The organism is Corynebacterium crudilactis (genome assembly GCF_001643015.1).
GTDB lineage: Bacteria > Actinomycetota > Actinomycetes > Mycobacteriales > Mycobacteriaceae > Corynebacterium > Corynebacterium crudilactis.
On record NZ_CP015622.1, the window covers coordinates 1787817 to 2018502 of the forward strand.

Genomic DNA, 230686 nt, shown 5'->3' on the forward strand with positions numbered 1-230686 from the left:
TATCAAAGCTGGCGGAATCGACCAGTCTGCGGGAATAGAGCCAGTGGGCGAAAAGCCGTACACCGTTGCCGCACATTTCTGCCAAGGATCCATCGGCATTGCGGTAATCCATAAACCATAGTGCTGGATCTACCGTGCTGTCTTCAATAGCTGCAGCTTTAACAACGCGGAGAATGCCATCCGCGCCAATGCCGGCTCGTCGATCGCACAGCGCAACAACAGTATCTGGAGTCAGGTTTATGGATGCGTCCACATCGGGAATGATGATGAAGTCATTTTCGGTGGCATGGCCTTTGGCAAAAGGAATCGTCAAATTCACTCTCGCTATTCTAGACCCAAAATCTCCAGAGCTTGCGCGGTGGTGTCTCCGGAAGCATCCAACCACTGCACTCTGTGGTCTCTGTTGAACCAGCTGCGTTGGCGGCGCACATAACGGCGTGTTCCGGTGACAGTGCGTTCTTGAGCTTCCTCCCAGGTCAACTCTCCTGCCATGGCGGCAAGTACTTGGGCATAGCCAATGGCACGGCCTGCTGTGGAGTCTGCGATAAGACCATGGTGTGCCACGAGTTCTTCAACTTCGGCAACAAAACCACGTTCAAACATTAATGCGGTACGCAATTCAATACGCGGGTTAAGCCACTCAGGAGTAGTTCGCAATCCTAAAATGCGTGTCCCCCAACGAGGTGGGGCATCTTTAGGGGGCTGGCTTGCTTGGAATGGCTGTCCAGTTAATTCGATGACTTCCAAGGCACGCACGGTACGACGAGGATCATTGTCTTCAATAATGGCTGCGGCTGCTGGATCTCGGAGCGCTAGTTCCGCGTGGAGTGCTTCGATACCGATCGCTGCCAAGCGCTGTTCAAAACGTGCACGAACGGTGGGATCTGTGGGCGGGAATTGCCAATCATCCACCAAAGACTGCACATACAACATGGATCCGCCCACCAAAATAGGCGTCTTGCCACGTCGCATAATATCTTCCACATCAGCTACTGCATCTGCTTGATACCGGGCCACTGACGCGGTCTCTGTGAGGTCCCAGACATCTAATTGATGGTGTACCACGCCTTCGCGTTCTTCCATGGTCAGCTTTGCAGTGCCAATATCCATGCCGGTATATAGTTGCATGGAATCTACGTTGACAACCTCACCGTCAAGCTTGTGGGCTAGAGCAATGCCCAATGCTGATTTTCCGGATGCGGTTGGACCAACCACCGCGATCGGTGTTACCACGATAAATTTCTCCCTGAAGGTTAATTAGAATGTCCAGCGTGCAACATAGCGTCCCACGCCGTGAGTGTCATCGATATCAATTAGTTCAGCACGCTTTACAGCAGGCACCAAGGCAGCGAGCTCTAGCCAAAGCTGTGGTTCCCGGAGGGAGGCGTCGAAAAGCATCTGCTTAGTGGGGATCTCTCTAGGCGCGCCGGATAACACTGAGCGGCACCACGCATCGGCTGCATCTGCGCCGGACACAAGCGCAGATGGCGCACGCACCGTTAAGCCGGTAGGGCCATCGAGCGCGAGCACGCTCAGCGTATCTGCGGCCAGCTCCCCGAGGTGATCACGTACCGAAGCTACACGCTGTTCAAAGGAACCCAAAGCAAAACGCTGCAGAATCTCCGGAAGATAATACCCCGCAGCTACCGTCACAGACGGTGCGCCCCATGCCCGAAGGCTTCCCGAATGCCCCGTAAACCATGCGGCATCCTGAGAACCAATAAGTTCCACTGCATGCTCATTATTGCCTAGTTCTGCAGCAAAAACCTCACGCACAGCACCCAAGAGGCGGGCACCAGCAGTATCTGCGGGTGCCAGTTGAGGAACAAGCGCAGGGCTTCCAGGCATGATAATCAGCGTTGCATTCACGTGCTCTACCCTATCGTGCTGCACGAGATTGCTGGGTAAACACCTCAATTGATCATGCTTTTTGAAGATAGCGCACCCTATCTGGCTGACACCCCCTATGGCACGCTGTATGTTTATAAGACGTAACTCGAGTTTCGGCGGCCGTGTCGCGCGGCCAGTACGACCCTAGCTTTTAAGGACCTACATTGACTGAGAACCAGACCCCTAGCTCTACCCCTGCACCGAAGCCGGGCCCACGCCCGGGACCAAGGCCAGGACCCCGACCTGGGGCTCAGGTTGCTTCCAAGAAAGCTGCAGCGACCACACCTGCACCGATGATCATTACGAAGACCCTTAATGATCCAGCTAAATATGGTCGCGTGGAGGCAGACGGTTCTGCTTATGTCACCACTTCTGCAGGAGAACGCCTCATCGGCTCCTGGCAGGCCGGCACTCCTGAAGAAGGATTAGCCCACTACGGTTCCCGCTTTGACGATCTGGCCACTGAGGTCGAGCTCATGGAGCAGCGCCTTGTCTCCCACCCTGATGATGCAATCTCCATTCGCACAAAGGCTGAGGAGCTTAAAGCAACCCTGCCAACCATCGCGGCCATTGGTGATCTCGACGGCGTAGAAACCCGCCTGTCCAAGATCATCAATAACTCTGAGGAAGCCAATGAGCGCGCCAAGGAGCAAAAGGCTAAAAACCGCGAGCGCGCCATCGTCCGCAAGGAAGAACTCGCTGTAGAGGCTGAAGCTCTTGCTGAGGAATCCTCCGATTGGAAGGTTGCCGGCGACCGCATCCGCGCCATCTTGGATGAGTGGAAATCCATCCACGGCATCGACCGCAAGACCGATGACGATCTGTGGAAGCGTTACTCCCGTGCACGCGACTCCTTCAACCGCCGCCGTGGCGCACACTTCGCAGAGCTAGATCGCACCCGCGCATCCGCACGCAAGATCAAGGAAGAGATCGTCGAGCGCGCAAACGCATTGAAGGAATCCACCGAATGGAACGACACCGCTCGTGCCTTCCGTGACCTGATGAGCGAATGGAAAGCCTCTGGCCGTGCACCACGCGAAATCGACGACAAACTATGGTCCGCATTCAAGGGCGCCCAGGATTACTTCTTTGACAAGCGCAATGCCGTAGCCAAGGAACGCGATCAGGAATTTGAAGCCAACGCTGCTGCAAAACAAGAACTTCTCGATGCTTATGACTCCCAGATCAACCCTGAGCAGGGCCTTGAAGGCGCACGCACTAAGCTGCGTGAACTGCAGGAAAAGTGGGAAGAAATCGGCTTCGTTCCTCGTGGCGCTGTCCGTGACTTCGAGGAAAAGATCGCTGTTCTAGAAAAGCGCGTTTCCGCTGCAGAAGAATCCCAGTGGCGTCGCACCGACCCAGAAGCTCAGGCTCGTGCAGCTCAGTTCTCCGCCAAGGTTGCTGAGTTCAACGCACAGGCAGATGCTGCTGAGGCCAAGGGTAACTCCAAGAAGGCTGAAAAGCTGCGCGCTCAGGCTGCACAGTGGGAAGAATGGTCCCGCGCCGCACACGAGGCAGTTGACCAGCTCTAAATGAAGTTTTCCAAATTAGCGGACCAGGTCTGGGGCCAAGAACCCGATGATCAGGTCCGCTCCTTTGTGTTCATGTCCAATCTTGATGCACAAGAAACTGCCGGGACCATGGATGTCTCTGTATCAGTGGAACGGATCCACGCCGATCTGGTGGGCAATACCGAACTATCCTCTGAGCTTTATTTCGTACCCGATGAATGGGACGAAGCTTTAGGCTGGGTCAAGCTCAATTATCCCCTAATCGATGACACTGCATCTGCAAGCCTCGATATCGTCCTCGACGCCAACTACCAGCCCCTACCGGGCCAATCCTTTGAGCCCGAGGCCTTAACGCTTATCGACGCCCTCCTCCAGCACGGCGAACAGGCCGCAGCAGCACAACCTTGGCAACGCACCACGTTCCACACGGCCCATATGCACCCTGCTGATGCTAGTGAAGAGTGCGAATACTGCGCAGTGCTGCGTCAACGTGGTTATATCCAAGCCCACGAGGAAATCCAGCAAACCATCCCGCTGGCTGTGCTCGCGATGAAAGAATGGTCGGCGGGAGACTTTACTGTGGTTGAAGTTGAAGGCACTGACTTCCCCACCGCGTTGGTGCCTGGCATCGTGGAACTCCAACACCGAGCAGCACTTGATATCCCCCATGGACAGTTGAGTGTTGCGCCTGCAGAATGGGATGAACACCGTTTGTCGCAGCAGTCCGAGAGAATTCTTAAAACAGGAACTCAGCTCTTCACCGTATTATTTGTGCACGATGAACAGGTCGCTGCGCTGTCCTCCATCGCGATTCCCCCAGGGTCCAACCCAGATGTCGCAGAACAAGGACTAACCATTGTTCATCCCTCATACCGTGGCCGTGGTCTTGGCACCTCGGTGAAATTGGCGGGATTATCATTGCTGGCCAAAAATCACCCAGAAATCCAACGCGTAGCCACCTCAAATGCAGTAGACAACCAGGCAATGCTTGCTATCAACCGCGCGGTGGGAGCAACAGAAATCTCCCGAACTACCCTATGGGAAAAGAAGGAGTGTTCTCAGCGCTAAGCAGTCGGTTGCTGCAAACTTCATAATGCCTTTCAGCTATAAAAATGAAGCCGCCAGGAAAAGGGCCGATATAGCTCATCAATCGTTGCGCTTCTAGGGCTTTGGCTGATACCGCGCTCACTTTCGGCACTATGGATAATCCACGTCGGGTGGGTACTTGTCCTAGAGACCAAGCCAGGTGTTTTTCTAGGGGTCTTTGGTCTCGATCACAAATCCCGAGGCCGGGTTCGCTGACTGCGAATTTGACCAAAAAATTCAGGCGATGTGGGTGCGGTTGGTCAGATCTAACGTTAAGCTTTTGCAGGTTATAAAATTTGCGTCTGAAAAGTGACCTCGAAGACATCGTTTCTGAGCAGCTCAAAGCACCAAATCCATACCAACCACCTCTCTCCCAAAAACTGACCTCTTAAAAAGCACTCTAGGAGCATAAGGAAAAAGCGGTTGATTTCACGTTCATAGTGAAATCAACCGCTTTGGGTTTCCAAGAAGCTTTAAGTTAAGCCTGCTCCCCTTGTGCGTCCTGTTCGCGCTCGCGACGGCGGGCAATGCGCGCACGACGATCATCAACAAGCAATGGGTTATCTTGAGGACTACTCTGCTGCTGTGCAAGCAGAGCACGCTGCGTTGCTGCAACACCATCCAGGTCAGGATTTTCCGCACGCAATCCAGCGATCTCCATCTGACGATCACTGCGAGCCAAAATCACAGAAGACAATCCCCATACCGCAAGAATGGCAGCAATCACGCCACACATCATGCCGACATTGACAAAATTAATCTGGGTGCTGGTCGTTGTTTGACGCATCCAAATAGCAAAGACTGCAAACACTAGCGTGACGCAAGAGAAAATCCATGCCATCCATGCCATCCATGTGCGTTTCAACACCACAGTGCCAAGGGCAAGCAAGAACACTCCGATGGTGCCCAACCAATAAAATCCGTACTCACCAAGTGTGATTCCAGCATCAGCTGCCACATCAGACAAGGTGAGCACCTGCCAGCCCATGACCCCACGAATATGTGGAAGGACAAGCGCTACGGCAAAAAGTACGATTCCCGCGATGAGATACCATTTCTTAGCGCCGAGTTCGAGAGTTTTTGCAGCATCTTTTTCTAATGCCGCAAGCTCTTTTCCACTCAGCTTCTGATCACTCACGTTGTTGTTCATCTCCTCATAGGCGTTCGGCATATGCGCCGACTTAACTATCCTAGCCTGCCATTTTTAGTTCGTGGAGCAGCACGCAGATTCTGTGGCAGGAGCCACCTTTGGAGCACCAATCTGTGGCAAGCCCAAGCCAACACCAATTGGTGCAGTGGTAGGAACTTGGCCGATTGCAGAGTTATCGCCAGCCTTTGTACGACGGTGGGTTTCCACACCTGCGTCTGCGATAAGGAAGAATGGCTTCGCCTCAGTGACAGTGACGGTGACAAAATCGCCTGGGCGGATCTCACCATCAATTTCGCCCTCAGGGGCAAAGTGCACGAGGCGACCATCACGGGCACGACCACTCATGCGCTTGGTGGTGTCATTCTTGCGACCGCCACCTGCTTGCACCAATAATTCCACGGTTGTGCCGATCAGCTTCTGGTTTTCTTCTTCGCAGACCTGTTCCTGCACGACCATGAGGCGCTCATAGCGCTCTTGCACAACTTCTTTAGGAAGCTGATTATCGTATTCTGCTGCAGGGGTTCCAGGGCGTGGGCTGTACTGGAAAGTATAAGCAGAAGTAAAGCGTGCTTTCTTGACAACATCAAGAGTTGCTTGGAAATCTTCCTCAGTCTCACCCGGGAAACCAACAATAATGTCAGTGGTAATAGAAGCATGAGGAATCTTTGCGCGAACCTCATCCAAAATCGCCAAGAACTTTTTGGAGCGGTAAGAACGGCGCATCTCTTTGAGCACCTTGTCAGAGCCAGACTGCAAAGGCATATGCAGCTGAGGGCAAATATTTGGTGTTTCCGCCATCGCATCGATCACATCAGAAGTAAATTCCGCTGGGTGCGGGCTGGTGAAACGGACTCGTTCCAGGCCTTCAATATTTCCGCATGCCCGAAGCAGCTTAGAGAATGCGCTGCGATCACGTTCTAATTCTGGATCAACAAAGTTCACGCCATAAGCATTGACATTTTGTCCCAGCAGAGTTACTTCAGTAACCCCCTGATCCACCAATGCTTGCACTTCGGCGAGAATATCGCCCGGACGACGATCCTGTTCCTTGCCGCGCAGAGACGGAACGATACAGAAAGTACAGGTGTTGTTACAGCCAACAGATACTGATACCCAACCAGCGTAAGCAGACTCGCGCTTTGCAGGAAGTACAGAAGGGAACTGTTCTAGAGAATCAACAATCTCGACCTGTGCGCGGGAGTTATGCTCTGCACGCTGAAGTAACGTGGGCAGGGAGCCAATGTTGTGGGTGCCGAAAACAACATCGACCCATGGAGCTTTTTTCACCACGGTGTCTTTATCTTTTTGAGCCAAGCAACCTCCGACAGCAATCTGCATGCCAGGGTTCTTTTCTTTCACACTGAGCAAATTGCCCAAGGTACCATAAAGGCGCATATCTGCATTTTCACGCACAGCGCATGTGTTAAACACGACTAGGTCCGGAGTGGAATCCTTTGCTGCCGCAACATAGCCCGCTTCTTCAAGCAGACCGGAAAGCCTCTCCGAGTCATGCACATTCATCTGGCAGCCAAATGTTTTTACCTCGTAGGTGCGAGCAGTTCCCTCCCCAGATTCAGCGAGGGAAGCTTGATCGGAATGTTCATTTAACTGTACGTGGTTCATTTGCTGCGTCACGGTAGCTCATTGTATCCCTGTTGCGCGAGCTGACATAAACGCCTTTGGTTGCTCTATTTATATAGTGCGCAGTTCGCTCCCTCAGAAGCCACTTTTTTGATACGAGAAGAAGGCTTAACGAAATTTAACTTGGCTATATTCGCACGCTTATTTAACACGCAATTTCTATCAGTCGATAGGTAAATTTCGGACAGGATCGGTAACCACCCCCAATAAATGCCCCCGTACGAACTGGGAAAACCTCGAAAAATGGCGAAATGTTTGTTTCAATATGGACTCATTCACACAATTTCGAACATTATGACCAGAATCTGCCTTATGCTACTCATATGACGCAGACCACAAATTCCCCGATGATTAAGATGACGGGAGTGCAAAAATTCTTCGGCGACTTTCATGCCCTCACGGATATTGATTTAGAGATCCCTAAAGGCCAAGTCGTTGTCGTCCTTGGGCCATCAGGATCCGGCAAATCAACCCTGTGCCGCACAATCAACCGTCTCGAGACAATCGAGGAAGGCACCATCGAAATTGATGGAAAAGTGCTCCCCGAAGAAGGTAAGGGACTAGCCCATCTCCGCGCAGATGTCGGAATGGTATTCCAGTCCTTCAACCTCTTCCCTCACCTCACCATCAAAGATAACGTCACTCTCGCACCAATCAAGGTTCGAAAGATGAAGAAGTCTGAAGCTGAGAAGCTCGCCATGACTTTGTTGGAACGCGTCGGCATCGCAAACCAAGCTGATAAGTATCCAGCACAGCTTTCCGGCGGACAGCAACAGCGCGTAGCCATCGCGCGTGCGCTTGCGATGAACCCAAAGATCATGCTTTTCGACGAGCCAACCTCCGCACTCGACCCTGAAATGGTCAATGAAGTACTGGATGTCATGGCAAGTCTTGCCAAGGAAGGCATGACCATGGTGTGTGTAACCCACGAAATGGGGTTCGCACGCAAAGCAGCCGATCGCGTGTTATTTATGGCGGACGGTCTCATTGTGGAGGACACAGTGCCTGATTCTTTCTTCACAAATCCTCAATCTGATCGTGCGAAAGACTTCCTCGGCAAGATTCTTGCCCACTAATTCATCGTCACGTTTCTACTGAAGAATCTTCTACCTCTACATCCGCTGTTTTAAAGAACAGCGATAGCACACACTCTTACATATATAAGGAGACAACATGTCTGCAAAGCGTACATTCACTCGCATCGGCGCAATCCTCGGCGCAACCGCCCTCGCAGGTGTCACCCTCACTGCTTGTAGCAGTTCAGGCGGCAGCGACGGCTTCCTCTCAGCTATCGAAAATGGCTCTGTCAACATCGGTACCAAATACGATCAGCCTGGTCTCGGCCTTCGTAATCCTGACAACACCATGAGCGGCCTCGACGTCGACGTGGCAGAATATGTGGTCAACTCAATCGCAGATGACAACGGCTGGGAGCACCCTACACTCGAATGGCGTGAATCCCCTTCTGCACAGCGTGAAACTCTCATCCAAAACGGTGAAGTAGATATGATCGCAGCAACCTATTCCATCAACCCAGGTCGCTCCGAATCTGTGAACTTTGGTGGACCATACCTGATCACCCACCAGGCCCTACTTATCCGCCAGGACGATGAGCGCATCGAGACCCTCGAAGACCTCGACAACGGACTCATTCTTTGCTCCGTCTCCGGTTCCACCCCTGCCCAGAAGGTAAAGGATGTCCTTCCAGGCGTACAGCTCCAGGAATACGACACCTACTCTTCCTGTGTGGAGGCACTCTCCCAGGGCAACGTTGACGCCATGACCACTGATGCCACCATCCTCTTCGGCTACTCCCAGCAGTACGAAGGCGACTTCCGAGTTGTAGAAATGGAAAAGGACGGCGAGGCATTCACCAACGAATACTATGGCATCGGATTGAAGAAGGATGACAAAGAAGGCACCGATGCCATTAATGCAGCTCTTGAGCGCATGTACGCAGACGGAACCTTCCAGCGTCTACTCACCGAGAATCTCGGCGAAGACTCTGTCGTGGTTGAAGAAGGCACCCCAGGTGACCTCTCCTTCCTCGACGCCAGCTAGTTTGACGGCTTTCACAAGCCAGCTGTAACCACATGCGTGGCGCGACACCCCCAAAGCGCCACGCATTACTAGTTTTCAAGTTCATGAACTTTTTCCATCCTTAACAAGGAGCACCACCACATGAGCACATTGTGGGCGGATCTGGGTCCGTCGATATTTTCAGCTTTTTGGGTGACTATCAAACTCACCGTCTACTCAGCCATTGGCGCCATGATTTTGGGTACTATCCTCACCGCAATGAGGGTCTCCCCTGTTAAAATCCTCCGCACCCTGTCCACAGCGTATATCAACACCGTTCGAAACACCCCACTTACTCTTGTCGTATTGTTCTGCTCCTTTGGTCTTTATCAAAACCTCGGTATGACTCTGGCAGGGCGTGAAAGTTCTACCTTCCTCGCGGATAATAACTTCCGCTTGGCTGTCCTCGGATTCATCATGTACACCTCAACATTTGTTGCTGAGTCTTTGCGTTCCGGCATCAACACTGTCCACTTCGGACAGGCAGAAGCCGCACGCTCCTTGGGCCTAGGTTTCGGAGACACCTTCCGTTCCATCATTTTCCCACAGGCCTTGCGCGCAGCGATCGTTCCTTTAGGCAATACGCTTATCGCATTGACCAAAAACACCACCATTGCATCTGTCATCGGTGTCGGCGAAGCATCCTTGCTGATGAAATCCACAATTGAAAATCATGCCAATATGCTGTTCGTGGTATTCGCCATCTTCGCCGTTGGTTTCATGATTCTCACCCTGCCCATGGGCCTTGGACTGGGTAAACTCTCTGAGCGTTTGGCGGTGAAGAAATAATGTCTAATACAGTTCGCGCAACCGTCCTCTACGATGCACCCGGACCAAAGGGACGTCAGCTCAACCTCATCATCACCATCATCACGGTGCTGGTCGGTCTAGCAGTCCTCTTCTGGATTGGCTCCATCTTGTCTGATAATGGTCAATTAGACGCCGCCAAATGGACACCATTCCTCAACTCCCAAACGTGGACAACCTACATCCTGCCGGGTCTATGGGGAACGCTTAAATCAGCTATTTTCTCCGTCATCTTGGCATTAGTCATGGGTGTTGCTTTAGGACTAGGACGAATCTCTGAAATTAGAGTGCTCCGCTGGTTCTGCGCAGTCATCATTGAAACTTTCCGCGCAATTCCAGTGCTGATCCTGATGATTTTCGCGTACCAGCTGTTCGCTCAGTACCACGTCGTGCCATCCAGCCAGCTCGCTTTCGCAGCTGTTGTCTTCGGTTTGACCATGTACAACGGTTCTGTGATTGCAGAGATCCTGCGTTCCGGTATCGCTTCCTTGCCTAAGGGACAGAAGGAAGCTGCCATTGCTTTGGGTATGTCTTCACGCCAAACTACCTGGTCCATTCTGCTGCCACAGGCTGTGGCTTCCATGCTTCCTGCACTGATTTCTCAGATGGTTATTGCACTGAAAGACTCCGCACTTGGCTACCAGATTGGCTACATCGAAGTTGTCCGTTCCGGTATTCAGTCTGCTTCCGTCAACCGCAACTACCTGGCAGCACTCTTCGTTGTCGCACTCATCATGATTCTTCTCAACTTCTCCCTCACCACGTTGGCATCGCGAATTGAGCGCCAACTACGTGCGGGACGAGCTCGAAAGAACATCATTGCCAAGGTCCCTGAGCAGCCAGATCAAGGTCTGGACACCAAGGATAATGTCAATGTGGATTGGCAGGATCCCGATTATAAGGATCTGAAAACTCCTGGAGTGCAGTAGCTCCTAGCTTCCCCCCCCCGGATGAAATGTTCATCCGGGGTTTAGCTTTTTAAGTGCTCGATTCTTTCATCAAGTGCTTCCCTAGCAAATTCCATGGATAATCCAGCCGGGAATCCCCGACGAGCCAAAGCACCCAACACGCGCCGAAGCGCTTTATCGTAATCAGAGCGCTCCTGCGGAATCTTTGTTTCTGACCTGGCTTTCTTAACCGCCACCGCACGAGCTGTTTCCCGCTCATCGTCCGGGTCTAATTGCTCCAGTGCCGCAACACGCGTTTGCCTATCGACGCCTTTCTCCTGCAGTTCGCGGTCTAGCGCACGCGAAGACTTTCCTCTCCGCGCAGCTCGCTGGCGAACCCATTCGCTGGCAAACAATTCATCATCTAAGAGTTTGGCTCTGAGGAGATCCTCAATGACTTCGCTAATGATTTCTTCTTCAAACTCTAAAGCCTTAAGGCGTGTGGTTAATTCACTAACGGAACGGGCTCGTTGGTCCAGCAGCAATAATGCTCGGCGTCGTACGTTGGCTTTCTTTTCTTCCTTTTCATGATCAAAAAAGTCTGATTCTCCACGTGCATGTGCGCGCTCAAAATTATCGAGAATACTTCTTAGTTTCTCGATTTTCTCTGTTTGTGCGTCCATTTTTATAATCCCTTGATTATATAAAAGCGGGGACAAACCACCTGGATATCTCCTTGTGGTTTGTCCCCGCTTTTACAATTAGTGCTTAGTCTTCTGCTTCATCATCGAAATCAACATTTGGCACCAGTTCTACTGGATCATCGGTAAGTTCATCAGATACACCTGCGTACTTACCTACTCCCAGCTTCTTGAAAATCTTGTCTTCGAGTTCATCAGTAAGCTCTGGGCTCTCCTTGAGGAAAAGACGAACCTTCTCTTTACCTTGACCAAGCTGATCGCCCTCATAGGTAAACCAAGAGCCAGACTTCTTCACGATTCCGTTATCTACTGCCAAGTCAATGACCGAGGACTCACGTGAGATGCCTTCGCCATACATAATGTCGAATTCAGCGATCTTGAAAGGTGGGGACACCTTGTTTTTTACTACCTTAAGACGGGTGCGGTTACCAATAGCATCCTGACCATCTTTAAGTGTTTGAATTCGACGAATATCACAGCGAATCGATGCATAGAACTTCAACGCTTTACCACCGGTAGTGGTCTCTGGGGAACCAAACATCACGCCGATCTTCTCACGCAGCTGGTTAATGAAGATTGCAGTGGTTCCAGAGTTGTACAGTGCGCCAGTCATCTTACGAAGCGCCTGGCTCATGAGACGGGCCTGAAGACCAACGTGGCTATCGCCCATTTCGCCTTCAATCTCTGCCTTTGGTGTCAATGCAGCCACTGAGTCGATCACAATTAGAGCAATCGCACCTGAGCGCACAAGCATATCTGCGATCTCTAGAGCCTGTTCACCGGTATCTGGCTGAGAAACCAAAAGCGCATCAGTATCTACGCCAAGCTTGCGTGCATAATCTGGGTCCAAAGCGTGCTCAGCGTCAATGAACGCTGCGATGCCTCCAGCCTTTTGTGCCTGCGCAATAGCATGCAAAGCAACAGTGGTTTTACCTGATGATTCTGGACCATAGATCTCGACGATTCGGCCTCGCGGAAATCCACCAATACCTAGCGCAATATCAATGGCAGTGTTGCCAGATGAAATAGTTTGGATTGGAGCGCGGTTTTCATCGCCCAAACGCATAATTGCGCCTTTACCAAAGTCCTTCTCAATTAATGCCAGTGCTGCATCAAGTGCTTTTTGACGATCATCAGGTTTGACGGCAGTAGCTTTAGACGTTGTCTTTTTTGGAGCCATTATTATTTCCTCTGAGTTTTTATCCGTTGATGTGGGTGGAATATTTCTACGGTTGCACCATTATGTCCGGCTTTAAGTAGAAGCGTGCAAAGGCCTCTACTTAGTTAGACCCGAAAAGTAGGGATTTGGATCCCTGCTTTGTTCTGTTTTTATTTATGCCGGTTACTTTAGACGGATGCTAGGACATGACAAGATTTTAAGCCCAGCATACACGCACAACTGTTCGAAAATCGAATTTTCGCATCAGAACTACTAAGAAATATTAAAATCGGGGGTCATCTTTCCCGAGACGACGTGATTCCGGAATACTAAAATCAATACACAACTGCTCCCACACGTTACGCAGATCAATCCCAGTATCAATTGCAACCTCCGCAGTCACTCCGAGAGCCCCAATGACATGAGAATGTGCAATCCACTCCCCTTTAGCTTCTCCGAATTCATCTTTAACGAGTTGCTGAAACTCCGATAAACGCATGGAAACGATAATACAGCGCAGCAACCAATGATCACCTACCATCCCTCTCCACCCCCAAATGAACACCGTTCAAAAGAGTCATCTTGCATGCTGAACATCGTTCAGGTGTATGATTTCAACATGCAAACAATCCCACCTGAAAAAACCACGATTCGATCCAAGAAGCCGTCTTCACGCAAACAACTTCAAGACATCGCACTGATTGCAGTTTTTGCGGCACTGATTATTGTGCTGGCATTTGTCTCGATTCCCGTCGGCGCAGCTGGCGTGCCCATCGTTTTGCAAAACGCCTCTATCGTTCTTGCCGGATTAATCCTTGGCGGTCGGCGCGGTTTTCTCACTGCATTACTGTTTCTTGTCCTAGGCCTCATCGGACTTCCAGTTTTAGCAGGAGGTCGCACCACATTGGCAGCGCTTGCCGGCCCCACTGCTGGTTACATTGTTGGCTATTTACTTTCCCCACTGGTCGCCGGAGCTATCGCTTATCTTGCACCTAAGAAGCGTGGCACAGGAATGTTCATCGTCTTGGGACTGGCTGGTATCGCGGGTCTGATCACTCAATACGTCTGTGGCAGTATCGGACTGGTCCTTCGTGCAGGTCTAAGCATTAGTGAGGCAGCACTTGCCCAAGGCGCTTTTGTTCTACCCGATCTAGCCAAGATTGCTGTCATGGTTGTTATTGCTGCTGGCGTTCATGCAGCATTCCCCGATATCCGTAAGAAATAAACTACGCCCATATAGAATTGCAGTTCATGCCCGAGATCTTTTTTGAAAACACCGAAGTTCGCTACGACGATGCCCTTATTTTAGAGTCACTGAATTTAACCCTGACAGAACAACGCATCGGCATTATTGGAGCTAACGGCGGTGGAAAATCTACCCTCATTAGAATGATCAATGGTCTCGGCGAACCGACCACAGGGCGCGTGCTCATGGATGGCCTTGATGTGTCCCGTTCTGGTCGGGAAGTCCGTAAGAAGGTGGGGTTTGTTTTCTCTGATGCTGAAAACCAAATCGTGATGCCGACTGTGCGTGAGGATATTGCCTTTTCTTTACGTCGGCATAAAATGCCTCGAGCTGAAAAGGCACAGCGTGTCGAGGAGATGATGGCGCGGTTCAACCTAAGTGCACATGCCGATCAATCCCCACACACCCTCTCTGGTGGACAAAAGCAGCTATTAGCCCTGGCTGCGGTACTCATTTTAGAACCGGAAGTAATCATCGCCGATGAACCCACTACTCTGCTTGACCTGCGAAATAGACTCATGATCAAAGAGGTCTTCCGCAGCCTTAAGCAACAACTCATCGTGGTCAGCCATGACTTAGATTTTCTCAGCGATTTTGAGCGCGTTATTTGCATCGACAACCACCGTATCGCTGCTGATGGGCTACCAGAAGACTCGATTAAGCACTATGTTTCTCTCATGACAGAACCTGCGAAATGAACAGTATCCCTTTAGGTTTTTACGTCGATAAGCACTCCGTTGTTCATGCTTTTCCTGCGCTGTGGAAATTCCCTGCCCTGCTGATTTTTATCATCGGTGGCTCCATCGCAGCCTCTACTCCGATGCATGGTGTAGCCCTAGTGGGCATTGCTGTGGTGTTTTATGGGCTGGCCAAGATTCCATTAAAAGTTGCATGGAATCAATGCTGGCCAGTGCTCCCCATTTTGATTCTGCTGGGCGCTTTTCAATGGTGGCAGCGAGGTTTCGATTTCGCAGCAACCACGGTACTCACCCTATTTTCCGCGGTCATGGCCGCTATGCTCCTCACGCTGACAACTCGGCTTGAAGCTCTGATGGACGCTGTTGAGCAAATGTTGCAACCATTCGCGCGTTTTGGTCTTCCTGTGGAGACCATTACCCTGGCTATTTCACTCACCATTCGGCTTATTCCACTGCAATTAGCCACGGTGAAGGAAGTCCTTGATGCTCGCAAAGCTCGGGGCGCTGGGTTTTCTATTGCTGCATTCGGCACTCCAGTGATCATCAGATCAATTAAGCGGGCGCGCAATATTGGCGATGCGCTTCTAGCTCGTGGCGCCGGAGACTAGCACTGAGAAAATAGATAGCAAAAGCGGGGCAAATACCTTAAAAAGTATCTGCCCCGCTTTTAATTGCTTAAAAGATTTAAGCCTCGCCGCGCAGCTCGCGCATACGCTGTGCCACTGCATCATCAGTGACATTGTTGCCTGCAGCTGGAGCTTCAATGGACTCCTGCTTATTTCCAGCGGTTAGGGAACCACCAGACATCTCGGCACGGATCTGCTCAAGACGGGAATGTCCAGCCATGTGAATGCCCGCCTGCTCAACCTCAGCCATACGGCCTTCAACGGAGTTCTGTGCAAGCTCTGCCTGGCCAAGAGCATTAGCGTAACGACGCTCGATCTTCTCACGAACCTGATCCAAGTTCGGAGTGCTGCCTTCAGTGAGGGAGTTCATGGACTTCAAAGACTCAGAAACCTTCTCCTGCATCTTTGCCTGCTCAAGCTGGCTCAACAGCTTGGTGCGTTCCGCAACCTTCTGCTGCAATGCCATGGAGTTGCGCTCCACAGCTTTCTTCGCCTGATCAGCCTGCTGCAGAGACTGGTCATGGAGCTGCTTGGTGTCTTCGACAGACTGCTCTGCGGTAACAAGCTGCGCTGCGAATGCCTCAGCAGCGTTCTCGTACTCAGTAGCCTTCTTTACATCGCCCTCAGCATGAGCTTTGTCAGCCAGCTGAATTGCCTGGCGAGTGTTGCCCTGAAGCTTCTCAATCTCAGCTAGGCGACGGTTCAGCTGCATCTCAAGCTGGCGCTGGTTACCAATAACTGCAGCTGCCTGCTGAGAGAGCTCCTGGTGCTGACGCTGAGCATCCTCGATGGCCTGCTGGATCTGTACCTTTGGATCTGCGTTCTCCTCAATCTTTGAGTCGAACAACGCCATGAGATACTTCCAACCCTTGGAAAATGGATTAGCCATATTGAAAAGTGAGCCTTCCTAAATATCTGAATCAGGTAATTTCGCTGTATTCACTTATGCGATCATTATCCATGACGCCCTGTACACCGGCACGACTGGGGTTCATACCTTTAAAAGATTTTATAGGTATAGAAATTAGCCAGAACCTCAACGCAGTCCATATTAGCGCCATCAAGCTAACAATGGGCGTCGAAAAGCATTCTTTTCCTGCTTTTCAACAACCACTCATGTCACTCAAACGCGCGCGAAGTCTTCCCGTGCGGCATGCACTGCCATGGATCCTGCTGCTTCAATTAATACATCAGCAACGCTGGCGCCCAAAGCATGGCATACGGAAGCAAGAAGCTCAGAGGAAACCTCTTTGCGTCCACGCTCCAATTCAGAAAGATAACCGGGAGACACACGAGAAGCTTCAGCGAGCTCACGCAGAGTAACGCCCTTATCAGCACGGAAGGAGCGAAGAGCTGCACCAAGAGCTTCGCGGAGAAGTGGTTCAGGAGCCTTCCGTGGGGCGGCTTCTGAAATCGGCTTGTCTAGAAGGGTTGTATAAGTAACCATCGTTAGGTTCAACTCCCTTTCCCTAAAATTTGTTCCCAGTTTACCTAGAAACTTGAGTCAATGTGACTCAATATGATCAATCAGCAGGCGAAAGCTTCGCTGTACAGCAGCTTCTCTAATGTGATGCCGCCCCAATTTAGCCAATATAACCTGTTGTTTACTTTCAAACGCACGATAGGCCTGAATTGTTCCCGAGCCGCCAGCTGCAGACTTTCCTGCCAAACCAATCCAAACCTCCCCCACCGGGTGTCCGTCTTGTTCACTCGGGCCAGCAACGCCAGTTAAGGAAAGCGCCCAATGCGCGTCGCATCGCGACAAAGCACCTGCCGCCATCGCCTCTGCGCATTGTGGGGAAACCACGCCGTGCGCGTCGATAAGCTCTTGGCGTACCCCTGCGAGCTCAACTTTTAATTCGGTGGCATAGGTAATCAAGCCGCCTTTTAAGACAGCTGAAGCGCCTGGAATCTCCGCGATTGTCGCACTCGCCAGACCTGCAGTTAAAGATTCACAAAAAGCCACTGTTTCACCGCGAGCCGCCAAAAGCTCAACAATACGGCCAGCTAAATTTTCCACCATGGGGATAATTATGCTTCTGCAGTTTTACGGGAATCCCACAGATATTGAATACCTGTCACAACTGTGACGATCAAAGCTGCATACATGACAATTTGACTTGGAATATCCATCCAGCTTGGGAATGGGCAGAGGTAAAGCGCAACTGCGACGGTTTGCAAAACAGTTTTGAGCTTTCCGCCACGAGATGCTGGCACAACATTTCCAGCGCGCAGCTGGAAGAAACGCCAAATGGTGATGCCAAATTCGCGCAACACGATCAGCCCTGTTACCCACCATGGCAAAATTCCAATGATGTTGAAACAGACAAACGCTGTGGTCATCAACGCCTTATCAGCAATTGGATCAGCAATTTTTCCAAAGTCTGTGACCAAACCACGCGCCCTGGCGATATCGCCATCAAGCTTGTCTGTAATCATCAACAAAATGAATACAACCAGTGCCCACCAGGCAAAAGCATTGTTTTCTGTTTTGCCTTCAAGAGTTAGCCATGCAAATAATGGGATAACAATGATGCGCAAACTGGTCAAAAAATTCGGCAGGTTCCAGTTGGAAGGCTTGACCGATTGGTTGTCTGAATCGTGCGCGCCATGTGCGCCTGTTGATACATCACTCACGGTGTTCCACCCTACCTGCACACAGATTGAAGACTACGACTAGTAAAGACTTCTATAAATAATCACTTTTAATAGCTATCTCTCACTGAGTTGCACGCTACCAAATAATTAAAGTGAACTAAATTCCGTTTAGTGTACGCCTTGACGCCTAAACTTACCTGTTATGACTTATTTTGCCGTACTTTACACCTACAATCCAGACAACGAAAAGATCGTTGACGCACGCCCCGCGCACCGCGAATTCATTGCAACCCTGCATGGAGAAGGAAAGATTATCGGATCTGGTCCTTTTACCGACGGTAATGGCGGGGCCCTCATCTCCATCCAATTGGCTGAAGGATCCACCGTTGCCGATGCCGAAGCAGTCATGAACAACGATCCATTCTACTCTGAAGGCCTGCTAGATAATCGCGTTATCCACACATGGAATCCGGTCATTAAGAGTTTCTAAGCACCCTTATAAATTGCACATAAAAATATCGTGCCTGCCCAGCTTCCTTATGAGCTGGGCAGGCACGATATTTTCTTAGGCTCTACAAGTTGATACTGCTAGTTTTAGCGATCTTGTTTCGGCTGTGTTGCAGAGTCAATAGACGCAGAGTCATTGACTGCAGAATCACTGGCTGATTCAGCTGCCTGAGCTTCTGTGCCTGCGTTACTCTCCCAATCCTCGCCCTGCTGCTTTGCGGTGTTCCACTGCGGCGGAATGCCACCCTGGTTTTCATCACGCTTGTTCTTAATGATGGATGCAACAACGGTAATAACCAAAACACCGATAATAAAGACCAAGGAAAAGACAGTGGACACTTCTGGGACACTGACGTTATCGCCACCGTTGATGAACGGCAGGTTGTTTTCGTGCAGTGCATGTAGTCCAAGCTTTGCGCCAATGAACAGCAAAATAAGGCCCAGGCCATAAGGCAGGTAAACAAGGCGATCAAGCAGACCATCAAGCAAGAAGTACATCTGGCGTAGACCCAGAAGGGCAAAAGCGTTGGTGGTGAACACGATATAAGGCTCTGAAGTAATGCCATAGATCGCTGGGATAGAGTCCAAAGCGAACATGAGGTCAACCATGCCGATGGAGACCAATGCGACAAACAAAGGAGTCAGATGCAGCTTGCCACCTGCGCGGTGGGTGAGCTTATCTTTATGGTAGCCCTCGGTAACTGGAATAACCTTGCGCAAAGCCTTGATGATGAACATATCGTTCGGGTCAGTCTCTGGGGTATCACGGATCTCGTCCCACAGCAGCTTCACTGCGGTATAAATCAACCAGATGGCGAAGATATAGAAGACATCAGACCAAGCCTCGATGACAGCTGCACCCAAGAGAATGAATGCCAGGCGGAAAACCAGTGCCAGTGCGATACCAATCAGAAGTACCTTTTGCTGGTACTTTCGAGGAATCTTAAATGCACCCATGATGAGAGCGAAGATGAAGAGGTTATCAACGCTCAAGGCCTTTTCGGTGACATAACCGGTGAAGAACTCGATGCCGTGCTGATGTGGATTACCCGGCTCGCTCCAAGCGAACCAGAGGAAAATGCCGAAAGCGCCAGCAAGTGCCACGTAGAAAAAGCTCCACCATGCGGATTCTTTCAGTGTGGGCTCGTGTGGAGTACGTACGTGTGAGAAGAAATCGAATACAAAAAAGCCTGCGATCACCACGAGCGTGATGAGCCATGTGGCTAAGTTTACTTCCATGACAAAAAGAACCTCCGGTTCTTGGTTAGACAATTTAAGAACCGGAGGTCTCCCCCACCCTTGTTTGAAAAACTTCAAAACAAAAACGGGCCAGTGTGACCGGGAAACCACCGATTCAAATCTCGAAAGAGATCTGAATCTGATTTCCGTGTTGACGATCTACGCTGCTTGTGGGGTACTCCCCTCCAATACTCGAAAACTATAACCCAACCAACATGAAATCGCCACCCCGGGCTGAGCAATCGTTGTAGAACTGTGTTCTTGTCAGACCCCACTACAGCCCCACTACAGCCCCCAACGAAATCCTCACTCGGGCAAAAATAGATTTAAACAAAAATAATCGGGCACTTTTCATCATCACATACAACTTGATGACAAAAATGCCCGATTAAAAATTTAAACTAGAAGACCCCTCTGGAGGGATCCGCTTGCACAACATTCGTAGTCTCAGTTTCAGCCTCTGCGCTTTCAGCAGATTCTTCATCCTCCCAAGACTCTTCCTTCGGCGCGTCTGCAGGATCAGCACCCTTGAGCATCCAAATGATTGTCTCTAGCTCTTCTGGCTTGACCAATACTTCTCTAGCCTTGGAGCCTTCTGATGGGCCTACGATGCCTCGGCTTTCCATCAAGTCCATCAGGCGTCCAGCCTTGGCGAAACCAATGCGCAGCTTGCGCTGCAGCATGGAAGTAGAGCCCATCTGTGAGTTCACTACCAGGTCTACTGCCTCAAGAAGATCTTCCAGATCATTACCAATATCTGCATCGACCTTCTTCGCTTCCGCAGCCTTATCTTCAGTCACACCATCGGTGTATTCAGGCTGGCGCTGGGCCTTTGCCATATCCACAACGGCTTGAATTTCCTCATCGGTAACAAAAGCACCCTGAATACGTTGAGGTTTTCCTGCACCCTGAGGAATAAATAGAGCATCGCCCATACCAATGAGCTTCTCTGCTCCGGCTTGGTCCAAGATAACGCGAGAGTCAGTCAAAGATGAGGTTGCGAAGGCAAGACGAGATGGCACGTTGGTTTTAATCAAACCGGTGACAACATCCACGGATGGTCGCTGTGTTGCCAACACCAGGTGGATACCGGCCGCACGAGCCTTCTGGGTGATGCGCACGATTGATTCTTCAATTTCTTTCGGCGCAGTCATCATCAAGTCAGCCAGCTCGTCTACAACACACACGATGTAGGGATACGCACGGTACTCACGCTTTGAGCCCAATGGGGTTTCAATTTCACCGGATTTAATCTTGCGGTTGAAATCCTTGATGTGGCGCACACGGGTCTGCTTCATATCCATGTAGCGTTGCTCCATCTCCTCCACTAGCCACTGCAGTGCTGCCGCGGCTTTTTTGGGCTGAGTAATGATTGGAGTGATCAGATGCGGAATACCTTCATAAGGGGTCAGTTCCACCATCTTTGGATCAACCAGAATCAGGCGTACTTCTTCTGGTCTTGCGCGCGTGAGAATAGACACCAGCAATGAGTTCACGAATGCTGATTTACCAGAGCCGGTGGAACCTGCCACCAAAAGGTGTGGCATTTTCTGCACGGAATAGGATACAAAGTCACCTTCAATGTCCTTGCCCAGACCAACCAACATGGAGTCTTTATTTTCCACGGTGGAAGGCGCATTCAGGACGTCACCCAGACGAACCATTTCGCGATCTGAGTTAGGTACCTCAATTCCCACTGCTGATTTGCCTGGAATTGGGGTCAGCAAGCGAACATTTTCTGTGGCCACCGCGTAGGCAATATTGGATTGCAAATTGGTGATCTTCGAAACTTTAACGCCAGGTCCCAGCTCAATCTCATACCTGGTTACTGTCGGTCCACGCGAGAAACCGGTCACTGCCGCATCGATATTGAATTCACTGAACACATCAGTAATGGCTTCAATCATGCGATCGTTAGTTTCTGAGTGCAGCTTCGCTGGCTCACCTGGGATCAACAGATCAGCGCTCGGCAACACATATGAGCTGTCGCCGTCGCTCACGATTTCAACAGGCGAAGCAGCTGGAGCGGTAACTACCGGTGCCGCTGCTGGTTTCATAACAGGAGCAGCCGGCTTCTTTTGCACAACTGGATCCTTACCCGAACGCGCAATAATTGCCTGACGCATGCTCTCGCGTGACGCCGCCACAGCGTCCGTCGCCGCAGCCGACTCCAAATCCGCTTCAGTAACCGCTGGGAATTCATCGGTTTCAGTCACGCTAGGGTTTTTCAAGCTGCTTATCGACGCCTCCCTCTGCGCTACTTGCGGTTCAGGAAAGGCTTGAGGAGTTGCCTCCTCAACTGGATATTTATCCAGCGACGCCGCTGGGCGGCGTGTTGGTACCGGCGTAGGTGGCGGAGTTACCGATGGCGGTGGCGTACGACGAGGTGGCGTCCTCGGCAAAGACCTGCTTGGAGTTCGACTTGGCGCTCGACCACTGGCGCGAGATTCCAACTCGCGTTCCACATGTCCATAAAGATCATCGTCTTCTTCATCGAAAGCATCTTCATCGCGGTTAAAACCTGCGAAGCCGAAAAATCCTCCAACAAATTCTATGAATTCGCGAATAGAAATACCCGTTGTTTTCAGGGCTCCCCAAAACAGCAATAGCAGGAGAATTGGCACTGCTAGATAAACAGAAAAACCTATTTCCAGCGGGGTGCCAATCCAGGCGCCAATGGCGCCTCCGGCAGTCATTCGACCCTCCCACTCAGCAGGATTTCCTGCAAAGAGGTGGATCAATGCCAACATGCATACGATGATCACGCCAATACCAAAACTAACGCGACCTTGAGCGTGATACTCCGGGGTGTAGCGAAGCATAAGTGCAATTGCCGCACCGATAAGACCGACTGGCAAGATCCATGCTCCGGCACCCACTGCAAGGTGAACAATATCTGCAATAAACGTGCCGATTGGCCCACCGATTCCGAGCCATACTGCAGCACCCAGAACAATCGCAACTCCAATGAGGCTTAATGCAAAACCATCGGCATGTTCCTCTATATAAGCAGAAGGTCGACCACCTGAGGACTCGTCGAAATCATCATCGAGTTCCAATTCCGGCTCAACAGCCTTGCTCCGCGATTTCCGTGCGGCGGGTTTCGTTGTGCTCTCCTCCTCAAAATCATCGTCAAAATCATCATCACGGCGACGACCTATCTCACCGATAGAACGGGTCATCTTACCCAATCCATTCGCGGTAGCCCCAAAAAGGGATCCGATCCCCGAACCAACAGCACGAAACGCACTGCCAGTCCTTTCTTCGGATGTGTCAGCAGCACGACGTGCCGTCATCGAGGATGAAAACGCAGCAGTTTCAGCACCGTTGCTCCGCGATGAGCTGGTCGTTGGTTTACTCCGCCTGGTAGTCGCAGTGGTTTTTGGCCCTGTTGACTTTCCTGATCCTCGTGAGCTTCCCCGCTTGGGTGCGCCGTTTCTGACAGTCATGCTCCTAACTCTAGTCGCTCAAACCACTCTGATCCCAGAAGCACCACGCAGTTCGTTCAAATTTTCTAAAAACCGCCTCGAGTAATGCCCTCCTGATTACCATCAAATGTAAGTTTCACGATGTCTCGACCAGATACCCACAATAAGAGCTCCCCTACCTCGCCGCTTACCCGACAGACATCTGCCCCCTCAGCGGTAACTCCCCTACCCTCATGCAAGACGATGCGCGGTAATCCTGTTGGCCACAGCACAACCGGCCGAGGTGACTTAACCAACCGTGGGGCTAAAAGCTTTAAAATCCGAAGTAATTGTTTTTTATGCTCAGGCAATAATGGACGCACGTCCACATCCGCGCTCGATTCCGCTGCTCCCCGCAATACATCTTCATGATGGATGTAATGCTCCATACCATTACCAATGGAATCAAGGGCACACCATGGATTCATCCCTTTTGGTCCCGCTGCCCACTCTTCTACAACCTCTTCAAAAGAACGCTGTGCAGTCTTTGCAGTCAGATCATCTGAAGCATTGCCACCAAAGGGAAGCTGAGCCTTCAAATTAGATAATGGATGTTGCTCACGCACATACAGATGCACTGCAAGATCTCTGGTGGTCCACTCACCACAAAGGGTCGGCGCATCGGGCCCCTTCAATAAAAGGGCATCTTTGAGCGCAATTCTTTCCACATCCGAAAGCTTCATGACTACGAGCCTAGACACTTTTCTCATCTCAGGTTGAACTGTTCAGTCAGTACCCACTACGCAAAAGAGGCGTTAAGGAAAATACTCCTTAACGCCTCTTAGTCTCATCGTTTTATGCAGTGGCGAGTTCTTCCTCCACTTTCTGCGTCTCTTCCTTCTTGTTTAAGTAGCGGTGACGCAGGTGCTGGTAGGCACTGATCGCAAGTCCAAGTGCCAGGAATCCGTAAATTCCCCATGTAATTGGCGAAGCAACCAGGATGGAAAGATCACCTTCAGAAACTGCTAGCGCACGGCGCAATTCAGTCTCTGCCATTGGTCCCAGAACTACTGCAATAAGCACTGGGGCAATAGGGATATTAAAGCGGCGCATCATCAGTCCAAGAAGTCCCAAGCCGGTCAGAATCCAGAGGTCAGATACTGATGATCCCACCGAGTACACACCCAGTACGGACAATACTGTGATGCCTGCGTAGAGGTAAGGGCGAGGAATATTCAGAAGCTTGGCCCACAGCGGTGCGAAAGACCAGTTAAGGATCAAGAGAATAATAAGGCCCAAGAAGAGAGAAGCCAGCAATGCCCAAACAAGATCTCCAGACCTTTCAAAGAGCAAAGGTCCTGGCTGCATTCCGTACTGTTGGAAAGCTGCAAGCATAATTGCCGCAGTTGCTGAAGTCGGAAGTCCCAACGCGAGGAGCGCACCCATGGCAGTTCCGGCGGTGGCATTACCTGCAGCTTCAGGAGCTGCAAGTCCCTTGATTGATCCCGTTGTGCCAAAGTCTGTATCACCAGCACGCTTCGCTAGTTGTTTTTCGGTACCGTACGCCAAAAATGTTGGAACTTCAGAACCACCAGCAGGGATAAGACCAAATGGTGCACCGAATGCGGTTCCACGAAGCCATGCAGGCAAAGCTCTTCGGAAATCAGCCTTGGACAAACGAGCCATACCCTTTGGCTGAATCAAGGTTGGCATTTCCTCACGATGAATTCGAGATGCGACTCGAAGAACTTCACCAAGCGCAAGCAATCCCACAGTAATCACGATGATGGAAATACCATCAAAGAAGTCCGGATTTCCGAACGTGAATCTAGCGGTTCCAGACGGACCATCAATACCAACCATGACAAGCGCCAAACCAATGCCCAGGGCCGCAAGACCACGGAAGACGGATTCAGCAACCACAGCCGAGATAGCCAAGAACGCACCAACCGCCAAAGCAAAGTACTCAGCAGGACCAAATACTGTCGCAAGTTTCACCAGTGTTGGAGCGAAAAATACCACCAGTGATGTTGCGATCAATCCACCAATAAAAGCACCCAGCGCTGCAGTTGCAAGAGCTTTAGCAGCCTGGCCACTTCGCGCCATGCGGTGACCTTCAAATGTAGATGCAATAGCTGAGGAATTACCTGGCGTATTTAGCAAAATACCGGCAGTGGAGTCTCCGAAGAGTCCACCAAAATAGACTCCGGCGAACATGATGAATGCGCCAGTTGGATCAAGCGCAAAGGTAATAGGCAACAAGAGAGCAACAGCCATGGCCGAACCGAGGCCAGGAAGAACACCCACTGCGGTTCCAAGAATTGCTCCGATAAGAAGCCAGAGCAGGTTCATTGGGGTTAAGGCATTAGCAAAACCGTCAAAAAGTAGCGAGAGTTGATCCATTAGAGCAGTCCTTCCAAGAAGCCGGGAGGGAGTGGCAATCCCAGTCCTTCGTTAAATGCCAATTGAATGATTGATGCAAAAAGTAGAGCTACACCGAGGTCAAAAAATGTGCGCTTAGATCCCAATGCTCGAACGACCATCCAGAACAGAAATGTCGCTGAAAGTATCCACCCAACAGGCTTGAGAGCAACGATGAATACGACCAAACCAACAACAACTAAACCAACAGTTTTCCAGTCGGAGTAGGTTGTCCACTGCTCGGAATAGCGACTGTACCGGCGTCGAACTCTTTCTCGGTCGACCATGCCGATATCAGAAAGCAAATCTTTGGAGAAGTTACCGCGCCCTGGATGTGGCTCTCCATCAGGAAGCTGAGGGTGTGTCAATACTGAATACAGAATTGCTGCTGCCGCCATATAAAGGAGTACTGCGATAAGGATGGGGAAAAATTGAGGGCCAGGTGTCTGAGATCCCAGCACCGTCATGGTTAATCCGCCATAAAGCATCACCGTGGCGAAGATAACGATAACTGCAACAAATCCCAGTTCTCCTCGGCCGGCGAGCCAGCCCCAACGAGATTTAGTTCCAAGTGATTCATCTTCGTGATGAACCAAATCCTCTGGCGAATCAAGTTCTTCTAACTTGGCGCCGTGCGCAGGATCAAGAGGCTGATTTACGGTCATAGTCCCAACTCCTTAACAATTTGTTGTGCGGTGGCGACTTCTTCTTCAATAAACAATTCGAAATCTTCGCCTACTTGGTAGGTATCCACCCAGCTATTTCTTTTCACAGCTTCTTGCCACTCTGGTTGGTCTTTCAGCTCAGAAATAATGCTCAAAAGTTCTTGTTTTGCTTCTTCACTGATCCCCGGAGGGGCAACGAATCCTCGCCAGTTCGACATAGAGACATCTACGCCTTGTTCCATAAAGGTTGGGACACTGTCGCCTTCGAGGCGTTCTTCTGAAGAAATTGCCAGCGCACGAAGTGTTCCCGCTTCGATTTGATCCTTGACTTCGTTATATCCAGAGATGCCAGCTGCCGTGGTGTGTGCAAGAAGTGAGTTGAGGGCTTCGCCGCCTCCAGAATATGCAATGTAGTTAACGGCAGCCGGGTCCATTCCACGAGCTTGTGCCAAAAGCCCACTGAGCAAATGGTCGATGGATCCCAATGAGCCACCACTAATAGAGTTCTCACCTGGATTTTCTTCCCAAGCGACAAGGAAGTCTTCCAAGGTCTGGAACGGTGAATCAGCAGGCACTACCAGTACTGAATAATCATCTGCCAAACGGGCAATAGGCGTGACATCTGCAAATGATTCTTCATTATCTGCTAATTCAATGGCACCGACCATGACGCCGCCTGTAGTCAAAAGCATATCTTCGCGACCCGCCTCTTGAACAAACTGACTAAGCCCAATCGTTCCACCGGCGCCCGGGATATTGACTACCTGGGGGTTACTGACGATTCCCTGGTTACGCATTACAGCTTGCGCTTCCCTGGAAAAACCATCCCATCCGCCACCAGGAGCAGCTGGAGCCACAATTGTCAGTTTGCTTCGAGCTGTACTCACGCCACCACTCGAAGCGGCGCTCATCAGTGCAAAAGCTGCGACCACAGCTACAAGCACTGCAAAAATTCCCAATCTGAGTTGTGAAGATTTCATGAACCACTCCTTAAGTAGTCACTCATATCAAGTTCCCCTCTCGAACACTCTTGAACGTTTGTATACATTTGTACACCATGACTCAAATCACAACAACCCCTAATTTTGAAAGAAATAACAAAGTTTTCACCGTTTCTTGTTTTTATTATCAGTAATTAATGGAATTTTTATTAAACAAAGCGCTTGACAAAACATTATGAATACAGTTGTATACAAAGTGTTGGAACTTTAACCCACCTCGAAAGGATGATCATGAACCAAGCTAATGCTCATGATTCACACTCTGCTGACGTTGTTGTAGTTGGCGGAGGAAACGCCGGATTCACCGCAGCCCTTGCTGCAGCTACACGCGGACGAAAAGTAATCCTCCTTGAAAGAGGCCTCGAAGAGATGGCCGGCGGAAACAGCTTCTACACCGCTGGAGCCACCCGCATTCCACACGATGGACTTGAGGATCTCCAGGATTTCATCGAATACGATGAGCGCCATGCAAACACCGTCGTTCCTCCATACTCCGCGGAAGAATACACTGCAGACCTAGTAAAGGTGACTGAAGGAAAAAATGATCCAGCCCTCACCGAGGTTTTGGTTAAGGAAGCAGCCCCTACCCTGCGCTGGCTCAAAAACTTAGGCTTGAAGTACCGCCTCATGTACGAACGTCAGGCATATGAGCGTCCCGATGGCTCTTTCCTCTTCTGGGGTGGACTGCATGTAGGAAATGTAGGCGGCGGAGAAGGACTCATTGCTGACCACACACGCGTCGCCTTGGAAAACGGCATCGATATTCGTTATGGGCACCGTGCAGCAGAACTTATTACCGAAGAAGGCCGCGTAGTTGGTGTCCGAGGTACAAACACCGATGGAGACTTTGAGCTTCGTGCAGAATCAGTAATCATGACTGCCGGCGGATACGAATCCAACCCTCAGTGGCGCGAAGAGCACCTCGGAGCAGGTTGGGAAAACGCAAAGGTTCGTGGCACTCCATACAACCAGGGCGACATGATCAAGGCAGCTCTTGAAATCGGTGCAGCCAAGGGCGGAGATTTCTCCACATGCCACTCCGTACAGTGGGATGCATTCACACCAAATAATGAATCCAACCGAGAGCTCACCAACCGACTCACTCGCCAGAGCTACTTCCTCGGAGCAATCGTCAACAAGAATGGTGAACGCTTCTTGGATGAAGGCGCCGACTTCAGAAACTACACCTACGCAAAATACGGCAAGGAAATCCTCAAGCAGCCGGATTCCATCGCGTACCAGATTTTCGATGCCACATTACGCCCAATGCTACGCACCGAAGAATACGATATGCCTGGGATTTCAGTCCAGCAAGCAGATACCATCGAAGAGCTTGCTGAAAAGATCAACATTGATCCACAGGCTTTAGCTTCGACCATCTCGGATTACAACACCAAGGTTGACCGCTCAGTTGATTTTGATCCAACCGTCAAGGACGGCAAGTCATCTTCTACTACCCCCGTAAAATCCAACTGGGCTTCCCCACTAGAAAACGGGCCATTTTACGCATACGCCGTGACTTGTGGCATTACCTTCACCTTTGGCGGAGTCAAAACCGATACTGAAGGTCGCGTACTAGATGCGGACGGCAAGCACATTGAAGGACTCTACGCAGCGGGTGAAATGCTCGGTGGACTCTTCAGCACCAACTACCCAGGTGGTTCCGGACTTGCAGCAGGTTGTGTCTTTGGTCGACGCGCCGGGGCAATTGCTTAATCCACATAACGCTAAGATGAATTAATGCTGAAGAACTCTCTTGTTAGGAGGTACCCGTAATGGCTGAATCGCGAAAAATCGACGTAGATTCCATTTATGAGGAGCTACGAAGTGAAATCCTTGCGGGTACACACCCAGCCGGTACGCCATTCAAAGAGATCCCTCTTTCCTTGCGTTTTGACATCTCACGTACTCCCATGCGCCAAGTGCTCTCTCGCTTGGAACAAGAGCGCTTGTTAGTTCGTGAAGACCGCGGACTCAAAGTACCTGCAGCTAATCCTGAAAGTGTCGTGCAAGTATATGATCTGCGCATTCAACTAGAAGGAACCGCTGCACGCGAAGCAGCCCGCTCGCATTCCTTATCTAACCTTTTAGAACTGGAATCACTTCTAGCAAGAGACCGTTCCCTGGTAAGCCCCAGTAACGCTGAAATGATTGCTACCAATTTGGAGTTCCATGCAGCAATTTGGAAAGCAACTCAGAATTCAGTGTTGGTGGATATCTTAGAGCGCCTCACTACCCACCTTATTCAGACGCCAAGGCCTACCCTTGCTGTATCAAATAGGTGGAAAGAGTCCCTTGATGAGCACGAGGCTCTGATCCGAGCGATTGAAAACCGGGATGAGGAACTTGCCTGCACATTGGCAGAAGATCATATGAAAATTGCCAAGTCTATACGCCTCAAACTTTTTAGGGAAAAAGCCCAGCAGCTCTTCTAACACTCCCGCTTATTTAAAACACCCCAGGACTGAATGGAACTGGGGTGTTTTCTCTACCCATCCAATGAACCGTGTTTTACACGACAAGGGCCCACCCTTCACAAGAAGAGTGGGCCCTTGGTGGGTCTTTTCGTCGAAAAGCGTAATGCTTAGAGAGACTCGCGTGAAGCGCGTACCTCATCGTCGCCGATGTGTGTGGTCTCTGCAGTCATTGGAATGACAGTCGGCATGATGACCGGCTTACGCTTCCACTTCTGCTCAACGAAACGAGTCAGCTTGCGGCGAAGGTGCTGAACCATGCGGTATGGATCATTTTCGCCTTCTGCTGCTAAGTCATTCATAGTGGTCTCAGCCAGCTCGGTGACCTCGCGCATCATGGACTTCGCATCTTCAGAGAAGCCACTGGTCTGAACGGTTGGACGCTCCAAGAGACGGCCGGTGCGGTTATCGATAACAGAAGTAATCGAGATCAATCCGCCCTCACCGAGTGAGGTACGGTCTGCCAAGATATCTGCATCGATATCGCCCATAGTGACACCGTCAACGTAGAGGTTACCGACTGGAATCTGGCCAACAACCTGTGCGCGACCATTAACCAAATCAACAACAACACCGTTTTGTGCAAGCACAACGTTCTCGCGGTTGACACCAGTAGAGATAGCCAATTCCTTGTTGGCACGCAAGTGACGCCATTCACCGTGAACTGGCATAACGTTCTTTGGACGAGCAGCGTTGTACAAGAACAACAACTCTCCGGAATAACCGTGACCGGAGGTGTGCACCTTGGCATCGCGACCGGTGATCACAGTCGCACCAATCTGAGCCAACATGTTGATCACACCAAACACAGCTTCTTCGTTACCTGGAACCAGGGAGGAAGAAAGGATGATCAGATCGCCATCACGGACAGTGATCTGACGGTGCTCACGGCGTGCCATACGAGACAGCGCAGCCATTGGCTCGCCCTGGGTACCAGTGGTAATCAGCATGACCTTGTGCGGCGCCAAACGGGATGCATCATCCATAGAGATGATGGTTCCGCGAGGTGCCTTCAGGTAGCCAAGCTTTTCCGCAATTTCCATGTTACGAATCATGGAACGACCGTTGAAGGCAACCTTACGGTTGGATGCAACAGCTGCGTCAACAGCAGCCTGCACACGGTAAACGTTGGATGCGAAAGAAGCGAGAATAACGCGCTGCTTTGCATCTCCAACGATGCGTTTCAGGGTTGGAACAACCTCTGCTTCAGATCCAGAAACACCTGGGGTGGTGGCGTTTGTGGAATCAATCAGCATCAGGTCGACGCCTTCATCGCCAAAGCGAGAAAGTGCAGGCAGGTCAGTTGGACGTCCATCAGGAGGAGTCTGATCCAACTTGATGTCACCTGTGTGGATAACCAAACCAGCTGGGGTCTTGATAGCAAGGCCCAAGCAATCTGGGATGGAGTGGTTAACCGCCCAGAAACGAATGTTGAATGGTCCGCGATCCTCATTGGACTGCTCGTTAACCTCAATGAGCTTTGGACGCTGGCGGTGTTCTTTACACTTTGCAGCAATCAAAGCCAAGGTGAAGCGAGAAGCCAAAATTGGGAGATCGCTACGGAGCTTCAGCAGCCATGGGATAGCACCAATGTGGTCTTCGTGTCCGTGGGTGATCACCAAAGCATCAACACGGTGCAGGTGATCCTCAATTGGACCGAAGTCTGGAAGAATCAGGTCAACGCCTGGTTCTCCAGAGGATGGGAACAGTACGCCACAGTCAACGATGAGCAGACGGTTGTTGTATTCGAATACGGTCATGTTACGGCCGATTTCAGAGATACCACCGAGTGCGTAAATACGCAGACCGTTTGCCGGAGCCTTTGGTGGCTCTGGCAGACGCTGAGTCAGGTCAGCGCCCTGCATGGACTTCACAACATTGCGACGTCCGCCACCACGATTACCGCGGTTGCCACCTTGACGGTTTTGGTTTCCGCCATTGTTGTTAGATCCACTGTTGTTATTGGAGCCCTCGTTGGAGTTTCCAGCTCCACGACGTCCACGTCCACCACGGCGGTTGTTGGAAGAACGGTTGCGGTTGTTGTTGCCACCGTTACCGCTATTTCCGCCACCGTTTCCGTTATCGGACTGGGAGTCTCCAGACTCTTTAGCCGGAGCAGCCTGGGAAGAATCCCGATTGTCGGTTCCGGCACTCTCAGCTTTTACAGTGCTCTGGTTGGAAGCATGTGGTGCCTGAAAAACAGGGGTATCCACATGGTTTTCCTGACCAGCCTCTGGTGGGCCCGCCTTGCGGGTAACCTTCCGGCCGCGATTTCGGGAATCATTCATATTTATAGAACTCCAGCTTTTTTCATGTCTTCTTGGAGAACCTCAAGTTCTTGCTCATTCGGAGCAATAATTGGAAGTCGAGGATCTCCTACGTTGATGCCCTGCAGACGCAGAGCAGCTTTTGCCATGCTGACTCCACCCAAGCGACCTTGAGCAGCTACCAGCGATGATAGTTTGGCGTTGATTTCCCGCGCACGGACGAGGTCGCCTTCCTCGAAGCTTGTGTACAACTCACGTAATGCTGTGGGAGCTGCATGTCCAATTACGGAAATGAAGCCTGATCCGCCCAAAGCAAGCCAAACAAGGTTTAGTGGGTCATCGCCTGAATACCAGGCAAGTCCCGTTTCATTGATCAATGACGTGGCTGCAACGAGGTCACCCTTGGCGTCCTTGACCGCCAAAATGCTAGGGATTTCACTCAGGCGTCTAATGGTATCAGACTCAATTGGGATACCTGATCGTCCAGGAATGTCATAAAGACAAATAGGAACCTCAGTTGCTTCGGCAATTGCGCCGAAGTGCGCCAGCAATCCTTCTTGACTCGGCTTCGAGTAATAAGGAGTGACAACTAAAAGGCCGTCTGCACCAGCTGAGGCAGCAGCCTCAGACAGTTCAATAGAGGTACGTGTGTTGTTGGTTCCGACACCGGCGATGAGCTTCGCACGATCTCCAACTTCTTCACGAACGGCCTTGAGCAGTTCTAGTTTTTCAGCAGCGGTTGTTGTTGGTGATTCACCAGTGGTACCCGCAAGAACCAAAGAATCCAGACCTTTATCAACCAAGTGCGCCGCAAGCTCACGACCCGCAGCGATATCAATGTCTCCGGATTCCGTAAATGGTGTAACCATCGCTACACCAACGGTGCCGAAGTGCTCTACTCCGGTCTTTGCTGTTAAACCTGTGCTCATAGAGTCCAAGGTTACCTTCTTCCCTCATTTGGGGGTTAAACTACCCCACAAAAAACGTAACTACTTTCGCACAACTGTGTTTTAAGTAAGTCTGTCTTAAAATCTTTGTTTAAACGAGAAGTTTTGCGAAAGCCATTTATATACGAAATATTGCCTTAACTATATGATTTTTTTAGCTCCTGGGTTTGAGCTCTGCGTTAAAAATCCATGACATACGGGCTGGTTGCCATTTGTGAACCATCCGCAAGTGTCTCGATTTCAAAATCATCAAAAACAGTTGGTGCTGCTACCTGCAGCTTTTTTAAACATTCTACCGCTACTTCACGGATTTCCACGTCTGCATGTTCACTGGCGCGCATTCCAATGAAATGTCTCCAGGTACGGAAGTTACCGGATACGACAATCCGGGACTCCGTGGCATTAGGTAAAACTGCTCGAGCAGCTTGACGCGCTTGCTTTTTCCTCAACAACGCATTTGGTTCGTCGATGAGTTTTTCTTCTAACGCAGAAAGTAATTCATTGAAGGCAAACCGAGATTCATCCATGGCGCGCATAAATAATTCGCGAAGCTCAGGATCATTATTAATCAGCGATGGCACCACAACTTCTGGTTCCCCACTATGGACGAAACGCTGCGAAAGCTGAGAAAACGAAAAATGCCGATGCCGCACCAACTCATGAGTTGCTGATCGAGAAATCCCTCGCAGATACATCGTGGCCTGTGCATGTTCTAAGAGCGCCGTATGGCCGACCTCCATGATGTGGCGAAGATAAGCCGCATTAGACGCAGTACGCGGATTGGGTTTATCAAAGGTCTCGTAACAGGCCCGACCTGCAAATTCTATGAGTGCCTCAGCGCCTTCAACATCAGTTGACCATTCCACATCAGCGGGTGGAGTAAAAGAGCTGCACGCAATCAACTCCACGTTTAATTCAACTTGTTCGGCCACAGCCTGTTAACGCTCCTTAAAGAAAATCTTGCCCGCTGATATAGCTGCTCTATATGACTTTTTATTAAAGTCCGAGGTAGTGCTCTAGGCCTACAACAAGACCTGGGTGTTGGGAAATATTACGAACGCCAACTAGGACACCAGGTGCAAAAGAATTGCGATCATAGGAATCTTGTTTGATGGTCAGCGTCTGACCCTGGGTGCCAAAAATGACCTGCTCATGAGCAACCATGCCAGACATACGCACTGCGTGGACAGGAATGCCATCTACGTTGGCTCCACGGGAGCCCTCTAGCGCCTGCTCAGTTGCATCTGGTTGCGCATCCATGCCGGCTTCTTTACGTGCCTGAGCAATACCTTGTGCGGTGTGAATTGCAGTGCCGGAAGGAGCATCAAACTTATTTGGGTGATGAAGTTCGATAACTTCAGCAGACTCAAAGAAACGTGCAGCTTGCTTAGAAAAGACCATGGTCAAAACTGCAGAGATGGCAAAGTTAGGGGCGATAAGAACACCAACGTTGTCCTTATCCTCCAGCCATGTACGCACCTGTGCTAGGCGACCATCATCGAAACCGGTGGTTCCTACGACTGCAGAAATACCATTTTTAATGCAAAATTCCAGGTTACCCATCACTGCGTTTGGAGTAGTGAAATCGACAACGACCTCAGTACCTTGCTCCACGAGAATGTTCAGATCATCATCAACACCAATTTCAGCTACGAGTTCAAGATCATCTGACTCGTTGACAGCTTCTACAATAGTTTGACCAACACGGCCTTTGGCTCCGAGAACGCCAACCTTGATTCCCATCATTCTCCTTCAATTACGTGTGCAAAGAGTCTTTCAAACGTTCACTAGTCTAGACGCACGTTCTTATTGGTTGCTGATATCCATGCATATCCACGCACTACACGACAGTTAGTCTGATGTTACAACTGTAGTTTTTCCAAGAATGAGTCGCACAAAGACCCCTCAAAAGAACTTAATACTTAACAATTTCTCATCGGTTTAACCTAATCCTGCCTTTTCTCAAGCAGGTCGAACTACCTTTGAAGTATGAGACTGAAGATGCTGTTCACCCCACGTCCTGCTGGAAGCATTGTGGCGCTCTTGGTTTCCGCTTTGTTCCTGAGCGCTTGTGAGGGCGGAAGTGGAGCTCCATCTACTTCTGCTCCACCGGTTGTTACAGAGACTGAAACCGCTCCGCCAGTTACTGCAACCGATACACCTCCGGAAGTAAGTCCGTCACCAACTACTCCTGCCCAGCCCACTACATCCCCTACGCCTACGGCTTTACCCCCATTAGGCAATCCATCGCTGGATCAAAAGCAACTCTCCCCTGTTGGTGAATTTGATATGTCTATCGCCAACATCCGTGTTGCTGAGCATGAAAGCTTTACTCGAGTTGTTATAGATATTGCTGCGAGCCAGAGCACACCTGGTTGGTGGATTGATTGGACAACTGAGCCGGTGCAGCAAGCTTCAGGTCTACCGGTTGATGTCTCTGGAGATTCCTTCTTGGATGTCAATATTGAAGGAATTGGTTATCCTGATCAAGCGTCTGTACCGAGTATTGAAAATGGGCCTTATCCTGGAGCTGGCATCGTTGAAGATATCAATTTAACCAGTATCTTTGAGGCTCGTGCGCAGATACTTATTGGTGTTTCAGGCCCACCGCGTAGCTATTCTGTGACGTTGCTGGAAGAGCCAAGCAGGGTTGTTATAGATATCGTTCACTAAGCCGCGAGCGCGCTATCCTGCCAACGTGGAAAAAGCTAATGGCACCAAACCTTTCATAGGTTTGGTGCCATTTACTTATATCTCAGAGCTAGATCTAACTAGTCCTCTTCAACAACTGGGACAAGGGAGATCTTGCCACGGTTGTCGATATCAGCGATCTCGACCTGGATCTTCTCGCCAACCTTGACAACATCGTCGACCTTTTCCACACGCTTTCCGTTACCCAGCTTGGAGATGTGAACCAAGCCATCGCGGCCTGGAAGAAGGGAAACGAATGCGCCAAAAGCGGTGGTCTTGACAACGGTTCCGAGGAAACGCTCGCCGACCTTTGGCAGCTGTGGGTTAGCCAGAGCGTTGATCTTTTCGATCGCAGCTTCAGCAGATGCACCATCAGCAGCAGAGATGAATACGGTGCCGTCATCTTCAATGGAGATGTTTGCACCGGTCTCTTCGGTAAGAGCATTGATGTTCTTACCCTTAGGTCCGATCAGCTCACCGATCTTAGCCACTGGGATCTTCACGGTGGTGATGCGTGGAGCATGCTTACTCATCTCATCAGGACCATTGATGACATCAGCCATGGTGTTCAAGATGGTCTGGCGGGCATCGCGTGCCTGCTCCAACGCATCGGAGAGTACCTTGGATGGAATACCATCAAGCTTGGTGTCCAGCTGCAGTGCAGTGATGAAGTCTGCGGTGCCGGCAACCTTGAAGTCCATATCGCCGAATGCATCTTCTGCGCCGAGGATGTCGGTCAGTGCAACGTATTCGGTCTTACCGTTAACTTCACCGGAAACCAGTCCCATTGCAATACCTGCAACTGGAGCCTTCAGTGGCACACCAGCGTTGTACAGGGACAGGGTGGAAGCACAGACAGAGCCCATGGAGGTAGAGCCGTTAGAGCTCAATGCCTCAGAGACCTGGCGGATAGCGTATGGAAATTCTTCACGGGAAGGAATCACTGGCAGAACTGCGCGCTCTGCAAGGGCGCCGTGGCCGATTTCGCGGCGCTTAGGGGAACCCACACGTCCGGTTTCACCGGTGGAGTATGGAGGGAAGTTGTAGTGATGCATGTAGCGTTTCGCATCGCCTGGTGCCAGGGAGTCGATTTGCTGTTCCATCTTGAGCATATCCAGGGTGGTAACACCGAGGATCTGGGTCTCGCCACGCTCGAAGAGTGAGGAACCATGTGCACGTGGAATAAGCTCCACCTCAACAGCGAGGTCACGGATGTCAGTGACACCACGGCCATCGATGCGGAAGTGATCTGTGAGGATCATCTGGCGCACGATTGCCTTCATGACTGCGTTGTAGGCAGCACGAATTTCCTTGGATGCTTCTGCAGCGGTTCCGTAAGAAGATTCGAACTTAGGAAGCAGTTCAGCTTCGATTTCTTCCATGTACGCGTTGGTTGCGTCGTCGCGATCCTGCTTAGCCTTCAGGGTCAACAAAGAAGCAAGCTTCTTGGATACCTTGCGCTCGACAACGGAATACACCTCATCGGTGTATGGAGGAAACAGCTGGAATTCTTTGGTTGCGTTTCCAACGCGCTGCGCCAGACCTTCCTGTGCACGGCACAGGATGTCAATGAATGGCTTTGCAGCTTCAAGGCCTTCAGAAACGATCTTCTCGGTTGGTGCTGGTGCACCATCCTTGACGCGGTTGACAACGTTTTCGGAAGCGCCAGCTTCAACCATCATCACTGCAACGTCAGAGAAGGTCTTGTTTCCGCGCTTGCGCTCAACGAGGCGTCCTGCCACGACGATTTCGAACACGGACTGCTCGTGCTGAGCGTGGGTAGGGAATGCAACCCACTGGCCTGCTGGGTGCTTTTCATCCACGACCAATGCCATACGTACGCCACCGACAGCACCAGATACTGGCAGTCCGGAAATACGAGTTGCAGCGGAAGCGCCGTTGATTGCTACGACATCGTAGTAATCCTCTGGGTTCATGGACATGACGGTAACCACGATCTGAACCTCGTTGCGCAGACCCTTAACGAAGGTTGGGCGCAACGGGCGGTCGATCAGGCGACAAGCCAAGATAGCTTCAGTGGATGGGCGGCCCTCACGACGGAAGAAAGAGCCTGGGATGCGACCAGCTGCGTACATACGCTCTTCAACGTCCACGGTCAGTGGGAAGAAGTCAAAGCCCTCGCGTGGTTGGTTGGATGCCGTGGTGGTAGCCAACAACATTGTGTCATCGTCGAGGTAGGTGGTCACTGCACCATCAGCCTGGCGTGCAAGTTGGCCAGTTTCGAAACGGATGGTGCGGGTTCCAAAGTCACCGTTGTCGATGGTTGCGACAGCCTCAATCAGGCCAAATTCGGTGTCTTCGAAGTACTTTACATCGCTCATATGCGAGTAGGTCTCCTCATGTTTAGTTCTGCTCGACGATCATCGGTGTCGCCGTGAAGATTTCTGTGGGTCTAGAACGATAAAAACTTTACCATTTCTATCCGATTTTCCCCACTATCAGTTTTTTAGGCTACCTGACATCGATTTTATTCATTTGTGTTACAAGTATGAGAAACAGCAAAAACCCGCTTTTCCACTCACAAAATGCGAATGGAAAAGCGGGTTTAAAGTCTGGAAAAACCAGGCTTAGCGACGCAGGCCGAGGCGTGAGATCAGATCACGGTAACGGTTAACGTTGTTGTCAGCCAAGTACTTCAGCAGGCCACGACGGCGACCAACCAAAAGCAGCAGGCCACGACGTGAGTGGTGATCGTGCTTGTGGAACTTGAGGTGCTCGGTCAGACCGTTGATGCGGTTGGTAAGAAGCGCAATCTGTGCTTCTGGGGAACCGGTATCGGTCTCGTGGAGGCCGTACTCGGAAAGGATGGACTTCTTCTGCTCAGAAGAAAGAGCCATGGTGTCTCCTAAAAGTTATTTCAGTCCGCATGAAAAATTTCACTCATCTATCACAAGCCAAAGCTGGATGATGTGTGTACTTTTCGCAACTGCTGCGGACCGCAGTCGCAAAACCACCTTGAGAGCTTAACAGCTTCAAGGCGTCTTCACCAAAACTAATCGCTGCTACTGTGCAGCAACTCGTCCAATGCGGGTCATGAACTCATTGAGAAAACGGTCTACATCAACAGCAACTGCAGCACGCGAGGTGCGTACAGGATCGTTCAGACGGACTTCATCACCGATGGTGCGTCCACGAGTTTCGCCTTCGATATCAACTTTGAGGTTGATCGGCAGCAGGGTGACCAAGCTTGGATCAACGGCAACGCCCACAGCCAGTGGATCATGAAGGCCACAACCACCAAGGTGAGGTGCGGTGGTTTCATATGCCTTGATGTAATAATCAGTCATATCAGCAAGCGCAATGGCAGCTGGGGTGCCCAACTCACGCCACTGAGCGGTGTGCTGGGTGGTCAGAAGGGTCTGCAGGGTGACATCAAGGCCGATCATGGTGACATCGGCACCAGAGCGGAACAGATCATTAGCTGCATCTGGGTCTTGGTTGATATTGGCTTCTGCCCATGGGCTTACATTGCCTGGAACAGTCAATGCGCCACCCATGATGACAACGTGTGCCTTGGAAGCAAAGGTTGGATCCTTGGCGATTGCAGCGGAAAGGTTAGTCATTGGTCCGGTGGCAATGATCACGAGGTCATCGCCGTGAGTGTTGACTGCATCGATGAGGTAATCCACGGCACCTGGGAGTGCCTTTGACTCGCTTGCTGGCAGGTTCACTTCACCAATGCCGTTTTGGCCGTGGATGAACGCAGAGATCTCTAGAACTTCAAAGCCATCTTTGGTCTGTGCATGTGGCTCGCCCAAGTACACAGGAACTTCAGGAGCGCCAAATAGCTCAAGCAAAGCAAGATCATTTACTGCACCAGTTTCCAGCAACACATTGCCGTATGTGGTGGTCACGCCGATGAGGTCGAGCTCTGGGGAGCCTAGGGCATAGGCCAAAGCGAGAGCATCATCGATGCCGGTGTCGATATCAAGAATTGCTTTTTTGCTCATGAGTTTTCACCTTTCACATATGTTGTATACGCGCACTATCTTAAGCATTGGACGCGCGAGCCTAGATGCCCTCCCCCTGGCAGCGCCGTTAGCGTGCCGAAGTGGCACGGATCTAGACGCTTGGCGGGATGCCTGCGTCGAGAAGCTCTTTGTCTTTTGCCAGGATGCCACGGGTGTTAGTGACATCGCGGGCCATGGCGTCGAGAAGCTCATCGATGCCGTTGAACTTGACCATATCGCGCAAGTGGCCCACAAATTCCACCATCACGTGGTGTCCGTAGAGGTCTGCTTCTTGGTCAAGGACAAAAGCTTCGACGCTTCGTCGTTCATCGCCAAAAGTGGGATTGGTGCCTACCGAAATGGCTGTAGGGTAACGCACGCCGGGAATCATGGTGCCATCAATATCGCGGGAGATTTCCTTGTCGATATCGCGGTCATCAGTGATGGTGAACCAACCTGCATACACACCATCGGTGGGCAGCGCCACAGAGGTAGGCAGATACAGATTCGCGGTGGGATATCCCAGTTCTTTGCCGCCACGACCAGCGCCTCGAACTACTTCGCCACGCACCGCATAGCGCCGTCCCAGAGCCCAGTTGGCACGTTCTATCTCACCGTTGTCTAGATATTCACGGATTAACGTAGAACAAATCCGTAGGTCATCATCATGCAACAGCGGGACGATAGTGACATCAACACCGTATTTTTTACCGAGCTTGATCATCGTCTCATCGGTGCCGGAGCCATTAACTCCGAAAGTGAAGTTCTCCCCCACCACCACGGAACGCGCATGCAGCGTATCCAAAATCATGGTGTGGAAATACTCTTCTGCGCTCAGTCCTGCCAATTCCTTAGTGAAATCAATCACCAACACGGCATCCACACCACACTCCGCTGCCAAATTCAGGCGGTAATCAAGTGTTGCCAAGCGCGTCGGTTGCTGGCCCGGCAAAAACACAGCGATGGGGTGCGGATCAAATGTGACCATAACACACGGAACGCCAAGCTTTTGGGACTGCTCTTTAGCTTCCCCAATCAAGCTTTGGTGCCCCCTGTGGAGCCCATCAAACACACCAATGGTTACTACTGATCCTTCAAGATCAGCCGGAACGCGGTCTAGTCCACTCCAAATATCCACCGTTTTAGACTACGGCATAGACTCAACGGATATGAATGCTACTGCCCCAAACCCCGGACTCGTGATTGTAGATAAGCCCGCCGGAATGACTTCCCATGATGTAGTGTCTAAATTGCGTCGCGCTTTTTCCACCCGCAAAGTTGGCCACGCTGGAACCTTGGACCCAATGGCCACAGGTGTGCTTGTCGTCGGCATTGAGCGTGGCACCCGATTTTTGGCACACATGGTGGCCTCCACCAAAGCCTATGACGCCACCATCCGACTCGGAGCTGCAACCACCACCGATGACGCTGAAGGCGACACGATTTCCACTGCAGACGCATCAGGACTAAAACATGATGCAATTGTGGAAGAAATCGCGAAACTCACCGGCGATATCATGCAAAAACCCACCAAAGTGTCCGCCATTAAAATTGATGGCAAACGCGCCCACGAACGCGTCCGCGATGGCGAAGACGTAGACATCCCCGCACGCCCTGTTACCGTCAGCGTCTTCGAGATCCTGGACTACCGCGTGACCGATTCATTCTACGATCTCGACGTGCGCGTCCATTGCTCTTCAGGAACCTACATTCGCGCGCTTGCACGCGATCTCGGCAACGCTTTGCACGTCGGAGGTCACCTGACCGCGCTAAGGCGCACAGAAGTCGGCCCTTTTTCGCTTCTCGACGCCATCCCCCTGGCCACGCTGCAAGAACAGCCGGAACTCTCCCTCAACCTTGACCAAGCACTGACCCGCAGCTACCCCACCTTGGACATCACGGAAGAAGAAGGCATCGATCTCTCCATGGGTAAATGGTTAGAACCCCGCGGACTCAAAGGTGTGCACGCTGCAGTTACCCCCTCAGGAAAAGCAGTCGCCCTTATCGAGGAAAAGGGAAAGCGGCTGGCAACCGTGTTCGTAGCTCACCCCAATACCCTCTAAACCCTGTTCAAGTAACTGCCGTGGCGGCTATGACATAGCCGTCGCGCAACACCCATTTTCCAGAGATAAACGGCACCGGAGTCGGACGGACAAGCAGATACGACACAAAAGTGCCATCATCGCGTAAATCAATCTCTGCTTGTTCAAAACCAAGCCACCGGTGAGTCAAAGGAAACCATGCTTTATACGTGGCTTCCTTTGCACAGAACAACAACCGATCCGCGCAGTGAATACCCTGCTCTTCCAAACGCTTCAGCTGTGGAATCTCCCCCACTCTAGCGATTGATCCCAACACGCCTTTAGGCAAAGGTTCCGCAGGTTCCGCATCCAACCCCATTGAACGCACCAACAGCCTCGGAGCAACCACTGCTGCCCGAAACCCATCAGTATGGGTCAAAGATCCAGACACAGACGATGGCCACAACGGCATCCCACGCTCACCGCGCAAAATCGGATCACCGCTATCACGGCCCAATGCTTGCAACGCCTGATGAGCACACCACCGTGCATCACCAAACTCAGCCTTCCGAATATCCACAGAATGAGCGACCAAAGCCTTTTCCAAAGGATGCAGCTGATGGAAATTGTCTAAATTGACAGTATTCCCAGTAGTCATAAAGGAAAACTTTGCTGAATTTGGAAACAGAGCCTCATCCAGCATTGTCCACCTCCATCACCGGATATGGCCACACATGCTGCTGCGTCCAATGCTCCCACTCACGCGGGTATCCCAATGACACCTCAATATGCTTGACGCCATTTACGTTGGTCACCCCTGGCATATGGAGATGTCCATAAATCACAGCTTCTGCGTTATAACGCTCCGCCCACCCCCTGGTATGCCGAGTCCCACACCACAATGCCAATTCCTGCCACCGCATTTGATACGTCGGCTCCACAACAAGAGGCCAGTGATTGATCAAAATAGTTGGCCCGTTAATTTTACTCAACCGTTTGATCGAATACGCCAAGCGATCCCAGCACCACGCACGAATATCCACAAACGGAGCAATGGAAAACTCATCAGTCATCATCACTTGCCGATCACGTGCAGCCTGCACAGCCTGTTCCACGGTGAAACCAGAACGTCGGAAAGAGTAATCATAAAGAGTAAACAACGGCACGATGGTCACCCCACCGAAGGTTAAATACGGATCCTCTGGAGTCAACACATCAATTTTGCGACAGCCTTCAACCAACTCCGAATACTTATCCCTGCCCTGATAACGATCTGCCGAGCGAGAAAACAATTCATGATTACCCGGTACCCAAATAACTTTGGCAAAACGCCTCCGCAGACGCGCCAAAATCTCCAGCACCAACTCTGTCCGCTCTGCAACATCACCTGCCACGATCAACCAATCAGATGGGTCTTTGGGCTGGATATTTTGAATGGGATCTGCATTAGCTTTCACCGCTGCATGGAGGTCAGAAACCGCCCACAGTGTTGTGGTCACCTGTCACCTCCACAAAAGTAGTTGCCAAAACTCTTTATCCATTATGCCTTCAGATGACACCCTATGGTTTTCCACGCGCCGAAACTACTGCGCCCATTTCATAGACCGGAATCTCCAGATCACCGCGAAAAGCCTGATGAGAATGAAAGCTAACAAGCCACACCACACACCGGTAAGCCCTGCATCTAGTGCATAAGAAATCCACACACCTGGCAAAAAACCAACAAGAACAGCGAGGATAGAAGCATTACGTAAAAACACTGCGTCCGCAGCACCTAGCAACACACCATCAATGGCAAAGACAACGCCTCCCAAAATAATCATCGCAATCATGATCCACCACGGTGAACGCATCGTATCTAACACAAATTCATCCTGTGTAAAGATACGAGGGATCCACGAATGCAACAGCACAAACAGCAAACCCAAAACACTCGCGAAAACCAAAGAATACTTAATCACTTGATTTCCCACACGCCGCGCAACCTGAGCGCTTCCAGCACCAAGCGCGGCGCCCGTCAGAGTCTGAGCTGCGATCGCCAAAGAGTCCAACACCAAGGTGATGAAATTCCACAATTGCAATAACACCTGGTGCGCTGCCAACGATGCTGTACCAAAACGTGCAGCCACGGCTGCAGCCGACAGAAAAGCCACCTGGAAAGATAAGGAACGCATAATCAGATCACGGCCCAACACCAGCTGCTGTTTCATCACCGACCACTGTGGCAACCAGGAGCCTCGATGATATTTAACGAGCGCACCCAAAAATAATGCAGCCGTGATGGCCTCAGCAATAAGATTTGCCCAGGCCGAGCCAACCAGACCAAATTTAGCCACAAAAATGGGAATCATGATCGCGCCGGGGATCACTCCCGCCAGCGTGAAGTAGAGAGGCAATTTGGTATTTTGAATGCCTCGCAACCACCCGTTTCCAGCCATGATAATGAGCACCAGTGGAACTGCAAAGGCCGCAACCCGAAGCCACTTCCCTGCTTCTTGAGCTACTGTTTCATCACCACTGAGCCATAACGCAAAGGTTGGCGCACCCAGCAGCATCACCGTCAAAATGCCCAATCCGACACACAGTGCAACCCACGTTGCTTGTACGCCTTCGGCGATTGCCCCTTGTCTATCCCCGGTACCGAAAAACCTCGAAGATCTAGCTGTTGTGCCATAGGATAAAAAGGTCAGCTGGGTGGTTACTTGAGCTTGAATCGTGGTGGCTGCTCCAAGAGCTGCTAATTCAAAACGGCCCAAGGTGCCAACAACCGCTGTATCTAATAATAGATACAGCGGCATCGCGGCAAGAACACCAAGTGCGGGGAATGCCAAGCCAAAAATCTGTTTGGCGCTCACTCCGTGCGACTGATGACCAAAACCATTGTTAGGCATCAACGCCTACCGAACTTCTCAGCGACTCTCCCAACGTGACAGTCGCTTCAATCAAGGTATCTAAAGCTTCCATCTCGGTACCTCGAGCGGTATAACCAGCAGCAGGAATATGTCCACCTCCGCCGAGATGAACAGCCAAAGATGCAACACTCAAATTAGAGGAACGCAGAGAGACTGTATAAACACCTGGTTCGTATTCTTTGAATACAGCACCAAAATCTGCGCCTTCCACTGCGCGAACCATTTCGATCAAACCTTCAACTACTGCACGTGATCGACCATCAATGGTCTCAAAATCAGCCACGAGCACAGCCAGGGTATATGGTCCGGCTTCACGCAACTCAATCCTCGAAATGATTTGGCCCACAAGACGCAAATCATCCACTGAGGTTTGGTCAAGAAGCGCTGCGGAAATAGACCGGATATCTAAGCCAAATTCCATCAGCTCTTTAGCCATGTCATGCATCACAGGACGGCCCCACCGGAAACAACCAGTATCAGTGAGTAAACCTGCATAAAGTCCATGCGCAATGTCTGGCGTAATTTGGATAGACAGTGCATCAAACCAGTCATACAAAATCGTGGTGGTTGATTCAGCTTCCACATCGATTAAGTTGACGGTACCAAAACCAGGATTCGTTGCATGATGATCAACTACTAACACCTTGTCGCGATTGTTCACAATAAAGTGCTCAAATGCTCCAGTGCGCTCAATAGAGCCACAATCAACAACGATAACGAGATCTGATTCAGGCAGGGTGTGCCCAAAAATAACGCTTGACGATCCAGGTATGGTCAGCAAGTTTTCTGGCATTGGATCTGTTTGACCAATGACGCCAACAACGTCTTTACCCAGTTGCTGCAATGCTGCAACTGTGGCTGTGACACTGCCAATCGCATCAGCATCTGGACGCAGATGGCCGACAACACTAATTGCTTGCGCATCCTGGACCAGAGCTGATGCAGCATGAAACTGACTATTATCCGGCACTAGTGTTATTCCTCAGGTTCAGATTTGGTTGAGTCCTTATATGGATCTGCATCTCCGGCAGGCACTGCGCCTTCGCGTAGTTTTGCCAACTCTGCATCACGCTTGCGTGCACGATCCAACAGAGCTTCCATGTGAGCGGATGCTTCTGGAACGGTATCAACGCTGTAGGTCAAAGTTGGTGTGAAACGAACACCCAACTGCTGGCCGACGATCTTCCTTAGCTGTCCGCGTGCGCGGTGGAGTGCCTCAGCTGCTGCTTCCAGATCTGGTTCTTCTTCCATTGATGCTCCACGGACGGTATAAAACACCTTTGCATCATGAAGGTCACCGGTCATTGTCACATCGGTAACAGTGACGAACTCAAGGCGACGGTCTTTGATATCGCGTTCGATTGCGCTGGCCACAATAGTTTGAATGCGCTTTGCCATGCGTGCCGCGCGGGCGTTGTCAGCCATGTTGAACTACTCCTAATCTTCACAGAGTCTAGATAATTCTTTTGGAATTCTACCCTGAATTGGAAATATTTTTATAGGTATCTCTATCCTGCAGTTCTTAGTTTAAAAAAGAACTAAACAGGTGTACAAAGGGGCTGGCCTTCCGAAGGAAAGCCAGCCCCAGTTGTGTGTCCGAGGCGTTAAGACGCCTCAAACGGTTTAATGCTTAAGCTTCGCGTGGAACCTCAACCATTTCATAAACTTCGATCTTGTCATCGACAGAGATGTCTGGGTAGGACAAGACCATACCGCACTCGTAGCCTGCAGAGACTTCGGTGGCATCGTCCTTTTCGCGACGCAAGGAGACGATCTTTGCATTTTCGGCAATGACGTTTCCGTCACGGGTAATGCGGATCGTTGCGTTACGACGAACCTTTCCATCTTCAACCATGCAACCTGCGATGAGGCCAACGGAGGATGCCTTGAAGATCGCACGGATCTCTGCATGTCCGATAACGCGCTCTTCGTAGATTGGCTTGAGCATGCCCTTGAGAGCTGCTTCGACCTCTTCGATAGCACGGTAAATGATCGTGTAGTAACGAACATCTACGCCTTCTGCGTTAGCTTCTTCAGTTGCCTTGCCCTCAGCGCGAACGTTGAAAGCAATGATGACAGCGTCGGATGCTGCTGCAAGGGTGACGTTGGTCTGGGTAACTGCACCCACACCGCGGTCGATGATGTTGAGCTGGACTTCATCGTCCATCTCAATCTTCAGCAATGCTTCTTCCAGTGCTTCCACGGAACCAGCATTATCGCCCTTAAGAATAAGGTTAAGGGTGCTGTGTTCCTTAAGAACTGCATCCAGATCCTCGAGGGAGACGCGCTTGCGGGTACGTGCTGCCATGGCATTGCGCTTACGTGCATTGCGCTGGTTAGCAATCTGACGTGCGAGGCGGTCATCCTCAACAACCAAGAGGTTGTCGCCAGCACCAGGAACACCGTTAAGGCCCTGGACCTGAACTGGACGGGATGGACCAGCTTCTTCAACGTCACGACCATACTCGTCGACCATGCGACGAACACGTCCGTAGGTATCGCCTGCAACGATGGAGTCACCGACGCGCAAGGTACCGCGCTGAACGATAACAGTAGCCACTGGGCCACGACCGCGGTCCAGGTGAGCTTCAATTGCAACGCCCTGTGCGTCCATATCTGGGTTCGCAACAAGGTCAAGCTCAGCATCTGCAGTCAAGCAGATAGAAGATAGCAGCTCATCGATGTGGAGGCCCTGCTTAGCAGAGATGTCAACGAAGATGGTGTCGCCACCGTACTCTTCAGGAACCAATCCGTATTCGGTCAGCTGACCACGGATCTTCTCTGGAGAAGCTTCTGGCTTATCAATCTTGTTCACTGCGACCACGATTGGCACGTCTGCAGCCTTAGCGTGGTTGATTGCTTCAACAGTCTGTGGCATAACGCCGTCGTCTGCTGCAACAACTAGAACCGCGATATCGGTTGACTTTGCACCACGAGCACGCATGGCGGTGAAGGCCTCGTGACCTGGGGTATCCAGGAAGGTGATGGTGCGTTCGGTGTCTTCAACATTGACCTTGACCTGGTATGCACCAATGCCCTGGGTAATGCCGCCGGCTTCATCAGAGCCGACATTTTCCTTACGGATAGTATCCAGCAAACGAGTCTTACCGTGGTCAACGTGGCCCATGACGGTAACCACAGGAGGACGCTTAGCAAGGTCATCGCGGTCGCCTGCATCTTCGCCGAACTGCAGATCGAAGCTCTGAAGAAGCTCACGATCCTCATCTTCTGGGGAAACAACCTGAACCTTGTAGTTCATTTCCTCACCGAGCAGCTGCAAAGTTTCATCAGAAACGGAAGCAGTTGCGGTGACCATTTCGCCAAGGTTGAACAGTGCCTGAACCAATGCCGATGCATCTGCACCGATCTTATCGGCGAAATCAGACAGTGAAGCACCGCGTGCAAGACGGAGGGTTTCGCCCTTGCCGTCTGGCAAACGAATGCCACCAATGACATTTGGTGCCTGCATTGATTCGTATTCGTTGCGTTTTTGACGCTTCGACTTACGACCCCTGCGTGGAGCGCCACCTGGACGACCGAATGCACCTGCGGTACCGCCACGACGACCGCCGCGACCTGCACCACCTGGACCACCGGTTCCGCCGCCACGGTTGAATCCGCCGCCAGCGCCGCCGCCAGCTTGGCCACCGCGTCCACCCTTGCCAGGTGCCTTAGCAGGCATCTGACCTGGGGTTGGAGGCATCATTGCTGGTGATGGACGACGTCCGCCACCCTGACGCTCCTGTGAAGGTGCACCCTGTGTTCCTTGTGCAGCGCCACCCTGCGGGCGAGGTCCGCCCTGTCCCTGTGGGCGTGCGCCACCCTGTGGGCGAGGTCCGCCGGAGCCAGCGCCTTGGCGCTGTCCACCACGATTACCTTGACCGCCATCACGCTGGCCGCCATCACGGCCGCCTGGACGTCCGCCACCCTGTGGGCGTGGAGCGCCACCTGGGCGAGGTCCGCCACCAGGACGGGGGCCGCCACCTGGGCGAGGAGCTGGACGCTCGCCGCCACCAGTGGAGAATGGGTTATTTGCTACACGTGGTGCACGTGCGCCTGGCTTTGGAGCAGGCTTGCCCATTGGGCGTGGCATTGCACCTGGTCGTGCAGCGTCAGCAGCTGGCTTTGCTGGCTCTGCCTTCTTAGCAGCATCGCCTGGGGTTGGGCCAGAAAATGCTGGCTTTGCAGCAGGTGCTGGCTTAGCTGGAACTGCTGGCTTTGCAGCAGCAGTTGGCTTAGCTGGAGCTGCTGGGGTTGCAGGCTTAGGTGCAGCAGGTTTCGCAGCGCCTGGCTTTGCAGCAGCAGCAGTTGGCTTAGCTGGAGCTGCTGGGGTTGCAGGCTTAGGTGCAGCAGGTTTCGCAGCGCCTGGCTTTGCAGCAGCTGGGCTTGGTGCAGGCTTAGCTGCGCCTGGCTTAGGTGCTGCAGGCTTTGCTGCTGCAGGCTTCGCAGCGGTGTCGGACTTATCCGCACCGTTCGAGCCGTAGTGCTCTTGCATCCTCTTTACAACTGGGGATTCAATTGTAGATGATGCGGTTTTAACAAACTCGCCCTTATCCTTAAGGGTGGCAAGCAGTTCCTTGCTGGTAATACCGAGCTGCTTTGCAAGCTCATGTACACGAAGCTTTCCGGGCACTTCTCTCCTCTAGTTTTTGCCAGAGAATCGAAGGCCTTTCGAAAAGGGTCCTTGATCTCTGGCGTTAATTATTGACGTTCATCGCTGATGCTTCATCGTATGCTCATCAGTGTTCAGTCTTCCTTACAAAAATCGGGTCCGGCGTTTTCCGCCAGGTACGTGCGTACGTGACCTGCATCCACGGTTGTGGACACCCTCAGCGCTCGGCCAAAAGCACGGCGCTGTTCAGCAAGGTCCAGTGCGTCGATGGAAGGGGTCAACCATGCTCCCCTTCCAGGCATCCGACGTTTCGGATCTGGAAGGATAACTCCCGGAAATTCCGGGGATTCCACCACACGAAGCAGTTCGCGATCAGGCTTACGCTCTCGTGTGGCAACGCAGGTACGGATTCGGGTTGAAGTGCGATCAGAAAGTTGTCCAGATGAAGCATTTAACGCATCGTCATGGAACATCAGCTGCATTCAACCCTTTCACCATTTTTCATTTGACCAGAACTTCAGTGTCTAACGCGAATTTCATATAAATACACGTCCTCCACAGCCCGCACATGGGCCTTGACTAATATTACGCTATGAGGACCCAAAATTGGAACCTGCAACTAATTAAAAAGAACTTCTGGTGGTGAAAAACAACAGAGCCGGTGTGGAAATCACACCGGCCCCATGTCTAGTCGATCTAATTCTTAGTCGATATCAGAGTGAATATCGATCTTCCAGCCGGTGAGACGAGCAGCCAAGCGGGCATTTTGCCCCTCTTTGCCGATAGCCAAGGAAAGCTGGTAGTCAGGGACTGTTACGCGTGCAGTTTGAGCTTCAGCATCAGTAACTTCAACGTTGACAACCTTTGATGGAGCCAGCGCATTTCCAACGAAAGTTGCTGGATCATCAGAGTAATCAATGATGTCGATTTTCTCTCCACCAAGCTCGCGCATGATGTTGGACACACGTTGTCCACGTGGGCCAATGCATGCGCCCTTTGCGTTGAGGTTCTTCAACTTTGCCTGCACAGCAACCTTTGAACGGTGGCCAGCTTCACGTGAAATAGCGACGATTTCTACAGAGCCATCGGCTACTTCTGGAATTTCGAGTTCGAACAAACGACGAACCAATTCCGGGTGGGTACGGGACAAGTTGATCTGAATGTCAGTGGTGCTCTTGCCAACACCAACAACAAAGCACTTCACACGATCGCCGTGCTTGAGCTTCTCACCAGGGATCTGCTCCGCAGGAAGAAGAACACCATCCTGGTTATCAGCTTCAGTACCCAGCTGCACGATGATAATGCCGCGCTCTGCAGCGCGAGCATCTGCCTGCACGATGCCGGAAACAACGGTGCCTTCATAGTTTGCGTATGCATCGAATGCACGGCTTGCTTCAGCTTCACGCAAAGACTTAACGATGGCATCGCGGACAGCGCGAGCGCTGACACGGCCAAAGTTGGATGGGGTGTCATCGTATTCGGAGGTGAGTGCGCCTGTTTCGTCGAATTCAGAAACAATGACAGCTACTGAACCGGTTGCGGAATCGATGTCCACGCGTGATCGCTGGTTCGTAGGTGCTCCGGCTTCGCGGTTGTCCAAGTAGGAGTGCAAAAGTGCGGAGGCAATGGTGCGCAGCAAGTCCTTGACGGGGATACCCTTTTCGGACTCAATGGCCTTTAAAGCCTGGACATCAATATTCACTTGTCTTCCTCTCAAGCTTCCACCACGTACTCTTTACGCGGTGGCTTCGTCGAATGTGCTTTCTGCGAGGGACAGCTCTTCCTGCGCAGGTTTAGCGAATTCAATTTCTACCACTGCACGGGGTGATTCTGCTAATTCTAGGACTGTGACCTCGAGCAACTTTTTGTTTCTTTCGATTAAAACGACGGCTGTTTCAGCGTCGTTAAGTGCTCCGATGCGTGCTACGCGCGTTGTGCCATCATAATCAAGCGCAACCAAACGGCTACGGTTTCTGCGCCAGTGGCGCGGCTTTGTCAGTGGGTTGTCCACGCCCGGCGTGGACACTTCGAGCGTGTAGCCCGCTCCAAAGTTAAGGTCACCGCGCTGCTCGGCGGCGTCGAAAAGCTCTCCAACTTCCTTGCTCAGGATTTCAAGATGGTCAAGATCTGGACGGGAATCTGAATCTACTTTGATGGAGACTGCCGATTTTGGTCCTGCTTTGTTGACTTTTAATTCTTCAAGATCAAATTTGTGGGATGCAACGAGAGGCTCGATGAGCTCTGTCAAAGATTCTGTGGTTGGAAATGCCATAAAGATAAGGATAACCTGCCGACTAATTCCACTAGGCCATTACACTGTAAACTCATGCGTTGGCGTATCCCTATTGTCCTTAGTGTTTCACTTCTTTCTGCCTCTTTGGTGGCGTGCACCCCTTCCCCAAATCCGAATGAAACTTTGACCACGATGTATCAGGATGCACTTTCTGATGCTCAGGCGTTGTCACAGGCCCAGCCGGAATTGTCCGCATTGCGTGCGGAACATGCTGATGAACTACTGGCAGAGATTCACCGCGTCTGTGGCTTTGATGATGAAGGCACGCTACCGGAATCATGCACGGTTGCTGTGCCCGATATTGCCGCCATTCCGACAGATAATGCAGAGAAGTACCTCAGCGATAGTCAGGCCTTGATCCTGGATAATTTAGCTAATATGCCCCGCGAATCCATTCCACTGGCTATAGATCACTACATCGAAGAATCCCGGTTTACGCAAAAATCACAGGTATCCATTCCGACTGATCTCACGCTCAGCACTGAGGAATTAGCTACCGCCCAGGAGCTGGCTGCCCGCGAATATTCCGCCTCCTGGGCCCTAGGGGTTGCTCTGGCCTACCTCCCCGCGACGGAACGCGATGTCGTGGAAGATGCGATTGACAACCATGCCGAGCGAGCAGCCCTATTACAACTTGCCAGCGCACCAGAAAACAGCGAAGTCGCAGAACCTGGTTATGACAGTGACATCCCCGCACCTTCAGACGAGGCCTCAGCACGCAGCGCCATTCGAGCCATCGAGGACAGCATGGTCCAGGCGTGGCATGCAGCTGCAAGCGCTGCAACGACAGACGCCTGGCGTGTCATATGTGCCCAGATCGCCGGCGACACTGCGCGCGAATTCACGCTTATCGACGCCCCCTAGGTGTGTTTAGAATGCTGCACACAAAAATCCCCGGTTAAGGACTTTGCATAATTTACTTTTAGCCGTGTAATTTACACGGCTTTTTTTATTTCTGGCAGCTTTCATCACGCTTTCCGCACTGAAAGTGCGCAATCGTTTTCACCAAAGCTTTCGCCAGCACACCCACCCCCTCACACTCTTTCGGGGGTATTAGAGGTAACGATTCACCCCATTAATTTCTGTCAGCCTATAGGGAAAAATTGCAAAATTGACACAAACTCCCAGCTCGCTAAGAAAATGCTTGCTTTTTAGTTAATTTTCGCCCACAAAAATATAGGACGCAGGTCTCCGTACTGGTTTGGCTGTGATCCATGTCGCACATAGTATTTCAATCACCGGATTCCACTCGGTTGAGAAACCCAGGGAATATTCATAAACAACGGAGGTCAATCATGACTTTGAAGAAGTCTCTTGCTGTAACCACAGCGGCTGCACTTGTCCTAAGCCTTGCTGCCTGCTCGTCAGACTCCTCGTCTGACAGCTCTTCTTCAGGTGGAGAAGGCGGTGGCGACAACTATGTCCTCGTCAACGGAACCGAGCCACAGAACCCGCTCGTACCCGGAAACACCAACGAGGTCGGAGGCGGCCGCATCGTCGATAGCCTTTTCGCTGGTCTGGTCTACTACGATGTTGACGGCTCCCCAGTCAACGATGTTGCAGAATCCATCGAGCTCGAAGGCGAAAAGACTTATCGCATCACCATCAAGGATGATCAAACCTTCACTGATGGCACACCTGTTACAGCTGACAGCTTCGTCAATGCATGGAACTACAACGTTGCTAATTCCACCCTGTCTGCTTATTTCTTTGAATCCATCCTCGGATACGAAGAAGGCGTGGAATCCATGGAAGGACTGAAGGTTGTCGATGACACCACCTTCACCGTGGAACTAACTCAGGCAGAATCCGATTTCCCACTGCGCCTGGGATACACCGCATTCTTCCCATTGCCAGACTCCGCCCTGGAAGATATGGCAGCATTCGGCGAGAACCCAGTGGGCAACGGCCCATACAAACTCGCTGAATGGAACCACAACCAAGACGCCACCATGGTTCCTAATGAGGACTATTCCGGTGGACGTGCAGCACAAAACGACGGTGTGAAGTTCATCTTCTACCCAACCTTCGATGCTGCCTACGCCGATCTTCTCTCCGATAACCTCGACGTGCTTGATACGATCCCTGACTCTGCTTTCGCATCCTACGAAGATGAGCTTGCTGGTCGATCCATCAATCAGGCTTCTGCTGTTTTCCAGTCCTTCACCATCCCGGAGCGCCTCGAACACTTCTCCGGCGAAGAAGGTGCGCTGCGCCGCCAGGCAATTTCATTGTCCGTCAACCGTGAAGAAATCACCCAGACCATCTTCGAAGGCACTCGCACACCTGCAACTGACTTCACCTCCCCGGTCATCGATGGACACTCTGATTCTCTCGAGGGTGCAGATGTCCTCACCTACGATCCAGAGCGCGCAAAGCAGCTATGGGCACAGGCTGATGAGATCAGCCCATGGTCTGGTGAATTCACCATTTCCTACAACGCTGACGGCGGCCACCAAGCGTGGGCTGATGCAACAGCAAACTCCATCCGCAACACCCTCGGTATCGATGCGATTGGCAACCCATACCCAGATTTCAAGTCCCTACGCGATGATGTAACAAACCGCACCATCAAGGGCGCATTCCGTACTGGCTGGCAGGCAGACTACCCATCCTTGGGCAACTTCCTCGGACCTTTGTACGGCACTGGTGCAGGATCCAACGATGGCGATTACTCCAACCCTGATTTCGATGCAAAGCTCACCGAAGCAGCAAATGCAGCTGATATTGAGGCTGCAACTCCGTTGTACAACCAGGCACAGGAAATCCTGCTCAAGGATCTCCCAGCGATCCCAACCTGGTACCAAAACGCTGTCGGTGGATACTCCGCAAACGTTAATGATGTGGAGTTCCAGTGGGACTCACAGCCTGCCTACTACCAGATCACCAAGAACTAGTAGCTTCGCAGAACCCTCCTCGCTCCATTAAGAGCTAGTACGAGAAAGGCCCAGGTCAAGGTTGTCCACACACCTGGGCCTTTCCACTTAAAACTTCTCGCCTTACCTACAACTTCATCCTTGCGTCCTTATTCAATTCCACAGGGCGCCCTGTATCTCAACCATCCATTCCCCAGCAAGCAAGGACACCCACGCTCATGCTTCGTTACGTCGGGCGACGATTGCTCCAAATGATTCCGGTCTTTTTCGGAGCAACCCTGCTGATTTACGCCCTCGTGTTCCTCATGCCTGGCGACCCAGTCCAGGCATTGGGAGGTGACCGCGGACTAACCGAGGCCGCGGCCGAGAAAATCCGTCAAGAATACAATCTTGATAAACCATTCCTCGTTCAATATTTCCTCTATATCAAGGGCATTTTCGTCCTTGACTTCGGAACCACTTTCTCAGGCCAGCCAGTTCTTGATGTCATGGCCAGGGCCTTCCCAGTCACCATCAAACTTGCCCTTATGGCATTGATCTTTGAATCAGTGCTCGGCATCATCTTCGGCGTGATCGCAGGTATTCGCCGCGGCGGTATCTTCGACTCCACCGTGCTGATCCTCTCCCTGCTAGTCATTGCAGTTCCAACCTTCGTTATCGGTTTCGTCATGCAGTTCCTCATCGGCGTGAAATGGGGATTGCTCCCTGTCACCGTAGGTTCCAATACCTCGATCAAGGCCCTGCTGATGCCAGCCATCGTCTTGGGTGCAGTCTCCTTCGCTTATGTGCTTCGACTAACCAGACAATCCGTGAGCGAAAACCTCCGCGCAGACTATGTCCGCACCGCCCGAGCTAAGGGCATGTCCGGATTCAGCGTGATGAACCGCCATGTCCTGCGCAACTCACTGATCCCGGTTGCTACCTTCCTCGGAGCTGACTTGGGAGCTTTGATGGGTGGTGCGATTGTCACAGAAGGCATCTTCGGCATCAACGGTGTCGGTGGCACGCTATACCAGGCCATTTTGAAAGGTGAACCCACCACAGTTGTCTCCATTGTGACCGTGCTGGTGATTGTCTACATCGTTGCCAATCTTCTCGTGGACTTGATCTACGCCGTTCTCGATCCGAGGATCCGCTATGCCTAATAATGAATTTCACATCAACCACTCCTTGGGCCAAGACGATCAAACTTCAGATCAGGCTCACTTCTTCCCACAAGGACGAGGCGAAGCACTGGTACGTCCAGGGCAGGAACACTTCATCGCAGCTACTGATGAAACCGGACTTGGTGCCGTAGATGCAGTAGCTGACGATTCTGCACCAACCTCCATGTGGGGCGAAGCCTGGCGTGATCTGCGCCGACGCCCACTCTTCTGGGTCTCTGCAACCCTGATCCTCTTGGCATTGCTGCTGGCAGCTCTCCCCCAGCTGTTTACCTCCACGGATCCGCAGTACTGTGTGCTGGCTAATTCACTGGATGGCCCACAGGCTGGACACCCCTTCGGATTCGACCGCCAGGGCTGCGATATTTTCGCCCGCACTGTCTACGGTGCCCGTGCTTCCGTAGCCGTAGGTGTGTTCACTACTTTGCTCGTTGTCCTCATCGGCACTGTGTTTGGTGCGTTGGCAGGATTCTTCGGCGGCATCATGGACACCATCTTGTCCCGCATCACCGATATGTTCTTCGCTATTCCACTGGTTCTCGCAGCCATCGTTGTCATGCAGATGTTCAAAGAACACCGCACCATCATCACTGTGGTCTTGGTCCTTGGCCTCTTCGGCTGGACCAATATCGCCCGCATTACACGCGGTGCAGTGATGACCGCAAAGAACGAAGAATACGTCACCTCTGCACGCGCACTTGGTGCCTCCAGAGCAAAGATGTTGCTTTCTCACATCATGCCTAATGCAGCAGCACCGATCATTGTTTACGCCACCGTGGCACTGGGAACATTCATTGTTGCGGAAGCAACGCTGTCCTTCCTGGGTATTGGTCTACCACCCTCAATTATTTCTTGGGGTGCTGATATCGCGAAGGCACAGACTTCTCTTCGTACCCAACCAATGGTGCTGTTCTACCCTGCAATGGCACTTGCACTAACCGTTTTGAGCTTCATCATGATGGGCGATGTCGTCCGCGACGCTCTGGATCCTAAGTCGAGGAAGCGATGACCAACAACACCTCACCAACCCCCACCAACCACGCGGGCGAGCAACCACTGCTCGAATTGAAGGATCTCAAGATCTCCTTCACCTCTTCCACTGGTGTGGTTGATGCTGTACGCGGCGCAAACTTGACCATTTACCCTGGTCAATCAGTAGCGATCGTGGGCGAATCTGGCTCCGGTAAATCCACCACCGCAATGTCCATCATTGGCCTGCTCCCTGGCACCGGCAAGGTCACCGAAGGCTCCATCACCTTCGATGGGCAAGATATCACCGGCTTGAGCAACAAGCAGATGGAAAAGTATCGCGGTTCTGAGATCGGTCTTGTCCCCCAGGATCCAATGACCAACCTCAACCCGGTGTGGCGCATTGGTACCCAGGTCAAAGAATCTTTGCGTGCGAATAATGTCGTACCAAATTCTGAGATGGATAAGCGCGTTGCTGAGGTACTCGCCGAGGCGGGCCTGCCAGATGCAGAGCGTCGTGCAAAGCAATACCCACATGAGTTCTCCGGCGGTATGCGCCAGCGTGCTCTGATTGCTATTGGTCTCGCAGCGCGTCCCAAGCTGCTCATTGCTGATGAACCAACTTCAGCACTCGACGTCACCGTGCAGCGCCAGATCCTTGATCACTTGGAAACACTCACCAAGGATCTCGGCACCGCAGTGCTGTTTATTACCCACGACCTGGGTCTTGCAGCTGAGCGTGCAGAGCACCTAGTAGTGATGCACCGTGGACGCATTGTGGAATCAGGGCCATCACTGAAGATTCTGCGTAACCCACAGCATCCTTATACCCAACGTTTGGTGAAGGCTGCACCATCGCTTGCTTCTGCACGTATTCAAAGTGCACAAGAACACGGCATTGAATCCTCGGAGCTTTTGGCTTCCACCGCCAATGAGACTCCAAAAAGCCAAGAAAAAGTTATCGAGGTAAAAAACCTCACCCGTGAGTTCGATATTCGTGGCTCTCGTGGCGATAAGAAAAAGCTCAAGGCCGTTGATGATGTCTCCTTCTTCGTGCGAAAAGGCACCACCACTGCCCTCGTTGGTGAATCCGGTTCCGGTAAATCCACCGTGGCCAACATGGTGCTTAATCTCCTGGAGCCAACCAGTGGACAGGTGCTGTACAACGGCACCGACCTTACTTCTTTGAGCAACAAGGAAATCTTCCAAATGCGGCGCAAGCTGCAGGTGGTCTTCCAAAACCCCTACGGTTCCCTCGACCCGATGTATTCCATCTACCGATGCATTGAAGAACCCCTGACAATCCACAAGGTTGGCGGAGACCGCAAGGCTAGAGAAGCACGTGTTGCAGAGCTGCTAGACATGGTGTCTATGCCTCGTTCCACCATGAGGCGCTACCCCAATGAGCTTTCCGGCGGTCAGCGCCAACGCATCGCCATTGCCCGTGCCTTGGCGTTGAACCCAGAAGTGATCGTGCTGGATGAGGCCGTATCTGCACTAGATGTGCTGGTACAAAACCAGATCCTTCGTCTTCTTGCAGAGCTCCAGCAAGAATTAGATCTGACTTACTTGTTCATCACACACGACCTGGCAGTTGTGCGACAAACCGCTGATGATGTTGTGGTGATGCAAAAGGGCCGGATCATTGAAAAGGGTCGCACAGACGATATCTTCAATGATCCACAGCAGCAGTACACTCGTGATCTGATCAACGCTGTTCCTGGTTTGGGCATTGAACTCGGAACTGGAGAAAACCTGGTGTAGCCTGCCATCATTCTGCACTAAAAACACTGCTGCCCCTAGTTCAAGAACTCAATCTTGAACTAGGGGCAGCAGTTATTTCTTCAGAAGAACTAGTTGCGAGCTTGTGCAACCATTTCCACGATCTGTGCAACAGCCTGATCTGCATCGAGATCGGACTTTTCGCCACCGCGGACACGGAGTTCAACCTTGCCTTCGGCGTAGCCACGGCCAAGGATCAAAGCGAAAGGCATGCCGAGAAGTTCAGCATCCTTAAACTTCACGCCTGGGCTGACCTTTGGACGGTCGTCGAAAAGCACTTCCAAGCCCGCTGCAGACAGCTCGGTGGCAAAGCGCTCGGCTGCCTCGATTGCTGCGGCATCCTTGTTCGCTGCAACGACGTGCACCTGGTACGGCGCAACTTCAACGGACCAGGTCAGGCCGGCCTCGTCGTGGCGCTGCTCTGCGAGGACCGCAAGCAAGCGGGTGATACCCAGGCCGTAAGAGCCCATGGTTGGGATGGCGCGCTTGCCGTTTTCGTCCAGGATCTGCACATCGAAAGCTTCGGTGTACTTGCGTCCCAGCTGGAAGATGTGGCCAATTTCGATGCCACGAGCAAGGGTCAAGGTGCCCTCGCCTTCTGGAGCTGGGTCACCTTCCTTGATTTCTGCTGCTTCGATGAAGCCATCTGGAGTGAAATCGCGGCCGGCAACAAGGCCGATCACGTGGCGTTCCTTTTCATCGGCGCCAGTGATCCAGGAGGTACCGGTGACAACGCGAGGATCAGCAAGGACCTTCACGCCGTTCTTAGCCAGACCAACTGGTCCGACGTAGCCCTTGACCAGGAATGGGTTCTTGGCGAAATCAGATTCCACAGCAAGTTCAACTTCAGCTGGCTCAAGTGATGCCTCGAGGCGCTTCATATCTACTTCGCGGTCACCTGGGACCAGGATACCGGTGAGTTCTGCTTCTTCTTCGCCTGGTTGGCGTACCTTCACCACGATGCACTTGAGGGTGTCAGCTGCAGTGACGTCGCGTCCATCGATTTTGACGTCGATGGAGTTAGCCCACTCAACCAACGCGTCGATGGTTTCAGAGACTGGGGTTTCGTGGGTTACGGCTTCTGGCAGACCTTCGATGTCACGCTCAACGCCTGGCTGGGTCACAACTGCTTCAACGTTGGCAGCGTAGTTACCGGAGGTGGAGCGCACGAAGGTGTCTTCGCCGTTTTCAGCAACAGCGAGGAATTCCTCAGATGCAGAACCGCCCATGGCGCCAGAGGTTGCCTGGCAGATGGCGTATTCCACACCAAGGCGATCAAAAATACGTTGGTAGGCGGCGCGGTGGTTGGCATAAGAGGTTTCCAAACCGGCATCGGACATGTCGAAGGAGTAGGAATCCTTCATCACGAACTCACGGCCACGAAGAACGCCAGCGCGTGGGCGCTCTTCATCGCGGTACTTGGTCTGTACCTGGTACAAGGTGACTGGGAAGTCCTTATAGGAGTTGTACAGATCCTTTACCGTTGCGGCGAACATTTCCTCATGGGTTGGGCCGAGCAGGTAATCAGCACCCTTGCGGTCCTTGAGGCGGAAGAGTGAATCGCCGTATTCTGTCCAACGCTGGGTGGTTTCATATGGCTCGCGTGGGAGCAGTGCCGGGAACAGCAGTTCCTGTCCACCGATCGCGTCCATTTCCTCGCGCACAACAGCTTCAATCTTGCGCAAAGCGCGCAAGCCGAGTGGCAACCAGGAATAAACACCCGGGGCAACGCGACGGATATATCCTGCACGAACGAGCAGCTTGTGGCTTGGAACTTCTGCATCTGCAGGGTCTTCGCGCAGGGTGCGCAAAAACAGCGTGGAAAGACGTGTGATCATGAGTGACAAATATACCCTCTCATTTTGGTTTCGATCGCCCAGCCCCCTTCAAAATGTGAGCGGGCATTTAAAGTATCCTCTCATGCATGCTTATTGTGTTGCCACCTTCTGAAACCAAGACCCCTGGCGGGGCGGAAAAGCCACTGGATTTCCAGCGCTTAAGTTTTCCAAAACTTAACGATGCTCGCCAGGAAATCCTTTCTGACCTGCAAACTTTGGAGGTAAATGAGGCACTGAAGGTTTTGAACATTTCGGAAAAGCTGCGCCCGGAAGCAGAAGCCAATCGTGTCTTGGAAACAAGTCCGACCATGCCAGCTATTTTCCGCTACTCAGGCGTGCTCTACGATGCGCTTGATGCGGCCACGCTTCCGGAGAAAGCACTTGAGCGTCTTGCCATCGGCTCAGCGCTTTTCGGCATCGTGCGTGCAACCGATCCGATTCCGCATTACCGCCTGTCCGGCGGCACTAAACTGCCCTCCCACAACGGCGAGTGCCCAACGATGAAAGCGCGTTGGGGCAGCGTGATCAGCGAGACGCTTATCGACGTCAACCAGCTGGTTGTTGATCTGCGCAGCGGGACCTACCAACAGTTGGGTCGGGTCAAAGATGCTGTCACGGTGCGTGTGGAATCTGTCCTAGAAGATGGCTCCCGCAAAGTGGTCAGCCATTTCAATAAACATTACAAAGGCGAACTAGCCCGTGTGCTGGCACTTTCCCCCGAAGAAGCCCACGATGCTGCCGATGTCATGGCCATTGCCCAAGCAGCGGGCCTTGTGGTGGAAGATAACCCCCACCACAAAGAAACCCTCACGCTGGTGGTTTAGGCGTTAATAACCATTTTGATGTGCTCGGAATTAAGGTCACGCAACCTCACGCAAATGCCACCGAGCATTTCAGCCAAGACCCCGGCGCGTTCTTTGCGTACTTTGAGTCGGCCTTCGCAATCGATGACAACATTGCCAGAGAGTCGTGATTTCACCACGGTTTCCGCTGCGGTGACGATTCCTGCTTCGCCTGCTTCGGAGGTGTCTTGGCCATCGGTCATCACCATCAAAATGGCGCGTCGGCCTGGTTCCTTGCGGCGTTCCCTGGCCATGAGGTCTTTGGCCATGAGTAATCCTTCAGCCAGCGGGGTGCGTCCACCCATGGGCATATCCTTTAATTTCTGTTGAGCTTGCTCCACAGAATTTGTCGGGCTGAGCACCAGTGTGGGTTTGTTACCGTTGACCGCGATAACCGCAACCTTGTCGCGGCGCTGGTAGGCGTCGTTAAGCATGGACGTGATGGTTCCGGTGACCGCACGCACCCGCGAGCGTGCAGCCATGGAACCTGAGGTGTCCACGACAAAGACGATGAGGTTGGCTTCCCGGCCGCGGCGCAAGGATCCGCGGAGGTCAGATGGTCGGAAATCCACCACGCCTTCCACAATATTGGCGCCACGTTCGGTGGCAGCCATCAAGGTGCCAACCAAGTTGATGCCATGTCCGCCCTGTTTGGGACGCACATCAGCGCCTTGGCGGGAATAGGCCTTAGAACGCCTACCCGGGGTGGATTCCTCCTCCCCCATGCCGGCTAGTTGCAGATACCTAGGCGCGAAAGGGATCGCCGGTTCCGGCAGTACCTACCTTTCCAGTCGTTTGGGCCTTGGCCTGAGCCGTGCCCTGCAGTCCATCTTCTTCCGTAGGTTTATCCGAATCAACAAGAGCTTCGGCACCGGTTTCTACATCGGTAACCTTGGCGGCAGGACCGGTATCTTCATTATCTTTGTAGAAGTTGCGGGCCTCTTGCAGAGTTTCCTGCAGCTTGCGCTCTTCCATCTCTGGCGCATCAAAAGGATTGCGACGCCTTCTATGTGGCAATGCTAGGCGTGCGGCGATCTCTACATCTTCTTCGGTGACAACTGTGCGACCTGCCCAGGCAGCATGTGCCAAGGCGGTACGAGTGATCACGAGGTCAGCGCGCATGCCATCAACTTCAATGCGAGCACACAGCCATGCGATCTGCGAAAGAATCAGATCAGGAAGCTCCACACCTGGCAGTAGATCCTTCGCTGCACCAATGCGGTTCGAGGTTTCCTCATCCTGCACAGCCCACTGCTCCATGAACTGCTCTGGGGCACTTTCGAATGCGAGGCGTCGACGAATGATCTCCACACGCACGTCCGGATTAGTAGAGGCAGCAACGTCTACGGCGAGACCAAAACGATCCAGCAGCTGTGGGCGCAGCTCACCTTCCTCCGGGTTCATGGTGCCGACCAGCACGAAGTTTGCTGGTGAAGAATGCGAAATTCCATCGCGTTCAATGCTCACGCGCCCACTAGCTGCGGCATCCAGAAGGGCATCAACCAAGTGATCAGCCAACAAGTTGACCTCATCGACATACAGCACGCCACCATCCGCCTGTGCAAGCAAACCTGGCTGGTATTCCGCCCGGCCGGTGGTGAGCACAGTTTCCATATTGAGGGAACCCACTACGCGGTCTTCAGTTGAACCAAGTGGCAAGTTCACCAAAGGAGCATCGCCCAGCAGTCCGGCAAAAGCGCGCACCGTTGTGGTTTTCGCAGTGCCCTTCTCACCACGAATGACCACACCACCAATACGCGGGGAAATAGCGGTGAGAATCAGGGCAAGCCGCAATTCATCTTGACCCACGACCGCAGAAAACGGATAACGAATCGCCTTTTGTGAAGACATGACAACCCTTCTAGTAACTCTTATCAATAAAATTCATTGGTGTGATCAGGCACATCCATAAAAGGGATACCTTAGTGGCCTACGTAAGGCGATACAGGACTATTGCACGAAAAGGTCCGCAGACTACCCCCATTATGCTTCTTACAGTCCTGCTACTTGTCCGATCACAAAAACTGCAGGAGGCTTGATATCTTCACGCACCATCGTCTCACCCAAACTACCGAGCGTGCACCTGACAGATCGCTGTGCTTCCGTCGTTCCTTCCTGAATCACAGCAGCAGGGGTGTCAGCATCTAGGCCACCAGTCATGAGAGCTTGCGCAATCAACCCAGCATTTTTCACTCCCATAATCACCGACAACGTACCACCTGATTGTGCCAAGGCCGCCCAATTAACCAAAGACTTCGCATGACCAGGAGGAAGGTGCCCAGATACAACTGTGAAGGAATGCACCACTCCCCGATTAGTAATCGGAATGCCAACAGCTGCAGGAACAGACACCGCACTTGTCACACCGGGAATAACCTCACAGACAATGCCGTGCTCTGCCAAAAATTCCAATTCCTCAAAACCACGGCCAAACACATACGGATCCCCACCCTTAAGGCGCACCACTTTTAGCCCCTGCTGAGCATATTCAACAAGCATCTCATTGGTACGTTCCTGAGTAACCTGGCGCCCATAAGGAAGCTTGGAAACATCCACCACCGTCTTTTCACTGATATCGCATAACTTTTCCAACTCAGCTGTAGGACCTAAGTGATCGGCCAGAATGACATCTGCTTCCTGAAGGCGATTCATGCCACGCACAGTAATTAAGTCCCACGCCCCAGGACCTCCACCGATTAAGGAGACTGGTTGAATAACTGGCGTGTTTTCTGGGGTTATCATCATGGCAATTTATCCTAGTCCTAACAATTAAGCAGGTGAGAACACTAGGCTTAAAAACCATGAGTACGACAAGCCCCGAATACTCCCCTACTGCGCCTTTTAAGCTTGAAGCTCACTTCGCTTCGGCCCTCCCTGCAATGGCCGCGCCGTGGCACGGCGAAGACGCACCCGATCCACAACTAGTGATCCTCAATGAGGAGCTTGCCCATCGCTTAGGTCTTGACCCCCAGTGGTTGCGCAGTGAAGCAGGCATTCAGTTCTTAGTCGGTTTAAATCCACAGCCCCTCACCAAAGCTGTTGCGCAAGCCTATTCCGGCCACCAATTTGGTCAATTTGTGGCAAGTCTTGGCGATGGACGTGCCCTCCTTCTTGGTGAAGCGCGCTCAGCCGATGGAGTGCTGCGCGATATTCACCTCAAAGGCTCCGGAAGAACCCCTTTTTCTAGAGGAGCAGACGGACGCTCCATTCTCGGTCCAGTCTTGCGTGAATATCTTGTCTCTGAAGCCATGCACTCCCTGGGAGTCCCCACTACCCGCGCATTAGCCGTGCTTACTACGGGTAGGAAAATTCAACGAGGCACGGTTTCTCCCGGAGCTATCTTGGTTCGAGTTGCCACCAGCCACATTCGCGTTGGTTCTTTCCAATACTCAAATATTGCTGGCGGTGTAGACCTCTCACAAGACTTAGCTAATTACGCCATCATCAGGAATTTCCCTGAACTCGCAGCAGGTTTAGACAATCCCACCCCGGAATTATACGTATCCCTGTTTAGAGCAATTCTGCGCCGACAAGCCACAACAGTGGGCAAATGGACCAGATTAGGTTTTGTCCACGGTGCTTTGAATACAGACAACACACTTATTTCTGGCGAAACGATAGATTATGGCCCCTGTGCCTTTATGGAACGTTATCGCGGCGATGCAAAATTCAGTTCCATCGATAATTACAGTCGCTATAAATTTGACAACCAACCTGTAATTCTGGGCTGGAATATGACCCGACTCGTAGAAACCCTCATCCCACTACTGGGAGATACCCCAGATGAAGGTATGACTGCAGCACAAGAAGCACTCAGTGAATTTGATTCCCTCTGCGAGCAGGCAATAGCACAAGAATTTGCTGCTGCACTGGGCATTGATCCTGCCGAATCCGAGGTGATCGCTCATTTCCGTCAACTTCTCTACCAATACAACCCAGATATCACGACTCTGCTGCGCTGCCTCACCGACAACACTGCTCCGCCAGCTGGCTTTGAATTCTTTGCACACACCTGGAAAACTTTGGATCCCGATATCGAAGCCATGCGTACCGTCAATCCGATCTTCATCCCCCGCAATCACTTGGTGGAAGCAGCCTTAAGCCAGGCAGTAGAAGGAGACTTCAACGCATTCCACGAACTGCTTGCAGCCGTATGCGATCCTTTTAATCCTGATGCCGGATCAGCAGAACTTCATGGCCCAAGTCCCGATGGTTTTGAAGAGGATTATATGACCTTTTGTGGCACCTAACTCCGCGCGGGCTCCCTCGGGACGCAGGCGGGCGCCGATAAGCATGCTTGTCTTTTTAAAACTCGGCAATATTGATCTTTTTCATCCCCATGAGCTTTTCATATGCGCCAGGTTTACTCATTAATTCTCCCAAATTATCCGGTATAATCTGCCAACTCACACCGAATTTATCTTTCAGCCAACCACAGGCTTCGGCCTCTGGAACAGCTGATAATGCAGCCCACATGGCATCTAATTCCTGCTGACCATGCGCTTCATAAATCAAGGAAATACCCTCATTGAAGGTGAAATCCTGGGTAACGCCGGAATCCATGGCAAAAATCCACTGACCATCCAATTGAAATTGTGAAAACATGACGGCGTCAGCTGTTGCAGGTCCCGTTTGTTGACCATAAGGTGCACGATCCCCCAACTTGGAATGTGGAAAAATCCCAACATAGTATTCCTGAGCTGGTACTGCTTGGTTTTGGGCTGCCCCACCAAACATCAAGGACGTAATTACTGCAGGGCCAGGATTTTCCTCTGGGCGGCTCAGTATCAGCTGCCATGACACTCCAAATTTGTCCTGAACCCACCCGTAATACTCCGAGAATGGGTAGGACTGCAGCGGCATCAATACTTTTCCATCTACATTAAGTGCAGCCCACACAGCATCGAGGTGAGCTATCGCTTAGGGATCTCTTACAGCATCAAAATTCAGCATAAAACTGATAGCTGGGTTGGGAGAAAACTCTTCTCCTGCATTAATCAGCACAATTTTAAAACCGGCAACGGCCATATCAACCGTGAGTGTCTGCCCGGCTAAATGCTTTTGGAAATCCAGTAATCCACTATCTGGATACTGCACTGTGGTGAGAATTTCTGCACCACCTGGGAACTGAGAAAAGGCGTTGACATAGAATTCTGCTGCTTCATCTGCAGTGCCTTGGCACCAGATGCTTGGAGTAAATTTTTGCATAACTCAAGGATAGAACAAGGGGGACGACACCCTATTGTCAGCAAAAATATCCGCAGTTCAGAAGGGATACGGTATCCAATTCAAGGACACTACTCCGTCGCTTTTCACCGCTCATGGGGATCTACATGCCCCACAAATACAAAGGCACCCTTCATGCGCCGCTATCGCGAATGAAGGGTGCCTTTAACAGCTTCTAGAAGATTTTATGCTTCCTCAAGCTTCAGGGTCTTCTGGGAACGCTCCCATTCCTGAGCAAACAATGCTGGCTCATTGGTGAGCTTCTTGCCATAGGAAGGAATCATTTCCTGCAGCTTGTCGCCCCACTCGATCATACGATCACCGAAGCAACGCTCAATCAGCTCAAGCATTGCAGAAGGTGCGATGGATGCTCCTGGTGATGCGCCAAGCAGACCTGCGATGGTGCCTTCGGAATTGTTGATCAAAGTAGTACCGAACTCGAGGGAACCCATCTTAGGGAATCCAACAGGCTTAATAACCTGCACGCGCTGGCCTGCAACGATGGTTTCCCAATCGCCGTTTTCTGCCTCTGGCATGTACTCACGAAGTGCGTCCATGCGCTTGTCCTGATTCTTCAGAACTTCAGTGACAAGGTACTTGGTCAGATCAAATTCCTGAGCTGCAACACCAAGGTAGGAAGGGATGTTATCTGGACGGATCGACTTGAACAGATCCAGGTAAGAACCTTCCTTGAGGAACTTAGGAGTCCAGCCGCCGTAAGGTCCAAACAGCAGGCCCTTCTCGCCATCAATGATGCGAGTATCCAAGTGAGGAACAGACATTGGTGGGGCACCAACAGATGCCTTGCCATACACCTTGGCTGCATGCTGCTCGATTAGCTCTTCATTGGTGCAACGAAGCCACAGACCAGATACTGGGAAACCAGCAAAGCCCTTGACCTGTGGAATGCCTGCGCTGCGCAGCAAATCAAGTGCGTATCCGCCAGCACCAACGAAGACGAAGTTAGCCTTCACAGTCTTGGTATCACCGGTGTGCACGTTCTTGACGGTCACGATCCACTTTGCGCCATCAGCCTTGATGCTCTTGACCTCGTGGCCGTAGCGAATATCAGTGCCCTCAACTTCAGCGGCAGCAAGGTACTGCTTGGTCTGTGCACCATAGTTGATATCAGTGCCTTCATCGATCCAAGAGATAGCAACTGGATCACTAAAGTCACGGCCCTTAGCCATCAAAGGCAGCTTTTCGGTGAAGGTTGCTTCATCGTCAGCGTAAGTCATGCCCTGGAAAAGTGGGTGGTCCTTCAACGCTTCATAACGAGCCTTGATATAGCGGACCTGGTCTTCTCCCTGGCCAAAAGCCACGTGAGGAACAGCGTTGATGAACTCGCTCGGATCGGAAAGCACACCTTCGTCAACAAGATGGGACCAGAACTGGCGGGAAACCTGGAATTTTTCATTAATTCCAACAGCCTTAGCAATTTCAACCTTGCCATTGACCTCTGGCGTGTAGTTCAGCTCACAAAGAGCAGAGTGTCCAGTGCCTGCGTTGTTCCACGGGGAGGACGACTCCTGAGCCGGTCCATCCAAACGCTCGAAGACGATTTGTGACCAGTTTGGTTCCAGCTGACGCAACATTGCGCCCAGCGTGGAGCTCATAATACCGGCACCAATGAGTACTACATCAGCCTCATCGGTAATCTTCGGTGCGTTCTTCGGGGAATCTGACATGTTCAACTTCCTTTTATCTCCGCGAGTTGTCTGCCGAACACCCCTACAAGGCGCCACCTGATAAATGATCACCATCACTTGTGCGCAAGTGTTGGCCATATTTTTGGCAGACCCTTGGGGCGTAACCCTTCTTGTTTCTTACAAGAAAGCGTGGGTACACATTGTACGTAAATAAATAGTGTACGCCTGCTGCCTCGAGCTCAGGAAACGAGCACCGGATAATCCATATTCTCTTGCAGATTTCTCCCCCATGCTACCCCCTCCCCCAATTTGCAAAGTTAGTAAATGTGAAATTTGCAAATGCAAAGTTAGTTGTTTCCTCTCTCACTTCGGACACATTTTTTATATCCTTCCATCACACTTCATCCTTAATCTTTCTATTATTATGGATATGGATCAGAAACCTCAGCCTTCCGCCGCCCACTCCTGGAAACCAGATTTCTTAGGCGAAGGATTTGAACATCACACCATCGAGCTCGGCAATGACCCCGACAATGAAACTGATGTTGTCGCCACCGTAATTCGCTATAACCCCGATGCAGGAAAAGGTGGCTCAGCAGACATTGCCTTCGCGTCGCGCCCAGCACTGCTCTGGGTACATGGAATGACTGATTATTTCTTCCACACCGAGTTTGCAGAGTTTTTCCACAACGCTGGCTTCGCTGTATACGCAGTAGATTTAAGAAAATGCGGCCGCTCTTATCGCCCCGGCCAGCGATGGCACTACATCTCTGATCTTGCCTACTATTTCCCAGATCTCTCCGCAGCTACGGCACTCATCACGAAACAACATCCAGAACTGATACCTGTTGCACATTCCACGGGTGGTTTAATCGTTCCTTTGTGGATGTCTGCAATGCGCCAAACAAACCCTACTGCGATCCAAAAGATCTCCGCCCTCGTGCTGAACAGTCCGTGGCTAGACATGATGTATCCACCACTATTTATGAAACTGATTACGCCGATAGTAAAGGTTGTAGGCAAGCTCAGGCCCACAACGCTTATTCCAGGCGGTGGCCTCGGTTCCTATGGCAAGTCAATTCATAAAGATTTTTATGGCGAGTGGGAATTTGACCAAGATATGAAACCCGTTGAAGGCCACCGCAAAACCATTGGGTGGCTCAGAGCCATTTTGGCGGGGCAAGACGCCATTCACCGAGACCAAGTTGATGTGGGTGTAGATATCTTAACGCTTCACTCGAGCTCATCGTGGCTTAAATCTGAATACTCTGAAGCAACCAATAGCTCCGATGCTGTCTTGGATATCGAACAAATCCAACAGTGGGCGCCACACTTGAATGCTTCTCCCGCCACCGTGTTTGTTAAGGCCATCCCAGGTGCTCGCCACGATATTTTCTTATCCCAAAAACCTGTCCGCGATCATGCCTTACATGTGATGAATGAGTGGCTAGCCCCGCGCATCTCAAGCCTCAAAAACTTGCTGTAGGTGGAGTCGCAATAGACTGATCTGTAGCCTCGGGAAGCTTTTCGCCATTTTGCGCGTTGAGTTATGTGAACTACCAAGAGCCCTATATTGATCCTCTTATCCAATGTGTTATCTAAACTTTTCTAGGAGCCTATTTTCATGTCTGAGCAGTCAGCATCTGCCAAGCATTACGATCTCATCATTATTGGTACAGGCTCTGGAAACTCCATTCCGGGCCCAGAATTTGATGATAAATCCATTGCGATTGTAGAAAAGGGCGCTTTTGGTGGCACCTGCCTCAATGTAGGTTGCATCCCAACCAAGATGTACGTTTACGCTGCCGATATCGCCAAGGAAATCCAGGACTCTGCCCGTCTAGGTTTAGATACTACGCTCAATGGTGTGGACTGGCCATCCATTGTCAGCCGCGTTTTTGACAAGCGCATCGATCCCATCGCGCAAGGCGGCGAAGCTTACCGACGCGGCCCCAAAACTCCCAACATCGATGTTTATGACATGCATGCCTCGTTCGTCGATGCCAAGACAATCTCCACCGGCATTGCAGGCCAGGAACAGCTCATCAGTGGCACCGATATCGTCATCGCCACCGGCTCTCGTCCTTATATCCCAGAGGCCATCGCTGAATCTGGCGCACGTTTTTACACCAACGAAGACATCATGCGCTTGTCTGAACAGCCACAATCCATCGTCATTGTTGGCGGTGGTTTCATTGCGCTTGAGTTTGCCCATGTCTTCGAAGCACTTGGCACCAAGGTCACCATCCTGAACCGCTCTGATGTCCTTTTGCGCGAGGCGGATGCAGATATTTCTGCTCAGATCCTCAAGCTTTCCCAAGAACGTTTCGACGTCCGCCTCCGCACTTCTGTCACCGCAGTGCGCAACAAGACCGACGACAACGGCGGAGTCACCGTTTCCATTAATACTGGCGAAGACATCGACGCAGATATCTTGCTTGTTGCAACAGGCCGCACACCAAACGGCGATCAAATGAATCTGGATGCCGCCGGCATCGATATGGATGGTCGCCAGATTAAGGTCGATGACTTTGGTCGCACTTGCGTCGACGGCGTATGGGCACTGGGCGATGTCTCTTCACCTTTCAAACTCAAGCATGTTGCCAATGCTGAAATGCGTGCCATCAAGCACAATCTTGCACACCCAGACGATCTACAGAAGATGCCTCATGATTTCGTTCCATCTGCGGTCTTCACCAACCCGCAGATTGCACAAGTTGGCATGACTGAGAAAGAAGCACGCGAAGCTGGTCTGGACATCACGGTGAAGATCCAGAATTATTCCGACGTTGCCTACGGATGGGCTATGGAGGACACCTCCGGTTTTGTGAAGCTCATTGCAGATAAAGGCACTGGAAAACTTGTTGGCGCTCATATCATCGGTGCACAGGCATCCACGCTTATTCAGCAACTGATCACCGTGATGGCTTTTGGGATTGATGCACGCGAGGCTGCCACAAAGCAGTACTGGATTCACCCTGCGCTACCTGAGGTCATTGAAAACGCTTTGCTTGGATTGGAATTTTAAGGTTTTCACACCAACATGCAATTAGCTTGGAAAAGTTTACGCGTCAAACTGACAGCGTAAATAAAGAGGTAGACCTAGATTTTCCTTAAAATACTTTAAGAAAATCCTCTTTTACGCAGCTCAATACCACCCCCCGCAGATTGCCCCCAGAAAATGCGAACCACGGTTATGTATATAAAATGCTGTGCATTAGATTACCTTTATGAAAATTGAGGAAATCTAAAACATTGATTGAAACTTGTTTTCACCTGACCATCATCTGTAGGTCTAACCGTTACAAGTTGAGATCGCTGAATGCACTACTTGCTAGCAGTCATCAGAAAAACGGCGTTGGTTCGTAGTCGCTGGAACTATATACATTTCCTCCGCCCCCCTTACTTAAGGGGCGGGACACTCGACTATTTCCGAAGGGCTTATCTCATGCGTTCTTTCCGTATCGCAGTAGTCGCAGGTCTTACTGCAGCTGCACTTTCCGTAGGATCCACCGCCATGGCGGCCACAACTGAATCCGACCAAAATCTCTCCTCTGGTTTCTCAGCACTATCCTCCGGCGGTTCTTCCGCCGTTGGCCAAGACTGGGACGCGGACCAGCCAGTTAAAGGCGAGGACATTTTCGGCGAAGAACACGAACGCGACGAAGAAAACACACCAGCTTGGGCCAAGAATATGTTTGATCTAACACTGCTTGGAGGCATTGCATCCCTCCTCGGTGTCATCGTATTCCCTGCATACAACTACCTGGTTTACACCGGTGCTATCAAGGGCTAATTAACGCCCGCTTGCTGATTTTTCAACTGATCTCAACACCTGAAAGGCCTCGCTAACATGCGCACATTCCGCAATGCTGCAATCGCTATGGTTTCCGCAGCTGCACTCACCATGGGCAGTGTCACCGCTGTATCCGCTCAGACCGAAAATAATGATGAAACTGTCGTCGAAACCACAGAGGATAAAGCACCCTCTTCTTCCTTTACCTCCAGCGACTACAACGAGGAGTACGAAGGCGATCAGGACGGCTACGGTGTCGATGGCTTCGGATCTTCCAAGGATGACTCTGGCAACGAAGTTCCACGTTGGTTGGAAACTTGGGGCCAGGTATTCGATGTCTTGACCTTCACCTCCGTGCTGGGTGTAGTTGTTTTCCCTATCGTTAACTTCTTGAAGTACAACGGCATCATCAAGTAAATACCGACTTTTAAAAGTCTAGGCATTAACCACATGTGGTTAATGCCTTTTTCTATTGCGTAGAGTAAGCAGGTACGGCTTTACTCATTCTTAATTGTGAAAGCGATCTACATAAATAACGTGTCTCGTTTTATCACTCCCCCAGCTACACCTCATATTCGTACTGCAACAGCAAGCATTGCTACTGCGGTTTCCGTAGCGTTATCTGTTTTCGCAGCTTCCCTTATTCCTGGAAGTGCTCTCTATGCTGTATTAACAGCTGGAGGTGTCGCACTTGGAGCGGCGTCAGGCATTGCAGCGCTACGTCATCGTGGAGGGCTTCGCCTCTTCCAATGGTTGTCTGCATTGGGTGGAATCATCATTTTGCTGATTGGAATTGTGGTCGCAATTGCAAAAGTTGGGGCGTCAGCAAAATTAGGCACAGCAGGGCTGATGGCGTCTTATTACCTCATTCCTTCTGCTACCCTCGCCTGCTATATCGGCGGGATTGGTCAGCTACCAGCAAAATGGATGGCGCCGGTTTTCATGGCAACAGCTGGAGCTGCAACTGCAGGTTGGTTTTCTTTAGGCGCGGGCACTGGTGTGGAACACTTTTTGATTGTTTTTTCCGCAGTGTTTTCGCTTATGGGCTGCGCGTATCCGGTGCGGGAATACGTCGTAAAGCGTCCACCTCATCCAGCTGCTGCGCTGGTGACACTGGCCGCCTTGTTGCTTGGCACGATCATGCTCTATTTTATCGGCATCGTGGTTGCGCCAAGCTTGGCGCAACCACATCCCACAATCGTCGCCTGGAGCTTTATGTGCGCTGGCGTCCTGGCTACGATCGCAGGATTATTGGCTCGGCGTGCTTAGACAGACTCGTCTGGGAGAGTCAAAATCTCATTGCCATCTTCAGTAATAACAATGGTGTGCTCAAACTGGGCTGAGAATTTACGGTCGGTGTTTTGGACAGTCCAATCATCTTCCCAAATTTCATAATCTAGGGAACCCAGGTTGATCATCGGCTCAATGGTCAGCGTCATACCTGGCACCAGCACGTCGCGGTACTGAGTGTTGTCATAGTGCAACACAACAAGACCATTGTGGAATGTTGGGCCAATGCCATGTCCAGTGAAATCTCGGACGACATTGTAGCCAAAGCGCTTTGCATAGGACTCAATAACTCGGCCAATAACGTTGATTTCACGGCCAGGCTTTGCAGCGCGGATTGAACGCATCATCGCTTCTTCGGTGCGTTCTACCAACAGACGGTGCTCTTCGGAGACATCGCCAGCAAGAAAAGTAGCATTGCAATCGCCGTGCACGCCGTGTTTGAAGGCAGTGACATCGATGTTGACGATATCGCCTTCTTCAATGACTGTGGAATCTGGAATTCCGTGACACACGATCTCATTAAGAGAAATGCATGAGGACTTGGTAAATCCGCGGTAACCAAGATCAGAAGGGTAAGCACCCATATCGCAGGTGTACTCATGCACAATGCGGTCAAGCTCATCGGTGGTCACACCTGGTTTAACGGCTGCGCCAGCGATCTTGAGAGAGTTTGCAGCGATGCGTGAAGTCTCTCGCATCTTTTCAATAATCTCTGGGGTTTGAACAAAAGGCTCACCAATTGCTTCTTGGACTTCGTCTTTCCAGACATACTCTGGTCGTTCAATATGTGCAGGTACCTCCCTAATTGGGGTAGCAATTCCGGGGACAAGCGGTGCGCGCATTTTAGACATGACCACCATGCTAGTCGCCTACCCCAATTACGTGGAAAGCGGGTTGAATGGTAGCCAATTTTTTACCGTCAGCTAAGCCCGCATTCGATACCAACGCTTTGAGCTCGTTATCCGATGAGCTCTTCTTCTGTACTTACAGCGATGTCTCCGCCTGCTCGAAGTTCATCCAACCGGACAAAGAATTGATCGGTCACTGCCGTGGCAGTTTCTGAACCTCCACCCAACACAACGAGAGTGGCAAAAGCTAGGTCATCTTCACGGTAGCCCGTAAACCACGCGTGAGAACCTTCATTGATTTCCGCTTCACCGGTCTTGGCGTAAATTTGGCCGCCGGTTTGTCGCATGCCACGAGCAGTACCGTCATTAACTACAGACTTCATCATGCGTTGCACATTTGCTAAGACTTCTGGTTCCAGCGGTGGAACCTCTTCACTCGTGGTGGTCTCATGTCCGGCGATTAGCGTTGGTATCGGAGCTGCGCCAGTTGCTGCGGTTGCTGCAACCAATGCCATGCCAAATGGGCTTGCTAGATCAAGGCCCTGACCATAGCCAGATTCTGTGCGATCCAAGGTGATATCGCCTTCCGGAACCGAACCGGTCATGGTGTCAAGGCCTGGGATTTGATAATCGATACCAAGGCCAAATTGTTTCGCCACATTTTTCAGCTGCCCGGGTGCCAAATTGGTCGAAATATCAGCAAAGGTGGTGTTACAAGAATTGGCAAAAGCATTATCTAAAGAGGTATTTCCCAAGGAAAAACTATTATAGTTTGTCACAATACGGCCAAAAATATTCATGGTTCCGGGGCACGGCACAATGGTGTCTGGGGAAAGATTCTCATGCATCAACCCGGCGGCTGCAGTGATGATCTTAAATGTCGATCCGGGTGGGTACTGTCCCATGAGTGCCATATCGCCATCTTTATCGGCCTCATTTGTTTGCGCCACTGCCAAAATTTCACCGGTTGATGGGCGCATCACCACCATCATTGTTTTCATATCGGCGCGCAGTTCCACGGCTTCTTCGGCGGCTCGTTGCACATTGTGGTCCAAGCTAATTTTCACGCTTGGTGCAAGCTCTGGAGCGTGATAGGCAATATCATCAATCACTGCCCCATTTGAGGTGACAATTGATGCCCGCCAACCGTTGGAACCATCTAGTTCTTCATCGACAATACGAGAAACACGCGACACAATATCGGGTGCAAAGCCTGGATCTGTTGCCACCATGGCAGCTTCTTCATTGAAGTTTAAGCCCGGCAACCCAGCTAGGTCTTGCTGCATCCGAGCGCCCACATTGGCATCAACAGTGGTCAAAGAATATGTGGAATCACCAAGGTTATTTAAGGTGTCTTCCACATCGATGGTGCGCACTTGAGCATCTTGTGCGTGAGCTGCTTCTAAATATTCTGCTACGCGTTTGACCACTACTTCCGAGTCTCCGGCTGTGGGATCAACCAACACACGGAAGATGCTGCCCGGCGCGAGCACTGGAGCTCCATCAGAAGAAATGACATTGGCACGTTGCGCTTCGATTGCGCGCAGTTCCAGGTGTTGGGTGGCGCCGAGTTTTGGGTGCACTAGTGAAGGTTCCCATCGCACGGTCCATTCATTGCGCATTTTGGTCAAGGTCATGGCGGAGTCGTAGCTGATTTCACGATCGCGTGGCAGTTTCCACACCACGGAGAAATGTGCTGTAGCAATGGTATCTCGGGAATCTACTGAATCAAGGGTGAGTTCCACGCTTTCTGCTTGCAATCCATCGAAACTCTTGCTGAGCATATCGGTGGCAAGTTCAGCTTGGTCAGTGATGGTGGAGATCGTGTCAAAATCTTGCTCTGCCCACGCGTGCAGGAACTCTTGGGCAATGGGATCTGCAGTATCAGGACGTGGTGTGCATGCGGTCAGGCTGCTGCCAGCGAATACCACCGTCATGCACAATGCCAATAGTGACCTGCGCTGCGCCTTGTTCATGGAGTGAAGAGTAGCAGCGTGGGTTGTGAGAATCAGTTACCAACACGAAAGCTTTAGATAATTCCGCGCTGTCGTGCTTGGGCTACTGCCGCTGTTCTCGAGGTGACATCAAGTTTGTTGAAGACATGCCCCATATGACTTTTCACTGTTGCTTCAGTAAGAAAGAGTTTCTGTCCGATTGCTCTGTTGCTTTGTCCCTGGGCAACGAGGGAGAGCACTTCAATTTCTCGTGCGCTGAGCGCCGTCATGGGGTTATTCATGCGCCCCATGATTTTGCTCGCAACTTGTTTCGATAGTACGGACTCCCCTGCTGCGGCATCGCGTACACCGGCGATGAGATCTTCAGGTGAGCTGTCTTTGAGTAAATACCCCACGGCACCGGCAGATACGGCACCAACGACATCACCGTCCGTGGAGTAATTTGTCACCACTAATACCTGGGGTGGATTATCCAAGGCTCTAATACGACGTGTAGCTTCTACTCCCCCTGCCGTTTTTTCACTGGGTTGATCGCCAAAGCGTAAATCCATCAACACCACATCGATTCCGCCCTGTGCAGCAGCGGCAACCGCTTCATCAGGAGTACCCACCATGCCGACGATCTGGAAATCTTCTTCACTGGCCAACAGGGAAGAAAGCCCAGCACGCACCACAGGATGATCATCGGCTAATAAAATGTTGATCACAGGTTTTTAACTCCTTTGTTGATAGGGAATGCGGGCAGAAATTCCGGTTCCCGCTCCGAGTGTTGATTCAATAATCAAAGATCCACCCAAATGCTCTGCTCGGCGTTGGGCAGTGGGCAATCCAACAGATTTCCTGCGCATCATCTCTGCGATATCGAATCCTTTGCCATCATCAAGCACATCCAGCAGGATTTGGTCTTCTTGATACGTCAGTGTCATTTTGGCAGATCTAGCATCAGAATGGCGCACCACATTGCCCAATAATGTTTGAGCAATGCGCACGATCTCTGCTTCCATCTCATCAGGTAATACGCGCGGAGTTCCATCCACCTCAAAACTAATGCGCTCCCTCAATGGTGTGGTGGAGGAAAGCCTGGCCAACGCAATAGGAAGATCAGCACCAACAAGTGGCGTTGGTTGGAGAGCCGCAATGATATTGCGTATTTCCGCCAGATTCTCAGCGGTTGTCTGCCTGGCCAATTGGATATGGCGCAGCGCTTGCGGGTCCTCCACTCGTTTTTCCGCCGCATGCAACAGCATCTGAATAGAGGATAATCCTTGTGCCACAGTGTCGTGTATTTCGCCCGCTATGCGGGCTCGTTCTGCCTGCTCGCCGGCGCTTTTCGAGGCCCGGATCGCCGACGCGCGTGCGTCGACAAGCTCCTTTAAGGTATGCGTGAGCAACTGAAAACACGTGCCAAGCACCCACGCCACCAACGCACCAAGCAACGGGCCGGTGACAACACCAACGGAAAAGCCCAGGTGCATGCTCAACGTCACCACCGCGATGGCTGTCAACACCACAATCGCGATAGCCGCGCGCATCGGAGTAGTAATCATCACCACGAGGAAAAACATGGGAAACACTAAATAGGCTGGCTCTGGCCCATCCCAAATAAGGCTTGCCCACAACAGGCTGAGCAAAATAAACCACACCAAGCGGTGTTGATTAAACGGTGTTCTTGGCATCACCCCAAGCACATAGACCACACCATATCCTGCAACAAGCACCCACACGCTCCAGTGGCTTGCCCGCCAACAGACAAGCACCAACAACACAGCAATGAGAAGATGCAACCCCCAGGTAAGGACCTGTTCAATCCGGGCTATTGTCGCTTGACTGGTTTTCACGCCACCACGTTAGCGCACTTGAGTCGGAGTGCGAATCCGACTTTGGTCGTACTGCAAGAATCGACTACAGCCCGATTATTTTCTTCTCTGCAGGCAGCACACTGGTCATTATGTTTCAAGGACTTAAAGAATTAACCGCGGCAAAAGGCCGCACCCTCCTCATCACCGTCACGGTGGGACTCATCGCGGTATTGGTCACCTTCCTCTCTGCTTTAACTGCAGGACTTGGCCACCAATCAGTATCTGCGCTCAAAGAACTCGCTGGAGAAAATCAGCTCATCCTCGCAGATTCCGGTAGCACCACTTTGTCCGCATCAACGCTCTCAGAGATGGCTGTCTCCCAGCTCGAAGCAGAAGGTGCACAGATGTTGTGGCAAGTGCGCGATCGTGTGTCTGATACTCCAGTAATGCTGCTCAACTCCCCAGATTTAGCACCTGGAGAAATTTCTCTGCCCGCTGACCTGGACGAGACCTCTACTGCAACCCAATTCCATGCCACAAGCGTTGTCGATTCCCCAAATGATCTCTACCTCGATCATTTGCCCGTTGTTTTAATGAACACCTCTGACCTCTCCCAGCTGGCAGGTATCCGCGGTATGCAAGGACCAGCCGGAGCTTTTCTGACCACGGATACAGCAGAATTGCCCGCAGACACCGTGGCACTTACCGGATCGGAACGCTGGAATGCCTCTGCGTCCTACCAAGGCGAACAAATGTCACTCAACCTCATGATCATTATGCTCTATGTCATCTCAGCACTGGTCTTGGGCGCATTCTTCACGGTATGGACCATTCAGCGACTACGCGGTATTGCTATCTCTAGTGCACTGGGTGCAGCTCGACGCGTACTTATTGCAGATGCCCTTGGACAAGCCGTCATTGTCCTAGCATTTGGCATTACGGCAGGCACCCTCATCACCGTGGTGTCCGCACTTGGTATGGGCGATGCAATGCCGGTTGTCATCGATGCCACCACCACTATGTATCCAGCGCTTATCCTCGCCGCCGCAGGTCTTCTCGGCGCCACCATTTCACTAGCCCCCATTTTGCGCGTTGAACCTCGTTCCGCACTCATTACTGCTTAAGGATTCTCCTCATGTCACTTCATGTTAAAAACCTCAACCTCACTGTCGCTGATGGTTCCACCTCACGTACCTTGCTCAACAACATCTCCTTCGATGTTCGAGCAGGTGAAGTCGTAGGTATCACTGGCCCCTCTGGCTCCGGAAAGTCCACCTTGCTTGGCGTATTGGGTTGCCTCCAACGCGCCGATTCCGGCAGCGCCGTCCTTGGAAATATTGATTTGACCGCCGCTACAAGCAATAAAGAAAGCGCTGCTTTACGACGCACCCACCTAGGTATTGTCTTCCAACAGCCAAACCTTCTCCCCTCGTTGAAAGTCCTTGACCAACTGCTATTGATTCCCCGCCTTGGCAAAATTCTTCCCCCAAGCCGCAAAGAAAACGCCAAGAACACCACAAAAGCCCTCGACCTCCTCGGCTCAATCGGTCTCGGCGATTTGGCATACCGCAAGGTAGGAGAACTATCCGGAGGTCAACAAGCACGCGTCAACCTTGCACGAGCACTGATGAACTCCCCAAAACTCCTGCTTGTCGATGAACCCACCGCCGCCCTCGACCAACATTCCGCCGCCGAAGTAACTGAGCTAATTCTCGCCATGGCTCATCACTACAACGCCCCCACGCTGTATGTCAGCCACGACATCGAACAAATAAAAACACTCGACCGCCAGATTGAGCTCATCGATGGTCGCGTGCAGGAAATTCCAAGCGCATTGATTGATTCCTGAAATCACGCTTCTGTGCCGTTTTAAGGCCTCAGTATTTCAGAATGGGGTTTCGCCTTGGGCAGTGTTCCTTGAGGCCTTGAGAATCGATTCTGGAAGGGCACTTTTTTGAGCCGGAAATGGGGATTTTCGATCAGACCAAATGAGAGTGCCCACGGTTGCTCAAAACTTGATCCGTGGGCATCTGTGACCGGTTTCGAGAGCAATAAACCAAACCACACTGCCCACGCAGACGAAAATATCGTGTCGTGGGCAGTGTGGTTTGGTTTATTTAGTCCCAGCAGTCATCGCCGCTTTATTTAAGCCACAATGACTTCTAGTTACTTGGTTACCTTCACTTCTGCCTTCATACCGGAGGCACTTGCTGCAGCGAGAACTTCAGGATCCATCTGTTCTGCCAGACGCATTGCTTCCTCAATGAGGGTTTCCACGATCTGAGACTCAGGAACAGTCTTGATCACTTCGCCCTTCACGAAAATCTGTCCCTTGCCGTTACCAGAAGCAACACCGAGATCAGCATCACGAGCTTCACCTGGACCATTAACAACACAGCCCATCACAGCAACGCGCAATGGCACTTCCATGCCGTCAAGTGCTGCAGTGACTTCTTCCGCCAGCGAGTACACATCCACCTGCGCGCGACCGCAAGAAGGACAAGAAACAATCTCCAACTTACGAGGACGCAAGTTCAATGACTGCAAGATCTGATCGCCGACCTTGATTTCTTCTACTGGATCAGCAGACAAAGACACGCGAATGGTATCGCCAATACCCTGAGCCAAGAGCGCACCGAAAGCCACGGAAGACTTAATGGTGCCCATGAATTTAGGACCAGCTTCAGTCACACCAAGGTGCAATGGGTAATCGCTTTGTGCTGCGAGCTGCCGATAAGCCTCCACCATGAGTACAGGGTCAGAGTGCTTGACGGAAATGGCAATGTCTTTGAAACCGTGCTCTTCAAAAAGACTTGCTTCCCACATTGCAGACTCAACGAGAGCTTCCGGAGTTGCCTTGCCGTTGTACTTATCCAGGATGCGCTTATCCAAGGAACCGCCGTTGACACCAATGCGGATTGGGATTCCGGCATCACCAGCAGCCTTGGCTACTTCTTTAACGCGACCATCAAATTCCTTGATGTTGCCAGGGTTCACACGAATAGCAGCACAACCAGCATCAATGGCAGAAAAGATGTACTTAGGCTGGAAGTGAATATCTGCGATCACTGGGATCGGAGACTTCTTAGCAATGATCGGCAATGCTTCCGCATCCACTGGCATCGGGCAGGCAACTCGAACAATGTCACAACCGGAGGCTGTCAGCTGAGCGATTTGCTGCAGGGTGCTGTTGATGTCGTGGGTCTTGGTCGTGGTCATCGATTGAACAGAAATCGGATGATCGGAACCAACGCCCACATTGCCGACCATGAGTTGGCGTGTCTGTCGACGCGGCGCCAACACTGGAGGTGGGGTCGGAGGAAGGCCAAGGCCGATTGGGATAGACAAGTTACATGCTCCTAGAAAAGGAAGCACCACAAGTTTTTGTGTGCATCCGGAAAACGTTCTGGGTTTAGTCAGTTATGAAAAAATTGTATCACCGTCACCTTGTTTAACATCGGTGCCAGCGATTCAATTCCTTAAAATTAGCCAAAGAGTTTGATGGGATTAACGACATCCGCCACGATGACTAGGCCACCAATGGTCATCAACACTGCTGCCACCGCCACGGTTAATGGCATCAATTTGGTGTAATCAGCTGGGCCGCCGGCAGGCTTTCCGCGCAGTTTCCGGAAAAGATCTCGGATCTTTTCGTATAGCACCACCGCGATATGTCCGCCATCGAGTGGTGGCAGTGGCACGAGGTTAAACAGTGCAAGGAAGAAGTTTAGGCTGGCCAGCATCATCATGAACATGTCCCACATGGAGCGTTCGACAAATTCGCCACCGATACGAGATGCACCCACCACGCTCATGGGGCTTTCCAGATCACGTTCTGCGCCGAAGATGGAAGCCACAACGCCGGGGATCTTTGCCGGGAATGCTTTCAGACCATCCCACGTGGCGCTAATCATGTCGCCGGTGAAACGTGCGGTTGCTCCCACACCTTCGATTGGGCCGTATTTCTTATACACATCGGTCGGCGGAAGGCTCGACATGCCGACAGCACCCACAGTTATTTCCGTACCATCAGTGGTGAAACGGGTGACGGATTCGACCTGGACGTCGACGTCGAAAAGCGTTCCATCTCTCTGGATCGACAGCGTTGCCGTTTCGCCTGGAAGCACAAGAATCGCATCGCGGATGGCGCTGAAATTAACCATCTCTTCGCCGTTGACAGCCAAAATCTTATCGCCGTGCTCAATGCCGGCATCAGCTGCAGGCCCGGAGCCCACGCAGCTCGCATCCTGTGATGCTGGCACACATTGCACGGTGTCCACGGTTGCGGTGGTATCCACATCCGGGTTAGGAATGCCAGAACTCACGGCCACGCCATACAGCACAATAAATCCGACAAGAATGTTCATGATGACGCCACCGGAAAGCACAATGATGCGCTGCCACCAGGGCTTTAGATACATTGCACGCGACAGATCTGCTGGATCAAGTTCGTCCTGCGCGGTCATTCCGGCAATATCGCAAAAACCACCGACAGGAATTGCTTTGAGGCCATAGACGGTTTCACCACGGCGCTTGGCAAACACCGTCGGGCCAAAACCGATGAAAAAGCGACGCACTTTCATGCCGAAAATGCGTGCTGTAATGAAGTGCCCCCACTCGTGAAGCGCGATGGTTACAGCGATGCCGAGGAAAAATAACACGACACCGAGAAGATAGGCTGCCACGAGGCGGAAGCTCCTTAACTCACATAGCGGTTGCCAACCGGTCAATCAACGCATTCGCACGCGAACGAGCTTCAAACTCGGTGGCCAAAATATCATCGAGGTGTGATGCTACACCAGCAAACTGGGAAGCTCCTTGGAGGACCTCATCCACCACGTCCACGATCTGCGGGAACTTAATCCGGCCCCGCAAAAACGCCTCCGCGGCCTCCTCGTTGGCAGCGTTGTACACCGCAGGATAAGTACCTTTTTGCTTTGCGACGTGCCGAGCCAGCTGCACCGCAGGGAATGCGGCATCATCCACCGGCTCAAAAGTCCAGGTATGAGCAGCCGTGAAATCCAACGCCGGCTGTGCCTTCGGCACCCGGTGAGGCCAATCCAGTGCCAAGGCAATCGGCAGCTTCATCGATGGCGGCGATGCCTGAGCAATTGTTGCACCATCAGTAAATGTGATCATCGAATGAATAATGGACTGCGGATGCACCGTGACATCAATAAGATCAGCATCTGTATCAAATAATAACGTTGCCTCGATCAGCTCGAGCCCTTTATTAATAAGCGTGGCAGAATTAAGAGTATTCATCTGCCCCATCGCCCACGTCGGATGAGCTGCGGCCTGTGCAGGAGTAACCTCCCACATCTGCTCTCTGGTCCACCCTCTAAAAGGTCCACCCGAAGCAGTCAGGACAATCCGAGACACTTCATCTGCTGTACCAGATCGCAAACACTGCGCCATCGCAGAGTGCTCAGAATCCACTGGAATAATCTGGCCAGGCCTCGCCTTAGCCGTGACAAATTCACCACCAGCAACCAGCGATTCCTTATTAGCCAAAGCAAGATACGCGCCAGAATCTAGCGTGGCCAACGTTGCCGCCAGACCAAGTGACCCAACAAGGGCATTCAACACAGTATCTGCAGGTGTGGATTCCACCAGGATCTTCGCAGCATCCGCACCGGAAATGATCTGTCCGCCCAGGGATTCCGAGATCAACGCAGCAGCTACTTCATCAGCGACAGCAACCTTGTCTGGTGCCAAACCTAAGCTTCGTGCCTGGCTAATAACCAACTCCGGCTGAGAACCGCCCGCAGCAATTCCCACCACTTCGAATTTATCCGGATTATCAGCAATAACATCGAGCGCCTGCGTTCCAATGGAACCGGTGCTTCCCAAAATAAGGATCTTTTTACTCACGCCCCCATTCTTCCACTAGTTGACCCACAACACAGCAAACATGCCCACTACACCCATTTGGGGCAATCCAAACGGATAGGTTTCCTCCATTGCCAGCTAGATGTCTTCAAAAGCGCAGGTGGGAAACTCACAACACTGTTGGTTTTTCGCTTGACCGCGGAAAATATGAGAACATAGTGAAAGTTAAACCAAGTTCTGTAGGTGCTCGTTGGAACATGTGTTTAAGCACTATTTTCAACTTGCGAATAAAGGAGTAAAACGTGGCTGGTTCCTCCCACACGATTGAGCCTGAGATCTACCGCGGTGTATCCACCCTTGATGAGCCTTCGGCTGCATGGGGATGGCACGGTCTCAAGCGCAACACAATCCAACTCGCTGGCTGGATTTCTGTTCTGTTCATGCTTGGGTACAACTTTGGTAACCACAAGGGCCACGTTGAAACCATCTGGCTTATTGTCATGACTGTCTTTTTGGTTCTCGGTCTGCTGATCCACCTGTTTGAGCCAAAGCTCTCCCAGGTGCGCACCATCACTGGCAAGAACAAGCCAGTTGGCCACGTCGAACCTGACTGGACTTACGATCAGGCAACCCTGAGCGGCACCTGGGCTGATCTTTCTGATTCCCAGCTTCGTTCAATCAACATTGAGCCAAGCCGTGTTGCACACCTGCGCGCTGCAGACTCTGCAAAAGAACTAAACAACTAGTTCTTATAAAAAGTAGGGCTCCTATCGAGTTATTCGATAGGAGCCCTACTTTTCTTTTATTCCTTTTATTTCACGTGAGTTTTTACCTTGTCGAAAATCTCCGGCAAGTTCCGCTCCACTCGCCTGCTACATATCTGCACAGCCCCCAGATAGACAGCTACAGGAATAACGATGCCTAAAACTTCACCAAGAACAAGCATCCACATGTGCTCTGTGGCATAACCAACACTGCCCAACACAATTGCTGGAATCAGAGGAATCCACCCCAGCAATAATGCGGCAAACGCCCCGATGAAAGCCGCACCCGAATAACCACTGCGATCGGCCCACGGACTCGTACCAGGTTTAGCCGTTGGATACGGATTAAACGTAGTGACAAACAACGCCACAGCTGCGCCAGAGATAAAGACTCCGACTCCAATGAAACTGAGCAAAACGGCAATCGTTTTATTATCCGCCAGAACCAATGTGACAACCATATAAATCAGCAATGTTAAGCCACCTGGCAGCATAGAAGCCCAATGGCGCATCAACAATGCTGTTCTGGCCTTAACTCCTGACACCATATTCAGCCAGATCGATGGGCCATCATAACCAAAATCATTAGTAGCAATCGAACCACCAAAAGCTGCCAACATAATCAACCCCACGTAAATCATGAAGAAATCGACAGTAAAGCTCTGCGCAATAAACAGAAATCCAAGCAATGGAAACACAATCATCGATCCCATTAATCTGGAATCTTTAAACAGATAACGTACTGATCGAGAAAAGATAGCTCCACCAGCAGACCAAGGAATCATCGGCAAAAATAACACCCTCTTGCCCTCTACCTGCATATCCTTTGTCCGATTGCCCTGCCCGCCTTGATCCAAGGGAGCATGAAGCGCCTTATCAATCAAACGCAACCAGAGCCAAACACCCGCGCACACATAAGCAAAAGCCAACACCGTCAATAAGGCAGCCTCACTCCATAGGCTGGCTGCAAACGCTTCCACAGCGCCTGCCCCCGCCCCCACAGGAGTCCACTTAGCAATACGTCCTAAGGCATCAATCCTGCTCATCGCCTCAGCTCCAATGAGCAGATTATAGCCAATGATAAACACCACAAAGGCAACAGAAGCGATCATCGTTCGACGATCTTTACTGACTCTCGAAGAAGATCCCGAGGCAACAGCTTTAAGCAATTCACCTAACAGCAACGTGGTAATCAAAGATACGAACATCATCAACACCAAGATTGGCAAGGTACTCAGGGGCAAAAAGACCGCTGCCACAATTGTTGTGGCCACAGTGCACACGACAGCAGTAATCCCACGAGATTGCATAAGTGAGCTAACAGCCAACCCGGGTATGAGCTGTTTTGCACGCACTGGCATAGTGGCAAAAGACACTGGATCCAGCTGTCCTTCACCTGACGGCCACATAAAAGCTGCCATGCAATAAGCCAATGTTCCAATGGCAACAACACCAGCGAGGATTCCCGTATTCTCCTGATGCAGCCCCACTCCTAATACCGCACTCAAACTAACAAGGCCGATCACGCTATACAAAGAAACAAGCGCCATCATCACAACCGTGGCCCGGTTTCCCTTCATAGCTCTACGCCACAAAGTCGCCTGTAGTCTCAGCAGAGTTCTCGTCATAATTATGCCCTCCCCTCTGAAGAACCCAACCACGATAGTGATCCTTCCTGCAGTGCCCCGCCGCCTACGATCTCCACAAAAATATCAGTGAGTGACTTTCCTTTTCGGATCTCATCAACATGACCCGAAACCTCCACGATGCCCTTATTGATAATTGCTACGTGATCACACAATCCTTCAACCAATTCCATGACATGCGAACTCAAAACCACTGTGCCACCAGCTTGTGCAAAGTTTTTCAAAATATGTTGAATCAACCGACCTGAGACAGGATCCACAGCTTCCAAAGGTTCATCAAGAATAAGGACCTGAGGATTATGGATCAGAGCCTGAGCCAACAAAATCTTCTTCGTCATGCCCGCTGAATAATCCACAATTTTCTTCGTGCCAGCCTCTGCCAAACCAAGTGCATCCATAAGCTCAACGCTGCGCTGATGCACCAGCTTCTCCTCCAACCCCCGTAACGCACCTACATAAGCTAAAAGCTCCATGCCGGAGAGACGATCAAACACTGGCAGGCCATCAGCCAAAAGCCCCATTGCCCTTTTCGCACCGTCAGGTTCTTCCCATACGTTATATCCAGTGATCCACGCACTGCCTTGCGTTGGCCTAATCAGCCCCGTCGCCATGGATAACATCGTTGTTTTACCAGCACCATTAGGTCCTACAATGCCATAAATTGAGCCCTTGGGAATATCTAAATTGATAGTGTTCACCACTGTTGAATTCCCATAGGATTTAGATAAATTTCGGACTGCCAAGGCTTGGGTGGTGGGATCATTTGGGCTACTTTGAGGCAACCCTTGCAGCTTTTCAGGCTCAGTCATCTTAAAAAATCTTTCGGCTCTAGAATCCACGAATACCAATCAAAATAAAACAATATATTTGACGCTACCAGCCTAAGCTCAGCTCTTCAGAACTTTTTTACCAACAACAAAACCCGCTGTCTTTGCCTTAAGCAAAAACAACGGGCTTACATATTTTTGATGGTTAAGCAGATTCCTCAGCGGCAAGCTGACCACACGCGGCAGCAATCTCTTGCCCCTTGGTATCACGCACGGTGCATGGAACACCCTTGGCAATCACGCGGCGAACAAACTCATCTTGACGCTCCTTAGGAGCAGCATCCCATTTGGATCCAGGAGTTGGGTTCAAAGGAATAAGGTTCACGTGAACACGAGAGCCCAAAGCCTTATGCAACTTCTCGCCCAGCATATCCGCACGCCAATCTTGATCATTCACATCACGAATGAGTGCGTACTCAATAGAGACACGACGACCGGATTTATCTGCGTAATAACGAGCAGCATCCAACACCTCAGCGACAGACCAGCGGTTATTCACTGGAACAAGAGTGTCACGCAGTTCATCATCTGGAGTGTGCAAAGAAACAGCAAGAGTAACCGACATGTCTTCGTCGGCAAGCTTCCTGATTGCAGGAGCCAAGCCAACGGTGGAGACAGTCACACTACGCTGGGAAATGCCAAAGCCTGCAGGGCTTGGCTGCGTAATCTGACGAACCGCAGACACCACGCGCTTGTAGTTAGCAAGTGGCTCGCCCATACCCATGAATACAACATTGGAAAGACGACCTCCCTCATCCTGCATCGTCGCAGCTGCATTACGAACCTGATCGACGATTTCGCCGATAGACAAGTTACGATCCAAGCCACCTTGGCCAGTAGCACAGAATGGACACGCCATGCCGCAACCAGCCTGCGAAGAAATACACAAGGTAGAGCGATCAGAATAACGCATGAGTACAGATTCAAGAAGAGTTCCATCATGGAGTTTCCACAATGTCTTCTGAGTCTGATCATCATCTGCTTGAACAACACGCAACGGTTCCATCAACGTGGGGAACAAAGCGTCTTTGACTTCCTGACGAGCACCTTCAGGCAGGTCCGTCATTGTTAAAGGGTCAGCCTCAAGGCGACCATAGTAGTGTCGTGCGATCTGATTGAGTCGGAATTTGGGCAAACCCAGCTCTTTCAGAGCCTCCACTCGGGCCTCATCAGTGAGATCCGCAAAGTGGGCTGGGGGCATGCCGCGCTTAGGTGCGTTAAAAACCAGTGGTACAGGTGTAGCCATAATGTGCCTATTCTTTCAGATGTTATGTAATTGTTGAACTTATTGAGCGAGTTTAGGTAGCGAAAAGGAGATTCTACGAGTTCAATAGCTGTATGAGCAATAAACCAGTGGATCCTTATGAGACCAACCCAGACAACCTTCCCACCGGTTTAGACCCAGCATACGAGGGTAACAACCAATACGGTATGGAAGAAATTTCCGCTGAGCATCAGGTGACTGCAAACACACCTGCGATTCAAGAAGAACCTGCTTACTCTGATGCCGAATCTAAGCCTCAGACTAAGCGAAACACCAAGAAAACAGACACGATTGTAGTACCAAAGCAAACTCTTGCTGGCGGAACTTGGGTGGCTCTTATCGTCGGCGCAATCTTGTTGATTGTGCTTTTGGTCTTCATCATGCAGAACCAAACCAACGTAGAGCTTAACCTTTTTGCATGGTCCTTCCAATTCCCGGCAGGCATCGGATTCCTCCTCGCAGCAATCACCGGTGCGCTGATTATGGCGTTGGTGGGCGGAGTGCGCATGTTTGAGTACCGTCGCCAACTGCGAAAGATCCGCAAGGCATTGTAAAACTGGTTTAAAGTTGTTCAACCTAAAAAACCAAAGGCGTTGTGTAAGGCAATCTAGAATTTTGCCCCACACAACGCCTTCTTCTACTTCTGTCACTAAGCAGGGTAAGAACTGCTCACTACGCTCAAGATCAACCATGTCACCATTGCAGCCGGCAACATGCCATCTAGGCGATCCATAAGACCACCATGACCAGGCAAGAGATTCGACATATCCTTGATGCCTAAATCACGCTTAAATTGCGATTCCACCAAGTCTCCAAGGGTGGCACACACAACCAACGCGCAACCAAGGACGACACCTAACCACCAATGGTGATGAAGCAAGAAATGGACGCACAAGGCACCTGTAATCGCGCCCAATAAGATAGATCCGGCAAATCCTTCCCAAGACTTCTTTGGACTTACCAAAGGCGCCATGGGGTGAGATCCGAAAAACACACCTGCAATATAGCCACCAATATCAGATGCGACTACACACAGCATGAAAGTCAGGATAAAGAAGGTTCCAGGGACGGAATTATTTTCCATCAACGACAGCATGGCTGCAAAACTGCCGAAAAGAGGAATCCACGTGAGCACAAAGATGCCCACCGATGTATCCCTAAGATAATTGCGGGCTTCTTTTTCCGCACCGTTATAGAAGATCCTAAAATACATCAGCACCAAAACAGTAGCTACAAATGACGCCAAAATACCCATGGTGCCAAACGGCCACGATAACCAGATTATGGCTTGTCCGCCAATAATCATGATCGGCATTGGAAGGTGATAGCCGCTTTCCTTCAGACGGCTACCAACCTCCCATGTAGCTGCAGCCATGAATCCTGCCACAAGGATGTACCATCCCCACGGACTCAAAACGATGCCTAGAAGAACCAAAAGTCCCAGACCGACGCCTACACCTACCGCTGCCTTAAGATCTCTACCCGCGTTATTTTTGGGTTTGGGCATCCGCATGGACCGGTGGTGTTGCTCCGGTTCAGTCATCGGTTCTCCTTGAAGTTTCTAACAATGTCACTGTAGATGGTGCCAGTATTTTCGGAAAAATTCTCCCAAACACTCCAGCAAACAAAAGAAAGCGTCGTTTCTCCGCCCAATCGACGTTGAAACGACGTATTTTCTGTCTCATTGAAATAAAAGGTCTTTAGACCTCCATCAATTCCTTTTCCTTGCGAGCTACAACTTCATCGACCTGCACGACGAAGCCAGCTGTAACCTTATCTAGTTCTTTTTCTGCTGCCTGTACTTCATCTTCGCCAGCATCGCCATCTTTTTGCAGCTTCTTCAGCTGATCCATGCCCTTGCGGCGGACATTACGGATAGCAATCTTTCCGTCTTCGCCCTTGCCCTTAGCCAACTTAACCATATCCTTACGACGCTCTTCGGTGAGCTGAGGAATAGTGACGCGCAATACTTGGCCGTCATTGGTTGGGTTAACACCAAGATCAGAGTTACGAATTGCATTCTCAATGACCTGCATAGACGTCATCTCGTAAGGCTTGATAATCAGCATGCGAGGTTCTGGAACTGAAATGCTTGACATCTGAGTGATTGGAGTGGGTACACCGTAGTACTCAGCCATGACACCATTAAACATCGCCGGGTTAGCACGGCCTGTTCGGATGGTGGTCAAGTCTTCGCGGGTGTGCTCGACCGTTGCGGTCATGCGTTCTTCTGCTTCGAACAGAATTTCATCAATCATGTTTTCACTCCTGTGTTTTTAGCAGTGTGGATACTAGTGATAGCTTATCGTTGCCACGCGTGGATCCACGCTGTTCATACCAATTAATGTATCAGGACTCTACGAGAGTACCGATACGCTCACCGTTGATAGCACGAGCAATATTGCCTTCTGTTAGCAAGTTGAACACCAAGATTGGCATCTTATTGTCCATGCACAGGCTGAATGCAGTTGCATCTGCAACCTTAAGGCCCTTTTCAATGACTTCCTTAGGGGAAATCTCAGTAAACAGCTCAGCATCAGGATTGGTGCGTGGGTCATCGCTGTATACGCCGTCGACGGCCTTAGCCATCAGCAATACATCACAGCTAATTTCCAATGCACGCTGTGCAGCGGTGGTATCTGTGGAGAAATATGGCATACCCATGCCTGCGCCAAAGATGACTACGCGACCCTTTTCCAGGTGACGCTCAGCACGAAGTGGAAGATATGGTTCCGCAACCTGTGCCATGTTGATAGCGGTCTGCACACGGCACTCGACGCCATGCTGCCCAAGGAAATCCTGCAGCGCAAGGCAATTCATTACCGTGCCAAGCATTCCCATGTAGTCGGAGCGAGCTCGGTCCATTCCGCGCTGCTGAAGTTCAGCTCCGCGGAAGAAGTTGCCGCCACCAATAACAACTGCGATCTCTGCGCCGCCCTTAGCGACTTCGGCGATCTGGCGCGCGACATTATCTACGACATCAGGATCGATGCCGACCTTGCCACCACCAAACATTTCACCTCCGAGCTTTAACATCACTCGTTTGTATCCGGTACGGGGTTGTTCACTCGAGGTGGTCACCGTGGTGTTCTCCTTTAGTAGGGGTTTTGCCAACCGCATTTAACATCAGCCACAGGGTGCTCCCGATGCCCCGCAACAATTTAATTGCCACGATGACAGAATCAGAGCACCCCCTATTCCTGGGATTCGATCTTACATCGCTCCGTGCATTCAATGCGGAAAGCCTAGGGTTTTAGCGCAATAAGTTGTTAAAAAACTACTCCACGCAGAATGAAGCCCCACGCACCTGTAGCGATACGCGGGGCAATTCTTTAAAATTTTAAGTTTCATTCAAAACTTAAAAACTCTATGTGGGAATCAAAAACTCCCACATACGTTAAAAGGCTTAAGCCTGGCCAACCTCGAAGCGAGCGAAGGAGGTAACAGTAGCGCCTGCCTCTTCCAGCAGAGCCTTAACGGTCTTCTTGCTGTCAGAAACGGAAGCCTGCTCAAGCAGAACGTTTTCCTTGTAGAAGCCGTTCAGACGACCTTCAACGATCTTAGGGATAGCCTGCTCTGGCTTGCCCTCTTCACGAGTGATCTGCTCAGCGATGGAGCGTTCCTTCTCGATAATCTCAGCAGGAACGTCCTCACGGGTGAGGTAAGAAGCCTTCAGAGCAGCAATCTGCATTGCAGCCTGACGTGCAGCTGCCTCAGCAACTTCACCTTCGCCAGAGAATGCAACCAAAACGCCAACTGCTGGTGGCAGGTCAGCGGAACGCTGGTGGAGGTAAACAGCGGTCTTGTCACCCTCGAGGGTAGCTGCGCGACGAAGCTCAAGCTTCTCGCCGATCTTTGCAGAGAATTCCTGCAGTGCAGCGTCAGCGGACTGTCCATCCACGTCAACTGCTGCAAGCTCTTCTTGGGAGTTAGCCTTTGCAGCTGCAGCAGCTGCAGCTACCTTTGCAGCGAATTCCTTGAAGTCAGCGTTCTTTGCAACGAAGTCAGTCTCAGAGTTGACCTCAATCATGGTGTTGCCAGAAACTGCAACAAGACCCTCGGTTGCGTTACGCTCTGCGCGCTTTCCGACATCCTTTGCGCCCTTGACGCGCAGGATCTCAACAGCCTTGTCGAAGTCGCCAGCGGACTCCTCCAGTGCCTTCTTGCAGTCGAGCATGCCGGAACCGGTGAGTTCGCGGAGCTTCTTAACATCCGCAGCGGTGTAGTTCGCCATTACGGGGCGATCCTCCTTATGTATGGATAATTAATGCTATACAAGCTTAGGTTAGGACACGGTAGTCCTACCCGCCCGTCTAAAAAGTGATCGTACATGCAATCAGTCGATCACGTGGCGACATGGGCGGGGTGGCTGCCCAAAAAGCCCCCACGGCGATGAAATTTTAAAAGTCAAAGTTCCATTGTCGTGGGGGCTTTAAGTAGGTCAGCAAACAGCAAATGCTGTAAAGAGGGGCAGCTTACTCAGCTGCTGGTGCCTCTTCAGCCTCTACTGCTGGTGCCTCTACTGCTGGTGCTTCTTCAGCCTCAGGCTTTGCTTCGCCTGCTGCATCCTTAGCAGCTGCAAGCTGACGCTCTTCGCGTGCCTTCTTGCCTTCTACCACAGCGGTGGAGATGACGCGGGAAAGCAGTGCGGTGGAGCGGATAGCGTCGTCGTTACCAGGAACTGGGAAGTCAACGACATCAGGATCACAGTTGGTGTCCAAGATGGCAACAACTGGGATGTTCAGCTTGTGAGCCTCAGCAACCGCAATGTGCTCCTTGTTGGTATCGATGATCCACAGTGCGGAAGGCACGCGGGTCATTTCAGAGATACCACCGAGGACGCGCTCCAGCTTGGTGCGCTCACGGGTCAACATGAGGATTTCGCGCTTGGTGCGACCCTCGTAGCCGTTTTCTGCAGCATCCATAGCCTGCAGTTCCTTCATGCGGCTCAGACGCTTAGAAACGGTCTGGAAGTTGGTCAGCATACCGCCAAGCCAACGGTGGTTCACGTAAGGCATGCCAACGCGGTCTGCCTCAACCTGAACAGCTTCCTGAGCCTGCTTCTTGGTGCCAACGAAAAGAACGGTGCCGCCGTGGGCAACGGTCTCCTTGACGAACTCGAAAGCCTGATCGATGTAGGTCAGGGTCTGCTGAAGGTCAATGATGTAGATGCCATTGCGCTCGGTGAAGATGAAACGACGCATCTTCGGGTTCCAGCGGCGGGTCTGGTGGCCAAAGTGCACACCAGCATCGAGAAGCTCTCGCATGGTTACGACTGCCATGTTAAGCCCCTTTCATTAAGTCTAAGGGTTTCGGTTTTGGAAATTTGTGCAGGTTTTTATCCTGCACCCTAGCGATGGTTTCCCAGCTCAACACCCTAAAACTCAAAAGAGTTCTTTGGGACCTTGTTGTTCCAGAGTTGAAATAATATTCAACGCCATCGCGCGTAGTCAGTTGAAAAAATGGAACTTTCCTTGCCCTAAGGCATAACAAAGCACAATTCAGACACACTGCTGTCGACAAGCCTACATGCCTTGACCTGCATTCCCAAACGCTCCAATGGCTCTTGTGAATCAATCAAATATTGCTGCTTAACATCTGCCCCATCTCTCTCATAATCCACAGCCGCGCCCCAACACTATGGACACCACTCATGCGTCCAATAAGGCTAAGCATATGAACATACGATGCAGATGGATTCTCGGACTCTCCTTTTTTCTGACGGTTTTACTAACTCCCTCACTAGCTCATGCATATGTCAATCCAGCTACCGGCGAAGACAAGGCAGGAATAGTGCTGCGCGGATTCGACAAACCTGCCCAAAATTGGCTTCCAGGACACCGCGGTGTGGATCTTCCATTAGAAATTGGGGCGCACGTACTAGCCAGCAATTCAGGAACAGTTGCTTTCGCCGGAACAGTTGTAGGAACACCCACCATGTCGATTGATCACGGAGACGGAATCAGGACTACGTATCAACCAGTTCACGCTCACCTGAACGTTGGAGATCCCATAGAAAAAGGTGAGGTGATTGGAACTCTCGGGCATCCAACCACATCATTTCCAGGACTTCAATGGGGCGCAAAAATTGACGAAGACTACATCAATCCACTTTCGCTTCTCCCCCGACCAACCATCAGACTTAAAGCAATCCACTAAGCACGTGGATGCGCTTTATTAAAAGCTTCAAGCAATCTTTTATTACTAACGTGAGTGTAAATTTGAGTAGTTTGCATTGAAGAATGCCCCAATAATTCTTGAACCTGTCGAAGATCCGCACCACCATCAAGAAGGTGCGTAGCCGCTGTATGACGCAACGAGTGCGGGGAAAGGTGCTCAACACCGGTCACTTTTGCAGCTTTGTCCACAATCCTTCGGACCTGCCTAGCATTTATTCGTTGCCCCCTGACGCCAACAAAAAGCGCATTCGTATTCTGCGCCATCTCATTTCGAACCTCCATCCAGCTTTTTAAAGCCATATGGGCAGCTTCACCAAATGGGACGACACGTTCCTTATCACCCTTGCCAAGCACTCGAATCATCCGTCGGCCATGATCGATATCTAGCAAATCTATTCCACATAATTCCGCGACGCGGATACCTGTGGCATACAGCAATTCTAAAATTGCTGAATCTCTTAAGAATTCTTCCGCACTTGCAGAAGCAGCATTTTCCACGAACTCACTAGCCTGCTGTTCCCCTAAAATTTTCGGCAGGTCTCGATTAATTTTCGGAGAAACTAATCGGGCAGCTGCATCAGTCTTGAGATACCCATTTTTCTGAGCCCAAGAAGAAAAAGCCTTAGCTGAAGCCGTACGTCTAGCAAGTGTCGCTCGAGACTTTCCTTCTTCAACCGCAACCCCCATCCACTGACGCAGATATGGCAGCGTGAAATTATCGATGCCCCTTATCGCTTCTGACATGGAGTAAAGATCCGACCGGTAGCCACGGATAGTCGCCGAAGATCTACCCACAACAAGGTCAAGATGCTCACAGAAATCATCAATCAGCGTATGTAATTGTGCCATCGAAACCGAACTTGAAGCGCCAGATGGTGACACGTTCTTATCCGAACGTGCCACCATCTTTTTTGACTCACCCATAGTGCTAACCCTAGCGCGATGCCACTCAATGCTCGTAGAGGAACATCACCCAACAGCCTTCAAGGAACCAGCCCGTACCTTAAAAACCATACTTAGGCTTGCCTCACATACAGTATCTTTCGGTTCGGAACCCCGCAACCTTTTCAACAATTTTTATTGCGCTTCCAAATTTCTCGACCACAAGGTTCCTTCTCTCCCAACGATTCCTCGCTTGTGCAAATCGATGAGCAAAAAGATTGTCAGCTGCAACGTCAGACCTGCCTCTGCTGAAATACTCGCGGCTTCCCTCCCCTCTCCACGATCATCTAGCGCATCAAAGATTCTTAGTTCATTCCTGGTTAATCCCTGCACCGGTGTAGCAGCAAAATTTAATTCATACTGTGCTTGGCTATCCAGCGCACCGACAGCACCAAGCAAAGACCTGACATCATCTGCACTAGTGACCATCTGGGCACTTCCATTACGAATCCGTTCATGACATCCCAACGATCCTGCTGTATTAACTGGGCCGGGGACTGCCATAGCAACTCTTCCCAATCCAGCACACCAACTAAGAGTGTTTAGCGCTCCAGATCTCCACGCTGCTTCCACAACAACTGTGCCTTGCGACAGTGCTGCGACTAATCGATTTCGAGTAAGGAACCGGTGTCGTTGTGGCGGCGTTCCAGGAGGGTACTCGCTGACCATAGCGCCCTTTTCTGTCGCCGCAATCTGATTAAATAGCTCCTTATTGTGGCTTGGGTACGAGCGATCAAGTCCGCATGCGGAGATAGCAATTGTTGCTCCTCCTGCGCGCAACGCTTCGCTATGCGCCACGCTATCTACTCCTAAAGCACCACCTGAAACAATCGTCCACTGATGTGCTGCCAAAGCTTGGGAAAAATCCCGTGTCACTGCCGTTCCATAGTTACTGATTGCCCTAGTCCCCACGAGCGTCACAGATTGCGCACTAAGTTTCCTCAGGTCTCCCCCTCTGATCCACAATGCATGTGGCGGAAGTGCATCATCTTGATACGTACGAACATGATCGCTCATTCCAGAAGCCGCGAACCCAAAAGCATGATCAAATTCTTCTCTCGGCCAATCGATATCTTCTGGTGTAATTAATCGACCGCCCAATTTGGCGATAGTTTCTAAATCATCTTTTGCCGTGTCAATTGTTGATCGAGAAGCTGTTGATTTAAGCAACCCCTCTCCAATCCATGGTTCCCTCTGCTTAATTCCACATGTTATTTTCTGCACATCATGGCCATCTTTAAGCAGATTTTGCAGATACAGATTTGGCCCTTCTACGACTTTTGAAAGATACGCCCATGCAAGTAATCGAGCATCTATCATGCTGCAACCTCACTATATGCTGTACCGCGAAGCGCCATTGCCCGAGCAACATGATCTAGGTTTGGTTGCGAAGCACCATCTAAATCGCTTAAAGTCCAACCCAATTTGATGGCCCGATCGCACCCTCTTTGAGAGATCGCCCCCTCTGCTAAAAATGCCCCAAGATACACCATGGCTTCCTCGGTTGCGGCAAAATTTCTTCGCAGAAAGTGCGGATCTACATGAGCATTAACAAGGCCTCCTAAACCTGCTTTTAACCAACGATGAGCAGACCGTTCACGTGCCTGGGCGACGCGTTCTGCAATCGGCGCTGAACTTTCTACATCATCACTACGCAGCAACGCACCTTTTGAATGGGTTGCAACAACCATGTCTAATCGATCACGGAGCGGCCCAGAAAGGTTATTCAGATAGGTTGCTCGTGCAGCTCCTGAGCACACACATTCTTGGGGTGTTTCAGCTCCACACCGACACGGATTTGCAGCGAGAATGAGTTGGAATTGGGCAGGGAAAGTGACATCGTGGCGTGAACGAATAATCCGAATCGCCCCATATTCCAAAGGAGTTCTCAAGGAATCAAGGATAGATGCTGGAATTTCGCTTACTTCATCAAGAAATAACACACCATGATGAGCCAAACTAATAGCCCCTGGAAGTGGTGATCCAGAACCTCCACCCAACAATGCTGCTTTAGTAACGTTGTGATGAGGTGAAATAAAAGGCGCTCTAGAAACTGGCCCTGAGAAGGTTCGGCCCACGACAGAATGCACAGCTGTTGCCTCAATCATCTGCTGTGAGGTTAGTTCAGGTAACAAGCTCGGCAGCCGTTCTGCAATCATAGATTTTCCAGAACCAGGTGGACCAATCATCAACATATGATGCCCACCAGCTGCTGCGACTTCCGCAGCAAATCTGGCCTCTGGCTGCCCTACGACATCCCGCATATCCAGTAATTTGAGATCATCTTGCCCAGCTAATACGACTGGTGAAGGTAAAGACTCCTCATCATTTAGCCACCGCATCACCTGATCAATGGAACTAGCAACAAATACGCGAGGATTATCAACCAGCCCGGCTTCCTGTGCATTTCCTTCAGGAATCACAACGCGTTCAATTCCCTCTTCCCGAGCAGCAAGCAGCGCAGGGAGCACTCCAGTAACAGGCAATAAAGTGCCATCAAGCGCTACCTCGCCGAGAAACATTGTGTGCTGCGCATGAAATCGGACTTGAGGGTTTGGGCTTTGAGATGCCAATACTGCGACAGTCATTGCCAAATCACATTGCGAACCTTGTTTACGCATTGAAGCCGGCGATAAATTGATTATCACTTTCGTTTTTGGCCACTGCAATCCACTGTTATGCACTGCTGTTTTAATGCGATCTCGGGACTCAGAAATAGCGGTATCCGCCATGCCGACAACATATGTTCCTGGAAGACCTGGTCCAACGTTGGCTTCGACTCGAACAATTTTTGCTTGAACACCCAATTGTGCCGTGGAAATAGTTCTACCGAGCGCCATGTTCAACATCCTCATAGACGGTGATTTCTGGGCTTCCGGTGTGCGGATCCAAAATAACGGATACTACATCGAATCTGACTGGAAAATAGGGTCTTCCTTCAAGCCATCTCCCCGCGGTCCTTCTCATTCGTGTCATTTTCCGGCAATCCACCGATTCAGCCGCACCGAATTCACAACCACGCCGAGTTTTTACTTCGACAAAAACTATAGTTCCGCTTTTTAGCTGAACTATCAGGTCTATTTCCCCACATGAATAGCTGATATTGCGAGCAACTAGCGCTGCACCTTGATCCATATATTGCTGAAGCACTAGGTCTTCGCCAAAAGCCCCGAGAAATTGCTTTTGTGTTTTCATATCTCCCCCACGAGTGTTAAATAATCTATTTTGGCTGTGCCTGTAGATTCAACGTGGTTTAAGAAAACGCTTCAAGAGTGTCTATTTCATGGCTGTGGATAACTAGCTCCCCACGCTAGTTATCCACAATGCAGACCAGAGGGCACTTGACAAAGAAGCAGATATGAAACGGGAAAAGTGCGGGATTAATTGATAATCCCGCACATTTTTAGGCCATATGACCTGGTATTTTACTGCAAAAAGCTACTCAGGCATGATGATGTCTGGTTTGTCCAACTCTTCGATGTTGACATCCTTGTAGGTAATCACTCGGACGTATCGAACAAATCGTGCTGAACGGTACATATCCCACACCCACGCATCTGACATGCGGACTTCGTAATAGACATCATTACCACTGTTGTGCGGAATAAGCTGCACGGCATTCGCCAAATAGAATCGACGTTCAGTTTCTACAACATAGGAAAACTGGCTAACTACATCGCGATATTCGCGGTACAGCGAGAGTTCAACCTCTGCTTCATAATTGTCGAGTTCTTCAGCGCTCATGCTCCACCTTCCATCATTTTTCCATCGGCAGCTTGTAACCATTCTTGGTGTGCCTTGGACACATTCGCATAACTATATCTGTGCTCTGGGCTTGCGCCGTGGTGACGCACCGCATCCATGTGGATCTTCGTGCTGTATCCCTTATGAACCTCAAGGCCATAATGAGGATATTTATCAGCCATCGTAGTCATGAGATCATCTCGGGTTTGTTTAGCAAGAACACTGGCAGCAGCAATGCAACGCGCGGAGGCATCGCCGCCAATGATTGGCAAATACGGAATGGCAAAGCCAGGAACTTTCATCGCATCAGTGAGAACATAACCCGGGCGGGTTTCCAGAGCAGCAACAGCTCGGCGCATGCCGGAAATATTGGCATGCTGTATGCCAAATCGATCAATATCTTGTGCCGAAATAATTATTACGGACCATGCTAGAGCATGCTTTTTAATGATCGGCATGAGTTTTTCACGAGTCGTCGCACTGAGCTTTTTAGAGTCTGTTAGGGCGGCTAACTCTTCAATAGGCTTGTTCGGAAGGATGCAGGCGGCAATGGAGATAGGACCGCAGCAAGCACCACGTCCTGCTTCATCTACTCCGGCTACGGGCCCTAACCCGTTGCGGGACAAGGTGACCTCAAGGGTCCGGAGATGCTTAAGGCGTCGCATAGAGGGAGGCGTCGAAAAGCGATATTTTAGCTTTGAATGGCAGGATCGTCGATGCTGCCGATTCGGCTAAATGGCAGCACGATGGCCTGAACCTTGCCCTTGATGTGATCCTCCGGAATGGTTCCCTGGTACTCATCGCCCAAGTGATAGCGAGAATCCATGGAATTTGTGCGGTTATCGCCCATCATGAAGTAATTTCCTTCAGGAACGGTGAGCGGGCCGAAGTAGTTGCCACCACATTCAGTAGAGCCAGAGGTCTCATCAATTGGGAACTGCGCAGGCTGCAGCGTATAGCTATCATCTACTTCTTTACCATCAACCATAATTCCCAGATCGCCTTCTTGGCACGACACGGTCTGTCCGCCAGAAGCAATAATGCGCTTAACCAAATCATTTTCGTCTGGTGCCACTAATCCCACATAAGAGCCAAGATTTTGCAGACCACGAATCACAGAATTATCCGAGCGCTGCGTAGTAAAACCAACGTTCCAAGAATCGGTGCCCTTGAAAACAACGACATCACCAGGCTCTGGATCAGAGAAGTAATAACTGACCTTTTCCACAAGAATACGATCACCAGTACAGCCATCACAGCCGTGCAATGTCGGCTCCATGGAACCACTCGGGATCATGTACATACGTCCCACGAAAGTCTGCAGCACGAAAATCAACGCCAAGGTCAAAACAACAACAATAGGAATCTCGATGTACCACGGCGTTGGTTTTGATTCTTTTTTAGATTTTCCAGCACGTCGATTGGCACGACCTCCACTTGCAGCGTTTCCTGCGGAGGACTGGGTAGGATCGTCGGCATTTGATGCACTAGAAAAATCGGTCACGAGGATTCACTCTATCAGCAATACTTTGACACAGATCAGGTACAAGACCATCCCGGCGTTATCCCCCAGGATTCCGCTGTAGTCTAGGTGCAGGAATAGTGCGGGCAAAGTGCGGGATGAAAAACAAAGAAACCCCTAGTTATTCACACAAGGTAAATAACTAGGGGCTGGTCAGGTGTTATTTATGCACCAACCAAACGCTAAAAATTAGCGCTTCTCCTTAATACGTGCAGCCTTGCCGCGCAGTTCGCGCAGGTAGTACAGCTTCGCACGACGAACATCGCCACGACGGGTAACTTCGATCTTCTCGATGTTTGGGGAGTGTACTGGGAAAGTACGCTCAACGCCGATGCCGAAGGAAACCTTACGGACGGTGAAGGTCTCGCGGATTCCGCCGCCCTGACGACGAATGACAACACCCTTGAAAAGCTGGGTACGGGTGTTAGCGCCTTCAATAACCTTGACGTGAACGTCGAGGGAATCGCCAGCACGGAATGCAGGAATGTCTTCGCGCAGGGATGCTGCGTCGATCTTATCCAGAATGTTCATATAAACAATCCTTTTACTAGTAGGGAAAGAGGACCCTGGCGGCACTTTCCCAGGATTGGGATGCTCGGCCGGTTCGTTTCCGTTTCAATTTTCGAAGCTGTCACGTTTGCCCAACGTGAGTTGGGGTTTGCACAGTCAACTGAAATATTCTTTCACATGTGTGCCTTGGTTTTCAAACTGGGGTCTGTTCCCCTCACTTGGGTGCACTAACCGTTGACAAATCTTGGTTGTCGGGCTTGACTGGTGGCGACTTACCCCACGGGTGCCCAATGCATTGGGCTGAGATTGCGCGCTGTTGCTGCGCGGGACCGTTCGAACCTGTCTGGTTAACACCAGCGAAGGAAGCGAGGATTGATTGTCCCGTGTTTGAAAATCGTTTTGACCTGCGTTGTTATGTTGTGACTGGCGCGGGCTCGGTGGATGAGGTTGTGCACACTGCGTCTGCTGCGGCTCGTGGTGGCGCGGGTGTGGTGCAGGTGCGTTCAAAGCCTATTTCGCCAGAAGCGATGAGCGAGTTGGCATCTCGGGTTGCGCTTGAGGTTGCGCGGTGCAGCCCAACAACGAGGGTGCTTATCGACGACCACCTCCACGTTGCTTCTTCCTTAATGCGCGAAGGACTCCCGATTCACGGTGTGCATCTTGGGCAGGATGATGTGTCGGTGCTTGAGGCTCGTGAGTTGTTGGGGCCTGAGGCGATCATTGGGTTGACCACTGGAACCCTAGAACTTGTGGCGGCGGCGAATGAGCTGTCCGATGTGTTGGATTACATCGGTGCTGGGCCGTTTCGGAAGACTCCCACCAAGGATTCAGGTCGGCCACCGATTGGCCTTGCGGGTTATCCCCCTTTGGTGGAATTGTCCAAGGTGCCGATCGTTGCGATTGGTGATGTCACCCCTGCCGATGTGCGCGCTCTCAGCGCAACCGGTGTGGCTGGCATTGCCATGGTGCGGGCTTTTTCTGAATCTGATGATCCACAGCAGGTCGCTGAAAATGTGGTGGCCAACTTTGAATTAGGAAGGCTCTCATGAAAAAGCATGCGATTATTATCGGCGGCGGAATCATTGGGTTGACCACCTGCTTTGAATTCCAGGAGGCTGGTTACCAAGTCACGTTGATTGATCCTGACCCAATTTCCGGTGCGACTCATCATGCCGGCGGAATGTTGGCCCCCACCGCGGAGGTGCAGTATCAGCAACATGATCTGATTTTGTTGATGAAGGAATCCGCTCGCCTATACCCAGACCTCCTCCAAAGAGTGTCTAAATACACGGACTTGCCCACTGGGTATCGCACTGATGGAACCCTTCTTATCGGTGCGGACCGCGCGGATGGCATGCATGTTGCGGAGTTGATTAAGTACATGCATTTGAAGGATTTGCCTGTCGATGTGTTGACTACTCGTCAGGCAAGGGCTGCGGAGCCAGCGTTGTCGCCGAGGATTTCCAAGGTGGTCAGCATTGATGGGGATCATCAGCTGTCGCCGCGTCTGTATGCCCGGGCGTTATTGGATGCCATTTTGCAACGCGGTGCGGAGCATATTGCCGACGCTGTGATCTCTATTGATGGCCACGATCCGTGTTTGACCGTGACGATGAATTCGGGGGTGAGGGTTGCGTCGAAAAGCGTTGTTGTTTTGGCGGCGGGCCTGGGCGCCGCAAGCATTCCCGGCTGGTTTGAGGGCGCGAACCCATTGCAGTTGAGGCCGGTGTACGGCGATATTGTGCGCGTGCGCGTGCCGGAGCGACTGCAGCCGATGGTCACCAAGGTGGTGCGCGGGTTTGTGGAAGATCGTCAGATTTATATCATTCCGCGTACCGATGGCACCCTCGCGATCGGCGCGACAAGCCGTGAGGATCACCCGCAACCTCGAACGGGCGCAGTGCATGATTTGCTACGCGATGCTATCCGTTTGATTCCGGGCATTGAAGAAACCGAATTTATCGAAGTCACCTGCGGCGCCCGCCCCGGCACCCCGGATGACCTGCCGTACCTGGGATGGGTTGGATCCAATGTGATTGCGTCCACAGGATATTTCCGCCACGGAATTTTGCTGTCAGCCCTTGGTGCGCGCGCTGCCGTTGATATGGCAACCAACCAGCCACTGTTCCCCACTCTTGATGTGTGCGATCCGTTTCGCCACCAAATTTAAGGATTTTTCACAAGTGATTACCTACACCTTCAATGGCACATCTATGCGCTCTTCCGAATTGACCGTGGAGCAATTGGTCCACCAAGAAATCGGCCACGACACCGGAGTCGCCGTGGCAATCAACGCCGCGGTCGTACCCAGATCCCAGTGGTCACGCGCCATTTGTGACAACGATTCCGTAGAAGTTCTCACCGCAATTCAGGGAGGTTAAAATGCTGCATATTGCTGATAAAACTTTCGATTCCCACCTCATCATGGGCACCGGCGGAGCTACCTCTCAGGCGTTGCTGGAGGAATCCCTTGTCGCCAGTGGAACTCAATTGACCACCGTGGCGATGCGTCGACACCAAGCAACCACCTCTAGCGGAGAATCCATCTTTGCCATGCTGCGCCGCCTCGAGATCGCCCTTCTCCCCAATACCGCAGGCTGCCGCACTGCCCGCGACGCCGTCCTCACTGCACAATTGGCTCGGGAAGCCCTCGATACCAACTGGGTGAAAGTGGAGGTCATCGCCGATGAACACACATTGCTGCCCGACACCGTTGAGCTTCTTGATGCCTGCGAACTCCTCGTCCACGACGGCTTCACCGTTCTGGCTTATACCTCTGACGATCCCATCACTGCCAGCCGACTAGAAGACTGTGGCGTTGCAGCTGTCATGCCATTGGGCTCCCCGATCGGAACCGGCCTGGGCATTCTCAACCCGCACAACATTGAACTGATTTGCAGCCGCGCGAGCGTACCCGTGATCCTCGACGCCGGTGTAGGCACTGCCTCTGATGCCACACTCGCAATGGAACTCGGCTGCGACGGCGTCCTTCTGGCCTCCGCTATCAACCGCGCCCAAAATCCCGTCGCGATGGCCGAATCCATGTTCCACGCCGTTGAAGCCGGAAGATTAGCCGCTCAAGCAGGCCGGATCCCGCAACGCCAACATGCGGTGGCCTCATCAAGTTTTGAAGGTTTGGCATCCTGGGCGGAGCAGGTGCTTTAACATGGCGCAGCTTCCCACATCTGAGCTTCACCGCACGGCCCGCCAACTCGCGCTCCCCGGATATGGCATTGAGCAGCAGGAACGACTTTTCAACGCCCACGTTCTAGTCATCGGCGCAGGCGGTCTCGGCTGCCCAGTCATGCAGTCGCTGGCTTCCGCAGGCGTTGGAACCATCACGGTCATCGATGACGACACCGTCGACATTTCCAACATTCACCGCCAAATCCTCTTCGGCGCAAGCGATGTCGGTCGACCCAAGGTCGAGGTTGCCGCCGAGCGCCTCAAAGAACTCCAATCAGACATCACCGTCAACGCGTTGCACGAACGGATCACTCCAGAAAACGCCTGCGAGCTGCTCAATTCCGTGGACCTCGTCTTAGACGGCTCCGATTCTTTCTCCACAAAATACTTAGTGTCTGATGCCGCCGAAATCACCGGAACTCCCCTCATCTGGGCAACGGTACTGCGCTTTCACGGCGAACTGGCACTCTTCAACTCTGGCCCCGACCACCGCGGAGTCGGCCTGCGCGACGTCTTCCCCGAACAACCCTCCGCCGATTTCGTCCCCGACTGCGCCACCGCTGGTGTTCTTGGCGCCACCACAGCCACCATCGGCGCACTCATGGCCACTCACGCCATCGGATTTCTCACAGAAATCGGCGACGTCCAACCAGGCACAATCCTCTCCTACGACGCATTCCCCGCCACCACGCGCAGCTTCCGCGTCTCCGCCGACCCGGCGCGCCCACTGGTCACCCGCCTCCGCGCCTCCTACGAGGCAGCGCGCACCGATACAACTTCGCTTATCGACGCCACCCTCAACGGCTCCCTCACCTCCCTCGATATCCGAGAGCCACATGAAGTTCTGCTCAAAGACCTCCCCGAGGGCGCAACGTCACTGAAGCTCCCCTTAAGCCAGATCACCTCGGACAGCGACATTTTAGAGGCACTGTCTGGAATCGACGGCGACATTTTGGTCTACTGCGCTTCGGGAATCCGCAGTTCCGACTTCATCGACAACTACTCCCACCTCGGCCACAAATTTGTGAATCTTCCCGGTGGGGTCAACGCGCTGTAGCTGTCAATTTAAGAGGCCAGAATTCTGGGATGAGTCAAAGTATGGCCTGCGCACTTTGAGGCGCTCAGAGGCGATTCTGTGAGGTCACTTTCTCGTGCCCCCAACTCATTTTTTGCGGTACTTCACGGCAGGCTGCCTGATTAGACCAAGACGCCCTCTGGCGAATCAGCCCTTCGCCTAATGCTGCACTAATCCTCTCTCGAAATGTGAGATTCAGACCAAGGGGAGCTTGAGAACACTCCCGCTTGGTTTGAAAGTTGCCTTAGCCACCGAGGCCGGCGCGTCGTAAAGCATCTGCCATGGAACCTGTGGCGGGCTTAGCGGACTGTTTTTGCGGAGCTCGCTGCTGTTTGGCTGGTCGGGTTCCGCGCTTTTGCAGAGCTGGGGCACCGGGTTCATCGGTCAAGCGGAGGGAAAGACCGATGCGTTTGCGGTCGACGTCAACTTCCATGACCTTTACCTTCACGACCTCACCAGAGCGAACAACTTCGTGGGGGTTGGAGATGAATTTGTCGCTCATCGCGGAAACGTGAACGAGGCCATCTTGGTGCACTCCCACGTCAACGAATGCGCCGAACGCCGCAACGTTGGTGACAGTTCCTTCCAGGATCATGCCGGGTGTGAGGTCGGAGATTTTCTCCACGCCTTCTTTGAAGCTGGCTGTTTTGAATTCTGGGCGGGGGTCGCGTCCGGGTTTATCCAGCTCGGCGATGATGTCGGTGACGGTGGGGATGCCGAATCGTTCATCAGCGAAATCAGCGGGCTTCAATTTGGCAAGCACCGCAGTGTTTCCGATCAATCCTGCGACATCCAATCCGGTAGCCTTCGCGATGTTGCGGACAACTGGGTACGCCTCGGGGTGAACAGCGGAGGCGTCGAGAGGGTCGGTGGATCCAGAAATGCGGAGGAAGCCAGCACACTGTTCAAAGGCTTTGGGTCCCAGGCGAGGAACTTTGTTCAGTTCTTTTCGGGAGGAGAATCCACCGTTTTCGTTGCGGTAGGCCACGATGTTGTTTGCCAAGGTGGAGGTCACTCCGGCAACTCGGGTAAGAAGTGGTGCGGATGCGGTGTTGAGGTTAACTCCGACTGCGTTTACTGCGTCTTCGACGACACCATCAAGGGTTTTGGCAAGTGCAACCTGGTTGACATCGTGTTGGTACTGGCCGACTCCGATGGCTTTGGGCTCAATCTTGACGAGCTCCGCCAGTGGATCCTGGAGTCGCCTCGCGATAGAAACTGCACCGCGCAGGGAGACGTCCATGTCGGGGAATTCTTCGGCTGCGATCGGTGATGCCGAGTACACAGATGCGCCCGATTCGGAGACCACCACGGGAGTTGGTCGCTTGCCACCTGCGGCTTTGATCATGTCTGCCACTTCGCCGGCGAGTTTTTCCGTTTCCCTCGAGGCGGTTCCGTTGCCAATCGCCATGAGTTCCACACCGTGAGTCGCGCACAGGTTAGCCAGTTCAGATACGGCTTCCTTCCAGCGGTTTTGGGGCTGGTGTGGGTAGACGATCGTGGTGGCAACATCCTTACCGGTGGAATCCACGACAGCTACTTTCACACCGTTGCGGAATCCCGGGTCAAGGCCAATTGTGGAGCGCTGACCAGCGGGAGCTGCAAGGAGAACGTCGCGGAGGTTGGTGGCAAACACATCGAGTGCGCCTTCCTCTGCTTTTTCTTTCAGACGCATGCGCACATCCAATCCGGAGGACACATACAGTTTGGTGCGCCAACCCCAGCGCACAGCCTCAGCCAGCCAGCTAGAAGTCTGGGTGTCCAGGGAGAATCGGTCGGCGATCAAACCTTCGTAGATTGTGTCGTCGCCCGCATCGAGGTTGAGGCTCAGCACACCTTCGTTTTCACCGCGCAGCAGCGCCAAAATTCGGTGAGATGGAAGCTTGTCAAAAGGTTCGGAAAACTCAAAGTAGTCCTTGAACTTTGCGCCTTCCTGCTCCTTGCCCGCCACCACCGATGCTGACATGGAACCCGCGCGATACATTTGCTCACGCACCTCGCCCACCAAATCGGCATCGAGCGCGAAGCGGTCAATCAAAATGGCGCGAGCACCATCCAAAACTTTTTTGGAATCCTCAAAGCCCTCAGTCGTAAATGCAGCTGCCTGCGCTGCGGCGTCGAGGGACGGGGCGTCGATAAGCTTATCGACGAGCCCCTCCAGGCCCGCCTCCCTAGCGATATCAGCCTTCGTCTTGCGCCGTTTTTTGAACGGCAGGTACAGATCCTCCAGGCGAGCCTTGGTGTCGCATCCCAAAATCAGCGAGCGTAAATCATCGGTGAGTTTGCCTTGTTCCTCAATCGCAGCGAGGATGCTTTGTTTGCGATCCTCCAGCTCACGGAGGTAACTGAGGCGTTCTTCCAGGTCACGCAGTTGGGTATCATCGAGTCCCCCAGTGATTTCCTTGCGGTACCTGGCGATGAACGGAACGGTGTTTCCTTCATCCAAGAGCTTGATGGCGGCCTCGACTTGTTCATCTTTAACGCCGAGTTCGAGAGCAATCGTTCGAGAAATTGATGACATTTGGGCAATTCTACCCGGAATGTGTGCTCGACCCCCGAAGGATCACCTGCCCCTGCAAAACCACATCGCCGGTGGGAAGTTCAGGATTTTCAATCAGATCCACCAACAAGCGCACGGCTTCTTTCCCCATTTCCTCATGCGGTGGAACAAACGTGGTGATCCCAGCGCCGACGAAGCTGTACCACTCAGGATCGTCATAACCACCAATCACCACATCGTGGGGAACGCGGACATTCAGGCGAGTAAAAGCACGCATCACCCCAGCCATCAGCCGAGGAGACGCCACAATCAAAGCATCGGGAAGGCCGTTGTTAAACACCACCTGAGCCATCTCTTCGCCAGATTCGACAGAATAGTGGCCAAAATGGAACGTCACCTCAGCCCCATATATCGACGCCGCATGACTAATACCGCGCATTCGTTCCTGCGTGGTGGAAAGTGATTCTTCACCAACCAAAGCAGCAATGTTCATTCCGCTGCCGCCCAGCACCGACTCGGTCAGCTGGAAAAACCCAGCCTCATCATCACACGACACCCGAGGGAAACCAGGACCCAATTCACCACGAGTCAACTGCACCATGGGGATTCCTTCAGGAGCAATTGAGCCGACCACTGGAACGTGGATAATTCCTGCAGCTTGAATCGAAATCAACGATTCCATCACCACGTCCTGCGCCTGCACACTGTTGGCCTCCGCAACCAGCATTTGATAGCCAGCAGCTTTCAGATCCTGCTGAATAGTCTGCAGCGATTCCGAATAATACTCATTGGACAAATCCGGAACAATGACCCCCACCAAGGCACTGCGATGTTCCCGCAACGCCTTGGCCAGCTGATTTGGTACATAGTTCAGCTCTTTAGCCGCCGCCTGAACTTTCTCCCGCGTCTGCGGGGACACATAACCCTTGCCAGATAGGGCCCTCGAGGCTGTGGCGTAACCGACGCCAGCTAACTCAGCCACTTCCTTGAGGCTCGATTTTGCTGACATCTTCACACACCCTTACCTTTTGCCTTTGACTTCGATTACCAGAGTCCGATGACATTCATCCACAAACCACCGATAACCAACCAGATTGTGATCGATACGGCACCAGCAATTGCCGAGGTCCGCCACCACTCACCCACCGTGATGTAGTTCAAACCAAACAATGTTGGCGAAGGACCACCAGAATACTGAGTGAGTGAAGAGAACAAATTGGAGGTGTACGCCAACACCAGGGCCGCCATCAAAGGAGGCGCACCAATCGCAATCGCAGCACCCAGGAAGGCCAAGTACATCGCAGAAATATGTGCCGTTGCCGAGGCGAAGAAATAGTGGCTAAAGAAGTAGATCAAGACCAGCACAACTAGCGCGACAACCCAGTTCATACCACCCAAACTGGAAGCAATCACCTCAGAAATCCACGCGATGAATCCGTACTGCGACAACGCTGTTGCCATCATGTACAGCACCGCGAACCACACCATGGTGTCCCACGCAGTCTTTTCTTGAATGATGTCCTCCCACGTCAATACGTGAGCCAGCAGCAAGATGATGACACCAACAAATGCGGTGGTGGTTGCAGAGATTCCCAAGACCAAATCGCCACCTGTCCAGAGCAGCAGCAACACGACAAAGGTTCCCGACAGCACCTTCTCACCATAAGTAAACCCACCCAATTGCTTGAGTTCATCAGAAGCCATTTTCTTGACCTCAGGGGTGTCCTTCAACTCAGGTGGATAAATCTTGTACACCACCCACGGCACCACAATGAGCGCCACTAAACCAGGCACAATCGCACCCACAGCCCAGTTTGTCCACGTGATATTGACATCCATCTGCGACGCCAAAGAGGCGATCAAGGGGTTTCCTGCCATTGCAGTTAGAAACATCGCGCACGTAATCGCATTTACCTGTCCCACATTCAGCGCCAAGAACGCGCCAGCTCTGCGACGAGTTGGGCCAGGAGTGGAATCATAAGTCAATGCCACCGACTTCATAATCGGAGCCATAATGCCACCACCTCGGGCAGTTGCTGATGGAATCGCAGGAGCCAAGACCAAGTCCGCGAGCGCCAAACCATAGGTCACACCCAGCATTTTTCCGCCGACTTTAGACACGAAGAACAACGCTATTCGACGTCCAAGCCCCGTCTTGATGAATCCACGCGAAATCAGGAACGCCATCACAATCAGCCAAATGGTGCCGTTACTGAAACCAATAAGGCCATACACCGCGCCGGGATCATCAGAAGGCGCAGTCAACGGCACCAAACCAGTCAACACCGCGGCGATCATGCCGATAATTGTCACGGCACCCATTGGCATTGGCTTGAGAATAATCGCCACAATCGTCGCGATGAACAGGCCAAACATCCGCCACGCTTGATCCGTGAGTGCTTCAGGGTGCGGGGCAAACCACATGGCAACCACAATCAACGCTGGAATTCCCAACTTGATTAGAAGATTGCTCCAATGGGACCTGGCAGGTGCATTAACACCTTGGGATTGGTTCTTGATCGGTGTACTCATCGTGCGTAAACTCCTGAACGATTCGAGTTGTTAAAGTTTTGGGTTGTTAAAATTGGGCATTCCAGGCGGCGACAGCTGCATTCACCATGGATTGTGCTTCGCCGACATAGTCTGCAGGCTGCGCAAAATTCTTAGGCAACAGGTCTTCGACCCCATGTTGAACTGCAATTATCGGCAGTACTTCTTCCAGCGTGGTGTGCTCTTCACGAGCCTTTGTGGATGCTTCATAGACCAAGTCATGAGCTTTCTCACGCCCCAGAGCAGGAGCTAGTTGAATCATCTGAGCTTCCGCCATGATCAATCCACCATCAAAAGCCAAGTTCGAGGACATACGATCTGTATCCACTCGCATTCCTTCAGCCACCACAATGGCTTCATCGAGTGCAGCGCCAGCTAGATTGGCCAACGTTGGAATGACAAGCCATTCTCCCTGCCACTCTCCTGCTGCTCGTTCATGTCCCGATTCCTGAAGCCGTGGCAAAGTCGAGGTCAAGGCACCCGCCACCACTGAAATACCAATCATGAGCTCGGAAGAAATCGGGTTGACTTTCTGAGGCATCGTGGAAGATGCACCCCGATGGGAGTTGTAAGGCTCAAAAACTTCTCCGATTTCAGTTCGGGAAAGATCCACGATGTTTCGGCCAAATTTTGCCATCGATCCACACAGCGTTGAGCACACCCATCCGAAGTCCCCAAGCACATCGCGTTCCACATGCCATGACACCACCGGGTCCTTCAGATCCAACAGGCGAGCCATCTCTGCACGAACCGTTGCCGCTTGTTCGCCTTGTGCTGCGTTGTTTCCACCAGCACCAAACAGCGAAATGACTCGCACGCGCTCGAGTGCTTCCTCAAGTCGTTCCCTCTGCCTGCGGATTTGATCCAAAAAGGTAGCGAGGGTTGCTCCAAATGTCGTGGGAATTGCCTGCTGAGCATGGGTGCGTCCCGGCATCACGGTGTCTTTGTGCTCTTCAGCCCGTGCTGCCAGTGCATTCCCCAGACGCACGATCTGTTTATCAAGGGCGTTCAAAGAGGCAGTCATTTGCAACACCAGTCCAGTGTCCATGATGTCTTGGGTCGTGGCGCCGTAGTGGACTCGCCCGTTGGGGCCTTCTGGAAGGTGACTTGCGATTTGTCTTACCAAGCCAAGGATGGGGTAGCCGACATTTTTGGCATCTTCCCACAGCTTCTCGCGGTCAATGTTGGAAAGGACTGCCGCCTGGTTGATCTGTGCAGCATCGTCTTCAGTAATCACGTCATGGCGGGCTTGAGCAGTTGCGAGTGCTCTCTCCGTGGCCAACCAGCTTTCGATTGTGGCATCTGAAGAAAATATTTCTAGTTGAGTGTCATTTCCTGCGTACTGCCAAAGTTGGGAGAATGGGGCTTTGTCAGTGGGATACATTGTGCGCGCTCCTAGCACCTATGGGATTGTGTGGAATCGTTTCCACCTTCCATATGAAATCGTATCCACAAAGGTATGATGATCGCTATTCCTGGAGCCGAAAAGTAGGAAAACTCACACTTGCCCCACGCGGCGTTTTAAGCGCTCAGATTTGAGGAACATACCCGAGGGTCGATCCAGTCGAATTACCCCCCTCAAACGGTCATATAAAACATCATCATTTCCGCATGTAATGGGCGATTTTGACACCTGTGAGATCCCTGATCAAGAATCCGACCAGCTAGCATACCTGAAGCTATAAATCGAACGGATTTTTGCATCAGAACTCAACATTCGTGCAAATTTTCGACCGATTTCGGGTCCCCACCACCCAAATCGGTCGGATTTTTGCATCTCACCATACACCCCGGTGCGGATCCAGCATTTTCGACAGTGCCCCTCCCGAAAAGCATTTCCTCCAGGACGGTGGGCTAACTGACAAAACTTAGAAAACTAACCCCGATGCTGCCACGCGCATGATGCGTTAACGCCAGGTTCGGTCGCACCTTCAAGGGAAGTTCCATACCAGTAGATCCCCTGAGGCAACGCCCCCACCACCTTTTTGGTGAGGTCTTTAAGCTCCAGGTCGGAGGAGCCGTTAATTACTAGGCGGTGGAGCACTTCCACAATTGGTGGGTGGCCCTCTAGCTGGGAGAACTGGGTGACAAGCATGTTGTCGGGTTCGCAGGTGAGGTCAACGATCTGGGAGTGGATTTCAGAGGCTGCGAATCCGGACTCACTCAATTTCGCTGGTAGGTTTTCTAGCACTTTGTCCCATTCGCTGGGGACGATGAGGATGTTGAGGTCGGTTGAAACTTCTCGCATGGTGGTCATATTCCTTTCAACCATTTACTTGGCAAATTGCTTCCGTGCGCGGAAAAACATCAGCGCCAGCAATCCTAAGGTTATCCAAAGCATGTAGCGGTTGACCACGTTAACGATATCGAGGACTTGTTCGCCGAAGGTGTAGCCCAGCCAGATGAACAGTCCGTTGACCGCCAAGACGCAGATGGCGTTCCAGGCCATGATGATCCAGAAGCGGATTTTCACCAGGCCGGCCACCGCGTTGAGGATGGTTCCCGGCACGGGTCCTGGGAGGTAAGCCAGTGGAATGAGGCCGATGATCCAGGCGTAGAGGCGGGTGGATTCGGAGTCGACGGATTTTTTGAACATGCGGTGGAAGCGGGGCATGTATTGGAGGGACATGTCGATAAATTCCATGCCCCAGCGCTTACCCATCAGCCAATAGACGGGCATGAACTTCAGTGCGCCGATCAGGGTGCAGAGCCAGTAGACCCACCAGATGCCGTTTTCTACCGAAGCGTTCGCGCCGCCCACGACTGCACTGGTGTAACCGCCGACGATGAGGGTGTAGGCCAGCGGTTGGGTGAGCATCCAGGCGCGCAGTGGGATCATGCAGAGGGAGAAAATACCCATCGCGATGAGTGCGATGAACAAAATGATGTCGCCACGTTCTGGGTTGCTGAGAAATTTCGGGAGCTCGGGCTCTGGCTTTGGGGGTTGAGGTGTGGTCTCTGTCATTTGTCCAGTCCCAATACTTTGAGGTCGGTGGAATCGAGGAGGGAGGCGTCGATAAGCTCAGGCCTAATTGCCTGGGTGCGTAGGAGCGCCTGATCGCGTCGCCAGCGATCGACCTTGGCGTGGTTGCCCGAGAATAGTACTTCGGGGACGTCAAGTCCGCGCCAGGTGCGCGGCTTTGTGTACGACGGGCCTTCGAGCAGGCCATCGGAGAAGCTGTCTTCTTCGTGGCTACGACGGTTTCCGAGCACGCCAGGGATCAGGCGCACGACGGCTTCCGCGATGACCAGGACTGCCACTTCCCCGCCGATCAGCACATAATCGCCGATCGATACTTCACGCACCCGGTAGCGCTTAGCCGCATCATCGATGACGCGCTGATCAATGCCTTCATAGCGGCCGCAAGCAAACACGATGTGCTTTTCGTTCGACCACGCACGCGCATCCGCCTGCGTAAAAGGCTTGCCCGCTGGCGTGGGCACCAGCAAGAGCGGCAAATCTAGATCCTCATCATCTGCCGCATAAATACGCTTTTCGACGCCACCTAGCTCATCATGACGCGCATTTTTCAAATGTGGCGCCGCCGAGTTCAACTCAGCTCCCACCACATGCCCCGCAGCAACATCATCCAAAGCTGGGCCCCACACCTCTGGCTTCATCACCATGCCAGGGCCACCACCATAAGGGGTATCATCGACAGCTTTATGCCCGCCAGTAGCCCAATTGCGCAGATCATGCACACCGACTTCCAACGTGCCATCTTCAATCGCTTTACCCAACAACGCATGGCGAAGCGGATCCAAGTACTCAGGGAAGATGGTCAACACATCAAGGCGCAAATGGCGGAAATCATTATTTTCGGAGCTAGTCACGGACTTCAATCTACCAAGAGGTCTAGCCTGGAGGAATGAAGCCTCACACACTAATGCGGCAAACACTAACAATCGGTAGCCTGAGCGGGCTCTTGGTACTTAGCGCGTGTACGGACTCAGGATCTTCAACCAGCTCTTCAACGGAAACTTCGGTGGAAACTTCAGTAAGCGGTTCGGTAAGCACTGCTGTGGAAACTCCTATAGAAACTTCCACGATTTCTGAAACTGTCACAACAACCGTGTCCTCCGACCAACCACCGACAGAAAGCACACGGTGTGCCACCGCCGACCTTGAAATATCACTATCAGGGCAACAAGGTGCAGCTGGAAGCACACTTGTCGATGTGAACTTCTCCAACCTGGGGGCAACAGACTGTACCCTCCAGGGGTTTCCTGGCGTGAGCTTAGTTGGTTTAGGCAACGGCACTCAGATCGGTGCACCCGCCTCAAGAGAACAGACCGACTCACCCACGATCACACTTCAACCGGGTGAGAGCACAATCGCAGCTCTTAGGATCTCTCGTGCAGAGAATTACGATCCTGCATTGTGCGCCCCGAAGCCGGCTGATGGGCTACGCGTCTATCCCCCTGGAGACACTGCATCTGCTTTTCTTCATATGGACGGCCTCCAAGGCTGCAGCAATGAAGAAGTCGAGCTGTTATCGGTGAAAGCTGTAGGAGCTTAAAGGTCCAGCAAACCTTCCGGAGGAGTGATCAGGGCAGTTCCCTCTTCCAAATCAACCTCAGGAACAATGGCGTGAACAAAAGGAATCAATGCTTCTTTTCCTGAAGTCAACATAACTTCCAAAATTTCGCCAGCTGGACCGTGCATCACACCAGTGACTTCTCCGATGTCTTCACCGTCATGAATGATGCGAAGACCTTCAAGCTCATGGTCGTAGAAACCATCCTCGTCCGCAGCAGCTTCAAGTGGCGCAGCGAAAAATCGAGTGCCACGCATGGAGTCAGCAGCCGTACGATCAAGCACTTCAGCAAACTTCACCAGGAGTCGACCTTGGTGCATACGAGCTGCATCAATAGTGAGGGTATGCTCTTTTCCCGCTTGCTTGCCCTTTAATACTTCTCCGATAGCGAAGCGGATATCTGGATCATCGGTGCTTAATTCCACGACGACTTCACCCTTGATGCCGTGGGACTTCACGACTTTACCGATTTGCAATTCCTGCTCTGTGCTCATGCTTAGAAAGTTTATGCCACAGTCCTGTCCAGCCCTATTTCACCATAATTAATACAGCTCAAACAGTTTTTATTAAGGTGGTAATACGCCCAAGGAAAAGGAATACTCCAATGACTGTTTTCAATATTCTCCACGAAGCCCCCGCTGCCCAACCCGAAAAGAAACGACCAAGTGTCAAACGGTTGCTGCAAGGAGACGGCGCTAACCTCATCGCATTCACATTCAGCCCTGGACAATCACTCCCCGACCACCGCTCCGCACACCCCATCACGGTGACAGCATTTTCAGGGCAGCTTACCTTCAGCTACGGCGATGAAACCCACATGCTTAATCCTGGAGTTACTGTTCATTTGGATGCCCACATCACACACCGCGTGGACTGCCCAGAAGACTCCACCGACAATGCCGTGATGCTGCTAACCATGCTGACTGGTGAAAAGCATTAGGTCTCTTTCACTATCATTTCGGTAGCCTTCTTCTCTACTAGAACACCTGCGGGAACCAGTTCATCATAAGATTTTTCCTTCCACGGCTTCATCCATACCAGTTCTTCCGGACGGAGCTCCTCACCGCATTCGCTGCACCAACTACCAGGCTCCGTTTCTCGATTGCACGGTTTATGGATCATCGCCATATGCCCACCACCTTCAGGCAGCTCGGTATGCCGTTCACCCCACTGAGCTAAATACTGCAATACCGGCAAAAGCTCTACAGCTGATTCGGTAGCCACATATCCTTGCCGAATACGTCTGCCGTTTTCATAATCTGCTCGAGCAAGCAGACCGTCCTCAACCATGGATCTCAGTCTCCGGGAAAGTACTGCTTCAGAAATTTCAAGACTGTCACGGAGTTGCTCAAACCGCCCTCTCCCATGAAGAACATCTCGAATGATCAGCATTACCCATGGATCGCCAACAACGTCCAGCGAGCGTCGAATCGGACACAGTTCCTTTGACCAATCAGATCGAAGTGGCATTTTCTCCCTCTCGTTAGCTCCTTCATGTAACCTTAGGCCACCAATGTAGCTTTCTTAAAGAAAGTCAGAAAATGCCTTCTAATCTTAATAATTTTCCACCGCCCAAACACCGACGTATTCATCCTGCATGGTGGGTAGCGGCCACAGTGTTCCTTGCACTCTTTGGTGCAGCAGGCTTCCGGGCTGCCCCCGGTGCACTCATGGTGCCACTGCATGAGGAATTTGGGTGGTCAATGTCGATCATGTCATTTGCGGTCAGCATCAACCTCCTTTTATTCGGACTGGTCTCTCCATTCTCCGCAGCTTTATGGGATGCGCAAAGTCATCTCTAGCGCGCTTGCACTGGTAGCAGCCGGAGCAGTAGGCAGTATGTTCATGACTGCATCTTGGCAGCTGTTAGTGTGTTGGGGTTTTCTGATTGGAACCGGCACTGGGGCAATGGCACTCGTTCTCGCAGCAACAGTAGCCAATAGGTGGTTTGAATCCCGCCGCGGATTAATCATGGGCATTCTCACCGCAGGTTCTGCAACAGGGCAGCTCATAATCCTTCCCCCTGTTGCAGTACTTGCAGAAAATCTAGGCTGGCGACAAGCGTCACTATTAATTGGAGCAACAGCTCTCGCAGTCATTCCATTAGTGCTATTGGTTGTGCGAGATTACCCAGAAGATCGAGGTGTCCTCCCTTTTGGTGCACATCCAGAAACCTACACCACACCGGAGCGCATTACCGGTGGGGCTGTCACGCGAGCTCTAGACGGGCTGAGGTTCGCTGTTCATCAGCGCGCTTTTTGGGCTTTGGCTCTAGCTTTTGCAATTTGCGGAGCAACCACTAATGGTCTAATTGGCATTCATTTCATCCCCTCTGCACATGACCATGGCATGCCAACAACCACGGCTGCAGGTCTCCTCGCGGTTGTCGGAGTATTCGACATTGCCGGAACTATCGCGTCAGGTTGGCTGACAGATAAGTTTGACCCTAGAAAACTACTAGTTGCTTACTATGTCTTCCGCGGATTAAGCCTTGTCCTTCTCCCCTGGCTACTTGCAGAAACGATACATCCTTCAATAGTGCTGTTCGTGGTCATTTATGGACTCGATTGGGTTGCCACCGTTCCACCAACAGCAGTGCTGTGTCACAGAATATTTGGAGACCGCGGCACAATCATATTTGGTTGGGTATTTGCTTCTCATCAGATAGGCGCAGCGATCGCAGCAGCGGGTACCGGCATCATTCGCGATACTTTTGGCACCTATGCCTACGCGTTTTGGGGTGGGGCTGCACTGTGCTCGATCGCAGCAGTGCTATCGTTCTACGCCCGTCAACCAAAAACTCCAGCAACCACGTTGCTCCCCACTACATAACAACCTCGATTAAACATGAAGTCACCGCTGAGGGGATTAATCATGCCACAGGACTGCGCAAAGAAGATATATCCATCGGCCTTGCCAAGGTGCATAAAGAAAACTGGCCTTTCGGCGGGAGCATCGCACAATATGCAGACTAAATCTTTAATACATAAAAAATCCACCCTCCCACGAATAATCGTGAAAGGGTGGTTTTAAAGAAATTCTACAGAATTTAAGACTTAAGCCTCTTCTGCAGCAGCTTCCTCAGCTGGAGCCTCTGCCTCAGCTGCGGCAGCCTTTTCAGCGGCAGCCTTCTCAGCTGCAGCCTTAGCTTCCTTGTCCTCGCGAGCCTTCTTCTTCTTTTCGGTGATTGCTTCAGCGGTAGGACCGTTGTTAGCTTCAGCCAAAGCCTGGTTGAACAGCTCAAGCTTGGATGGCTTAGGCTCTGCAACCTTAAGGGTGCCTTCTGCGCCCTCGATGCCCTTGAACTTCTGCCAGTCGCCGGTCACCTTGAGCAGTGCTGCAACAGCCTCGGTTGGCTGAGCGCCAACGGAAAGCCAGTGCTGAGCGCGCTCAGAGTTGATCTTGATGACGGAAGGCTCAGCCTTTGGCTCGTAGGTACCGATGTTCTCGATAACCTTGCCGTCGCGCTTGGTGCGTGCATCAGCGATAACCACGCGGTAGTGCGGGGTACGGATCTTGCCGAGACGCTGGAGCTTAATCTTTACAGCCATGTGAATTTTCCTCACTAGGTCACTGGGCAGTACGGTCACTCACCGTGTGCTGGTGAGCCGGTTCAACCCTTTTTGTTTAACCTGCGCGTGACTCCTCCGGACGACTTGAAGTCGTTGGCGGCAATACGCAGGAAAGTCTATAAGTGTTGTCACGCCCATTCGAGCGCAGACAACCTGAACAATCTTAGCGGCAACTGTCTTAAAATTAAAATCGCAGTATCCACTTGGTTACTTAGCGCTGTTACCTGGGCAATTTTATGCGCAATTTCCGTTCATCGCCCCAGCTTGTTGTTGAGAGAGTAGATTTGGATAGTGTGCTTCCGATTGCCTCCGGTAATGATGACCGGAACTTAATCCGATATGTAGACGGTGGTCGCTTTGATGAAATCATGCTCACCGGTGATCTCACAGGTCTGAACAGTTTTCTGACCAATGCAGGCCCCAACGCCAGAGATAACCATGATCTGACCGTGCTTATGAGGGCTGCTGAAGCAGGAAACCTCATGGTCGTTGCCCGATTACTGGACTTGGGGGCACATCCTCAGCTCACTAATCCTCATGGTGTTACTGCCCTGCATATCGCAGCCACCGCAGGCGATGATGGCATTATTGAATGCCTCATTAATGCTGGCGCGAAGGTGGATGCCATCGATGCTGATGGGCGCACTCCCCTCTGGAATGCCGCTGCCCATCATTTGCCAGATTCTGCCGTAGTTGATGTTCTTCTTCGCGCTGGGGCCAGCATAAAGCTGCGCGATAACAACGGCGTGAGCCCAGAAGACATGCTTTAACGCACGACACTTTTCATCTTTGATGCAGCAATCAGGCCAAATAATAAGCCCCATGCGGCAACAATTGCTGCTGCTGCCCAGGTGGATATACCTTCACCAAACATTTCTATCTGAATACCATATCCAATGTGAAACTCTTTGAGCACATCAGCGGGAAATGGAACTTCTTCCAAGGCAGGAGCAGCGACTACTTGTCTAATAAGCATTGCTGCTGGCGCAAACGGAAGAAAATTCAATACTTCCACCACAGCTGCGGGCAACGCCATAGGCGGGATATACGCACCAGCTAAAAATCCGGCCAACGTACCCACCAAGCTGGAGAGCGCAGACATTCCGCCTTGGGATTTCACCAAAGTTATTAGGAATGCCGCAATGGCTGAAAATGTCAGAGTCAGGAGAAAGAGCACCAAAACTAATTCTAAAAATGCTCCGATAGAAATGTTGAGATAGCCAAGTATTGCAAGCCCTATGCTGCCGATGACAAATTCCATGAGCAAAATGCTCATGGCGACAATGACTGCTGCAAGAATATACGACACCGTGAGCTGGGTGCGCGTGACAGGTGCAACAAGGAAATCTTTAATCCCGCCCCGTGTCCGATCTTCTACCAATACGCCTAATGCAGCTTGTGGCACAGTGATCGCTGAGGTTACTAAAATTCCGGAGAACACCCAGTTGAAGACAAATCCTTCAACATCGCTTTTAGCCGATGCTGGTAAATTCGCAGCCATGCTATCAATTTGGAGTTTGCCTAAAAAGAGGACATAAAGCCCCAAAAGGATAAGAGCACCCAACACAGAGAACAGCACAGCCATGCGGTCTCGAAAGAAACATCGAAGATGCCTGCGTGTCAGAACTGCAATCATGATTGTTCCCGTTCTGCAGTGACTGCCAAAAAGACATCATCCATGGAACCGTGTCGGATTTCTACGTCTAAAACGCCATCAAGCTCTGCTGCTAAACGTGCTGCTTCTAGCCCATTGTTTAATGTGATGTGGATGCGATCGCCTTCAATGATCGGATCAAGATCCTGGAGCTTCCTAGACAATTCTTCTGGTTTATTGCTTCGCAGAGTCAGCACGGTTGTGGTGTAGCGAGAGCGCAATTGCAAGGGTGTGCCAGAGGCGACTTCTTTTCCTCGATCAATAATGAGGACGGAATCAGAGAGCTCAGTTTCTTCCATATAGTGAGTGGTAAGGAAAACTGTTAGGCCAATGTCACGGCGCAGTGCGTTAATGGTCTCCCATACTTGATGTCGCGATCTGGGATCTAATCCGGCCGTCGGCTCATCAAGAAATAAGATATCGGGATCATGAAGTAATGCTCGCGCGATATCGGTGCGGCGTTTTTCGCCTCCAGAAAGAACTCCGTATTTCCGGTGCGCAAAGCTTTGTAGGCCTATGCGCTCAATCAGATCATCAATTCGGACTGCTGTTACTCCTGGGTAAAGGCGCCCACGTGTTTCTAGATTTTCTTTGGCACTCAGCAAAGGATCAAGCACCGATTGTTGAAACACCACTCCAAGTTTTTCGGAATTTACCTGACCACCCTGCAGTTCAATATCCCCAGAGGTAGGTTGTGCAACACCTATGAGACAGGAAATGGTGGTGGTTTTGCCTGCGCCGTTTTCACCAAGAAAAGCAAAAATTTCGCCTTGGGCAACATCAAAACTTAAACGATCTACAGCAGTGGTATCGCCATAGCGTTTCACGAGGTCTCGCACGCGCAAGATGGGTGACATAAGACTAGTTGTATCAAAAATACTATAGCGGTGCACCACAATCATGATTGTGGTGCACCGCTATAGCTGAAATCAACGAGCTGAGAGGGCTACTTTTTGCCGAAGTCTAGGTTGTTGAGATCGATGTTTTCCATGCCTTTAGGAAGCTTAGGCATTCCCGGCATGCCGCCGCCGAGGCCACCAGCGCCACCGAGCTGCTTCTGAAGTTCAGCCAGATCTGGCATTCCAGCGCCGCCCATACCTGGCATTCCCGGCATGCCACCCATTGGCATCTTTGGCTGAACTGGACCCTTTTTCGCAGGTTTACGCTTGCCGTTTTTACCCTTGCGGCCCTTAGCTTGCTTCTTAGTAGCGCTACGAGTAACTCCACCCATGCCAAACTGGCCGGCCATTTGTCCCATCATTTTGCGTGCTTCAAAGAAACGCTCAACGAGTTTGTTCACTTCGGATACGCTCACGCCGGAGCCGTTAGCAATACGCTTACGTCGTGAAGCATTAAGCATCTTCGGGTTATCGCGCTCTGCAGGGGTCATGCCGCGGATGATTGCTTGGATGCGATCCAATTGCTTTTCATCGACCATGTCTGCCATTTGAGACATCTGCTTGCCACCAGGCAGCATCTTCAAAATGTTGCCGATTGGACCCATGCGGCGGATCATCAGCATCTGGTCAAGGAAGTCTTCCAAAGTGAGCTCGCCGGAGCCCAGCTTTTGTGCTGCTGCCTCAGCCTTATCCTGATCCATGACAGATTCAGCTTGCTCAATAAGAGAAAGCACATCGCCCATGCCCAGGATGCGGCTGGCCATACGTTCTGGGTGGAAAACATCGAAATCTTCGAGCTTTTCACCGGTAGAGGCGAACATGATTGGCTTGCCGGTAACTTCACGGATAGATAGTGCTGCACCACCACGGGCATCGCCATCAAGTTTGGTGAGGACAACACCGGTGAAATCCACGCCGTCGCGGAAAGCTTCGGCAGTGTCAACAGCGTCTTGACCAATCATGGAGTCAATGACAAAGAGGACTTCATCTGGGTTGATGGCATCACGAATATCACGTGCCTGCGTCATCAGGGTGTCATCGATGCCCAAGCGGCCCGCGGTATCGACGATCACGATGTCGTGCTGTGCACGCTTTGCTTCTTCAATACCTGCACGAGCTACAGCGACAGGATCGCCGTGGGAGGTGCCCATCTCGTGCTCGAGGGAATCGATACTGGTGCCTGGATCTGGTGCGAAAGTGCTAACTCCGGCACGCTCACCGACAATTTGAAGCTGCTGCACTGCACCTGGACGCTGGAGGTCACAGGCGACAAGCATTGGGGTGTGTCCCTGCTTGACCAGGTGCTTGGACAACTTACCTGCAAGTGTGGTTTTACCAGCACCCTGCAGACCAGCCAGCATGATCACGGTCGGTGGGTTTTTAGCCAAGCTCAACCGGCGGGTTTCGCCACCGAGGATCTGTACCAGTTCCTCATTGACAATCTTGATTACTTGCTGTGCGGGGTTAAGTGCCTGAGAAACCTCCGCACCAACGGCGCGTTCCTTGATTCGGTTGATGAAAGAACGGACAACCGTTAAAGAAACGTCAGCTTCCAATAGCGCAAGACGAATCTCGCGCGCGGTTGCATTGATGTCTGCCTCGGTGAGCTTTCCTTTGCCGCGAAGGCCGGAAAGCGCGTTATTTAACCGATCGGACAGTGACTCAAACACGAATGAACTCCCAGTAGGTGCTAGGGTGCGGGGTTACTAATCCTTATATGCTAGCCGGTTGCCCCCGTTCAGGTCACGTCAGCTACCGGCCAGAGCTTTAACAACAGATCGTTCCACAGCTGCTCGATCAAAGCCAGGCTTCAGCGCAGACTGAATAATAAGCGTTGCACCGCGGGTCTGCGCATTAATCCACAGAGCCCCGGGCAATGTTCTGAGCAGGGCAAAAATCGCTCCTGCACGAAGTTCCGTGCGGACTTCTAGGGTGTTGCCGTGCCAAAAAGTTGCGGTCAGACCAGGCGCAGGAATTGGGACGTCGGAAAATACCCCCGAGTGATAAGCCTGCAGAAAGTGCTGTGGATCAAAGTCTTGCGGGCCATTAGCGCGCACATCAAATTCAGCGGTCAGCTCTCCATTGGCCAGCATTCGTGCTGCTGTAATGGTCCATCCTTTGGCATAAATTACGCCTAAAATCTGATGGAGGTTTTCACCGTGCCAGCGCACTGTAAAAATGCCATCACGCTCTACTAAAGCAATATCACTGCGTGGCGCAATCATGGGCGCCACTGGGCGAATATCAGTAAGACGCGCACGAGCCCGCTGACATATAATTCTCAAAGCATGTTCCAGACGAACAGTCCATACTCCCGGGCCGGTGGCTTTAGCGTCTGCTTCAGTGAGCACTTCTAAGAGATTCAAAGTCACCAAGTCATAGCGCACTGCATCAAGCAGTTTATCGACGGCGCCTTCCGAGTAGGGATCAAGACGGGCGGCGATTTTAGCCACGGTAGTGTGCTCAGCTACGAGCGTTTGCACGCTAGCTCTATCACGAAGGTTAAGTCCCATACGGCTTGCCGCCCGAGCCACCATTTCTGCACCGACTTGTTCGTGCGGACGGGGAAAACCTTTTCCAATATCGTGATACAAGGCGCCCAATACTAATAAATCAGGACGAGCAACCGTCACTGTTTCCAACGCACATCCGGCAACAGTGTTGAGGCTGTGTTCATCAATGGTGGACACATGGCTTGGTTCGCGTGGCATCAGCCCTTTGATGCGGTCCCATTCTGGAACAAAACGCGACCACAATCCATGGCGCTCCATGTTTTTTACTACCCGGCGCGAATATTTCGGGCTTGAGAGTATACGGAAGAAATCTGCGGTGGCGTGGGCTGGCCAGGGTTCTGGCAGCGGTGGGCATTCGCCAAGACGTGACCAGGTGGATTCAGATACTGGCAGTCCGGTTGTTGCGGCTGCAGCGGCAACGCGTAGTGGGAGTGCTGGATCATTCAAGTCTGGTTTTTTCGATAATTCGATAGTGCCACCTGCATCTACGACATCGAGATCAAGGGGGCGTCGAGAAGCATGTCTTAAGGCAAAGCCGGTACGGCGTGGCAAGATATCACGCGCAGTGGCTAGCGCGGTGGTCAGTTCATCGTCGATAGCGCGGGCGGCATCGGCAATTTCACGGCCGAGATGATAGCGATCCACAAAGCCCAAATCTATGGCTACATCTACGGCAAATTCTGGGTCCAGTACATCGCGGGAGCGCCGTGCGTGGACGTGCAGCAGCGTGCGGGCATCAAGGAGCAGTTGATGTTGTGCATCGAGTTTGGGCACATTGCACAAATGACCCAAGGCGAGGGCTTTGATCAATTCAAAATCGCGCAGCCCTCCCCTGCCGTGTTTAAGATCTGGCCGTGTCATGGCCACCACGGGACCGGAACGACGCCAGCGGGCAATGGCGGTATCAACCACTGCATCAAAGTTTTTATTGAGCTCTTGGCGCCATTTATCCACAATGCGACGCCGAGTCTGCAGACAGAGCTCTTCATCACCTGCGATAAACCGAAGATCCAACATGGCAAGCGCTGCGGTGGAATCAGCAGAGATCATCTCTACGCATTCTTCCGGAGTGCGCACAGAGTGATCAAGGCGTTTTTTTGCGTCCCAGATCGGATACCACAGGTTTTCTACCCCTTCCGGAGTTTTTCCTGGTGGGTGGAGCAAAATGAGATCTAGATCTGAATACGGCGTGAGCTCAGATCTAGCTAAAGAACCAGTGGCAACAAGTGCTGATCCTGCCGGTAAATCTAAAGAGCCCAGCAACGCCAGGACATCTTTCTCCGTATCGTGGCGCAGCTGAGCTGGGTTGTTCATGGGTTAAAGTGGACTAACTTTTTTATAGGGCTGCTTCGCCGCGTTCACCGGTGCGCACGCGGACGAGCTCCTCGATGTTGGTCATCCAGACTTTGCCGTCGCCGACTTTGCCCGTGCGTGCAGTATCCACGATGACGTCAATGACTTCATCGGCCTGGTCATCAGAAACAATCACTTCGATTTTTACTTTCGGCACAAAATCCACCGCATATTCAGCACCGCGGTAGACCTCGGTATGGCCTTTTTGCTGGCCAAAGCCCTGGGTTTCAGTAACAGTCATGCCCTGAACGCCGGCCTGTTCTAGTGCATCTTTAATGTCGGTGAGGGTAAACGGCTTGACAATAGCGGTGATGAGTTTCATGGTCGTCTCCTTTAGAAAGACACTTTGGAACAATGAGATATTTTTAAACAAACTTAACGAATTTCCGGACCCGTGGTGTCATAAGCGGTTTCCGCGTGTTCAAGAGTGTCAATTCCTTGTTGTTCCACATCGTCATCAACGCGCCAACCCATGGTTGCTTTCAGGATAACTGCGATGAGGGTAGTCAGCGCTCCTGCGAACATCACGGCTACTACGGCAATGACAATCTGGATAATAAAGAGTTTAAGTCCATCCATACCGCCGCCACTAAACCAGCCTATGTCTGTGGCAAGAAGACCCACGCCTACGGTGCCCCACAGGCCAGCGACCAAGTGCACGCCCACTACGTCGAGGGAATCATCAAAGCCAAAACGGTATTTCAGCCCCACTCCCAAACAAGCCAGCACGCCACCGATAGTGCCAAGGATAAGTGAAGTTACTGGAGTCAGCGCACCCGCAGCTGGAGTAATAGCGACTAGACCTGCAACAACACCAGAAGCTGCACCTAATGAGGTGGCATGTCCATCACGGAATTTTTCAGTTGCCAACCAGCCCAACATCGCTGCGGCTGTGGCTGCAGTTGTATTTACCCACGCAAGGCCAGCAAGCCCGTCCGCCGCAAACGCGGAACCTCCGTTAAATCCGAACCAGCCAAACCATAAAAGCGCAGCGCCCAGCATCACCATGGGCAGGTTATGCGGTCTCGCGACTGCCTTGCCAAAGGTCTTTCGCTTGCCGACGATCAGTGCCAGCACCAAAGCTGCCGTACCAGCTGAAATGTGCACAACGGTACCACCGGCAAAATCAATTGGAGCAATGGTGGCTTCACCATTTGTCGAACCAAAGATCCACGAAGCAAACCCGTTTTCAGCGTGGCTGAGTAATCCCCCGCCCCACACCATATGTGCCAGTGGGAAATACACCACAGTTACCCACACACCGCTGAAGACAAGCCAGGTGGAAAACTTCACGCGTTCTGCCAGCGCACCAGAAATCAAGGCAGTGGAGATAACGGCAAAAGTAAGTTGGAATCCGATATCAATAATGTTGGGGTATCCGGCTGCGCCCTCGATGTAGTTTCCGTCTGCATCAACGATGGAATCTTTAAGACCGAAGAACTCAAAAGGGTTCGCAAAGATTCCTGCAAATGATTGGGTTCCATAAGACATCGACCATCCCCATAGAAGGTATACAACGGTCACAACTCCCAATGCGCCAAAGGACATCATCATCATGTTGAGCACGGACTTTTGACGTGACATGCCGCCATAAAATAATGCCAATGCTGGTGTCATCAACAGCACGAGCGATGCGGACATGAGCATCCATGCTGAATTGCCGGAAACTGCTGCAATTTGATCTGCATTCATAGCGTGGACGACCTCCTTTGAGTTTTTAGTTTTCTCAAGCTTTTTCTATGAGTTCAGGGAGCACCTTGTGGGATTGGCGCTCCTTGAACCAGTTTTAACTATAGACCTACAGAAACTAATTTCGATAGCTCTATAGAATATTTCCAAAGGAGATGTGCAGCATTTTCTATAGTTCAACAGGTAATTTGGGCAATTGTTAAGTACATCACAGCCTAGGTTTATGACTACTCAGCAATAAGAAAACCACCTGCCGGATACTCTCCAGCAGGTGGTCACAGATACCAATTACTAGCCCAACAAGGCGTCTACAAAGCCTTCGACCTCGAATGGTGCCAAATCATCAGCACCCTCACCCAAGCCAACAAGCTTCACTGGAACACCCAGCTCTTCTTGCACCTGGAACACGATTCCGCCCTTTGCAGTACCATCCAGCTTGGTCAAAACCACGCCAGTAATATCCACAACTTCACGGAAAATGCGCGCCTGCTGCATACCATTTTGGCCCACAGTGGAATCCAGCACCAGCAGTACCTCGTCCACCACAGCCTTCTTCTCTACAACTCGCTTCACCTTACCCAACTGATCCATCAAACCAGTAGAGGTGTGCAAACGACCAGCAGTATCAATCAACACAACATCCGCCTGACGCTCAATGCCCTTAGCTACAGCATCAAAAGCAATCGAAGCTGGATCGGCACCTTCTGCACCACGTACAGTTTCTGCACCAACACGACGGCCCCATGTTTCCAGCTGATCTGCTGCCGCAGCACGGAAAGTATCAGCCGCGCCAAGAATAACCTTGTGCCCCATGGACACCAACACACGAGCAAGCTTGCCGGTTGTCGTGGTCTTACCAGTGCCATTAACACCAACAACCAACACCACTGCAGGCTTACCCTCATAAGGCATAGCTTTGATGGAGCGATCTAGATCCGGACGGCACGCGTCGATAAGCGATTCACGCAGCATGGCACGAGCCTCAGCCTCGCTACCCACACCATTTTCCGTGATCTTATCGCGCAATTCATCCACCACACGCGCAGTTACCTTGGCACCAAGATCAGCCTTAATCAGCATCGCCTCAATGTCTTCCCAAGCATCCTCATCCAAATCACCTGCGGACAACATGCCCAACACTGACTTGCCGAAAACATTCTGGGAGCGAGAAAGACGCCCACGCAACTTACCAATACGACCCGCCGCTGGCTCAATCTCATCCAAAGGCTCAGCCGCTGGCGCAGCCTCTTCTACCGGCGCAGCCTCCGGAACAGGAGTTTGCTCTAAAGCAGCCTCAGCAGATTCCACAGCAACCTGCGCAGCTACTGCAGCTTCTTCAATCTCTTCTGGCTCCGCTGGCCCTGCGACAGCTTCTTCAGGAACTTCTACCGCAGCAACTTCCGGCTCCTGCACAGGAGTTTCTTCAACTGGCTCCGGCTCTTCAACCTCAGCAACTGGCGCTGCAACAACTTCCGCTGGGATTACAGCAGGTGCTTCCGCTGGAGTTTCGACTGAGGTTTCGATCTCTGGCTCAGGCTCTACAACCTCTGGAACCTGAGCTGGGGTTTCTTCAGGCCCAGGCTGTGGCTCGGGGATTACTTCTTCTTCTGCAATTTCCGCAGGAGTTTCTTCTGCAATTTCCGCAGGAGTTTCTTCAGAAGCTTCCGCAGTGACCTCTTCGAAGGTTTCTTGAGGCTCCTCTACAGGAACTTCTGCGGGGGTTTCTTCAGCCTGTACAGTCTGCGCTTGCTCTACTTCTTGTGCTGCAAATGCATCAGTCGACTGCTCAGGAGCTTTTGCCTCCTCAGGTGCAGGTTCTGGTTCCACTGCCGGTGTTACTTCCGGGGCAGCTTCTGGAACAGCTGGTGGAATAACTACAGACGGAACAATAGGTACTGCTTCTGCCTGAGGTTTGTTAAGGTCTTGGCCTTCGCGCAGTACTGGTTCCTCAGCCTGTTTCGCTGGGGCGAAATTGAAGCCGCCTTGGGCTTGGTAATTTCCGGACTTCTCTTGCTGAGTTAGTTCTTTCTTTTCTTCTTCAGGTTTCTCAAAACTAACGGTCTTTGATTTACCTCGTTGATTTCCCACGATCAGCATAATGATGATCGCGAGAACCACGAGGACTACTAGTCCAATGATCCAAAAAGTCGCATCCATACCCTCTATAGTGGCAGGTTTACCCATGATGCACATAGGTGACCCACATTAAATGTGGTTGAACGCTTGTATTCGATAGCGTTTAGCTGCATAAATGGAAATATGCGAGACTTTTTCTGACGCAATATCCCCGTTTGAGACGACCAAAGCACGACACTCCCCCAGTGCCGTTTTAAGACGTTGAAGATCTTGAATGAGCATTTGGTATGGACAAGGCTTAGTAAGGCTCTAAGAAACGATTCTGAAGGGGCACTTTTTCGCTGTATCTGGCGAGATTTTTCACCCGACCAAACGACAGTGCCCAGGGCAGTTGAAAACCTGATCCGTGGGCATCTGTGACTGGTTATCTGCTCAAATAACCAAACCACACTGCCCACAGAGCTTAAAAAGCAGTCTCGTGGGCAGTGTGGTTTGGTTTGCACCAATGAGCCCGTCACATTGGGCTACATCGTCGTAGATCTGCGAATAACTAGTCCACCAATCCTGGGTTACGTGCACCCAGAACCATTGCTTCAGCAGAAATCAGATCTCCGGTGACAAGATCTGGAACGAGATCTGCAATTCGGCCCCAACCGCTTGCTGCGCGATCGAGGGTCCTGGTTTTTCCAATCAACTCATGCGCATGCAAACGGGAAGACAATGCGAATACCAGTGATACCACCGGTGTTAGTGCCCACATGTTGTCAGGATTATCTGTGTTGACGCCATCGAGCTTGTCAAAACGGATACGTGCAGAGGAGTACAGCTGACGTTGCGTTCCTCGCATGGCACGAAGGAGCTCCACAGCAGTCTTAATCAAGCCTTCAGTCTGGAGAACCTCACGAAGATGATCACGCTTCTTGAAGGTTTCAAACACTGCCATCAGACGGGTGTTATCTTCCATCAAAGGTCCCGGAACAATATCTGCGTTGCTGAAGAACATATCCAGGAGTGCTCTTTGCTGAGTTTCGTTCATTCCGGCAATAGCCACTGTGGATTGATCGATGCAGGCAGTATCCAAGGTGGAATCTCGGCCGGTGGCAAGTGTGGAGAGAATATTCTTACCTGCAACCTGCTCTAGCTGTCCCAAGATAGGAAGCAGTGGCGTGCGGTTACCAATTTCTTCTGCTTCTTTAAATGCACTTGGCAAAGCGCCCAGAAGCTGCAAGGTGCCAATCCATGCGGTGCGGTGAATCTCAGTGGCAGGTGATTCCGTGGTGAATGGCGATGCGGCCAAACCAGAAGAAATAACCTTTCCTGGCAGTGCTTGAGCTGGAACCAGTGAAGCGGATAGTCCCTTGAGCGCAGCTGCAGGAGATGAACGCAGCACTGAGTGCACAACTGGCAGATGCTCAGTGTTACCTTGTTCGGTCCAAATATGGGAAACATCCCACAGTGCTGGCACTACGGTATCGCTGATTGGTGGCTCTTCTACTTCCCCACCAAAGAATGCAGAAAGCTGTGCATATTCTTCAGTTTGTGCAGAATAGTAGCCTTCTTGCTCCACGGTTACTGCAGCTTTACCAGGGGATAGAGGAATAACCGAGGTGGTGAAAGGATCAGCTGTGTGGAGTTGAACAATCAGGTTGCCGGCATTCACCAATGGTTCTGGCAGTTCTAGTTCAGAACCAGTTACTGCGAGTTCGACAGCGCGAACCCACGGGGCAGTTTGTGGCCAGACCCAGGCAGCTAATTGGCGACCAGCTGCGAGCTCTTCGAATACAAGCTTGCCATCAACGATGCTGAGCTCGCTGAAGTTTTCTACTTTGTCAATAACTGCAATGGTGACAGACACGCGTCGGTCCACCTTGCGGTCGGTCCATTCAAATTCGATGGACCCACGTGGCATGACAAAAGTACTTGCCGCGATTTCTTTCATGCTGACAACCCAGGTGCGCCCATTATCAGGGCTGGCCATCTTCACGGTACGAAGTGGTGAACCGTGGTGGTTACGCACACTGACCTTTGGATCGCCGACATTAACGCCGGTGCGGATACGTAGTTCGCCAGCACCATCAAGATCACGTGGTCCACATACTGCGCGGGTAACACGCCATGTTGGTGGCTCGGTGGTCAATGGCAATTCGATCGCGATCTGTGGTGGCACGAAACGAAGAGGCATCTGATCGCCTTCATCGGTGGTCACGACAAATGATGCGTTTGGATCTGTTGCACCAACGGTCACTAGGCGTGGCTCAGCGGTGAAGTGCTTTTCGCTGGAACGCACGCGCAGGCTGGCTTCGCTGAGGCCGGTGGTGGTTGGGATACGAAATGATGCGCCGGAAGCTACTTCAAGCTCGGTAGTCATGCCTTCTACGATGGCGAATTCATGGCGGAAGGATTCATTGCGTGGTCCGCGCAGGCGAACGAGGTATTCGCCAACCCATGGGGCATCGTAGATTTCTGGGTCGAAGATGGAGAACAGTCCACCGTCGGCAGGTACTTCCAAAGGCTCTGGTTCTGCGATTTCTTCACCGGCAGCACCGACTCCCGCGAATGCGGAAATGGACAGCATCCAGGTTTCGTCGTTGCCACTCAAGGTTGGTGGGAACTCCGCAATCAAGGACTGGGAATAGATTGGTAGCCCTGCAGTAGAGCGCACATGTGCCACTAGTTCTTGCGGATGGTGGAAGGTAACGCGTCGACGAGGATCAATGCATCGGACTTCCTTGTTCACCTTCAATGAGGACAGTCCACGAGCATCAACTCGGGAGCAGATCCATGAGGTCCAACCTTCAACGGCAAAGCGCTCAAGTACTGGCACTGGTTGTCCAGTGACCATGTCTTCCAAAACAGCTTCGGCTGGGGCTAAAACATAGATTTCTTGGTGGTGCAGGGAGACTTTGTCGGTGAGGTTTTCACCACGCTTGGAAAACACCAACACTGGATCAGTGAAATCAACTACTGGGACAACCCAGGTGATTTGGTTTGAGGTGTCAGTAACAGTAGTTTCCCTGATCTGGCGTTCCACGGTGACATCGAGCGCCTCGGAGTAACCAGAGGTATCGCCCCAAGCACGACGTGTGGAGAAGATACGGGTGGTGCCTTCTAGGCTGACACGCCAGTTAATTTCCTCTTCGCTTACGCGCTGTTCTGGCAGGCGCAGGCAGACTTTACGGCGCTCTGCATCCAGGATGAGGCGTGGTCGAAGCTCACGAAGTGCCACGCCTACGGAGGTTTCACGCTCTGCAGTACCAACTGGACGCTCGCGAAGTTCTGCCACCACTAGTTCATCGACCATGGCAGGCAAGGAAGATTCACGTTCGCGGTCTGACCAGGAGGTCGGGTGGGTTGTGGCGAATTGGATGAGTTCTTGAACTCCACCTATCAAGGTCTGCGCCCACTCCGGTGCCAAGCGCAGTGTGGTGTCAAACATGAATGGATATTCGGTGGTGCCGTTTTCCACTTCTGTCAGCACTGCTGCGACTTCGCGGTTGCTGATGCCTGCATGAACAGACAGCAGTTCTAACGGAGATGCTAAAGCAGCAGGAACAACAAGTCCTGCCTGTGCAAAAAGCTTTTCTACAACACTTTCGACGGTAGGCGCAAGATCTACGCTTAGCCCCAGGCCGCCGATGTATTCGCCAAAGAAATCTGCTGGATCGCTGATTCGTGATGCCCGAGCCACCAATGTGGTCACTGTCAGGCATGGGGTCATCTCAAAAAGATCCCCAAGGTTTGCTCCCGCCCCAACCTGGCGGGATAAAAAGGTTCCGTAGAAACGATGGATTCGTTCCAGCTCATCGTGTCGAAGCTGAAGTTGTGGGAAGTACTCTACCCCTGCAAGACGCTGGTTCAGATCCAGCTCAGTTTGTGATGCCCATCCGAGCAATGAATCTGTCATGTCTGCGATGCCAGCCGGCATGTATACACTCTCCCCGCGCAAAAGGCGTTTTCCTCTAGAACCTATGTGATGTTTAAACAGACTACCCCACCACTGATCCTTAAACATCTGTAGCCAAGCCGCAGAGAGAAAAAATGTATTCTCCATGCTCAGAGCAGGTTTTGAGGAATCTAAATCTGCACTGAGCACACGAATCAACCCACAGAAGCAGGCTCCATACGTTGAGAAATAACGCGTGTGACACCGTCATCACGCATTGTGACCCCATACAGCACGTTCGCAACGTCCATTGTTGGCTTTTGGTGCGTAATAACGATCAATTGGGAGTCTTGTCGCAGCTCTTCGAACAGTGCAATGAGGCGTCTGAGATTAACATCATCGAGTGCTGCTTCTACTTCGTCCATCACATAGAAGGGGCTGGGGCGGGCGCGGAAAATTGCCACAAGCATGGCCAAAGCAGTCAAAGACTTTTCGCCGCCGGAGAGTAAGGACAATCGTTTGACACGTTTTCCAGGAGGACGCGCTTCCACCTCAATGCCTGTAGCTAATAAATCATCAGGCTCGGTAAGTACTAGTTTTCCTTCACCACCAGGGAAAAGAGTGCTAAATACTCGGGGGAATTCTGCCTCTACGTCTTTCCATGCATCGGTGAATAATTGAAGAATCTTGGCATCAACATCATCAATCACGCCGCTTAAATCAGCACGGGCTTGTTCGACATCAGCCAATTGGGTGGATAAGAATTCATATCGTTCTTCCAAAGCTTTGAATTCTTCCAGTGCCAAAGGATTAACTTTGCCCAGGGCGGCTAAGTCTTTTTCTGCTTGTTTCAGCCGAGCACGTTGGAACTTTTCATCAAATCCTTCCGTCGGGCTGTAATCATGCAGTAATTCCGTCACGGGAATACCTAATTGCTCAGTAATTTTGGCAACGGCAGCTTCCATGCGCACTTGTGCTTGGCTACGCGCGATCTCCATCGAATGCGCATTGTCGTTTAGGCGGTTGAGCTGTTGGCGTACCGCATTCACAGTGTCTTTAGCCTGTGCCGCCTGCGTGACCAGCACGGCTTTTTCTTGATTTCGCTGATCGCGTTCTGCTGCAGCTTGGCTCAGCGCCACGGCAACACGTTCAGAAACCGCTTGTGCCCCGGTACGAATTGCAGCCGCCAAATGCGTACGTCGGCGTCTAGCTTCTAGCGCTTGATCATGGCGAATTTTAGCCTGGAGTTCTGCTGCAGCTTGGCGCCTTAAGCTATCGCCTTTGCCACGCTGCTGCCCGGCGCGCTCTTCTGCGGTGCGCAGTGCCAGACGTGCATCCATTTCCATAGCTCGGATGTGTTGCAGTTCCGCGTTGGCTTGATCACGCACGGTGGTAGAAGGTTCATCCGCTTCTTCTTCGTTGTCTACTCGGGAGAGTCGATCAACAATCTCTGTTAATTGTTCGCGGAGTTCTTCTGTGCGTTGTTCTGCGGCGCGAAAACGTTCAACATGGCGGACACGCTCGGCTTCTGCAGCTTCGTGTTGTTTGTCTAAACGGTTAAGATCTCGATCGATCAGGTCTGTTGTCATATCCAATTCACGCAGTGCTGCCGTGCGTGTGGCGACATCTACGCGAGTGTTTTCTGTTGCTTTTTTAGCGCCATCAAACGTACCTGCGATATCGTCCAACTTCGCGCTCGTGGCTGTGAGCTGCGTTTCTGCCTCTTCGATATGGGCTGAAATTTCCACGGTTGAGGTGTGTGTACCGATCTGAATCCAGCCAGCACCAATCAGTACGCCATCGCGATCAACGGCTCTCAAGCGGGGATCATCCTGGACAGCTTGACGGCCGATGGAGGGTTCGTCGACAAGCAGCACGTCGGCAAGCAAACGGTTTACCGGGCCAGCAATCGCCGGATCCAGATCAACGTGGTCCAGCAACCAGCTCGCGCCAGCAGGCATACTCGCATCTAGGCGCCAAGCACCACTACTGGTCTGCTGGTCATCGACAATGATGGTGCGCGCCACGCCTGCATCAATAAGCTTGTCGACGAGCCCTTCCGCAGCCTCGCCCGCAAGCGCTTCTGCATGCGGGCCCAAGGCAGCAGCGAGCGCCTTATCGACGTTTCGTTGCGGCCGAATCAACGTGGCAAGTTGCGGGTATTTAACCACATCAGAAGCTTCTGAGCGTGGTCGATTTTGATTAAGCGTCTCAATACGAGACTGCAATCTGGAAACTTCTTTTTCTAATTCGCTCCTGTGTGCACGCAGCTGTTCCAAACGCATTTCTGCCGCATGAGCTTCATGAGCTGCTTGTTCCAGGGCTTCTTCCACAGGACGGCGATCAGCATCGATGCCTTGTTTTCGTTCCAGCGCTAAACGCCGTTCGCGTTCCACATCTAAAATTCGACCAATGAACTCTTCCAGCTGTTCGCCGAGCCTTCCAGCTTCTTCCTCAGCTGCCGTGTGCTGAGTGCGCAAAGACTCTTCAGAAGCCAACAACCGCACCACGCCTTCACGACGATCCGAAATCGCCCGCACCTGCGCCACATGTTCCTGCTCTGCAACACGTGCTCGGGTAGCTTTTTCCTCAGCCTGTTCCTGCACTGAATTCAACCGCTCCGCTGTCATGGCTACCGAGGCATCGAGCTCTGCGAGTTCTTGATCAGCCAATTCTGCACGGCGCAGCAACTCATCAGGATCTTGGCCAGCATAGGCCACATCAGCAGTGCCGGTACTAGCGCGATCGGCAGCAATACGGATCGTTGCCGACACCCGCTCCGCCAAAGAAGACAAATCAAACCACAGCTGTTGGGCAGCTTCTGCTTGCGGAGTCACCTCACTCAACTGCAGTTCCACTTCCATTTGAGTGGTAGTAGCTTCTTCCACCTGTGCTTGCGCTGCGTCGACTTGCTCGCGAATCATCTTCTCGCGTTCGGTAGACGTATCCAGCTTTTCCGATAATTGCACGATCTCAAAACCAGCAAGTTGGAAACGCGCATCACGTAAATCAGCCTGCACTGTTGCAGCACGCTGGGCAGTCTCAGCCTGACGTGCCAAAGGCTTAAGCTGCTTAGCCAACTCATGAGTCAGGTCTTGCAAACGGTCTAGATTGACCCGCATACCTTCGATTTTGCGCTGTGCTTTTTCTTTCCTCCGCCGATGTTTAAGCACACCCGCGGCTTCCTCGATATAGGCACGGCGTTCTTCTGGGCGAGACTCTAAAATCTCCGCGAGCTTTCCCTGACCGACCATGACGTGCATTTCACGGCCAATTCCAGAATCAGATAATAGCTCCTGAATATCCATCAACCTGGCTCTAGACCCATTGATTTCATATTCGCTGGCGCCGTCGCGGAACATGCGTCTGGTTACAGAGACTTCTGTGTATTCAATGGGCAGCGCCCCATCAGCGTTATCAATGGTGAGAGTTACTTCTGCACGACCCAAAGGTTTACGATCCCCCGCGCCAGCAAAGATGACATCTTCCATCTTGCCGCCACGCAAAGTTTTCGCAGACCCCTCACCCATCACCCAGGCAAGAGCATCAACCACATTAGATTTACCGGAACCGTTTGGTCCCACCACGGCACAAATACCAGGCTCAAATTTTAGGGTCGTCGCAGACGCGAAAGACTTAAACCCCTTGAGCGTCAACGATTTCAAATACATAACGGGGTGTAAGTCTAGCGCTCTACAAAGCCTTCCACGCCACGCGGCTCGCCCCAGTGCTCAATAACTATGTTCACATGTCCTGGCCGACGATGCTCACTTGGTTGTTCTTTCAAACGCTGCAGTAATTCTTGGCACTTACTCTGTGGTCCCTCCGCAACAACGCACACTCTGCCGTCGTTCAAATTGCTGGCAGATCCGGCCAATTTCAGCTCTCTTGCCTGTGAGGTAGTCCACCACCGAAACCCCACTCCCTGAACATGCCCCTGCACAAAAGCAGTCAAACGGGCCTTAGCCATTGTTCCTCCTCCTATTCGCTGTTCTTACTCAATAACTTCTTTAACGGTGCCACCACAGACGTGGACTCAGATTTCTCTATTGCCGATTCTTCATCATCTTCTTCAATCAGCACAGGTTCCATCCCCTGCTCTGATAAATACTTCAATGCTTTCCCAATGGTTGTTCGCTGTTGCTCCAACCCTTTCAAAATTGGAGAAGAACCATCAGATACTTCTTTTACCCTCATAAGTTCTCGCACAATATGGCGTTCTGCCTCCGCAAGAGCAGTCCAAATCTCCTCAGTCCTATCGATCTCATGGCGCTGCCACAAAATAGCCAAACTGAGTTTTTGCACCACAAATGCTTCAATTTCCTCGGTGGTATTAACTGAGCTCAACGCTCCCACCGTCAAACTTCCACCACCAACTGTGAGCAATGTGCCAGCAGTGACCAAGCCACCCACCATGCCACCCGGACCAAAACCGGCAAGTGCCGAAGTAATCAATGCTGCGCCCGCCACGCCTGGGGCAGCTGCCAGCGCTAACCCACCAGTTGCAGCAGTAACCGCAGCAGCACCGATACCGAACGCACCCCACCGACGCCAACTATTTTTCGTCGCCCCAGCAACAACACCAGTAGCGGTATGTAATGCATCAAAAACATCTGCGCCAACAGTACTGCCCAATTGCGTTTCCGCAGTGAAATCCCGCAGTGCTTCCCTTCTCACCTTTTCAGAGACCTCAATTTCAAAAGGCAGTAAAAGATTCTGTCCCACAATCTCTATCAACCGCTCCAATGCCTTTTCTTTCGGCATAAAAGGACTCAGATCCGGGATCGGCGCTGCTGCTTCCGCATCACCATTATCAAAATCAAGCCGTGCAATCTCAAGTGGAATTACTCGACCATTTTGAGCATTTCGAAGCTTGATCTCTTCCACTAATCGATCTTGAGTTTCACGCAAAGCATAGGCGTAGCGCGTAGCCTCATCACCTTTCAATCGCTGCAACACAAGAAAGCAATAACGCAAAGCCTGCAAGACGAAAATCTCAGAGTCATCCAGTGGAATCTGCAGGTTTTTCTCCGCCAACACGATTTCTTTACTACGAGATCCAAAGAGCCCAAAGCCAATGGCTTCTGCTACTGCATCATCGGAACAATACGCACGAGAAGAATGCGCAGTACCTGGCACCAAGGGAGTTTTAATCCGAAAATCCAGCACCCAAGGAATAGCCACAGAAACCCCACGTTTGGCGGCAACAGGATCAGACCCACTCCAAAAATTTACCCACCATGCCAGATTGCTTGGCGGTGTGCGCAACATTTTAAACAGATCATCAACATTAAACTCACCATTAGCCAACGGGCTACCAATGGTGACAAAGCCTTTGACACTCAGCCCAGCAGGTAATCTGCGCAAAAGATCTGCAGCAATCACTGATCCAAGGCTATGCCCTAATAAAACGATCTCCCCTTCCTCAGGAAGCTGCTCCAAAATACGGCTATGTACCTGGGCTCTGATCTGCTGATTATTGAGGAAATTTCTCGCCTGCGCAAAGAGCGGAAAATCTACGCTCTTAGAAACCACTGCTTTTGTAAAAGCACCGCCTTCTCCCCGATTATGCCTGCCAAGCCGAGTTTCCATCGCTGCAGTACGACGCTCAAAATCAAGCAACTGTGTACCTTCAAGAACTGTGCGCTTTAAGACCGGCGGCAGAGGGATGCTGTGCTGCACATCAAAATTTTCCGATAATTCCCCTGCGTATACCGGACTAATAACAGTGACATCATCAAGGTTGGGAAACCCAATCCTGGTCAATGCAGCAGAAAGCTGATCTTTCCACTCTTGTTTGAGGTCTCCCCGTCCTACCCCGTGCAAATAGACAAGAGTTGTTGTCACATTTCCCCACTTTCCTGATTGGAGTTAATGCTTAATCAACGCTGCACCACAGTTTTAAGTTCCAGTTCCTAGTGCTGATCACTGCATCTGAGCGAAAAGTAGCACACGCTAGTACCGTCAAAACATCAGTTGTCTCCCTGCTACGAGAGGAACTCACCGTGCTCAATGAATCCATCACCATCGAAGGACTGGGAGAGCTATCCCATTCAGGTAAATCACGGCACTGGAGCGGATCAGTGAATGCCGCTGCAACTCACCGCACAGTGGAGTTGACTATTGATGGCACACCCAGCGGACCTGCTGATATACAGGTCGATGCAATTAAACATGTAGTGACGCGTTGGGATGACATTCTCGCTGAGGCCACATCAGGACTGGTGGAATTACTCGAAGAAAGTGAGCTGCCGGAGACAGATCCTTGGGTAACTTTTGAGGTCTCTAGCCTCTCAGTGCCAGCAATATCCTACGACCCCGATGGAGCTGTGCACGTACACATCAACCTTATCCATGTGGACTATCCCGATGACTTTTGGCCAGCAATCGACATCGTCGATGGAACTGTGCGAGAGATTCTCAGCGGTACTTAAATCTCATGCACACTCATCAGCTCTCTCAAAGAGTTCAACAATACGGCCAATTATGAGCCGCAACGTCACTGATACCGCACACATAGTTAAGAAACAGTTGTGTAGCTGCTTCTTCTACTTGTTCCTTGTGATCAATGAGAACACCGGTGGCAGTCCACGCCTCAACGATGCCAATAAAGGTTAAAAGATCCACATCTAGTGGAACCACCATGGCGTACTGGCCGGTACTTTCCCAGCCGTCATGATTTAAAAATACTATCTTCGCATCGCGTCGATCCACTGCCCACGCATCGCCACTGCCGGACCATGCCACAATCTCATACGGTGCATCTGGACCGAGTTCATCACTGAACATCGTGTCTGCAAATTTTCCTACAGAATCTAGCTGCCAGGCACAATCCATGTTGTGTTCAAAACCGGCCAAAGCTACAAGGATACGAAGATTCTGTTCTCCTACAACTCTGCGTAGCTCTTCCCTATCTAAAGAAGACAACTCATGGTGCCCACCATTGGCACCTTCTGCTTGTGCCACAGCAAGTATTTCCTCTAGGGAGCGCATCACAAGGTTCATACAGATTACTTTCGTATTGGGCTGAGAAAAGCTGTGAAATTCCGCCACTGTCAACGTGTAGACCAGGGAGCGGATCCGTCCGGTGTCACGCCGATTAACAAGCGCTCCTACACTTAACCATGGTGACGCACGGCTGTGCCGATATCGCGTCGTCACACCTACCTGGTCGCATCCGGTTTTGGGCTGGTCCATGCACTCTATCCGCCTGCATTAAGCATCCTAAATTAAGTTTCCGTAATGCTTGATATGTTTTCACCGCCTGGGCTGCATCCCTCGAACTTCTCACGGATGCTGAATTCCTACCACACAGAAAAGTAGCGTCATGACATCCAGTTCATCATCACCTCTCGATTCTCATCTCACTCTTCAGCACAGTTCTTTTCTCGCAGAAAGGCCACTCGGCGCTGACGAAGATGTGCATATGCTGATCTCGACTGTCGACCACGTCATCAAGCGATGCAGTGCACCTGGGGATCTTGTCTTTGATCCATTCGCTGGCTTTGGTACGACACTAGAGCGTGCGCTTACGCTCGACCGTAAAGCACTTGGTATTGAGTTGCTTCCAGAGCGGGTCGATATGGTTCAGTCACGCCTTCCGGATGCACACATTATTGAAGGCGATGCCCGCGCTTTGGTGAGAGTACTCCGCGATCATCAGGTCGACACCATCATTGATTCAGCACAACTTATACTCACATCCCCGCCGTACATGACTATTAATGATCACGATGCAGATCCACTGCTTGCCTATGAATACGGCGGTGGCGACTACACACGTTATCTCTCTGAACTCAGCCTCGTCGCAGCGCAATGCGCACACATCGTGAAACCTGGTGGATTCGTGGTCTGGAATGTCGCAAACATCTTATACATGGGTGAGACCACGCATCTGATCCGCGATTGCAGTGAAGTGCTTGCGAAACACCTCACTCCGGTTGGCGTAACCAAGATCAACTGGGATACATATCCACATGATTTTGTAGCCGATGCACTATTGGTATTCCAACGAGCGCTATAACCGCATGCACGTATTTGGTACTTGCGCTGGCAGTGCGCGTACCAGGTAATGAAACTGCCACGCCGATCGTATAGTTCTCCAGTTTGGATATCAGAGTTCAAAGGCAGCCACAACCAATAGTTACGCATACCCCTGTAGTCCTAATAAGAAGTCTCCGCGGGGAATAGAACATGCCTGCATCCAGTTGAAGATACACCCCGTTGTTTAAAGAGAGGCGTCTTCACATGGCCACTGCCACCCCGCCACCCACCATCGCTGCACAGATTGAGAAACTCGTGGATCTGGGTCTCCCCGACTTAGCTGGGATGACTCCCGCTGAATTTCGGGAGCTCGGCGCTTCACTCCCAGCATCCAATGCCGACTCAATCGTCGTCATTCATCCGACTCTGGTAAGCGCAGCGCTACTCGCTCCGCTTCTTCACCGAGAGGGAAAAACTGGGTTTATCGTCGCAGATATGGATGATCTAGCCGAATTTGTTCCGATCGAAGAGGTCTCGATTCCGGCAGCTCCACTGTATGTGATCCATAGTGTTGATCGTGGCGATGACATGTCTAATTGGAGCCCGAATGAAGCTCTATCCGAGATCCTCACGCGTGATCGCACGCCGTTAACTGTCAACGAGGGCATCTCTTGGCTTCTGCAACACCCTGATCAACTGCAACCAAACTGGTGCTTCATGACCATTGCTTCACGGAAGAAGAAGGGTAAAACGCTCGATTCCAGAACACCGGCTATCTGGATTAGCGGTGGCACAGGTCGCGATGGTCGCGCTAACCGAGACGCTCCAAAAGTTGGATGGTGTTGGGCTGGAAACCGTCACACCTGGCTCGGTTTCGCCTCAGCTGACAGTCGTGAAGATATCCACTAGTTTCTTATCTCAACGCTTACGCTGGCAGTTCGGGCAGAAGTGTGAGCCTCGGTTCATAAAGTTTTCCCGAACGATGAGTCCACCACAGCGATCGCATGGTTCTCCTATTTGCTCATAAGCATTCAAGGACAATGCGAAATACCCCGACTACAGCAGTAATCAACGTTCACTATGTCCGAGTTCTTTTGTGACTTTGAGCGCGCGAATGGAAGATGGTCAGCCGCTTCTGCAGACCGATCCCGAGGGCTTTTTGAAATGGAACTGAGAGGACGGGCGCATGTCATCTTCAACTGCCAGCCTCACCAGCCAACTTGAGCAGTCAGATTCCTCCGCACGTCTGCAGGCAGCGATGACTGCCGGCACGATCAAGTGCTCGATCGTGTAATCGTCGAGCTTACCTCGCCAGTTGCACAGGCTTGCTCGCAGGCGCTGCACACGCTGTCGAAGCTTTGAGATGTTCGCGCATGTCCAGCGATTACCAATGAGCATCTCCATGACCTGGATGATGAGGTTGCCCATACCGCATGGCGGGCTGCGGTCGGGATCGCCCCTTCGATAGCGATAAACGTGTGGTCAAGCCACCAGGGATGGACCTGGGCTAGAGCGTATAGGCGTATTGCTGTCATTATCGAGACATCCGGACAATATGGTGCTTTCCTCGACAGCACGGTTACACCACCAATGTGATGGTGATCTCGCGTGGCTCATCAGCAAGGAATAAGCAGTAGAGCCCTAAGGGGCATCAGCGCAGCCCGTTTACCCGACTCGTTCGATGGTCACGGTGAATGGTTCGCTCCTGCTATTGATGGTCGAGAGATCCCCTTCGATTCGGCCGAGCTGTGCGATTCCGTTCCAGCGACCAACGTTGGTGTAGTTCATCACGATGACACCGTCTGGGGCGTAGTAGGTGAGATCACCGGTGCGTGCTGTATCAGCAGCTGGCATGCCGTCCATTCTGATGGGGTGAGGCAGCACCGCCGTCACTTCTTGGCCCCCATAGTCAGCGAATTCAAGGGTGAGTGGCAACTGGGCAAGCAGCGCATTAGCTGCCGGATTATTCCGGAGGGTCGCGTGGAGTATCTGGTTGTCGACCCTGATCTGAATGAGTGTTTCTTCCACGGTCTCTCCTAATGGTTCACGTGTGGGTTCTGGTACTGGCGTCTGAGTTGACGGCCGTTCGATGGTGGATAGCGGCGGTATTTCAGATGTGTTGATTGCTTCACCGCAAGCAGTGAGCCCAACGCATAAGAGTGTCAGTGGAATCGTGGCGAGCACACGGGAAGCCGCGGTGCTCACTGCGCGGTGTAGGCACCGTCGACCGGGAGGGCAACTCCGGTGACGTAGCTGGATGCAGAACTTGCCAGCCAGAGCACTGCTGCGGCAATCTCTTCTCCGCGGCCAAGGCGGGCCATCGGGATCGCTGCGAGGGCATCGTCCAGATCGAGTTCTCCGCCCGAGATCATGCGTTCGACCATGGGGGTGTCGATTGTTCCGGGGCAGATGGCATTGACCCGGATGCCGAGCGGTGCGTATTCGAGGGCGGCGCTTTTGGTGAGACCGAGCACCCCGTGTTTGGCTGCGTGGTAGCTCGCACGCCCGGCACCGCCGACGAGACCGCCGAGGGAGGAGCAGTTCACGATTGTGCCCGACCCTTGGGCCTGCATCTGTGCGAGTTCGTGTTTCATTGACGCCCACACCCCACGAAGATTCACCGCAGTCACCTGGTCGAATGCGTCTGCCGTCTCGTCTGCGGTGCACACCGGAGCGTGCATGATCCCGGCATTGTTAAATGCCATATCGAGACTTCCAAACATGTCGACCGTGTGTCGTACTGCTGCGGCCACCTGATCTTCGTCAGTGATATCTGCGAGCACTGGCAGCACTCGATGCCCTTGCCCTGTGAGTTCGGCCGTAAGCGCATCGAGCGCGCCCTGCTCCTGGTCGACGAGTGCCACTGCCGCACCGGCATGTGCGAACGCGCGAGCGGTGTCTGCACCCATGCCGGATCCTGCCCCAGTCACAAATGCCGTACGTCCAGCGAAATCGTAGAAGATCATGTAGCCTATCCCATCCGTTAGTCATTCTGGTTGAGGCCCTGTTGGTGGCCTGCCGTATACATTCAAGTGAAGCACTCACCGCACGAATCAGCGAGGCCCAACCAGTAGGGGTACCGTGAGGGACTCCCTCTGCTCAGGCGTTCCCGTTACTGTGGAGGTATGGATAATCGAGCGGAAGTGCGCGAGTTTCTGACCACGCGTCGCGCCCGCATCACCCCAGACCATGTTGGGCTTCCCGCAGGATCCAATCGGCGCGTTGCCGGGCTACGCCGCAGCGAGGTTGCCACACTCGCGGGGGTGAGTGTCGAGTATTACACTCGCATCGAACGCGGCTCTATCAGCGGCGCATCCCCCGAGATCCTCGACAGCATCGCGAAAGCACTGTTGCTGGATGCAGCAGAGCGCGCGCACCTGTTCGATCTTGCTCACGCGGCAAGCCCGGTAGCTAGGCCGCCCCGACGTCACAACCCGAAGACCTGGGTCCCCCACGAGAGTCTGCAGTGGGCACTTGATGCAATCACCGCTGGCCCCGCGTTTGTGCGCAACGGACGCATGGATATTCTCGCCACCAACGCTCTTGCCCGCGCGTTCTACAACGATGTCTACAATATGCCCGGTCAGCCGGGGCAGCCACCGAATATTGCTCGGTTCACGTTCTTGGACGACCGAGCACAGGACTTCTATCCCGACTGGGATCTCTTCGCTGAGGTCACTGTCGCGATTCTGCGCACCGAAGCATCCCGCGATCAGCACAACAAAGACCTTCATGATCTCATCGGGGAACTCAGCACCCGCTCAGATCATTTCCGGCGTCGCTGGAGTGCTCACAACGTGCGTCATCACGGCACGGGGTCGAAAACGTTCCGTCATACTGTCGTCGGAGAACTGACTCTCGCTTTCGAGGGACTCGAGATGGCGGCAGAGCCCGGCCTGACCCTTACGATCTACACCGCCGAACCCGGCTCTCCCTCCGAAGAGGCACTGCGGCTGCTCGCCTCGTGGTCAGCCACGGAGTTCGCGAGTCCTGTGGTGACTCCGCCACTGAAACATGAAACCTTTGAAGGGAATTAAGCAGATGAACCGGCCATACGTCATCATTCACACGCATACCTCGGTCGACGGCAACATCGACATCATGGACCTGCCTGGCTTCTACGCCGGCAGCCAACATTACCAAGACCTGGCATTGACACCCGGCAAAAAAGTGCTGGGCATTGATGCCTATCTCAACGGGAAGACGTCAACCGAAGACAACATCACCCACTACCGCACACCAGAGCTGAACGCTGACGCGGTCCAGGTGCCCGAGGGTGATTACTTCGCGGTGTCCAACGCTGCAATGTATTACATTTCGATCGATCCGCGCGGAGAGCTCGCATTCGACACCAACACGTTCGGGTACGGAGGCGTGCCCACGCACTTCATCGAGGTCCTCACCGACGCAGCAAGCAACGCCTACAAGGATTTTCTGCGTCGCAAGCAGATCTCATACATTATCGCGGGCGAGCAACAGGTCGACTATGCGCTCATGCTCCACAAACTGCACGGTCTCGGTATCAAGCGCCTCATGGTTGGCGGCGGCGGGGTCATCAACTGGTCATTCCTGCAGAACGGGCTCGTCGACGAGGTGAGTTCGATCATTGCCCCCGTCGCGAACGGCGACCCGAACGCCCACCGTTTTTTCACCGCACGCGAACCGTACAGCACGGTACAACCGGTGGAGTTCGAACTCACCAATGTTGAAGTCCTCGGCGACAGCGTCGTCTGGCTGCGCTACACCCCGAAGCCAGTCTCTGAGGTTGCATCATCCTGACCTCCTCAGGTTTCACTGGCAGGGTCGCATTCATCACCTGACATCGCCCAGGGCTTCCATCGCACGATCAAAGAAGTCTGGAGACACAACTACCACGAGAGGTAATCTCAACTGGTTCATGCTGAGCAACAGCAATGTAGTCGCTCTGCTGATTGCGGAACTGCGAAAGGGTTACGGTAGGCATACAGAAATCGCACTACTTGTACAAGATGCACACAAATGCAGATTGATCATTCACCGATTCCGCTGGCAGCGCGGGCAAAAATGTGAGCCTCGGTTCATAAAGTTTTCCCGAACAATGAGGCTGCCGCAGCGATCGCATGGTTCACCTGTTTGTCCATAAGCATTCAAGGACAATGAGAAATAGCCAGAATCCCCATTAACGTTGACATACAGTGCATCAAAAGATGTGCCGCCTTGTGCAAGGGCTTTTGTCATCACTTCTTTACCTGCGAGCAAAAGCTCTTCCAACCGGGCTAAAGATAGTCTGTCCGCGCGTTGGAGGGGATGAATCTGGGCTTGCCAGAGCATTTCATCGGCATAAATATTGCCGATACCAGACACGATCTCTTGGTTGAGCAGCAAACGCTTGATCTCAGATTTTCGAGATTTCAAATTCTGGGCAATGCGAGAGATATCAGCATGCGGATCCAGCAGATCTGTGGCGATATGTGTCACGCGCGCGGGCACACCATCGACTAGTTCTCCCAGCCACCAATAACCAAAAGTACGCTGATCAACAAACCAGACTTCATCGCCATTATCTAATTCAACTTTGGCGCGAAGATGCGAATTCGGTGGCGCATCAGGTGCTTTCACCAGCATCTGACCACTCATCCCAAGGTGGACGAGCAATCCTAAATCAGGAAGGGTGTCGCCGGAGGGTTCGTCGATAAGCTCAAGCCACAGGAATTTGCCGCGTCGCTTGGCGGCGCCGACCTTCAGTCCTACGAGGTTGGCCTCTATTTCTAGGCCACCACCTAGTTGATTACGCGCAGCGCGGGGATGGAGCACAGAGGCGGACACAATGGTATGTCCGACCATATGTTTTTCCAGGCCGCGGCGCACGACCTCAACTTCAGGCAGTTCAGGCACGGGACTCCCGAAGCTTACGGAAAGCCTGGTGAGCAGCTTCTTGCTCAGCCAACTTCTTGTTCGGTCCTTCGCCGCGACCCATTTCTTCACCCTCCAGAGTCACGATGGCGGTGAACACCAGATCGTGGTCTGGGCCTACGGACGTGGCAGAATACTCCGCCATTGGACGCTTGCGCTGAGCAAGTTCCTCCTGCAGTGTAGTTTTCCAGTCCTGGTGAATACCACGAGCAGAAGCGTGATCAATCTTGTAAGCAAACAGACGCAGCACGACATCACGAGCGATTTCGAAACCATACTGGCGGAAAATCGCGCCCAAGAGTGCTTCCGTGGTATCTGCAAGAATGGAATCCTTGCCACGGCCTTCAGTAAGTAGCTCGCCTTTACCCAGCAAAATATGATCGCCAAGATTAATTTCGCGGGCAATATCTGCCAGACCATAACGGCTGACAATGGAAGCGCGCATCTTGGAAACATCAGATTCCGGGCTGCTTGGATACTGCTCATAGAGCTTATTTGCCACGGAAAGACCCAAGACAGCGTCTCCTAAGAACTCCAAACGCTCATTGTTAGGAAGCGTGCCGTTCTCATTGGCAAAAGAGCGGTGAGTTAAGGCAAGCACCAATAAATCACGCTGGATTTCTACACCCAAATGATCCAGAAGTGGCTGATGATCTATCGCATCAAACGCTTCATTAAGGGCGTCTACTCCTGTGAGTCGATTCTTCTTCCTACTCACAAGAACTTCTCCAAGCCTGCCCAGCGAGGATCAACTTTTTCTTCACCTTCTGATTCTTCAGATTCTCCATCTGGAGCTGGCACATCATCGTTTTCACATGCGCCATAACCCAGTTGTGCGCACACAGGGTTAAACGGCAGGCTCATACCTGCTTCATCAAGGACAGATTGAAGTAGATCAATCTTGTCATTGTTGACTACAGGAAGCTCATCAATATCATCTGGAGCGTCTTCGCCGGTGATGAAATCTGGGTCAGCAGAAAATACCTCAGACACATGAAGAGACTTCGTTGGGGTGAGTTCGCGGAGGCAACGGGAGCACTGGCCAACCAGCTGTGCTTCGACATCTGCTTCCACGGCCAGTCCGCCACCCAGTGGGATGATCTGGGCTTCTACAACAACTTTTCCGCCCTCGGGGATCGCGATCATTTCCGGGCCAATTCGGGTCGGGCTTGGACCAGATTGGGTGAGTAGTACCGGAAGTGCACTTCCACGCAGGAGTGCGGCGACTTCAAAAATAAAAGGAGAGTTCATGACCTGGTAGATCCTACTCGTACCCCACCATGACTACTTGCATCAGATGAGGATCGCTTAATGGGATTGATGAAAAAGAGATTAATACTTTAAAGGTACGACCTAGTAATCGCGATCATAAGAACGCTCACCACGGTCTTCGCGGTCGTAATCACGTGCATAATCACGCTCATACTCACCACGTACTACAGGCTGCTCTTCGCGTGGTTCCCGACCAGTTGCACCTGCACCACGGCGCAGTGCAGAACGATCAGCTGTGACAGAACGCAACGTGGTAGACAAGGATGTTTCAAATTCAGAAAGCTTCGAATCAACATATTCGTCACATTCATTGCGCAATTTGTTGGAATCAGCATGTGCAGCATCAATGATGCGGTGTGATTCCTCTGTGGAGCGACGCACAATTTCTGCTTCACTGACTAAACGATCTTGCTCTGCCTGGCCTTCTGAAACAGCACGACGATAAGCATCATTGCCGGAATTCACGAGGCGCTCAGATTCCGCCTGAGCACGCTCGGTGGTGCTATTTGCTTCTCGACGTGCGTCGCTGACAATGCGATCAGCGGTATCATTCGCTTTCCCAACCACAGAATGCGCATGGTTAGTGGCGTCTTCGATCATCGCGTCGGATTCTTCAGTTGCGCGTGCAAGAAGATTGCGAGCTTCATTCTCCGCTTCATCAACCACCGCTGCTGCATTATCTTGCGCATCACGGATGACGCCATCACGGTGATCCAATACATCTTGTGCATCATCTAGTTCAGCAGGAAGTGCATCACGTAAATCATCAAGGAGTGCGAGCACTTCCTGACGTGGAACCACACAGTTTCCAGTCATGGGAACGCCGTATGCGCGTTGTACGGTTTGAACTAATTCATCCAATGCTTCAAAGACCTTGTACATGCGCCTAATCGTACTGAAAACCTCAGACTCCTGCGTATGGCGCGCCTAGTTTCAGCAGTACCGTTAAGCAACCTGCTATTTTTCATGCCATTTTTGTTAGTTAAGTCAGGTTAATAAACTTGGGAGGCATCTAACCCCCAGAGCGTTATCGTGTCGCAGGTTCCGGCTAGCCTAGGTCAAGAGAAAATAGGTGGGCCACATGAGTTTCTAATATGAGACTTTTCAGGCCCACGCGCTGGGTCGAAAGGTTGTGGTGAATATCCGTTCCCTACTTCGTGATATCCCTTCAGTGGGCTGGTTGATTACGGCACTAATTGTGGTCCGCACCATTGTCATGGCTCTTGTCATCATTGGTCTGGGATCACTCATTGACGCTCCTGTGCTGTCCACAATGTGGTGGCTAGGTGCGGGTGTGCTCATAGCTGCTGCACTGTTGTTTACAGAAGCCATACTCCCCCAACGATTGCGTGCACGTACAGAAGCTGCATGGCGGCAACAACTTGCCCAGAAAAATTTGAGCCTTTCTTCCACTGGCGCCAGTTCCCGCGATGACGCACAACTGATCACCTTGGCCACGGAATCCGCTTCCAAAGCGTCCACATACACCGTGTTGTTTTTAGGGCCATTTTTCGCGGCTTTCCTTGCCCCTATTGCAGTTATCCTTGTCATCGGCATCGCCATCTCTTGGCCTGTTGCTGGCATTTTAAGCATCGGACTGTGCCTTATCCCTGGGGTGCTTTCCTGGGCACGAAGCATGCTTAAAGGTGCTGGTGCTGGCTATGGCAGAGCGTCTGCGCAGCTTGCTGGAGTATTTCTAGAATCAGTACGAACATTGGGCACCACATTGGTATTAGATGCCACGGATTCACGTCGGCAGTTGATTACCAAAAAGGCAGAGCAGATGCGTGCTCAAGTGATGTCCTTGTTGTATCGAAATCAGCTGATGATTTTAGTAACAGATGGCACCTTTGGCATTGCCACAACTGCGGTGGCAGCGGTCTTGGCAAGCGCAGGTTTTTCTGCTGGATCACTCACTCTCGGCCAAGCCGTTGCTCTGATGTTGCTGTCCCGCTTAGTCATCGATCCGGTTAACCGCATGGGACGAACTTTCTACACCGGCATGGCTGGAAAGCCTTCTTTATTGGCAATTAATAGAGCACTTGCCACACGTCCAGAGCACAGGCCGGATGAAGACTTAGACCAAGCACCCCTGCAAGATGGCGATATGGTGATTAAAAACTTAAATATTTCTCGTGATGAAACACCCATTGTGCATGATTTCTCTGTATCAATTCCTGCCAGATCGCATGTGGCAATCGTTGGTCCCAGTGGTGCCGGAAAATCCTCTTTGGCTTTAAGCCTGGCAGGTTTGTTGGACTTTAGCGGAGATATTTTCCTTGGGGAACATCGCTGCTCATCACAAGAGTTGCGGGCTTTGGTGAGCTTTGTTCCACAATCCCCCACCCTATTTACCGGCACCATTGCCAACAACATAGACCTTGCCCGCACTGGCGCTGATTCCTCCATGATTCATGCGGAACTCTTAGGAAAAGAACTATCAGCAGATCTCAAAGTCGGTGAGACGGGAACGTCCGTCTCTGGTGGCCAAGCAGCACGCATTTCTATCGCACGAGGATTACTCAAACAATCCCGCATTATCGTTCTCGATGAAGCTACTGCCCAATTGGATTACGCCAATGCTCAGCAGGTGCGGCACACCGCAAAATCTCTAGAGTGCACCCTGATAGAAATCACTCATCGGCCATCAGAAGCGCTCGATGCAGATGTAGTTGTTGTGCTAGAAGATGGACGCATTTCCGCCATTGATACACCAGAAAATGTTGCTCAGCATAATGCATTTTTCCAGAAAGCAGTCTCGGAGGAACACCAGTGATTAACCGGTTGCTCAAATTATCTACCTCTGTGTGGAAAGAGCTTTTCGCGTCTACACTCTTGCGCTTATGCAACCAGATACTGACTGCCTCACTGCTTATTTTTCCCGTATGGGCATTAACCCAACAGCTAGACTTGTCTCTACCAACCATTGGTCTTGTCATGGTTGTGCTCGCTTTGACTGCCGCTTTTTCTCGGTGGGGTGAGCAAGTATGTGGACACCGCGCAGCATTCGGATTACTTGCTCATATGCGCGTCTTGCTTTATGACGCCCTCGTGCGCAGAGGTTCCCCTCGTGCTCCACAAGGCAGTGGCTCAATCATGTCCATTGCCACCCGTGATATTAACTCCATTGAAGTATTTTTCGCGCACACTATTGGCCCAACGATTACTGCGATCATCCTGAGCATTGGAAGTATTATCACTTTAGCGGTGCTTGATCTAAGGGCTGGCGGGATGGCCCTTATCGGCGTACTCATCGCATGGCTACTCCCCTTGATAGGAAAACAATCCGTATCTGGCGAAGCCTCTGTGAGAGGTCACATTGCGCAGCATCTTGCCGAAGACGCAGCTGGACGCTTAGAAATTACTTCACATGGCGCACAAAAAATAAGACTGAGCGATCTTGAGTTGAAAGAACAGCACCTCGCAGCTGTTGTCACACGTCAAGGATTGATCGTCGGTATGCGCCAAGGTCTCGCGTTGTTATGGCCGTGGATCGTGGCAGCACTCATGATCGTGATAGTGCCCAATGTTGGTGTCCTCTGTGCTGCCATCATAGTGGCGGTATCACCCGCTTTAGATGCTGTGGAAGGCTTCGCCCGCACCATGCCCACCGCGCTTAACAGCGCGCAAAGATACTTCCGCATTATCGACGCTCCCGTGGTCATCGAAGAACCTGCATCCCCACAATTGTTGCCGAAGGGACCTCTTGCGCTACAGATCAACAACGCAAGTTTGGGGTATAAAGAGATCGCACTCGGCACTGTCTCACTCAAGATCGATGCTGGCGAGCACATTGGCATCGTGGGACCAAGCGGTGCTGGAAAATCCACCTTGGCTCACTCAATTCTCAAACTAGCTTTGCTGCGTTCCGGAACCATCACTGTAGGTGGAGTAGATATCGCTGATGTGTCCACTGCTGAGCTTCGAAAAGCTGTCAGCATAGTCGAACAAAAAGCAGTTCTTTTTAAAGGCACCGTGCTGGAAAATCTTCGCATGGGCAACCCGCTGTTAAGTGAATCAGAGGCCACCGAAGCGTTGCAGTTGGCGTCGATAAGCACTCTGCCTTTAGACGCTGATGCCCTCAAGCTCTCTGGCGGACAGCAACAACGGGTATGCCTCGCGCGTGCTTTGGCACGCAAGCCACGGGTGCTCATTGTGGATGAGGCTACCAGCCATCAAGATGCGCTCAACCAATCTGAGCTGGCGCGCACGTTATCTGCACTCACAGACACAACAGTGATCATCATCGCGCATAGAAAAGCTGCTCTCACTCATGTAGATCGCATTATTGATCTGGAAGAACTCAAAAATCCCTGATCCTATATCAGGATCAGGGATCAATGGCAGGTGCGTTAACTCTTAGATAACACCCTGAGCAAGCATTGCGTCTGCAACCTTCTTGAAACCAGCGATGTTGGCGCCGACAACGTAATCGTTCTCGTGTCCATACGCTGCTGCGGTTTCTGCACAGGTCTTGAAAATGTTCTGCATGATCACATGCAGGCGCTCGTCGGTGTACTCGAAGCTCCAAGAATCACGAGACGCGTTCTGCTGCATTTCCAGTGCGGAGGTAGCAACGCCACCAGCGTTAGCTGCTTTGCCTGGTCCAAAACGAATGCCGCGCTCACGGAAGATCTCAACTGCTTCAGGGGTGGAAGGCATGTTTGCACCCTCAGCCACGAAGCGGCAGCCGTTGTCTGCCAGAGTCTTAGCGTTCTCGCCGTCAAGCTCATTCTGAGTTGCACAAGGAAGAGCGATATCGCACTTGAGATCCCAGATGGAACCATCGGTGTGATAGGTTGCGCCCTCTACTTCATCCGCATACACAGAAACGCGTGCACGGCGAGCTTCCTTGATTTCACGAAGCTTCGCTACATCCACACCGTTTGGAGTATGTACCCAGCCGCTGGAGTCAGAGAAACCAATAACAGTTGCGCCGAGTTCCTGAGCTTTTTCGATAGCGTAGGTTGCCACGTTGCCGGAGCCGGAAACGATAATCTTCTGTCCGCTAATGGACTCGCCCTTGGCCTTGATCATTTCATCAACGAAGTACACGCAGCCGTAGCCGGTTGCTTCGGTACGAACCAAAGAACCGCCCCAGGCCAGACCCTTGCCTGTCAACACGCCTGATTCGTGTTGGTTAGCCATGCGACGGTAATGGCCGAAGAGGTAACCGATTTCACGGCCGCCGACTCCAATATCGCCTGCAGGAACGTCGCGGTACTCGCCGATGTGGCGGTGCAGCTCAGTCATGAAGGACTGGCAGAAACGCATGATTTCCAGGTCAGACTTGCCCTTAGGGTCGAAGTCGGAGCCGCCCTTGCCGCCACCAATTGGCAGGCCGGTCAGGGAGTTCTTGAAAATCTGCTCAAAGCCGAGGAACTTAACAATGCCCAGGTTGACTGAAGGGTGGAAGCGTAGACCGCCCTTGTATGGTCCAAGTGCGGAGTTGAACTGCACGCGGAAACCACGGTTAACGTGGACCTGGCCTTCATCATCAACCCAAGGAACACGGAAAATGAGCTGACGCTCAGGCTCGCACAGACGCTGGATGAGACCGTAATCGGCGTAGTGAGGGTCCTTTTCCAGGACGATCTTCAAAGACTCCAAAACTTCTGCCACAGCCTGGTGAAACTCTGGTTCGCCAGCGTTGCGCTTCAGAAGCATGTCGTAATAGTTTGAGACCTGCTCATCAACTGTCATGATTTCCTCGTTCCCATCTCGGCTGCGTATGCGCGAGCTTCTCAATTGTGCGTCGGGGTTATTTCTAAGTTCATCTTCAGAGTTTACTAATGGATTCACTTTGCGGCTCACTTCCGAGCACACTCCCGCTGTCCACCTTGGTATCCATCTCATATGATGTCTACCAAATCTTTTCCTTGATTTATCAATGATCCTGACGCTTTGAAAAACTACTTTCACATCAACCGGCCTGTTATACCTAACGGTTAATAGTTTTAAACCACGGAAGCCCTAAAGAGCAACTTCTCGCTTTGAGACTTAACTCACTGCGAGCATTTAAGCTGGTAAATACTCACGTTCAATTATGGCAGCGTCACACGGATATGACCACAAAGAATCAAAAATGATCAAAAATTTCTTTAGGTTTATCAATTTTTTAACCCGAAAGGCGCAGCCAACTGCATGAAGACTGCCCTTTTATTAAATTCAATCAAAAATTGATTAGTACCAGTTTCTCAAGTGGTTATATAACCGGACTTATCTCAACACTGCTTCCAAGGAAGTAACCGAACACCCCTTACCCCCTTCGGTATCTACGCCGATCCACCATCACTGCTTATTTCGGCACTGATCCCACCCAGTTATACGAGTCCATTTTTGGCACCCGTCGAAGGTTTTAAAGCCCCCTTTCCATCTCAAAAAGCACCGTTTGGAAGCTCCCAACTAAACCACTTGGCTGCCCGACATTAGGATGAAGATATTGCGCACACATGACATTGTGAATGTCTGACATATGTGCCACACAGCCCCCGCTTGTGTTTCCACTGGCCAGCTATATTTTTAAACCCCATACGCGCCAGTTCCTCGCTACAACAGAAAGATAACCCACCTTCATGACTAACTCTCCTGCTAATCCTGGAACGAAAGCACCAAGGATTATCATCGCACCGGATTCTTATAAAGGAACCGCCACAGCAGCGCAAGCAGCCCAGTACCTCGGCGAAGGTGTGTTAGAGGTAATGCCAGATGCCTCCATCACTCTGGCTCCCATGGCCGATGGTGGCGAAGGAACCTCAGCGGTCTTCGGAGGTCAGGTCATAACATTACCCACCACCAATGCTGCCGGCCGCCTCACAGAAGCCAGCTATACCTTTGAGCAACACTCACACACTGCATATATCGATATCGCTGCTGCTTCCGGTTTGCCAGCCGTTGCAGATAATCCAGTTCCCACAACCGGCGATACCTACGGCACCGGTGTCTTGATTGCAGATGCGGTTACTCGTGGCGCCACCCGCATCGTCCTTGGCCTCGGCGGTTCCGCAACCACCGATGCAGGCTCTGGAATCCTCATCGCGCTCGGTGCAGTCCCCCGCAACAAAGAGGGCTATGCGCTACGCACCGGAGGCGCTGATCTGATCAACCTTGATTACATCGACACCGCGGAGCTCAACATTCCGGCAGCCGCAGTCGAATGGATCCTACTCACCGATGTTGATGCCCCAGCCACAGGTCCGCAGGGCGCGGCCACCGTATTCGGGCCCCAAAAAGGTGCCACAGCAAAAGACATTGCGCTTCTCGACGCCTCCCTGCACCACGCCTACACCCAATTAGAAATCGATGGCACAAAGCCTGGCATGGGTGCAGCCGGCGGCATCGCCATTGGGCTTACCTGGCTCTCCACGCTCATGCACGGAACCGATGCGCACATCCACATCTTGCCCGGCGCGCCCTTGATCGCTAATTCCAACGGTATTGCAGATGCTCTTCCTGAGACTGATTTACTGATTAGTGGCGAAGGCCGACTTGATGCTCAATCCTTCACTGGAAAAGTGGTGGGCACGCTTCATGACCTAGCCAAGGCTCACAATGTGGATTTAGCGGTGGCTGCAGGAGTTATTGAAGAGGGAATTCCAGGTGATTTCTTGGCCGTGGAAATGATTAAATCCTCCGACGTCGCTGCACAATTGCGTGATGCGGGTCGAAGGATTGCTGAAGCATACCTCGCGCAGAACTAACGAAGGATTTCTACTGTCCAAGGATAAACAGCTGGCACTTCATAGGCAGATTCCTGTTCTAGCAGGAAGGCATCCTTGGGCAGTTCAGCTGGTGGGGTGAGCAATCGTGCAAAAATCATCGTGACTTGGTTGATTGATCCTTTAACCCCATCAACCTCGATGAGGTAGCGGTTTACTGACGCTTCTTCTAAATCCGTATCTTCGTGTTCGTCACGGTAAGTTTGACGAAGTTGAGACTCGACAGCCTCTGCGATCTTGGCTTCTGGATCATGAACAACAACACCGTGTTCCATCAACCCTTTTTCGATAAGGAGATTGGACACCACGCTAAATCGTCCCGCGAGTGCGATGGAATCAGTGTCGGGAACTAAAACATCAAATTGAATCTTCGGCATAACACCACAGTAGACAATAGCCTTGGTGTTATGACTAGCCCGCACTCTTTTTCCATCACCCCCATTCGCATCATGGCGGATGGCACGATTAAGCAAATTCACCCTTTTACAGGCACTGAAGTATGGACTGTGCCCGGACGTGGAAACCGACCATTGTCATATCCCGCTTCCACAACCGCTGCGCTTAAGAACGAAGATCACACCTCTTATTGCGCGTTTTGTTCCGATAATATGCTTGCCACTCCACCGGAGAAATCTCGCATCATTGTTGATGCTGTGGATGGTTTCAAGTTTCTCTACGGTGCGCTTCCTGCTGATTTGAGCGCCACAACGCCGCAGTTCCGGCGCGTGCCTAACTTATTTGAAATTGTGTCTTTTGATTATTGGCATAAGAATTTCGGATTCGACATGGATACCGAAACTGCCATGCGCATGTCGCAGTATTTGGCAACGCCTGAGGGGCGTGACCATGTGTTATCCATCGTCCGCACTCGCGTGTCAGCAAGCGGCGAAGATCCTTCTTCTATGACCGATAGTGAGTTATTAGAAAAAGCTCCTAGCTATTTCGCTGGTGGCCACGATGTCATCATTGGGCGTAGGCATTTTGTTGAGGGTGCCTCAGATAGTTCCCAATTAGCGTCCTCTGGAACTTTGAGTCGCCAAGAGCATGAAGCGTTCATTCGTCTCACCGTGGATGGCATGAGAGATCTCTACCAACGTAATCGCTATGCCCCTTATGTCGTGGCATTTCAAAACTGGTTAAAGCCAGCTGGCGCATCTTTTGATCATCTCCACAAACAATTGGTTGCCATAGATGAACGTGGCCAACTTGTCACTGATGAGCTGCACCATTTGCGTGCAAACCCTAATATGTACAACGAGTTAGCTGTTGATTATGCCGGTTACCATAACCTCATCATCGCGGAAAATGATCATGCGGTAGCTTTTGCAGGTTTTGGTCACCGCTACCCCACCATTGAAATCTATTCAAAATCTGCCACTCCAGAACCATGGCTGCATTCAGATGAAGAGCTCCAGGCCATGAGTAACCTCATGCATGCCTGCCACGCTGCAGCTGGCGCTGATGTCCCGTGCAATGAAGAGTGGGTGCATAAGCCCATTGATGTTGATATGCCTATGCCGTGGCATGTGATGATCAAATGGCGTGTCTCTACATTGGCTGGATTTGAAGGGGGCACCAAGATTTATCTGAATACATTGTCTCCCCACAATGTGCGCGATCGGGTGGTAAAAGAAATGTATCGTCTACGCGATGAAGGCCTCATTGCAGTAGATCTTCGCATCGCGACAGAATGCACTGTGGAACGCAATAGCCTGAAATATAATCCGTTGTTATAAGAAGGACTATTTAAAGTCTTTGTGCAGGTGCTCTACTATCTAATCCATGAGCCGCATTTCAGAACTTCTAAATAATCATGGTGTAGATCTGTCGTGGCAAGAAGCCGCCTATCAGGATTTTCACGAACATCCTGAGCTTTCCGGCTTCGAATCAGAGACCGCAGATCGCATTCAAAAACATCTGGAACGTTTTGATTGTGAGGTGATTCCCAATGTGGGCGGGTATGGCATTCTTGCCATTTTCCGCAATGGTGCCACCGCTGATTCCGCGCCAGTTGCACTGATGCGCGCTGACTTTGATGGTCTTCCTGTCAAAGAGATCACTGGAGTGCCTTTTGCTTCTACCCGGATGCGCCCACATGAAGGTGCCAATGTGCACGTCATGCACGCTTGTGGACACGATGTACACGTCACCTCATTGCTTGGAGCGTGTGCCATTTTGGATCAGCGCCGTGATGCTTGGGAAGGCACATTCATCGCTTTGTTCCAACCGTCTGAAGAAAACGCCCAAGGCGCAAATAAGATGGTGGCTGGTGGATTGGTTGATCTCATTCCACGCCCAGATGTCTGTTTTGGGCAGCATGTTGTTCCCGGTGCGGCAGGAACCGTGATGAGTATGCCGGGTGGTGCACTGGCTGCGTGTGATTCGATTGAAATCCGCATTCAGGGTAAAAGCGCTCACGGATCTATGCCGCATAATTCTATCGATCCTACATTTGTCGCCGCGATGATCGTGGTGCGCCTTCAGGGCATTGTTGGACGCGAAGTCTCACCTGAAGATTTCGCTGTCATTTCAGTGGGCACCCTGCAATCTGGCAATACCAATAACACGATTCCATCACAAGCCCGATTGGTGCTTAACTGTCGGTTCTACAATGACAAGGTCAAGCACAAGGTATACAAGGCTATCGAGCGAGTTGTTCGTGGAGAATGCCTTGCTTCGGGTATCGAAGAAGAACCTGTGATTGAATACTTCGCTCACGGTGATCTCACGGACAACACCCCTGCTGTCTATGAGTCTGTCCGCCCTGTGTTTGATGAGGTCTTCGGCGCGGATTCCATTGATGCTTATCGCTGGACAGCATCTGAGGATTTCCCATCCATCCCCAAGGCCTTCAACAGCCCGTATCTTTATTGGACCATCGGTGTCACTCCGCGTGCGCAGTGGGAAGAGGCAGTGGCCCAAGACCGCGTTGCCACAGACGTCCCAGCCAACCACATGGGCAATTTCCTCCCCGATTATCAACCAACCATGCATGCTGCAACCACTGCTGCTGCTGCAGCAGTGCTGAGCTATTTGGGCAATTCCTAGGACTTAAAAGCTAAAAGGCCGGAAGACATCTTGTATGTCTTCCGGCCTTTAGTTTTTAACCTTTTCCGCGTTAGTTCTCCAGGTAGGTGATCAAACGGGTTTCAGCTGGGCTGACCAGCATCTGGTTGTTTGGCACAACTCGTGCAGTGATGCCGTAATTACCTGGCAGATCAGTGCTTAAGTGAGCTGTATAGGTGCTCCCATCGCCACGAGGGGTCAAGACCTTGATTTCTGGGTCTTGGATTTCTCCGTCTTGGCCAAGTGCACCGAAAAGCACCTGTGCTTGGAACTCATCATCATTAAGTGAACCGGATTCCACGCGCACGCTCACTTCAAGCTCCTGCGCAGTGATTGCGCTATCACTGATGGTGAGATCCGAAACCTTCACTCCAGCCCACTCAGCAGAGATGCGCTCTAGCCATGATGCGTAGTCTGCTGCTAATGCTGGCTCTGCAATGAGTTCAGCTTGGTGTTTGGTTGGGCGGTAGTACTTCGTGGTGTAATCACGAACCATACGAGTGGAAGTAACCATTGGGGAAAGCGTGGTCCAGGACTCGCGTACAAGATCCAGCCATTCCTGTGGGACACCGTTCTTGTCGCGCTTGTAGAACAAGGGCGCAACTTCATTTTCTAGCAGGTCATACAGTGCCTGAGATTCTAGGTGATCACGGTATTCCAGGTCTTGAGACTCCACGGTTGGGATAGTCCATCCGGTGGTCTCCTGAGGCATTTCATCCCACCAGCCATCAGAGATGGACAGAGTCAGTCCACCATTCATCACGGCCTTCATGCCGGAAGTTCCGGATGCTTCCTGTGGGCGAACTGGGTTGTTCAGCCATACGTCTGCACCAGAAATCAGGTAGCTAGCTAGGTTGATATCATAGTCAGGAAGGAAGAGGAAGCGATCACGCACGCCTGCTTCATCCGCGAACTGGACGATTTCCTGCATGAGCTTTTTGCCACCCATATCGTGAGGGTGTGCTTTGCCTGCGATGATGAACTGCACTGGGCGTTGTTCGTTCAGCAAAATGGCGCGCAAGCGCTCAGGGTTACGCAGCATAAGTGTCAGGCGTTTGTAGGTGGATACGCGACGTGCGAAGCCGATGGTCAAGACATTAGGGTCAAGCACACGAGAGGTCCATGCCAGCTCAGCTTCGGTGTGTCCACGATGTGACCAGGACTTAGCTGTTGCAGCGCGCGCTACATCAACCAGATCTGCACGGAATTTGTTGCGGACCTTCCAGATCTTTTCAGATTTCACTGCTTGTGGGTTATCCCAGGTATCAGCAACAGCAAGGTCGGCGCCACCAGCAACGCGGTCGATGAGTTCCTTCATCTCTGGCTTCACCCACGTTGGGAGGTGCACGCCATTGGTCACATGCCCGATTGGAACCTCACGAGGCTCATATCCTGGGTAGAGGCCAGCGAACATATCGCGGCTTACCTCACCGTGCAGCTTTGCAACGCCATTGGCATGCTGGCTTGCACGCAGACCCATGTGGGCCATGTTGAAGCGATGTGGATCAGACTCACGGCCAAGCTCAAGCGCCTTATCAATTGGCACACCTGCACACAGCTGTTGTGCTTCTGGCTGTCCTTCGCCCAAGTAACGGCGAACCATATCCATGTCGAAGCGGTCAATTCCTGCTGGAACTGGAGTATGTGTGGTGAAGATATTAGAAGCACGAACCTGCTCAAATGCTGCTGGGTACTCCATACCTTCTGCAATGCGCTCACGGATGCGCTCTAGGGTGAGGAAACCTGCGTGGCCTTCATTAAGGTGTGCAACGGATGGCTTCTTCAGGCCGCGGGCCTCGCAGAATGCGTTAACTGCACGAACGCCACCGACGCCAAGAACAACTTCCTGCTTGATGCGGTGCTCATTGTCGCCGCCATAAAGGCGATCGGTAACATTGCGGAGCTCTTCTGGGTTAGCTTCAATGTTGGTATCAAGAAGCAACAGTGGAATGCGTCCGACGTTGGCAACCCACAGTGCGATCTGCACTTCTTGTGCACCTGGGTAAGCGACAGAAACTGTCACCTGCTTGCCCTGCGCATCGGTAACAGCCTCAATAGGCAGTTCTGCAGGATCGTGGTACTTGTATTCTTCTTGCTGCCAGCCATCGCCGGACAGGGACTGGGTGAAGTAGCCGTGGGTGTAGAGCAAACCAACACCGATGAGTGGCACACCCAAATCTGATGCAGACTTCATGTGGTCACCGGCAAGCACGCCGAGGCCACCCGAATAAATCGGAAGGCTTGGATGGATGCCAAACTCCATGGAGAAATACGCCACGAGAGGATCCCCCACAGAATCAGCTGCAGCTGCAGTGTTCTGGTACCACATCTGATCGCTGAGGTACTCGCTGAGATTTTGTTCTTCATCGTTGACGCGACCTAAGTACTCATCATCGCTTGCCAGGAACTGCAACCGAGATGCAGGTGCTTGCATGAGCATCTGCTTAGGATCTTCATCGAGCTGTGCCCACAATTCCGGATCAATATCACGGAAAAGCTGCTTTGCTTCTTCACGCCAGGACCAGCGCAAATTATGCGCTAGCTTTACTAGTGGAAGAAGCTGAGTTGGGAGCTGGTTCTTGAACTGTACTGTGCCTACTGGTTTCACAGCCCTAAACCTAGCCTGAGATTGTCCTTTCTGCTACCGGAATGAGCTAACGGTTTAAAAGTTCCTCAGTTGATACACCCGGAAGGGAAATAGTAAGGTGCGTTCCCCAAGGATCCCGAGTGGTAACAGAGGTACCATTGTCCGAGAAATCCTGGCCTTTAAGGCGTTCAACCAACATGTCTAGGTCTTCACGCGCAGGCACAATAACGGCTACATCGGCAAGACCCAAAGTTGCGGCACGTGGACCTGCGCCCGCGGAATTCCAGGTATTCATAGCTACGTGGTGGTGATATCCACCAGCGGAAGCAAACAGTGCGCTTGGAATTGACGTAGTGGCATCAAAGCCAATTTTTCCTACATAGAAATCGCGAGCCTGTTCAATATCACCTACCTGCAGGTGAACATGTCCAATGCTTGCAGGCAAGATAGCAGTGCTGTTCAAGATGGATTCATTCAGGTGAGTCTGCAGGTATTGGTTGGGATCTAGGTAGATGGTATCCATGCGGACATCGCCGTTTTCTGCATACTTCCACGCACTACGCGCACGGTCAACATAGAGTTCAATGCCATTTCCTTCTGGATCAGTGAAATAGAAAGCTTCAGATACCAAGTGATCCGAAGAACCCACAAAGCGAGAACGTGGCTCTTGGGCGGCACGATAAACAGTAGCAGCCAAGCTTGCTTGAGAATCGAAAAGAAAAGCCGTGTGATAAAGACCGGCCTGGCGTGAATCTACTGCAGGAAGACCAGGCGTAGAGATAAGACGTAGAAGCGGAGTGCCATTCCTCCCGAGCACACGGTGCACTTCTTTACCATGAACTTTCTCCTCCATTGGTTCAACCGAAAGAATAGAAGAGTAGTAAGTGGTCATACCCTCTAAGTCTCCGACGCGAAGGCTTACTGCATCCATAAAAGTGTCGCTGTTGATGCTGCGTTCAAGAAGTGCCATGGTTTTTCACCTTTTTATATTCAATGGAAAATTCGTATTGAGCTACATCATGCCCCAATTTACTTTCCATGTCAACTAAATTAGGTGGCGGGCCTTTCTCCCCACCTCCACGCCTTGGCTCTCAATGCAAAAAATGCGCTGATACCCCCAGGCATCAGCGCATTTTTATAACCAAACTTTAAGGCTTAGGAACCATCGTGTCATCACCAAGTAGGTGCACGTGGATCATGTTGGTATTTCCGGTTACTCCAGGAGGGGAACCGGCAACCACAACCATCATGTCCCCCTTGTTGTACTCAGGCATAGCCAACAGGGCACGGTCAACTTCACGCATCATATCGTCAGTATCACTTACCTGTGGGCACAGGAAAGTAGTTGCACCCCAAGTCAGCGCCAACTCAGAGCGAACAGACTCATTTGGCGTGAAGACCAGCAAAGGAAGGTGACTGTGCAGGCGTGCCAGACGCTTTGCAGTATCACCAGAGGTGGTGAAGGCCACGAGAGCACGAGCATTCAAACGCTCTGCAATATCGCGTGCAGAATAAGAAATGACGCCACGCTTAGTGCGTGGAATGTGAGTCAGATCAGGTACGCGACCATCGGTTTCCGCAAAACGAACAATGCGGGACATGGTGCGCACAACATTGTGCGGATCCTTACCCACAGAAGTCTCGCCAGAAAGCATGACAGCATCTGCGCCGTCCAGCACCGCATTGGCCACGTCGGAAGCCTCTGCGCGAGTTGGGCGAGAGTTTTCGATCATGGAATCCAACATCTGGGTTGCCACGATGACCGGCTTAGCATTTTCACGCGCAATCTGAATTGCACGCTTCTGTACCAGTGGAACCTCTTCCAGTGGAACCTCAACGCCGAGGTCACCGCGGGCAACCATGACAGCGTCGAAAGCCAAAACGATAGGCTCCAGGGAAGAAACAGCCTCTGGCTTTTCCAACTTAGCGATGATAGGAACGCGACGTCCCTCTTCATCCATAATCTTGTGCACGAGCTCAGCGTCTGCTGGGGAACGCACGAAAGAAAGCGCAATAAAGTCCACGCCAAGCTGAAGTGCAAAGCGCAGGTCTCGGATATCTTTTTCAGACAGCGCTGGTACAGAAATATCCATACCTGGCAGGGAGACGCCCTTGTTGTTGGATACTGGACCGCCTTCAACGACCTCACAGATAACGTCATTGCCTTCGACAGAGACGCATACAAGGCCAACCTTGCCGTCATCTACCAGCAGACGATCGCCGGGCTTGGCATCCTTGGCAAGGTTTTTGTAGGTGGTGGAAACACGGTCATGTGTTCCAGGTACATCATCGACTGTGATTCGAACGGTCTCGCCGTTCTCCCACACAGTAGCGCCGTCAATGAAACGGCCAAGACGGATCTTCGGTCCTTGAAGGTCTGCAAGAATACCGACTGCACGACCAGTCTTATCAGCTGCTTCGCGCACCCACTTGTAGTTTTGCTCATGATCTGGGTGGTCACCATGGGAGAAGTTGAGGCGAGCGACATCCATGCCGTCTTCTACCAAACGCAGAATTCCATCTGCACTAGCTACCGCTGGGCCTAGGGTACATACAATCTTAGTTCGTCTATCCACGCCCATAAGCCTAGTACGTCACCACCCCGCAAGCCACAGGTACTACCATTAATTCTTTATGAATCCTTAAGGACAAAGTGTGAACAAACAGCGCTTTATGGCTGTGACATGCCCAAATCAGAAAAAACCGGACACCCGCACAACAAAACGGGCACCCGGTTTTCGATCAAAAATATCTCATCTCAAGAGCTTTTACGCCTGAAACCTATTGCGATGAAGGCGTTTCTCCCGCAGAGCTCTCCCCTGCTGTAGGAGCAACCTGCTGGTCTGCACCAACAGGTACCTCTGCAATTGGTGGATATTGCGGATCAACCTCATCAGGAGTTTCTCTGCCCTTCTTGAGCAGGAAGAACACAAGAACGGCACCAATAAAGATCACAGCAGAGACAATCGTATTAATACGAATACCGCCGACAAGAGTTGCCTCATCTACGCGCATTTGTTCAATCCAGAATCTACCCAAAGTATACCCAGCAACATAAAGTGCAAATACCCGGCCATGCCCCAGCTTGAATCGCTTATCCGCCCACATTAATAGAGCAAAGATGAGTACATTCCACAGCAATTCATAAAGGAACGTGGGGTGGACGGTTGCCATCACTTCCCCTGTAGAAGATCCCGACACTGGAGAAAAACGTCCATTTTCATCTACGCGGTAATAAATCTCCAACGCCCAGGGCACGGTGGTTTCTGCGCCGTAGAGCTCTTGATTGAACCAGTTGCCAAGCCGTCCAATACCCTGAGCCAAAATGACTCCGGGTGCAACAGCGTCTGCGAATGGAGCCAAAGGCAGTTTTTTATAACGGAAGAAAGCCGCTACAGCCAATCCGCCGAGGATGACCGCTCCCCAGATACCCAAACCACCATTGGTGATTTTAAAAGCGTCAACCGGATTACAAGTATCGCAAAAATACTTTTGGTTATCTGTAATAACGTGATAGATTCGGCCGCCAATAATGCCTGCAGGAACAGCAATAATGGCTGCATCCAACACAAGTTCAGGGTTTCCACCCCGGGCAGCATAACGCTTGCGCGTCAGCCAAATAGCCACAATAATGCCCGCGATGATGCACATCGCATAAGCTCTAATCGGAATGGGACCCAAGTACCATACGCCTTGAGGCGGGGATGGAATTGCGGCCAAAGTCATGACATCCACAACAACGTAAACCTAACAGTTAGGCGACAAGTAATGTCCCTCAATCTAGCAAGACTTAAACCACACTGCGCCTGCTGCCCCACTTAGCCGATACATACCCACCACATTAACGCGATGGACATGCAGGATGCATGCCGGCCGTCACCAGTGATTTAGTAATACTCAAATCACTATGAGGAACAAAAATTGCATCGGCGGAAAACCTCGCAAATTTCATGAGTTCTTTCGGGGTGGCACATCCACCGAGCGCTATCCGCGCAATTTCTTGCGGGATAAATTGGCAAATACCCGAAAAAGCTTCAGCCAAAGAAAGCTCCCCCGTATAACCAGTGACATCAATTGCCACCACAGATGCGCCAGCATCAATTGCGCGGTGGGCTTCCTCATGGTTACGAACGGACACGATAGCCGTCATCCCCAATGATTCTGTCCGATCAACCAGTGACTCCAACCGAGCTTGGCCCATCGCCCACACAGGCAGCTGCAGGGCATCAATACCCATCACCCGAGCTTCATGGATTTGATAGGGATCAATGATGGGGTCCTGAAGCAATATGGGGATATCTACCTCAGATTTAATGTCCCTGATATCGCGCACCGCAATATCAAATTGTCCTCGGCGCACCGTATACGCAAGCATCGATGCACCAAAATCTGCAATCTGCACCGCGTAATCCACATGATCGGAATGATCTGACCAATTGGAAGAAAAACGATCAAAGGCGGCTACGACATTGCATCCAGACGAGAAAAAGACTGAAGCAATATCGAATGCCGCCGTAAGACCAGCAGACCGAGATTTAGTTTTGATTTCTTGGAATCCAAGTACTGATTCCCGAGCTGAAATTTCCGCAGCAATTTCCATCAACATGCGGTTCTCTGTTGCAACCATGCCCCAACCTCCTTCCAACCAATGCTGTGTTTAAGGTTATCCCGAACACACATGAGGTAAGAAATCAGGGTGCATCACTCTAGCCTTGAACTGGCTTTTCTTGATCCCCCTGAGGGTTTTGAGTGAAGTCAATGTCTTCATCCAGTGCGTCCCACATCACACGTCCGGAGTCCGGTTCTTCTTTGAGATCAGTGTGGATTTTTTCTGCACGGGCTTGTTTGCGCTCATACTGATTGCTCTTTACCGTGTCTGCTCCTGGGCGCATCGCCAAGACAATGCCACCAATCAAGGCCAGTGCACAGCCAAACATTGCCACTACGGCAGCAAGTGGGTGCGTGGTGATAGTGGTAATTTCTGCCCAGTCAGACAGCAGTGTTCCGGAGCTTGCCTTTTGGCTCGCTACACCAGAGGTGAGCAATGTTCGAGCACGTTCTGCATCTGGGTCTTGGGTAAGCAAACCCAGAGGCGACAAGCTAGCACCCACCGCAATCAAAGCGGCCAAGATACCAATGATGCGGCGCCCCATCTTGCGAAGCACCAGGGCGGCAGCAAAAGCAGCAAGCAGCGCAAGTGCTAGAGCCATGATCTCTGTTGACCATGTAGCACCCACGATTGATTGCGTAATGCTGCCTGATTTATCGTCGAAAGCCTCGATGGTTATCCAGTTCATGCGTGAGCTGATCCAGACAACCAGGGCGCCAGCTCCAATTCCTAATGCTGACAGCACGCGTGGCTTCATAAGATGTCTTCCTTAATCGTTATTGCTTGACAGCAAAACGTCATTGTCGAAACAGGTTCGGGCACCGGTGTGGCAAGCCCCACCGGTTTGTTTCACGCTCAGCAGCACAGTGTCTCCATCACAATCAAGTGCGACACTGGTAACTTCCTGAACATTTCCAGAGGTCAAGCCCTTGATCCAGTATTCATCGCGGGAACGTGAAAAATAGGTTCCACGACGCGTCGCCAGTGTATACGCAAGTGCGTGGGTATCCATCCAGGCCATCATGAGGACTTCCTTGGTCCCTTCGGCCTGCACGATTGCCGGCACGAGGCCGGCGTCGTTAAGCTTTAAACGCTTTTCGACGCCCGCATCCAACGTATAATCTTTCGGGTTATCACTCATTAACGCACCTCAAATCCGGCATTTTTAATAGCTCCCTTAACTTCAGCGATGGTTACTTCACGGAAGTGGAAAATGGTTGCGGCTAGCACTGCATTCGCACCTGCAGCAACGGCTGGTGGGAAGTGTTCTGCTTTTCCAGCGCCACCAGAGGCAATCACTGGAATAGACACAGCTGCACGTACCTTTTCCAATAATTCCAGGTCGAAGCCGTTCTTCGTACCATCGCCATCCATGGAGTTGAGTAAGATCTCGCCCACGCCAAGCTCTTCGCCACGCTGTGCCCATGCAATAGCATCGAGTTCTGCAGATTTAGAACCACCGTGGGTGGTTACCTCAAATCCGGAAGGCTGCGGGGTGCCGCCTTCAGGAACACGACGAGCATCAACAGATAAGACGATGCACTGAGCTCCGAAGCGCTTAGACAGCTCAGAAAGCAATTCTGGACGCGCAATTGCTGATGTATTCACTGATACTTTGTCAGCACCAGCGCGAAGCAATTGATTAACATCTTCTTCACTACGCACTCCACCACCAACGGTGAGTGGAATAAATACTTGTTCTGCTGTGCGACGTACAACATCCAGCATGGTTCCACGACCATGCTTTGACGCGGTGACATCAAGGAAAGTGAGTTCGTCTGCACCTTCCTCGTCATAACGCTTCGCCAACTCCACTGGATCGCCAGCATCGCGAAGATTTTCAAAGTTCACGCCTTTAACAACCCGGCCGTTGTCCACGTCCAGGCAAGGAATAACCCTAATTGCCACGCCCATATTAATAATGCTCCTCATTATTTGACTGGTCAGAGCCTGCTTCTGCATGCAGAGACCGAACTTTTTCAATCTTACTCAACAGCACATCGTGAGCTTTTTGAGTACCTGCCACGACTCCCCGACCAGGCACCCACGGCAGCCCTTCAGTATCAGTAACAACAGCGCCCGCTGCCCGCATGAGCATCACGCCCGCGGAGTTATCCCACACATGTGGACTAAAGGACACGCAGGCGCCGAAGATGCCCTGCGCGGTAAACGCTAAATCCACACCAACAGAACCAGTAATACGAGGTCGAAGGTAGGATTCCGTAAGCTCTGTTAAAAGATCACGACGTAGTTCTACAGGAAATGCAGTATTTCTTGGCGAGGCCATCGAGCTAAACCCAATATGCGAGACCAAGCTAGATTGTTCTTGGAGTGGTTCTTGAGGCTGGCCATTGATCAGCAAAGGTGACCCCTCGAATGCACTTAAGCGTTTGCCTAACATCGGCATGGACGTAATGCCCAAAACCGGCTGATCATCCACAAGCAACGACACCAAGATCGCGCTCATGGGGTTTGATGCCGCAAAGTTGGCGGTGCCATCAATGGGATCAATGACCCACCGCGTACCAGAGGTGGCCCCACCGCCTTCTTCGCCGATGACGGCAATGCCTGTCATCATGTTGAGCATCGAACGCATATGGGATTCGATGGCCATATCTACCTCAGTGGCGAAATCACTTGAGGATTTCATATGGGCCGGTGCAGCTCCAAAACCCTGCATAAATAGGGTTTCGGCATCATCTACAACAGCCTCGGCAATCGCAAGCATCCCACGAGCATCCATGAATTAACCAAGCTTTTCCACGGCAGACAAAGCCTGCTCAAGGGTGAATCGCTTCTCATACAATGCTTTGCCAATGATGACAGAATCAATGCCCTCATCCTGGTATTTAGCCAGTTCCAACACATCTTCCAGCACAGAAATGCCACCGGATGCCACGATTGGTGCGTCAGTTGCAGCGGCAACTTCACGCAGCAGCTCTACGTTTGGTCCGGTCAACGTGCCATCCTTGGAGACATCAGTGACCACAAAACGAGAACAACCCTGAGAATCTAGACGCTCAAGCACCTCCCAGAGATCGCCACCATCAGATACCCAACCGTTACCGCGGGTACGCCATTCGCCGTCTTCTAAACGCACTGCAATATCAACAGCAATTTTCTCGCCATAGCGCTTGAGCGCAGAGGCAATCCACTCTGGATTTTCCAACGCAGCGGTACCAATGTTGACGCGACGTGCACCAGTTGCCAATGCGCGCTCTAGGGATGCATCATCACGGATACCACCAGTGAGCTCAACATCAACATCAAGCTTGCCGACGATTTCAGCCATCATGTCATGGTTTGAACCACGGTTAAATGCTGCATCCAGATCCACAAAGTGCAACCACTGAGCACCTTGTTCCTGCCACTTCAGTGCAGATTCCAAAGGGGTGCCATAAGATTTTTCAGTGCCGGCTTCGCCTTGATCCAGGCGGACTGCTTGTCCGTTAACTACGTCGACTGCAGGAAGAATAGTGAAGGTCATGAATATTGATCCTATCTGTTAGATGTAGTTGATCCAGTTTCGCAGTAGCTGTGCGCCTGCGTCACCGGACTTTTCTGGGTGGAATTGGGTAGCCCACAGCGCACCATTTTCTACGGCAGCGACAAAGCGATCATTTTCATGAGTAGCCCATGCAACCTGTGGCGGAGTAGTGAGATCATCAGTTTCTAGCGTCCACTTGCGCACGCCATAAGAGTGCACAAAGTAGAAGCGCTCATCAGCGGATAGTCCTTCAAACATTGGAGAATTAGCAGGCATATCCAGGGTGTTCCAGCCCATGTGTGGCAAGATTTCAGCCTCAAGTTTTTCCACCTTGCCTGGCCATTCACCACAGCCGGCAGACTTAATACCGTGTTCTTCGCCCTCATCGAACAGGATCTGCATACCTACGCAGATGCCCAGCACTGGTCGGCCACCAGCAAGACGTTGGCCGATAATGCGATGTCCAAAGACGTTTTTTAAGCCCTTCATACAAGCATCGAAAGCTCCCACTCCAGGAACTAACAAGCCATCAGCATTGGTACAGATTTCCGGATCTGAGCTCACAATTACTTCTGCGCCAGCATGTTCAAGTGCGCGTTGAGCTGAGCGTAGATTTCCGGATCCGTAGTCGAGAAGGGCGACAGTTTTGGTCATGCGGATAGTTTAAGGCACGCACTTTCCGGAACAAGCACTGCAGTCTTGTTTCATTCGCTACTTACCAGCCCTACAGTAGAGAATTTTTGGGATACCACTACTGTGAGCCTGTTTAAGAATCCTGTTTTTTAGAATGAGTGTTTGTATGGAATGTTCCCAAAGAAGCGCTTAAAGACGAATCTGAGAGGGCATATTTTTCAGGCTTCGGAGGCAGTTTTCCAGCAGAGCAGACCAGGCGACCGAGATTCTTTCCATCTATGAAAATTTGGTCGTCTGGTCTGGTCCCCATCACTAGTGGTCCTGGCTTGGCTCAAATTAGTGCCGAATGCAAGATCTTCATCGTCTAATGCTCTAAAAGAACAATGCTTTATTGGGTACGAAAATCATCCGCCAGATTAACATGAAAAATAGAGTAATTGACCCTAGTTCTTCACTTGTATAGCGGAGATCGTCACAGCCCACCACCATTGAAAGAACCGGATGGTGGTGGCGTCGACAAGCGTTTAATCGGTGCTTTTTCGCACGCCGCGCAGGCGGGCACGGGTGTTGTTGTATTCGGTGACTCGGTATCGCCCGAGAATTCGATCTGCCACAGTCAGCACAATGCCCAGCAAAATCACGAGTGCGCCAGCTCCGAAGGCGCCACTATAAGCCAAGGATGCCGCGACAATACCCAAGGCAAAACTACCGATGCCAGTACCTGCGTCGAAGGCAATATTCCAGATGGCCGAAGCTTCGGAAACTCGTGTGCGTGGCAATCTGAAGAACATCGAAAGCAGCGCTTCATTTTGCACCATGCCAAAACCTCCGCCAAACATGACTGCGCCGATGATAAGCCACCAGACAGACCAGCTTTCAAAGATGGTCACAGCGATCAGCACGACTCCTAACAGGCCAGCTATTTGTGCAGGAATCATCGTGGACCCAGGAACGCCACGACGGTCGGTAATAACGCCGGAGAGGTAACGGAACACCATCGATGAACCACCTGTGATTGACAAAATAATGCCAGCCAGGGCGGCACCCAGACCTGGATCTAGCTCGATGACAGCTGCGGGGAGGAAGGAGGATACCGCACCAAAAGTCATGGATAAGGAGGTCACAGCCAAAGATGGAATCAGAACCAGTTTCCATGTGGAGACAGATTTTTCCAATTTTTCCGAGGCCACGCTCGAGGCCTCAACTGTTGGCGCCACCTTCGCAGCTGCTTTAATCCGCGGAATCCGCATGCACATCACTGCAGCCACCAGTGCAATAACAGCGCCCAAAATATAAACCACGTTATAGCCAAAGTGATCACCCAAGGCAAGGCCCGTGGGAAGAAACAGCATTTGCGATAAGCCAATGAATACGCCCAGCATGCCAGAGGCTTTGCCGAGGAAACGTACCGGAACTAGTTCTGCAATCAGTGCTGATTCGGCAACAGTGAGGGCACCAAATCCGATTCCGCGAAGAGCCGACACCAGCAAAACTGGCAGAGGTTCCATGCTGAAGATATAGCCAATAGCAGGCACACCCAGCATGAAGGCGGCAAATACCATCACGGGAGTATAGCCAATTTTACGCAGCGCAGCCGGAGTGAAAATCTGAGTGATCACGGTTGCTGCCATAAATATTCCGGTGGTGGCGCCAGCTAGTGCGCTCGATCCCCCATTGTTGAGCACAGCTAGTGGAACCACTGGAAGCAAAAGTGACCAACTACCAAACGCAGCGGCCACAGCCACGAGGACAGCCACGAAACCGGGGCTTTTCCACATGCTGGGCAGTTGTTCAATTTCAGCACGTGTCAAAGCCCGTGTGTCCAAATTAAGTCATCTCTCCCAACAACCATAAAATTCCTCCAGCTGTTGCTGCCACTGCAATGAGGCCAGCAATAATCATGAGGACTTTGTTTTCTGATTTATATGCAGACCACGCACCACCGATGAAAAGACCGGCGATGAGGAACAAACCGTAAATAAACCACCGGTCGCCCGCATCAGGTTGTGTCTGCACAGCCGCAGTGACCATATCAGAGATGGGAGCAGAATTCATTGCTAGAGGGCTCCCTTAGTGGAAGGAATTCCAGTCTGGCGTGGATCCATCTCCACGGCACCACGAAGCGCCCTGGCAACAGCCTTGTATTCAGCCTCTGTGATGTGGTGAGGGTCTCTACCGTAGTGGCAAATGACATGCAGTGTAATGCGGGAATTTAGAGCAAGGGTTTCAAAGAAATGCTCATTGATCACAGTTGCGTAATGTCCGCCGATGACAGCAGAAATCATCTGATCCGGTTCGCCAGAGATCACGAAATAAGGGCGTCCGGAAATATCTACCACGGATTCCACTAGTGCTTCATCCATTGGAAGCTGGCAGGACGCAAAGCGTCGGATGCCCTTCTTATCGCCAATGGCATCAAGGAGAGCTTGTCCCAGCACAATGGCGGTATCTTCTACTGTGTGGTGCGCATCGATTTCGATATCACCGGTGGCATGAACTTTCAGATCGAAGCTGCCGTGAACGCCAAAGGCGGTGAGCATGTGATCAAAAAAGGGCAGACCGGTGTTGATGTCTACCTGGCCAGTGCCGTCTAGGTTAATTTCAACGGAAATATCTGATTCGCTGGTGGTGCGTGTTGCGCGACCGATTCTTGGTGCAATAGTCATGAGATGTTCTTCTCCTATAGGTTGAGCTTGATGATCTCGGCTGCTGCGTCCAAAAACGCATCATTTTCCTCAGGCAGCCCGATGGTGGTGCGCAGATGGCCTGTGATTCCTACGTCGCGGATAAGGACTCCCCGATCCAAAAATGCCTGCCATGCAGCATGCTGATCGGAGAAATCACCAAAGAAGACAAAATTGGATTCGCTTGGTACCACAGCGTATCCAAGTCCCTCCAGACGTGCTGCTACACGAATGCGCTCTGCAGAGAGCTTCTCGACGGTTCCCAGTGTGTCACCACTATGGCGCAGCGCGACGACTGCGGCTGCCTGGCTCAGCGCTGAAAGATGATATGGCAGGCGCACAAGCATCACGGCATCAATAAATGCTGGGTTGGCCACAAAGTAACCGAGGCGTCCACCTGCGAAATCAAACGCCTTACTCATGGTGCGAGAGACCACGAGCTTGGTTGGGTACTGCTCAAGCAGGGTGGTTGCCGAGGGTGAAGGTGAGAACTCTGCATAGGCCTCATCCACAACAACGATGCCTGGCGCAGCGTTGATGATACGCACAATATCCTCTAGTGATGTCACATCACCAGTCGGATTATTTGGGGTGGTGACAAAGACAATGTCAGGCTGCGTGCTGCGAATTTCTTCCAAAGCCACATCAATGTCGATGCGGAAATCAGCACCACGGTTTACTGAAATGAATTCAGTGTGGGTACCTTTCGCCAGAATCGGGTGCATGGAATAGCTTGGCTGGAACCCCAAGGCAGTGCGTCCTGGTCCACCAAATGCCTGCAACAGCTGCTGCAGGATTTCATTGGAACCATTAGCAGCCCACAGATTATCCTTGGTTACCGCGACACCAGTCTGTGTGGTGATATAGGCAGCCAACGCTTCACGAAGCTCCACGGCATCGCGTTCTGGATAACGGTTAAGCTCTGTGGCGATCTTGTCCACCGTTGCCACCAAATCAGTAATCAGTGCTTCTGATGGTGGGTATGGGTTTTCATTGGTGTTGAGTCGAATATCAACGTTGAGCTGAGGTGCACCATAAGCAGATTCACCGCGAAGTTCCTCGCGCAGTGGCAAATCATTCAAAGTAATCTTAGTCATTATTTTTATGCCTCGTTTGTGGTGGGGAGGTTTTCAAAACGTGCCCGGATTGCTTCACCGTGAGCAGGAAGATCCTCAGCATTGGCGAAATTGATCACCACATCAGAGACATCCTTCAGTGCAGCCTCATCGTATTCAATGAGGTTAACCGGACGCAGGAACGTATGGGTAGACAAACCGGCAGAAAAACGTGCGCTTCCAGACGTTGGCAGAACGTGGTTGGAGCCAGCAGAGTAATCACCCAGTGGAACTGGAGAGAAATCTCCCACAAAGATAGCGCCAGCGTTGGTAATTTGTTCTGCTACCTGGCGAGCATTGACGGTGTGGATTTCCAAGTGCTCAGCAGCATACTGATCGGCGACCTGGATACCCACCGAGATGTCGTCGACAAGCACGATGCCACTTTGGGTTCCACGCAAAGCCTCTGCAACACGATCGGCGTTGCGTGTGATTGAGTAGCGCGCTTCGATCTCTTTATTAACCTGCGCAGCAAGCTGCTCAGAATCAGTGATCAACACAGATGCTGCCATCACATCATGTTCTGCCTGGCTGATCAGATCATAAGCAACATTGACAGCATTTGCGGAAGCATCAGCAAGCACGGCGATCTCAGTAGGACCAGCCTCTGCATCGGTGCCCACTACTCCCCTAACCAGGCGCTTTGCAGCGGTGACAAAGATATTTCCAGGACCAGTGATCATATCCACTGGTTCAAGATCTGCTGCTTCATCACCATAAGCCAGCAACGCGACAGCTTGGCCGCCGCCCACTGCCCATACTTCATCCACGCCGAGGATAGCGCACGCTGCCAAAATAGTCGGGTGTGGCCAACCACCGTAATCAGCCTGAGGAGGAGAGGCAACCACCAAAGAGTTCACACCAGCTTCCTGGGCTGGAACACTATTCATGATGACACTTGATGGATACACCGCGTTGCCACCTGGGACATAAAGTCCCACCCGATCAATCGGCAAGAATCGCTCAGTGACGGTGCCACCTGGAGAAAGCTCCGTGGTGTGTTCCTGTGGCTTTTGATCCGCATGAACCTTGCGGACTCGGGCGATAGATTCCTCAATGGACTCCCGAACTAATGGGTCCAAAGCCTTTTCAGCTGCAGCAATAACTTCTGCAGGAACCCGCACCGATGCGGGGCGAATATGGTCAAATTTTTCGCCATAATCCAATGCGGCTTCCGCGCCGCGTTTTTGGACATCTTCAACAACTGGCTGCACTATAGGAAGCACGGACCACACGTCTGTGCCACCGCGTGGCAATGCACGTCGGATGTCGCTCTTGGATGGTGTGTGACCGCGCAGGTCAGTGACATTCAACATGGCGAAAAGTTCTCCCTTAAAAGGTTGAATCGATATTCTTCGAGCTCTGTACTCAAATCCACAGGCATCAACATAATATTTTGAGCCCACTTGTCTATCTATTGTATTCCCCACGTAACAAGTTTCTGATTCGGGTACATCAGAACACATTTGAATTAGACTTGAAACTTAAAGTGACCTCCGCAGATTTGCTTGAATTAAATCAACTTTTACGCTTTTAGATATTGGAAGGAATGGATCTCACCTCTGTGAATGATCGAAACGTCCCCGCCCCAAACACCTCCATTCCTTTCCCCGTAGACCTCAATCGTGTGTCAGAAACTGTCGATTCTTTGGGCTACAATTTTCTCAGTTCCAAAGATCGCATCATCATGCCCTGGCCCGATCACCGAGTCTCAATGTATTTCAGCCGCGAATCTGGGCTCATGTTCACGATTTTGGGCCGCATGCGCCTGAGCCTAGACATGTTCGCCATCAACGATGCCGCCCGAGTGGTCACTCAATGGAATGCAGAACGCATCGGACCAACAGCTACTATCCATCTGGGTGATGACGGCGAAGTAGAACTGCAATTTCGCACCACAATCTGTGTTGATGAGGGCCTCAGCGCACAACAGCTGCGCCAGTTTATTTCCTTGACGATGGATACCACTGCTATGGCCTCTACATTTATTTTGGAGCATTTTTCTGAATTATCTTTCAGCGGCTCAAGCGGCTCGAATGGTTCTAATCGTGAAGCACTCAACAAAGAAGCCCTCGAAGAACTCAGCGATGAACAAGATCAGGCAGATCTCCTAGAAAAAATCAGTGGGCTATACGTACCTGCGCACATCGACAGCCCCCTAGATTTTCTAGCAGACACAGAGTGGGAAGAATCAGAGATGTCAGAAGAAGATCCAGAAGATGACTACTTAGATGATGACATCGAATGGGAATCTGAAGATGAATTCTTCGAGCCGGAAGAAAACCTGATCGCAGATACTGATATCCCTCATGAAGTCATCTTGGACCGCATCCGAGAACAACTTCATACAATTGGTGTGGTGAAAACCAGTGGCGAAGAAGATTTCATCATTGCCTGGATCAACGAAGTATTTTTAGGCTTCTTCGTTGATAACGGTCCAACGTTCTTGGTCAAGGGCCACTGGGATCCCAGCATGGACCCCACTCGGGATTTCATGAAACTTTTCATGATGTGTAACCAGTGGAATGAAAGTTCACTCACAACGAAAGCCTTCTGCCACACCGATGATCAAGGCCTCCAAGTTCGAGTGGAATTTGCAGTATCAGTTGCCGAAGGACTCAATGATGACCAACTGCAACACAATATTGCCTTATCCATCCACCATATTTTGCGGGCTATTGATTCCATCAGCACCGAAGCCACTGGAAAATCAGCAGTGGATTGGCCAGAAAAAGACAGCTGATCTTGTAGAAAGTGAAAAAGATCCAGCCTATAGAAGTCCGCAGTTATTCTGAGGACTGCAACGGTGCTTTAAGAGCGCAAAGCAGACCATGCAACCAAAAGCTAGCCATTTCATACTAAAAAGCTACAACCAACCATGCTGCTCACCAGGCAGTCAAGGGCTTAACTACTTTTAGAGATTTCCAGCTAGTTTGAACCGTGCAGGGGTTGGTTACCCACGCGAGCTGGCCGCGGCTTACTTAAGATGCAAATTCTCGTTCCAAATCGCTAATTTTTGCGAAAATGTGGCAGATTTTTGCATCTAGAGGCCACCATTATGCAAATATTCGTTCGACTTACCAAGCCCCCCGGATGGATGCGGCAGATCCTTGCACCGGAATCTCACAGGATCCCCAATAGCCCCACATGTCTCAAAAACAACCCCCCTCAGACGCCCGCCTAAGAGCCTGAGTGACACCGTTTAATACGAACACCCATTCTAGATATTCAATCCCTTAAATCAACGCACAGCCACATCGATTAGTAATTAACCCTGACTTGGCTCAGATGAGCGCTGAAAAATTACCCCCCATTACAACAAGCCAAAATAAGCCAGTCGCAAAACACTCAAAACACATCGCTCAAAGGCGCTAAACCAGCTTCCTCAACAACTCTAAGTTCCAGTGATTGCGCACATTTAAGATTCGTTCGTCAGATCAGCAACCAGAGAATCTTCAGATGCATCTTCTTCCGGTGTGACAAATGCTGCGCACCAATAGATGCACACTGCTAAAAATGGTGCAACGGCGATAGCTACACCGGGTGTGATTGTGGGTGCAATGTTAAAAGACTCACCAATCGCATCGGCATAATCTGATGGAGATCCATGAAGAAATGCGGATGCAACACCACCAAAAACTAGAAATGCTGCAGAACCGGCGGTGGATACTATGCCCAGCCAGACCAGCATCAACGGGCCTCGGGTGTGAATGGAACGCAAAAATACGATTAGAGCGATGGCAGCAGCCAATACACCAGTTGCGATAACAAACCAGGCGTAGCCGGTAAACGCAGTATTGGTTTCTACTGCGATTGAAGCTGATTCAGCATCTTCAACATATGCAGTATAGGTAGGTCGGATCAGACCCCACAGGATGCCTGCGATGGCAAAAATAGCCAGTGTAATTGCCAAAACACCCGCGTAAATTCCGACTGACTTACTTATGTTTAGCCAGGATCCGGATTTTTTCGGGCGCTCGGAGTACTTCAGCTCCCCGACTCTGCCATCACCTGCATAACCTTCATAAGGATTGCGATCAGTGGAGATGTCGGGGTAGGTCATGGCACTAAAGGATACCTTTGTTGGTTGCGTGTGCTGCAACCGGTGAACCTAAATCGCGAAGAATCAGATTCAATGGAGAATTAATCGCAGAACTTCCATTGTCCGCCTTCGTTGAGGAAGCGCTGAGTTGCGGAATCGGTAGTACCACCAGCGGTGGCAACAACCCATGCGGATGCTGCTTGGCCGTCAACGACAACATCTGTCACAGAATCAACAGTGCCAGTGCCTTCGCCACCCAGTGGGATATCAGGAATGGTGTTCAAATCTAGCTGGGCAGAGTTAGCACCACTGGCCTCAAGAACACGAGTACAGGTGTTGTTAATGGTGTAAGCCAATGATCCACGCAAAGTGTTGGTGTCGGCGTATCCGCGTACCAATTGTTCAATTGCTGCAGCTTCTTCTGGTGTTGCTGTTGCACCATTTTCTACTGGTACGGCCTCAGCAAAAGTTACTGGGTTTTCAGCTAGTTCTTGAGCAAGAGCGTCTAGCTGAGCCTTTTCAGTGTTATTGATTGTAGGTTCCGTAGTCACTGCCGATTCTGACTCAGTAGACACGGTGGTCTCTGCAGCTTCAACTGATGTAGAAGCGCTGGAAGAAGTAGAAGATTTTGTCGTAGCTGAGGTGGTCGATGCCGCCTCAGAATCGGCAGAATCACTGCTACAGGCGCTCAAGAAAAGCGGGGTGACCATGAGTGCCACAAAGGCAGCCTTCTTGGAGGAAATGCGAATAGACAAAGTTCTGCTCCTGATAGATCATCGAGTTGCTCCGGAAACGTTTGGAATTTCTGGAGGTTTCACGCAGATTACCCTAGCAAAACAATCTTGCTGTGAGCCGGATACAGTCCTGTCATTATGCTGGGAATTGTGCAGTTATCTAAAGAAGCAATTATCAAGGCGTCCGTTGCCATCTTAAGTGAATACGGTTTGTCCGATATGACGATGCGTCGCGTCGCAAAGCAATTAAATGTCGCGCCGGGTGCGTTGTATTGGCATTTCAAAAATAAGCAGGAGCTTATCGACGCCACCTCGCGCCATCTCCTGGCGCCTGTGCTGGAACACAGTGAAGAGCAACAATCAAGCAGCTCTGCGCAGGAAACCTGCGCAGAGCTGCGGGCACTCATGCTACATACCAAGGACGGAGCTGAAATTGTCAGCGCTGCGCTTAGTAATCAACTACTGCGCAAAGATTTAGAATCACGTATTTCCACATCTTTTGACAACCCTGATGAGGTGGGGGCGTTTACGCTGTTGCATTTTGTCGTTGGTGCCGTTCTCACTGAACAGACTCAACTCCAACTGCAGGAATTAACTGGTGATTCGGAAGAACTTGATGCCACGACAAGCTTCGAACGGAGGTTTAGCCAGGGGGTAGAAACCATAATGGCGGGTCTAGAGGCCCTAAGCCATATAAGATGACGTTTCATGACATCAACGAGTGAGCACACGTACCAAGTTTGGCCCGGGCATGCTTATCCTTTGGGTTCAACCTACGATGGCGCTGGAACAAATTTCGCGATCTTTTCCGACGTCGCAGACCGCGTTGAGCTGTGTTTATTAGATGCAGATAATAATGAAACCCGTATCCCTTTGGAAGAACGCGATGCCCACATTTGGCATTCTTATCTTCCTGGTGTGCAGCCGGGCCAACGCTACGGCTTCCGTGTGCACGGCCCCTGGAACCCTGATGATGGTAAACGCTGCGACCCGAACAAACTTTTAGTTGATCCCTACGCGCGTGCCTTTGATGGAGATTTTGATGGACACCCATCGTTGTTCTCCTATGACATCACCAATCCTGATGATCCCCACGGACGCAATACGGAAGACAGCATCGATCACACGATGAAATCTGTCGTGGTCAATCCGTTCTTTGACTGGGGAAATGATCGCGCACCACGGATTCCCTACAATGAAACCGTCATCTACGAAGCCCATGTCAAGGGTATGACCATGACTCACCCGGATGTTCCAGAGGAACTCCGGGGCACCTATGCAGGCCTTGCGCACCCTACAATCATTCAGTACTTAGTTGATCTCGGCGTGACGGCCATTGAACTCATGCCCGTCCACCAGTTCCTCCAAGATGATCGTCTGCGTGACCTTGGGATGCGCAACTATTGGGGATATAACTCCTTTGGTTTCTTTGCTCCTTATACCGATTATGCAGCCAATACCAATCCAGGCGGTGCTGTAGCAGAATTTAAGGGACTTGTACGCAGCTACCACGAAGCCGGCCTAGAAGTGATTTTGGATGTGGTGTACAACCACACTGCTGAAGGCAACCACATGGGTCCAACCATTTCTTTCCGCGGCATCGACAATGAGGCTTACTACCGCTTGGTTGAGGGCGATAAGCGCCACTATATGGATTACACCGGCACCGGTAACTCCCTTAATGTTCGCGATCCACATTCTCTCCAATTGCTCATGGATTCACTGCGCTATTGGGTCACCGAAATGCATGTCGATGGGTTCCGCTTCGATCTGGCATCCACGTTGGCGCGTGAGTTTAATGATGTTGATCGCTTGGCAACATTTTTCGATTTGGTTCAGCAAGATCCTGTTGTATCCCAGGTAAAGCTCATCGCTGAGCCATGGGATGTCGGCGAAGGCGGCTACCAGGTGGGTAATTTCCCTCCTTTGTGGACCGAGTGGAACGGTAAATACCGCGATACTGTCCGCGATTTTTGGCGCGGCGAACCAGCCACCTTGGGCGAATTTGCTTCCCGTCTGACTGGTTCCTCTGACCTGTATGCCAACAACGGCAGGCGCCCTACTGCATCAATCAACTTCGTTACCGCCCACGATGGCTTCACCCTTAATGATCTGGTGAGCTACAACGAGAAGCACAACATGGCTAACGGCGAAGACGGCCGTGATGGCGAATCCCACAACCGTTCGTGGAACTGTGGTGTTGAAGGCCCCACTGATGATCCGGAGATCCTGCAGCTGCGCGCACAGCAGCGCCGCAATTTCCTCACCACTTTGCTGTTATCGCAAGGCACTCCGATGTTGTCCCATGGCGATGAAATGGCTCGCACCCAAGAAGGCAATAATAACGTTTACTGCCAGGACAATGAGTTGGCGTGGGTCAATTGGGAGCAGGCTGAAGAAAACGCAGATTTGGTGAGCTTTACCAGGCGTTTGTTGCGGATCCGCGCAAATCACCCAGTGTTTAGGCGTCGCCAATTCTTAGCGGGTGGTCCATTGGGTGCGGATGTCCGTGATCGTGATATCGCCTGGTTGGTCCCCAATGGCACGTTGATGACCCAAGATGACTGGGATTTCACCTTCGGTAAATCTTTGCAGGTATTTTTCAACGGCGATGCCATTGAGGAGCCAGATTCCCGCGGACAAAAAATCCGCGATGATTCTTTCATCCTCATGTTCAATGCGCACTTTGAACCCATTGATTTCACGCTCCCCCCAGAGCAGTTCGGTATGAAGTGGAAATTGCTTGTCGATACCACTGAAGCTGTGGGACATCCACTGGAAGATCTCACCATCGAAGCAGGCGGCTCAATTACCGTCCCTGCGCGTTCCTCGATGCTGTTACGCCAGGTAGAAGCACCTGATTACACCAAGCTCGATGCAAAGATTGCTGCCGATAAACGCGAATTGGAATTAGCAGCAGAAAAAGAAGCAGCGGACGCTGAAGCAGCATTGCGGTTGGAGGCAGAACAGGCAAGTGCTCAAGAATCTGAGTTAGCCCACCAGCACGGAGCTGATCTGGAGGAAGCCGATGATGTATCTGAGGAAGATCTGGACACTCCTCCAGAACAAGAATCAGATGCGCTCTAAGTAACTGCGGACACCGGATTAGCGCACGCTTGTCCGGTGTCTCTAGTTATCAACCTCACTACAGGGAACGTCCAGCTGATTTCAGGACTTCGACGCTGGTGTTTAGCGATCTGGTTTGAGAAACCTCCGCGCGCCATCGTATTTGACCAACAACCTACCTTCTATAAGCTGCTTTGGTCTCCAGGTGAAGTAAGGTTAAAAAAACTGCGCGGACACCAGACTATCTGCCAGAGGGCCGCGTAGGGATCACCACGGGACGCCCATCAACAGTGCTCACAGAGACATGTGCCGCATAGATTGTGGTGATGCGCTCTTTTGTCAACACTTCTGCAGCGCTGCCTTCGGATACTTTCTCACCATTGTTCATCATCAGCACGCGATCGCCGTATTGAGCGGTCAGGGTCAGATCGTGCATGGCTGCTACGACGGTGAGGTCACGTCGGCGGCGGGCGGCGTCGATAAGCTCTAGTGTTTCTTGGGCATGCCCGATGTCAAGCGCGGAGGTCGGCTCGTCGAGAAGCACGATGCGCGGCTCTTGGGCCAGCGCTCGCGCGAGGCTGACTCGTTGGCGCTCACCACCGGATAACGCACCGAGTTCGCGCTGCGCAAAGCGCTCCAAGTCAAGCTCTGCCAGGCATCGACGCACAACCTCATCATCGGCGTGCCCGGGTGCGTAGCTGTGCGGATGCCTCCCCAGCAGCACATAATCAAACACGCTGAGCCCCGCAGGAATTGTGGGATGCTGCGGCATCAGTGCCACAGTGCGCGCAAAATATCGGCGTTGCCGGGCAGCTTTCAGGCCAAGCGATGCCGCCAGGCCATGCTTTTCGACGCGCCCCTCTGCGATCGTTAAACTTCCCGAATCAAGTGCCAAGACTTGTGCAAGGGCATGCAGCAACGTACTTTTTCCACAGCCATTAGGGCCAACAAGGTTCAGCCACTCCCCTTGGCTTACAGAAAAACTCAAACCATTAACAGCAGGTTGTGGTGCGTGTAGATATCGAACGCTCACATCTACACATTCAATAATCGACATTTATTCCCCTTTGACCACGGCACGTGGCCTGCTGGTTCTACGCAAAATGAACAAGAAGAACGGGGCACCAATGGCAGCGGTCACCACACCGACGGGCAATTCCTGAGGTGCCATCAATGTGCGTCCGGCAGTATCTGCCAACACGAGGAAAATAGCCCCCCACACCAAAGATAACGGCAGCAACATGCGATGCCCTGAACCCACAATGAGGCGCAAAGCATGCGGAACGATAATGCCAACGAACCCGATTAAACCAGAGATGGATACCACTGCAGCCGTGCCGAGCGTGGCCACGAGCACCACGCCGATACGCACAAGACCGGGATCAACGCCCAAAGTACGAGCCTCAATATCTCCCACTGCCATCACATCCAGCAACCGCGCACACGCCATGATCACCGTGGCGCACAGACCTGCAACAATCCCAACAATGACAATCGATGACCAGGCGGTGACATTGAGGTTGCCCAGCATCCAGACATAAACCTGCGCAACAGTATCGATGTGTCGCTGTTGAATATACGTCTGAATCGAACTGGCGAAAGCCGCGACTGCCACACCTGCCAAAATAACCACCGTGGCAGAAGATCCCTGACCGACTCCCCTGCTGACCACGATCGTTGCTGCTACTGCAGCCACTCCGCCGAGAAATGCTGCACCAATCACGCCCACATTAGATGCCGATATTCCTAGAACAGTGCCTCCAACAATCACTAGCGTAACGCCCAAACCAGCCCCTGCCGACACGCCTAAAAGATAGGGATCCGCCAACGGATTCCGAAATACTGCCTGATAGGCCGCACCAGAAATAGCAAGTGTTCCGCCAACAATGATCGCCGTGATGATACGCGGTAGCCGGATATCAAAAAAGATGGCCTGTTCCCGGGCACTTAAGCTATCCTGCCCACTGATATGTGCAAACACCGCCGTGGGCTGGAGATCAATCACGCCACTAAAACCTGCAAACAACACCACTAACCCCAAGATCACGACCGATAAAGCGGTAGCCATCAGGGGGTTGTTGAGGAATTTTTTTACCACTGTGTGTAGTTAAACTTTTTACGCAGCTGCAGGTTCTGCATCTGCAAGCTGATTCAGCTGTGCTGCGATATCTTCCACTAACTGAGAAACGCGTGGTCCCCAGCGAGAAGCAATATCCTCATCCAGCACGTAAATTCGATCATTGATCACTGCATCCACGGTGTTCCAGCCAGGTCGTGCTGCGATATCTTCTGCAGTCAGGTTCTCTGATGTGGCATCACTTAAGAAAATAAGATCTGGGTTTGCGGCAATCACTGCTTCATTAGAGAGCTGTGGGTAGGCATCGCCGCCTTGGGCGATAGAAGTCAGTCCAAACATCGCATACACCTGGCCGATGTAGGTTTGGTCAGAAACTGTGAACAAATCACTTCCCAGTTCATGGAAATAGCTCAAGCCTTGTTCTTTTAGCTCATCAGGAATGGTTGCCAGGGCAGCGTCAATATCTGCTTTCATACCGTCAACCACATCGTGTGCTTGTTCCTCATGGCCGGTGGCAAGACCGACTTGTTCAATCTGTGTGTAGGTGGAATCCACATTGTCTGCGGCGGGAATGACCAAAGCATCTACCCCAGCAGCGTCCAATCCGCTCAGAATAGAATCATCAAATGATGCTAAAACCACCAAATCTGGATCATAATCCAGGATTGACTCTATATTAGGTGTGTAACCAGAAAGACCTTCCACCAGTGGTGCTTCTACCGGATAGGTGGAGTACTCATCTACAGCAATAACCTGCGACCCAGCGCCCACGGCAAACAGTGTTTCAGTGATTGCCGGCGAGAGGCTCACGATGCGTTCTGGTTGATCCTCAATCGTTACTGGCAGTTCTGGGGAAAAGGTCACCGTGACAGGAAAACCTTCTTGGCTTTGTGCCGGCGCCTTGGAAGCCTCAGAATCAACCGCTTCATCATTGGTGGTGCTGCTACACCCTGCTAGCAAAACTGTTGCTAAAAGCGCTGAAAGTCCGGCGGTGAAGCGTGATGCTGTGGTAGAAACCATGAAGATACACGGCCCTTCTTCTATTGGATTTGTCCACAACATCTTAGCCTGTCGAAACCTCAGTACTTAATACTGGATCCAGCTCAGCACCTGTACAGCTCAGCGAAAATAGGCACTACGCAGAGCGGTAGGCTTCTACTTCTTCAATGTTTTCCACTGCCCAGTGATACATGGCACGGCACGGCTCAATTACTGAAGTACCCAGCTCAGTGAGCTGGTAATCAACACGTGGAGGAACAACAGCGTGAGAAGTACGAGTAACCAAGCCATCTTCCACCAAAACGCTTAGACGCTGGGTCAGCATTTTCGGGGTAATGCCTTGCACTTGATCTTTGATCTCACCGTTGCGTAAAGCACCATTGGCCATGCTGAGCAGAATCAACACTGCCCATTTGTCGCTGATGGTATCGAGCAGATTGCGGCTCGGACAGTTCTTTTTAAAAGGTGTCACTGAATCAGCCTGGGCTGATTTCCGCTTTGCATCACGAATATCGGTGACGGTAGCTTCCCTGGTGTTTCCAGCCATCACTGTCTGCGTAGCCTCGGCCACTGTGACTTGCTCAAACTCTGCGTTCATTGAAAAGCTCTTTCATCATTAAAACTGAAGTGGTCCGACTCTTTAATCTCCACCACCAAAGGTGGGTGCCAGATCGGAGTTCCTAATTTAAGTCCCTGATACCTAATGCGTCGTGATTTTTCCCCTGCGCGTTACATAATCGACAAGAGTTGATTTGATTGTTATTTTCTTCGCAGCTTTTACCAATCTTATCGACAACCCCCGGCGCGCTTATTTGATGTCCGATGCACCTAGTAGGGTGGTGTCCATTGATTCAGATCGAAAGGACCACACCTGTGATCGCGGCACACGGCGCATCCATCTCTTTGGATGATTCCACTCTTACCCTTAACTACTCTCCCCTTTTGGCTGCTCTTTCCCAGTCCAGCGCACAGACGGAATCTGTTGATCTTTCTCAGGTCAGCGGTGTGTCAGTGCAGGAGCCTACTGCGTATACGCATGGTGTTTTAACCTTGGAAGGAACTGGTGGCGGCATCTCCAAAGCCATTAAGTTCGCACCAAATACTGTGGCTGATCTGTCTGCGCTTGCAGCGGATATCGAGGCAGTGTTGAAGGGGGAAAAACCACGCAATATCGGTGGTCACACCCCAGCAGATGATCTTCCAGCGTCAGTGTTGGGTCTAGATTTTGTGGGCTTTGATGTGGAAACTGCCAATGATGATTGGGGGTCTATTTGCCAGATTGGTTTGGTGAAATACAAGGATGGCCTTGAAGAATCATCTGTGTCTTGGCTGTGTACTCCGCCACCAAGCTTGAATGTCTTCAACGAGATCAATATTGGTATCCATGGCATTACCCCGGAGATGGTCGCGGAGCAGCCAAGTTTTGCTGATCTGGTGCCTCAAATGGTGAATTTCGTTGGTGAGCTTCCGCTCGTTGCGCATAATGCACAATTTGATTTCACTGCGCTGTTCCGTGCTTGTGCCGCTTCTGGTCTCCAGGTTCCAGAAATGATGTACGGCTGTTCGCTTACCCTTGCGCGCAATGAAAAACTTCCAGTGGAAAACCATAAGCTGCCCACAGTGGCCAGCCATCTTGGGTTTGAGCTAAAAAACCATCATGATGCCACAGAAGATGCGCGTGCCTGTGCAGCAATCACCATTGCGTTAGCCCAGCGCCATAATTTTGAGGGAAGCTTTGTTGATTTCGTCCATAGCCGTGGGTTTACTCTCGGCACTGTGGATAGTGAGAAGGTTTACCCTGTCTTAAAAGATCGCTCCGGGGCAAATGTTGTGTTGCAGCGCCGTCGCTTGGGCTTAGATAAATCTGCCGGTTCCGCAGAGGTGCAGTCTGCAGCAGTTGAACCTGCGTGGGAATTTCCTGCGGCTGCGCCTAAGAAGAAAACTCAACGCCGTGCTCCATGGGACAAGGTGGCAACACCTGAAGTAATTCCTGATCCTAATCCAGATGCGGATCCTGCCAGCATTCTGTTTGGGCACAATGTCACTCTCACGGGAGATTTTGAACCCTATGAAAAGGGTGACCTGTGGCAGAAAATTGCAGATCAAGGTGCACTTATTGGTAAGAATGTCACCAAGAAAACCACCATTTTAGTGGCAGGTCCTTGGACGAGTATCACCAGTAAGCAAAAGCGTGCAGAAGAGCTGAAAGAAAAGGGACAAGACATTCAAATTTGGACTGAGAAGCAGCTATTTACAGCGCTTGGTCTTGATGAACAACCCCCGTTCTAGAAAAACTTTTGCATAATTGGGAACCTAAACGCCCTTTTCACAGTCCAATCCCTTTAAGAGATAAATTTTTTCTAAGGGGATTGAGAGATGAACACACAAACGTTGATGGTGGTTCGTGCAGCCACCATCCAGCCTCGGCTGCGTAACCGGCAGTGGACACACACCACACGTTTAAGCACTGACGGTTTTTGTGATAAACCAGCCACCCTGAATCTTTCCCATGACCTGTTCATGGGAATGGTCAATGGACAGGCAACGATCAGCTATCGAGCACTAGCTGAAATGGGACTATCCACCAGGCAAGCCTGGGATCAGGCTGCACATAATTTAGTCCAAGCAGCTACCACCCCTGAGGGAATTCGCTTTGATTTGCGTGATGGGGTCACTACCACGCGTATTTCTTCCCCATCACTACAGATAAGAGTTCCTGGTGCACCGATGACAGCGTGGTTAACTCATCCCAGGACTTTTTCTTTAGTAAATCGGCACCTAGAACTGCGCCTGGGTCCAGCACCGCTATATTTAGCCCCTACTGCAGACACGCTTATTGCCCTTCCTGCAGGTTCTCTATATATGGGCCAATTTGAATTATGGGCGCGCAGCTTTCTTAAACAAAGCGGAAAAGAGGGAGTCGTCGACAAGCTTCTTATTTATAGGCACGGATTCCCGGCCCCTTATCAGCCAGCCCATATGGCGCTGGCGGCTTAAAGTTTTACGACGCCGATGAAGCATTCTCACTAAGATCAAGGGCGTACCGTACGATTGTGCAAAACTTTTAAGGATGTATTTTCATGGCACGCCCTATTTCCGCTACGTATAGGCTTCAAATGCGAGGACCTCAAGCAGATAGCGCTGGACGCGCCTTTAGTTTTGCCGATGCGAAGGCTCAACTGCCCTATTTGAAGAAATTGGGCATCAGCCACCTCTACCTCTCCCCTATTTTTACCTCCATGCCCGATTCCAACCATGGCTACGATGTCATTGATCCCACCACCGTTAATGAAGAGCTCGGTGGTATCGATGGTTTTCGAGAATTGGCTGCAGCTACCCATGAACACGGCATGGGCATCATCATTGATATTGTGCCCAACCATTTAGGTGTTGCGGTCCCCCATTTAAATCCATGGTGGTGGGATGTGTTAAAAAATGGCCAAGACTCTGCCTTTGAGTTCTACTTTGATATTGATTGGCATGAGGATAACGGTTCCGGCGGAAAACTCGGCATGCCGATTTTTGGCGCTGAAGGCGATGAAGACAAGCTCGAATTCGCTGACCTTAATGGCGAAAAAGTGCTCGCTTACTATGACAATCTCTTTCCCCTTGCGCCAGGCACCACAGCAGGCAGCCCCCAGGAAGCTTATGAACGCCAGCATTATCGCCTGCAATTTTGGCGCGATGGAGTCATTAATTACCGCCGCTTCTTCTCCGTCAATACGTTGGCCGGCATCAGGCAAGAAGACCCCATGGTCTTTGAACACACGCACCGACTGCTGCGCGAATTGGTAGCTGAGGACCTTATTGATGGCGTGCGCGTTGATCACCCCGATGGACTATCCGATCCTTTCGGCTACCTCCACCGCCTCCGCGAACTCATCGGACCGGATCGCTGGCTTATCATCGAAAAAATCCTCGGCGTCGACGAACCACTTGACCCACGCCTCGCAGTGGATGGCACCACCGGATACGACGCACTACGAGAATTAGACGGTGTGTTCATCTCTCGCGAAGCAGAAGACCGCTTCTCCATGCTCGCACTCACACACAGTGGATCCACCTGGGATGAACGAGCCCTCGAATCCACCGAAGCCAGCCTGAAAAGAGCAGTCGCACAAGAAGAACTCGCCGCTGAAATCCGACGACTTGCCCGCGCCATGCGCCGCGATAACTTCTCCACCGCCGGCACCAATGTCACCGAAGACAAACTCAGCGAAACCATCATCGAATTAGTCGCCGCGATGCCCGTCTACCGCGCTGATTACATCTCGCTTTCCCGCACCACCGCCACCATCATCGCCGACATGTCCAAGCGTTTCCCTTCCCGCCGCGACGCACTAGACCTGATATCCGCAGCCCTCTTAGGCAACGGTGAAGCCAAAATCCGCTTCGCCCAAGTCTGTGGCGCTGTGATGGCCAAAGGTGTAGAAGACACCACCTTCTACCGCGCATCCCGGCTTATTGCCCTGCAAGAAGTCGGTGGCGCGCCGGGCAGGTTTGGCGTCTCCGCTGCCGAATTCCACTTGCTCCAAGAAGAACGCAGCTTGCTGTGGCCACGTACTATGACTGCGCTGTCCACGCACGATACCAAACGCGGCGAAGATACCCGCGCGCGCATCATCGAACTCACCGAAATGCCCGATATGTTCTCCGAGCTGGTGAACCGTATTTCCGCAGTACTCCCCGCACCAGACGGCGCAACAGGCCATTTCCTCCTGCAAAACCTGCTCGGTGTCTGGCCGGCAGACGGGATCATCACCGATAGCCTCCGCGCCCGCTTTAAGGATTACGCCTTAAAAGCCATCCGCGAAGCATCCATAAAAACAACCTGGGTGGACCCCAACGAATCCTTTGAGGCTGCGGTCTGCGATTGGGTGGAAGCGCTTTTCGACGGTCCCTCCACCTCGCTTATCACCGAATTTGTTACCCGCCTCCATCGCGGTTCTGTGCAGGTTTCTTTGGGCAGAAAACTCCTCCATATGGTGGGAGCAGGCGTACCCGATACCTACCAAGGCACAGAGTTCTTAGAAGACTCCCTGGTAGATCCCGATAACCGACGCTTTGTGGATTACACCGCCAGAGAACAAGTACTAGATCAATTACTCACCTGGGAGTGGAAGAGTATCTCGTGTCTAGAAGATCTCGTAGAACATGCCGATATCGCCAAAATGGCAGTTGTACACAGAGCTTTAGAAGTACGCGCTGAGTTCCCCTCCTGCTTTGTCGGTGGCAGCCATCAGGCAGTTTTCGGTGAAGGTCGTGCAGAATCCCACATCATGGGTATTGCCCGTGGCACAGAAAGAAACCGCTTGAGCATCATCGCGCTGGCAACCAGGCGCCCTCTCATCCTGGAAGATCGCGGAGGGTGGCATGACACCACAGTCACCCTTCCTGGCGGATATTGGGAGGACAAACTTACTGGGCAACGTTTTAGTGGCGTCGTTCCTGCCGCTGAATTGTTTACCCACTTGCCGGTATCTTTGTTGGTTTTAGTTCCCGAAAGTGAGTTTTAATTCCGGCGTTTTGATCCCGATGTAAGAAAGTTGGTGGCACTACCATGAGCAATCGTTATGTCTGACAACACACTTTCCCAATTTGGCAGTTACTATCACGAATTCCGCCGTGCCCACCCCACGGCAGATGTGGAATTCCGCCTAGCAATTGAAGAATTGCTCACAGACGGTGGTGTCACCTTTGATCGCGTCACCACACGCGTTAAAGAATGGTCAAGCTTGAAGGCGAAAGCCCGCAAACGCCGCGAAGATGGTTCTGTGATTTATCCAGATCCACGCAATGATATCCACGACATGATCGGCGTGCGGATCACCACCTACCATTCCACGGAAATTCCCGTGGCATTGAAAGTGTTGCAGGATTCTTTTACTGTCCGTAAATCTGTTGATAAAGCAGCAGAAACCAGAATTTCTGGCGGCTTCGGATACGGCTCACATCACCTGATTCTAGAAGTTGATGACACCGCAGACGATCTCCAGGAATACAAAGGCCTTGTTTTCGAAGTCCAAGTAAGAACTGTGCTGCAGCATGCCTGGGCAGAATTTGAGCATGATATTCGCTACAAACGCGCCGATGTCTCCAACCCGGATGATTTCAGCGCAGAAGTAGATCGCATGTTTACCCTGGCAGCCGGACTGATTGAACTAGCTGATCAGCAATTCGACCAGATTGCAGCATTGAAAGAAACCAGCCGCGTTACCGATGAATCTGTGGAGCTCACCGCAGAAACACTTCCTGGAGTATTGGCGATGCTCATTGGTAACAGCTTCCCTCGCCCACGCTCCACCAATTACCGTTTCCTCGAAGATATTCTGCTGGCAAACTCCATCAGCTCGGTGGCACAACTGCGTGATCTCCTTGACCCCACTGATATCGAAGTGCTGCTGAAGGTGATGAATTACCGCTTCCATCCAGGACAGATCCGCATCATCGACGATTTGTTGCTGAAACGTTTTGGCCAAGCTCATATCGATGCCACCGTGGCAACAGATTCACAGCCACTTAATGCCAAGAGAGGCAGGCAGTTAAAGCGCAAACTGGAGCTGATGACTCAAGCGCATCTTGTGGAACCGCCAAACTAATCTTCGTGTTTTGCTGACCCCGGCTGAAATTCTCGGAGTTTCACAACCTACAATGCACTAAAACACCTGTTACGCTAATGCAGCAGATCATTTTGTATATTCCAAGCAAGGAGCCAAATATTATGGGTTCATCCATCGTGGACTTCCCGATGCTCGCAGACTTCCTCCACGTGTGGGGCCTGACCGTCGCTGATTTCTTCCGCCCAATGGGCATTAATTTCCCACCAGCTGACTGGAGTTTGAGCTCTATCTAGGCCTTCCTTGGCTTTAAAGACTGCGCTAAGAATCGCAGCGGCACCACCGGTATTTTGTGCTGGTGGTGCCTTTCTTTCTACAACATGATCTGCGTGTTGGCATCGACAGTGCTTGGGAAACAATCCACTCGCACATCAGGATCATCCATAATCAGATGCTCCATTGTTTGGTCATAAGCTTCATTGGAATCTTCCACATTCACCACGGTGACAACAAAGCATAATTTATGTTGGCTCGGATATTCACCGTTGTGCTCAATCTGATATTGCTCAGCAAGGCTTTCCCAGTGACCGCTGTTTTCACTCAGCCGCAGGCCTTTCGCCACTGATACCACTTCAACGCCTTCTACCTTGGCAAGATCATTCATTCGGCCTCGATAAGTTTGATATGCCTCATCATGGTCTGCTTCTTCAACAATGAAATACGTAACGCATACATATTGAGTCTTCATGAACTAAAGGAGCCTTTCTTATCGATCGGAAATCGGTGTCTAAGATGCCCAGCAGAGTAGGAGCGTGATCTAGTTTCTCTGTTAGACGCTACCAATGGCTTGAGCAGAAATCTCAAGAGTGCGACCATGGTTGTCGAAAGCCCCCGGAACGATCCCTGGTTTGACTGGACTCAAAAATCTGGAATACGAACCAAATCGCCGGGGTTACTGCATTTTCAAGGCTTCCAGTATTGCTCACCTCGGGTGTGGCCCTGGTTTCTCCAGGTTATGAGCTCCCCTAGCTGCACTGCATCTGTGAACCAAAAGGTTTGCCCTGGATCCCACCCAGCCAACATGCCAGCTCTTTTATGATCTAGAACAACCACTCACCCAGCTGTAGCCAGATAGCCTTGAAAACTTAAATGCACACCGTCGTAATACTGGGCTACTTGTGCATAGTCTGGAATAACCCAGTCGTGTGGATATCCGGTTGCTATCTTCCAATTCGGCCTGTCAGCCATTGGTATCTCTCGTGGGAAACGTCTGCACAAGAATACCCAATCATCTGGTCCATTGATCGTAAATACCCGAGCTCCTGGCGATATTGTGGCGTGCTGTACCTGTCCGATGTTCCATCCAAGACCATCTTCAACAAATCGCAGGCTTCCTGGAATTCCATCTTCCAGTTCTCCAGAGGTCCGGATAAGTGTCCGTGGTGGTCTTGACCACCACACATCAGGATGCATTGCCTCCGCCTGCCACATCTTCAAAGCATCCTGAGCCGAAAGAACTGATTGAACCAAAGAAGTATCCTCTCTGGAGGCTGATATCGCCTTCCAGCTCACAGAGGATTGTCCCTCAGCAAAAAACTGCTTAGACCACGGTATCCAAAAAGGGGATGCGTGCACATGGTGAGCGATTCGGAGAAGACCGCGTTTTAAAGGATGTGAAGCCAACAGTAAATCTATATTCGATGGTGGTTCCCAATATGCAGCATTATTGACGGTGCTGTCGAGCGCGTCGTATATCAGTTTCGGAGTCAGCTCGATTAAAGGAACCTGTTCCAACAAAGGCGCAAGCTTCCGAGCTCTGGCTAAAATAGTGTACGAAGGGCTAATTCCGCGTCTCCGGGTGTTATATCCAACGTCTCTACCCAACCGCCACAGAACATGTTCTAATGTCTGGAACCCTGATTCCTCAATGAAGCCGTTATCAAAAGCCACTGCAAGGTTCATCAGGAAATAACGTCCCCGAGGCCCTAAAACTATATCGTGCACTATATCCACAGCCCCCAACATAGATACTCTTACTTACCGCCATCCTAGAACACCTCAAACCTTGCGGGAATATCCCCCAACCCCATATTGTTGATGTATCTACAAATGCTTTTTAATAAGCCCTTTTACACAGAAGGAAACTCATGAAGAATATCTCTTTCGGCCTTGATACATTCGGCGACAACACAGTGGATCTCCAAGGCGCACCGGTCTCCCCTGCACAAACTCTCCGCAATATCGTCGAAGAAGCAAAGATGGCAGAAAAAGTCGGGGTAGATATCATCGGCATCGGTGAACACCACCGTGAAGACTATGCAGTTTCTGCGCCTGACATCGTGATGACTGCCATTCTGGCTTCCACAGAAAAACTGAAAGTTACTTCTTCTGTCACAGTGCTGTCCTCTGATGATCCAGTGCGTATTTTTGAACGTTATTCCACCATGAATGCGCTGTCTCAAGGACGTGCGGAAATCACCTTGGGTCGCGGTTCCTTCATCGAATCTTTCCCACTGTTTGGTTTTGATCTCCAGGACTACGAAAAGCTTTTCAGCGAGCGTCTAGATTTGTTTGCCAAAATCCTTGCTGCTGATAGCCGTGGAGAAGCCATCACCTGGCACGGTGAAACTCGCCCAGCATTGGAAAACCAGATGCTCTATCCTCCAACAGAGGCTGGAATCCAGGCATGGGTTGCTGTCGGTGGCAGCCCTGAGTCAGTGGTGCGCGCAGCCAAGTACCGTTTCCCATTGATGCTTGCAGTCATTGGTGGCGCAGCGGAACGCTTCCGTCCTTATGCGGATCTCTACAAGAGGGCCAATGAGCAATTCGGACAGCCACAGATGCCAATTGGTGTCCATTCCCCAGGCCTTGTCGCTGCTACTGATGCGGAAGCTCGCGAGCTTTCCCTAGAGAACTGGTTGGAACAGCAACGAAAGATCGGTGCAGAGCGCGGCTGGGCACCAGCAGATGCGACGCAATTTGAGCGCGAAATTGATCATGGTGCTTTGTACATCGGATCCCCTGAAACAGTTGCGAAGAAGATTGCAAAGACCATTTCTGCACTTGACCTCGATCGTTTCACCCTCAAATACGCCAACGGCCCAACTTCTCACGAGCACTTGCTGAAGTCTATCGAGCTCTACGGCACCGAGGTCATCCCGATGGTCAAGGACATCTTGTCCAAGAAGGCTTAACTCATCCCTCTGAACTCTTCCATTTCTCGTCGTTCTTTTTTCGTGGGCCTACCTGCACCACGATCACGGCGAGGAATAGAAGCCAGCACTTCCATCGGAGGAGGGGGCGGAGTGTGGTCAACATAGCAGGTCTTGGCGATGGGTGCGCCTACCCGCTTCCTGATTGTCCGTAGTACTTCCACGTCTAGTTCTCGGTGGTTTACCCACACGCGCACACGATCACCGGGTAGTACCTGTTGAGCAGGTTTCACCGCAGTGTTGTTGAGTTTTACGTGCCCGGCGCGACATGCTGTTGCCGCATCGGCTCTGGTTTTATAAAGGCGAACTGCCCACACCCACGCGTCGATGCGGACAGGTAACCCATCAGTTTCTGACATAGATTTTTAGTAGCGGTCTTTTTCGTTGATGGTTTTCTGCACCTTGTTGTAGAAGTAGAAGCCGCCTACCACTGCAATGATCAGGCCTAGCCCCATAAAGAATGCAGAACTGGTCAGTAGCCATAGTGCGCCACCTCCCACGAGTCCACCGGCAACGCTTACTACTGCGTTGCGGGAATTTTTGCGTACTTCTTGTTTACGCTTCTCAATTGGATTGCGGGGGAATTGTTGCATGCTCATGGTTGTCTAGTCTAGTGTGCAAGGCTCTCACTAGTCACTCGGGGATTCCACCCACATGTATCCAGCTTCTTTTAAGGCAATTTCTGCACCCATCATAGAAGACAGCTGTGATTCCACAGTGCTCTGTTCACCAGGTAAAAGTGCCAGAGTATAGGTGACTTCTGCGCCATATTCGGTATCGGTGATGATGATGCCCATGCCACGCAACGTTGCTTCAATGCGCCCGGCGTCAGAATGTGGCAGGTCAATCTTAAAGATTTCCCGCACAGAGCGCGTTACCTGTGCAACGTCAGGCAAGAGCTCAGTCACAGCATTGGTATAGGCATTAACTAATCCGCCAGTACCCAATTTCACGCCACCGAAATAGCGCACCACCACGGCCGCAATATCTTTCATGCCAGAGCCGCGCAGAGCTTCCAACATTGGTTTTCCAGCAGTTCCGGAAGGTTCGCCATCATCAGAGGAGCGTTCTACATCATTGGAACCATCCACATGGAAAATAAATGCACTGCAGTGATGCCTCGCATCTGGGTAGAGCTCTTTGATGGAATGAATAAACTCCCGAGCTTGCTCTTGATCTTGCACACGCGTGATATAGGTCAAGAATCTGGATCGTTTAATTTCCATTTCGTACTCAAAGACTTGACCGGATTGAGGGAGTTGGTATCGCGTGAGTTGTGCCATAGCATCTCATATCTTAGCTCGCCCACCTGCCATATTTTCACTAGCCTGGTGAGCATGTTGACCTCGCAAAGCTTTTCGGTGTGGGCTCCACTTCCCCACGATGTCCACCTGATCCTCAACGGCGATACCGTTCCCATGGAAAAAACGGCGGGCAGCTGGTGGCGCGCCGGGATCGCGCCGCAGCCCGGCGATCGTTACGGTTTTTCGCTTTTCGACGGATCCTCCTGGTCGAAACCACTTCCCGATCCGCGGTCCCAATCGCAACCAGATGGTGTTCATGGGTTAAGTGAAATTCCACAGTCCTCTTATCTCTGGGAGGACCAGCAGTGGACGGGTCGCATTCTTCCCGGAACAGTGCTCTATGAACTGCATGTGGGAACCTTTAGTGACCAAGGAACATTTGAGGGAGTCGTCGATAAGCTGCCTTATTTGCGTGATCTCGGTGTGACCGCCATCGAGCTTTTACCCGTGCAGCCCTTTGGCGGAAACCGCAATTGGGGCTACGACGGAGTGCTCTGGCACGCCGTCCATGCAGGTTATGGTGGTCCAGAAGGTTTAAAGAAGCTTGTTGATGCCTCCCATCAGGCAGGCATCGCCGTGTATTTAGATGTTGTATACAACCATTTCGGACCCGATGGCAATTACAACGGCCAGTTTGGCCCCTACACTGTCGGCGGCAGCACTGGTTGGGGCGATGTGGTCAATATTAATGGTCATGATTCCGATGAGGTGCGCAGCTATATTCTCGATGCCACACGCCAGTGGTTTGATGATTTCCATATTGATGGCCTGCGCCTTGATGCTGTGCATTCACTCGATGATCGCGGCGCCTACTCCCTGTTAGAACAGCTGAGCATGGTGGCAGAAAACGTCTCGGCACGCACTGGTATTCCGCATTCCCTAATTGCCGAATCTGATCTCAACGATGCCCGATTAGTAACCGCGCGGGAAGCTGGCGGTCTAGGACTAGACGGGCAGTGGGTTGATGATATTCACCATGCTGTTCATGCGCTGGTTTCTGGTGAACGCAATGGCTATTACTGCGATTTTGGTTCCGTAGAGACACTAGCCAAAACCTTGCGGGAAGTTTTTGAACACACCGGCAATTACTCCACCTTCCGCGGGCGCAACCATGGCCGGCCGGTACGCCGCGATGTCACCCCAGCCTCCCGCTTTGTCACCTACACCACCACCCATGATCAAACAGGAAACCGTGCCATCGGTGATCGACCATCCATGAGCTTAAGTCCAGAGCAGCAAGTATTAAAAGCAGCTATCATCTACTGCTCCCCTTATACCCCAATGTTATTTATGGGCGAAGAATACGGCGCAACCACTCCCTTTGCTTTCTTCTGCTCCCATACCGATGAGGAATTAAATCGCCTCACATCAGAAGGGCGCAAACGGGAATTTGCACGCTTAGGCTGGAACGCCGATGAGATTCCCTCGCCAGAATTAGAAGCAACTTTTCAGGATTCCAAGCTCAAGTGGGATTTCACACCCGAACAACAACGCATCAATGATGCCTATAAAAAGTTGCTTCAGCTGCGTCGCACATTAGGGTTCTCTCAATCCAATTTGCTTGACGTAGAGATTTCTCACGGCAATACGTGGCTGTCCATGTCACATGGGCACGGCCGAATCATCGCTAATTTCTCTGATACTTCAGTAGAGGTGCCTCATGGCGGAGAGCTGATCTATAGCTTCTCTTCTCCTACTGTGACCGCAACATCTACCACATTGCCGGCATGGGGTTTCGCGATTCTAGGCTAATAATAGAAACAGTGGGCCTTCTCAATTTGAAAAGGCCCACTGTTTTATTTAGGTAAGGTACTCATACTCCGGTGTACCTGGCTCAAGGCGACGGGAATCAATTGCTGATTCCTCCATTCGCTCAAGCAAAGACTCAAGTCCGGAAGCCTCATTGAGGTGAATACCCACCAGTGCAGTTCCCGTTTCACGGTTGTTGCGCTTCAAGTACTCAAACAATGTGATGTCATCATCTGGGCCTAAAATATCTTGCAAGAAATGACGCAGCTGCCCTGGCTTTTGTGGGAAATTCACCAAGAAATAGTGCTTCAAACCACGATGCACCAACGAGCGCTCAGCAATCTCTGCATAACGCAGCACATCATTGTTACCGCCAGAGATGATGCAAACAACAATAGAGCCTGGCGCAAAGGACATATCCTTCAACGCTGCAATAGACAGCGCACCAGCTGGCTCTGCGATGATACCTTCGTTTTGATACAGATCAAGCATCTCAGTAGCCACGGCGCCTTCAGTAGCGCTCATCATGTGTACGCGGCCTTGGTTCTTCTCCACGATGGTGTAATTGATATCGCCCACACGCTTCACGGCTGCGCCATCCACGAAAGCATCCACCTGATCGAGTGTGATCGGCCCACCACCGCGCAGCGCAGCTTGCATAGAAGCAGCACCGGCTGGCTCCACACCAACGATGGCAGTTCGTGGTGCCATATCAGCCATGTAGCTCACCACACCAGCCAGCAGTCCGCCACCGCCAACTGGAACCATGACATGATCAGCGCTCTTGCCCATAGCTGTGAGCTGCGACAGGATCTCAGCAGCAACAGTGCCTTGACCGATAACAGTGTTACGGGCATCGAAAGGCTCAATCAGTGTTGCACCAGTGCGCGCTGCATCTTCATGTGCTGCTGCGGATGCTTCATCAAAATTATTTCCAGTAACTACCAGGGTGACAAATTCACCGCCGTGTACCTTGATGCGGTCGCGCTTTTGCTTTGGTGTTTGCACAGGAACGTAGATGCGCCCCTGGACTCCCAAAGATTTACACACATAAGCCACACCTTGTGCATGGTTGCCTGCAGATGCCGCAACGATACCTGCATCGCGCTGCTCTTGGGTCAGCTGCACACCCGAGTTCAAGGCACCTCGGATTTTATAAGAACGAACGTCCTGTAGATCCTCGCGCTTCAGGTAGATTTCTGCTCCGGTTTCCTCAGAAAGACGAGGACAATACTGCAGTGGAGTCGGTGCAATTACCGAGGAAATTCGTGCCTGCGCCGTTTGAATGTCGGCGGCACGAATTAGCTCCGCTCCGCTAGCCATCACTCCTGGACTTTTCTCAGACACGTAGGTTTCACTCATGCTTGACTAGTGTAATCCTCTCCTACTTTTGCGCCTACTTTGGCATGGGTTTTAAATCTTGCGCGACTTAAGCCCAAGAGGTGCTGTAAGTTGTTTCCTAGCCAATACCGTGGTTGTGGCATTACACTTTCCACGAGTTCTAGATAGTTTTCGCTAGCCAGCCATGTATCACATGCACTCATGTCTGTCCGGATTAATATATTGCCAGGAGAAAAGTTTTGTCTTTGCGTCGAAGTACTCTGACCCTTGTTACAGCAAGTGCTGTGGCATTGTCCGTTTTCACTCCAGTTGCCCAGGCCCAGTCTTCGGATGCGATAACTCAGCTTTCTGACAACATCACCTCATCCCACCCAGTTGATGAAGATGGCAACCCAGTTGATGGTAATGAACAGTGGCCAGGCAGCGTTGAAGGCAGCTCAATGCTCAGCAGTGGCGATCTCCCACAGGCACCAAGCATTGGTTCTTCTGGAAGCAAAGAAGACCCTAAAGATGATGAGCCTTCTGAAGAAGAACAAGCAATGAAAGATAAGCTCTCCCAGCTTCCGATCATCGGCTCCATCGTTTCCCCACCAGAATGGATTGGCATTCCTTTCGCCATCATTCAGGCATTGATGGCTATTACTAGTTTCGCTGCAACTGCCGCATCCATGTTGGTCACCATTAATCCAGCATTCAAGGATGACCTCCGCCGGATGCTAACCCAAATGGGTATCAACATCGACGCTTAATATCTTCACATAAAAGATAATCGGCTGGTGTTCCACACAAAATACTCTGTGTGGAACACCAGCCGATTATCTTTTTGCTGCTTTAACTAGCAACCCTCGCCTCTAAGTTTAGAACAGTTCCTTTGTAGCGATGCGAGCGCCCTCCACAAGAGAGTCCAACTTTGCCCATGCGATCTGAGAATGCAAGCGTCCGCCCAGGCCACAGTCGGTGGATGCCACAACATTTTCTGGGCCCACAAGCTTGGCGAACTGAACGATACGGTCTGCAACAAGACGTGGGTGCTCCACAGCGTTGATGGAGTGAGAAACTACACCTGGGTAAATAACAGAGCCTTCTGGCAACTTGTTTTCTTCCCAGACGCGCCACTCATGTGCGTGACGTGGTGATGCACCTTCGAAGGAGAAACCACCAACCTCTGCGCGCAGGATCTCACCAATGATGTCGCCGAATGGAATATCGGTGACGTGTGGTCCATGCCAAGAACCCCAGCAGATGTGCAGACGAGTCTGCTCCTTTGGCAGTCCCTTAACCGCGCTGTTAATAGCATCGATGCGGGTACCAATCCAGTCCAGGTAATCTTTAACACTTGGCTCAGGGTTGATCTGATCCCATGCTTCGGCTAGGTCTGGAGCATCAAGCTGAACAGTCAAGCCGGCATCAGTGATGATCTTGTATTCCTGTGAAAGCGCATCAGCACACGCTGCCACAACTTCCTCATCAGTCTCGTAGAACTTATTGGTCAAACGAGCTGCTGATCCTGGGGAGAGCGCTGCAACGAAACCATCCTTAGCGCCAGCTGCATTCATACCGTTTTTCAGGAGATCAACGTCTGTTTGAGTTTCTTCTTGACCGATATAGGTAATTGGTCCAGTGAACTCTGGGTTACCTACAGAAGCTCGGCCAGTGAAGATGCCAGATGCAGGATCTTCATATGCGCCACGGAAAAGCTCACGGTCACGGCGATCAGAGAAGCTAGTTAGCTTAATATTGCCCGGAGTGGAGCGTACTGCCTCCTGGTTTGCCCAGCGGTCAGTATCAGTCATGGTTAGTCCACCCAGGCGAGTGAAAGAGTAGTTCCACCATGCGCCGAAATCGACTGCGCCGGAAGTAACGTGTCCGTATTCACCCTCGTTGAGGATATCGATGCCCAGGTCTACCTGGCGCTTAATCACGTCATCTACAGAAGACTGCAGAATCTGGAAAAATTCCTGCTCTCCGATTTCTCCGGTAGAACGCTTAAGGTTTGCGTCCAATAACTCTGGAGTACGTGGCAAGGAACCTACGTGAGTGGTCCTGATGCGGTCGATGCTCATTGAAAAATCCAATCTAAAAGTCGAATGAAAGTATCAAACTCTCATTCGACTTTAACCGCGTTGACACCGCCTGCTGCCACTGCACGCAGAATTTTATTCACGAGGTGGGTTTTCCGCCCCCGTGAAGGGGCGAAAACATAACTCTTTAGCCAAGGATCCCCGGACCCATCGTTGCTTTAAGATCACCCATGAGGCTTGCCGAACGATTGACACGAAGGTGATCGCCCAAAATCATCACGGTGGAGTTATCGCCATCCATCAGATTGAGATAAACATCGGCCTCGCCCTTGTTATCTACCAAAACCTGCTTGAGCTTTGCGATATTAGCCATCGTGCACTGGTCAGTGCGCATGGACAATCGCAGCGGCAATCCTTGCCCATTTCCAGGGCCGAGCTCTGGGACGCGCAAATCATCGCAGAACAAGCTCATACGATCATCACGAATAGAGATATGCGCCTTGGCCAAGATGATGTTGTCTTCCACAATCATCGAGCCCACGATGGAATAGACCTTGTTAAAGACCAAGAGTTCCACAGAAGCACCGTTGTGATCTTCAATGGTGACAATTGCCCACGGGGAACCATCTTTCTTGGAGAAACGTCGGTCCACGCTTGAGATAATGCCGCCCACGGTCACTTCTGCGCCATGCCTTAATTCGCCAGCAACAATGGTGGTGAGAGGTGTATCTACCTGTGCTGCGATGGCGTCTTCATATCCGTCCAAAGGGTGTCCAGAGACGTAGAGACCAAGCATTTCGCGCTCGAGGGCAAGCTCATGTTTGCGATCCCATTTTTCATCTGGGATCACAATCTGGAAGAAATTAGCTACCTCTTCATTATCGTCGGAGCCAAACGCTGCGAAGAGATCAAATTGTCCCTTATCAGCTGCTTTTTTAGTCGCGATAACAGAATCCACGGCATCTTCGAAGACCAGCATGAGACCTTTTCGTGGGTGTCCCAAGGAATCAAATGCGCCACCTTTAATCAGCGATTCGGTGATTCGCTTATTGCACGGCAAGGTATCAATCTTGTCCAAGTAATCGGAGAAATCCTTAAACACACCCTTTTCTTTTCGGGTTTGCAACACAGAATCCACCACTTCGGCACCCACGTTTCGGATCGCACCAAGACCATAGCGAATATCCGTTCCGACAGGCAGGAAGTTCAACGAAGATTCATTAATATCCGGAGACAGCACTCGGATACCCAAGTGACGACAATCAGAAAGATAGATGGCTGATTTATCCTTGTTATCACCCACGGATGTCAACAAGGCAGCCATGTATTCCGGCGCATAGTGAGCCTTAAGGTAGGCAGTCCAAAATGACACCAGACCATAGCCTGCAGCATGCGACTTGTTAAACGCGTAGCCAGCGAATGGCAAAATCGTATCCCACAGCGTCTTAATAGCTGCGCTTGAATAGCCATTGGCTTTCATACCGGCTTCGAAGTTCGCAAACTCCTTTTCCAGTACTTCTGGCTTTTTCTTACCCATGGCTTTACGGAAACCATCTGCTTGACCAGCAGTATAGTTTGCCACCTTCTGCGAGATCTTCATGATCTGCTCCTGGTACACAATCAAACCATAGGTTTCGCCGAGGATTTCCTCCAGGGCTTCTTCCAACTCTGGGTGAATCGGGGTAATTGGCTTACGGCCATTCTTGCGGTCAGCATAGTCCCAGTGGGCATTAACACCCATTGGACCTGGTCGGTACAGCGCGAGAGCTGCAACAATGTCATTAAATCCTGTCGGCTGCATGCGCTTTAGCAGCTCTTGCATACCACCACCATCAAGCTGGAACACGCCTAGGGTATCGCCGCGCCCGAGGAGTTTGTAGGTCTCTTCATCCTCAATAGCCAAGTTTTCTAGGTCAAGGATAAGGCCATCGCGGTTCGCTTCGATGTTCTCGATCGCATCACCAATAACCGTGAGGTTTCGCAGCCCCAAAAAGTCCATTTTCAAAAGGCCAATGGCCTCACATGCCGGGTAGTCCCAACCAGTGATCAATGCACCATCAGCTGGTCTTTTCCACATCGGAATACAATCCAGCAATGGCACAGAGGACATAATCACAGCACAAGCGTGCACACCAGATTGACGCACCACGCCTTCCAGACCACGCGCAGTATCATAAATCCGCTTGACGTCTGGATCTGTTTCAATCAATTGGCGCACAGCACCAGCTTCATTGAAACGAGGGTGCTCAGGATCAGTGATGCCCGACAACGGAATGTCCTTCGCCATGATGGCAGGTGGAAGTTCCTTGATCATGCGGTCAGCGATTTGGTAACCAGGCTGACCCATCTGCACGCGGGCAGAATCCTTGAGTGCCTGCTTAGTTTTCACCGTACCGAACGTGATCACCTGTGCGATCTTGTCCTCACCCCAACGCTCAGCTGCGTAACGGATCATTTCACCGCGGCGGCGATCATCGAAGTCAATATCGATATCGGGTGCAGAGGGACGTTCTGGGTTAAGGAATCGCTCGAACAGCAATCCATGTTCCATGGGATCAATGTTGGTGACTGTCAGTGCGTACGCAACCAAGGCACCTGCTGCGGAACCACGTCCAGGTCCGACACGGATGCCGATGGAACGAGCATGCTTGATCAGCTCAGCAACGATGAGGAAGTAAGAAGGGTAACCCTTCATATCGATGACGGAGATCTCGTATTCCGCACGCTCGATATAATCCTGCGGAACTTGCTTGCCAGCGAAACGTTCTTCCAGACCAGCCATCACTTCATGGTGTAACCATGTGGTTGGTGTATGGCCTTCTGGAACATCAGCGATAGGCATGCGGTCATGAGAATGCTCTTCCCAAATTTCGCTGTAGTCCTGCACACGCTCTGCTATCCACAAAGTGTTATCGCAGCCTTCAGGAACCATATCGTCCCACAGCGCACGCATTTCCTGTGCGGATTTCACGTAATAGCCGGTGCCACCGAATTTGAAACGGTCTTCATCATGAAGTGTCTTACCAGTCTGCACACACAGCATTGCCTCGTGAGCTTGCGCTTGTGATTCCAGCACATAGTGACAGTCATTGGTCACCAGTGGTGGTAGATCGAGCTTGCGGCCGATTTCCAGCAGTTCGCTGCGCACACGTGTCTCAATATCAAGACCATGATCCATGAGCTCAAGGAAGTAGTTATCCCGACCATAGATGTCTTGCCACATGGCAGCAGCTTCCAGGGCTTCATCGAATTGCCCCAACCGCAGGCGTGTTTGCACATCACCTGAAGGGCAACCGGTGGTGGCAATAATGCCCTCGGCATGTTCAGCAATAATATCGGCGTCCATGCGAGGCCACTTACCCAACTGGCCTTCATAAGACGCCATGGAGGACAAATAGAAAAGATTTCTTAAGCCTGTGGTGTTTTCTGCCAACATTGTCTGGTGCAAATATGCACCGGAACCAGAAACATCATCAGATTTTTGGTGTGGTTCACCCCAACGCACGCGCTCTTTTTTAAAACGGGATTCCGGCGCCATATATGTTTCGATACCAATGATGGGCTTGATGCCCATTTCCGTCATCTTGCGATAAAACGGGTTGGAACCATACATATTTCCGTGATCAGTAATGCCGACTGCGGGCATACCTTGATTTTTTACCTCATCGGCCAACATGTCGATTTTGGCCATTCCATCAAGCATGGAGAACTCGGTGTGATTATGAAGATGTACAAATGAGGATTGCTTGGCCATGTTGGACAGTCTAGCCATCTCCTGACAAGGGTGAAACTTCCTCAAATTTGGGCACGTGAACACGGTTTTGTGCAGCTAGGTATAAGGTAGCCTTTTATGATCTACGGCGTACTCGCTTATTTGGGGTGGGGCATGTTCCCTGCGTTTTTCCCACTTCTGCTTCCTGCAGGACCATTCGAAATTCTGGCGCATCGCATCCTCTGGACCTCCGTATTAATGATGCTCGTTATCACTTTCACTAAGGGATGGCGAGAACTGAAACAAGCCGACCGAGGTACCTGGATACGCATCGTGCTGGCTTCAGTATTTATTGCTGCAAACTGGCTGATCTATGTCATCGCTGTTAATTCCGGGCATGTCACCGAAGCTGCATTGGGATATTTTATTAATCCTTTGGTCAGCGTGGTGTTCGGTATTATATTGTTCAAAGAACAATTGCGCAGACTGCAGATGAGCGCAGTGTTTATTGCTCTTGTTGGTGTTTTAGTACTGACGTTCTTAAGCGGTCAGCCACCATATCTAGCCCTGAGCTTGGCCTTTACTTTCGGTGTTTATGGAGCCTTAAAAAAGCAAGTGAACATGTCTGCTATGGGATCTTTAACAGCCGAAACACTGGTACTTTTACCTATTGCTGCGGGCTATCTGGTGTGGCTAGAAATGTCAGGCGACGGCACCTTCTTCAACAATGGAGCTGATCACAGCGCCTTGTTGATCAGCTCTGGATTAGTCACAGCACTTCCACTGTTGATGTTCGGACTAGCTGCAAAGGCCATTCCGCTTTCTACTGTAGGCATGCTTCAATACATGACCCCGACGATGCAGATGCTGTGGGCATTGTTTGTTGTCAACGAGGTAGTCGAACCAGCACGTTGGGTTGGTTTCATCATTATTTGGATTGCGGTTGCTATCTACTTGACGGATATCATTCGAAAAAACCATGCAGATAATCGGCATTAGCAGTAAAGAAACCTACCTCACAAAGTATTGATTTACTGTAAGGGATGCACTCTAGCAGAAAATAAATCTTCTTTATACGACTTCACGCAGGCACCATAAATTCCAAAGGCATATATTTAGGCCACACTATAAAATGGGTTCCGAAGCTTTAAATTTAGGTTGCCACAGGCTTTTCGCCATGGCTTAGATTTAATCACTTTTTATCGAACTACCTATGTGACAATTTGTTTTTCTTTCTCTGTTCATGTGCATCCATTCCTATAGATTCAGAGGGGACCCTAGAACGCGCTCGCGGGAATGAACTCGCGGTCGGAATATCTGAAAACCAACCTTGGACAGAAATTATCGCAGCCGGCGAATATTCAGGAATAGAAGTCGACCTAATAAAAGGATTTGCCGACAGCATCGACGCGGAGGTGAAATGGCAGAATGCCCCAGAATCAGTACTGGCCAATAGAGTCAAAAATGGCCAACTCGATGTTGTAATTGGGGGGGGTTGTCTTCTTCGTCTCCTTGGTCCTCTCACATGGCTCTGTCTCGTCCATATTCCAAAGTCGACGGGGAGGGGAAAGTGATGGGGATTAGGTTAGGAGAGAACGAACTTATGACCGCTTTAGAACGTTATCTCGCTCAAGAGTTTGGTGAAATCTGATGAGTTTAGGAGCCGGCGACACCCAAGATTTAAGGCGCAATGAGATGCCTGAAAAACAGCAAACGGCGCTACGCAAAGCGATAAAATTAGAATGGATGACTATTATATGGGTCCTTTTCTCCATCGCTTTAGTTGGCGTCGTTGCTGGCCAATCACAGGCTATGCGTAGTGCATGGATTGAAGACATGCTTGCGTTGGTGCCTCCAATCGCATTTCTCTTAGCATCGCGAATCAGTAGAGCTGTGCCGTCCAAGAGGTATCCGTATGGTAGGTATCGGTCGATTGCTATCGGCCATCAAGCTGCAGCGATGACGTTACTTGTCATGGGTGGCCTGTTGATTTATGAGGCAGTTTCTTCATTGATAAAGGGAGAAAAACCCCAATAGGTCTAACTATTTTGTTTGGCCATGATGTGTGGTCCGGTTGGCTGATGATTGGGGTTATGATATTTTTTTCTATCCCAATGGTGGCTGTTGGGCGAGTAAAAATTCGCCTAGCTAAAGACTTGCACGATAAATTACTTTACGCAGACGCGGATATGGCTAAAGCGGATTGGGGAACAGCGGTCGCTAGCTCTGTGGGTGTGCTTGGAATAGGACTCGGTTTTTGGTGGGCGGATGCAGTTGCAGCCCTAGTAATATCAGCTTCAATTCTTAAAGATGGTATTACCAACATAAAGGCTGCTGTATCTGGTCTGAGTGACGGACGAGCAACCACCTATGACAATTCGGCTCCCCACCGTTTAAATCATGATGTAGAAAAGACTGCTCTCCAGGTCCACTGGGCCAAACAAGCTTGCGCTAGGGTACGTGACCAAGGTCGGGTTTTTCACGCAGAGGTATTTGTTGAGCGAGTTGAAGGATATATACCTACACCCGAGGAAGTATCTCAGCTAGTCGAGAAAATTCGAGACCTTGACTGGAAAATGCGAGATGTTGTAGTGTCTGTAGTCGAAAAAATTGACCCCTACCAAGCCCCCAATCATCTTAGAGCTTAGGTAAAGGAAAATTTTAACCGGTTTGAGCTAAGGGGTGGGTGTCCCTCCCGTAACTCCTAGAGTTTCTCCTACCACATAACTAGCTTCATCAGAGGCGAGAAAAACGTACGCGCCGGCCAACTCCACTGGATGCCCCGCTCTTCCGATTGGTGTCTGAGTTCCGAATCCTTCTAACTTCTCTTGCGGCTGTCCGTGGCTAGGTTGCAATGGCGTCCAAAAAGGGCCCGGGGCTACAGAATTAACACGAATACCTTTACCGATCAAACTACTAGCCAAGCCTTTAGAAAGGTTATTCAATGCTGCCTTAGTCATCGCGTAATCTAGTAAGGTTCCCGAAGGATTATATGCCTGAATAGAGGAAGTAAAGATTATAGATGATCCTGGCTTCAGATGCGGTAAAGCAGCTTTTGTAACCCGAAAACTGCCATAAAGATTGACTTGCAAAGTTTGATCGAAGCTTTCATCGGTAATCTCGGCCAATCCGTCTGCCCATACTTGGCGCGCCGCATTGTTCACCAAAATGTCTAGACCACCTAAAGCGTCCACAGTTTCTTGGACCAATGATCGGCAATAGTTTGGATCTCTGAGATCGCCAGGGAAAGAAAAGGCTTTTTGGCCAGCATCCTCAATTGCCTGAATCACCCTGTCAGCATCTACTTGTTCCTCCGGCAGGTAGGCAATCGCAACATCTGCCCCTTCACGCGCATATGCAATTGCTACAGCAGCTCCGATCCCGGAATCCCCTCCAGTAATAAGAGCCTTTCGTCCTTTTAGCCGTCCATGTCCTTGATAACTAGAAAGGCCAATATCTGCTTGTGGTAAAAGTTCTGTATCGAGCCCTGGTTCCATTTGGCTTTGTTGAGGGGGATCGACTTTAGGAAATAGAGTGCGGGGGTCATTTGACATTCAAATCGTACCTTCCTCATGCATTTTCCTCGGGCATATTACCGTACGCAACCCACTATAAAGAGTTCTTTCTGAATTTTCGAGGATAACTCTATAAAGATCTAAACATAATTTAAGGAGTGAAAGGAGGAACACCCAATAGCATCAGTGACTTAGCTGTTCTAAAATATCTATGGCCGTGTTTCAATCTATATCAATATCATCCAATATTCCCTCTGGCCATACCACATTCTTAGCCAATGGGATCTGGTGTGATGCGCTTTCCAAAATGTGCATGAAGTAACCTGCGGTATTTGGAATTCCGATAATGTCACCCGGCTTAACTCCGTGAGGGAAACGGATGCGTCTACGCAGAATGAGTTCATCCTCGATGCAGTATGCGCCCACCAGATACGCCTCGATCTCCGAGCCATCGGCATTGTCAGTAATATGCAAAGGATCAATGAGATAGTCATCAGATGTAGTCCTGCACTGCGTCCGGTTCATAGCTAGGCCCACCAAGGGCAGACCATCACTGCGGGTTTTCACAAAAGCAACCTCGGCAAGAATGATTCCACAGCCATCAAGCAAACTTCGGCCAGGCTCTAGGTGCAGCCGCAATCCTCGGTCTATGAGCAGCTGAGCCACTCCATTGGAAAGCAAATCTTTTAACCACTCACCACGTACTGGCGTCTGATAGAAGGGGTATGTGTTCGACGGTGGAACATCCTTCCATGTAAAAGGTTTGGCATACCCTGCTAAGACAGCAGATTTGGCATATTGATAGCGAACCCAATTTTCATCAGATTCAATGTAGCTCATAGGCACCCCTCCGCCAAGGTCAATGAACTGCGGAGAGTGCCCGTATTCTCTGAGGGAATCGATGAGCTGGCAACATTCCCTCAGGGCTAGAGCACGATCTTCCGCGGCGTAACCGTGAAGGTGCACGTGAAGGCCCACGATGTCTACACCACGAACCAGGCCGGTAAGCCGCTCAGCCCACTCTGCTGCCCGCTCGCCAAATCGAGTCGGGGGCAGAACTGCAGGATCTGGCGCAACTCGAGGCATAACTCGTGCGATTCTATCGCCGACTAAAGCGGCAATACGATCTAGCTCGTCACGCGAATCCGCGGAAATTACCACGTCGTTTGCAATCGCCAGTTCCAGTAAGCTGTCAGGCTTAATAGCTGCAGATAGAATAATCTGTGCTCCTGGAACGTCACGGTTAAGTACTTGAAACAACTCCCGCTCGCTGGCTACATCTATGCCATGACCTACATTCTTAACAGCATCGACGAAGGTGAGGCCTTTATTGGCTTTGCGGGCAAAAAATACACGGGTATCTACGCCCATCTGATTACCGGTGTCTACCAATTCAGCAATATTACGGGCCATAACACCGGCATGGAGAACATTGACAGGACTACCGAAATTGGTGATCAGTGTACGACATGCAGTGGGATCTGAGGTGAGTTTTTTCGCCCAAGGTTCCAACCGAGCTGCGAGTGGAGGGATGCCGTGCACCCTTTCCGGAAGAGGAGTAGCGTTGCGAATCACTCGACGAGCCCACTTAGGAATAACGTCATGCAACGTTCTTGACAAAGTGTCATTGCCCAAAACCACGTCTTCTGTCATTCGCCCCACCGCAGCCAAATGTTTTTGACCTATAACAGTGCCGTCGGCAGCTACATCCAGACCCCGAGTCCCAGGGCGCACTCTAGCGTATCCCTCTTCTACTAAATAGTGCACCAATGTGCCTGGAACTACTCCTGGCGGCGAGGTGACGGCGTCTATCACCACGGTTATGTTAAGTTCACGGACCAGATCCGCGAGTCGTTCTTCACCACGATGCAGATGGGACGTATCTACCACGCCGGAATCAATAAGCCTTTGAAGGTGTTCGTAGCTTTCCGGTGGTGGACCGAAGGCCAATCTTTCCATTTCTCGGGCTAAATCATAAAACCCTTTTAGGCTATCGCGCCCTTCGTATGAGGCGCGTTTCACTATGCTGGGATACATTTCCCGCCAAGCGACTCCCATTCCCCATTCTTCATCTTGTTTGCCAGCTCGTTCTTGAATTTGAGTGGATACTACTCTAAGTACAACTTTGAGCTCACAAAGATTCTTGGCGGAACGGACCTTTTCTGAACCTTCATTTAAAATATCATCCAGATATAATCCACTGAAGTCAGGCTTAGGTTTCATCAGCTGTCCTGTGCGGGTCACCGGAATAAATACCGCAGGTAAACAAACTCGAATAATGTCAATAAAGGTTAGAGCTGCACCACGTACTAATACACGGTCTTTCACCCCAATCCCATTAAGATTGCTAGCAGGATAGGGCGATGTAATCAGACGCACTCCGGCAGGAACATCTTCCTGCGACAGCGCTCCCGGCCAGTCAGTTGCGTGCCCAGTAGCTAACAGAACTTCATCAAATAGTTCTCCCTGCACCAACCAACTATCATCAGTTTCGTTTAAAGGCTCGATCTTTTCTACGTGGACAGAATGAATAGTGAGAGAACAACCCCTAGGCACATAACCGGAAAGTGTGTCCCAAGATTCTGCTAAAAACTCCCCGACTAACCGTCGAGGCGGGAAAGGAGAATCTACTCCACGATTTTGAAGCCACCGATCAAAATCACTGAACTGGGTGGTAATAATGGAAGACCGAACATTCATTAGCCACTCTTTAGGCTGATCAGGTTGATATGCTACACCGAGAAAATCGTTAAAAACGTGTAGCTCGATGTCGACTGACCGCTCCCTGGCCAGCGTTAACAATTCCTCAGCGGCCCATAAACCGCGTGGTCCTCCACCGACAATAGCAACCTTGGTCACAGATTCTCCTCAACCCATGCATCACTATAAATTGTATCCAAATACTTATTTCCGTCGTCATGAAGAATTATTACTACATCACTGCCCTCAGCAATATCAGGCCACAATCTCTCCACAGCGGCGAGAACAGCCCCACCAGATGCACCGGGCAGGATGGCCTCAGTCCGCGCCATTTTGCGGGCAGCCTCAACTGAAGTTCTATCGTCAATGCGAAGAACCTGGTGGGGCGACAGCTGTTTAGATAACTCCGAGACCATGCCGGCACCAAAACCCGGCAGATGACGCAGGCCAGGGTGTCCATCGAAAAGCACTGATCCTTCAGCATCAACTGCTATGACATTAGTAGCCAAATTATGCGCAGCCACGTAACATAAGCAGCCACCGATCGTCCCAGTAGTGCTCACCGCCACTAGAAGGTAATCAGGTGCCCGACCGAGCTGCTCAACGATTTCAGTCATAGTTCCTTGTTCGTGCGCTTGAAAGGCAGCGGTGTTCGAATATTGATCAAGACAGACCGCTTCAGGTATCTGTGCACACAACTGAGCCACACGTCTTCGTCGTGCTACTAGCCAGTCTCCAGTCTTGAGGTCTGGTTCGGTAATCTCATGCACTATGGCACCTAGTGCCTTCATATGCGTTACCGTGTTGCGGTTGACACGTGGATCTACAACGCAGTGAAAAGTCCAGCCACCTAGCACTGCCTCGCGTGACAAGGCGATGCCAAGATTACCTGAACTCGATTCCACGACGATATCTCCCGGGCGGAGACTACTAGCCGCTACCATCGCATGTGCGGTGCGGTCTTTGGCACTACCGCCCGGATTATAGGACTCCATTTTTGCCCACAGATTGATTTTCTCGTCTGCTGCAAATCGAACTAGCTTTACTAGAGGGGTGTTTCCAACGGTATCGACTGAACTATGATTCGAGTCACTATCCATGTGGCGAGCATACCAATATTTTTAATACACCCTTGCCAACTCAAATAGATATCTGGTTCTCTTTGGATACTTTTTAAAAGAACTTTCCTTTAATAAGCACTTATATAAAACCACCTACCCCTAAATATCTACTGGCCGCACGCCAAAGCCACCCCAGGCGGCATCTGGTGGGAGCGTTTCGACGCTAAAAACCAGTGGGTTTTCTGCCAGGTGACGCACCTTCTCAGGTGTTTCCCACACCACTACCCCGTTGAGCTCTGCTGGAGCACGGACGTTGCCGATGCCGGATAACTGGGCGTCGACAAGCATTATTTGGCGGTTAAACACATCTTCGCGGGTTTCGCCGGCGATGGGTTCGGGAAGATCCATCGCAGGTGCAGACAACATGATCATGGCATTAACACGATCGATGCCCTCAAGCAGCTCAGCAGCATCTGCTGGAGAAAGCGGTTGGGCAAAACTCACTAGTGAATAGGCGTGTTCCCCATCGGGAGCTTCCGCCACAGAAGCAGCTGCACGCTGGGCATATTCAGCAGCTGTTTCCGAGCTGTCTTGGCCCAGCATATCGCCATTTATTTGCATGGGTTTTGCGGTGCGATCGCTAAAACTCAGCACCGCAACCACCACGACCAACGCTAATATCGCAAGGGATGCGATGATGCGTCGGCCTTTATCAACACCGTCCACTATTGTTCTCGCAGCACATCTAACGCATGTTGCAGATCATCTGGGTACGGTGAGGTGATTTCCATCCACCGGCCATCTGCTGGGTGGTTAAACCCAAGCGAGACCGCATGCAGCCACTGTCGGGTCAAACCCAAACGCTCAGACAGTGCTGGATCTGAGCCATACATGGGATCACCACAGCATGGATGATGCAGCGCAGAGAAATGCACACGAATCTGGTGGGTACGTCCAGTTTCCAGATGGATTTTCACCATGGTCGCTTCTTGGAACGCTTCTAAAGTTTCATAGTGAGTCACCGCGTGCTTGCCTTCGGTGGTGACCGCAAAACGCCAACCAGCAGAAGGGTGCCTGCCGATAGGTGCTTCAATAGTGCCCATGGAAGGATCAGGATGTCCCTGAACCAGCGCGTGATAGGTCTTATCTACAGTGCGATCGCGAAAAGCTCGTTTGAGCACCGTATATCCACGCTCTGAGGCAGCCACCACCATCACTCCAGAGGTTCCTACATCCAAGCGCTGCACAATACCCTTACGCTCTGGTGGGCCGGAGGTGGAAATACGGAAACCAGCTGCTGCTAGGCCACCCACAACAGTTGGACCATCCCAACCAACAGTTGGGTGAGCTGCTACACCAACAGGCTTGTTGACCGCGATGACATCGTCATCTGAGTACAAAATATCCAAGCCTGGAACAATTTCTTCCTTAGGCATCAACGGTGCTGCAGGCTCAGGCAACAAGACATCCAACATGGAATCTGGCACGAGCCTATCGCTTTTACCTACTACTACCCCATCAACGCTGACATCCCCAGCTGTTGCAAGTTCTGCAGCCACCGTGCGTGAAATACCCAGCAATTTAGACAGAGCTGCATCAACACGCATGCCAGCTAGTCCTTCGGGCACAGGAAGAGTTCTACTTTGTCGGTTCATTAGGCCACTTCCTTTTCATCTACTGATTTTGCGCGCTGTGCGGCTTCTCGATCTTCCAAAAACATTCCAATGAGGAAGACCACTACGCCGCAGGTGATGGAAGCATCTGCGATATTAAATACCGCGAAATTACCCACCGAAATATAATCCACGACGTGTCCAAGGAAGAAAGTTGGTTCACGGAACAACCGGTCAAGCAGGTTGCCTAAAGCACCGCCGGCAACAAGTGCCAGGCCTGCTGCAACCCACTTGTGTTTGATGCGGGGAGCATAAATGGCAATGCCTACGACAAAACTGAGCTGGATACATGTGAAGATCCAGGTGTTGTCGCCTCCCATCGAAAATGCTGCTCCGGGGTTAAACAGGAGATAGAAACGGAACCATTCACCAATAATGTTGACAGGTACTCCAGGTTCTAACCAATTCAGCATAATTTGCTTAACAATTTGGTCTAGAGACGCAATCACCACAACGATGGCTGCCATTAAGGCAACCACCTGTTTAACGGTTGTCCTCTTTTCTTTCTTACTCGCGGGGGTCATGTTTGCCCCTACATCCTTTGAGGTCACGTTGACCATCTTTCCCCATATACGGTAGAAACTTCCACCCAGCACCCTTTAAGGGGTTTCGCACACTCCTGGACAGCACATAAATGCAGCCATTTTCTAGCATCTTCAATCTGCTTTTTCACAGCTAAACTTTGTATTTGTTCTCTATTTGCTCAGATGGCGATAGGTTTAGAAGCGTGCTTAAACGATCTCCTCACTTCATCAGCTCGCTACGTCGACCCAAAAAAATTGGTATCAAAGTTGCCATATCTACACTCGCACTGAGTACTGCGTTTGCTCTTTCTGCGTGTAGTTCTTCTAAGGACACCTCACCTGAGGTAGAGCAGTCGGTGGGATTGGCTGTGGATGCACCTCGAGTAATGGTGCTAGATCCTGGTAGTGGAGATCGCCAGCTCCTGAAATACAAGGATATTACTGCTGCAGAAGAGGCTGCTGCCCAAGAAGTGATGATTAATATCTCTGAGGGCTTTGCGCAAACGGTGGTTGATGCTGCAGCTGTTGACCCCCAGGCCCCTGCTGGTGGAGATGTCACCACAATCCATCTCCCGGTAACTGCTTCTACTAAGGCTGCGGAATTTAGCGATCAGGAAACGGTGAGTGCATCTCGCGATATTTCTGTCACAGTCGGTGATCCCACCATCAGTGATACTTCTCAAGCTGCTGATGCTAATTCCGCGGAAGGATTTGCTTTAGGAATCCGCGCAACTGATAGTGGACAGCACACTACTTTGAGTTTCGCGGCACCGGTTGATTCCACAGAGCCTGGTCGGATGCTCATGGAACAAAACCTTCTCACGTTCACGTCCCTACCCATCGTGTTCCCCACAGAGGAGGTCGGAGTGGGTGCTCAGTGGTCTGTAGATAGCCGTGTCACTGGTGAAGCTACGTTGCTGCAAACAGTGACCTATACGATCACAGAAATAACTGGCGACAACGTAAATGTGGATGTGGAAGTCTCTCAACGCCCCAGCATCGGAGCGCTAGAAATCACGGGGGATAACGCAGAAGAATCCTCCGAACAGCTCACTGTACTTAATTCCAACACCACATCTGTGGGCTCTTTAAGTATTGATTTAAACCAGCCTTTGCCCACTTCAGGACAGGTTTCCTGGACCACTCGCGTGATTTACGGCGGAGCTAATGAGCAGGTGCGCGTGGTGCAAGATGCCACCTCTTCTGTGAGCTTCGGCGATGAACAATCCCAGATAAGTCATTAAATTAGGGGTTGCCAACTCCCTTATCGATGGCGCATACTGAACGACATGATCCTTCAATAGTCACCACCCCACGAAAATTTTTACATTTTTAACACCATCACTTCTTTAAGCGATGCCGTGTTGTGACTTTGAAGGACTTTTTATGCGCACTTTTGCCACTTATATTTCTATTGATGGCCTCAGCTTTTCTTATCCAAACACCCACGTTTTAAGCGATATCTCACTTTCTGTTACCAAGGGCGATATCGTGGGTTTGATTGGTGAAAACGGTGCTGGAAAATCTACCCTCCTCGCGCTGATTGCAGGCGTCATGGAACCAGATCAAGGCCATTTATATCTTCCAGAACGCACCGGTTTTATCGCGCAGGAAACGGACTTGCCGTTTGAGCAACCAGTACACATGCTTATCGACGTCGCCGTCGCCCCAGTACGCGCTGTTGACAGCGCGATTACAGAATTATCCGCCCAGCTCGGCGATGCCTCCCTCAGCCCCGAGCAGCAGGCTCAGATCGCCACAGAATTTGATGCAGCGCTCAGCGCTGCAGAAGAACTTGGACTGTGGGAATTAGACGCACGAATTGAAAGTATCATTGCTGGTCTCGGCCTGTCAGATGTAGAACGCACGATCCCCATTGGTGAGCTTTCAGGTGGTCAGCGCCGTAGGTTCGCTCTTGCAGCCTTGCTGCTGGAGCCACATGATGCATTGATTTTAGATGAGCCAACCAACCACCTTGATGATTCCGCTGTGGATTTCCTCATCACAGAAATCACGGCCTTTACCGGCCCGGTGTTAATCGCGAGCCATGATCGTTTCTTCCTCGATGCTGTGTGTACAGAGCTCGTAGACCTTGATCCAGCGCTTGGGCCTGAAGGTGGTTCTGGCGAAGAAGTACAACAAGCTGTAGCTTTCGGTGGTGGATTTTCCGAATACATCACCGAGCGTGAATCTCGTCGCATCAGGTGGGCGCAGTTATATGCAGCTCAAGAGGCAGAACGTGACAAGTTGGAAATAGCAACAGGCACCACAGAATCAGATATTTTTCACCGCTCAGTGTCTAAATCTGAATCTAAAATCACCACGAAGTTCTACGCCGATAGGGCTGCTAAAACCCAAGGAAATAGAGTCCGTTCTGCGAAAAACCGCCTCGAAGAATTAGACCGCTACGCTATTCCCGCTCCACCGCAACCACTTGAGTTCCAAGGCATTCCAGACTTTGAGCGGCACGGACACGGCGAAACAGTAGAAATCCGCGCAGTCGGTGTCGAAGACCGATTACGTCCACTGACTTTCCATATTGATCCCGGTGACCATATTTTGGTCGAGGGTCCCAATGGGGTGGGAAAATCCACGCTGCTCAGTGTCTTAGACCATGCATTAGCCCCGACAGAAGGTGAATTGATCATTCCAGAAGGGTTAAGGATCGCCCGCCTCAAACAGGACGATCAGTGGATCGAAGCACAGTTGGATACCCCGGTCGACGAACTTTTTGCCGCGCTTTCCACCGGCCCGAGAGAACTTAACCTGGTGGATATGGGACTGTTGAGGGAGACGTCGCAAAGCAGCCCGCTGCGGGACTTGTCGCTCGGCCAACGCCGGCGCGTCTCGCTAGGCCTGATCCTGGCCAGCCCGCCAGATCTTTTGCTTCTCGACGAGCCCACCAACCATCTTTCCCTCGCGCTGAGCGAGGAACTTGAGGCCGCAATAGAAAAATTCCCCGGCCGTGTCATTCTGGCCAGCCACGATAGGTGGATCAGAAAACGTTGGACGGGGAAGAAAATCAGCCTGAGCTTTTAAACCCTACTGAACTGGAGCCTCTTCAGCTGGTGCTTCTTCAATAACTGGAGCATCAGCAGGAGCCTCTTCGATTCCAGCTGGAGCATCAGTACCAACGCACATTGCAGGAACCTGTTCCGGAGCAACGGTGTTGGTGATCAAGATACAAGCCCAATCCTGGGACAGCTGCCAGTTACCATCAGTGTTCACAAACTCCACACCCTCAGCCTCTTGCTCAGGACGATCTGGAAGCTGGAACATGACAGTGGTCAGCACTTCAGAGGTTGGATCATAGCCAGGAAGCACAGATCCCACAACCTGGAATTCCGCACCGGACTGTACCTTGGCCTGAGTCATGGTCTCAAAGAGCTCAGGGGCATTTTCCGAGCCCTGAACGGTCTTGACCTTCTCCTCAAGTGGGGCCTCAGGATCAGTTGCCACTGCCAAAATTGCATTGAGCTCTTCAGCAGTTGGATACTGAGCAGCCGCATCAGAAGCTGCCGAAGTACTGGAAGATGCGGTGGTGCTGGACTCCGTTGAGGAATCATCACTGCTGGAACATGCGCTGAGGGTCAGCGCTGCTGCAACTGTAAAAGTAACTGCGGTTGCCTTGAAAAGCTTCACGATGAAAATAATCCTTTGCTCTAATCTTTGGTCACCAAAATATCTACCGAATATCTATCAGCTTATGTTTTAAAGTAAACACCGGATGATTACCTACATCATCCCCACACTAAACACACCTAGTCTAAATGGTTTAGTAGCGCGACGTTTTCGATGACTTTCCCAACAAAGGCTACACGTGATTCATTTGTGACCAACATCTGAACGCGTGGCAAGAAGCTGGCAATCCACTGCTGTGCACATAACAACCCCAGCTAGTTGATACGCTAGAGCGCATGTCGATGCACCACTCCACACCATCTAACAATGATGAAAAACACACTTCCATTACCCAAAAAGTTGCGGTGATAACAACCGGCGGAACCATTGCCTGCACCTCAGATGCCAATGGACACCTCCTCCCCACCGTGAGTGGCGCGGAACTGCTCGCCCCTATTGCACCTCGATTTAATGGTGCACAGATCTCTTTCGAAGTCCACGAAATCAACCGACTCGATTCCTCCTCTATGACTTTTGAGGATCTAGACTCCATCATCGCCACCGTGCACAAAGTCCTCGAAGACCCTGAAGTCGTGGGTGTTGTGGTTACTCACGGCACTGATTCCATGGAAGAATCCGCCATTGCAGTAGATACCTTCCTCGACGATCCACGCCCCGTGGTATTTACCGGTGCACAAAAACCCTTCGACCATCCCGAAGCTGATGGCCCAAATAACCTTTTCGAGGCCTGCCTCATCGCCTCCGATTCCTCTGCACGTGGCATTGGCGCACTAATAGTCTTTGGCCATGCGGTGATCCCGGCGCGTGGGTGCGTCAAATGGCACACCTCAGATGAACTCGCTTTTGCCACCAACGGCCCAGAAGAAGCAGAACGCCCCGATGCCCTGCCACTGCAAAAATTGGCAGATGTATCAGTAGAAATCATTCCGGCATATCCGGGAGCTTCCGGAGCCATGGTGGAGGCAGCTCTTGCAGCTGGCGCCCAAGGCCTGGTGGTGGAAGCTATGGGTTCTGGCAATGTGGGAGCTCGCATGGGCGATGCCCTAGGTAAAGCTTTGGATGCCGGAATTCCTGTGGTGATGACTACCAGAGTGCCTCGTGGTGAAGTTTTCGGAGCGTATGGCGGAGCAGGCGGTGGCGCTACTTTGGCAGCCAAGGGCGCTATTGGTTCACGTTATTTCCGCGCAGGTCAGGCACGTATTCTGCTTGCCATTGCGATTGCTACCGGCGCGCACCCTGCCACCTTGTACTAATCCTCTGCACTTCCAGTACCGTGCTGGGCAAACCACTCCGCCCAATCCAAACTATCTAACGGATCTGCTGGCTGAAGTTGGGGATCATCAATAGCAAAGCTTTTGGTTTTCCCCTTGGTGGTAGTGCGAGTTTCAAAACGCACAGATACCACCCCATGGCCTGCACCTTGTACCCAACCATGCCCAAAATCTTGGTGATAGACATCCTGGGTAGCTCGCCATATCGTGGATACAGTTTCTTGCTCCACCTCCACGATTGAACTTTGTGGAGATGAAGATTGCACGCCTGCTTCATAATCCGTATCTGGCGCAGGCGCCTGCACAATTTGCTGATCAAGCTCTGGGAACAAAATATCTTGGCGGGACTCTTCCAGCCCGGAAAAACCTACTCCCACCAAACGAATTGGTCCTACTTCACCCGGATAACGCGCAAGGCGAAAAGCTGTTGCTTCCAAAGTCGCATAATCATCTGTGGCATAAGACAAGGTATAAGACCTAGATTCAATGCGAAAATCTGCCATCCGCAATTTCACGCTCACGGTCCTTGCTCCTCGACCATCCTTGAGCAGCCGTTTATGTGCACCTTCGGCAGATTTAACAATCGCAGCATCAACCTGTTGGCGAGTGAGAAGATCCTTTTCATAAGTGTGTTCTTGAGAAATCTGCTTAGCTTCCGCACGAGGCTCTACCGGACGATCATCTTTGCCACGGGCAAGATTCCACAAGGAAATACCAATAGTCGCACCCAAACTGATCTCCACTTCCTTTTGCGTCAGCGCAGCTAAATCCCCGATGGTTTCAACACCCATGCTGCTCAGCTTCGACCCAGTAACCGGCCCCACTCCCCACAAGGCACCAACTGGCAATGGATCAAGCAGATCATGCTGTTTTTCCACAGGCACAACAAAAACACCATCAGGCTTCGCCTCACCTGAACCAATCTTTGCAATCTGCTTCCCAGAACCAGCCCCCACCGAAGACGGCAGCCCCGTGACCTCCAGAATTTCTGCCCGTAATTCCTCCGCCCACTGGCGTACTTCCTCAGGAGTTGCACCCACTAAAGCTTCAGGCTCCATAAAACCTTCATCAATACTGAGCCGCTCTACAATTCCGGCACGTTTTTCTACAATTTGAAACACCCTACGAGACGCCGCGGAATACACCAGATGGCGAGGTGTCACCACCACCGCGCCAAAACCCACCCGCGCTTTAGCCTGATGCATGGGCATCGCAGATCGCGCCCCAAATTTTCTCGCCTCATAGGAGGCACCAGCCACAACTCCCCTGCCAGATACACCACCCACCAAAACAGGACGACCTCTTAGAGTAGGCCGAGTCAACTGTTCGCAAGACGCAAAAAATGCATCCATGTCGATGTGCAGAACCCAGCGTTGCATATTTTTATGCTAGTTGACCAGCCGGTTAAATGGTTAATCGTTGAAATGTTCGATTAACTCTCGGTGGAGTGTTCTGAACTGTGGGGTTTAGAGTTCGACTTCATATGGTCGACTTCAGTACGATTTTCCAAATTTTCCTAGTGAAGTCGAATACGAGAAGTTGAGCGCGAGAAGTCGTTGTTAAGAAGTCGAACTTTAGGACTCTGGATTTAACTCAGTGGTCCTTTTTAAGTTCAAGATCAGTCTCTTTTTACCCAAAAACTGAGTGCTCTCGAGTACGTGGAATTGAGCACGCGATATTGAACTTAAGATCTCGAAAATGCGGTCTCGAAAGTAAGAAATCTCCCTTAATCTCCCTTTAATGCCAAATCAAGGGTTTTATTGGTGAGCCACAGGGGTGGGGCGTCGTAAAGCAACTGCGACGACAACCAGCACGATGCCGACTAGCTCAGCCCATGACAGCATCTGTCCCAGTGCGAGCGCTCCCATGAGCGCTGCGCTGATGGGCAAAATGGCCAGCAGGACTGCAAAATAGGAGCGGCCGGCCATTCTCAGCACGACCTGATCAAGGCCATAAGGAATGACAGCAGACAGCAAACCAAGGCTGAGAGCTAGTCCAATAATTTGGATAACACTCAGATCAGTTGAGCCCATGCCTGGCCACCACCACAAAGCTAATGGGAAAGACAGCACCGCTGCCCAGGTAAATCCGACGGCCATGCCCATGCGACTGGAGGATGCATCACCGGCAATGCGGTTTCCCGCAATGATATAAATAGCCCACAACAGAGCTGCTGCCAGGGCAAACATCACGCCAACACTGTTACTGGACCATTGTGCGCCACTGATCACCAACACGCCCACGCCGGCCAAGATCAAGGCAAACCAATCACGAACTGTGCGACTGCCTAAGGCAGCGACAGCAATTGGTCCCAGAAATTCAATAGCTACCGCCGTGCCCATGGGGATTCTAGCGATCGCTTCATAGAAGGTGATGTTCATTGCCAGCGTGGAGATGCCATATAGAGCAGCATAAAAACCAGTTTGGCCGAGGAAATTACGCACAGCGGGTCGGTACAGCACAAGCAAAATAACAGCTGCGGCAGCAATGCGCATCCAGGCCACTAAAGCTGGGGAGAAATCTTCAAAAAGCCCCACTGCCAACGCGGCACCTGCATACAGTGAAACGCCATTGAGCACCATCAAAATGGGAGCAAGTACCGGGTTATTTTTCTTTGGAGAAGTACCACTCTGAGCACTTACATCATTGTTCACAGAGCAATACTTTACGTGGTGCCCGAAGCTTTCAGAATCGCGGTGGCAGTAAAAGCCACAATGGGATTATCATCATCGATTAATTGCTCTGCTAACTCCCGTGCGCGACTGCTGGAGCTGGTAAATTCCGCCAATGCCTGAGTAACGCGTCCCCGAATAGGAGACATCGTCTCAGACTGCACCAGCAGGTACTCAAATTGTTGCACTATGTCAGAGGTTTTCGGCTCACTATAACCTGCTAAAAGTTCTGCTGCTTCAACATCACGCATTCCTGTTTTCACCATATCCAGGAGTTCTGCCACAGCTTGTGCATCATTATTTTTCCCGAGCACCAGCGCGACTTCTGCACGTACCCGCGGCTCCTGATCTGTCAACAATCCTCTCAAAATCCCCATGAACTCTGCAGTTAGTGATGCGCTGGCCATAATTTTGACGGCTCTTAAACGCACCTCAGCATCTTTTGAGTTAATCCCCCGTGCCGCTAATGCCACGGCTTTTTCACCTTGTTGCACAACTGCCCAGGATAAGGCTCCTTCCGCGTTGAGGTGTGTCTCTTTTAACGCAGATTCCACTAAGGTTTCCGCCGCGATTGAGGTACGCCCGGAGCCGGCATCAAATGCAAGGGATTGGCGCTGTGCAGGATCTACCGAGCGCAATCTCTGCAAGATCTGCACCACATCTAAGGCAGCATCCCAATCGCTGGCACTGGCATTTTTCACTGCTTTCAGCCGCGTAAGTAACTCTCGTTCCGTCTCAATCCGCGCTGTCGTTTCAGCGATCAGCTCTGTGATTATGCCCTGTGGATCAAAAGCATCATCGTCTAGTGCGTCATGTACTTGTTGCAGACTCAGTCCCAAGCTGCGCAGTCCTTCAATATAAAAAATTCTGCGCAGATCATCTTCAGAAAATGTGCGGTATCCGCTGGAGGCGAGCTGCGGACTCACAAGCCCTAATTTCTCATAGTGTCGGAGCATGCGCGCGCTCACTCCACTGCGCTGAGAGACCTCACCGATTAGCATGGCCCCATATTATCTACTCGGCGTGCGGCCTCAAGGTCTGCCAAAAAATCGGAGTCGGGATCAGTAAAAAGCTTGAGGGTTGCCACTGCATGCGCCTGGGCGGCTTTGCCCGCCATACCGCTTAAGAGCTTGCTTATCGACGCTCCCCTCCATTCCAATTCAGCCAATGCCCGGCTCAAACTCCGTTGTATATCCGCCTCACCTTGCCCCAGCTCTTGGATAAGCTGCTCCCCTAGCCACTCCATGTCAGCATCTGGAACTAAACCAGCAAATGTACGCCACGCGGTTTGTGCAGTATCGCTGCGATGTAAAAGTTCAGATCGTATCTTCAGCTCATTCCAGGTCGTGGCAACTTTGAGCTTGGATAATGTGTGTAGCGCTTGACTTGCTGCAAAAGGACGCTGCGCTCTATCTGCATCAAGCTCCCTCACTAAAAGTGGGATTACCTCGTGGACTGGCATGCGTGTTAAAGCCCACGTAAGCGTGTCTCTAACAAAGAAATCTTCGTCCACGCCACTGCGCTGAATAAGTAGAGGAAGAACCTCTATTTGGGCAGAAGTTCCTGCGGCCAATGCTGCTTGCATACGAACCTGTGCTTGCGGATGTTCAAAATTGTTCATGCCCCTTATTCAAAACCTTGACACTGTGTCAAGGTCAAGAAAGCCTTCAACCCGTCGCACTTGAATGCGACGGGTTGAGGGAGGAGATAAAACTTAAGTGGTGTTTAGTTTTTGGTCACCTTGGCAGTAACTCCTGCAACGATATCGTGGGTCTCACCATCAAGTGCATCAGTGGTGATCTCGAAAGATGTTGCGAGAACTTCAGCAGCGATGTGATCAGCATGGGTGGTGATCCAGCCCTGCTTCTCTTCAGGGACACTGATGAGAACAGAAATGCGGTCAGAAACTTCAAAACCGGAGTTCTTACGAGCATCCTGCAGGCCACGGATTGCATCCGCTGCCCAGCCTTCAGCTTCAAGTTCTTCAGTGACGTTCATGTCCAACACAACAAGACCATCGACGCCATCAATCTGCGCAGTGGAATCAGGGTTTGCTGCAACAAGACGCTCAGTGAATTCACCATCATTGAGTGAAATACCGTCAGCAACAACCACATCGCCCTCGCGAGTGTAGTTTCCAGCCTTGACTGCCTTGATCACGCGCTGGACATCCTTGCCCAAACGAGGACCGGCAACCTTAGCGTTAACAACAACCTCAAAGGTTCCTACGGCATCTACCTCAGAGGTCAGCTCAACGTTTTTCACGTTGACCTCATCGCGGATAATCGCTGCGAAATCAGCCAAACGATCAGCATCTGGCAATGCAACAGTCAAGCCAGGAAGTGGCAGACGGTTACGCAGCTTGTGGGACTTACGCACAGAGGAAGCTGCAGAGCAGACGCCGCGGATTTCATCCATGGTGCGCACCAAATCAGCATCAGCTGGGAAAGAGTCAGCAGATGGGAAGTCGGTCAGGTGGACAGAACGCTCACCGGTTAGTCCACGCCAGATCACTTCGGTGGTCATTGGCAGCAGTGGAGCTGCCACGCGGGTGAGGGTTTCCAGCACGGTGTACAAGGTGTTGAACGCCTCTGGGTGTGCTTCATCGCCAGCCCAGAAACGATCACGGGAACGACGCACGTACCAGTTGGTCAATGCATCGCAGAAGTTGCGCACCAAATCGCAGGCCTTGGCAATATCAGTGCCATCCATCGCAATTTGGGTCTCTGCTACCAGGTCATGCAGCTTCGCCAGGATGTAGCGATCCAACACGTCGGTGGAATCAACAGACCAAGTGGCCTTCTTGGAGGTGTAGAGCTGCAGGAAGGAATAAGCATTCCACATTGGCAGCTGTGCCTGGCGGACACCTTCACGGATACCCTTTTCGGTCACAATGAGGTTGCCACCACGAAGGATTGGTGAGCTCATGAGGAACCAACGCATAGCGTCTGAGCCATCACGATCGAAGACTTCGTTGACGTTAGGGTAATTCCCCTTGGACTTAGACATCTTCAGTCCATCATCGCCCAACACGATGCCGTGTGCGACAACCTTCTTGAACGCAGGGCGATCAAAGAGCGCGGTGGACAACACGTGAAGCAGGTAGAACCAACCACGGGTTTGGCCGATGTACTCCACGATGAAGTCAGCTGGTGCGTGGGTATCAAACCACTCTTTGTTCTCAAATGGGTAGTGCACCTGAGCAAATGGCATGGAGCCGGAATCGAACCAGACGTCGAGCACGTCGGTGACGCGGCGCATAGTGGACTGTCCGGTTGGATCGTCTGGGTTTGGACGAGTCAGCTCATCGATATCAGGACGGTGCAAGGACTTTGGACGCACGCCGAAGTCTGCTTCCAGCTCATCGAGGGATCCATAAACATCAACGCGTGGGTATTCATCATTGTCAGAAATCCACGCTGGGATTGGTGAGCCCCAGTAGCGGGAACGAGAGATGTTCCAATCGCGTGCGCCTTCTAGCCACTTGCCGAACTGGCCATCGCGGATGTGGGCTGGCATCCAGGTGATGTCTTGGTTGACTTCAACCATGCGGTCGCGGATTTCGGTGACGTTCACGAACCATGATGGCAGAGCCATGTAGATCAGTGGCTCACCGGAACGCCAAGAGTGTGGGTAGGAGTGCTCGATGGTCTGGTGGCGAACCACACGACCAGCAGCCTTGAGATCCCTGATGATGTCCTTGTTGGCATCAAACACCAACTGGCCCTGGTACTCAGGAACCAAACCAGTGAACTTGCCGTCCATATCCACAGGGATAACAGCCTCGATACCAGCAGCGTTACAGGTAGCCATATCGTCTTCACCGAAGGCTGGAGCCTGGTGGACGATACCGGTGCCGTCTTCGGTGGTGACATAGTCTGCGCCGAGAATCTGGAATGCCTTCGCATGATCACGGAAGTATCCAAAAATTGGTTCATAGGTTAATCCAACCAATTCAGAACCAACATGCTCAGAAATGATAACTGGCTCGGTGCCAAGTTCCTTAGCGTGTGCGCCCAGCAGATCCTTTGCCAGCAGCACGCGCTTGCCGACGAACTCTGCTTCACCGTCTTGCGCAACCTCAACCAATGCGTAAGTCACTGATGGGTGAACAGCAAGTGCCAGGTTGGATGGAAGGGTCCACGGGGTGGTCGTCCAGGCAAGAGCCAATGCGCCCACAAGGTCAGCGTTCGCAGAAGAACCTTCAATGACACCGGTGACTGGGAAAGTCACTGTCAGCGTAGGATCCTGACGCAGCTTGTAGGAATCATCTAGACGGGTTTCCTGGTTGGACAGCGGAGTGTGCTCTGCCCAAGAGTAAGGAAGCACGCGGAAGCCTTGGTAGATCAGGCCCTTGTCGTAGAGTTCCTTGAACGCCCAGATCACGGATTCCATGAAGGAAAGATCCATGGTCTTGTAGCCGTTTTCAAAGTCCACCCAACGTGCCTGACGGGTGACGTACTCTTCCCATTCCTTCGTGTACTGCAACACAGAGGTCGCACAGTACTCGTTGAACTTGGCAAGACCCATGGCTTCGATCTCGCCTTTGTCTTTGATGCCGAGCTGTTTTTCTGCTTCTAGCTCTGCAGGAAGACCGTGAGTATCCCAACCGAAAACGCGAGGCACGCGGTAGCCACGCATGGTCTGGTAACGAGGAACAATGTCTTTGACATAACCGGTCAGCAAGTGACCATAGTGTGGAAGACCATTTGCAAACGGAGGGCCATCATAGAAAACATAATCTTCTGAGCCTTCACGCTGATCAATACTGGCCTGGAAAGTATCATCCTGTTTCCAGTAGTTCAGTACTTTTTCTTCCATCTCTGGGAAACGAGATGATCCACCAGATAAGTCAACTTGTGGGTAAACTCCGCCAACGGCTTCAGCCATGAGTGTGGTTTCCTTAATCCTTTGCGCAAGTAATTGGTCATTAACTTGCGGGGACGCCCCTCATGATGCGGACGCGGTACCACCCTGCTTGAGCTAAAAAACTAGCTCCACTTCGTTGACCTGAAGGCCTATCACGGTCCCACCCGTTCGGTTCTACTAAGCTTCTTTGCTTCAAAGATGCGGTTCTTCCGAAAAGCTCCCCGGTGATTGCCGGATCATAACCTCTATGCCTCTACGTTAGTGTGTTGCGCAACATGGCGCAACATGCAACATACACAGCGTTATGCATGGTTACCGGGTTTTACTCTTCTGCCACACATCTACTAAAAAGCACATAAGTCCCGCCGATACAACGACAATCAGCAGCACTGTCCATGTGTGAGATGGAGTAATCACAGTGATGACCAACAGGATAAATCCAATGAAAGAAAGAAGTATTGCGGCGATGAACACCAGAGTCACATGTCCTTGAAGTGCACTATAAGGAAAACTCCCGGGGGCCGGTGTGATGCACTTGCATCATTTCCGGACCCCCGGGAGCCGGGAGAAAGATTGTTTAATCTCTCTTTTACTCACCAGATGGTTTGTTTGCACCATTGTTGCTTGGTGCGGAAGAACCACGTGCGTTGAGTTCTTCCAGCTGGCCCTCAAGCAAAGACTTCAGGCGAGTGCGGTACTCGCGCTCAAAGATCTGTAGCTCAGAGATTCGGGTCTCCAGAGCATTCTGCTGCTCCTTAACCGCTGCCATGGTCTCAGTGTGCTTGCGCTCAGCATCAGCCTGGAGGGCGTTTGCCTTATCCTCCGCCTGGCGGATCTGGGCTTCTGCGCGAGAAGTAGAAGCTGCCAAAGTAGCTGCGGACTTCTTCTCTGCATCAGCGACAAGGTTCTTAGCCTTGAGATCTGCTTCGCTCACCAAGGTGTTTGCGCGGGATTCTGCGTTAGTAACCAGAGTGTTAGCACGGGACTCAGCGTCAGAGATCTGCTTTTCAGCATTAGCGCGTGCATCTTCCAGAGTGCGGTTGGAGGAGCTATTTGCTTCCTCGATCTGCTTCTCTGCAGCTTCACGTGCTTCATTCAGCATGGAGGTAGATTCGGAACGAGCCTCAGAAGTCAGGCGGTCTGCCATCTCCTGTGCAAGTCCGAGAACCTTAGCTGCCTGCATGTGGGTATCCACATTTGCCACACCTGCAGAAGCTGCGGCGACACCAGCACCAGCAGCTGCTGCACCAGTACCAACTGCTGCAGCCTTGGTGGTGTTGTTTGACGATGCTGCATTACGAGCGTCAGTCTTTGCCTTCTCAGCTTCAGCACGAGCTGCCTTCGCATCATTCTGAGCGCGCTGCAACTGATCCTGAGCTGCCTTCGCATCATTCTGAGCCTTTTGGGTGGCCTTGGATGCATCAGCAAGCTTGGAAGCGTATTCGGTGCGCAGCTTCTCTTCGATTTCCTTGCGCAACGCTGCCTCATCGACAGACTTGGTTGCTACCGCAGCACCTGCACCTGCAGTTGCCGAACCAGCGGAAGAAGATCCACCATCAGCAGCTTGTGCTTCGAGCTCTTCGACCTGCTGCTTAAGGTCTTCATTTTCCTCTTGGAACTGCACGAGGGCGTCCTCGACGAGATCCAGGAACTGATCAACCTCGTCTTCGTTGTAGCCACGCTTGCCGATAGGCGGCTTATTAAAAGCGACGTTATGCACATCAGCTGGAGTCAACGGCATTAGCGGATTCCCTTCGATTTAACGGTGGCCCCAGGCAGGGCCGGGACTCAGACACAAGAATCTCTCATGACTGGAATTTCCATTTATCATACTGTTCTTCACACGTCATTGTAGCCAGCAGTCATTTTTTATCTGACATACGCGCCGAAATCCTCGAAGAGAATTCCAAAATCCTGCAGGCTTTCACTGGCATTAGAGCCTAGAAAGCCCCATACCGATGACAACTATGTGAACGAGGCCTACCCTACCCCTTACAATTACAGATTTGTCATTTGAATTGCATGTTTGCAATTTTTTAACACTTAATCGGTACAACTGAAACGGCTCTCACCTATACCAATTCGTTACCAATGTTATCCTTGTCACAATTTAAGAAAGCTTGCTTTTCGACGCCTCACGTCGGGTGTGCGGAAAGGGGGTAAGAATATAAAATTCCCGCATCAAAAATGATGCGGGAATTTTATATTTAGCCTACTGTTTTCGCCACTAAGCGAAGGCTCGAAGTAATTGCTGCACAATCGACAAGATGAAAAACAGCACAAGAACGGAAAGGTCTAAGCGCACATTCCCCAACGGAAGTGGCGGGATCACACGACGCAACAATTTTACGGGTGGATCAGTGACCACAAACACCGGTTCTGCAACATAATAGAACCACTTTGGTGGCGCGAACGACCTAGAAAATGACTGGATCATCTCAATGACAATGCGGGCGACAAGCACCCACGTGTAAATGCCGATGAGCCAAGCTAGCAATAATGCAATGTTACCCACGAGGAAACAGCCTAACTGAAGTTTTGAGAGTATGAAATTGAAAATGCCACAAGAACATCAACAACTTCATAATAGACGTAAAAACCCACCGCAGACCTGGTACAAGAAAGTTAAAGGTCCATGGCGGGCTCTAAGAGTTAGTCTCTGAAGGATTTCCGATCACGCTGCACATGTGGCGAAGATAACTAGCTCCTCACCGTAGTGACCCGGTAAATCAACACCTAAACGGTGTATTTAGCGAAGTCGTGCGGCGCGCTCAAGCTCAGATGAGCTAACGGTAGAAAGCTCAGGGACAACAGCAAAGGTGAGGCTATCGATTTTCTGCATCTTGCCACGCAATGCGAAGCATAGGCCTGCAGCAAAGTCTACGATGCGACGTGCATCTTCACGGGAGAGCAATCCCATATCGAAAACTACAGCGTCACCATCGCGGAAAGCTGCGCCGATAACCTGAGCATCTTCAAATGAGTGCAGCTCTACTGGAACAATGGTGGACTGGTAAGAACGTGGTGCTGGAGCTGCAGGAGCTGGCGCTTCTGGCGAATAGCCGTAGTCACGCTCACGATATTCAGGTGCGTACGCTGCAGTGCCCTCGTAGCGAGGTTCATCTGCATAATAAGCATCCTCGTGCTCTGCTTCATACGGAGCGAGTCCGAAGAATTCTTTAGTCTTCTTGAGCATGGACATGGCAGTTTCCCTTCACCTGGAATGTCTTATTTTTCATGTGCAGCTGGGGCGCTCGTCACACCCTTCACTTAATTTTCTACGCTAGCGCTCGGTTCCCAAGAATTTCAGTTCCGACACGCACGATTGTCGAGCCGTGTTTTATTGCCTCAACTAGATCTCCAGACATACCCGCTGAAAATTCCAACGACCTGTGAAAGTGATCCTCTAAACCTGAAAGTACGTCTTTTGCCTGGAAAAAAGCTTTTTCAGTGTCCCAGCCAAGTGGTGGGACACACATGAGGCCTTCAAACCGTAGGTGTGCGCTTTGGTCTATTACTTCAGCAAGTTGCGTGACTTGATCCAATGGTGTGCCGCCTCGGCTCGGATCTCCATCAAGGCTGAGTTGAATAAAACACGGCAGTATTTCTTGGCTGCGGTCGCCGCGCTCTAGTGAAAGCGCCACTCCCCGATTCAAGGCCTCAGCGATTTTCTCACTGTCTACGGAATGCACTGCTGCAGCCCACCGTGCGATGGAATTGGCTTTCTTTGATTGGATTTGACCAATCATATGAAAATCCATATCCGGAATTTCCAAAGCCTTTGCGCGAGCTTCCTGCTCCCGGTTTTCTCCCACGGCGGCGACACCCAAATTTTGGAGAAGTTTAATATCTTCCACTGGGTGATATTTAGTCACTGGCAAGAGCTGTACACTCCCCGCAGGGCGGTTACATTCCTTGAGGGTCGCGTCGATACGCGCTTGCACCTGCTGCAGGCGTACCTGCAGCTCTTCTTGGCGCTTCACGTTATGCCTCCTTTGGCAACCAGACGACGCCTGCTTGGCGGCCCGTGGTGCCTTCGCGGCGGTAGGAAAATAAATCTTCATCTTCAATGGTGCATCGTGGATCTGAATCAATCATTTGCACCCCAAGGCTGAGCATTTGGCGCAACAGCCCTGCACGAATATCTAAACCTGTGCTGCCTTTTGTAGTGCGAGCGATGGAGCCTGGAAGTTTGGCTTCCACATCGCGGGCCATGGCTTCTGGCACTTCATAACGCGCACCTGATGCAGCAGCACCCATGAGCGCGTGGATGCGGTTTGGAACAGCGCCCAATTCCACCATTTTCTCAATGGTTTTTGCCACGATGCCGTTACGTGCTCCCATGCGTCCAGCATGCACTGCAGCGATCACGCCAGCTTCTGCATCGGAGAGCAACACAGGAACACAGTCTGCAACCAAGACAGCCAGGGCCAGGCCTCGCTGCGTGGTAATCAATGCATCTGTGGCTTCTACAGCTTGCCCATCGGCAGGTGCAGCATCGATGACGGTAACGGTATTGGAATGAATCTGCTCCATATAGACAACATCATGTGACGCTAAGCCAATGATTGATGCCAAACGAGCTCTGTTTGCTGCCACGGACTCCGGGTTGTCACCGACGTGATCACCAAGGTTGAAGGA

General features: G+C 51.5%; 207 protein-coding genes, 5 pseudogenes and 1 riboswitch (2 of these 213 only partly in view). Of the genes and pseudogenes, 68 read left to right on the plus strand and 144 right to left on the minus strand.

From position 1 onward, the window contains the following. The 3 genes in view from dapF to ccrud_RS08405 are tightly spaced (at most 24 nt apart) and all read right to left on the minus strand, a layout consistent with a single transcriptional unit that may run on beyond the window. Positions 1–319, minus strand: the beginning of a protein-coding gene (gene dapF, locus ccrud_RS08395) for a diaminopimelate epimerase (RefSeq protein WP_074025483.1). Its footprint begins 515 nt before the window's first position; the window shows 319 of its 834 coding nt (coding positions 1–319); it begins with the start codon at positions 317–319; the stop codon falls past the left edge of the window. Positions 320–324: 5 nt separating this feature from the next. Beyond that, positions 325–1233, minus strand: coding sequence for a tRNA (adenosine(37)-N6)-dimethylallyltransferase MiaA (gene miaA, locus ccrud_RS08400; RefSeq protein ID WP_066566114.1), 909 nt, complete (start codon positions 1231–1233; stop codon positions 325–327). A gap of 24 nt (positions 1234–1257) precedes the next feature. Then, positions 1258–1869, minus strand: coding sequence for a hypothetical protein (locus ccrud_RS08405; RefSeq protein ID WP_245670213.1), 612 nt, complete (start codon positions 1867–1869; stop codon positions 1258–1260). 185 nt (positions 1870–2054) lie between these two features. On the opposite strand from ccrud_RS08405, the gene ccrud_RS08410 reads away from it, so the two are divergent. Together ccrud_RS08410 and ccrud_RS08415 are read left to right on the plus strand one after the other, a co-directional pair. After that, on the plus strand, positions 2055–3422 hold the full coding sequence (locus ccrud_RS08410; RefSeq protein WP_066566118.1) for a DUF349 domain-containing protein: 1368 nt from the start codon (positions 2055–2057) through the stop codon (positions 3420–3422). Continuing rightward, positions 3423–4469, plus strand: a complete 1047-nt coding sequence (locus ccrud_RS08415; protein WP_066566121.1) for a GNAT family N-acetyltransferase — start codon at positions 3423–3425, stop codon at positions 4467–4469. A gap of 496 nt (positions 4470–4965) precedes the next feature. On the opposite strand, the gene ccrud_RS08420 is transcribed toward ccrud_RS08415, so the two are convergent. Beyond that, entirely contained in the window at positions 4966–5637 is a 672-nt protein-coding gene (locus ccrud_RS08420; RefSeq protein ID WP_066569753.1) for an Rv2732c family membrane protein, read from the minus strand. A 54-nt stretch (positions 5638–5691) separates the two neighbouring features. Then, entirely contained in the window at positions 5692–7272 is a 1581-nt protein-coding gene (miaB, locus tag ccrud_RS08425) for a tRNA (N6-isopentenyl adenosine(37)-C2)-methylthiotransferase MiaB (protein WP_066566124.1), read from the minus strand. A 353-nt stretch (positions 7273–7625) separates the two neighbouring features. On the opposite strand from miaB, the gene gluA reads away from it, so the two are divergent. From gluA to ccrud_RS08445, 4 genes are all read left to right on the plus strand, one after another. Continuing rightward, positions 7626–8354 (plus strand): glutamate ABC transporter ATP-binding protein GluA, encoded by a 729-nt coding sequence (gene gluA / locus ccrud_RS08430; protein WP_169816486.1) that lies wholly within the window; start codon positions 7626–7628, stop codon positions 8352–8354. 97 nt (positions 8355–8451) lie between these two features. Next, the gene (gene gluB / locus ccrud_RS08435; protein WP_066566130.1) at positions 8452–9339 is read left to right on the plus strand and encodes a glutamate ABC transporter substrate-binding protein GluB; all 888 of its coding nucleotides are present in this window, start codon (positions 8452–8454) and stop codon (positions 9337–9339) included. 120 nt (positions 9340–9459) lie between these two features. Beyond that, positions 9460–10146 (plus strand): glutamate ABC transporter permease GluC, encoded by a 687-nt coding sequence (gene gluC, locus ccrud_RS08440; protein ID WP_066566133.1) that lies wholly within the window; start codon positions 9460–9462, stop codon positions 10144–10146. Positions 10147–10271: 125 nt separating this feature from the next. After that, positions 10272–11093, plus strand: a complete 822-nt coding sequence (locus tag ccrud_RS08445) for an amino acid ABC transporter permease (protein ID WP_074025616.1) — start codon at positions 10272–10274, stop codon at positions 11091–11093. A gap of 41 nt (positions 11094–11134) precedes the next feature. Here the strand turns inward: ccrud_RS08445 and recX are convergent, their stop codons facing one another. From recX to ccrud_RS08460, 3 genes are all read right to left on the minus strand, one after another. Continuing rightward, positions 11135–11734 (minus strand): recombination regulator RecX, encoded by a 600-nt coding sequence (recX, locus tag ccrud_RS08450; RefSeq protein WP_066566139.1) that lies wholly within the window; start codon positions 11732–11734, stop codon positions 11135–11137. An 85-nt stretch (positions 11735–11819) separates the two neighbouring features. Next, a complete protein-coding gene (gene recA / locus ccrud_RS08455; RefSeq protein ID WP_066566142.1) occupies positions 11820–12932 on the minus strand; it encodes a recombinase RecA in 1113 nt (370 codons plus the stop codon). A gap of 262 nt (positions 12933–13194) precedes the next feature. After that, entirely contained in the window at positions 13195–13410 is a 216-nt protein-coding gene (locus ccrud_RS08460; RefSeq protein WP_066569755.1) for a DUF3046 domain-containing protein, read from the minus strand. Positions 13411–13530: 120 nt separating this feature from the next. Between ccrud_RS08460 and bioY the strand changes: the two genes are divergently transcribed. The 3 genes from bioY to ccrud_RS08475 are packed head-to-tail and all read left to right on the plus strand — an operon-like array spanning position 13531 to position 15463. Next, entirely contained in the window at positions 13531–14136 is a 606-nt protein-coding gene (gene bioY, locus ccrud_RS08465; protein ID WP_066569756.1) for a biotin transporter BioY, read from the plus strand. 26 nt (positions 14137–14162) lie between these two features. Beyond that, positions 14163–14855, plus strand: a complete 693-nt coding sequence (locus ccrud_RS08470) for an energy-coupling factor ABC transporter ATP-binding protein (protein WP_066566144.1) — start codon at positions 14163–14165, stop codon at positions 14853–14855. Further along, the gene (locus ccrud_RS08475; RefSeq protein WP_066566146.1) at positions 14852–15463 is read left to right on the plus strand and encodes an energy-coupling factor transporter transmembrane component T family protein; all 612 of its coding nucleotides are present in this window, start codon (positions 14852–14854) and stop codon (positions 15461–15463) included. The genes ccrud_RS08470 and ccrud_RS08475 overlap by 4 nt, the downstream gene beginning before the upstream one ends. Before the next feature lie 76 nt (positions 15464–15539). Here ccrud_RS08475 and ccrud_RS08480 read toward each other — a convergent pair whose 3' ends face one another. The 4 genes from ccrud_RS08480 to pgsA form a co-directional block, all read right to left on the minus strand. Beyond that, a complete protein-coding gene (locus ccrud_RS08480; protein ID WP_066566148.1) occupies positions 15540–16370 on the minus strand; it encodes a PspA/IM30 family protein in 831 nt (276 codons plus the stop codon). Positions 16371–16604: 234 nt separating this feature from the next. Continuing rightward, entirely contained in the window at positions 16605–16928 is a 324-nt protein-coding gene (locus tag ccrud_RS08485; RefSeq protein WP_066566151.1) for a helix-turn-helix domain-containing protein, read from the minus strand. A 57-nt stretch (positions 16929–16985) separates the two neighbouring features. Then, entirely contained in the window at positions 16986–17504 is a 519-nt protein-coding gene (locus tag ccrud_RS08490) for a CinA family protein (RefSeq protein WP_066566154.1), read from the minus strand. Positions 17505–17512: 8 nt separating this feature from the next. After that, the gene (pgsA, locus tag ccrud_RS08495) at positions 17513–18118 is read right to left on the minus strand and encodes a CDP-diacylglycerol--glycerol-3-phosphate 3-phosphatidyltransferase (RefSeq protein WP_066566157.1); all 606 of its coding nucleotides are present in this window, start codon (positions 18116–18118) and stop codon (positions 17513–17515) included. Positions 18119–18281: 163 nt separating this feature from the next. Here pgsA and ccrud_RS08500 point away from each other — a divergent pair, with 163 nt between their 5' ends. Then, a complete protein-coding gene (locus tag ccrud_RS08500; RefSeq protein WP_066566160.1) occupies positions 18282–18569 on the plus strand; it encodes a YciI family protein in 288 nt (95 codons plus the stop codon). A 104-nt stretch (positions 18570–18673) separates the two neighbouring features. On the opposite strand, the gene ccrud_RS08505 is transcribed toward ccrud_RS08500, so the two are convergent. Next, the gene (locus ccrud_RS08505; protein WP_066566163.1) at positions 18674–19825 is read right to left on the minus strand and encodes a TerC family protein; all 1152 of its coding nucleotides are present in this window, start codon (positions 19823–19825) and stop codon (positions 18674–18676) included. Between the two features lie 401 nt (positions 19826–20226). After that, complete coding sequence (locus ccrud_RS08510) at positions 20227–23121, minus strand: FtsK/SpoIIIE family DNA translocase (RefSeq protein ID WP_066566166.1); 2895 nt, start codon at positions 23119–23121, stop codon at positions 20227–20229. On the opposite strand from ccrud_RS08510, the gene ccrud_RS08515 reads away from it, so the two are divergent. Then, a complete protein-coding gene (locus ccrud_RS08515) occupies positions 23096–23359 on the plus strand; it encodes a hypothetical protein (protein ID WP_157776018.1) in 264 nt (87 codons plus the stop codon). The genes ccrud_RS08510 and ccrud_RS08515 overlap by 26 nt on opposite strands. Here the strand turns inward: ccrud_RS08515 and ccrud_RS08520 are convergent. From ccrud_RS08520 to ccrud_RS08535, 4 genes are all read right to left on the minus strand, one after another. After that, entirely contained in the window at positions 23340–23975 is a 636-nt protein-coding gene (locus tag ccrud_RS08520; protein ID WP_066566174.1) for a TIGR03085 family metal-binding protein, read from the minus strand. The genes ccrud_RS08515 and ccrud_RS08520 overlap by 20 nt on opposite strands. 112 nt (positions 23976–24087) lie before the next feature. Next, on the minus strand, positions 24088–25635 hold the full coding sequence (locus tag ccrud_RS08525; RefSeq protein WP_066566177.1) for a tripartite tricarboxylate transporter permease: 1548 nt from the start codon (positions 25633–25635) through the stop codon (positions 24088–24090). After that, on the minus strand, positions 25635–26318 hold the full coding sequence (locus tag ccrud_RS08530; protein WP_082868800.1) for a tripartite tricarboxylate transporter TctB family protein: 684 nt from the start codon (positions 26316–26318) through the stop codon (positions 25635–25637). Before ccrud_RS08530 ends, ccrud_RS08525 begins: the two co-directional genes overlap by 1 nt. Continuing rightward, complete coding sequence (locus ccrud_RS08535; RefSeq protein ID WP_066566180.1) at positions 26315–27298, minus strand: Bug family tripartite tricarboxylate transporter substrate binding protein; 984 nt, start codon at positions 27296–27298, stop codon at positions 26315–26317. Before ccrud_RS08535 ends, ccrud_RS08530 begins: the two co-directional genes overlap by 4 nt. A 252-nt stretch (positions 27299–27550) precedes the next feature. Here ccrud_RS08535 and tcuA point away from each other — a divergent pair, with 252 nt between their 5' ends. Further along, the gene (tcuA, locus tag ccrud_RS08540) at positions 27551–29035 is read left to right on the plus strand and encodes an FAD-dependent tricarballylate dehydrogenase TcuA (protein ID WP_099092690.1); all 1485 of its coding nucleotides are present in this window, start codon (positions 27551–27553) and stop codon (positions 29033–29035) included. Between the two features lie 59 nt (positions 29036–29094). Then, a complete protein-coding gene (locus tag ccrud_RS08545; protein WP_066566192.1) occupies positions 29095–29754 on the plus strand; it encodes a GntR family transcriptional regulator in 660 nt (219 codons plus the stop codon). Positions 29755–29903: 149 nt separating this feature from the next. Here the strand turns inward: ccrud_RS08545 and ccrud_RS08550 are convergent, their stop codons facing one another. The 4 genes from ccrud_RS08550 to dapB form a co-directional block, all read right to left on the minus strand. After that, positions 29904–32081 (minus strand): ribonuclease J, encoded by a 2178-nt coding sequence (locus ccrud_RS08550; RefSeq protein WP_066566197.1) that lies wholly within the window; start codon positions 32079–32081, stop codon positions 29904–29906. Positions 32082–32083: 2 nt separating this feature from the next. Then, entirely contained in the window at positions 32084–32989 is a 906-nt protein-coding gene (gene dapA / locus ccrud_RS08555) for a 4-hydroxy-tetrahydrodipicolinate synthase (protein ID WP_066566201.1), read from the minus strand. A 197-nt stretch (positions 32990–33186) separates the two neighbouring features. Continuing rightward, entirely contained in the window at positions 33187–33939 is a 753-nt protein-coding gene (gene thyX, locus ccrud_RS08560; RefSeq protein WP_066566204.1) for an FAD-dependent thymidylate synthase, read from the minus strand. A 64-nt stretch (positions 33940–34003) separates the two neighbouring features. Continuing rightward, positions 34004–34750 carry a 4-hydroxy-tetrahydrodipicolinate reductase gene (gene dapB, locus ccrud_RS08565; protein ID WP_066566210.1) on the minus strand — a complete coding sequence of 249 codons (747 nt, stop codon included), beginning with the start codon at positions 34748–34750 and terminating at the stop codon, positions 34004–34006. Positions 34751–34996: 246 nt separating this feature from the next. Between dapB and ccrud_RS08570 the strand changes: the two genes are divergently transcribed. After that, positions 34997–35680 carry an AMIN-like domain-containing (lipo)protein gene (locus ccrud_RS08570; protein WP_066566213.1) on the plus strand — a complete coding sequence of 228 codons (684 nt, stop codon included), beginning with the start codon at positions 34997–34999 and terminating at the stop codon, positions 35678–35680. A 98-nt stretch (positions 35681–35778) separates the two neighbouring features. On the opposite strand, the gene ccrud_RS08575 is transcribed toward ccrud_RS08570, so the two are convergent. From ccrud_RS08575 to ccrud_RS08590, 4 genes are all read right to left on the minus strand, one after another. Then, positions 35779–38040 (minus strand): polyribonucleotide nucleotidyltransferase, encoded by a 2262-nt coding sequence (locus ccrud_RS08575; RefSeq protein WP_066566215.1) that lies wholly within the window; start codon positions 38038–38040, stop codon positions 35779–35781. A gap of 246 nt (positions 38041–38286) precedes the next feature. Then, positions 38287–38556: a 30S ribosomal protein S15 gene (rpsO, locus tag ccrud_RS08580; RefSeq protein ID WP_066566217.1), complete on the minus strand. Its 270-nt coding sequence runs from the start codon at positions 38554–38556 to the stop codon at positions 38287–38289. 165 nt (positions 38557–38721) lie between these two features. After that, positions 38722–39669 carry a nucleoside hydrolase gene (locus tag ccrud_RS08585; protein ID WP_066566235.1) on the minus strand — a complete coding sequence of 316 codons (948 nt, stop codon included), beginning with the start codon at positions 39667–39669 and terminating at the stop codon, positions 38722–38724. A gap of 112 nt (positions 39670–39781) precedes the next feature. Then, positions 39782–40807, minus strand: a complete 1026-nt coding sequence (locus tag ccrud_RS08590) for a bifunctional riboflavin kinase/FAD synthetase (protein WP_066566236.1) — start codon at positions 40805–40807, stop codon at positions 39782–39784. Positions 40808–40838: 31 nt separating this feature from the next. Here ccrud_RS08590 and truB point away from each other — a divergent pair, with 31 nt between their 5' ends. Continuing rightward, positions 40839–41732, plus strand: coding sequence for a tRNA pseudouridine(55) synthase TruB (gene truB, locus ccrud_RS08595; RefSeq protein WP_066566239.1), 894 nt, complete (start codon positions 40839–40841; stop codon positions 41730–41732). A 7-nt stretch (positions 41733–41739) separates the two neighbouring features. On the opposite strand, the gene ccrud_RS08600 is transcribed toward truB, so the two are convergent. The 9 genes from ccrud_RS08600 to rimP form a co-directional block, all read right to left on the minus strand. Continuing rightward, positions 41740–42393 carry a 4'-phosphopantetheinyl transferase family protein gene (locus tag ccrud_RS08600; RefSeq protein WP_066566240.1) on the minus strand — a complete coding sequence of 218 codons (654 nt, stop codon included), beginning with the start codon at positions 42391–42393 and terminating at the stop codon, positions 41740–41742. Next, positions 42383–43189: a metallophosphoesterase family protein gene (locus ccrud_RS08605; RefSeq protein ID WP_066566241.1), complete on the minus strand. Its 807-nt coding sequence runs from the start codon at positions 43187–43189 to the stop codon at positions 42383–42385. The genes ccrud_RS08600 and ccrud_RS08605 overlap by 11 nt, the downstream gene beginning before the upstream one ends. A gap of 84 nt (positions 43190–43273) precedes the next feature. Beyond that, entirely contained in the window at positions 43274–44581 is a 1308-nt protein-coding gene (locus ccrud_RS08610) for an MATE family efflux transporter (protein ID WP_066566242.1), read from the minus strand. Continuing rightward, a complete protein-coding gene (locus tag ccrud_RS08615) occupies positions 44574–45572 on the minus strand; it encodes a DHH family phosphoesterase (RefSeq protein ID WP_066566246.1) in 999 nt (332 codons plus the stop codon). Before ccrud_RS08615 ends, ccrud_RS08610 begins: the two co-directional genes overlap by 8 nt. A gap of 5 nt (positions 45573–45577) precedes the next feature. Next, positions 45578–46027, minus strand: coding sequence for a 30S ribosome-binding factor RbfA (rbfA, locus tag ccrud_RS08620; RefSeq protein WP_066566249.1), 450 nt, complete (start codon positions 46025–46027; stop codon positions 45578–45580). Between the two features lie 205 nt (positions 46028–46232). Next, the gene (infB, locus tag ccrud_RS08625) at positions 46233–49235 is read right to left on the minus strand and encodes a translation initiation factor IF-2 (protein WP_066566255.1); all 3003 of its coding nucleotides are present in this window, start codon (positions 49233–49235) and stop codon (positions 46233–46235) included. 113 nt (positions 49236–49348) lie between these two features. Further along, the gene (locus ccrud_RS08630; RefSeq protein ID WP_066569761.1) at positions 49349–49687 is read right to left on the minus strand and encodes a YlxR family protein; all 339 of its coding nucleotides are present in this window, start codon (positions 49685–49687) and stop codon (positions 49349–49351) included. Positions 49688–49917: 230 nt separating this feature from the next. After that, positions 49918–50916: a transcription termination factor NusA gene (gene nusA / locus ccrud_RS08635; RefSeq protein WP_066566256.1), complete on the minus strand. Its 999-nt coding sequence runs from the start codon at positions 50914–50916 to the stop codon at positions 49918–49920. Positions 50917–50949: 33 nt separating this feature from the next. Next, positions 50950–51486, minus strand: a complete 537-nt coding sequence (rimP, locus tag ccrud_RS08640; RefSeq protein ID WP_066566257.1) for a ribosome maturation factor RimP — start codon at positions 51484–51486, stop codon at positions 50950–50952. A 54-nt stretch (positions 51487–51540) separates the two neighbouring features. Between rimP and ccrud_RS08645 the strand changes: the two genes are divergently transcribed. The 5 genes from ccrud_RS08645 to ccrud_RS08665 all read left to right on the plus strand — a co-directional run bounded on the left by ccrud_RS08645 (position 51541) and on the right by ccrud_RS08665 (position 58279). After that, positions 51541–52371: a DUF4439 domain-containing protein gene (locus ccrud_RS08645; protein ID WP_066566265.1), complete on the plus strand. Its 831-nt coding sequence runs from the start codon at positions 51541–51543 to the stop codon at positions 52369–52371. Positions 52372–52802: 431 nt separating this feature from the next. Continuing rightward, positions 52803–54404 (plus strand): peptide ABC transporter substrate-binding protein, encoded by a 1602-nt coding sequence (locus tag ccrud_RS08650; protein WP_066566268.1) that lies wholly within the window; start codon positions 52803–52805, stop codon positions 54402–54404. 197 nt (positions 54405–54601) lie between these two features. Then, entirely contained in the window at positions 54602–55528 is a 927-nt protein-coding gene (locus ccrud_RS08655) for an ABC transporter permease (protein ID WP_066566270.1), read from the plus strand. After that, entirely contained in the window at positions 55521–56555 is a 1035-nt protein-coding gene (locus tag ccrud_RS08660; RefSeq protein WP_066566272.1) for an ABC transporter permease, read from the plus strand. The genes ccrud_RS08655 and ccrud_RS08660 overlap by 8 nt, the downstream gene beginning before the upstream one ends. Beyond that, positions 56552–58279 carry an ABC transporter ATP-binding protein gene (locus ccrud_RS08665; RefSeq protein ID WP_066566274.1) on the plus strand — a complete coding sequence of 576 codons (1728 nt, stop codon included), beginning with the start codon at positions 56552–56554 and terminating at the stop codon, positions 58277–58279. Before ccrud_RS08660 ends, ccrud_RS08665 begins: the two co-directional genes overlap by 4 nt. Positions 58280–58368: 89 nt before the next feature. Here the strand turns inward: ccrud_RS08665 and ccrud_RS08670 are convergent, their stop codons facing one another. Then, entirely contained in the window at positions 58369–60135 is a 1767-nt protein-coding gene (locus ccrud_RS08670) for a proline--tRNA ligase (RefSeq protein WP_066566280.1), read from the minus strand. An 86-nt stretch (positions 60136–60221) separates the two neighbouring features. On the opposite strand from ccrud_RS08670, the gene yaaA reads away from it, so the two are divergent. Continuing rightward, complete coding sequence (gene yaaA, locus ccrud_RS08675) at positions 60222–60959, plus strand: peroxide stress protein YaaA (RefSeq protein WP_066566284.1); 738 nt, start codon at positions 60222–60224, stop codon at positions 60957–60959. Here yaaA and ccrud_RS08680 read toward each other — a convergent pair. The 3 genes from ccrud_RS08680 to cobA all read right to left on the minus strand — a co-directional run bounded on the left by ccrud_RS08680 (position 60956) and on the right by cobA (position 63722). Further along, a complete protein-coding gene (locus ccrud_RS08680) occupies positions 60956–61702 on the minus strand; it encodes a vWA domain-containing protein (protein WP_066566287.1) in 747 nt (248 codons plus the stop codon). The genes yaaA and ccrud_RS08680 overlap by 4 nt on opposite strands. Positions 61703–61721: 19 nt before the next feature. Further along, positions 61722–62828, minus strand: coding sequence for a magnesium chelatase ATPase subunit I (locus ccrud_RS08685; protein WP_066566290.1), 1107 nt, complete (start codon positions 62826–62828; stop codon positions 61722–61724). 141 nt (positions 62829–62969) lie between these two features. Then, a complete protein-coding gene (cobA, locus tag ccrud_RS08690; protein ID WP_066566291.1) occupies positions 62970–63722 on the minus strand; it encodes a uroporphyrinogen-III C-methyltransferase in 753 nt (250 codons plus the stop codon). Between the two features lie 56 nt (positions 63723–63778). Here cobA and ccrud_RS08695 point away from each other — a divergent pair, with 56 nt between their 5' ends. Next, positions 63779–65227 carry a protein adenylyltransferase SelO gene (locus ccrud_RS08695; protein WP_066566293.1) on the plus strand — a complete coding sequence of 483 codons (1449 nt, stop codon included), beginning with the start codon at positions 63779–63781 and terminating at the stop codon, positions 65225–65227. A gap of 55 nt (positions 65228–65282) precedes the next feature. Here ccrud_RS08695 and ccrud_RS15735 read toward each other — a convergent pair whose 3' ends face one another. The 3 genes and pseudogenes from ccrud_RS15735 to mqo all read right to left on the minus strand — a co-directional run bounded on the left by ccrud_RS15735 (position 65283) and on the right by mqo (position 67891). After that, positions 65283–65780, minus strand: coding sequence for a VOC family protein (locus ccrud_RS15735; RefSeq protein ID WP_425394217.1), 498 nt, complete (start codon positions 65778–65780; stop codon positions 65283–65285). Beyond that, positions 65775–66185, minus strand: a pseudogene (locus ccrud_RS15740) (VOC family protein); the annotation flags it as partial. The pseudogene ccrud_RS15740 and the gene ccrud_RS15735, both read right to left, overlap by 6 nt. Before the next feature lie 203 nt (positions 66186–66388). Beyond that, positions 66389–67891 (minus strand): malate dehydrogenase (quinone), encoded by a 1503-nt coding sequence (gene mqo, locus ccrud_RS08705; protein ID WP_066566296.1) that lies wholly within the window; start codon positions 67889–67891, stop codon positions 66389–66391. A 391-nt stretch (positions 67892–68282) separates the two neighbouring features. On the opposite strand from mqo, the gene ccrud_RS08710 reads away from it, so the two are divergent. From ccrud_RS08710 to ccrud_RS08730, 5 genes are all read left to right on the plus strand, one after another. Then, the gene (locus ccrud_RS08710) at positions 68283–69338 is read left to right on the plus strand and encodes an alpha/beta fold hydrolase (protein ID WP_066566299.1); all 1056 of its coding nucleotides are present in this window, start codon (positions 68283–68285) and stop codon (positions 69336–69338) included. A 138-nt stretch (positions 69339–69476) separates the two neighbouring features. Next, positions 69477–70880 (plus strand): mycothione reductase, encoded by a 1404-nt coding sequence (gene mtr / locus ccrud_RS08715; protein ID WP_066566305.1) that lies wholly within the window; start codon positions 69477–69479, stop codon positions 70878–70880. Between the two features lie 420 nt (positions 70881–71300). Continuing rightward, entirely contained in the window at positions 71301–71648 is a 348-nt protein-coding gene (locus tag ccrud_RS08720; RefSeq protein WP_066566306.1) for a hypothetical protein, read from the plus strand. 57 nt (positions 71649–71705) lie between these two features. After that, on the plus strand, positions 71706–72065 hold the full coding sequence (locus ccrud_RS08725) for a hypothetical protein (protein WP_066566310.1): 360 nt from the start codon (positions 71706–71708) through the stop codon (positions 72063–72065). A 120-nt stretch (positions 72066–72185) separates the two neighbouring features. Continuing rightward, entirely contained in the window at positions 72186–72917 is a 732-nt protein-coding gene (locus ccrud_RS08730; protein WP_066566316.1) for a hypothetical protein, read from the plus strand. Here ccrud_RS08730 and map read toward each other — a convergent pair. The 4 genes from map to ccrud_RS08750 form a co-directional block, all read right to left on the minus strand. Further along, positions 72914–73789, minus strand: a complete 876-nt coding sequence (map, locus tag ccrud_RS08735) for a type I methionyl aminopeptidase (RefSeq protein ID WP_425394193.1) — start codon at positions 73787–73789, stop codon at positions 72914–72916. The two genes, ccrud_RS08730 and map, sit on opposite strands and share 4 nt — an antisense overlap. 107 nt (positions 73790–73896) lie before the next feature. After that, on the minus strand, positions 73897–75762 hold the full coding sequence (locus ccrud_RS08740) for a penicillin-binding transpeptidase domain-containing protein (protein WP_066566323.1): 1866 nt from the start codon (positions 75760–75762) through the stop codon (positions 73897–73899). Between the two features lie 53 nt (positions 75763–75815). After that, positions 75816–76448, minus strand: a complete 633-nt coding sequence (locus ccrud_RS08745) for a response regulator (protein WP_066566328.1) — start codon at positions 76446–76448, stop codon at positions 75816–75818. Positions 76449–76454: 6 nt separating this feature from the next. Next, positions 76455–77579 (minus strand): sensor histidine kinase, encoded by a 1125-nt coding sequence (locus ccrud_RS08750; RefSeq protein ID WP_066566331.1) that lies wholly within the window; start codon positions 77577–77579, stop codon positions 76455–76457. Positions 77580–77689: 110 nt separating this feature from the next. Between ccrud_RS08750 and ccrud_RS08755 the strand changes: the two genes are divergently transcribed. Both ccrud_RS08755 and ccrud_RS08760 read left to right on the plus strand, forming a co-directional pair. Further along, a complete protein-coding gene (locus tag ccrud_RS08755) occupies positions 77690–78664 on the plus strand; it encodes an ABC transporter permease family protein (protein ID WP_066569764.1) in 975 nt (324 codons plus the stop codon). 11 nt (positions 78665–78675) lie between these two features. After that, a complete protein-coding gene (locus ccrud_RS08760) occupies positions 78676–79389 on the plus strand; it encodes an ABC transporter ATP-binding protein (RefSeq protein ID WP_066566340.1) in 714 nt (237 codons plus the stop codon). 317 nt (positions 79390–79706) lie between these two features. Here ccrud_RS08760 and ispG read toward each other — a convergent pair whose 3' ends face one another. The 3 genes from ispG to dxr form a co-directional block, all read right to left on the minus strand. Next, a complete protein-coding gene (gene ispG, locus ccrud_RS08765; RefSeq protein WP_066566344.1) occupies positions 79707–80888 on the minus strand; it encodes a flavodoxin-dependent (E)-4-hydroxy-3-methylbut-2-enyl-diphosphate synthase in 1182 nt (393 codons plus the stop codon). 137 nt (positions 80889–81025) lie between these two features. Then, the gene (locus tag ccrud_RS08770) at positions 81026–82225 is read right to left on the minus strand and encodes a M50 family metallopeptidase (RefSeq protein ID WP_066566346.1); all 1200 of its coding nucleotides are present in this window, start codon (positions 82223–82225) and stop codon (positions 81026–81028) included. 19 nt (positions 82226–82244) lie between these two features. Next, complete coding sequence (gene dxr, locus ccrud_RS08775; RefSeq protein ID WP_066566349.1) at positions 82245–83414, minus strand: 1-deoxy-D-xylulose-5-phosphate reductoisomerase; 1170 nt, start codon at positions 83412–83414, stop codon at positions 82245–82247. A gap of 260 nt (positions 83415–83674) precedes the next feature. On the opposite strand from dxr, the gene ccrud_RS08780 reads away from it, so the two are divergent. Then, positions 83675–84118, plus strand: a complete 444-nt coding sequence (locus ccrud_RS08780; protein ID WP_066566351.1) for a DUF2631 domain-containing protein — start codon at positions 83675–83677, stop codon at positions 84116–84118. Positions 84119–84183: 65 nt separating this feature from the next. On the opposite strand, the gene ccrud_RS08785 is transcribed toward ccrud_RS08780, so the two are convergent. The 3 genes from ccrud_RS08785 to rlmN form a co-directional block, all read right to left on the minus strand. Next, positions 84184–85716: a hypothetical protein gene (locus ccrud_RS08785; RefSeq protein ID WP_245670219.1), complete on the minus strand. Its 1533-nt coding sequence runs from the start codon at positions 85714–85716 to the stop codon at positions 84184–84186. A 50-nt stretch (positions 85717–85766) separates the two neighbouring features. Beyond that, positions 85767–86591: an ABC transporter ATP-binding protein gene (locus ccrud_RS08790; RefSeq protein ID WP_066566359.1), complete on the minus strand. Its 825-nt coding sequence runs from the start codon at positions 86589–86591 to the stop codon at positions 85767–85769. 163 nt (positions 86592–86754) lie between these two features. Further along, positions 86755–87855 carry a dual-specificity RNA methyltransferase RlmN gene (rlmN, locus tag ccrud_RS08795; RefSeq protein ID WP_066566369.1) on the minus strand — a complete coding sequence of 367 codons (1101 nt, stop codon included), beginning with the start codon at positions 87853–87855 and terminating at the stop codon, positions 86755–86757. 92 nt (positions 87856–87947) lie between these two features. Here rlmN and ccrud_RS15580 point away from each other — a divergent pair, with 92 nt between their 5' ends. Continuing rightward, entirely contained in the window at positions 87948–88427 is a 480-nt protein-coding gene (locus ccrud_RS15580; protein WP_211271299.1) for a LapA family protein, read from the plus strand. A 95-nt stretch (positions 88428–88522) separates the two neighbouring features. On the opposite strand, the gene ccrud_RS08805 is transcribed toward ccrud_RS15580, so the two are convergent. The 5 genes from ccrud_RS08805 to rpsB all read right to left on the minus strand — a co-directional run bounded on the left by ccrud_RS08805 (position 88523) and on the right by rpsB (position 93155). Then, positions 88523–89416, minus strand: coding sequence for a phosphatidate cytidylyltransferase (locus ccrud_RS08805; protein WP_066566371.1), 894 nt, complete (start codon positions 89414–89416; stop codon positions 88523–88525). Positions 89417–89573: 157 nt separating this feature from the next. Then, on the minus strand, positions 89574–90131 hold the full coding sequence (gene frr, locus ccrud_RS08810) for a ribosome recycling factor (protein ID WP_066566374.1): 558 nt from the start codon (positions 90129–90131) through the stop codon (positions 89574–89576). Positions 90132–90222: 91 nt separating this feature from the next. Continuing rightward, positions 90223–90954, minus strand: a complete 732-nt coding sequence (pyrH, locus tag ccrud_RS08815) for a UMP kinase (RefSeq protein WP_074025487.1) — start codon at positions 90952–90954, stop codon at positions 90223–90225. 325 nt (positions 90955–91279) lie between these two features. Further along, positions 91280–92107, minus strand: a complete 828-nt coding sequence (gene tsf, locus ccrud_RS08820; RefSeq protein WP_066566377.1) for a translation elongation factor Ts — start codon at positions 92105–92107, stop codon at positions 91280–91282. Positions 92108–92348: 241 nt separating this feature from the next. Then, positions 92349–93155 carry a 30S ribosomal protein S2 gene (rpsB, locus tag ccrud_RS08825; protein ID WP_066566379.1) on the minus strand — a complete coding sequence of 269 codons (807 nt, stop codon included), beginning with the start codon at positions 93153–93155 and terminating at the stop codon, positions 92349–92351. Between the two features lie 394 nt (positions 93156–93549). Between rpsB and ccrud_RS08830 the strand changes: the two genes are divergently transcribed. Continuing rightward, positions 93550–94032, plus strand: coding sequence for a M23 family metallopeptidase (locus tag ccrud_RS08830; RefSeq protein ID WP_066566381.1), 483 nt, complete (start codon positions 93550–93552; stop codon positions 94030–94032). Here the strand turns inward: ccrud_RS08830 and ccrud_RS08835 are convergent. The 8 genes from ccrud_RS08835 to rplS form a co-directional block, all read right to left on the minus strand. Then, positions 94029–94976: a tyrosine recombinase XerC gene (locus ccrud_RS08835; protein ID WP_066566384.1), complete on the minus strand. Its 948-nt coding sequence runs from the start codon at positions 94974–94976 to the stop codon at positions 94029–94031. The two genes, ccrud_RS08830 and ccrud_RS08835, sit on opposite strands and share 4 nt — an antisense overlap. A gap of 153 nt (positions 94977–95129) precedes the next feature. After that, positions 95130–96314 (minus strand): DNA-processing protein DprA, encoded by a 1185-nt coding sequence (gene dprA, locus ccrud_RS08840; protein ID WP_066566394.1) that lies wholly within the window; start codon positions 96312–96314, stop codon positions 95130–95132. Continuing rightward, positions 96311–97834, minus strand: a complete 1524-nt coding sequence (locus ccrud_RS08845) for a YifB family Mg chelatase-like AAA ATPase (RefSeq protein ID WP_066566400.1) — start codon at positions 97832–97834, stop codon at positions 96311–96313. Before ccrud_RS08845 ends, dprA begins: the two co-directional genes overlap by 4 nt. Continuing rightward, entirely contained in the window at positions 97821–98189 is a 369-nt protein-coding gene (locus ccrud_RS08850) for a YraN family protein (protein WP_066566403.1), read from the minus strand. Before ccrud_RS08850 ends, ccrud_RS08845 begins: the two co-directional genes overlap by 14 nt. 243 nt (positions 98190–98432) lie before the next feature. Next, positions 98433–98738, minus strand: coding sequence for a DUF2469 domain-containing protein (locus ccrud_RS08855; RefSeq protein WP_003857573.1), 306 nt, complete (start codon positions 98736–98738; stop codon positions 98433–98435). Further along, positions 98735–99403 carry a ribonuclease HII gene (locus ccrud_RS08860; RefSeq protein ID WP_066566413.1) on the minus strand — a complete coding sequence of 223 codons (669 nt, stop codon included), beginning with the start codon at positions 99401–99403 and terminating at the stop codon, positions 98735–98737. Before ccrud_RS08860 ends, ccrud_RS08855 begins: the two co-directional genes overlap by 4 nt. A 26-nt stretch (positions 99404–99429) precedes the next feature. Continuing rightward, positions 99430–100242 (minus strand): signal peptidase I, encoded by an 813-nt coding sequence (lepB, locus tag ccrud_RS08865; RefSeq protein ID WP_066566420.1) that lies wholly within the window; start codon positions 100240–100242, stop codon positions 99430–99432. A 207-nt stretch (positions 100243–100449) separates the two neighbouring features. Further along, entirely contained in the window at positions 100450–100791 is a 342-nt protein-coding gene (rplS, locus tag ccrud_RS08870) for a 50S ribosomal protein L19 (RefSeq protein WP_066566423.1), read from the minus strand. Between the two features lie 248 nt (positions 100792–101039). Then, positions 101040–101152: riboswitch (TPP riboswitch) on the plus strand. Between the two features lies 1 nt (position 101153). Between rplS and ccrud_RS08875 the strand changes: the two genes are divergently transcribed. From ccrud_RS08875 to ccrud_RS08895, 5 genes are read left to right on the plus strand one after another with little or no spacing between them, the layout of a single operon-like run. Further along, complete coding sequence (locus tag ccrud_RS08875) at positions 101154–101819, plus strand: thiamine phosphate synthase (protein ID WP_066566425.1); 666 nt, start codon at positions 101154–101156, stop codon at positions 101817–101819. Next, a complete protein-coding gene (thiO, locus tag ccrud_RS08880) occupies positions 101816–102940 on the plus strand; it encodes a glycine oxidase ThiO (RefSeq protein WP_003861894.1) in 1125 nt (374 codons plus the stop codon). The genes ccrud_RS08875 and thiO overlap by 4 nt, the downstream gene beginning before the upstream one ends. A 13-nt stretch (positions 102941–102953) precedes the next feature. Beyond that, a complete protein-coding gene (thiS, locus tag ccrud_RS08885; protein WP_003857586.1) occupies positions 102954–103151 on the plus strand; it encodes a sulfur carrier protein ThiS in 198 nt (65 codons plus the stop codon). Between the two features lies 1 nt (position 103152). After that, positions 103153–103935: a thiazole synthase gene (locus ccrud_RS08890; RefSeq protein ID WP_003857587.1), complete on the plus strand. Its 783-nt coding sequence runs from the start codon at positions 103153–103155 to the stop codon at positions 103933–103935. A gap of 1 nt (position 103936) precedes the next feature. Then, positions 103937–105013, plus strand: coding sequence for a ThiF family adenylyltransferase (locus ccrud_RS08895; RefSeq protein ID WP_066566427.1), 1077 nt, complete (start codon positions 103937–103939; stop codon positions 105011–105013). A gap of 262 nt (positions 105014–105275) precedes the next feature. Here the strand turns inward: ccrud_RS08895 and ccrud_RS08900 are convergent, their stop codons facing one another. The 7 genes from ccrud_RS08900 to trmD form a co-directional block, all read right to left on the minus strand. Beyond that, the gene (locus ccrud_RS08900; RefSeq protein ID WP_066566430.1) at positions 105276–107552 is read right to left on the minus strand and encodes a Tex family protein; all 2277 of its coding nucleotides are present in this window, start codon (positions 107550–107552) and stop codon (positions 105276–105278) included. Between the two features lie 10 nt (positions 107553–107562). After that, a complete protein-coding gene (locus ccrud_RS08905; RefSeq protein WP_066566433.1) occupies positions 107563–108540 on the minus strand; it encodes a LacI family DNA-binding transcriptional regulator in 978 nt (325 codons plus the stop codon). A 35-nt stretch (positions 108541–108575) separates the two neighbouring features. Next, positions 108576–110063, minus strand: coding sequence for an anion permease (locus tag ccrud_RS08910; protein ID WP_157776019.1), 1488 nt, complete (start codon positions 110061–110063; stop codon positions 108576–108578). Between the two features lie 46 nt (positions 110064–110109). Continuing rightward, positions 110110–111465: a class-II fumarase/aspartase family protein gene (locus ccrud_RS08915; RefSeq protein ID WP_245670221.1), complete on the minus strand. Its 1356-nt coding sequence runs from the start codon at positions 111463–111465 to the stop codon at positions 110110–110112. A 492-nt stretch (positions 111466–111957) separates the two neighbouring features. After that, entirely contained in the window at positions 111958–112338 is a 381-nt protein-coding gene (locus ccrud_RS08920; RefSeq protein WP_066566435.1) for a hypothetical protein, read from the minus strand. A gap of 15 nt (positions 112339–112353) precedes the next feature. Then, positions 112354–113046 (minus strand): SNARE-associated domain-containing protein, encoded by a 693-nt coding sequence (locus tag ccrud_RS08925; RefSeq protein WP_066566438.1) that lies wholly within the window; start codon positions 113044–113046, stop codon positions 112354–112356. Beyond that, positions 113043–113924 carry a tRNA (guanosine(37)-N1)-methyltransferase TrmD gene (gene trmD, locus ccrud_RS08930; protein ID WP_074025489.1) on the minus strand — a complete coding sequence of 294 codons (882 nt, stop codon included), beginning with the start codon at positions 113922–113924 and terminating at the stop codon, positions 113043–113045. Before trmD ends, ccrud_RS08925 begins: the two co-directional genes overlap by 4 nt. 143 nt (positions 113925–114067) lie before the next feature. Between trmD and ccrud_RS08935 the strand changes: the two genes are divergently transcribed. Further along, complete coding sequence (locus ccrud_RS08935) at positions 114068–114601, plus strand: DUF4232 domain-containing protein (RefSeq protein ID WP_245670223.1); 534 nt, start codon at positions 114068–114070, stop codon at positions 114599–114601. Here ccrud_RS08935 and rimM read toward each other — a convergent pair. Then, positions 114598–115113, minus strand: a complete 516-nt coding sequence (gene rimM / locus ccrud_RS08940) for a ribosome maturation factor RimM (protein WP_066566442.1) — start codon at positions 115111–115113, stop codon at positions 114598–114600. The two genes, ccrud_RS08935 and rimM, sit on opposite strands and share 4 nt — an antisense overlap. 110 nt (positions 115114–115223) lie before the next feature. Between rimM and ccrud_RS08945 the strand changes: the two genes are divergently transcribed. Next, complete coding sequence (locus ccrud_RS08945; protein ID WP_066566444.1) at positions 115224–115559, plus strand: cupin domain-containing protein; 336 nt, start codon at positions 115224–115226, stop codon at positions 115557–115559. Here the strand turns inward: ccrud_RS08945 and ccrud_RS08950 are convergent. Beyond that, a complete protein-coding gene (locus ccrud_RS08950; protein ID WP_066566446.1) occupies positions 115556–116089 on the minus strand; it encodes a winged helix-turn-helix transcriptional regulator in 534 nt (177 codons plus the stop codon). The two genes, ccrud_RS08945 and ccrud_RS08950, sit on opposite strands and share 4 nt — an antisense overlap. 71 nt (positions 116090–116160) lie before the next feature. Here ccrud_RS08950 and ccrud_RS08955 point away from each other — a divergent pair. Next, positions 116161–117451 (plus strand): annotated as a pseudogene (locus tag ccrud_RS08955) (MFS transporter). Between the two features lie 224 nt (positions 117452–117675). Here ccrud_RS08955 and rpsP read toward each other — a convergent pair. Continuing rightward, positions 117676–118170 (minus strand): 30S ribosomal protein S16, encoded by a 495-nt coding sequence (rpsP, locus tag ccrud_RS08960; RefSeq protein WP_066566448.1) that lies wholly within the window; start codon positions 118168–118170, stop codon positions 117676–117678. 314 nt (positions 118171–118484) lie between these two features. Between rpsP and ccrud_RS08965 the strand changes: the two genes are divergently transcribed. Beyond that, positions 118485–118961, plus strand: a complete 477-nt coding sequence (locus tag ccrud_RS08965; RefSeq protein WP_066569776.1) for an ankyrin repeat domain-containing protein — start codon at positions 118485–118487, stop codon at positions 118959–118961. Here the strand turns inward: ccrud_RS08965 and ccrud_RS08970 are convergent. The 11 genes from ccrud_RS08970 to ccrud_RS09020 all read right to left on the minus strand — a co-directional run bounded on the left by ccrud_RS08970 (position 118958) and on the right by ccrud_RS09020 (position 138105). Then, on the minus strand, positions 118958–119827 hold the full coding sequence (locus ccrud_RS08970; RefSeq protein ID WP_066566450.1) for an ABC transporter permease: 870 nt from the start codon (positions 119825–119827) through the stop codon (positions 118958–118960). The two genes, ccrud_RS08965 and ccrud_RS08970, sit on opposite strands and share 4 nt — an antisense overlap. After that, a complete protein-coding gene (locus tag ccrud_RS08975; protein ID WP_066566451.1) occupies positions 119824–120702 on the minus strand; it encodes an ABC transporter ATP-binding protein in 879 nt (292 codons plus the stop codon). The genes ccrud_RS08970 and ccrud_RS08975 overlap by 4 nt, the downstream gene beginning before the upstream one ends. An 89-nt stretch (positions 120703–120791) precedes the next feature. After that, the gene (gene ffh / locus ccrud_RS08980; RefSeq protein WP_066566453.1) at positions 120792–122414 is read right to left on the minus strand and encodes a signal recognition particle protein; all 1623 of its coding nucleotides are present in this window, start codon (positions 122412–122414) and stop codon (positions 120792–120794) included. 78 nt (positions 122415–122492) lie between these two features. Next, positions 122493–124571, minus strand: coding sequence for a [protein-PII] uridylyltransferase (locus ccrud_RS08985; RefSeq protein ID WP_066566455.1), 2079 nt, complete (start codon positions 124569–124571; stop codon positions 122493–122495). A 22-nt stretch (positions 124572–124593) separates the two neighbouring features. Then, positions 124594–124932, minus strand: a complete 339-nt coding sequence (glnK, locus tag ccrud_RS08990; protein WP_066566457.1) for a P-II family nitrogen regulator GlnK — start codon at positions 124930–124932, stop codon at positions 124594–124596. 53 nt (positions 124933–124985) lie between these two features. Then, positions 124986–126302, minus strand: coding sequence for an ammonium transporter (locus tag ccrud_RS08995; protein WP_066566460.1), 1317 nt, complete (start codon positions 126300–126302; stop codon positions 124986–124988). A 288-nt stretch (positions 126303–126590) separates the two neighbouring features. Continuing rightward, positions 126591–128456 carry a signal recognition particle-docking protein FtsY gene (ftsY, locus tag ccrud_RS09000; RefSeq protein WP_066566463.1) on the minus strand — a complete coding sequence of 622 codons (1866 nt, stop codon included), beginning with the start codon at positions 128454–128456 and terminating at the stop codon, positions 126591–126593. Between the two features lie 469 nt (positions 128457–128925). After that, entirely contained in the window at positions 128926–132300 is a 3375-nt protein-coding gene (locus tag ccrud_RS09005; protein ID WP_066566466.1) for a hypothetical protein, read from the minus strand. A 173-nt stretch (positions 132301–132473) separates the two neighbouring features. Beyond that, the gene (smc, locus tag ccrud_RS09010) at positions 132474–135929 is read right to left on the minus strand and encodes a chromosome segregation protein SMC (protein ID WP_066566474.1); all 3456 of its coding nucleotides are present in this window, start codon (positions 135927–135929) and stop codon (positions 132474–132476) included. Positions 135930–135943: 14 nt separating this feature from the next. Then, the gene (locus tag ccrud_RS09015) at positions 135944–136228 is read right to left on the minus strand and encodes an acylphosphatase (protein ID WP_066566479.1); all 285 of its coding nucleotides are present in this window, start codon (positions 136226–136228) and stop codon (positions 135944–135946) included. A gap of 11 nt (positions 136229–136239) precedes the next feature. Beyond that, positions 136240–138105, minus strand: a complete 1866-nt coding sequence (locus ccrud_RS09020) for a lipase family protein (RefSeq protein ID WP_245670225.1) — start codon at positions 138103–138105, stop codon at positions 136240–136242. A gap of 71 nt (positions 138106–138176) precedes the next feature. Here ccrud_RS09020 and ccrud_RS09025 point away from each other — a divergent pair, with 71 nt between their 5' ends. Continuing rightward, positions 138177–138692: a hypothetical protein gene (locus ccrud_RS09025; RefSeq protein ID WP_066566481.1), complete on the plus strand. Its 516-nt coding sequence runs from the start codon at positions 138177–138179 to the stop codon at positions 138690–138692. Positions 138693–138726: 34 nt separating this feature from the next. Here ccrud_RS09025 and ccrud_RS09030 read toward each other — a convergent pair whose 3' ends face one another. After that, a complete protein-coding gene (locus ccrud_RS09030) occupies positions 138727–139263 on the minus strand; it encodes a hypothetical protein (RefSeq protein WP_066566483.1) in 537 nt (178 codons plus the stop codon). A gap of 322 nt (positions 139264–139585) precedes the next feature. Here ccrud_RS09030 and ccrud_RS09035 point away from each other — a divergent pair, with 322 nt between their 5' ends. Together ccrud_RS09035 and ccrud_RS09040 are read left to right on the plus strand one after the other, a co-directional pair. Further along, on the plus strand, positions 139586–140281 hold the full coding sequence (locus tag ccrud_RS09035) for a DNA methyltransferase (RefSeq protein ID WP_066566485.1): 696 nt from the start codon (positions 139586–139588) through the stop codon (positions 140279–140281). A 224-nt stretch (positions 140282–140505) separates the two neighbouring features. Next, the gene (locus ccrud_RS09040; RefSeq protein ID WP_066566487.1) at positions 140506–141150 is read left to right on the plus strand and encodes a DUF5701 family protein; all 645 of its coding nucleotides are present in this window, start codon (positions 140506–140508) and stop codon (positions 141148–141150) included. A gap of 9 nt (positions 141151–141159) precedes the next feature. Here ccrud_RS09040 and ccrud_RS14995 read toward each other — a convergent pair. From ccrud_RS14995 to ccrud_RS09055, 3 genes and pseudogenes are all read right to left on the minus strand, one after another. Further along, positions 141160–141297, minus strand: a pseudogene (locus tag ccrud_RS14995) (zinc finger domain-containing protein); the annotation flags it as partial. Positions 141298–141906: 609 nt separating this feature from the next. Continuing rightward, positions 141907–142446: a cyclophilin-like fold protein gene (locus ccrud_RS09050; protein ID WP_157776020.1), complete on the minus strand. Its 540-nt coding sequence runs from the start codon at positions 142444–142446 to the stop codon at positions 141907–141909. Next, complete coding sequence (locus ccrud_RS09055) at positions 142443–143207, minus strand: SDR family NAD(P)-dependent oxidoreductase (protein ID WP_066566492.1); 765 nt, start codon at positions 143205–143207, stop codon at positions 142443–142445. Before ccrud_RS09055 ends, ccrud_RS09050 begins: the two co-directional genes overlap by 4 nt. A gap of 159 nt (positions 143208–143366) precedes the next feature. On the opposite strand from ccrud_RS09055, the gene ccrud_RS09060 reads away from it, so the two are divergent. Next, positions 143367–144278, plus strand: a complete 912-nt coding sequence (locus ccrud_RS09060; RefSeq protein WP_066566494.1) for a helix-turn-helix transcriptional regulator — start codon at positions 143367–143369, stop codon at positions 144276–144278. A 4-nt stretch (positions 144279–144282) separates the two neighbouring features. Continuing rightward, the gene (locus tag ccrud_RS09065) at positions 144283–145020 is read left to right on the plus strand and encodes a dihydrofolate reductase family protein (RefSeq protein WP_066566496.1); all 738 of its coding nucleotides are present in this window, start codon (positions 144283–144285) and stop codon (positions 145018–145020) included. Between the two features lie 67 nt (positions 145021–145087). On the opposite strand, the gene ccrud_RS15230 is transcribed toward ccrud_RS09065, so the two are convergent. The 5 genes from ccrud_RS15230 to ccrud_RS09085 all read right to left on the minus strand — a co-directional run bounded on the left by ccrud_RS15230 (position 145088) and on the right by ccrud_RS09085 (position 148287). After that, complete coding sequence (locus ccrud_RS15230) at positions 145088–145204, minus strand: type II toxin-antitoxin system Phd/YefM family antitoxin (RefSeq protein WP_169816471.1); 117 nt, start codon at positions 145202–145204, stop codon at positions 145088–145090. Positions 145205–145254: 50 nt separating this feature from the next. After that, positions 145255–146115: a bifunctional DNA-formamidopyrimidine glycosylase/DNA-(apurinic or apyrimidinic site) lyase gene (gene mutM, locus ccrud_RS09070; protein ID WP_066566499.1), complete on the minus strand. Its 861-nt coding sequence runs from the start codon at positions 146113–146115 to the stop codon at positions 145255–145257. Further along, positions 146108–146851: a ribonuclease III gene (gene rnc, locus ccrud_RS09075; RefSeq protein ID WP_066566502.1), complete on the minus strand. Its 744-nt coding sequence runs from the start codon at positions 146849–146851 to the stop codon at positions 146108–146110. Before rnc ends, mutM begins: the two co-directional genes overlap by 8 nt. Continuing rightward, positions 146848–147384, minus strand: coding sequence for a YceD family protein (locus ccrud_RS09080; RefSeq protein WP_066566504.1), 537 nt, complete (start codon positions 147382–147384; stop codon positions 146848–146850). The genes rnc and ccrud_RS09080 overlap by 4 nt, the downstream gene beginning before the upstream one ends. Before the next feature lie 102 nt (positions 147385–147486). Next, complete coding sequence (locus tag ccrud_RS09085; RefSeq protein ID WP_066566506.1) at positions 147487–148287, minus strand: ATP synthase subunit B family protein; 801 nt, start codon at positions 148285–148287, stop codon at positions 147487–147489. A gap of 250 nt (positions 148288–148537) precedes the next feature. Between ccrud_RS09085 and ccrud_RS09090 the strand changes: the two genes are divergently transcribed. Next, positions 148538–150181 (plus strand): ATP-binding cassette domain-containing protein, encoded by a 1644-nt coding sequence (locus ccrud_RS09090; protein ID WP_245670227.1) that lies wholly within the window; start codon positions 148538–148540, stop codon positions 150179–150181. Next, entirely contained in the window at positions 150178–151722 is a 1545-nt protein-coding gene (locus tag ccrud_RS09095) for an ABC transporter ATP-binding protein (protein ID WP_066566508.1), read from the plus strand. Before ccrud_RS09090 ends, ccrud_RS09095 begins: the two co-directional genes overlap by 4 nt. 42 nt (positions 151723–151764) lie before the next feature. On the opposite strand, the gene gdhA is transcribed toward ccrud_RS09095, so the two are convergent. Beyond that, the gene (gene gdhA, locus ccrud_RS09100; RefSeq protein ID WP_066566510.1) at positions 151765–153108 is read right to left on the minus strand and encodes an NADP-specific glutamate dehydrogenase; all 1344 of its coding nucleotides are present in this window, start codon (positions 153106–153108) and stop codon (positions 151765–151767) included. 872 nt (positions 153109–153980) lie between these two features. On the opposite strand from gdhA, the gene ccrud_RS09105 reads away from it, so the two are divergent. Then, positions 153981–155105: a glycerate kinase gene (locus tag ccrud_RS09105; protein WP_066566520.1), complete on the plus strand. Its 1125-nt coding sequence runs from the start codon at positions 153981–153983 to the stop codon at positions 155103–155105. Here ccrud_RS09105 and ccrud_RS09110 read toward each other — a convergent pair. Then, positions 155102–155500, minus strand: a complete 399-nt coding sequence (locus tag ccrud_RS09110; protein WP_066569783.1) for a hypothetical protein — start codon at positions 155498–155500, stop codon at positions 155102–155104. The two genes, ccrud_RS09105 and ccrud_RS09110, sit on opposite strands and share 4 nt — an antisense overlap. Before the next feature lie 30 nt (positions 155501–155530). Here ccrud_RS09110 and ccrud_RS09115 point away from each other — a divergent pair, with 30 nt between their 5' ends. Beyond that, positions 155531–156859, plus strand: a complete 1329-nt coding sequence (locus ccrud_RS09115; RefSeq protein WP_066566524.1) for a DUF4921 family protein — start codon at positions 155531–155533, stop codon at positions 156857–156859. A gap of 46 nt (positions 156860–156905) precedes the next feature. Continuing rightward, positions 156906–158171, plus strand: coding sequence for an amidohydrolase (locus ccrud_RS09120; RefSeq protein WP_066566528.1), 1266 nt, complete (start codon positions 156906–156908; stop codon positions 158169–158171). 70 nt (positions 158172–158241) lie between these two features. Here ccrud_RS09120 and glgP read toward each other — a convergent pair whose 3' ends face one another. From glgP to hisD, 16 genes are all read right to left on the minus strand, one after another. Further along, positions 158242–160797 carry an alpha-glucan family phosphorylase gene (glgP, locus tag ccrud_RS09125; protein WP_066566532.1) on the minus strand — a complete coding sequence of 852 codons (2556 nt, stop codon included), beginning with the start codon at positions 160795–160797 and terminating at the stop codon, positions 158242–158244. A gap of 46 nt (positions 160798–160843) precedes the next feature. Then, positions 160844–161746 (minus strand): VOC family protein, encoded by a 903-nt coding sequence (locus ccrud_RS09130; protein WP_066566535.1) that lies wholly within the window; start codon positions 161744–161746, stop codon positions 160844–160846. Positions 161747–161924: 178 nt separating this feature from the next. Beyond that, entirely contained in the window at positions 161925–163352 is a 1428-nt protein-coding gene (gene pyk / locus ccrud_RS09135) for a pyruvate kinase (protein ID WP_066569786.1), read from the minus strand. Between the two features lie 205 nt (positions 163353–163557). Next, complete coding sequence (gene lgt, locus ccrud_RS09140) at positions 163558–164502, minus strand: prolipoprotein diacylglyceryl transferase (protein ID WP_066569788.1); 945 nt, start codon at positions 164500–164502, stop codon at positions 163558–163560. Between the two features lie 115 nt (positions 164503–164617). Continuing rightward, positions 164618–165403: a beta/alpha barrel domain-containing protein gene (locus ccrud_RS09145; protein ID WP_066566538.1), complete on the minus strand. Its 786-nt coding sequence runs from the start codon at positions 165401–165403 to the stop codon at positions 164618–164620. Positions 165404–165482: 79 nt separating this feature from the next. After that, complete coding sequence (locus ccrud_RS09150; RefSeq protein WP_066566540.1) at positions 165483–166142, minus strand: TIGR02234 family membrane protein; 660 nt, start codon at positions 166140–166142, stop codon at positions 165483–165485. A 12-nt stretch (positions 166143–166154) separates the two neighbouring features. Next, positions 166155–166526 carry a phosphoribosyl-AMP cyclohydrolase gene (hisI, locus tag ccrud_RS09155; RefSeq protein ID WP_066566542.1) on the minus strand — a complete coding sequence of 124 codons (372 nt, stop codon included), beginning with the start codon at positions 166524–166526 and terminating at the stop codon, positions 166155–166157. Further along, positions 166526–167299 (minus strand): imidazole glycerol phosphate synthase subunit HisF, encoded by a 774-nt coding sequence (gene hisF / locus ccrud_RS09160; protein WP_066566543.1) that lies wholly within the window; start codon positions 167297–167299, stop codon positions 166526–166528. Before hisF ends, hisI begins: the two co-directional genes overlap by 1 nt. Position 167300: 1 nt before the next feature. Beyond that, positions 167301–168128 (minus strand): inositol monophosphatase family protein, encoded by an 828-nt coding sequence (locus ccrud_RS09165; protein ID WP_066566545.1) that lies wholly within the window; start codon positions 168126–168128, stop codon positions 167301–167303. 3 nt (positions 168129–168131) lie between these two features. Then, a complete protein-coding gene (gene priA / locus ccrud_RS15325; RefSeq protein WP_066566550.1) occupies positions 168132–168872 on the minus strand; it encodes a bifunctional 1-(5-phosphoribosyl)-5-((5-phosphoribosylamino)methylideneamino)imidazole-4-carboxamide isomerase/phosphoribosylanthranilate isomerase PriA in 741 nt (246 codons plus the stop codon). A gap of 18 nt (positions 168873–168890) precedes the next feature. Further along, positions 168891–169526 carry an imidazole glycerol phosphate synthase subunit HisH gene (gene hisH, locus ccrud_RS15330; RefSeq protein WP_066566553.1) on the minus strand — a complete coding sequence of 212 codons (636 nt, stop codon included), beginning with the start codon at positions 169524–169526 and terminating at the stop codon, positions 168891–168893. 503 nt (positions 169527–170029) lie between these two features. Further along, complete coding sequence (locus ccrud_RS09180) at positions 170030–171283, minus strand: MFS transporter (protein ID WP_066569790.1); 1254 nt, start codon at positions 171281–171283, stop codon at positions 170030–170032. A 49-nt stretch (positions 171284–171332) separates the two neighbouring features. Continuing rightward, positions 171333–171560, minus strand: coding sequence for a hypothetical protein (locus ccrud_RS09185; protein WP_066566556.1), 228 nt, complete (start codon positions 171558–171560; stop codon positions 171333–171335). A 2-nt stretch (positions 171561–171562) separates the two neighbouring features. Beyond that, a complete protein-coding gene (gene hisB, locus ccrud_RS09190) occupies positions 171563–172171 on the minus strand; it encodes an imidazoleglycerol-phosphate dehydratase HisB (RefSeq protein ID WP_066566559.1) in 609 nt (202 codons plus the stop codon). A gap of 14 nt (positions 172172–172185) precedes the next feature. Next, a complete protein-coding gene (locus ccrud_RS09195) occupies positions 172186–173286 on the minus strand; it encodes a histidinol-phosphate transaminase (RefSeq protein WP_066566562.1) in 1101 nt (366 codons plus the stop codon). Between the two features lie 5 nt (positions 173287–173291). Further along, the gene (hisD, locus tag ccrud_RS09200; protein WP_066566564.1) at positions 173292–174620 is read right to left on the minus strand and encodes a histidinol dehydrogenase; all 1329 of its coding nucleotides are present in this window, start codon (positions 174618–174620) and stop codon (positions 173292–173294) included. A 233-nt stretch (positions 174621–174853) separates the two neighbouring features. Here hisD and ccrud_RS09205 point away from each other — a divergent pair, with 233 nt between their 5' ends. After that, on the plus strand, positions 174854–176047 hold the full coding sequence (locus ccrud_RS09205; RefSeq protein ID WP_066566566.1) for a YbjN domain-containing protein: 1194 nt from the start codon (positions 174854–174856) through the stop codon (positions 176045–176047). Between the two features lie 675 nt (positions 176048–176722). Here ccrud_RS09205 and ccrud_RS09210 read toward each other — a convergent pair. Both ccrud_RS09210 and ccrud_RS09215 read right to left on the minus strand, forming a co-directional pair. Beyond that, positions 176723–177367 carry a hypothetical protein gene (locus tag ccrud_RS09210; RefSeq protein WP_066566568.1) on the minus strand — a complete coding sequence of 215 codons (645 nt, stop codon included), beginning with the start codon at positions 177365–177367 and terminating at the stop codon, positions 176723–176725. Between the two features lie 80 nt (positions 177368–177447). Continuing rightward, a complete protein-coding gene (locus ccrud_RS09215; RefSeq protein ID WP_066566571.1) occupies positions 177448–178101 on the minus strand; it encodes a hypothetical protein in 654 nt (217 codons plus the stop codon). A 117-nt stretch (positions 178102–178218) separates the two neighbouring features. Between ccrud_RS09215 and ccrud_RS09220 the strand changes: the two genes are divergently transcribed. After that, positions 178219–178782, plus strand: coding sequence for a TetR/AcrR family transcriptional regulator (locus ccrud_RS09220; protein WP_066566573.1), 564 nt, complete (start codon positions 178219–178221; stop codon positions 178780–178782). A gap of 6 nt (positions 178783–178788) precedes the next feature. Further along, positions 178789–181167 carry a glycogen debranching protein GlgX gene (gene glgX / locus ccrud_RS09225; protein WP_082868804.1) on the plus strand — a complete coding sequence of 793 codons (2379 nt, stop codon included), beginning with the start codon at positions 178789–178791 and terminating at the stop codon, positions 181165–181167. Positions 181168–181387: 220 nt separating this feature from the next. Here glgX and ccrud_RS09230 read toward each other — a convergent pair whose 3' ends face one another. The 4 genes from ccrud_RS09230 to ccrud_RS09245 form a co-directional block, all read right to left on the minus strand. After that, a complete protein-coding gene (locus ccrud_RS09230) occupies positions 181388–182203 on the minus strand; it encodes an ABC transporter ATP-binding protein (RefSeq protein WP_066566575.1) in 816 nt (271 codons plus the stop codon). Further along, on the minus strand, positions 182204–183214 hold the full coding sequence (locus ccrud_RS09235; RefSeq protein ID WP_066569792.1) for a FecCD family ABC transporter permease: 1011 nt from the start codon (positions 183212–183214) through the stop codon (positions 182204–182206). It abuts the gene before it with no gap. 48 nt (positions 183215–183262) lie between these two features. Then, positions 183263–184243, minus strand: coding sequence for an ABC transporter substrate-binding protein (locus ccrud_RS09240; protein ID WP_066566577.1), 981 nt, complete (start codon positions 184241–184243; stop codon positions 183263–183265). A gap of 115 nt (positions 184244–184358) precedes the next feature. Continuing rightward, the gene (locus tag ccrud_RS09245; protein ID WP_066566579.1) at positions 184359–184820 is read right to left on the minus strand and encodes a winged helix-turn-helix transcriptional regulator; all 462 of its coding nucleotides are present in this window, start codon (positions 184818–184820) and stop codon (positions 184359–184361) included. 275 nt (positions 184821–185095) lie between these two features. On the opposite strand from ccrud_RS09245, the gene ccrud_RS09250 reads away from it, so the two are divergent. From ccrud_RS09250 to ccrud_RS15820, 5 genes are all read left to right on the plus strand, one after another. Next, positions 185096–186511 carry a 3'-5' exonuclease gene (locus tag ccrud_RS09250; RefSeq protein ID WP_066566583.1) on the plus strand — a complete coding sequence of 472 codons (1416 nt, stop codon included), beginning with the start codon at positions 185096–185098 and terminating at the stop codon, positions 186509–186511. Positions 186512–186598: 87 nt separating this feature from the next. Next, entirely contained in the window at positions 186599–187219 is a 621-nt protein-coding gene (locus ccrud_RS09255; RefSeq protein ID WP_245670229.1) for a hypothetical protein, read from the plus strand. Between the two features lie 83 nt (positions 187220–187302). Continuing rightward, positions 187303–189738 (plus strand): malto-oligosyltrehalose synthase, encoded by a 2436-nt coding sequence (treY, locus tag ccrud_RS09260; RefSeq protein WP_066566588.1) that lies wholly within the window; start codon positions 187303–187305, stop codon positions 189736–189738. A 57-nt stretch (positions 189739–189795) separates the two neighbouring features. Further along, positions 189796–190821 carry a GTP pyrophosphokinase gene (locus tag ccrud_RS09265; RefSeq protein WP_066566591.1) on the plus strand — a complete coding sequence of 342 codons (1026 nt, stop codon included), beginning with the start codon at positions 189796–189798 and terminating at the stop codon, positions 190819–190821. 122 nt (positions 190822–190943) lie between these two features. Next, complete coding sequence (locus ccrud_RS15820; RefSeq protein ID WP_281181331.1) at positions 190944–191075, plus strand: hypothetical protein; 132 nt, start codon at positions 190944–190946, stop codon at positions 191073–191075. Positions 191076–191152: 77 nt separating this feature from the next. Here ccrud_RS15820 and ccrud_RS09270 read toward each other — a convergent pair whose 3' ends face one another. Together ccrud_RS09270 and ccrud_RS15745 are read right to left on the minus strand one after the other, a co-directional pair. Further along, positions 191153–191527, minus strand: a complete 375-nt coding sequence (locus tag ccrud_RS09270; protein ID WP_066566593.1) for a hypothetical protein — start codon at positions 191525–191527, stop codon at positions 191153–191155. A gap of 365 nt (positions 191528–191892) precedes the next feature. Further along, complete coding sequence (locus ccrud_RS15745) at positions 191893–192309, minus strand: hypothetical protein (RefSeq protein WP_245670231.1); 417 nt, start codon at positions 192307–192309, stop codon at positions 191893–191895. Between the two features lie 617 nt (positions 192310–192926). Here ccrud_RS15745 and ccrud_RS09280 point away from each other — a divergent pair. Continuing rightward, the gene (locus ccrud_RS09280) at positions 192927–193973 is read left to right on the plus strand and encodes an LLM class flavin-dependent oxidoreductase (RefSeq protein ID WP_066566595.1); all 1047 of its coding nucleotides are present in this window, start codon (positions 192927–192929) and stop codon (positions 193971–193973) included. Here ccrud_RS09280 and ccrud_RS09285 read toward each other — a convergent pair. From ccrud_RS09285 to ccrud_RS09295, 3 genes are read right to left on the minus strand one after another with little or no spacing between them, the layout of a single operon-like run. Beyond that, a complete protein-coding gene (locus ccrud_RS09285; RefSeq protein WP_066566598.1) occupies positions 193970–194350 on the minus strand; it encodes an RNA-binding S4 domain-containing protein in 381 nt (126 codons plus the stop codon). The genes ccrud_RS09280 and ccrud_RS09285 overlap by 4 nt on opposite strands. Positions 194351–194356: 6 nt before the next feature. Further along, complete coding sequence (locus ccrud_RS09290) at positions 194357–194590, minus strand: hypothetical protein (protein ID WP_066566600.1); 234 nt, start codon at positions 194588–194590, stop codon at positions 194357–194359. Between the two features lie 30 nt (positions 194591–194620). After that, positions 194621–195274, minus strand: a complete 654-nt coding sequence (locus ccrud_RS09295; protein WP_066566602.1) for a YigZ family protein — start codon at positions 195272–195274, stop codon at positions 194621–194623. Positions 195275–195328: 54 nt separating this feature from the next. On the opposite strand from ccrud_RS09295, the gene treZ reads away from it, so the two are divergent. Continuing rightward, positions 195329–197047, plus strand: coding sequence for a malto-oligosyltrehalose trehalohydrolase (gene treZ / locus ccrud_RS09300; protein ID WP_066566607.1), 1719 nt, complete (start codon positions 195329–195331; stop codon positions 197045–197047). A 48-nt stretch (positions 197048–197095) separates the two neighbouring features. Here the strand turns inward: treZ and ilvA are convergent, their stop codons facing one another. Beyond that, positions 197096–198406: a threonine ammonia-lyase IlvA gene (gene ilvA, locus ccrud_RS09305; protein ID WP_066566619.1), complete on the minus strand. Its 1311-nt coding sequence runs from the start codon at positions 198404–198406 to the stop codon at positions 197096–197098. Positions 198407–198624: 218 nt separating this feature from the next. On the opposite strand from ilvA, the gene ccrud_RS09310 reads away from it, so the two are divergent. After that, complete coding sequence (locus ccrud_RS09310; protein WP_066566626.1) at positions 198625–199134, plus strand: hypothetical protein; 510 nt, start codon at positions 198625–198627, stop codon at positions 199132–199134. A gap of 108 nt (positions 199135–199242) precedes the next feature. Here the strand turns inward: ccrud_RS09310 and ccrud_RS09315 are convergent, their stop codons facing one another. Next, positions 199243–200448: a cobalamin-independent methionine synthase II family protein gene (locus ccrud_RS09315; RefSeq protein WP_066566628.1), complete on the minus strand. Its 1206-nt coding sequence runs from the start codon at positions 200446–200448 to the stop codon at positions 199243–199245. Positions 200449–200593: 145 nt separating this feature from the next. Next, a complete protein-coding gene (gene dnaE / locus ccrud_RS09320; RefSeq protein ID WP_066566631.1) occupies positions 200594–204160 on the minus strand; it encodes a DNA polymerase III subunit alpha in 3567 nt (1188 codons plus the stop codon). A 96-nt stretch (positions 204161–204256) separates the two neighbouring features. Here dnaE and rarD point away from each other — a divergent pair, with 96 nt between their 5' ends. The 3 genes and pseudogenes from rarD (at position 204257) to ccrud_RS09335 (ending at position 206766) form a co-directional block, all read left to right on the plus strand. Next, a complete protein-coding gene (gene rarD / locus ccrud_RS09325; protein WP_066566640.1) occupies positions 204257–205117 on the plus strand; it encodes an EamA family transporter RarD in 861 nt (286 codons plus the stop codon). A 192-nt stretch (positions 205118–205309) separates the two neighbouring features. Then, a pseudogene (locus ccrud_RS09330) lies at positions 205310–205769 on the plus strand (transporter substrate-binding domain-containing protein). Beyond that, positions 205769–206766: pseudogene (locus ccrud_RS09335) on the plus strand (cation diffusion facilitator family transporter). Before ccrud_RS09330 ends, ccrud_RS09335 begins: the two co-directional pseudogenes overlap by 1 nt. Before the next feature lie 27 nt (positions 206767–206793). Here ccrud_RS09335 and ccrud_RS09340 read toward each other — a convergent pair. The 6 genes from ccrud_RS09340 to lspA all read right to left on the minus strand — a co-directional run bounded on the left by ccrud_RS09340 (position 206794) and on the right by lspA (position 213627). Continuing rightward, positions 206794–207672, minus strand: a complete 879-nt coding sequence (locus ccrud_RS09340; RefSeq protein ID WP_066566643.1) for an SDR family oxidoreductase — start codon at positions 207670–207672, stop codon at positions 206794–206796. A 183-nt stretch (positions 207673–207855) separates the two neighbouring features. After that, positions 207856–210492 carry an FAD/NAD(P)-binding protein gene (locus ccrud_RS09345; protein ID WP_066566646.1) on the minus strand — a complete coding sequence of 879 codons (2637 nt, stop codon included), beginning with the start codon at positions 210490–210492 and terminating at the stop codon, positions 207856–207858. Beyond that, positions 210489–211433: a pyridoxal-phosphate dependent enzyme gene (locus ccrud_RS09350; RefSeq protein WP_066566649.1), complete on the minus strand. Its 945-nt coding sequence runs from the start codon at positions 211431–211433 to the stop codon at positions 210489–210491. Before ccrud_RS09350 ends, ccrud_RS09345 begins: the two co-directional genes overlap by 4 nt. Positions 211434–211553: 120 nt before the next feature. Beyond that, positions 211554–212120, minus strand: coding sequence for a hypothetical protein (locus ccrud_RS09355; protein ID WP_066566651.1), 567 nt, complete (start codon positions 212118–212120; stop codon positions 211554–211556). After that, the gene (locus tag ccrud_RS09360; RefSeq protein WP_066566654.1) at positions 212120–213049 is read right to left on the minus strand and encodes an RluA family pseudouridine synthase; all 930 of its coding nucleotides are present in this window, start codon (positions 213047–213049) and stop codon (positions 212120–212122) included. The genes ccrud_RS09355 and ccrud_RS09360 overlap by 1 nt, the downstream gene beginning before the upstream one ends. Continuing rightward, positions 213049–213627, minus strand: coding sequence for a signal peptidase II (lspA, locus tag ccrud_RS09365; protein WP_066566657.1), 579 nt, complete (start codon positions 213625–213627; stop codon positions 213049–213051). The genes ccrud_RS09360 and lspA overlap by 1 nt, the downstream gene beginning before the upstream one ends. Before the next feature lie 320 nt (positions 213628–213947). Here lspA and ccrud_RS09370 point away from each other — a divergent pair, with 320 nt between their 5' ends. After that, positions 213948–214835, plus strand: coding sequence for a hypothetical protein (locus ccrud_RS09370; RefSeq protein ID WP_082868805.1), 888 nt, complete (start codon positions 213948–213950; stop codon positions 214833–214835). A 142-nt stretch (positions 214836–214977) separates the two neighbouring features. Further along, the gene (locus ccrud_RS09375; RefSeq protein ID WP_066566663.1) at positions 214978–216630 is read left to right on the plus strand and encodes an ABC-F family ATP-binding cassette domain-containing protein; all 1653 of its coding nucleotides are present in this window, start codon (positions 214978–214980) and stop codon (positions 216628–216630) included. A gap of 3 nt (positions 216631–216633) precedes the next feature. On the opposite strand, the gene ccrud_RS09380 is transcribed toward ccrud_RS09375, so the two are convergent. Then, positions 216634–217233, minus strand: a complete 600-nt coding sequence (locus tag ccrud_RS09380; RefSeq protein WP_066566670.1) for a WKL family lipoprotein — start codon at positions 217231–217233, stop codon at positions 216634–216636. A 275-nt stretch (positions 217234–217508) separates the two neighbouring features. Between ccrud_RS09380 and ccrud_RS09385 the strand changes: the two genes are divergently transcribed. After that, positions 217509–218486, plus strand: a complete 978-nt coding sequence (locus ccrud_RS09385; RefSeq protein ID WP_066566672.1) for an asparaginase — start codon at positions 217509–217511, stop codon at positions 218484–218486. Here the strand turns inward: ccrud_RS09385 and ccrud_RS09390 are convergent. The 10 genes from ccrud_RS09390 to pgeF all read right to left on the minus strand — a co-directional run. Next, a complete protein-coding gene (locus ccrud_RS09390) occupies positions 218483–219883 on the minus strand; it encodes a DNA polymerase IV (RefSeq protein WP_066566675.1) in 1401 nt (466 codons plus the stop codon). The genes ccrud_RS09385 and ccrud_RS09390 overlap by 4 nt on opposite strands. A 378-nt stretch (positions 219884–220261) precedes the next feature. Beyond that, on the minus strand, positions 220262–221086 hold the full coding sequence (locus ccrud_RS09395) for an EamA family transporter (protein WP_074025623.1): 825 nt from the start codon (positions 221084–221086) through the stop codon (positions 220262–220264). An 83-nt stretch (positions 221087–221169) separates the two neighbouring features. After that, positions 221170–222177: a MerR family transcriptional regulator gene (locus ccrud_RS09400; protein ID WP_066566678.1), complete on the minus strand. Its 1008-nt coding sequence runs from the start codon at positions 222175–222177 to the stop codon at positions 221170–221172. Beyond that, entirely contained in the window at positions 222171–222797 is a 627-nt protein-coding gene (locus ccrud_RS09405; protein WP_066566680.1) for a HEAT repeat domain-containing protein, read from the minus strand. The genes ccrud_RS09400 and ccrud_RS09405 overlap by 7 nt, the downstream gene beginning before the upstream one ends. A 104-nt stretch (positions 222798–222901) precedes the next feature. Further along, positions 222902–226066 carry an isoleucine--tRNA ligase gene (gene ileS / locus ccrud_RS09410; RefSeq protein WP_066566682.1) on the minus strand — a complete coding sequence of 1055 codons (3165 nt, stop codon included), beginning with the start codon at positions 226064–226066 and terminating at the stop codon, positions 222902–222904. Positions 226067–226634: 568 nt separating this feature from the next. Continuing rightward, positions 226635–227786, minus strand: a complete 1152-nt coding sequence (locus ccrud_RS09415) for a DivIVA domain-containing protein (RefSeq protein ID WP_066566685.1) — start codon at positions 227784–227786, stop codon at positions 226635–226637. A gap of 486 nt (positions 227787–228272) precedes the next feature. Further along, entirely contained in the window at positions 228273–228560 is a 288-nt protein-coding gene (locus tag ccrud_RS09420) for a YggT family protein (protein ID WP_066566687.1), read from the minus strand. Positions 228561–228794: 234 nt separating this feature from the next. Continuing rightward, a complete protein-coding gene (locus ccrud_RS09425; RefSeq protein WP_066566689.1) occupies positions 228795–229247 on the minus strand; it encodes a cell division protein SepF in 453 nt (150 codons plus the stop codon). 76 nt (positions 229248–229323) lie between these two features. Further along, entirely contained in the window at positions 229324–230028 is a 705-nt protein-coding gene (locus ccrud_RS09430; protein WP_066566692.1) for a YggS family pyridoxal phosphate-dependent enzyme, read from the minus strand. A 1-nt stretch (position 230029) separates the two neighbouring features. Beyond that, a protein-coding gene (pgeF, locus tag ccrud_RS09435) for a peptidoglycan editing factor PgeF (RefSeq protein ID WP_066566695.1) crosses the window boundary here: on the minus strand, positions 230030–230686 show its 3' portion. The gene runs 84 nt beyond the window's last position; the window shows 657 of its 741 coding nt (coding positions 85–741); the start codon falls outside the window, past its right edge; its stop codon occupies positions 230030–230032.

Excerpts from the sequence above, each read along its gene's own strand:
- ccrud_RS09035 (WP_066566485.1), top strand. The coding sequence starts at position 139,586 with ATGACATCCAGTTCATCATCACCTCTCGATTCTCATCTCACTCTTCAG.
- ccrud_RS08905 (WP_066566433.1), bottom strand. The coding sequence starts at position 108,540 with ATGTCAGCAAAATCGAGCCTCAAGGAAGTGGCTGAGTTAGCTGGCGTC.
- ccrud_RS09040 (WP_066566487.1), top strand. The coding sequence starts at position 140,506 with ATGGCCACTGCCACCCCGCCACCCACCATCGCTGCACAGATTGAGAAA.
- ccrud_RS09180 (WP_066569790.1), bottom strand. The coding sequence starts at position 171,283 with ATGTGGAAAAGCCCCGGTTTCGTGGCTGTCCTCGTGGCTGTGGCCGCT.
- ccrud_RS08790 (WP_066566359.1), bottom strand. The coding sequence starts at position 86,591 with ATGACTGAGCCTGAAAAGCTGCAAGGGTTGCCTCAAAGTAGCCCAAAT.
- ccrud_RS08695 (WP_066566293.1), top strand. The coding sequence starts at position 63,779 with ATGAGTACGACAAGCCCCGAATACTCCCCTACTGCGCCTTTTAAGCTT.
- yaaA (WP_066566284.1), top strand. The coding sequence starts at position 60,222 with ATGCTTATTGTGTTGCCACCTTCTGAAACCAAGACCCCTGGCGGGGCG.
- dprA (WP_066566394.1), bottom strand. The coding sequence starts at position 96,314 with ATGATAGATGCTCGATTACTTGCATGGGCGTATCTTTCAAAAGTCGTA.
- glgX (WP_082868804.1), top strand. The coding sequence starts at position 178,789 with ATGACATCAACGAGTGAGCACACGTACCAAGTTTGGCCCGGGCATGCT.
- ccrud_RS09185 (WP_066566556.1), bottom strand. The coding sequence starts at position 171,560 with ATGAATTCTGCTCCCATCTCTGATATGGTCACTGCGGCTGTGCAGACA.
- ccrud_RS08755 (WP_066569764.1), top strand. The coding sequence starts at position 77,690 with ATGTTTCAAGGACTTAAAGAATTAACCGCGGCAAAAGGCCGCACCCTC.
- ccrud_RS09110 (WP_066569783.1), bottom strand. The coding sequence starts at position 155,500 with ATGCCGAAGATTCAATTTGATGTTTTAGTTCCCGACACTGATTCCATC.
- tsf (WP_066566377.1), bottom strand. The coding sequence starts at position 92,107 with ATGGCGAACTACACCGCTGCGGATGTTAAGAAGCTCCGCGAACTCACC.
- ccrud_RS08510 (WP_066566166.1), bottom strand. The coding sequence starts at position 23,121 with ATGACGGCACGTCGTGCTGCTGACACATCCGAAGAAAGGACTGGCAGT.
- ccrud_RS08585 (WP_066566235.1), bottom strand. The coding sequence starts at position 39,669 with ATGAGCAAAAAAGCAATTCTTGATATCGACACCGGCATCGATGATGCT.
- gluC (WP_066566133.1), top strand. The coding sequence starts at position 9,460 with ATGAGCACATTGTGGGCGGATCTGGGTCCGTCGATATTTTCAGCTTTT.
- ccrud_RS08860 (WP_066566413.1), bottom strand. The coding sequence starts at position 99,403 with ATGCGACGCCTTAAGCATCTCCGGACCCTTGAGGTCACCTTGTCCCGC.
- ccrud_RS09270 (WP_066566593.1), bottom strand. The coding sequence starts at position 191,527 with ATGAAGACTCAATATGTATGCGTTACGTATTTCATTGTTGAAGAAGCA.
- ccrud_RS09105 (WP_066566520.1), top strand. The coding sequence starts at position 153,981 with ATGACTAACTCTCCTGCTAATCCTGGAACGAAAGCACCAAGGATTATC.
- ccrud_RS09350 (WP_066566649.1), bottom strand. The coding sequence starts at position 211,433 with ATGGATAGTGACTCGAATCATAGTTCAGTCGATACCGTTGGAAACACC.
- gluA (WP_169816486.1), top strand. The coding sequence starts at position 7,626 with ATGATTAAGATGACGGGAGTGCAAAAATTCTTCGGCGACTTTCATGCC.
- lspA (WP_066566657.1), bottom strand. The coding sequence starts at position 213,627 with ATGGTCAACGTGACCTCAAAGGATGTAGGGGCAAACATGACCCCCGCG.
- ccrud_RS15580 (WP_211271299.1), top strand. The coding sequence starts at position 87,948 with ATGAGCAATAAACCAGTGGATCCTTATGAGACCAACCCAGACAACCTT.
- gluB (WP_066566130.1), top strand. The coding sequence starts at position 8,452 with ATGTCTGCAAAGCGTACATTCACTCGCATCGGCGCAATCCTCGGCGCA.
- ccrud_RS09235 (WP_066569792.1), bottom strand. The coding sequence starts at position 183,214 with ATGGCTACCGCTTTATCGGTCGTGATCTTGGGGTTAGTGGTGTTGTTT.
- ccrud_RS08660 (WP_066566272.1), top strand. The coding sequence starts at position 55,521 with ATGCCTAATAATGAATTTCACATCAACCACTCCTTGGGCCAAGACGAT.
- ccrud_RS08610 (WP_066566242.1), bottom strand. The coding sequence starts at position 44,581 with ATGCCTAACAATGGTTTTGGTCATCAGTCGCACGGAGTGAGCGCCAAA.
- rarD (WP_066566640.1), top strand. The coding sequence starts at position 204,257 with ATGATCTACGGCGTACTCGCTTATTTGGGGTGGGGCATGTTCCCTGCG.
- recX (WP_066566139.1), bottom strand. The coding sequence starts at position 11,734 with ATGGACGCACAAACAGAGAAAATCGAGAAACTAAGAAGTATTCTCGAT.
- ccrud_RS08785 (WP_245670219.1), bottom strand. The coding sequence starts at position 85,716 with ATGAAGGGAAACCGGGCCACGGTTGTGATGATGGCGCTTGTTTCTTTG.
- ccrud_RS09210 (WP_066566568.1), bottom strand. The coding sequence starts at position 177,367 with ATGACCTACCCCGACATCTCCACTGATCGCAATCCTTATGAAGGTTAT.
- ccrud_RS09005 (WP_066566466.1), bottom strand. The coding sequence starts at position 132,300 with ATGCCGGCTGGCATCGCAGACATGACAGATTCATTGCTCGGATGGGCA.
- ccrud_RS08855 (WP_003857573.1), bottom strand. The coding sequence starts at position 98,738 with ATGAGCGCTGAAGAACTCGACAATTATGAAGCAGAGGTTGAACTCTCG.
- tcuA (WP_099092690.1), top strand. The coding sequence starts at position 27,551 with ATGAACCAAGCTAATGCTCATGATTCACACTCTGCTGACGTTGTTGTA.
- cobA (WP_066566291.1), bottom strand. The coding sequence starts at position 63,722 with ATGATGATAACCCCAGAAAACACGCCAGTTATTCAACCAGTCTCCTTA.
- dnaE (WP_066566631.1), bottom strand. The coding sequence starts at position 204,160 with ATGGCCAAGCAATCCTCATTTGTACATCTTCATAATCACACCGAGTTC.
- ccrud_RS08895 (WP_066566427.1), top strand. The coding sequence starts at position 103,937 with ATGGCGCAGCTTCCCACATCTGAGCTTCACCGCACGGCCCGCCAACTC.
- ccrud_RS08685 (WP_066566290.1), bottom strand. The coding sequence starts at position 62,828 with ATGTCTTCACAAAAGGCGATTCGTTATCCGTTTTCTGCGGTCGTGGGT.
- ccrud_RS09280 (WP_066566595.1), top strand. The coding sequence starts at position 192,927 with ATGAAGAATATCTCTTTCGGCCTTGATACATTCGGCGACAACACAGTG.
- ccrud_RS08470 (WP_066566144.1), top strand. The coding sequence starts at position 14,163 with ATGCCCGAGATCTTTTTTGAAAACACCGAAGTTCGCTACGACGATGCC.
- ccrud_RS08710 (WP_066566299.1), top strand. The coding sequence starts at position 68,283 with ATGGATCAGAAACCTCAGCCTTCCGCCGCCCACTCCTGGAAACCAGAT.
- frr (WP_066566374.1), bottom strand. The coding sequence starts at position 90,131 with ATGATTGATGAAATTCTGTTCGAAGCAGAAGAACGCATGACCGCAACG.
- rimM (WP_066566442.1), bottom strand. The coding sequence starts at position 115,113 with ATGAGCACAGAGCAGGAATTGCAAATCGGTAAAGTCGTGAAGTCCCAC.
- ccrud_RS09405 (WP_066566680.1), bottom strand. The coding sequence starts at position 222,797 with ATGAACAATTTTGAACATCCGCAAGCACAGGTTCGTATGCAAGCAGCA.
- ccrud_RS08805 (WP_066566371.1), bottom strand. The coding sequence starts at position 89,416 with ATGACTGAACCGGAGCAACACCACCGGTCCATGCGGATGCCCAAACCC.
- ccrud_RS08975 (WP_066566451.1), bottom strand. The coding sequence starts at position 120,702 with ATGTCACCCATCTTGCGCGTGCGAGACCTCGTGAAACGCTATGGCGAT.
- ccrud_RS08460 (WP_066569755.1), bottom strand. The coding sequence starts at position 13,410 with ATGCGTTTATCGGAGTTTCAGCAACTCGTTAAAGATGAATTCGGAGAA.
- hisF (WP_066566543.1), bottom strand. The coding sequence starts at position 167,299 with ATGGGCGTGGCAATTAGGGTTATTCCTTGCCTGGACGTGGACAACGGC.
- treY (WP_066566588.1), top strand. The coding sequence starts at position 187,303 with ATGGCACGCCCTATTTCCGCTACGTATAGGCTTCAAATGCGAGGACCT.
- rpsB (WP_066566379.1), bottom strand. The coding sequence starts at position 93,155 with ATGGCAGTCGTAACCATGCGAGAGCTTCTCGATGCTGGTGTGCACTTT.
- ccrud_RS08925 (WP_066566438.1), bottom strand. The coding sequence starts at position 113,046 with ATGACAGAGACCACACCTCAACCCCCAAAGCCAGAGCCCGAGCTCCCG.
- truB (WP_066566239.1), top strand. The coding sequence starts at position 40,839 with ATGAATGCTACTGCCCCAAACCCCGGACTCGTGATTGTAGATAAGCCC.
- gdhA (WP_066566510.1), bottom strand. The coding sequence starts at position 153,108 with ATGACAGTTGATGAGCAGGTCTCAAACTATTACGACATGCTTCTGAAG.
- hisB (WP_066566559.1), bottom strand. The coding sequence starts at position 172,171 with ATGACTATTGCACCAAGAATCGGTCGCGCAACACGCACCACCAGCGAA.
- rimP (WP_066566257.1), bottom strand. The coding sequence starts at position 51,486 with ATGGCATTTCCAACCACAGAATCTTTGACAGAGCTCATCGAGCCTCTC.
- rpsP (WP_066566448.1), bottom strand. The coding sequence starts at position 118,170 with ATGGCTGTAAAGATTAAGCTCCAGCGTCTCGGCAAGATCCGTACCCCG.
- lgt (WP_066569788.1), bottom strand. The coding sequence starts at position 164,502 with ATGACTTTGGCCGCAATTCCATCCCCGCCTCAAGGCGTATGGTACTTG.
- priA (WP_066566550.1), bottom strand. The coding sequence starts at position 168,872 with ATGACCTTCACTATTCTTCCTGCAGTCGACGTAGTTAACGGACAAGCA.
- ccrud_RS08920 (WP_066566435.1), bottom strand. The coding sequence starts at position 112,338 with ATGACCACCATGCGAGAAGTTTCAACCGACCTCAACATCCTCATCGTC.
- ccrud_RS08995 (WP_066566460.1), bottom strand. The coding sequence starts at position 126,302 with ATGAATGCAGATCAAATTGCAGCAGTTTCCGGCAATTCAGCATGGATG.
- mtr (WP_066566305.1), top strand. The coding sequence starts at position 69,477 with ATGTCTGAGCAGTCAGCATCTGCCAAGCATTACGATCTCATCATTATT.
- ccrud_RS09080 (WP_066566504.1), bottom strand. The coding sequence starts at position 147,384 with ATGAACTCTCCTTTTATTTTTGAAGTCGCCGCACTCCTGCGTGGAAGT.
- ccrud_RS08680 (WP_066566287.1), bottom strand. The coding sequence starts at position 61,702 with ATGGGGGAGGAGGAATCCACCCCGGGTAGGCGTTCTAAGGCCTATTCC.
- ccrud_RS08475 (WP_066566146.1), top strand. The coding sequence starts at position 14,852 with ATGAACAGTATCCCTTTAGGTTTTTACGTCGATAAGCACTCCGTTGTT.
- ccrud_RS09055 (WP_066566492.1), bottom strand. The coding sequence starts at position 143,207 with ATGATCTTCTACGATTTCGCTGGACGTACGGCATTTGTGACTGGGGCA.
- ccrud_RS08890 (WP_003857587.1), top strand. The coding sequence starts at position 103,153 with ATGCTGCATATTGCTGATAAAACTTTCGATTCCCACCTCATCATGGGC.
- ccrud_RS09115 (WP_066566524.1), top strand. The coding sequence starts at position 155,531 with ATGACTAGCCCGCACTCTTTTTCCATCACCCCCATTCGCATCATGGCG.
- ccrud_RS09060 (WP_066566494.1), top strand. The coding sequence starts at position 143,367 with ATGGATAATCGAGCGGAAGTGCGCGAGTTTCTGACCACGCGTCGCGCC.
- ccrud_RS08740 (WP_066566323.1), bottom strand. The coding sequence starts at position 75,762 with ATGAACAAGGCGCAGCGCAGGTCACTATTGGCATTGTGCATGACGGTG.
- ccrud_RS09205 (WP_066566566.1), top strand. The coding sequence starts at position 174,854 with ATGGATCTCACCTCTGTGAATGATCGAAACGTCCCCGCCCCAAACACC.
- ccrud_RS09415 (WP_066566685.1), bottom strand. The coding sequence starts at position 227,786 with ATGCCGTTGACTCCAGCTGATGTGCATAACGTCGCTTTTAATAAGCCG.
- ccrud_RS09240 (WP_066566577.1), bottom strand. The coding sequence starts at position 184,243 with ATGGTTTCTACCACAGCATCACGCTTCACCGCCGGACTTTCAGCGCTT.
- treZ (WP_066566607.1), top strand. The coding sequence starts at position 195,329 with ATGTTGACCTCGCAAAGCTTTTCGGTGTGGGCTCCACTTCCCCACGAT.
- ccrud_RS08645 (WP_066566265.1), top strand. The coding sequence starts at position 51,541 with ATGCGTTGGCGTATCCCTATTGTCCTTAGTGTTTCACTTCTTTCTGCC.
- hisD (WP_066566564.1), bottom strand. The coding sequence starts at position 174,620 with ATGTTGAATGTCACTGACCTGCGCGGTCACACACCATCCAAGAGCGAC.
- ccrud_RS08505 (WP_066566163.1), bottom strand. The coding sequence starts at position 19,825 with ATGGAAGTAAACTTAGCCACATGGCTCATCACGCTCGTGGTGATCGCA.
- ccrud_RS08530 (WP_082868800.1), bottom strand. The coding sequence starts at position 26,318 with ATGACCGTAAATCAGCCTCTTGATCCTGCGCACGGCGCCAAGTTAGAA.
- ccrud_RS08900 (WP_066566430.1), bottom strand. The coding sequence starts at position 107,552 with ATGTCATCAATTTCTCGAACGATTGCTCTCGAACTCGGCGTTAAAGAT.
- ccrud_RS08835 (WP_066566384.1), bottom strand. The coding sequence starts at position 94,976 with ATGGGTGAGTCAAAAAAGATGGTGGCACGTTCGGATAAGAACGTGTCA.
- ccrud_RS09195 (WP_066566562.1), bottom strand. The coding sequence starts at position 173,286 with ATGACTAAGATTACTTTGAATGATTTGCCACTGCGCGAGGAACTTCGC.
- ccrud_RS08575 (WP_066566215.1), bottom strand. The coding sequence starts at position 38,040 with ATGAGCGATGTAAAGTACTTCGAAGACACCGAATTTGGCCTGATTGAG.
- ccrud_RS09425 (WP_066566689.1), bottom strand. The coding sequence starts at position 229,247 with ATGTCCATGCTCAAGAAGACTAAAGAATTCTTCGGACTCGCTCCGTAT.
- ccrud_RS08650 (WP_066566268.1), top strand. The coding sequence starts at position 52,803 with ATGACTTTGAAGAAGTCTCTTGCTGTAACCACAGCGGCTGCACTTGTC.
- rpsO (WP_066566217.1), bottom strand. The coding sequence starts at position 38,556 with ATGGCTCTTTCTTCTGAGCAGAAGAAGTCCATCCTTTCCGAGTACGGC.
- ccrud_RS08910 (WP_157776019.1), bottom strand. The coding sequence starts at position 110,063 with ATGAGTACACCGATCAAGAACCAATCCCAAGGTGTTAATGCACCTGCC.
- ccrud_RS08945 (WP_066566444.1), top strand. The coding sequence starts at position 115,224 with ATGACTGTTTTCAATATTCTCCACGAAGCCCCCGCTGCCCAACCCGAA.
- recA (WP_066566142.1), bottom strand. The coding sequence starts at position 12,932 with ATGGCTCCAAAAAAGACAACGTCTAAAGCTACTGCCGTCAAACCTGAT.
- ccrud_RS08550 (WP_066566197.1), bottom strand. The coding sequence starts at position 32,081 with ATGAATGATTCCCGAAATCGCGGCCGGAAGGTTACCCGCAAGGCGGGC.
- ccrud_RS08915 (WP_245670221.1), bottom strand. The coding sequence starts at position 111,465 with ATGTATCCCACTGACAAAGCCCCATTCTCCCAACTTTGGCAGTACGCA.
- ccrud_RS08655 (WP_066566270.1), top strand. The coding sequence starts at position 54,602 with ATGCTTCGTTACGTCGGGCGACGATTGCTCCAAATGATTCCGGTCTTT.
- hisI (WP_066566542.1), bottom strand. The coding sequence starts at position 166,526 with ATGAGTGATAACCCGAAAGATTATACGTTGGATGCGGGCGTCGAAAAG.
- ccrud_RS15820 (WP_281181331.1), top strand. The coding sequence starts at position 190,944 with ATGGGTTCATCCATCGTGGACTTCCCGATGCTCGCAGACTTCCTCCAC.
- ccrud_RS08850 (WP_066566403.1), bottom strand. The coding sequence starts at position 98,189 with ATGAAAACACAAAAGCAATTTCTCGGGGCTTTTGGCGAAGACCTAGTG.
- rbfA (WP_066566249.1), bottom strand. The coding sequence starts at position 46,027 with ATGGCTGACAACGCCCGCGCGGCACGCATGGCAAAGCGCATTCAAACT.
- ccrud_RS08545 (WP_066566192.1), top strand. The coding sequence starts at position 29,095 with ATGGCTGAATCGCGAAAAATCGACGTAGATTCCATTTATGAGGAGCTA.
- dapA (WP_066566201.1), bottom strand. The coding sequence starts at position 32,989 with ATGAGCACAGGTTTAACAGCAAAGACCGGAGTAGAGCACTTCGGCACC.
- map (WP_425394193.1), bottom strand. The coding sequence starts at position 73,789 with ATGTCTAAAATGCGCGCACCGCTTGTCCCCGGAATTGCTACCCCAATT.
- ccrud_RS08420 (WP_066569753.1), bottom strand. The coding sequence starts at position 5,637 with ATGAACAACAACGTGAGTGATCAGAAGCTGAGTGGAAAAGAGCTTGCG.
- ccrud_RS08600 (WP_066566240.1), bottom strand. The coding sequence starts at position 42,393 with ATGCTGGATGAGGCTCTGTTTCCAAATTCAGCAAAGTTTTCCTTTATG.
- ccrud_RS08720 (WP_066566306.1), top strand. The coding sequence starts at position 71,301 with ATGCGTTCTTTCCGTATCGCAGTAGTCGCAGGTCTTACTGCAGCTGCA.
- ccrud_RS09390 (WP_066566675.1), bottom strand. The coding sequence starts at position 219,883 with ATGCAACGCTGGGTTCTGCACATCGACATGGATGCATTTTTTGCGTCT.
- ccrud_RS15230 (WP_169816471.1), bottom strand. The coding sequence starts at position 145,204 with ATGCCTACCGTAACCCTTTCGCAGTTCCGCAATCAGCAGAGCGACTAC.
- ccrud_RS08490 (WP_066566154.1), bottom strand. The coding sequence starts at position 17,504 with ATGGTGGAAAATTTAGCTGGCCGTATTGTTGAGCTTTTGGCGGCTCGC.
- ccrud_RS09230 (WP_066566575.1), bottom strand. The coding sequence starts at position 182,203 with ATGTCGATTATTGAATGTGTAGATGTGAGCGTTCGATATCTACACGCA.
- ccrud_RS08570 (WP_066566213.1), top strand. The coding sequence starts at position 34,997 with ATGAGACTGAAGATGCTGTTCACCCCACGTCCTGCTGGAAGCATTGTG.
- ccrud_RS08950 (WP_066566446.1), bottom strand. The coding sequence starts at position 116,089 with ATGCCACTTCGATCTGATTGGTCAAAGGAACTGTGTCCGATTCGACGC.
- ccrud_RS09375 (WP_066566663.1), top strand. The coding sequence starts at position 214,978 with ATGCGCACTTTTGCCACTTATATTTCTATTGATGGCCTCAGCTTTTCT.
- ccrud_RS08670 (WP_066566280.1), bottom strand. The coding sequence starts at position 60,135 with ATGATCACACGTCTTTCCACGCTGTTTTTGCGCACCCTGCGCGAAGAC.
- ccrud_RS09285 (WP_066566598.1), bottom strand. The coding sequence starts at position 194,350 with ATGTCAGAAACTGATGGGTTACCTGTCCGCATCGACGCGTGGGTGTGG.
- ccrud_RS09015 (WP_066566479.1), bottom strand. The coding sequence starts at position 136,228 with ATGGCTAAGGCCCGTTTGACTGCTTTTGTGCAGGGGCATGTTCAGGGA.
- bioY (WP_066569756.1), top strand. The coding sequence starts at position 13,531 with ATGCAAACAATCCCACCTGAAAAAACCACGATTCGATCCAAGAAGCCG.
- ccrud_RS09340 (WP_066566643.1), bottom strand. The coding sequence starts at position 207,672 with ATGTCAAATGACCCCCGCACTCTATTTCCTAAAGTCGATCCCCCTCAA.
- ccrud_RS09085 (WP_066566506.1), bottom strand. The coding sequence starts at position 148,287 with ATGTACAAGGTCTTTGAAGCATTGGATGAATTAGTTCAAACCGTACAA.
- ccrud_RS09165 (WP_066566545.1), bottom strand. The coding sequence starts at position 168,128 with ATGGATGCTCGTGGGATGCTTGCGATTGCCGAGGCTGTTGTAGATGAT.
- mqo (WP_066566296.1), bottom strand. The coding sequence starts at position 67,891 with ATGTCAGATTCCCCGAAGAACGCACCGAAGATTACCGATGAGGCTGAT.
- ccrud_RS08970 (WP_066566450.1), bottom strand. The coding sequence starts at position 119,827 with ATGATTGCAGTTCTGACACGCAGGCATCTTCGATGTTTCTTTCGAGAC.
- ccrud_RS09130 (WP_066566535.1), bottom strand. The coding sequence starts at position 161,746 with ATGGCACTTCTTGAACGCAGCATCAACAGCGACACTTTTATGGATGCA.
- ccrud_RS08830 (WP_066566381.1), top strand. The coding sequence starts at position 93,550 with ATGAACATACGATGCAGATGGATTCTCGGACTCTCCTTTTTTCTGACG.
- ccrud_RS09030 (WP_066566483.1), bottom strand. The coding sequence starts at position 139,263 with ATGAACCTTGTGATGCGCTCCCTAGAGGAAATACTTGCTGTGGCACAA.
- ccrud_RS08845 (WP_066566400.1), bottom strand. The coding sequence starts at position 97,834 with ATGGCGCTCGGTAGAACTATTTCCACGGCACAATTGGGTGTTCAAGCA.
- ccrud_RS09265 (WP_066566591.1), top strand. The coding sequence starts at position 189,796 with ATGTCTGACAACACACTTTCCCAATTTGGCAGTTACTATCACGAATTC.
- ileS (WP_066566682.1), bottom strand. The coding sequence starts at position 226,066 with ATGGCTGAAGCCGTTGGCGGAGTTTACCCACAAGTTGACTTATCTGGT.
- ccrud_RS09395 (WP_074025623.1), bottom strand. The coding sequence starts at position 221,086 with ATGGTGCTCAATGGCGTTTCACTGTATGCAGGTGCCGCGTTGGCAGTG.
- ccrud_RS09255 (WP_245670229.1), top strand. The coding sequence starts at position 186,599 with ATGAACACACAAACGTTGATGGTGGTTCGTGCAGCCACCATCCAGCCT.
- ccrud_RS09150 (WP_066566540.1), bottom strand. The coding sequence starts at position 166,142 with ATGAAGCCACGCGTGCTGTCAGCATTAGGAATTGGAGCTGGCGCCCTG.
- rplS (WP_066566423.1), bottom strand. The coding sequence starts at position 100,791 with ATGAACATTCTGGATAAGATCGACGCAGCATCCCTGCGCGAAGACATT.
- ccrud_RS08725 (WP_066566310.1), top strand. The coding sequence starts at position 71,706 with ATGCGCACATTCCGCAATGCTGCAATCGCTATGGTTTCCGCAGCTGCA.
- ccrud_RS09065 (WP_066566496.1), top strand. The coding sequence starts at position 144,283 with ATGAACCGGCCATACGTCATCATTCACACGCATACCTCGGTCGACGGC.
- ccrud_RS08630 (WP_066569761.1), bottom strand. The coding sequence starts at position 49,687 with ATGTTCCATGACGATGCGTTAAATGCTTCATCTGGACAACTTTCTGAT.
- ftsY (WP_066566463.1), bottom strand. The coding sequence starts at position 128,456 with ATGGATGCGACTTTTTGGATCATTGGACTAGTAGTCCTCGTGGTTCTC.
- ilvA (WP_066566619.1), bottom strand. The coding sequence starts at position 198,406 with ATGAGTGAAACCTACGTGTCTGAGAAAAGTCCAGGAGTGATGGCTAGC.
- dapB (WP_066566210.1), bottom strand. The coding sequence starts at position 34,750 with ATGGGAATCAAGGTTGGCGTTCTCGGAGCCAAAGGCCGTGTTGGTCAA.
- ccrud_RS09385 (WP_066566672.1), top strand. The coding sequence starts at position 217,509 with ATGTCGATGCACCACTCCACACCATCTAACAATGATGAAAAACACACT.
- ccrud_RS09295 (WP_066566602.1), bottom strand. The coding sequence starts at position 195,274 with ATGGCACAACTCACGCGATACCAACTCCCTCAATCCGGTCAAGTCTTT.
- ccrud_RS09220 (WP_066566573.1), top strand. The coding sequence starts at position 178,219 with ATGCTGGGAATTGTGCAGTTATCTAAAGAAGCAATTATCAAGGCGTCC.
- ccrud_RS09360 (WP_066566654.1), bottom strand. The coding sequence starts at position 213,049 with ATGAACCGACAAAGTAGAACTCTTCCTGTGCCCGAAGGACTAGCTGGC.
- rlmN (WP_066566369.1), bottom strand. The coding sequence starts at position 87,855 with ATGGCTACACCTGTACCACTGGTTTTTAACGCACCTAAGCGCGGCATG.
- ccrud_RS08985 (WP_066566455.1), bottom strand. The coding sequence starts at position 124,571 with ATGAACAACCCAGCTCAGCTGCGCCACGATACGGAGAAAGATGTCCTG.
- ccrud_RS09245 (WP_066566579.1), bottom strand. The coding sequence starts at position 184,820 with ATGAACGCAGAGTTTGAGCAAGTCACAGTGGCCGAGGCTACGCAGACA.
- ccrud_RS08520 (WP_066566174.1), bottom strand. The coding sequence starts at position 23,975 with ATGAAGCTTTCGGATGTGGAAAGAATTGCGCTCAAAGATGCCCTTTTA.
- hisH (WP_066566553.1), bottom strand. The coding sequence starts at position 169,526 with ATGACCAAAACTGTCGCCCTTCTCGACTACGGATCCGGAAATCTACGC.
- ccrud_RS08480 (WP_066566148.1), bottom strand. The coding sequence starts at position 16,370 with ATGGCTAATCCATTTTCCAAGGGTTGGAAGTATCTCATGGCGTTGTTC.
- ccrud_RS08415 (WP_066566121.1), top strand. The coding sequence starts at position 3,423 with ATGAAGTTTTCCAAATTAGCGGACCAGGTCTGGGGCCAAGAACCCGAT.
- ccrud_RS09400 (WP_066566678.1), bottom strand. The coding sequence starts at position 222,177 with ATGCTAATCGGTGAGGTCTCTCAGCGCAGTGGAGTGAGCGCGCGCATG.
- ccrud_RS08535 (WP_066566180.1), bottom strand. The coding sequence starts at position 27,298 with ATGAAATCTTCACAACTCAGATTGGGAATTTTTGCAGTGCTTGTAGCT.
- ccrud_RS08525 (WP_066566177.1), bottom strand. The coding sequence starts at position 25,635 with ATGGATCAACTCTCGCTACTTTTTGACGGTTTTGCTAATGCCTTAACC.
- ccrud_RS08500 (WP_066566160.1), top strand. The coding sequence starts at position 18,282 with ATGACTTATTTTGCCGTACTTTACACCTACAATCCAGACAACGAAAAG.
- ccrud_RS09145 (WP_066566538.1), bottom strand. The coding sequence starts at position 165,403 with ATGGTTGCAACAGAGAACCGCATGTTGATGGAAATTGCTGCGGAAATT.
- ccrud_RS09120 (WP_066566528.1), top strand. The coding sequence starts at position 156,906 with ATGAGCCGCATTTCAGAACTTCTAAATAATCATGGTGTAGATCTGTCG.
- smc (WP_066566474.1), bottom strand. The coding sequence starts at position 135,929 with ATGTATTTGAAATCGTTGACGCTCAAGGGGTTTAAGTCTTTCGCGTCT.
- ccrud_RS09290 (WP_066566600.1), bottom strand. The coding sequence starts at position 194,590 with ATGAGCATGCAACAATTCCCCCGCAATCCAATTGAGAAGCGTAAACAA.
- ccrud_RS08760 (WP_066566340.1), top strand. The coding sequence starts at position 78,676 with ATGTCACTTCATGTTAAAAACCTCAACCTCACTGTCGCTGATGGTTCC.
- ccrud_RS08665 (WP_066566274.1), top strand. The coding sequence starts at position 56,552 with ATGACCAACAACACCTCACCAACCCCCACCAACCACGCGGGCGAGCAA.
- thiO (WP_003861894.1), top strand. The coding sequence starts at position 101,816 with ATGAAAAAGCATGCGATTATTATCGGCGGCGGAATCATTGGGTTGACC.
- ccrud_RS09315 (WP_066566628.1), bottom strand. The coding sequence starts at position 200,448 with ATGAGCATCGACCGCATCAGGACCACTCACGTAGGTTCCTTGCCACGT.
- glnK (WP_066566457.1), bottom strand. The coding sequence starts at position 124,932 with ATGAAACTCATCACCGCTATTGTCAAGCCGTTTACCCTCACCGACATT.
- ccrud_RS08485 (WP_066566151.1), bottom strand. The coding sequence starts at position 16,928 with ATGGTTACTTATACAACCCTTCTAGACAAGCCGATTTCAGAAGCCGCC.